198 protein-coding genes, 1 tRNA gene and 2 pseudogenes (1 of these 201 cut by a window edge) are annotated in these 230,686 nt (G+C 60.0%); 98 read left to right on the forward strand and 103 right to left on the reverse strand.

What is annotated here, in order from left to right:
* Positions 1-706 precede the first annotated feature (706 nt).
* On the forward strand, positions 707-5,713 hold the full coding sequence (locus tag DWU98_RS08585) for a glycosyltransferase family 92 protein (RefSeq protein WP_147293261.1): 5,007 nt from the start codon (positions 707-709) through the stop codon (positions 5,711-5,713).
* A gap of 827 nt (positions 5,714-6,540) precedes the next feature.
* On the opposite strand, the gene flgL is transcribed toward DWU98_RS08585, so the two are convergent.
* The 12 genes from flgL to DWU98_RS08645 all read right to left on the reverse strand — a co-directional run bounded on the left by flgL (position 6,541) and on the right by DWU98_RS08645 (position 18,380).
* Positions 6,541-7,785 carry a flagellar hook-associated protein FlgL gene (gene flgL, locus DWU98_RS08590; RefSeq protein WP_115495151.1) on the reverse strand — a complete coding sequence of 415 codons (1,245 nt, stop codon included), beginning with the start codon at positions 7,783-7,785 and terminating at the stop codon, positions 6,541-6,543.
* Positions 7,786-7,787: 2 nt separating this feature from the next.
* On the reverse strand, positions 7,788-9,674 hold the full coding sequence (gene flgK, locus DWU98_RS08595; protein WP_115495152.1) for a flagellar hook-associated protein FlgK: 1,887 nt from the start codon (positions 9,672-9,674) through the stop codon (positions 7,788-7,790).
* A 165-nt stretch (positions 9,675-9,839) separates the two neighbouring features.
* Positions 9,840-10,796 carry a flagellar assembly peptidoglycan hydrolase FlgJ gene (flgJ, locus tag DWU98_RS08600; protein ID WP_115495153.1) on the reverse strand — a complete coding sequence of 319 codons (957 nt, stop codon included), beginning with the start codon at positions 10,794-10,796 and terminating at the stop codon, positions 9,840-9,842.
* The gene (locus DWU98_RS08605; RefSeq protein WP_115495154.1) at positions 10,793-11,983 is read right to left on the reverse strand and encodes a flagellar basal body P-ring protein FlgI; all 1,191 of its coding nucleotides are present in this window, start codon (positions 11,981-11,983) and stop codon (positions 10,793-10,795) included. The genes flgJ and DWU98_RS08605 overlap by 4 nt, the downstream gene beginning before the upstream one ends.
* A 62-nt stretch (positions 11,984-12,045) precedes the next feature.
* On the reverse strand, positions 12,046-12,744 hold the full coding sequence (flgH, locus tag DWU98_RS08610) for a flagellar basal body L-ring protein FlgH (RefSeq protein WP_115495155.1): 699 nt from the start codon (positions 12,742-12,744) through the stop codon (positions 12,046-12,048).
* A gap of 11 nt (positions 12,745-12,755) precedes the next feature.
* Positions 12,756-13,541 (reverse strand): flagellar basal-body rod protein FlgG, encoded by a 786-nt coding sequence (flgG, locus tag DWU98_RS08615; protein WP_115495156.1) that lies wholly within the window; start codon positions 13,539-13,541, stop codon positions 12,756-12,758.
* A gap of 153 nt (positions 13,542-13,694) precedes the next feature.
* Complete coding sequence (gene flgF / locus DWU98_RS08620; protein ID WP_115495157.1) at positions 13,695-14,435, reverse strand: flagellar basal-body rod protein FlgF; 741 nt, start codon at positions 14,433-14,435, stop codon at positions 13,695-13,697.
* Positions 14,436-14,448: 13 nt separating this feature from the next.
* Entirely contained in the window at positions 14,449-15,675 is a 1,227-nt protein-coding gene (locus DWU98_RS08625; protein WP_115495158.1) for a flagellar hook protein FlgE, read from the reverse strand.
* Positions 15,676-15,718: 43 nt separating this feature from the next.
* The gene (locus tag DWU98_RS08630) at positions 15,719-16,405 is read right to left on the reverse strand and encodes a flagellar hook assembly protein FlgD (protein WP_115495159.1); all 687 of its coding nucleotides are present in this window, start codon (positions 16,403-16,405) and stop codon (positions 15,719-15,721) included.
* A gap of 19 nt (positions 16,406-16,424) precedes the next feature.
* Positions 16,425-16,853 carry a flagellar basal body rod protein FlgC gene (gene flgC / locus DWU98_RS08635; protein WP_115495160.1) on the reverse strand — a complete coding sequence of 143 codons (429 nt, stop codon included), beginning with the start codon at positions 16,851-16,853 and terminating at the stop codon, positions 16,425-16,427.
* Positions 16,853-17,260 carry a flagellar basal body rod protein FlgB gene (flgB, locus tag DWU98_RS08640; protein WP_115495161.1) on the reverse strand — a complete coding sequence of 136 codons (408 nt, stop codon included), beginning with the start codon at positions 17,258-17,260 and terminating at the stop codon, positions 16,853-16,855. Before flgB ends, flgC begins: the two co-directional genes overlap by 1 nt.
* A gap of 193 nt (positions 17,261-17,453) precedes the next feature.
* Entirely contained in the window at positions 17,454-18,380 is a 927-nt protein-coding gene (locus DWU98_RS08645; protein ID WP_115495162.1) for a chemotaxis protein, read from the reverse strand.
* 154 nt (positions 18,381-18,534) lie between these two features.
* On the opposite strand from DWU98_RS08645, the gene DWU98_RS08650 reads away from it, so the two are divergent.
* The 5 genes from DWU98_RS08650 to DWU98_RS08670 all read left to right on the forward strand — a co-directional run bounded on the left by DWU98_RS08650 (position 18,535) and on the right by DWU98_RS08670 (position 22,945).
* Positions 18,535-19,845: a methyl-accepting chemotaxis protein gene (locus DWU98_RS08650; RefSeq protein WP_115495163.1), complete on the forward strand. Its 1,311-nt coding sequence runs from the start codon at positions 18,535-18,537 to the stop codon at positions 19,843-19,845.
* 65 nt (positions 19,846-19,910) lie between these two features.
* Entirely contained in the window at positions 19,911-20,582 is a 672-nt protein-coding gene (gene flgA / locus DWU98_RS08655) for a flagellar basal body P-ring formation chaperone FlgA (protein ID WP_158545004.1), read from the forward strand.
* A gap of 110 nt (positions 20,583-20,692) precedes the next feature.
* Positions 20,693-21,004, forward strand: a complete 312-nt coding sequence (gene flgM, locus DWU98_RS08660) for a flagellar biosynthesis anti-sigma factor FlgM (protein WP_115495165.1) — start codon at positions 20,693-20,695, stop codon at positions 21,002-21,004.
* Positions 21,005-21,033: 29 nt separating this feature from the next.
* A complete protein-coding gene (locus DWU98_RS08665) occupies positions 21,034-21,480 on the forward strand; it encodes a flagella synthesis protein FlgN (RefSeq protein WP_115495166.1) in 447 nt (148 codons plus the stop codon).
* Positions 21,481-21,658: 178 nt separating this feature from the next.
* Positions 21,659-22,945, forward strand: coding sequence for an EAL and HDOD domain-containing protein (locus tag DWU98_RS08670; protein ID WP_230474761.1), 1,287 nt, complete (start codon positions 21,659-21,661; stop codon positions 22,943-22,945).
* Positions 22,946-23,137: 192 nt separating this feature from the next.
* Here the strand turns inward: DWU98_RS08670 and DWU98_RS08675 are convergent, their stop codons facing one another.
* Both DWU98_RS08675 and DWU98_RS08680 read right to left on the reverse strand, forming a co-directional pair.
* Complete coding sequence (locus tag DWU98_RS08675) at positions 23,138-23,656, reverse strand: energy transducer TonB family protein (protein ID WP_115495167.1); 519 nt, start codon at positions 23,654-23,656, stop codon at positions 23,138-23,140.
* The gene (locus DWU98_RS08680) at positions 23,656-24,942 is read right to left on the reverse strand and encodes an acetyl-CoA C-acetyltransferase (protein ID WP_115495168.1); all 1,287 of its coding nucleotides are present in this window, start codon (positions 24,940-24,942) and stop codon (positions 23,656-23,658) included. The genes DWU98_RS08675 and DWU98_RS08680 overlap by 1 nt, the downstream gene beginning before the upstream one ends.
* 126 nt (positions 24,943-25,068) lie before the next feature.
* Between DWU98_RS08680 and DWU98_RS08685 the strand changes: the two genes are divergently transcribed.
* Both DWU98_RS08685 and DWU98_RS08690 read left to right on the forward strand, forming a co-directional pair.
* Positions 25,069-26,214, forward strand: coding sequence for a hypothetical protein (locus DWU98_RS08685; protein ID WP_115495169.1), 1,146 nt, complete (start codon positions 25,069-25,071; stop codon positions 26,212-26,214).
* A gap of 120 nt (positions 26,215-26,334) precedes the next feature.
* Positions 26,335-28,827 carry a sensor domain-containing protein gene (locus tag DWU98_RS08690; protein WP_115495170.1) on the forward strand — a complete coding sequence of 831 codons (2,493 nt, stop codon included), beginning with the start codon at positions 26,335-26,337 and terminating at the stop codon, positions 28,825-28,827.
* 33 nt (positions 28,828-28,860) lie between these two features.
* Here the strand turns inward: DWU98_RS08690 and DWU98_RS08695 are convergent, their stop codons facing one another.
* The 9 genes from DWU98_RS08695 to glk form a co-directional block, all read right to left on the reverse strand.
* The gene (locus DWU98_RS08695; protein WP_230474762.1) at positions 28,861-29,889 is read right to left on the reverse strand and encodes an HDOD domain-containing protein; all 1,029 of its coding nucleotides are present in this window, start codon (positions 29,887-29,889) and stop codon (positions 28,861-28,863) included.
* Between the two features lie 527 nt (positions 29,890-30,416).
* Complete coding sequence (locus tag DWU98_RS08700) at positions 30,417-32,369, reverse strand: M61 family metallopeptidase (protein ID WP_230474763.1); 1,953 nt, start codon at positions 32,367-32,369, stop codon at positions 30,417-30,419.
* A gap of 194 nt (positions 32,370-32,563) precedes the next feature.
* The gene (locus tag DWU98_RS08705; RefSeq protein WP_115495171.1) at positions 32,564-34,105 is read right to left on the reverse strand and encodes an amino acid permease; all 1,542 of its coding nucleotides are present in this window, start codon (positions 34,103-34,105) and stop codon (positions 32,564-32,566) included.
* Positions 34,106-34,168: 63 nt separating this feature from the next.
* Positions 34,169-35,431, reverse strand: coding sequence for a sterol desaturase family protein (locus tag DWU98_RS08710; protein ID WP_115495172.1), 1,263 nt, complete (start codon positions 35,429-35,431; stop codon positions 34,169-34,171).
* Between the two features lie 85 nt (positions 35,432-35,516).
* The gene (locus DWU98_RS08715; protein ID WP_115495391.1) at positions 35,517-35,933 is read right to left on the reverse strand and encodes a DoxX family protein; all 417 of its coding nucleotides are present in this window, start codon (positions 35,931-35,933) and stop codon (positions 35,517-35,519) included.
* Positions 35,934-36,255: 322 nt separating this feature from the next.
* Positions 36,256-38,553 (reverse strand): beta-N-acetylhexosaminidase, encoded by a 2,298-nt coding sequence (locus DWU98_RS08720; protein WP_115495173.1) that lies wholly within the window; start codon positions 38,551-38,553, stop codon positions 36,256-36,258.
* A gap of 198 nt (positions 38,554-38,751) precedes the next feature.
* Positions 38,752-40,587, reverse strand: a complete 1,836-nt coding sequence (locus DWU98_RS08725) for a glycoside hydrolase family 9 protein (protein ID WP_115495174.1) — start codon at positions 40,585-40,587, stop codon at positions 38,752-38,754.
* A 142-nt stretch (positions 40,588-40,729) separates the two neighbouring features.
* Positions 40,730-43,576: a TonB-dependent receptor gene (locus DWU98_RS08730; protein ID WP_196239487.1), complete on the reverse strand. Its 2,847-nt coding sequence runs from the start codon at positions 43,574-43,576 to the stop codon at positions 40,730-40,732.
* Between the two features lie 124 nt (positions 43,577-43,700).
* On the reverse strand, positions 43,701-44,732 hold the full coding sequence (gene glk, locus DWU98_RS08735; RefSeq protein ID WP_115495176.1) for a glucokinase: 1,032 nt from the start codon (positions 44,730-44,732) through the stop codon (positions 43,701-43,703).
* Between the two features lie 415 nt (positions 44,733-45,147).
* Here glk and DWU98_RS08740 point away from each other — a divergent pair, with 415 nt between their 5' ends.
* The 4 genes from DWU98_RS08740 (at position 45,148) to nagA (ending at position 50,121) form a co-directional block, all read left to right on the forward strand.
* On the forward strand, positions 45,148-46,434 hold the full coding sequence (locus DWU98_RS08740; RefSeq protein WP_115495177.1) for a sugar MFS transporter: 1,287 nt from the start codon (positions 45,148-45,150) through the stop codon (positions 46,432-46,434).
* Positions 46,435-46,683: 249 nt separating this feature from the next.
* Positions 46,684-47,715, forward strand: a complete 1,032-nt coding sequence (locus tag DWU98_RS08745; RefSeq protein ID WP_115495178.1) for a LacI family DNA-binding transcriptional regulator — start codon at positions 46,684-46,686, stop codon at positions 47,713-47,715.
* A gap of 211 nt (positions 47,716-47,926) precedes the next feature.
* On the forward strand, positions 47,927-48,961 hold the full coding sequence (locus DWU98_RS08750; protein ID WP_115495179.1) for an SIS domain-containing protein: 1,035 nt from the start codon (positions 47,927-47,929) through the stop codon (positions 48,959-48,961).
* Positions 48,961-50,121: an N-acetylglucosamine-6-phosphate deacetylase gene (gene nagA, locus DWU98_RS08755; RefSeq protein ID WP_115495180.1), complete on the forward strand. Its 1,161-nt coding sequence runs from the start codon at positions 48,961-48,963 to the stop codon at positions 50,119-50,121. Before DWU98_RS08750 ends, nagA begins: the two co-directional genes overlap by 1 nt.
* Positions 50,122-50,210: 89 nt before the next feature.
* On the opposite strand, the gene DWU98_RS21660 is transcribed toward nagA, so the two are convergent.
* From DWU98_RS21660 to DWU98_RS08775, 3 genes are all read right to left on the reverse strand, one after another.
* Positions 50,211-51,371 (reverse strand): hypothetical protein, encoded by a 1,161-nt coding sequence (locus DWU98_RS21660; RefSeq protein WP_147293262.1) that lies wholly within the window; start codon positions 51,369-51,371, stop codon positions 50,211-50,213.
* Positions 51,372-51,840: 469 nt separating this feature from the next.
* Complete coding sequence (locus DWU98_RS21665; RefSeq protein WP_147293263.1) at positions 51,841-52,512, reverse strand: hypothetical protein; 672 nt, start codon at positions 52,510-52,512, stop codon at positions 51,841-51,843.
* Positions 52,513-52,629: 117 nt separating this feature from the next.
* The gene (locus tag DWU98_RS08775) at positions 52,630-54,342 is read right to left on the reverse strand and encodes an LTA synthase family protein (RefSeq protein ID WP_115495184.1); all 1,713 of its coding nucleotides are present in this window, start codon (positions 54,340-54,342) and stop codon (positions 52,630-52,632) included.
* A 160-nt stretch (positions 54,343-54,502) separates the two neighbouring features.
* Between DWU98_RS08775 and DWU98_RS08780 the strand changes: the two genes are divergently transcribed.
* The 4 genes from DWU98_RS08780 to thrC all read left to right on the forward strand — a co-directional run bounded on the left by DWU98_RS08780 (position 54,503) and on the right by thrC (position 60,368).
* The gene (locus DWU98_RS08780) at positions 54,503-56,536 is read left to right on the forward strand and encodes a bifunctional 2',3'-cyclic-nucleotide 2'-phosphodiesterase/3'-nucleotidase (protein ID WP_115495185.1); all 2,034 of its coding nucleotides are present in this window, start codon (positions 54,503-54,505) and stop codon (positions 56,534-56,536) included.
* A 369-nt stretch (positions 56,537-56,905) separates the two neighbouring features.
* Positions 56,906-58,048 carry a homoserine dehydrogenase family protein gene (locus tag DWU98_RS08785; protein WP_115495186.1) on the forward strand — a complete coding sequence of 381 codons (1,143 nt, stop codon included), beginning with the start codon at positions 56,906-56,908 and terminating at the stop codon, positions 58,046-58,048.
* Complete coding sequence (locus DWU98_RS08790; protein ID WP_115495187.1) at positions 58,045-59,034, forward strand: homoserine kinase; 990 nt, start codon at positions 58,045-58,047, stop codon at positions 59,032-59,034. Before DWU98_RS08785 ends, DWU98_RS08790 begins: the two co-directional genes overlap by 4 nt.
* Positions 59,031-60,368, forward strand: coding sequence for a threonine synthase (thrC, locus tag DWU98_RS08795; RefSeq protein WP_115495392.1), 1,338 nt, complete (start codon positions 59,031-59,033; stop codon positions 60,366-60,368). The genes DWU98_RS08790 and thrC overlap by 4 nt, the downstream gene beginning before the upstream one ends.
* Before the next feature lie 67 nt (positions 60,369-60,435).
* On the opposite strand, the gene DWU98_RS08800 is transcribed toward thrC, so the two are convergent.
* Positions 60,436-61,788, reverse strand: a complete 1,353-nt coding sequence (locus DWU98_RS08800; protein ID WP_115495188.1) for a GH1 family beta-glucosidase — start codon at positions 61,786-61,788, stop codon at positions 60,436-60,438.
* Between the two features lie 95 nt (positions 61,789-61,883).
* Here DWU98_RS08800 and DWU98_RS08805 point away from each other — a divergent pair, with 95 nt between their 5' ends.
* Complete coding sequence (locus DWU98_RS08805; protein WP_115495189.1) at positions 61,884-62,975, forward strand: ABC transporter ATP-binding protein; 1,092 nt, start codon at positions 61,884-61,886, stop codon at positions 62,973-62,975.
* Between the two features lie 63 nt (positions 62,976-63,038).
* Here the strand turns inward: DWU98_RS08805 and DWU98_RS08810 are convergent, their stop codons facing one another.
* From DWU98_RS08810 to DWU98_RS08840, 7 genes are all read right to left on the reverse strand, one after another.
* Positions 63,039-63,860, reverse strand: coding sequence for a carbohydrate ABC transporter permease (locus DWU98_RS08810; protein WP_115495190.1), 822 nt, complete (start codon positions 63,858-63,860; stop codon positions 63,039-63,041).
* The gene (locus tag DWU98_RS08815; RefSeq protein WP_115495191.1) at positions 63,857-64,732 is read right to left on the reverse strand and encodes a carbohydrate ABC transporter permease; all 876 of its coding nucleotides are present in this window, start codon (positions 64,730-64,732) and stop codon (positions 63,857-63,859) included. Before DWU98_RS08815 ends, DWU98_RS08810 begins: the two co-directional genes overlap by 4 nt.
* Positions 64,729-66,069, reverse strand: a complete 1,341-nt coding sequence (locus tag DWU98_RS08820) for a sugar ABC transporter substrate-binding protein (RefSeq protein WP_115495192.1) — start codon at positions 66,067-66,069, stop codon at positions 64,729-64,731. Before DWU98_RS08820 ends, DWU98_RS08815 begins: the two co-directional genes overlap by 4 nt.
* A gap of 117 nt (positions 66,070-66,186) precedes the next feature.
* A complete protein-coding gene (locus DWU98_RS08825) occupies positions 66,187-67,614 on the reverse strand; it encodes a glucoamylase family protein (protein ID WP_230474765.1) in 1,428 nt (475 codons plus the stop codon).
* 273 nt (positions 67,615-67,887) lie between these two features.
* Positions 67,888-70,899: a TonB-dependent receptor gene (locus DWU98_RS08830; protein ID WP_115495194.1), complete on the reverse strand. Its 3,012-nt coding sequence runs from the start codon at positions 70,897-70,899 to the stop codon at positions 67,888-67,890.
* 35 nt (positions 70,900-70,934) lie between these two features.
* Positions 70,935-71,990: a LacI family DNA-binding transcriptional regulator gene (locus tag DWU98_RS08835; RefSeq protein ID WP_115495195.1), complete on the reverse strand. Its 1,056-nt coding sequence runs from the start codon at positions 71,988-71,990 to the stop codon at positions 70,935-70,937.
* 407 nt (positions 71,991-72,397) lie between these two features.
* Positions 72,398-72,967, reverse strand: a complete 570-nt coding sequence (locus DWU98_RS08840) for a hydrolase (protein ID WP_115495196.1) — start codon at positions 72,965-72,967, stop codon at positions 72,398-72,400.
* Between the two features lie 55 nt (positions 72,968-73,022).
* Here DWU98_RS08840 and DWU98_RS08845 point away from each other — a divergent pair, with 55 nt between their 5' ends.
* Positions 73,023-73,637: a TetR/AcrR family transcriptional regulator gene (locus DWU98_RS08845; protein ID WP_230474766.1), complete on the forward strand. Its 615-nt coding sequence runs from the start codon at positions 73,023-73,025 to the stop codon at positions 73,635-73,637.
* A 6-nt stretch (positions 73,638-73,643) separates the two neighbouring features.
* Here the strand turns inward: DWU98_RS08845 and DWU98_RS08850 are convergent, their stop codons facing one another.
* Positions 73,644-74,075, reverse strand: coding sequence for a DUF4156 domain-containing protein (locus tag DWU98_RS08850; protein ID WP_196239488.1), 432 nt, complete (start codon positions 74,073-74,075; stop codon positions 73,644-73,646).
* 289 nt (positions 74,076-74,364) lie between these two features.
* On the opposite strand from DWU98_RS08850, the gene DWU98_RS08855 reads away from it, so the two are divergent.
* From DWU98_RS08855 to DWU98_RS08895, 9 genes are all read left to right on the forward strand, one after another.
* Positions 74,365-74,571 carry a hypothetical protein gene (locus DWU98_RS08855; protein WP_115495393.1) on the forward strand — a complete coding sequence of 69 codons (207 nt, stop codon included), beginning with the start codon at positions 74,365-74,367 and terminating at the stop codon, positions 74,569-74,571.
* A 36-nt stretch (positions 74,572-74,607) separates the two neighbouring features.
* Positions 74,608-74,784: a hypothetical protein gene (locus tag DWU98_RS21930; protein WP_158545005.1), complete on the forward strand. Its 177-nt coding sequence runs from the start codon at positions 74,608-74,610 to the stop codon at positions 74,782-74,784.
* A gap of 39 nt (positions 74,785-74,823) precedes the next feature.
* Entirely contained in the window at positions 74,824-75,294 is a 471-nt protein-coding gene (locus DWU98_RS08865; RefSeq protein ID WP_115495199.1) for a tRNA (cytidine(34)-2'-O)-methyltransferase, read from the forward strand.
* A gap of 49 nt (positions 75,295-75,343) precedes the next feature.
* Complete coding sequence (locus DWU98_RS08870) at positions 75,344-75,994, forward strand: ubiquinone biosynthesis accessory factor UbiJ (protein ID WP_115495200.1); 651 nt, start codon at positions 75,344-75,346, stop codon at positions 75,992-75,994.
* Positions 75,991-77,637, forward strand: a complete 1,647-nt coding sequence (gene ubiB / locus DWU98_RS08875) for a ubiquinone biosynthesis regulatory protein kinase UbiB (RefSeq protein WP_115495201.1) — start codon at positions 75,991-75,993, stop codon at positions 77,635-77,637. The genes DWU98_RS08870 and ubiB overlap by 4 nt, the downstream gene beginning before the upstream one ends.
* A 143-nt stretch (positions 77,638-77,780) precedes the next feature.
* Positions 77,781-78,509, forward strand: coding sequence for a pseudouridine synthase (locus DWU98_RS08880; RefSeq protein WP_115495394.1), 729 nt, complete (start codon positions 77,781-77,783; stop codon positions 78,507-78,509).
* Positions 78,510-78,518: 9 nt separating this feature from the next.
* On the forward strand, positions 78,519-78,941 hold the full coding sequence (gene arfB / locus DWU98_RS08885) for an alternative ribosome rescue aminoacyl-tRNA hydrolase ArfB (protein ID WP_115495202.1): 423 nt from the start codon (positions 78,519-78,521) through the stop codon (positions 78,939-78,941).
* On the forward strand, positions 78,938-79,537 hold the full coding sequence (locus DWU98_RS08890) for a 1-acyl-sn-glycerol-3-phosphate acyltransferase (protein WP_115495203.1): 600 nt from the start codon (positions 78,938-78,940) through the stop codon (positions 79,535-79,537). Before arfB ends, DWU98_RS08890 begins: the two co-directional genes overlap by 4 nt.
* Before the next feature lie 12 nt (positions 79,538-79,549).
* Positions 79,550-80,185, forward strand: coding sequence for a LysE family translocator (locus DWU98_RS08895; RefSeq protein ID WP_158545006.1), 636 nt, complete (start codon positions 79,550-79,552; stop codon positions 80,183-80,185).
* A gap of 7 nt (positions 80,186-80,192) precedes the next feature.
* Here the strand turns inward: DWU98_RS08895 and DWU98_RS08900 are convergent, their stop codons facing one another.
* Both DWU98_RS08900 and DWU98_RS08905 read right to left on the reverse strand, forming a co-directional pair.
* Complete coding sequence (locus tag DWU98_RS08900; RefSeq protein ID WP_115495205.1) at positions 80,193-80,639, reverse strand: nuclear transport factor 2 family protein; 447 nt, start codon at positions 80,637-80,639, stop codon at positions 80,193-80,195.
* A 55-nt stretch (positions 80,640-80,694) separates the two neighbouring features.
* Positions 80,695-81,603 carry a LysR family transcriptional regulator gene (locus DWU98_RS08905; RefSeq protein ID WP_115495206.1) on the reverse strand — a complete coding sequence of 303 codons (909 nt, stop codon included), beginning with the start codon at positions 81,601-81,603 and terminating at the stop codon, positions 80,695-80,697.
* Positions 81,604-81,868: 265 nt separating this feature from the next.
* Between DWU98_RS08905 and aceB the strand changes: the two genes are divergently transcribed.
* Positions 81,869-83,464 carry a malate synthase A gene (gene aceB / locus DWU98_RS08910; RefSeq protein ID WP_115495207.1) on the forward strand — a complete coding sequence of 532 codons (1,596 nt, stop codon included), beginning with the start codon at positions 81,869-81,871 and terminating at the stop codon, positions 83,462-83,464.
* A gap of 32 nt (positions 83,465-83,496) precedes the next feature.
* A complete protein-coding gene (gene aceA, locus DWU98_RS08915) occupies positions 83,497-84,792 on the forward strand; it encodes an isocitrate lyase (RefSeq protein ID WP_115495208.1) in 1,296 nt (431 codons plus the stop codon).
* Positions 84,793-84,836: 44 nt separating this feature from the next.
* On the opposite strand, the gene DWU98_RS08920 is transcribed toward aceA, so the two are convergent.
* Together DWU98_RS08920 and DWU98_RS08925 are read right to left on the reverse strand one after the other, a co-directional pair.
* A complete protein-coding gene (locus tag DWU98_RS08920) occupies positions 84,837-86,351 on the reverse strand; it encodes a YifB family Mg chelatase-like AAA ATPase (RefSeq protein WP_115495209.1) in 1,515 nt (504 codons plus the stop codon).
* A gap of 145 nt (positions 86,352-86,496) precedes the next feature.
* Positions 86,497-86,754, reverse strand: a complete 258-nt coding sequence (locus DWU98_RS08925; RefSeq protein WP_115495395.1) for an accessory factor UbiK family protein — start codon at positions 86,752-86,754, stop codon at positions 86,497-86,499.
* Between the two features lie 188 nt (positions 86,755-86,942).
* Here DWU98_RS08925 and glnK point away from each other — a divergent pair, with 188 nt between their 5' ends.
* Positions 86,943-87,281 carry a P-II family nitrogen regulator gene (gene glnK, locus DWU98_RS08930; protein ID WP_115495210.1) on the forward strand — a complete coding sequence of 113 codons (339 nt, stop codon included), beginning with the start codon at positions 86,943-86,945 and terminating at the stop codon, positions 87,279-87,281.
* On the opposite strand, the gene DWU98_RS08935 is transcribed toward glnK, so the two are convergent.
* A complete protein-coding gene (locus tag DWU98_RS08935; RefSeq protein ID WP_115495211.1) occupies positions 87,278-87,817 on the reverse strand; it encodes a CcdC protein domain-containing protein in 540 nt (179 codons plus the stop codon). The genes glnK and DWU98_RS08935 overlap by 4 nt on opposite strands.
* 93 nt (positions 87,818-87,910) lie before the next feature.
* Positions 87,911-88,654 carry a 2,3-diphosphoglycerate-dependent phosphoglycerate mutase gene (gpmA, locus tag DWU98_RS08940; protein WP_115495212.1) on the reverse strand — a complete coding sequence of 248 codons (744 nt, stop codon included), beginning with the start codon at positions 88,652-88,654 and terminating at the stop codon, positions 87,911-87,913.
* Between the two features lie 146 nt (positions 88,655-88,800).
* On the opposite strand from gpmA, the gene DWU98_RS08945 reads away from it, so the two are divergent.
* On the forward strand, positions 88,801-89,451 hold the full coding sequence (locus tag DWU98_RS08945; protein WP_115495213.1) for a DUF4097 family beta strand repeat-containing protein: 651 nt from the start codon (positions 88,801-88,803) through the stop codon (positions 89,449-89,451).
* 38 nt (positions 89,452-89,489) lie between these two features.
* On the opposite strand, the gene hemF is transcribed toward DWU98_RS08945, so the two are convergent.
* Positions 89,490-90,395, reverse strand: a complete 906-nt coding sequence (gene hemF, locus DWU98_RS08950; RefSeq protein WP_115495396.1) for an oxygen-dependent coproporphyrinogen oxidase — start codon at positions 90,393-90,395, stop codon at positions 89,490-89,492.
* A 157-nt stretch (positions 90,396-90,552) separates the two neighbouring features.
* Here hemF and DWU98_RS08955 point away from each other — a divergent pair, with 157 nt between their 5' ends.
* The 3 genes from DWU98_RS08955 to DWU98_RS08965 are packed head-to-tail and all read left to right on the forward strand — an operon-like array spanning position 90,553 to position 93,310.
* Complete coding sequence (locus DWU98_RS08955; RefSeq protein WP_115495214.1) at positions 90,553-91,764, forward strand: beta-ketoacyl-[acyl-carrier-protein] synthase family protein; 1,212 nt, start codon at positions 90,553-90,555, stop codon at positions 91,762-91,764.
* Positions 91,761-92,549 (forward strand): beta-ketoacyl synthase chain length factor, encoded by a 789-nt coding sequence (locus tag DWU98_RS08960; protein WP_115495215.1) that lies wholly within the window; start codon positions 91,761-91,763, stop codon positions 92,547-92,549. Before DWU98_RS08955 ends, DWU98_RS08960 begins: the two co-directional genes overlap by 4 nt.
* A complete protein-coding gene (locus DWU98_RS08965; RefSeq protein WP_230474767.1) occupies positions 92,546-93,310 on the forward strand; it encodes a glycosyltransferase family 2 protein in 765 nt (254 codons plus the stop codon). Before DWU98_RS08960 ends, DWU98_RS08965 begins: the two co-directional genes overlap by 4 nt.
* Positions 93,311-93,319: 9 nt before the next feature.
* Here DWU98_RS08965 and DWU98_RS08970 read toward each other — a convergent pair whose 3' ends face one another.
* The 4 genes from DWU98_RS08970 to DWU98_RS08985 form a co-directional block, all read right to left on the reverse strand.
* On the reverse strand, positions 93,320-93,754 hold the full coding sequence (locus DWU98_RS08970) for a hotdog family protein (protein WP_115495217.1): 435 nt from the start codon (positions 93,752-93,754) through the stop codon (positions 93,320-93,322).
* A gap of 2 nt (positions 93,755-93,756) precedes the next feature.
* Positions 93,757-94,704, reverse strand: coding sequence for a lysophospholipid acyltransferase family protein (locus DWU98_RS08975; RefSeq protein ID WP_115495218.1), 948 nt, complete (start codon positions 94,702-94,704; stop codon positions 93,757-93,759).
* Positions 94,701-95,012: an ApeI family dehydratase gene (locus DWU98_RS08980; protein WP_115495397.1), complete on the reverse strand. Its 312-nt coding sequence runs from the start codon at positions 95,010-95,012 to the stop codon at positions 94,701-94,703. The genes DWU98_RS08975 and DWU98_RS08980 overlap by 4 nt, the downstream gene beginning before the upstream one ends.
* 71 nt (positions 95,013-95,083) lie before the next feature.
* Entirely contained in the window at positions 95,084-95,353 is a 270-nt protein-coding gene (locus tag DWU98_RS08985; RefSeq protein WP_115495219.1) for a phosphopantetheine-binding protein, read from the reverse strand.
* Between the two features lie 92 nt (positions 95,354-95,445).
* Between DWU98_RS08985 and DWU98_RS08990 the strand changes: the two genes are divergently transcribed.
* The gene (locus DWU98_RS08990) at positions 95,446-96,438 is read left to right on the forward strand and encodes a chorismate transformation FkbO/Hyg5 family protein (protein ID WP_115495220.1); all 993 of its coding nucleotides are present in this window, start codon (positions 95,446-95,448) and stop codon (positions 96,436-96,438) included.
* A 23-nt stretch (positions 96,439-96,461) separates the two neighbouring features.
* Here DWU98_RS08990 and glmU read toward each other — a convergent pair whose 3' ends face one another.
* The 17 genes from glmU to DWU98_RS09075 all read right to left on the reverse strand — a co-directional run bounded on the left by glmU (position 96,462) and on the right by DWU98_RS09075 (position 113,225).
* A complete protein-coding gene (gene glmU / locus DWU98_RS08995; RefSeq protein ID WP_115495221.1) occupies positions 96,462-97,835 on the reverse strand; it encodes a bifunctional UDP-N-acetylglucosamine diphosphorylase/glucosamine-1-phosphate N-acetyltransferase GlmU in 1,374 nt (457 codons plus the stop codon).
* Between the two features lie 138 nt (positions 97,836-97,973).
* Positions 97,974-98,396 carry a F0F1 ATP synthase subunit epsilon gene (locus DWU98_RS09000; RefSeq protein WP_115495222.1) on the reverse strand — a complete coding sequence of 141 codons (423 nt, stop codon included), beginning with the start codon at positions 98,394-98,396 and terminating at the stop codon, positions 97,974-97,976.
* A 91-nt stretch (positions 98,397-98,487) separates the two neighbouring features.
* Positions 98,488-99,921: a F0F1 ATP synthase subunit beta gene (atpD, locus tag DWU98_RS09005; RefSeq protein ID WP_115495223.1), complete on the reverse strand. Its 1,434-nt coding sequence runs from the start codon at positions 99,919-99,921 to the stop codon at positions 98,488-98,490.
* 72 nt (positions 99,922-99,993) lie between these two features.
* Positions 99,994-100,893 carry a F0F1 ATP synthase subunit gamma gene (gene atpG / locus DWU98_RS09010; protein ID WP_115495224.1) on the reverse strand — a complete coding sequence of 300 codons (900 nt, stop codon included), beginning with the start codon at positions 100,891-100,893 and terminating at the stop codon, positions 99,994-99,996.
* A 90-nt stretch (positions 100,894-100,983) separates the two neighbouring features.
* Positions 100,984-102,534 (reverse strand): F0F1 ATP synthase subunit alpha, encoded by a 1,551-nt coding sequence (atpA, locus tag DWU98_RS09015; protein ID WP_115495225.1) that lies wholly within the window; start codon positions 102,532-102,534, stop codon positions 100,984-100,986.
* Between the two features lie 101 nt (positions 102,535-102,635).
* The gene (locus tag DWU98_RS09020; protein ID WP_115495226.1) at positions 102,636-103,172 is read right to left on the reverse strand and encodes a F0F1 ATP synthase subunit delta; all 537 of its coding nucleotides are present in this window, start codon (positions 103,170-103,172) and stop codon (positions 102,636-102,638) included.
* A 3-nt stretch (positions 103,173-103,175) separates the two neighbouring features.
* Positions 103,176-103,646 (reverse strand): F0F1 ATP synthase subunit B, encoded by a 471-nt coding sequence (locus DWU98_RS09025; protein WP_115495227.1) that lies wholly within the window; start codon positions 103,644-103,646, stop codon positions 103,176-103,178.
* 90 nt (positions 103,647-103,736) lie between these two features.
* Complete coding sequence (gene atpE, locus DWU98_RS09030) at positions 103,737-104,042, reverse strand: F0F1 ATP synthase subunit C (protein ID WP_230474787.1); 306 nt, start codon at positions 104,040-104,042, stop codon at positions 103,737-103,739.
* Positions 104,043-104,084: 42 nt separating this feature from the next.
* The gene (atpB, locus tag DWU98_RS09035) at positions 104,085-104,891 is read right to left on the reverse strand and encodes a F0F1 ATP synthase subunit A (RefSeq protein ID WP_115495229.1); all 807 of its coding nucleotides are present in this window, start codon (positions 104,889-104,891) and stop codon (positions 104,085-104,087) included.
* A gap of 3 nt (positions 104,892-104,894) precedes the next feature.
* A complete protein-coding gene (locus tag DWU98_RS22190) occupies positions 104,895-105,059 on the reverse strand; it encodes a hypothetical protein (protein ID WP_230474768.1) in 165 nt (54 codons plus the stop codon).
* Between the two features lie 426 nt (positions 105,060-105,485).
* Positions 105,486-105,878 (reverse strand): phasin family protein, encoded by a 393-nt coding sequence (locus tag DWU98_RS09045; protein ID WP_115495231.1) that lies wholly within the window; start codon positions 105,876-105,878, stop codon positions 105,486-105,488.
* 153 nt (positions 105,879-106,031) lie between these two features.
* Positions 106,032-106,394, reverse strand: a complete 363-nt coding sequence (gene queD, locus DWU98_RS09050; protein WP_115495232.1) for a 6-carboxytetrahydropterin synthase QueD — start codon at positions 106,392-106,394, stop codon at positions 106,032-106,034.
* Between the two features lie 57 nt (positions 106,395-106,451).
* Positions 106,452-107,891, reverse strand: a complete 1,440-nt coding sequence (zwf, locus tag DWU98_RS09055; protein WP_115495233.1) for a glucose-6-phosphate dehydrogenase — start codon at positions 107,889-107,891, stop codon at positions 106,452-106,454.
* 2 nt (positions 107,892-107,893) lie between these two features.
* Positions 107,894-108,937: a phosphogluconate dehydrogenase (NAD(+)-dependent, decarboxylating) gene (gene gnd / locus DWU98_RS09060; RefSeq protein WP_115495234.1), complete on the reverse strand. Its 1,044-nt coding sequence runs from the start codon at positions 108,935-108,937 to the stop codon at positions 107,894-107,896.
* Positions 108,934-111,246 carry a glucose-6-phosphate isomerase gene (gene pgi, locus DWU98_RS09065; protein WP_115495235.1) on the reverse strand — a complete coding sequence of 771 codons (2,313 nt, stop codon included), beginning with the start codon at positions 111,244-111,246 and terminating at the stop codon, positions 108,934-108,936. The genes gnd and pgi overlap by 4 nt, the downstream gene beginning before the upstream one ends.
* Positions 111,243-112,316 carry a transaldolase gene (gene tal / locus DWU98_RS09070; protein WP_115495236.1) on the reverse strand — a complete coding sequence of 358 codons (1,074 nt, stop codon included), beginning with the start codon at positions 112,314-112,316 and terminating at the stop codon, positions 111,243-111,245. The genes pgi and tal overlap by 4 nt, the downstream gene beginning before the upstream one ends.
* 315 nt (positions 112,317-112,631) lie before the next feature.
* Positions 112,632-113,225, reverse strand: coding sequence for an HAD family hydrolase (locus DWU98_RS09075; protein WP_115495237.1), 594 nt, complete (start codon positions 113,223-113,225; stop codon positions 112,632-112,634).
* Between the two features lie 209 nt (positions 113,226-113,434).
* Between DWU98_RS09075 and DWU98_RS09080 the strand changes: the two genes are divergently transcribed.
* On the forward strand, positions 113,435-114,316 hold the full coding sequence (locus DWU98_RS09080; protein WP_115495238.1) for an EamA family transporter: 882 nt from the start codon (positions 113,435-113,437) through the stop codon (positions 114,314-114,316).
* Between the two features lie 49 nt (positions 114,317-114,365).
* On the opposite strand, the gene DWU98_RS09085 is transcribed toward DWU98_RS09080, so the two are convergent.
* The gene (locus DWU98_RS09085; protein ID WP_115495239.1) at positions 114,366-121,553 is read right to left on the reverse strand and encodes an autotransporter-associated beta strand repeat-containing protein; all 7,188 of its coding nucleotides are present in this window, start codon (positions 121,551-121,553) and stop codon (positions 114,366-114,368) included.
* A gap of 521 nt (positions 121,554-122,074) precedes the next feature.
* Between DWU98_RS09085 and DWU98_RS09090 the strand changes: the two genes are divergently transcribed.
* Together DWU98_RS09090 and DWU98_RS09095 are read left to right on the forward strand one after the other, a co-directional pair.
* Positions 122,075-122,992: a helix-turn-helix domain-containing protein gene (locus tag DWU98_RS09090; protein WP_158545007.1), complete on the forward strand. Its 918-nt coding sequence runs from the start codon at positions 122,075-122,077 to the stop codon at positions 122,990-122,992.
* Between the two features lie 238 nt (positions 122,993-123,230).
* Complete coding sequence (locus tag DWU98_RS09095) at positions 123,231-127,175, forward strand: response regulator (RefSeq protein WP_115495241.1); 3,945 nt, start codon at positions 123,231-123,233, stop codon at positions 127,173-127,175.
* 302 nt (positions 127,176-127,477) lie between these two features.
* Here DWU98_RS09095 and DWU98_RS09100 read toward each other — a convergent pair.
* A tRNA-Met gene (locus tag DWU98_RS09100) sits at positions 127,478-127,554 on the reverse strand.
* A 179-nt stretch (positions 127,555-127,733) separates the two neighbouring features.
* Between DWU98_RS09100 and DWU98_RS09105 the strand changes: the two genes are divergently transcribed.
* The 8 genes from DWU98_RS09105 (at position 127,734) to ampE (ending at position 132,965) form a co-directional block, all read left to right on the forward strand.
* Complete coding sequence (locus tag DWU98_RS09105; RefSeq protein ID WP_115495242.1) at positions 127,734-128,279, forward strand: RNA pyrophosphohydrolase; 546 nt, start codon at positions 127,734-127,736, stop codon at positions 128,277-128,279.
* 56 nt (positions 128,280-128,335) lie between these two features.
* Positions 128,336-128,545 (forward strand): (2Fe-2S)-binding protein, encoded by a 210-nt coding sequence (locus tag DWU98_RS09110; RefSeq protein ID WP_115495398.1) that lies wholly within the window; start codon positions 128,336-128,338, stop codon positions 128,543-128,545.
* Between the two features lie 136 nt (positions 128,546-128,681).
* Positions 128,682-129,152 carry a bacterioferritin gene (gene bfr / locus DWU98_RS09115; protein WP_115495243.1) on the forward strand — a complete coding sequence of 157 codons (471 nt, stop codon included), beginning with the start codon at positions 128,682-128,684 and terminating at the stop codon, positions 129,150-129,152.
* 199 nt (positions 129,153-129,351) lie between these two features.
* Complete coding sequence (locus DWU98_RS09120) at positions 129,352-130,113, forward strand: DUF6776 family protein (protein ID WP_115495244.1); 762 nt, start codon at positions 129,352-129,354, stop codon at positions 130,111-130,113.
* The gene (locus DWU98_RS09125) at positions 130,100-130,522 is read left to right on the forward strand and encodes a bactofilin family protein (RefSeq protein ID WP_115495245.1); all 423 of its coding nucleotides are present in this window, start codon (positions 130,100-130,102) and stop codon (positions 130,520-130,522) included. Before DWU98_RS09120 ends, DWU98_RS09125 begins: the two co-directional genes overlap by 14 nt.
* 82 nt (positions 130,523-130,604) lie before the next feature.
* Positions 130,605-130,973: an iron-sulfur cluster insertion protein ErpA gene (gene erpA / locus DWU98_RS09130; protein WP_115495246.1), complete on the forward strand. Its 369-nt coding sequence runs from the start codon at positions 130,605-130,607 to the stop codon at positions 130,971-130,973.
* 117 nt (positions 130,974-131,090) lie between these two features.
* On the forward strand, positions 131,091-132,050 hold the full coding sequence (nudC, locus tag DWU98_RS09135; RefSeq protein ID WP_115495247.1) for an NAD(+) diphosphatase: 960 nt from the start codon (positions 131,091-131,093) through the stop codon (positions 132,048-132,050).
* 45 nt (positions 132,051-132,095) lie between these two features.
* Positions 132,096-132,965, forward strand: coding sequence for a regulatory signaling modulator protein AmpE (gene ampE, locus DWU98_RS09140; protein ID WP_115495399.1), 870 nt, complete (start codon positions 132,096-132,098; stop codon positions 132,963-132,965).
* Between the two features lie 153 nt (positions 132,966-133,118).
* Here the strand turns inward: ampE and DWU98_RS09145 are convergent, their stop codons facing one another.
* Positions 133,119-134,993 carry an MFS transporter gene (locus tag DWU98_RS09145; protein ID WP_115495248.1) on the reverse strand — a complete coding sequence of 625 codons (1,875 nt, stop codon included), beginning with the start codon at positions 134,991-134,993 and terminating at the stop codon, positions 133,119-133,121.
* A 73-nt stretch (positions 134,994-135,066) separates the two neighbouring features.
* Here DWU98_RS09145 and DWU98_RS09150 point away from each other — a divergent pair, with 73 nt between their 5' ends.
* Positions 135,067-135,426, forward strand: coding sequence for a DUF2784 domain-containing protein (locus DWU98_RS09150; RefSeq protein WP_115495249.1), 360 nt, complete (start codon positions 135,067-135,069; stop codon positions 135,424-135,426).
* A gap of 41 nt (positions 135,427-135,467) precedes the next feature.
* The gene (locus tag DWU98_RS09155; RefSeq protein WP_115495250.1) at positions 135,468-135,887 is read left to right on the forward strand and encodes a GFA family protein; all 420 of its coding nucleotides are present in this window, start codon (positions 135,468-135,470) and stop codon (positions 135,885-135,887) included.
* A 19-nt stretch (positions 135,888-135,906) separates the two neighbouring features.
* Here DWU98_RS09155 and purD read toward each other — a convergent pair whose 3' ends face one another.
* The 6 genes and pseudogenes from purD to DWU98_RS09185 all read right to left on the reverse strand — a co-directional run bounded on the left by purD (position 135,907) and on the right by DWU98_RS09185 (position 144,720).
* Positions 135,907-137,187, reverse strand: coding sequence for a phosphoribosylamine--glycine ligase (gene purD / locus DWU98_RS09160; RefSeq protein WP_115495251.1), 1,281 nt, complete (start codon positions 137,185-137,187; stop codon positions 135,907-135,909).
* 253 nt (positions 137,188-137,440) lie between these two features.
* Positions 137,441-138,811, reverse strand: coding sequence for an AMP-binding protein (locus DWU98_RS09165; RefSeq protein ID WP_115495400.1), 1,371 nt, complete (start codon positions 138,809-138,811; stop codon positions 137,441-137,443).
* Between the two features lie 157 nt (positions 138,812-138,968).
* Positions 138,969-139,541: an L-threonylcarbamoyladenylate synthase type 1 TsaC gene (gene tsaC, locus DWU98_RS09170; RefSeq protein ID WP_115495252.1), complete on the reverse strand. Its 573-nt coding sequence runs from the start codon at positions 139,539-139,541 to the stop codon at positions 138,969-138,971.
* A gap of 164 nt (positions 139,542-139,705) precedes the next feature.
* Positions 139,706-142,192: a DNA topoisomerase I gene (locus DWU98_RS09175; protein WP_115495253.1), complete on the reverse strand. Its 2,487-nt coding sequence runs from the start codon at positions 142,190-142,192 to the stop codon at positions 139,706-139,708.
* A gap of 151 nt (positions 142,193-142,343) precedes the next feature.
* Positions 142,344-143,488: pseudogene (gene dprA / locus DWU98_RS09180) on the reverse strand (DNA-processing protein DprA).
* 83 nt (positions 143,489-143,571) lie between these two features.
* Entirely contained in the window at positions 143,572-144,720 is a 1,149-nt protein-coding gene (locus DWU98_RS09185; protein ID WP_115495254.1) for a LysM peptidoglycan-binding domain-containing protein, read from the reverse strand.
* 189 nt (positions 144,721-144,909) lie between these two features.
* Between DWU98_RS09185 and def the strand changes: the two genes are divergently transcribed.
* From def to DWU98_RS09210, 5 genes are all read left to right on the forward strand, one after another.
* Complete coding sequence (gene def / locus DWU98_RS09190; RefSeq protein ID WP_115495255.1) at positions 144,910-145,419, forward strand: peptide deformylase; 510 nt, start codon at positions 144,910-144,912, stop codon at positions 145,417-145,419.
* Positions 145,416-146,348 (forward strand): methionyl-tRNA formyltransferase, encoded by a 933-nt coding sequence (gene fmt, locus DWU98_RS09195; RefSeq protein WP_115495256.1) that lies wholly within the window; start codon positions 145,416-145,418, stop codon positions 146,346-146,348. The genes def and fmt overlap by 4 nt, the downstream gene beginning before the upstream one ends.
* Positions 146,345-147,640, forward strand: a complete 1,296-nt coding sequence (gene rsmB / locus DWU98_RS09200) for a 16S rRNA (cytosine(967)-C(5))-methyltransferase RsmB (protein WP_115495257.1) — start codon at positions 146,345-146,347, stop codon at positions 147,638-147,640. The genes fmt and rsmB overlap by 4 nt, the downstream gene beginning before the upstream one ends.
* A gap of 150 nt (positions 147,641-147,790) precedes the next feature.
* Positions 147,791-149,515, forward strand: coding sequence for an ArnT family glycosyltransferase (locus tag DWU98_RS09205; protein ID WP_115495258.1), 1,725 nt, complete (start codon positions 147,791-147,793; stop codon positions 149,513-149,515).
* On the forward strand, positions 149,505-150,467 hold the full coding sequence (locus DWU98_RS09210; protein WP_115495259.1) for a glycosyltransferase: 963 nt from the start codon (positions 149,505-149,507) through the stop codon (positions 150,465-150,467). Before DWU98_RS09205 ends, DWU98_RS09210 begins: the two co-directional genes overlap by 11 nt.
* Before the next feature lie 89 nt (positions 150,468-150,556).
* On the opposite strand, the gene DWU98_RS09215 is transcribed toward DWU98_RS09210, so the two are convergent.
* Genes DWU98_RS09215 through DWU98_RS09225 form a run of 3 tightly spaced genes read right to left on the reverse strand, consistent with a single transcriptional unit; the run spans position 150,557 to position 153,485 of the window.
* Positions 150,557-151,387 carry a glycosyltransferase family 2 protein gene (locus DWU98_RS09215; RefSeq protein WP_115495260.1) on the reverse strand — a complete coding sequence of 277 codons (831 nt, stop codon included), beginning with the start codon at positions 151,385-151,387 and terminating at the stop codon, positions 150,557-150,559.
* Positions 151,384-152,592 carry an O-antigen ligase family protein gene (locus DWU98_RS09220; RefSeq protein ID WP_158545008.1) on the reverse strand — a complete coding sequence of 403 codons (1,209 nt, stop codon included), beginning with the start codon at positions 152,590-152,592 and terminating at the stop codon, positions 151,384-151,386. The genes DWU98_RS09215 and DWU98_RS09220 overlap by 4 nt, the downstream gene beginning before the upstream one ends.
* Positions 152,589-153,485, reverse strand: a complete 897-nt coding sequence (locus DWU98_RS09225; protein ID WP_115495262.1) for a glycosyltransferase family 2 protein — start codon at positions 153,483-153,485, stop codon at positions 152,589-152,591. Before DWU98_RS09225 ends, DWU98_RS09220 begins: the two co-directional genes overlap by 4 nt.
* Before the next feature lie 215 nt (positions 153,486-153,700).
* Between DWU98_RS09225 and DWU98_RS09230 the strand changes: the two genes are divergently transcribed.
* The 4 genes from DWU98_RS09230 to DWU98_RS09245 all read left to right on the forward strand — a co-directional run bounded on the left by DWU98_RS09230 (position 153,701) and on the right by DWU98_RS09245 (position 157,866).
* Positions 153,701-154,519, forward strand: coding sequence for a glycosyltransferase family 2 protein (locus DWU98_RS09230; protein ID WP_115495263.1), 819 nt, complete (start codon positions 153,701-153,703; stop codon positions 154,517-154,519).
* 1 nt (position 154,520) lies between these two features.
* Entirely contained in the window at positions 154,521-155,543 is a 1,023-nt protein-coding gene (locus DWU98_RS09235) for a CDP-glycerol glycerophosphotransferase family protein (protein ID WP_115495264.1), read from the forward strand.
* 272 nt (positions 155,544-155,815) lie between these two features.
* A complete protein-coding gene (locus tag DWU98_RS09240) occupies positions 155,816-157,546 on the forward strand; it encodes an ArnT family glycosyltransferase (protein WP_115495265.1) in 1,731 nt (576 codons plus the stop codon).
* Positions 157,543-157,866 carry a tetratricopeptide repeat protein gene (locus DWU98_RS09245; RefSeq protein ID WP_115495266.1) on the forward strand — a complete coding sequence of 108 codons (324 nt, stop codon included), beginning with the start codon at positions 157,543-157,545 and terminating at the stop codon, positions 157,864-157,866. The genes DWU98_RS09240 and DWU98_RS09245 overlap by 4 nt, the downstream gene beginning before the upstream one ends.
* Before the next feature lie 109 nt (positions 157,867-157,975).
* On the opposite strand, the gene DWU98_RS09250 is transcribed toward DWU98_RS09245, so the two are convergent.
* Entirely contained in the window at positions 157,976-158,854 is an 879-nt protein-coding gene (locus DWU98_RS09250; RefSeq protein ID WP_115495401.1) for an LpxL/LpxP family acyltransferase, read from the reverse strand.
* Positions 158,855-159,256: 402 nt separating this feature from the next.
* Between DWU98_RS09250 and dtd the strand changes: the two genes are divergently transcribed.
* Complete coding sequence (gene dtd, locus DWU98_RS09255; protein ID WP_115495267.1) at positions 159,257-159,697, forward strand: D-aminoacyl-tRNA deacylase; 441 nt, start codon at positions 159,257-159,259, stop codon at positions 159,695-159,697.
* Positions 159,698-159,860: 163 nt separating this feature from the next.
* Positions 159,861-161,720 carry an RNA polymerase sigma factor RpoD gene (gene rpoD / locus DWU98_RS09260; protein WP_115495402.1) on the forward strand — a complete coding sequence of 620 codons (1,860 nt, stop codon included), beginning with the start codon at positions 159,861-159,863 and terminating at the stop codon, positions 161,718-161,720.
* A 243-nt stretch (positions 161,721-161,963) separates the two neighbouring features.
* Here rpoD and DWU98_RS09265 read toward each other — a convergent pair whose 3' ends face one another.
* Positions 161,964-162,335 (reverse strand): SnoaL-like domain-containing protein, encoded by a 372-nt coding sequence (locus DWU98_RS09265; RefSeq protein ID WP_115495268.1) that lies wholly within the window; start codon positions 162,333-162,335, stop codon positions 161,964-161,966.
* 656 nt (positions 162,336-162,991) lie between these two features.
* Here DWU98_RS09265 and DWU98_RS09270 point away from each other — a divergent pair.
* The gene (locus DWU98_RS09270) at positions 162,992-164,209 is read left to right on the forward strand and encodes a tyrosine-type recombinase/integrase (RefSeq protein ID WP_115495269.1); all 1,218 of its coding nucleotides are present in this window, start codon (positions 162,992-162,994) and stop codon (positions 164,207-164,209) included.
* Between the two features lie 447 nt (positions 164,210-164,656).
* Here the strand turns inward: DWU98_RS09270 and DWU98_RS09275 are convergent, their stop codons facing one another.
* Entirely contained in the window at positions 164,657-165,079 is a 423-nt protein-coding gene (locus DWU98_RS09275; protein WP_115495270.1) for a hypothetical protein, read from the reverse strand.
* A gap of 358 nt (positions 165,080-165,437) precedes the next feature.
* Between DWU98_RS09275 and DWU98_RS21935 the strand changes: the two genes are divergently transcribed.
* The 3 genes from DWU98_RS21935 to DWU98_RS09285 all read left to right on the forward strand — a co-directional run bounded on the left by DWU98_RS21935 (position 165,438) and on the right by DWU98_RS09285 (position 167,021).
* Positions 165,438-165,587: a hypothetical protein gene (locus tag DWU98_RS21935; protein WP_158545009.1), complete on the forward strand. Its 150-nt coding sequence runs from the start codon at positions 165,438-165,440 to the stop codon at positions 165,585-165,587.
* Positions 165,580-165,948: a hypothetical protein gene (locus tag DWU98_RS09280; RefSeq protein WP_115495403.1), complete on the forward strand. Its 369-nt coding sequence runs from the start codon at positions 165,580-165,582 to the stop codon at positions 165,946-165,948. The genes DWU98_RS21935 and DWU98_RS09280 overlap by 8 nt, the downstream gene beginning before the upstream one ends.
* A gap of 110 nt (positions 165,949-166,058) precedes the next feature.
* On the forward strand, positions 166,059-167,021 hold the full coding sequence (locus DWU98_RS09285) for a DUF932 domain-containing protein (protein ID WP_115495271.1): 963 nt from the start codon (positions 166,059-166,061) through the stop codon (positions 167,019-167,021).
* A gap of 135 nt (positions 167,022-167,156) precedes the next feature.
* Here the strand turns inward: DWU98_RS09285 and DWU98_RS09290 are convergent, their stop codons facing one another.
* Positions 167,157-167,444: a helix-turn-helix domain-containing protein gene (locus tag DWU98_RS09290; RefSeq protein WP_115495272.1), complete on the reverse strand. Its 288-nt coding sequence runs from the start codon at positions 167,442-167,444 to the stop codon at positions 167,157-167,159.
* Positions 167,445-167,662: 218 nt separating this feature from the next.
* Here DWU98_RS09290 and DWU98_RS09295 point away from each other — a divergent pair, with 218 nt between their 5' ends.
* From DWU98_RS09295 to DWU98_RS09305, 3 genes are all read left to right on the forward strand, one after another.
* On the forward strand, positions 167,663-168,742 hold the full coding sequence (locus DWU98_RS09295; protein WP_115495273.1) for a hypothetical protein: 1,080 nt from the start codon (positions 167,663-167,665) through the stop codon (positions 168,740-168,742).
* A 102-nt stretch (positions 168,743-168,844) separates the two neighbouring features.
* Complete coding sequence (locus tag DWU98_RS09300; protein WP_147293264.1) at positions 168,845-170,068, forward strand: hypothetical protein; 1,224 nt, start codon at positions 168,845-168,847, stop codon at positions 170,066-170,068.
* Positions 170,069-170,506: 438 nt separating this feature from the next.
* Positions 170,507-172,021 carry an MASE1 domain-containing protein gene (locus tag DWU98_RS09305; RefSeq protein WP_158545010.1) on the forward strand — a complete coding sequence of 505 codons (1,515 nt, stop codon included), beginning with the start codon at positions 170,507-170,509 and terminating at the stop codon, positions 172,019-172,021.
* Between the two features lie 2 nt (positions 172,022-172,023).
* Here DWU98_RS09305 and DWU98_RS09310 read toward each other — a convergent pair whose 3' ends face one another.
* Positions 172,024-172,473: a hypothetical protein gene (locus tag DWU98_RS09310; RefSeq protein WP_196239490.1), complete on the reverse strand. Its 450-nt coding sequence runs from the start codon at positions 172,471-172,473 to the stop codon at positions 172,024-172,026.
* Between the two features lie 256 nt (positions 172,474-172,729).
* Between DWU98_RS09310 and DWU98_RS09315 the strand changes: the two genes are divergently transcribed.
* The 13 genes from DWU98_RS09315 to DWU98_RS09375 all read left to right on the forward strand — a co-directional run bounded on the left by DWU98_RS09315 (position 172,730) and on the right by DWU98_RS09375 (position 183,139).
* Entirely contained in the window at positions 172,730-174,820 is a 2,091-nt protein-coding gene (locus DWU98_RS09315; protein WP_158545011.1) for an RHS repeat-associated core domain-containing protein, read from the forward strand.
* A complete protein-coding gene (locus DWU98_RS09320; RefSeq protein ID WP_158545012.1) occupies positions 174,817-175,338 on the forward strand; it encodes a tetratricopeptide repeat protein in 522 nt (173 codons plus the stop codon). The genes DWU98_RS09315 and DWU98_RS09320 overlap by 4 nt, the downstream gene beginning before the upstream one ends.
* 5 nt (positions 175,339-175,343) lie before the next feature.
* Positions 175,344-175,652, forward strand: coding sequence for a DUF6968 family protein (locus tag DWU98_RS09325; RefSeq protein ID WP_115495278.1), 309 nt, complete (start codon positions 175,344-175,346; stop codon positions 175,650-175,652).
* Between the two features lie 40 nt (positions 175,653-175,692).
* Positions 175,693-176,157 carry an OmpA family protein gene (locus DWU98_RS09330; protein ID WP_158545013.1) on the forward strand — a complete coding sequence of 155 codons (465 nt, stop codon included), beginning with the start codon at positions 175,693-175,695 and terminating at the stop codon, positions 176,155-176,157.
* A 28-nt stretch (positions 176,158-176,185) separates the two neighbouring features.
* Positions 176,186-176,509 carry a hypothetical protein gene (locus DWU98_RS09335; protein WP_115495280.1) on the forward strand — a complete coding sequence of 108 codons (324 nt, stop codon included), beginning with the start codon at positions 176,186-176,188 and terminating at the stop codon, positions 176,507-176,509.
* Positions 176,499-176,873 (forward strand): hypothetical protein, encoded by a 375-nt coding sequence (locus DWU98_RS09340; RefSeq protein WP_115495281.1) that lies wholly within the window; start codon positions 176,499-176,501, stop codon positions 176,871-176,873. Before DWU98_RS09335 ends, DWU98_RS09340 begins: the two co-directional genes overlap by 11 nt.
* An 11-nt stretch (positions 176,874-176,884) precedes the next feature.
* Positions 176,885-177,748 (forward strand): hypothetical protein, encoded by an 864-nt coding sequence (locus tag DWU98_RS09345; RefSeq protein WP_115495282.1) that lies wholly within the window; start codon positions 176,885-176,887, stop codon positions 177,746-177,748.
* A 149-nt stretch (positions 177,749-177,897) separates the two neighbouring features.
* The gene (locus DWU98_RS09350) at positions 177,898-178,914 is read left to right on the forward strand and encodes a hypothetical protein (RefSeq protein ID WP_115495283.1); all 1,017 of its coding nucleotides are present in this window, start codon (positions 177,898-177,900) and stop codon (positions 178,912-178,914) included.
* Positions 178,915-178,949: 35 nt separating this feature from the next.
* Positions 178,950-179,993: a hypothetical protein gene (locus DWU98_RS09355; protein ID WP_147293265.1), complete on the forward strand. Its 1,044-nt coding sequence runs from the start codon at positions 178,950-178,952 to the stop codon at positions 179,991-179,993.
* Positions 179,994-180,053: 60 nt separating this feature from the next.
* Positions 180,054-180,389, forward strand: coding sequence for a hypothetical protein (locus tag DWU98_RS09360; protein WP_147293266.1), 336 nt, complete (start codon positions 180,054-180,056; stop codon positions 180,387-180,389).
* A gap of 32 nt (positions 180,390-180,421) precedes the next feature.
* Positions 180,422-181,441, forward strand: a complete 1,020-nt coding sequence (locus tag DWU98_RS09365; protein WP_115495286.1) for a hypothetical protein — start codon at positions 180,422-180,424, stop codon at positions 181,439-181,441.
* Positions 181,442-181,446: 5 nt separating this feature from the next.
* Entirely contained in the window at positions 181,447-182,028 is a 582-nt protein-coding gene (locus DWU98_RS09370) for a hypothetical protein (protein ID WP_115495287.1), read from the forward strand.
* Between the two features lie 190 nt (positions 182,029-182,218).
* Positions 182,219-183,139: a restriction endonuclease gene (locus DWU98_RS09375; protein WP_115495288.1), complete on the forward strand. Its 921-nt coding sequence runs from the start codon at positions 182,219-182,221 to the stop codon at positions 183,137-183,139.
* A gap of 165 nt (positions 183,140-183,304) precedes the next feature.
* On the opposite strand, the gene DWU98_RS21670 is transcribed toward DWU98_RS09375, so the two are convergent.
* The 6 genes from DWU98_RS21670 to DWU98_RS09405 all read right to left on the reverse strand — a co-directional run bounded on the left by DWU98_RS21670 (position 183,305) and on the right by DWU98_RS09405 (position 186,159).
* Complete coding sequence (locus DWU98_RS21670; RefSeq protein ID WP_147293267.1) at positions 183,305-183,625, reverse strand: hypothetical protein; 321 nt, start codon at positions 183,623-183,625, stop codon at positions 183,305-183,307.
* Between the two features lie 196 nt (positions 183,626-183,821).
* A complete protein-coding gene (locus DWU98_RS09385) occupies positions 183,822-184,163 on the reverse strand; it encodes a zinc ribbon domain-containing protein YjdM (RefSeq protein WP_115495404.1) in 342 nt (113 codons plus the stop codon).
* Positions 184,164-184,269: 106 nt separating this feature from the next.
* A complete protein-coding gene (locus DWU98_RS22200; RefSeq protein ID WP_115495290.1) occupies positions 184,270-184,725 on the reverse strand; it encodes a hypothetical protein in 456 nt (151 codons plus the stop codon).
* 7 nt (positions 184,726-184,732) lie between these two features.
* Positions 184,733-185,092 carry a response regulator gene (locus DWU98_RS09395; RefSeq protein WP_147293268.1) on the reverse strand — a complete coding sequence of 120 codons (360 nt, stop codon included), beginning with the start codon at positions 185,090-185,092 and terminating at the stop codon, positions 184,733-184,735.
* Between the two features lie 70 nt (positions 185,093-185,162).
* Entirely contained in the window at positions 185,163-185,837 is a 675-nt protein-coding gene (locus DWU98_RS09400; RefSeq protein ID WP_147293269.1) for a hypothetical protein, read from the reverse strand.
* Positions 185,838-185,943: 106 nt separating this feature from the next.
* Entirely contained in the window at positions 185,944-186,159 is a 216-nt protein-coding gene (locus DWU98_RS09405; protein WP_230474769.1) for a ribbon-helix-helix protein, CopG family, read from the reverse strand.
* 113 nt (positions 186,160-186,272) lie between these two features.
* Between DWU98_RS09405 and DWU98_RS09410 the strand changes: the two genes are divergently transcribed.
* From DWU98_RS09410 to DWU98_RS09475, 14 genes are all read left to right on the forward strand, one after another.
* Complete coding sequence (locus DWU98_RS09410) at positions 186,273-186,824, forward strand: hypothetical protein (RefSeq protein WP_230474770.1); 552 nt, start codon at positions 186,273-186,275, stop codon at positions 186,822-186,824.
* Between the two features lie 58 nt (positions 186,825-186,882).
* A complete protein-coding gene (locus DWU98_RS09415; RefSeq protein WP_115495293.1) occupies positions 186,883-187,065 on the forward strand; it encodes a hypothetical protein in 183 nt (60 codons plus the stop codon).
* A 666-nt stretch (positions 187,066-187,731) separates the two neighbouring features.
* The gene (locus DWU98_RS09420) at positions 187,732-188,637 is read left to right on the forward strand and encodes an MASE1 domain-containing protein (RefSeq protein ID WP_158545014.1); all 906 of its coding nucleotides are present in this window, start codon (positions 187,732-187,734) and stop codon (positions 188,635-188,637) included.
* A 332-nt stretch (positions 188,638-188,969) separates the two neighbouring features.
* Positions 188,970-189,173 carry a helix-turn-helix domain-containing protein gene (locus tag DWU98_RS09425; RefSeq protein WP_115495295.1) on the forward strand — a complete coding sequence of 68 codons (204 nt, stop codon included), beginning with the start codon at positions 188,970-188,972 and terminating at the stop codon, positions 189,171-189,173.
* Between the two features lie 52 nt (positions 189,174-189,225).
* Positions 189,226-190,275, forward strand: coding sequence for a DNA cytosine methyltransferase (locus tag DWU98_RS09430; RefSeq protein WP_115495296.1), 1,050 nt, complete (start codon positions 189,226-189,228; stop codon positions 190,273-190,275).
* Between the two features lie 62 nt (positions 190,276-190,337).
* Positions 190,338-190,733 (forward strand): very short patch repair endonuclease, encoded by a 396-nt coding sequence (locus DWU98_RS09435; protein ID WP_230474771.1) that lies wholly within the window; start codon positions 190,338-190,340, stop codon positions 190,731-190,733.
* A gap of 30 nt (positions 190,734-190,763) precedes the next feature.
* Positions 190,764-193,889, forward strand: coding sequence for a DISARM system SNF2-like helicase DrmD (gene drmD / locus DWU98_RS09440; RefSeq protein ID WP_115495297.1), 3,126 nt, complete (start codon positions 190,764-190,766; stop codon positions 193,887-193,889).
* 4 nt (positions 193,890-193,893) lie between these two features.
* A complete protein-coding gene (locus DWU98_RS09445; RefSeq protein WP_158545015.1) occupies positions 193,894-194,553 on the forward strand; it encodes a restriction endonuclease in 660 nt (219 codons plus the stop codon).
* Positions 194,550-198,896 (forward strand): Eco57I restriction-modification methylase domain-containing protein, encoded by a 4,347-nt coding sequence (locus DWU98_RS09450; RefSeq protein WP_115495299.1) that lies wholly within the window; start codon positions 194,550-194,552, stop codon positions 198,894-198,896. The genes DWU98_RS09445 and DWU98_RS09450 overlap by 4 nt, the downstream gene beginning before the upstream one ends.
* On the forward strand, positions 198,893-200,773 hold the full coding sequence (locus DWU98_RS09455) for an ATP-binding protein (protein ID WP_115495300.1): 1,881 nt from the start codon (positions 198,893-198,895) through the stop codon (positions 200,771-200,773). Before DWU98_RS09450 ends, DWU98_RS09455 begins: the two co-directional genes overlap by 4 nt.
* Before the next feature lie 8 nt (positions 200,774-200,781).
* A complete protein-coding gene (gene drmA / locus DWU98_RS09460) occupies positions 200,782-204,765 on the forward strand; it encodes a DISARM system helicase DrmA (RefSeq protein WP_115495301.1) in 3,984 nt (1,327 codons plus the stop codon).
* The gene (gene drmB / locus DWU98_RS09465) at positions 204,762-206,615 is read left to right on the forward strand and encodes a DUF1998 domain-containing protein (RefSeq protein WP_115495302.1); all 1,854 of its coding nucleotides are present in this window, start codon (positions 204,762-204,764) and stop codon (positions 206,613-206,615) included. Before drmA ends, drmB begins: the two co-directional genes overlap by 4 nt.
* Position 206,616: 1 nt before the next feature.
* Positions 206,617-207,378 (forward strand): DISARM system phospholipase D-like protein DrmC, encoded by a 762-nt coding sequence (drmC, locus tag DWU98_RS09470; protein ID WP_115495303.1) that lies wholly within the window; start codon positions 206,617-206,619, stop codon positions 207,376-207,378.
* 597 nt (positions 207,379-207,975) lie between these two features.
* Entirely contained in the window at positions 207,976-208,728 is a 753-nt protein-coding gene (locus DWU98_RS09475) for a MobA/MobL family protein (protein WP_158545016.1), read from the forward strand.
* Between the two features lie 65 nt (positions 208,729-208,793).
* Here the strand turns inward: DWU98_RS09475 and DWU98_RS09480 are convergent, their stop codons facing one another.
* Positions 208,794-209,198, reverse strand: coding sequence for a hypothetical protein (locus DWU98_RS09480; RefSeq protein ID WP_115495305.1), 405 nt, complete (start codon positions 209,196-209,198; stop codon positions 208,794-208,796).
* A 67-nt stretch (positions 209,199-209,265) separates the two neighbouring features.
* Between DWU98_RS09480 and DWU98_RS09485 the strand changes: the two genes are divergently transcribed.
* The gene (locus tag DWU98_RS09485) at positions 209,266-210,234 is read left to right on the forward strand and encodes a hypothetical protein (protein ID WP_115495306.1); all 969 of its coding nucleotides are present in this window, start codon (positions 209,266-209,268) and stop codon (positions 210,232-210,234) included.
* A 234-nt stretch (positions 210,235-210,468) separates the two neighbouring features.
* On the opposite strand, the gene DWU98_RS09490 is transcribed toward DWU98_RS09485, so the two are convergent.
* The 4 genes from DWU98_RS09490 to DWU98_RS09505 form a co-directional block, all read right to left on the reverse strand.
* Positions 210,469-211,941, reverse strand: coding sequence for a DUF3987 domain-containing protein (locus DWU98_RS09490; RefSeq protein ID WP_115495307.1), 1,473 nt, complete (start codon positions 211,939-211,941; stop codon positions 210,469-210,471).
* Between the two features lie 151 nt (positions 211,942-212,092).
* Positions 212,093-212,467: a hypothetical protein gene (locus DWU98_RS09495; protein WP_115495308.1), complete on the reverse strand. Its 375-nt coding sequence runs from the start codon at positions 212,465-212,467 to the stop codon at positions 212,093-212,095.
* Entirely contained in the window at positions 212,460-212,861 is a 402-nt protein-coding gene (locus tag DWU98_RS09500) for a hypothetical protein (RefSeq protein ID WP_147293271.1), read from the reverse strand. The genes DWU98_RS09495 and DWU98_RS09500 overlap by 8 nt, the downstream gene beginning before the upstream one ends.
* Positions 212,862-213,128: 267 nt before the next feature.
* A complete protein-coding gene (locus DWU98_RS09505) occupies positions 213,129-214,565 on the reverse strand; it encodes a hypothetical protein (protein WP_147293272.1) in 1,437 nt (478 codons plus the stop codon).
* Positions 214,566-215,608: 1,043 nt separating this feature from the next.
* On the opposite strand from DWU98_RS09505, the gene DWU98_RS09515 reads away from it, so the two are divergent.
* Positions 215,609-216,517 (forward strand): ImmA/IrrE family metallo-endopeptidase, encoded by a 909-nt coding sequence (locus tag DWU98_RS09515; RefSeq protein WP_158545017.1) that lies wholly within the window; start codon positions 215,609-215,611, stop codon positions 216,515-216,517.
* Between the two features lie 4 nt (positions 216,518-216,521).
* Here the strand turns inward: DWU98_RS09515 and DWU98_RS09520 are convergent, their stop codons facing one another.
* The 4 genes from DWU98_RS09520 to DWU98_RS22415 all read right to left on the reverse strand — a co-directional run bounded on the left by DWU98_RS09520 (position 216,522) and on the right by DWU98_RS22415 (position 220,338).
* Positions 216,522-217,451 (reverse strand): alpha-glutamyl/putrescinyl thymine pyrophosphorylase clade 3 protein, encoded by a 930-nt coding sequence (locus tag DWU98_RS09520; RefSeq protein WP_115495313.1) that lies wholly within the window; start codon positions 217,449-217,451, stop codon positions 216,522-216,524.
* Entirely contained in the window at positions 217,452-218,264 is an 813-nt protein-coding gene (locus DWU98_RS09525; protein ID WP_230474772.1) for a hypothetical protein, read from the reverse strand.
* Positions 218,261-219,268 carry a thymidylate synthase gene (locus DWU98_RS09530; RefSeq protein ID WP_115495314.1) on the reverse strand — a complete coding sequence of 336 codons (1,008 nt, stop codon included), beginning with the start codon at positions 219,266-219,268 and terminating at the stop codon, positions 218,261-218,263. Before DWU98_RS09530 ends, DWU98_RS09525 begins: the two co-directional genes overlap by 4 nt.
* A gap of 764 nt (positions 219,269-220,032) precedes the next feature.
* Positions 220,033-220,338, reverse strand: a complete 306-nt coding sequence (locus DWU98_RS22415; protein ID WP_268990239.1) for an integrase core domain-containing protein — start codon at positions 220,336-220,338, stop codon at positions 220,033-220,035.
* A 70-nt stretch (positions 220,339-220,408) separates the two neighbouring features.
* Between DWU98_RS22415 and DWU98_RS09545 the strand changes: the two are divergent.
* Positions 220,409-220,623 (forward strand): annotated as a pseudogene (locus DWU98_RS09545) (DDE-type integrase/transposase/recombinase); the annotation flags it as partial.
* A gap of 26 nt (positions 220,624-220,649) precedes the next feature.
* Here the strand turns inward: DWU98_RS09545 and DWU98_RS09550 are convergent.
* The 4 genes from DWU98_RS09550 to DWU98_RS09570 all read right to left on the reverse strand — a co-directional run bounded on the left by DWU98_RS09550 (position 220,650) and on the right by DWU98_RS09570 (position 225,389).
* Entirely contained in the window at positions 220,650-221,930 is a 1,281-nt protein-coding gene (locus DWU98_RS09550; protein WP_230474773.1) for an ABC transporter permease, read from the reverse strand.
* Entirely contained in the window at positions 221,885-223,195 is a 1,311-nt protein-coding gene (locus DWU98_RS09555) for an ABC transporter permease (RefSeq protein ID WP_115495316.1), read from the reverse strand. The genes DWU98_RS09550 and DWU98_RS09555 overlap by 46 nt, the downstream gene beginning before the upstream one ends.
* Positions 223,196-224,049: 854 nt before the next feature.
* Positions 224,050-224,406: a DUF1428 domain-containing protein gene (locus DWU98_RS09565; RefSeq protein ID WP_115495318.1), complete on the reverse strand. Its 357-nt coding sequence runs from the start codon at positions 224,404-224,406 to the stop codon at positions 224,050-224,052.
* Between the two features lie 209 nt (positions 224,407-224,615).
* On the reverse strand, positions 224,616-225,389 hold the full coding sequence (locus tag DWU98_RS09570) for a nuclear transport factor 2 family protein (protein WP_147293273.1): 774 nt from the start codon (positions 225,387-225,389) through the stop codon (positions 224,616-224,618).
* 296 nt (positions 225,390-225,685) lie between these two features.
* On the opposite strand from DWU98_RS09570, the gene DWU98_RS09575 reads away from it, so the two are divergent.
* Both DWU98_RS09575 and DWU98_RS09580 read left to right on the forward strand, forming a co-directional pair.
* Positions 225,686-226,798 (forward strand): NADH:flavin oxidoreductase, encoded by a 1,113-nt coding sequence (locus tag DWU98_RS09575; RefSeq protein ID WP_115495320.1) that lies wholly within the window; start codon positions 225,686-225,688, stop codon positions 226,796-226,798.
* A gap of 279 nt (positions 226,799-227,077) precedes the next feature.
* Complete coding sequence (locus tag DWU98_RS09580) at positions 227,078-227,614, forward strand: hypothetical protein (RefSeq protein WP_147293274.1); 537 nt, start codon at positions 227,078-227,080, stop codon at positions 227,612-227,614.
* Positions 227,615-227,717: 103 nt separating this feature from the next.
* Here the strand turns inward: DWU98_RS09580 and DWU98_RS09585 are convergent, their stop codons facing one another.
* The 4 genes from DWU98_RS09585 to DWU98_RS09600 all read right to left on the reverse strand — a co-directional run.
* Positions 227,718-228,371 carry a hypothetical protein gene (locus DWU98_RS09585; protein WP_147293275.1) on the reverse strand — a complete coding sequence of 218 codons (654 nt, stop codon included), beginning with the start codon at positions 228,369-228,371 and terminating at the stop codon, positions 227,718-227,720.
* Positions 228,368-228,994: a hypothetical protein gene (locus DWU98_RS09590; RefSeq protein ID WP_115495323.1), complete on the reverse strand. Its 627-nt coding sequence runs from the start codon at positions 228,992-228,994 to the stop codon at positions 228,368-228,370. Before DWU98_RS09590 ends, DWU98_RS09585 begins: the two co-directional genes overlap by 4 nt.
* A gap of 193 nt (positions 228,995-229,187) precedes the next feature.
* On the reverse strand, positions 229,188-230,162 hold the full coding sequence (locus DWU98_RS09595; RefSeq protein WP_147293276.1) for a hypothetical protein: 975 nt from the start codon (positions 230,160-230,162) through the stop codon (positions 229,188-229,190).
* Between the two features lie 446 nt (positions 230,163-230,608).
* Positions 230,609-230,686: the final stretch of an XAC0095 family protein gene (locus tag DWU98_RS09600; protein WP_115495325.1), read on the reverse strand. It continues 195 nt past the right edge of the window; only the last 78 of its 273 coding nucleotides appear in the window; its start codon lies beyond the right edge, outside the window — the gene reads right to left on this strand; its stop codon occupies positions 230,609-230,611.

The raw sequence follows: 230,686 nt of genomic DNA on the forward strand, positions 1-230,686 counted from the left end.
CCAGCATGGGTGAGGTAAAAGCCCTGACGTGTATGGCCAGTCGAGTGGGTTGCTCGCCTCGGGTTCTACGATCCCGCTATACCGCAACGCGGCCAGGCGCTGAGGCTTTCAAAGGCTCGCGGCATGAGTAAGGGAAAAGCCCGAACGTGTATGGCCAGTGGAGTGGGTTGCTCGCCTTAGGTTCTACGTCCTCGCCATACCGCGAGCGTCGAAACGCTGAGGGCTTAAAGCCCCGCTGGCCAAGGCTTTTTGCCGACGGCTGAGCTGTGCAAGGTTTGCTTTAAGCCCTCAGCGTTTCGCCGCTCGCGGTATAGCGGCGCCGCTTAAGCTGGGCCGGCCATCGATCAAACCAAGGCGACAAGCTCCCAGGCTTGTAACCTACATAACGCCAAGAGCTCGTCAGGCCATTTCTTTGGGTTACTTTTCTTTGGGCCAGCAAAGAAAAGGGACTCGGGCCCTTTAGGGTCCGAAAGCGCCGCAGGCAATCCACAACCACTCTTCGAATCAGCAAAAAAGCCCGGTCGCTCCGCGACCGAAAGCGCCACAGGCAATCCCCCAACAACACGACATCCAGGCAAAAACCAAACACCCCCCATTTGGCACCAAGCTTGCTCCCTACCTCCCGAAACCGGTGTTCGCACGCCCAAGCGTCGAAATTCTGACGCTCACCGTAAACACCAAACTTATAAAGGTGAGGAAAAACCACATGCGTTGTGTGCTTGCGATCTGCGCGATCTTCAAGGACGAAGCCGCATACCTGCGCGAATGGGTCGAGTTCCATCAACTGATGGGCGTAGAGCGCTTCTACCTCTACAACAACAACAGCTCGGACCGTTACCTCGACGCCCTGCAGATGCATATCGAGTCCGGCGCGGTGGTGTTGCATGAATGGCCGCAGCCCTACGCGCAATTGCAGGCCTATGACCATTGCCTGAAAACCCACGGCAGCGAAGCGGACTGGATTGCGTTTCTCGACGCTGACGAATTCCTTTTCTCGCCCAAGGCACGGCTGCTGCCGGATGTGCTGGCCGACTACGCCGATCATCCCGGCGTGGGTGTGAACTGGGTGATGTTCGGTTCGGGTGGGCACACGCACAAACCCAAAGGTGGCGTGCTGGAAAATTTCCTTCGCCGCGGCGAATTCGATGCCGGCGTGCAGTATGGCCATTTGCGGTTGCCGGATGGGAGCTACCGCTCGGAAAACTCGCACATCAAGAGCATCGTGCAGCCGTCCAAAGTGGCTCGCTGCACCAATCCGCACTACATGCTGTATGCGAACGACGCGCGCGCGGTCGATGAAAACGGCCATGCCCTCGAAGGACCCTTCACCGAAAAAGTGTCGGTGCAGCATCTGCGCATCAATCACTACTGGAGCAAATCGGAAGAGGAGTGCCGCTATAAATTCGCCAAAGGCATGGCCGACGGCAAAGGCACACGCGACTGGAACGAATTCCTGTTGCACGAAAAAATCCTCAACGACGTGCACGACGACACCGTGTTGCGGGTGGTGGCTCAGCTCGGCACGTTGCCACCGAAGTGGTCGCTGGAAACGTTTGTCCGCAATGACGAAGGCGTGTATCACTCGCCGCTACGCGACCGCCCCGCGCACAAAGGTATCCATAGCACGGCCACGCGCCTGTTCGATGTGATGCATCAGGCGCAGGACACCAGCTTGTACTCGCCCACGCTGGCCAAGGAAATCCATAGCCGGACCAGCGCCCTGCAGCTGTCGCCACGGCGTGCCAATCCTTTGCATGCGTTGGAGAGCCTTGCCGAAGGCAGCCGCGTGCTGGACATCGGCTGTGGCGGTGGCGTACTTGCGCAGGCGTGGATCGAGCGCGGCTGCAGCGTGGACGCCGTCGAATTTTCGCCCCACTGCGCGCGCGTTGCCGCGGCGCGCCTGCGCGACCATGCCAATGCGCGCGTCTTTCAAGCCAGCCTGCGCGAGCTGGAGCTGCATGCAGACTATGACGTGGTCGTGCTCGATTTCGGCAACGACTACACGGAAGCGTGGCCGCGCGGCGACGCGCTGCGCGAGGCCATCGCCATCGCAGCCAGCGCGCTGAAACCGGAAGGTATGCTGTTGCTGTCGACCGGCAACCGTCTGGCCGATCCGGAAAACAGTGCCTTGCTGACACGCAGTCAGCTCGAAACGGCGCTACGCGCAGCGGGCTTGACGCAGGTCGAAACACAGCTGGCATTTCCGAATGCACAGCTCCCCGAGTTGCTGGTGTTTGAACAGGCACTCGCCCCGGACTGCCCGTTGCGCGTGGACGAGCTCATCGCGCAGCGCCCACTGCTGCGCAACGCCGGTGGCGAAGCGGTGCAATGGGAAAGACATCGGGAAGCGGGCACGCTCGGTCAGTATGCACCGGGACTGTTGCTGGTGGCCCGTCGCGCAGGTGTGCCTTCCCCCCTGCGCAAGGATCTGCTTGCGCAGTGCTATGTCGACAACCGCGTGCCCGCACTCAACACCGTGACCGATTACGTGCGTGCCGACGATGGCATCCAGGTGGCGCCGCGTCCGTTATTGACCGATCAGCAACGCAACACCACGGGTTTCGAGCAAGCGCTTGAAGCGCAGCCCTACATCGAGGGCGAGCATTCGTTGCTGGTGGAAGTGCGCAAGGCCATCCACCTGCGGCGTACCGACCGCATGATTGCGCTGCTACGCAAATGGGGTGCACTCGTCTACGCACAAGCCGATGACGACGAAAAAATTCCCGCCGATTGGCTGGATGCGCTCCCCGCCCGTATCTATGTCGATGCCCATGGCGGATTGAGCTATCGCGGCGGCGAATGGCGCGCGCGCCAGCCGGTCGAAAAGCAGATTCCCATCTACGTCGGTCTGTGGCAGATCGCCTATGAAAGCGGGCTGGACACGCTGCTGGGTATCGCCTCGCCCGCCGAGCGCGTCATTTGGTTATGCAAGCGGCTGCTGATCGACGCCTCCGCCGAATGGATCGGCCACGGCCGCACCATCAACGCTTCGTTTGCGCGCGAGATTCACGAAGGCGACTGCTGGAATCGCACCGATCGTCATCAGAAGATCCTGCCCGAGTGGCTGGTGCCGCCTCCGCCGTCGGATCTCTACAAGCAGTGGCAGGCGCAGCAGCAATTGAGCGAAGTGGCGATTGCGCAGGCGTTGCAACGCATCGGACAACTAGGTACGCCGCCGCGCATCCGGGTGATGCTGATCGATCCGGCCAGCGACGCCGAGGCGGTGGCCTTGACCAAGGCCAGCGTGGACGCACAGCACTACCCGCATCATCAGCTCGCCGTCATTTCCGGCGATGAAAAGCTGATGCAGCGGTTGAACAGCGAGATCCGCGCAGGCCATGCCGATTGGATCCAGCTCATATATGCCGGCGACGCGCTGCATCCGGCCACCTTGCTGCTACTGGCCGAGCGCGTGGTCGCGCATCCGCATCTGCGTGCCGCCTATTACGACGAAGACACGCAAGCCAACGGCGTGTTCGAGCACCCGATCTTCAAGCCCGATTTCAACCTCGACATGCTGCGCAGCTATCCGTACGCGGGCCGCGCCTTGGCGTTCCAGCGCGAGCGCTGCGTGGCACTGGGCGGCTTGCAGAACGACTTTGGCGAGATGGCCGGCTACGACCTGTTGTTCCGACTGCTGGAGGCGGACGGCTTGCCGGCGGTCGGGCACATCGGCGAAGTCATGCACCGTGCCGCGCTGCCTTATGCGCACTGGCTCGCTTCCGATACGGTGAAAACCCACAGCGCCGCCATCGTCTCCAACCATCTCAAGCGCCTTGGCATAGCGCACACCATGGAACCGGGCGCGCTGCCCGGCTTCAATCGCGTGGTGTATGCACATAACCGGCAGCCGCCGGTATCCATCATCGTGCCGACGAAGGATCAGCTACCCATTCTCAACGGCCTGCTCGACAGCCTGCTATCGAAAACCACCTACACCAATTACGAGCTGCTGATCGTCGACAACAACACCGAGGAACCGGCCGCACGCGCTTATCTGGATGGCATCGAGCGTCTCAATAGCACGCAGTTGCGCGTGCTGCGTTATCCGCATCCGTTCAATTATTCGGCGATCAACAACTTTGCGGCGGCGCAGGCGCGTGGGGAATATCTGATCCTGCTCAACAACGACACCGCCGTGCTGCACGGTGACTGGATCGAAGCACTGCTCAATCATGCGCAACGCCCTGAAGTGGGCATTGTCGGCGCCAAGCTGCATTATCCGGACGGCCGCATCCAGCATGGCGGCGTGGTGCTGGGTTTGCGCGGGCCGGCCGATCATCCGTTCATCGGCCAGCCGATGGAGTCCGATGGCTACATGCATCGCCTGCGCGTTGATCAGAACTACACGGCCGTTACGGCGGCGTGCCTGATGATCCGCAAATCGGTCTACGACGAAGTGGGTGGACTCGACGAGCAGGATTTCAAAGTCTCCTACAACGATGTCGATCTTTGCCTGAAGGCAAACAAGGCCGGTTACCTCACGGTGTGGACGCCGTATGCGCGATTGATGCACGTGGGCAGCGTCAGCCAGACCAAGGTCGACAAGACCGCGCAGGAAGCCAAACAAAAACGCTTCCAGGGCGAACAGAGCGCGATGTACCGCAAGTGGCTGAGCGTGCTCGCGCGCGACCCCGCTTACAGCACCAACCTCAGCATCGACGGCATGGGTTTCGAGCTGGATCCACAACGCCCCAAAGGCTGGCAGCCGTTCAGCCAACCCTTGCTGCCGCGCCTGTTCTGCGTGGCGGCCGATGCACACGGTTGCGGCCACTACCGCATCATGCAGCCGTTCGCCTCCATGCAACGCAACGGATTGGCCGAAGGCGTGATCGCCGGCGTGCACTTGTCGCCGGTCGCGATGGAGCGCTTTCAACCGACCTCGCTGGTGCTGCAGCGTCAAGTCACCGACACGCAGATCAAATTGCTGGAAACCTATCGCGACTTCTCACGCGCCTTCAAAGTGTTCGAGCTGGATGACCTGATTCAACAGATCCCGATCAAGAGTCATTTCCATGGCCTGATGCCCAAGGACATCGTCAAATCGCTGCGCCGCTCGCTGGCCACGGTGGATCGCTTCGTCGTATCCACCGATGCATTGGCCGAGCAGTTCAAGGGCTTTCACTCCGACATCCGCGTGGTGCTCAATCGGCTGCCGATGGATTGGTGGGGCGACATGCCCAAAAGCCAGCGTCGTGCAGGGAGCAAACCACGCGTGGGTTGGGGCGGCGGGTCCAGCCATCGTGGCGATCTGGAACTGATTGCCGACGTGGTGCGTGACCTGGCCGATGAGGTGGAATGGGTGTTTTTCGGCATGTGCCCGGACAAGCTGCGCCCCTACATTCACGAGTTCCACGCGGGTGTGCCGATCGAGGAATATCCACGCAAACTTGCCTCGCTCAATCTTGATCTTGCGCTGGCGCCGCTGGAGAACAACGTATTCAACGAGTGCAAGAGCAATTTGCGTCTGCTCGAATATGGCGCGTGCGGCTTTCCGGTGGTATGCACCGATATCGTTTGTTACCAAAACGATTTGCCCGTGACGCGCGTAAAGAATCGCTACAAGGAGTGGATGGCTGCGATCCGCATGCATCTGGAGGATATGGATGCGACGGAAGCAATGGGCGATGTGTTGCGCGATGCCGTGCAGAGGGAGTGGATGTTGACGGAAGACAGGTTGGTGGAGTGGCGAGATGCGTGGTTGCCGAATTGAAGGATGCGTCATTTCGGCCACGCTTCCCCGCTAACTATGCTTCGTCGCCCCGGCGAACGCCGGGGCCTAGTGACTTTCAGCCGCTTCGGAATCACTTTTTTTATTTGGTTACGTATTTGCATTTCGTGTTGTTGTGGATTGCCTGCGGCGCTTTCCGTCGCGGAGCGACTGCGGTTTTTTGCTGGCCCAAAGAGTTGTTGTGCATTGCCTGCGGCGCTTTCGGTCCTGAAGGACCGAGTCCCTTTTCTTTGCTGGCCCAAAGAAAAGTAACCCAAAGAAATGGCCTCAAAGGCTCTCAGCATGGGTGAGGTAAAAGCCCTGACGTGTATGGCCAGTCGAGTGGGTTGCTCGCCTCGGGTTCTACGATCCCGCTATACCGCAACGCGGCCAGGCGCTGAGGCTTTCAAAGGCTCGCGGCATGGGTAAGGGAAAAGCCCGAACGTGTATGGCCTGTGGAGTGGGTTGCTCGCCTTAGGTTCTACGTCCTCGCCATACCGCGAGCGTCGAAGCGTTGAGGGCTTAAGCCGGCTTGCCAAGCTCTTGCCGATGGGTGAGCTGTGCGTGGTTTGCTTTAAGCCCTCAGCGCTTCGGCGCTCGCGGTATAGCGGCGCCGCCTAAGCTGGGCCCGCCATCGATCAAGGCAACGCGACAAACGCCCAGGCTTGTAACCCACCTAACGCCATGAGCTCGTCAGGCCATTTCTTTGGGTTACTTTTCTTTGGGCCAGCAAAGAAAAGGGACTCGGTCCTTCAGGACCGAAAGCGCCGCAGGCAATCCCCAACAACTCTTTGAGCCAGCAAAAAAACAACGCACACCCTCTAGCGCGATCAACCTTGCAGATAATCGAACAAGCTCGTCCCCTGCACCTTCGCAAACGCTTCCTGCGACGCCTGCAAAGCCGTCGATTGCAGCGAGAGATTGCTGATCGCTGAGGCCATGTTCACGCCTTGCACGTCGGTCAACGCGGTCTGGTAGGTCACACTGAGGTCGGAGTAATCGCTTTGCTGTTGTTGCACGGCATCGATGCGCGTGCCGACCGCCACCTGCGTGGTGGACACGCTGCCCATCGCCTGGCTGAGCGATTCGAGCTGGCGGTTCATGGTATTGCTGAGCTGCGCACTGCTGTCGCCGCTTTGCAGCGCGCTGATCATGTTGTTGATGGTGGTGAAGACGTCTTGCGTGTTGGAGGCGGTATCCGACTGGACATTCACCGTATCGCCCGCGGCCGGCGTGCCGCTCATGGTGATGGACATGCCGTCGAAGGTGATGGCACCACCATCGGTGTAGGTGCCGGTGATGGGATTGCCGCTGCTGTCGGTGACCGGATTGCCGGCGGCATCCGTCACGCTATAGGTGCCGTTGGCGCCGAAGGTAATCGTGTCATTCAACGGACCGGATGCCGTTGCGGCCTGATAGGCCGCGGTGTCCGTAACGCTGTTGGCGCCGACCACCAGCGTTCCCGTATTGCTTGCGCCGGCGCTCGCCACGAACGAGCCATTGCCGGCCGGCAGGTTCATGAAGAGCGAGCCACCCGCGTCGCCATTGGCCACTTGCAGGCCCGGCCCGATGGCCGTGAATGCCTGCTGGTCGTTGCCGGCGTAGGTCACGCTGCCGGTGCTGCTGTTCAACACGAACGGCGTGGTGGTGGTGCTGGTGCCGGCAAACAGCGCCTGGCCGTTCGCATCGGTGGTGTTGGCCAGTTGCACGAGCTGGTTGCGGTATTGCGTCAGCTCGGTCGCCATGTTGCTGAGGTCGCTGCTGGACAGCGTGCTGTTGATCGCGCCAAGTCCAACGTCGTTGATGCTGTTGAGCAGGTTGCTGACGCTGGTGAGCGTATTGCTTTCCGTCGACAGGCGCGTATTGGCGCTGGTGATATTGCTGGTGTATTGCGAGTTTTCCGCGAGGATATGGTTCAAGCTCACGATCTGCGCCGCGCCGGTCGGGTTGTCCGAGGGCACGTTGATGGCGTTGCCCGTGCTCACCTCGTTTTCCGTCGCCGACAGCGAGCTCTGCTGATCGAGCATGGTGTTGACCTGCTGCTGATACATCCAGCTGGTGGAAATGCGGATCATAATTAACCGTCCTCGATCGCGGTGATCAGGCTGGTGAATAACTGCTGCGCGGTGGAAATCACCTGCGCGGACGCCTGATAAGCCTGTTGGTATTGCACTAGGCTGGCGGCTTCCTGGTTGAGGTTCACGCCGGCAACGCTCTGCTGATTGCTTTCCGCTTCGCCGTATAAATTGGTTTGCGTGGTGAGCTCGTCACTGGCCTGGCTGCCGGCATCGCCGACCTGCGTGGTGAGATTGCCGTAGCTGTCCACCACCGATGTCTTGCCGCCATCGAGCACGCCGGTATCGGCCAGCGCAGCCAACGACAGCGCGTTGCTGTTGTCGTTGAGGCCATTGGTGTTGGCCGCCACGGCGAACGTATCGCCGCTGGCCGGCGTGCCACTCAGGCTCAGGCTCCAGCCATCGGCAGTGATCGGCTGGCCGGACGTGTAGGTGCCGGTGGTGGTGTTACCGGCGCCATCGGTAATCGTGTACGTATTGCCCGCACCGAAGGTGACGGTTGCACCGGAAAGCAGGTTGGCATTGCTTGAGTTGGTGACGCTGACCGAGCCCACCGTGCCGGTACCGGTATTGCTGCTGCCCGCCGTTGCAGTCAGTGCGGCCGCCGCCGCGATGCCGCTGGAATTGGTCATGCCGACCGACAGCGAACTGGCAGCGTTGCGCGTGGGTTCAATCTCGTAGCTGTCACCCGTCTGCGCCGTGCCCGACACGCTGAAAGTGAGTCCATCGGCGGAAAGCGTGCCATCGCTGTTGGCGGTAAGCGCCACGCTCTGTCCGGTGGTGGTGCTCAGGCTCCAGCCGTTGGTGCCGGTACCCGAACCGGTGTACTTGAGGATGTAATCGGAGCTGGTGAGCTGCGAGACATCACTGACCGTGGCGCTGACACCCGCGCTGCCGGCGTTTTTGCTCGACGCCAATACGGTCGGCGAGCCCACGCTGAAGATCGCCTGGCCCTGTTGTCCATTGAGATCCAGGCCATCGGCCTGTTGTGCGTTGACGCTGGACGCGAGCGCGATCGCCGATTGACCTAGCGCATTCTGCGCGGGCTCCAGCACCGTGTCGCGATAGTTGATCAGCGCACCGAGCGTGCCGCCGCTCAGGCTGGAGGTGACGTCGTTGCCGGCGCTGTCGAACACATCGGTGCTGCTCGGGTCGTATTGATTGGCGCCCGAGGACAACGCATAGGATTGCTCGCCACTGACCAGCGTGGCGCCCGAAGTGGTGTACACGCTGATCGAGCCGTCGCTATTGGTCGACGCCGAAATGCCGGTGAGCCCCGCCAGCTGCTGCACCAGTTGGTCGCGCTGATCGAGCAGGCTGTTCGGATTGGAGCCCGCCCCCATGATCTGCTGGTTGAGCTGCGCGATCTGCGAGGTAAGGCTGTTGATGCTGGTGACCGTATCGCCAATCTGCCCATTCACCTGGCTGGACTGCTGCGAGAGCTGCTGCCCGAGCGTGTTGTAGACGCTGGCGACCGAGGTGGCGTCGCCCAACGCCGCCTGCCGCACCGAGGACGAACTGGGCGAGTTGGCGACGCTGCTGAAGCCGCTGTACAGATTGTCCAGCGCAGTCTGCAGGTTGCCGCTGTCGCTGAACACGCTGTTGAGCGTACTGGTGAGGTTGCCCATGGTGGTGGCGTTCTGCAGGCTGCTGTTGCTGCTCCACAGCGCGCTGGTGAGGTACTGGCTGTAAGCGCGCTGCACCGACACCACGTCGACGCCACCGCCAAGGGTGTACTGGCTGTTGCTTTGCCCAAGCGTTTCGACCTGCTCGACACTTTCTTCGCTGTAGCCGCTGGTGCTCGCGTTGGCGATGTTGTTGCTGACCGTGCTCAGCGCAACCTGGGCTGCGTTGAGCCCGGAGATGGCGATGTTGAGCATGCTGGGCATGGAGAGCTTTCCTCAATCGGTGATATCACTCCTCCCCCTGCGTACAGGGGGAGGTTGGGAGGTGGTTGCACGCACTCGCGTCAAGGCAAGTTCGAACAACCCCACCCCGACCCTCCCCTGCAAGCAGAGGAGGGAGCAGGTATGTCGAGCTGCGGGCGTTCTCGTTCATAAATTCGGCACGCCGGCCGATTTCTTGAGCGCATCAAGTGCTTGCCGCATCACACTACTGTTGGCGATGGCCGCCACTTTGCCCGCGTATTCCGGGTCAGTGGCGTAGCCACCCTCGGTCAAGGCGCGGGCGTAACCGAACACGTCGTCGCCACGGCCGCGTGCCTGGGCGTAGCGCGGGTCCTTGCTGATCAGGTCGGCGTAGTCGGCCAGCGAATCGGCGGTGGAGCGGTACGAGCGAAATTGCGCCTGCTTGCGCACGGCGATGCCACCCTCGTATTCCACCGTGGGCACGTTCACGCGCGGGCCGTCCCAACTGTTGCCGGCCTTGATGCCGAACAGGTTGAAGCTGCTGCTGCCATCGGCATGCTGGGGCATGTGCTTGCCCCAGTTGGTTTCCAAGGCGGCCTGTGCCAGCACCGTGCGCAACGACAGGCCGAGTTCCTTCGCAACGATGCTGGCCTGCGGCGCCAGTTCGCGCACAAAGGTTTCCGCATCGGCGGGCAGCCACGCCATGGCGGCGCGGCCAGCCGAGCGCGTGGCGTCTTCGAGGTCGTAAAGGCGCTGCTTCCAGTGATCGACGAGTCCGGCCGAAGCGGGATCGACGGCGCCATTCGCATGCTGCCCCTGCTGCGCGTTTTCGTGGCCGCCCAGCTGGTGCACCAGCAATTGGGCGATACCCAGGCCTTTGCCATGCGACAGATTCAGCGCGAGCTGCTGGTCATACATGTCCTGCCATTCGTCGGTGGCCTGGCTTTCGAACAACGGATCGCCGAAGTTCGCCTCGCGCATCGACTTCAACAACATCTGCGTGAACATCGCCTCGAACTGCTTGGCCACCGCCGGCAGCGTGGCACTTTGATCGGTTTGCGCCTGCTCGCGCAGCGCGCTGAACCCGGACAGGTCGGTCCAGGTGCTCAGGCTTTGCGCAGCGGCGTTACCGATGTCGGTCATATCACCACCAAGTCCGCATGCAAGGCGCCGGCTTGCTTGAGCGCCTCGAGAATCGAGATCAGATCGGTCGGCGTGGCGCCCACCTGATTCACCGCGCGCACGATCGAATCCAGGCTCACGCCAGGACCGAACTTGAACATGTGCCCGCCTTGCTGATTGATGGATACGGCACTGTTGGGCACCACCGTGGTTTGTCCGCCCTGACTGAAAGGAGAAGGCTGGCTGACTTGCGGTTGTTCGGAAATAGTGACCTGGATCGAACCATGCGCGACGGCGGCGGCGCTTACGCGCACATCCGAACCGATCACCACCGTGCCGGTACGCGAATTGACGACCACGCGTGCAGGCGCATCGCCCGGATCGACATCCAGCGACTCGATCGCGCCCAGCCACGCCACTTTCTGGCTCGCATCCTGAGGCCCGCGCACCGCCACCGAACCGCCGTCCAGCGGTCGCGCCGTACCGGTGCCATACAGATGATTGATCGCATCGGCGATGCGTCCGGCGGTGGTGAAGTCGGCCGTGTTGAGATCGAGCACGATATCGCCGGGCCTGTCGAACGAGTTGGGCACGGTGCGCTCGACAGAGGCGCCGTTGGGAATGCGCCCGCTGGCGGAAATATTGATCTGCACGCTGGAACCGCTGCGGCCTTGCGCGCTGACGCCACCGACCACCACGCTGCCTTGCGCCACCGCATAGACGTTGCCATCCGCACCGCGCAAGGGCGACATCAGCAATTCACCGCCGCGCAAGCTTTTGGCGTTGCCGATCGAAGCGACGGTCACGTCGATGGCTTGGCCGGGTTTGGCGAACGGCGGCAATTGGGCGGTGATCGTCACCGCAGCCACATCTTTGAGCTGCGGCTGGATGCCGGTGTTGGGAATCGACACGCCGAATTCCTTCAGCATGTTTTCCAGGCTTTGCGTGGTGAAAGGCGCCTGCGTGGTCTGATCGCCCGTGCCATCCAGGCCCACGACAAGACCGTAGCCCACCAACTGGTTGCTGCGCACGCCGGCCACTTGCACCAAGTCACGGATTTTGTCGGCATGGGCAGTGGGCGTGAAACCCAGAAAAAACACGAGCAGCGCGAGGACGCCTATGACTCGCTCTCCCCTGCGAGGAGAGCGTCGGGATGAGGGGCCACTCTTGCCACCATGCCCATGTTTGTCGCGACTGAAGAATTTCATACGTTGTACTCGAATAACCGCGTCTTTCGCGAGGTTGCTCCCTCAGCCCAACAGCGAGGAACTCAGTAAGGCATCCACTTGGAATTGAAGAATCGCGCCAGCCAACCTTGCTGGTTGGCGCTGTTGAGCACGCCGCGGCCGGTGTAGGTGATGCGCGCATCGGCCACGCGGGTGGAATCGACGGAATTGTCCTGCGCGATGTCTTCAGGCCGCACGATGCCGGAAAGACGAATCAGCTCCTGACCTTGATTGATGGTCAGCCACTTCTCGCCGCGCACGATCAGGTTGCCGTTGGAAAGCCGCTGCGACACCGTCACCGTGAACTGGCCGGTCAGCTGATTGCTCTGCGTGCTGCTGCCCGAACCGTCGAAGCTGTTGGCCGAGTTGAGATTGGAGTCGGCTGTATTGCCGCCCTTCACGCTCAAGGTATGACCTAATAGTTCCGGCGCGCTGAGCGTGTTCTTGTCGGTCTTGGCGGTGGTGGTTTCCGAGGTCTTGCTTGCCTGCATCGCCTCGACCAGGTTGATGGTGAGAATGTCGCCCACGCGATGCGCGCGCGGGTCGTTGAACAACTCCATGTTCTGCATGTCGTGATAGATCGAGCCATCGGCCGCCGCTGGCGCAGGTTGTGTGACCGGCGCGGTGGCTGCCCATTCGGCGTCTTCCTTCTTTTGCCGCTCGCCCATGCCGGCACATCCGGCCAGCGCGGCGGTAAGCAGCGAAGCGATGGCAATACGTGCAAACACGGAGGGATACGGCATGACGACACGACTCAGGTATGTTGGATGACGAACGACAACATGTCGTCCACCGCGCTGATGGATTTGGAATTCATTTCGTAGGTGCGTTGCGCCTGGATCATGTTGACCATCTCCTCCACCACGTTGGTGTTGGACGATTCCAGCGAGCCCTGCGCAAGCGTGCCCATGCCGTTGACGCCGGGCTGACCGGTCTGCGCGGTGCCGCTGGATTCGGTTTCCAGATAAAGGTTCTGCCCCATCGACTCCAGGCCCGCGGGATTGACGAAATTGGCGAGCTGAACCACACCGATCTGCGTGGGCGTGGTGGAACCGTTGCTGGTCGCACTCACCGTGCCATCGGTGCCGATGGTGATGCTGTTGACGTTCGCCGGCAGCGTGATCGACGGCACCAGCGGATAACCGTCGGCGGTGACGACCTGGCCGGTGGAATCTTCATGCAGCGAACCGTCGCGCGTGTACGCCACCGTGCCATCCGGCAGGCTTACCTGCAGAAAGCCATTGCCTTGTATCGCGACGTCGAGCGAGTTGCCGGTCTGCGTGATGGCGCCCTGGGTGAACAACTTCTCGGTGCCGACCACTTTCACGCCGGTACCGAGCAACAAACCCGAAGGCGCTTCGGTCTGCTCGGTAGTCTGGCTGCCGGGCTGGCCTTCGTTCTGATACATCAGATCCTGGAACGATGCGCGCGATGTCTTGAAGCCGGTGGTGCTGGCGTTGGCAAGGTTGTTGGAGATGACATCCATCTCCGTTTGCTGCGCGTCCAGGCCGGTTTTGGCAATCCACAATGAGGAAAACATTGCTTGACTCCAGGTCGTTCGTTACCAGATGCCGTCATTCCCGCGAAGGCGGGAAACCACGTTGTTCTCGCGCAAAACGCGAAGATGGGTTCCCGCTTTCGCAGGAATGACGGCAATGAAGTGTGAGTAATTTTGCGGGATATTCATGATGAATTAGCTCGTCTGCAGCAGCTTGGTGCTTGCGTCCGAATCGTCCTCGGACGTCTTGATCGAGCGCACTTGCATTTCGTACTGCCGCGACAGCGAAATCATCTTCACCAGCTCCGACGATGGATTGACGTTGCTCGCTTCCAGCGCACCGGAGGTAAGCGTGACGGTATCGTCGGCATCGGCGGTGCTGCCGTCGTTCATATGCATCAGGCCATCGGATCCTTCGCTCATCTGCGTGGGATCGGGATTGACCAATTTGATTTGGCCGACCGCCGCGATCGTGTCGGGCCCCTGCCCCATCGGCACGGTGGAAATGGTGCCGTCCTTGCCGATGGTGATCTGCGAGCTTTGCGGAATGGTGATCGGACCACCCGTGCCCATCACCGGATCGCCGCGGCTGTCGGTGAGGTTGCCTTCGGCGTCCAGCTGCAGATTGCCGGCGCGCGTATACGCTTCGCTACCGTCCGCCGCCTGTACCGCAATCCAGCCGGGGCCGTTCACGGCAACATCGAGCGAACGGCCGGTGTCCTGCACGGAACCTTGTGTTTCGTCCTGACCGGTGCCTTCGGCCACGGCATTGATGCGCGTGTTGGCGCCAGGCCCAAGCACGGGCACGCTTTGAAACGCGCTCAGCTCGGCCTTGAAGCCCACCGTGGATGCGTTGGCCAGGTTGTGGCTCACGGCATCCTGCGCACGCATCGTCTGCGTGGCGCCGGTCATTGCAATGTAGACGGAACGATCCATGGGTTATCGTCGATCAGCTGCGATCAACCGCGGAGAACAGTGCCTGATCCAGCGAACTGACCGTGCCCAGCATCTGCGAATTGGCTTCGTAGTTCTGCTGCGCCTGGATCATGTTCACCAGCTGCGCGGTGGTGTCGGAGGTGTTGGAGGTTTCCAGCTGGCCTTGTTCGACGTCACCGAACTGACCCGTGCCGGCGGAGCCGAGGATCGCGATGCCGGATGACTGCGTCGCCACCCAGTTGTTGTTGTCGACCTGCTGCAAGCCCTGCTGATTGGTGAAGTTGGCGACCGCAATCTGCCCAAGCTGCACGGTCTGGTTGTTGGAGTAGATCGCGGTAACGACACCGGTCGTACCGATCTCCACGTTCTGCAAGGTGCCTGCCGCGAAACCGTTTTGATCGATCGTGCCGACCGAATACGCATTGCCGAATTGCGTCGTGTTGGCGAAGTTCATCGTCATGGTGGCCGGGAATGTGGCGCCGTTGGTCGGCTGTACCGGCGTGAAGCTGAGGTTGCCGTTGGCCGGCGTCTGCAGCGTGCCGTCACTATTGAAGGTCATGGTCTGGCTGCCTGCGCTTTGGCCGTCGATATACAGATTGGCCGTCCACGTATTGCTGCCGGTATTGACGTAGTAAATCGACGCCGTATGCGAGTTTCCCTGTGAGTCGTACACGTTGAAGCTCGACGACGCGTTGTAGCTCTGGTCGTCACTCGGGCTCAACGGTGCATCCGCAGGCGGGCTCGATCCAGCCGGCAGGTTCGAATCGACGGTAATCGTGCTGGTCGGCGTGGCTGCGCTCTGCGCGGTGTTGAGCTGCAGATCCGTCAACGTGCTGGTGTTGAAACCGCCATTGCCATTGGGCGGATACACCTGCAGATAGGAGCCACTCGCCGTGGTCACGTAACCTTGGGAGTTTTCCTCGAACGCGCCGTCGCGGGTGTACTGGTTGCCGCTGCCATTGTTGACGACGAAGAAACCGTTGCCGCTGATCGCAAGATCCAAGCTGCCGTTGGTGGTTTCCAGATCGCCTTGCGAGAACTGCTGTTCCACGCCTGTCATATCGGCACCGCTGCCCACCGCCACCGCGCTGAGGTTCAGACCAGTCTGCGCGTAAACCTGGGCAAACTGTGCGGTCGAGCCTTTGAAGCCCACGGTACCGGCGTTGGCGATATTGTTGGAAATGACGTTGAGTTGGTCCTCGGCTGCGTTGATGCCGCTTAGCGCTTGATTGAGAGCCATGTTTTATTCCTCAGAGATGCGATGTCGGGCGATGCCGCCGACGTCAGTTGATCTGTGCCACTTGGCTCAGCGGAACACCGCCGATGCCCGCCACTTGCAGATACGTACCCGTGGTGCTGCCGCCATAACCCACGCCCGTGACCGCACCGGAGACATACGTGGACAGCGCTGCCGTGCTGCCGCCGTTGTTGGCGGAAATGGTGTACGTGCCATTGGCGACCGCATTGCCGCTGCTGTCCGTGCCGTTCCAGCTGAATTGCGCCAGGCCCGCGGACTGGTCGCCCAGGTCGATGGTATTGACGGTGTTACCGTTGCTGTCCTGGATGGTGAGCACGACATCGCCCGGCGAGGTGACATTGACGCCGCCGCTTACCGCGCTGCCGCTGTAGTCGAGCGTGCTCGAGGGCACCAGCACCTGCTTGCCGACCAGGTTGGATGCGCCGAGCACCTGCGAGCTCTGCAAACCGCTGCTCATGTTGCTGTTCATCGTTTGCAGCGTGCTGTAGATGTTCTGATCGGTGGACAGCGTCGCAAATTGCGCGAGTTCCGCGGCCATTTGCGAATTGTCCATCGGCTGGGTCGGGTCCTGATCCTGCAACTGCGTGGTAAGCAGCTGCAGAAAATCCGATTGCGTCATGGTCGTACCGGTGGGCGCGGTGGTGACCGTGCTGCCGGTAAGGCTCAGGCCGGAGACCGAAGCGCTGTTGATGTTGCTGCTGACTGCTGACATGGATAAGGGTCCTTAAAGCTCAGCTGCCAAGATCGATGGTCTTGATCATCAGCTGCTTGGTCGTGTTCATGACTTCCACGTTGTTCTGATACGAACGCGACGCGGAAATCATGTTCACCAGTTCATCGATCGGATTGACGTTGCTGCCGTACACGTAGCCGTTCTGATCGGCCATGGGATTACCCGGCTCGTAGTGCGTTTCCACCGGCTGCTGGCTTTCGGAAACACCCACCATGCGCACGCCGTTGTTCACGCCATCGCTGTCCAGCGAGGCGATGCCGTCACTCTCCTGCGTGGGCGCAAACAAGAGTTCTTTCGCTTTGTAGGCCGAGTCGGCGCTGCTGCTGACGCTGTCGGCGTTGGCGAGATTGCTGGCCACGGTATTGAGCCGCAGCGACTCGGCGGCCATGCCAGAACCGGCGGTATCGAAGATCTTCATCAGGGACATTAGCTTTGCTCTCCCCCGTTGATGGCCAGGCGCAACGTTTGGATCGTGCTGTTGATGAAGCTGAGGCTGGCCTGGTAATGCACCATGTTGCTGGCGAATGCGGATTGCTCCACCTGTGTATCGACGGTGTTGCCGTCCATGCTCGGCTGCAGCGGCACGCGGTATTTCAAGGCGTCGGCCGATTGCGCGGTGGTGCTGACCTGGCCTTCCGAGGGCGCGCTCAACGCGAGCGTCTGCCCATCGCCGCCGCTGGCTTGCTGCAGTACTTGGCGGAAGTCGACATCGCGCGCCTGATAGTTGGGCGTGTCGGCATTGGCGATGTTGGAGGCAATCACTTCGGACCGGCGCTGCCAAACCTCCAACGCCTGGCTGTTCAATCCGAATACATTGTCGAGAGTGTTGCTCATGACTTGAGTCCTCGCAGCGATCGTTGCCTGCGAAGGGTCTCGAGCAAGTTGCATGCCACGGCTTGACAACGCCGTGCAAAGCGCATTGCACAGCCATTTCCGGCTGTGTGCGCCAATCGCGCCCGTAGCGTGGCGACGTTATACCGGCGCGTCGGGACGGATTCCCGACATCACCCTATTGCCGCGCCAGCCGTCAATTTGTTGACGGGTCCATCAATTCCAATACCGTTTTCGCCAATAAGTCAGGCTGAAACTTCGCGATAAAACGATCGGCGCCGACCTCGCGCACCAGCGCCTCATTAAAGATGCCGCTCAACGAACTGTGCAGCACCACCTTGAGCTGGCGCAGCGCAGGCGTTTCGCGAATCGCGCGCGTCAAGGCGTAGCCATCCAGGCGCGGCATTTCGATATCGGAGATCACCAGCGTGATGCGCTCGTCGGTGCCCTCGCTCATCGCGGTAAGCTGCTCCAGCGCTTCGCGCCCGTCCTGCGCGATCACGCAGTCGATGTTCATCTGCTTGAACAGGCCGACCAGGCGCTGGCGCGCGACGAACGAGTCGTCCACCACCATGATGCGGCGAGGCGAAAAATCACGATGCTCCGCTTCGTGCTGCAGTCGCGAGGAGACCTCCGCCGGCGCACCTTCGATGCTGGCCAGCACGTTCTCCACATCGACCACCGCCATCAATTGGCCATCGAAGCGGCTTACCGCATTGACGCGGCTGCCAAAACCGAGCGTAACCGGCGGCGCCTCCAGCGACTCGCCCGAGCAATGCACGATGCGTTGGAAATCCGCCACCAGAAAGCCCTGCATCGAACGACTGAACTCGGTCACCACCACGTGCGCCGTGTCCAGATCACGCAGCGCCGGATAACCCATTGCCTGCGCCAGGTCGATCACCGGAATGGTCTTGCCGCGATAGTCGAAGCTGCCCGCCAGCCATTCGTGCATGCCGGGCAGTTGCTCCATTGGCGGCTTGCGCAGCACTTCGCGCACCTTGAACACGTTGATGCCGAACAACTGCCTGTCGCCCAAGCGAAACAGCAGCATGGCCACGCGGTTATGGCCGGCCAGCCGGGTGTGACTCTCCACGCTGTCCAGCAGCGCCGTTGTGCTCATGGGGGTTTCTTGGCGTGTTTCGATAATCGGGTATCGGCGCATTCGCACGCCGCTTGAGTGCGCGGGGGAACAGACACGTGGCACATCACTTGCTTCCTCAACTTTCAGACGTTTCCGCCGATGTCTGGAAAACCAAAAACGGAACTGCGTAACCATGAGTCTGATTCGCAGCCAGCACCTGGCCGCCCTGATCCAAGCCGCGCTTGCCGGAAACACGTCCGAGCTGGCGCGGTTGCGCCGCAAGCACGCCAGCGCGGCCAAACTGCTCGAACCGGTGTTCGCGCGGCTGGCGCCGCGCGCGCCGGCGGCCGTGGCATTGCAATCGCTGGAACAGCAAAGCCTGGTGCTGACCCACGCGCAGAACCTGCATCGCGAACAATCCGCGCTGGAACAATCGATCGGCGAGAGCCGCGACAGCGTCGGACAGTTGACGGAGGGTAGCGCCGGCATGTCCGCGCTGCTGCAACAGGCGCAGGGTGGTGTCGACCAGGCCACCAAGGCCGGCGAGCACAGTTCGGCCAACGTCAGCGAACTCAACGGCCAGCTGCGCCTGCTGCGCAGCGCGCTGTCGGCGATGAACCAGAGCCAGAGCCTGCTGACCCAGCAAGTGGCGCAGATCCGCGCGCTCACCACCAACGTGCAGGACATCGCCCATCAAACCAACCTGGTTGCGTTGAACGCCGCGATCGAAGCGGCGCGCGCCGGCGATGCCGGCCGCGGCTTCGCCGTGGTGGCCGACGAAGTGAAGCAACTGGCGGAGAAAACCGCGCAGGCCACGGCGGAAATCGAAACCGTCACCAGCTCGATCGGTGAATTCTCCTTGCAGATGAACGGCAACGTACAGCAGAGCCTGCAGCGCCTGGAGCGCGCGCAGACCGGCGTGACCGAAACCGAACGCACCTTGCAGCAGGGCAGCGACAACCTGCACGGCATCGTTACGCGTCTGCGCTCGCTGCGCGAAGGTCAGGATGCCGTGCATGTGCGCGCCACGACCCTCAAAGCCACCCTGGGCGCCTTGCAACGCCGCGCGTACGACTCACGCCGCCATGGCGAAGCCCTCGGCCGCGCCGCGGCGCTGGCACACCGCCTGTGCCTGGGCTGGCTGGAGGGCGAAAGCGGCAACGACATCGCCAGCCTCAGCCTGACCGTGCGCGAATCGGTGACCGGCCTGCGCCAGAGCATGGAACTGGCATTGCAGGAACCCACGTCGCTCGACCGGCGCTGGTTCGATACCGACGTACTCAGGCGCAGCCTCGACCGGCTTACCGCGCGCCGTGGCGATCATCCTTCGAGCGCGAGCCTGCACGAATCGGCCACGCGCCTGCGCGAACAGGGAGAAGCGTTCCTCGAACTGCTCGCCAACGGCCAATTCGAACTGGCCGCGCAGATGTCCGACAAACTGGAAAGCGAGCGCGAAGCGATCAACAGCCAGTTGTCGATGATTCTGGCGGACGAGAGCGCATGAGTTTCTTCAGGCGCTTGACGTTCGCGCGCTCCGCTCTCTCTCCCCGAAGGAGAGAGAGCTACTGCGTGGCCGTATTGCTGCTCGCGCTCATCAACGCCGCCCACGCCGACACCACTCCCGCCGCCCTGCGCGCGGCCGCCGAACAAGCCGTACGCACGCAATACGGCACCGCCGGCAGCCGCGTGGTGATCGTGCCCACTCGGCTGAGTGCGCGCCTGCGTTTGGCATCCTGCCCCCATGCGTTGCAGGCCCGCGTGCCGATGCGTCAGGGCACGCCCTCGCGCGTGGCGGTGGCGGTGAGCTGCCCCGTCAATCCGGGCTGGACGATCCAGGTGCCGGTGCAGATGCAGGTATTCCGCAATGTGCTGGTCAGCAATCACCCCCTGGCGCGCGGCGACATCCTCGGCCCCGCCGACGTGCACAGCGAAGAACGCGACATTGCGCGGCTGGGCTATGGCTATATCGAAAGCCTCGATCAGATCCTGGGCCATTCGCTGGGCCGGCCGCTGATTGCCAGCGTGGTGCTGGAACCGGGCGACTTCAACGGACGCCAGACCGTGCATGCCGGCCAGGACGTGGAACTGGTGGCACAGGTGGATGGCATCGAAGTGCGCACCCGTGGCATGGCCTTGGACGGCGGGGACACCGGCGCCGACCTGCGGGTGCGCAACGACAACTCTGGCCGGATCATCCAGGGCGTGGTGATCGGGGCCGGCCAGGTCCAGGCGCTGCCGTGAACCTGAACCCCCGATCCACCTGACATACTGAGCTCATTCGGCAGATTCAAGTTTTCTTGGGGGACGCCGATACCCATCCCAGGGCATATCGAGAGAGAACGCCAAGCGCCATGAATACCACTATTTCTTCCAATGGCTTACCGCAACTTCCGCTTGCCACCGGCAACGCGGACAGCAGCGCCAGCCAGGCTTCGAACACCACCGCCACCGCCGGCACGTCGACGACGCAGGCGAACGACAGCGTGCAGCTCACCGATTCGGCCCGCGCCCTGCAGCAGGCCAGCGGCGCCGACGCACCGGTCGACACCGCGAAGGTGGAGCAGATCAAGCAATCGCTGGCGGCCGGCACCTACAAGGTCGACCCGCACGCCATTGCCAACAGCCTTGTGTCGATGGAAGGCCAGATCGGCGGCACCAAGTGATCAACGTCTGAAGTGAAGAAGTCCATGCCATGAGCCCGAATCTGCAGGCCGAACTCGGCGACGCGCTGCGCGCCGTCCTGGACGAGATGAGCGCGACCACCGCACAGCTCATCCACGTGCTGGACGAAGAACGCGAAGCGCTCACCGGCGCCGACGCCAAAGCGCTCAATCGCGCCGGCGAAGCCAAACAGATGCTGATGCGCAGGCTCGAGCAACTGGACGTGGAACGCCTGCACCTTTGCAGCACCAGTGCCGAAGCAGCGCAGCAGGTGGACGCGCAATGGCGCGAACTGCTGAAGTCGCTGACCGCGTGCCGCGATAAAAACCAGCGCAACGGCGCGCTGGTCGGCCAACGCCTGACGCAAGTGCGGCGGGCCCTGGCGGTGTTGACCGGCAACGAGGCGCAAACAGGCACCTACGGACAAAACGGCGCGCTCAAGGATACGCATCGCTCCGTGCAATTGGCGCAGGCCTGAGTGACCGAGGGCGACTGCGACACCACCGATCCAACCATTCGCAACACCGGGGGACACGCGGCGAGCAGCGAGGGGGGCAGCCCGCACATCACCGCAACCTTCGTGCTTGGCCTGAGCTACTCGCGATCAAACCGTTAGCGGTAGCACGTGCTCCACACTTGATGCGGTAATCCATACCATGACGACGAGTACAGTAGCTTCCTCGACGGCTCCTTCAAGTAAGGAACCCGTCTCGCTCACCGAAATGCTGTTGCCGGTGGTGCGAAGCCCGATGTTGGATCAAGAGGAAGAACTGTTCGCCTACGAGCTGGTGTTCTACCGACAAGGCGCAGGTTCCGACGCCGACACCACACTGGTAGGCAGTGTCCTTTCTGGCATCACCGATGGCGCAATCACCCGACTGGTGCGCGGCAACCGCGCGTTCATGCGCCTGCCGCGCATGCTGCTGCTGGAACAGACCGACATCTTCGCGCACACGCCGCGCCTGGGCTTGATCATCGATCCGATTCACGTACGCGATACGGCCGTACTGCAGCGCCTGCAACAACTGGCACTGCGCAATTGTCCACTGCTGCTGGATCTGGGCAGCACCGATCCTAACGCGAGCGAACCGCATGGTGCGCTGGAGCCGCTGCTGCGCCTCGCGCGCTATGTGCGCATCGACGCGAAGAAACTCAGCGCCGACGTGCTCGCTGAGCGCTGCAAGCAGCTATATGAGCGCGGCCTGGGCGTCATCGCCGGCAACGTCGATGATCACCTCACCTACGGACACTGCAAGAATCTTCCCTTCCAGGCAATCCAGGGCCGCTATCTGCTGGTGCCACAGCAGATCGAAGTGCCGGTGCTCACACCCAGTCGCCTGAGCCTGCTGCGCTTGATGAGCGCCTTGCAGGACGGCAATGCCGGCCCGGTGGAGCTGGGCGATATCATCCGCGACGATGCGGTGCTCAGCTACAAGCTGCTCGGTTGCGTCAATTCCGCTTACTTCGCGCTGCCGCGGCAATTGAAGTCGATACAACAAGCGGCGATCTTTTTCGGGGTCGCGCGCCTGCGCAACTGGATCTACACCATGGCACTGGCAAGCACGGACGACCGGCCGCCGGAATTGCTGCGCACCGCGCTGATACGCGCGCACATGTGTGAAAAACTGGCGCACGGCATGTCCGCCGGGCAACAGGAAATGGCGTTCATGGCCGGGCTGCTTTCCCTGCTCGACACACTGCTGTGCGCGCCGATGGAATTCGTGCTGAGCCACTTGCCGCTGGCACCGGAAATCCGCGAAGCGCTGGTGGAAGATCGCGGCCCGTTCGCGCCACTGCTGAGCCAGATCTACGCCTGGGAAGCCGGCAATCTGCAGACCATGCAGATGCAGCCGCAAAACATTCGCAAGATGGCCGGTGCGTATTACGAAGCGACGCAATGGGCCGATCAGGTTTTTTCGTTTGCGGAGCAGCGGGCGCATTAGTCGGTATAGCTGAGTAGCGCAATGCGTTGCTGCATGGGACAGTTTCCTCCCCTGCTTGCAGGGGAGGGTTAGGGTGGGGTAACGCGAGCGCTGCTCGCGTCGTGTCGATATCACCGCGAGGTTGCTTCACCCCACCCCAGCCCTCCCCTACTGCACGTAGGGGAGGGCACAACTACAAAGCATCGGTGCACCTCACCGCACCTGCGCCAACCGCGCAGACACCCCAGTAAAGCGCATCGGCAAATCCCCACTCATACCTTGCGGACGATCCGCCGACACGGCGAACCGCCAGCGCCTTGCCATCGCTATCGCATTCGCATCCAGCACCGCATCGCCGCTGCTTTGCGCGACGAACGCATCGATGACCTGCCCTTGCCCGTCAACGCGCAGATGCAGCACCAGCTCGCCCACCGCATGGCTTTCCATGCGCGCAACCGGCACCGACGTCACCGGCATCGATACCGGAATCAGCGCGTCGTTGGCAGCGGCCGTAGTAGCCGCGTGTGCTTGCATCGATGTGTACGGGTTGCGCGCCGTGACATGTCGTGTATGCGTGGCCCCCCGGTGCATCACGTGCGCTACCGACGCGCGATGCGGCGCAGCCTTCCACGCCACGTGCCGATAAGTTTGATCGCTGAGCCATGCAGTGCCTGCCACGCCGACGACCAACGCCAGCAAGCTCAAACCGGCCGTGGTGCGCAATCGCGGCATTACGGCCGTTCGAGAATCGCCGTCACGCCCATGCCGCCGGCGGTGCAGATGGAGATCAAGCCGCGGCCCGAACCTTTCTGTTCGAGCATCTTCGCCAACGTGGCGACGATGCGTGCACCGGTGGCCGCAAACGGATGACCCACCGCAAGGCTGGAACCGTGAATATTGAGCTTGTCCGGATCGATGCGTCCAAACGGCGTATCCAGGCCCAACCGATTTTTGCAGTAATCGGCTGACTCCCACGCGCGCAACGTGCACAGCACCTGCGCAGCGAAGGCTTCGTGGATTTCGAAGAAATCGAAATCCTGCAAGGTCAAACCGTTGCGCGCGAGCAGGCGTGGCACGGCGATGGTCGGCGCCATCAGCAAGCCCTCGCCATGCACGAAATCCACCGCAGCCACTTCGGCATCGCGCAGATACGCCTGAATGTTCAGGCCGCGCGCGGCCGCCCACGCGTCATTGGCGAGCAGCACGGTAGCAGCGCCATCGGAAAGACCGGTGGAATTGCCGGCGGTCAGCGTGCCCAAGCCCGAGCTCTTGTCGAACGCAGGCTTGAGTGAGGCGAGCTTTTCCATGGTGGAGTCCGCGCGCAAAAAACCATCGCGCTTCACGCCACGAAACGGCACCACCAGGTCGTCGAAGAAGCCCGCCTCGTAGGCGGCGGCGAGTTTGCGGTGGCTTTCCAGTGCGAGACGATCCTGATCTTCACGCCCGACGTGCCACTCGCGCGCCATCTTTTCGCAGTGCTCGCCCATCGACATGCCGGTCCGTGGCTCGGCCACGCCGGGAAACGCAGGTTTCAATTCGCTCAAAGAAAAACCGCGTACGGCGGTTTTCAGCTTATCCATCGGCGTTTTGGCGCGGTTGACGGCCAGCAGGCGCTTGCGCAGGCGCGTGCTGTACACGATCGGCACGTCGCTGGTGGTATCGGAGCCGCCGGCGATGCCGGCCTGGATCTGGCCGGCCGCGATCTTGTTGGCGATGAGGATGGCGTTATCCAGCGAGGTGCCGCAGGCACGGGCGGTGGTGATACCCGGCGTGGTCGGCGCCAGCCCGGAACTGAGCAGGGCTTCGCGCGCGAGATTCCATTCGGAGGGGTGCTTGATCACCGCGCCCATCGCCACTTCGCCCAGCTCCACCCCATGCAGCCCGAAACGCTCGACCAGCGCGCCCAGCACCTTCACCGACATGCCGAAGTTGCCGACGTCCGCATAGGCAGTGTTGTTGCGACAGAACGGGATACGTACACCACCGATGACGCCAACGCGCTGCTGCGTGTTCTCCATAGTCTCAAGTAATCCACCCTTGCACCGACCTGCAAGGCTAACCCGCTCGGCTGCCTGGCGAAAGCCCGCAGGGGCCGCCGATCAGCGAATGTTAGACTTACGGTCTTTTTTTGGTGGTGTGATCGCGTGGAATCCACAGGTGTGCTGCAAGCGTTGCCCGTCGTCCTGGCCCTGGAACTCGCCCCGGGCGAGCACCCGCAGCAGTTGACCCTGAGCCGCGACGGGGCCGCTGAGCTGGCCGCGCTGGTCGCCGACGACCTACATCGGCTGGTACCCGCCGTGGCCCAAGCCCGACTGACCTTGGGCGGGGCACTGTTCGATGCGGTCGAACTGCTGCGTCCAGGCTTCCCCGCGTGGGCGACGCTGGATGAGCTCGCGCGGCGAATTCCCCGCGGCCAGCTCGAAAACGTGGTGGCATTCGGCCATCACGGCGGCCATATGCCCGCCCTGCCGCTGGAGCCCGATCCGGCCTACGCGGACGGCCCCATGCGCTTTTTGCCCTTGAGCCTGCTGGCGCCGGAGGACCTGGCCGCGGCCCTGTCCGAGCAGTTGGAAGTGGAGCTGATCGGCCGCGGTGAGGCCGGTGCGCAAACCGCCGACTGGCTGATGCGCCACGTCGGCATCCGCCTGGAACATGCGCGCTACCTCAGCCGCAACGACCTGCTCGCGCTGACCTGCGTGCAATACGAGCACGTCAATCTGGCGCCGCTGTGGCAACTGCTGGAAGCGGCGATGCTCACACCTTACCGTGAAGAAAACGCACTCAGCGCGCGCGGTCTTGCGCTGCGCTACGCCGACGGCAAGGCTTGGATGCAATCGCCGGCGCAATGGCTGGCCGCGCACAACGGCGATGGCGCCGAGCGCAGCCACGCCTTCGCCGGCGCGGTGTTCGAGTTGCGTCAGTACGCAGCGCTGCTGGAGGCGCATAGCCTGCCGCTCTATCTGGATGGCGAATCGGCCGTCCAGATCGGACGGGAAGAAGGCTGGCTCGCGGAGATTCTGGCGCAGCCAGACCCGGCCTACGATCGGCCCGCTTTGTTTGCCCACGAAGCGGCCGGCCTGGGCGTGGTGGCGGTGACCGTGGCCCAGCGTGGGGCGGCGGGCCACGCTCACGTGCTGGCCCATGGGTATCCCCTGCGACCGGCGGCGCTCGGTTCATTGGTAACGGTGCTGGCCGACCGCTTCGACGCCCCCAGCGAGCTGCATGCGCTCGGCCGTATTCAGCTCGACGAAAGCGGGCGGCTGGGTGCCCCGGCCATCGCGCTGCATTGATGGCGAACACCTTAAGGATGAGGCCGCTTTCTCTTTTCTGAAAAACGCGTACTGTCGGCTCGTTCAAAGCCGACGCCAATCGGCGCATGATGTGTGAACACACGGTCAACCCGGAACCGCATGTCCAAACCGAGGCTCCCCGCCGAAGGCCATCCCGAGGACCCCTGGTCCGGGAACCCGCTGCTCGCGCATGTCGTGCAGAGCGTGCCCGCGCTCATTACCTATATCGACCCGCAGGAGCGCTTTGTCTTTGCCAATGAGGCGCATCGCCGCTGGTTCGAGATCGACCCGGGCGACATCATGGGCCGCGCGGTCGTCGAGGTGCTCGATCCGGAAAGCTACCTGCGCGTGCGCGCCGCGCTGCTGCAGGCACTGAGCGGCCACGATTCCAGCTACGAAGGGCAGCTTTTCAGTCGCCCGCAACAGCGCTACGTGCATGGCAGCTTCACGCCCGATCGCGACGAAACCGGCCGCCTGCGCGGCGTACTCACCGTATTCACCGACATCACCGAACGCCACGCATTGGAAGAACAATTGCGCGAAAGCGAGCAGCGCTTCTCGCAGGCCTTCCAACATGCTGCGATCGGCATGGCGATGACCCTTCCGGATGGACGCTATCAGCGCGTGAACGCCGCGTTGTGCGACATGTTGGGCTATACCGAAACGCAGCTGCGCACCATTACCTGGCGCGAGTTGACTCACCCGGACGACCTCCCGCTGAGCGAGGCGCTGTGCGCGCAGGTGATGAGCGGCAAGCGTGAAGCGTTCCAGACCGAGAAGCGCTACATCCACCGCGACGGCCACATCGTGCACGTACAGCTCAGCGTCTCGCAGGTACGCAGCGAAGCCGGGCAGCTCAACTACCTGGTGAGCCAGGTGCAGGACATCACCAAGCGCAAGCAATACGAAGAGGCGCTGTTTCGCGAACGCCAGCTCGCCGAAGTGACGTTGAATTCGATCGGTGATGCAGTGATTACCACCGATATCTCACTCCTCATCACCTCGCTCAACCCCATTGCCGAGGCGATGACCGGCTGGTCCAACGCCGAAGCCAAGGGTAGTTCGCTGGATGATGTGTTCCGCCTGCGCGACATCAACAATCGGCAACCGCTGGACAATCCGCTGCGCCAGGCGATGCGACGCAACACCCTGGTGGATTTCAGCGGGCGCGCGATTCTGCTTCACCGCAACGGTTTCGAAACCCCTATCGAAACCTCGACCGCGCTCATCCACGATCACACCGGCACCGTCACCGGCGGCGTACTCGTATGCCATGACATCAGTGAAAACCGCACGCTGGCGCTGAAGCTGATCCAGCTTGCGCAGCACGACTCGCTCACGGGACTACCCAATCGCAGCCTGCTGTATGCGCGCATCGAGCAGGCCATGGCGATGGCCATGCAACGTCACCGTCAGTGCGGCATCTTCTACATCGATCTGGACCACTTCCGCCGCATCAACGATACCTTCGGCCATGGCGTGGGCGACCAGGTGCTGCAGGCGGTCGCGCAGCAGATCCGCAGCACGTTGCGCGACAGCGAGGATATGGCGTTTCGCTACAACGGCGATGAGTTCGTGGTACTGCTCCCTCGTGTGGAGGATACGGATGAAGCGGCGGGCTTCGCCCAACGCTTGCTGGACGCCTGCATGCAGACGCAAGTTTCGCATCTGCCGCCGCTCGATATCCGCGCCAGCATCGGCATCAGCCTGTTTCCGCACGACGGTACCGAACCGGATGCGCTCGTGCGCAACGCCGATGCGGCGATGTATGAAGTAAAGACGCAGGGCCGTCACGGCTACCGCTTCTACGCACCGGAGATGAGCCAGCGCTCCGCTGCCAGCCAACGCATCGAAGACGTGCTGCGCCACGCCCTGGCACATGGGGAGCTTGCCTTGCGCTATCAACCGAAGGTGGATGCCCAGTACGGCCACATCGTCGGTGCCGAAGCGCTGCTTCGCCTGCATGTGAATGGTGTGGAAGCATTCACGCCGGATCAGTTCATTCCGGTGGCCGAAGACACCGGCCTGATCGTTTCCATCGGTACCTGGGCATTGCGCGAAGCGTGTTTGCAAGCACGCGCATGGCAGCGCGATGGTCGCCCGCTGCCGATCTCGGTCAACGTCTCACCACTGCAATTTCAGTACGCCGGTTTCTATGAGCGGATGGACGGCATCCTCAATGAAACCGGCCTGGACCCCAGCCTGCTGGAGTTGGAACTGACCGAGCGCACGATGATGACCGGCGGCGACGGCACCATCCGCCTGCTGCGTCGCATCCGCCAGCGCGGTGTGCGCTTGTCGCTCGACGATTTCGGCATGGGCTACAGCAGCCTCTCCTACCTCAAGCATTTCCCTGTCGATGCCCTGAAGATCGACCGTGCCTTCGTGCGCGACATCACGCAGGACGCGGAAACCGCTGCGATCACCAGCGCGATCATCGCGATGGCGCGCAGCCTCAACAAAGACGTGATCGCCGAAGGTGTGGAAACGGAACTGCAAAGCGCGTTTCTGCGCGAAGCCGGATGCTCGCAGATGCAGGGCTTCTTGTTCGGCGCGGCGATGACGCCCAAGGCCTTCGAGGAACGATTGACGGTGCCATCGCTGCTGCCGTAAGCGTTGTATTCCGTCGCCGGGACGACGGGATGCTCACTGTGGCCGAAATGCCCGCCGCAATTCCTGCTGCGCGCGCTCCACCAACACATCCGGCAAGCGATCCGCGCGCGATTGCGCCGGAGGCGTGGCGCGATCGATCACATGATTGTCGGCCAGCATCTGGATCATCGACAGATGATCGGCGGCGAGCAGCGCATTGCCCAGTTCGGTGACGGGTGCACGCGCGCGCACTTCAAGGCGCTCGCGCAAGGCTTCGATCACGTTCGGTGGCAATTCCCAATGTCTGGCGGCACGCAGCGACAAATGGTTGGCCAGATATACGTAATTGCTCAGGAAAGCGCGACTGAACACGCCCAGCGTCGGCGGGGCTTCTTGGTCGAGCACGCGAATCATTGCGCCGACACCGGCATTGCACACCACGCCGGCAAGATACGCTTCGAACGGATCGCCCTGCCCTTTGGCCAGGTACATGCAGGCGTGCGCACAACGCTCGGCGTGATCCCACAGACGCTGGCCCGCGGCGTGGCCGAGCATGCCGGCGCTGGCCTGGAGGATCGGCTTCATCACGTGCTGCGTGACCATCTGGCGCAGACCGTCATGGCCCAACAACACCACGGCGTGCTGCAGGCTGCTGATCGGGCGCGCGGTGCGGTAATGCGCACTACGGCTTACGCGCATCACTTCACCCACCAGCACCGGGTCGCGGCCGATCAACTTGGCAACCTTGGTGCCGTCGGAGTTTTCGCTCTTTAGCAGGCGCAGCAGCTGCGGCAGCACCTCCGGCAGGCGCGGCAGGGTGGAAATGTCGAAGCGATCGCCGCCGCACAGCTCGTCCAGGCGCCGCAGCATGACCTGCTCCTGCGGCCGCGAATCCACGACATCCGAACCGGGCATGCCGAGCACCAGGCGATAGAACCAGTCCTGCACATCGGCGCTGCTCAATGCAGGCGCCGGCGCCTCCGGTGGGGGCTGATCTTCGGGCCATGGCAGCACCACGCTGAAGCGCGGCCGCTCTTTGGCTGGCTCTTCATGCACAAACAATCGTTTCCAGAAACCGGTCATATACCGCCCAGGCTCGTCCCCTCGAAACAGATATCGGCAGGTATTTGCGGGGCTTGATGGCACCTTCGACTCGAAGCCCCTCCCTGCGGTTAGGGTGGGGAGGGGTGACGTGAGCGGAGCTCGCGTCGCGTCAGTATCACCGCAAGATGGCTTCACCCCGCCCCAACCCTCCCCTACTGCACACAAAAAAGGGAGCGCATGCACAGCATCGGCCCGACTCACGGCATCTGCGCCGCTCAGGTCTATTCACTACGAGAAACCGTTCCCCTGCTTGCAGAGGAGGGCTAGGGTGGGGTGACGCGAACGAAGCTCGCGTTGTATTGGTATCAGCGCAAGATGGCTTCACCCCAACCCTCCCCTACTACACGCACGGGAGGGAGCGCATGCATAGCACCGACCCGACTCACGGCAGCTGCTCCGCTCAGGTTTAGTCACTGCGAGAAACCATCCCCTCCCCTGCTTGCAGGGGAGGGTTAGGGTGGGGTGACGCGAGCGAAGCTCGCGTCTTCCATGTCCCAGCCGAGTAATTACTTGGTACGCGGCGTCACGATCGCCCCGATCAGATCCTTGCCTTCGGCACGCACCAGGTGCGGATAGCGCAGGCCTTCGTGGTAGTCGATCTTCACGGTGCTGTAGACATCCACGTTCTTCACCAGCAGCTCGATCGGCGCCGAGGAAGTCTTGGCGGCGGTGACCGCATCCTTGATGGCATCGGCGGAGAAATCGTGCCCGTTGACCGCGACGATGGTCATATCCGGCACCAGGCCTGCCTTGAACGCCGGCCCGTTCCACTGCACGTCGCCGATGCGGCCTTTGCCGTTGATGATCAAGCCGATTGAATAGGCCAGGTTGACACCACCGTGGCGCAGGCTCGCCATCGCCTTTTCCTCGCCGTTGGGCTTGTCGTCAAAGACCAGCTTCCAGCCGCCGCGTTCGATGCCATGCTCAGGCAGGTCACCGCCGGTGTAATCCAGACGATCGCGCAGGAACTTCGCCCAGTCGAACGGCTGCACCTGGTTGAGCGTCTTGACCACGTCATCGAACGTGTAGGTCTTGGTGACGTAGCTGCCGTTGTCCATGCCATAGAAGGCATGCGCGAAATCATCCAGCGAGTGCTTGCCGCCGCTGAGGTCGCGGATCTTGGTGTCGACGTCCAGCCACAGCAATTGGCCTTCCGGATAGAAATCCGTGTCGCGGATCCAGTTGATCCAGCTTTCCGACCCGTAGTACGTAAGCGGCGCGGCATCGGCGGTATCCTGCAGCGAACGCCACGCGCGGCCGGTGCGATAGGTCATCGAGGCGGCAATGTTGGCCATGGAGTCGCGATACTGGTCCGGCGTCCACAAGCCCGCACGCGCGGTGAGCACGCCGCACCAGTAATCGGTAAGCCCTTCGTACACCCACAGCAGATCATCCTGCATCGGCACGTTGAAGTTGGGCGTCCACAAATCGGCCGGGCGACGGAATTTGCCGTTCCACGAGTGCACGAATTCGTGCGGCATCAGGCTGGCGGCAACCAAATGCATGTCGTCGTCGGTGAAGAAATCTTCCGGCAGACGATCGTCGCTGGACTGATGGTGTTCCAGGCCGAAATGCCCGGTGTGATCGGACAGCGTGAGCAGGAAGTCGTAATGCGAATAGTGATGTGCGCCGAACAGGAAGTTGGTCTGGGCGACCACGTTGCGCTGCTGCTGGAGCTGCTTGTCGGTGAGCTTCACCGCCTTGGCCGAATCACCCACCACGTTCAAATGCACCGTTGTGCCGCCCTTGGGCGTGAGGTCGACGCGGTTGAAATAGGCACCGGCGATCATCGGTGAATCAACGAAATTGTTGAAGCTCAGCGGCTTGAAGTGGATGGTGTTACCCGACCGGCTATCCACCTCCAACGCAGAGCCGAACTGCCAGCCTTGCGGCAATTCCACGGTCGGTTGGATCTGGATCTGCCGCGTGTAGTAACCGGCGGGATAGAACGCCACCTGATTGAATTCCATATCGGCCAGATTCGGCGAGGTGGACACGCTCGCGCCAAAGTTGCTGCCCTCGCCTTCGCCGGGCGAGAGGAACTGGAATTGGAGATCGAGCTGGCTCACACCCTCCGGCACATCCACGTGAATGGCGTACATCTCGCGCAGATCGCGGCGCCACGGCAGCTGCTTGCCGTTGGCCGTGATGATCAGGCCGGCCACGTTCGACACCGGGCCCGACGGCGCATGTTCGCCGGGAATCCATTTCGGATAGAACAGCGTGAGCGGCCCGGACTTCACCGGAATGGTTTCGTGCGAACGGAAAATGCGCTTGGCCGCGTCGGTAAGATCCACATTCACCGTCAACATGCCCGCGTAGGGCTGATCGACGGGCGCCGGCACGTCACCGGAAAACGCCGCTTGCAAATCCGACTGTGCGGCAGCGGTGAACGACAAGGAACACGCCGCCACGACGGCGGCGGCAAGCAGGCTCAGACGCAAGGATGTGGGCTTCACGCAATGACTCCGGCAGGTGTCGTCCAGGCAGACACGCCTGCAGGGACGGCAGAATGATGACGACCGCTCATCGGGCGGTATGCCTGCGATGGTAGAGCCAAAACCCTGGGGCACTTCCCCTGCCAGAGGTCATGTTGCGCACTGCAAGGGTGATATTGACGGCACCCCTGCGGTGCCGCGGTGCATCAAATTGCCTATTCGTGTTCGAGCTTGCTGTGTCGCATCCCGTAACCGAAATAGATCAGGCAGCCCAGCACCATCCAGATGATGAAACGCTCGAAGGTAATCCACGGCAGGCCGCCAGTGCGGTGCCAGCCTTGTGCATCTGACCACGGTACGCCGAAGATCAGCAGCAGCGAAAACAACACGCCCAGCGGCGCGACCAGGGCCAGCGCAGGTGCGCGGAAACTGCGCGCAATGTGTGGCTTGCGCAGCCGCAACACCAACACGGCGGTGCAAATAATGATGAAGGCGCTGAGCGTGCCGATATTCACCAGTTCGGCCACCTCGCCAATCGGCAACAAACCCGCCACCAAGGCGGTAAACACGCCCAGGATCACCGTTGGCCGCGCCGGCGTGCCGAAGCGCGGATGGATGTGCGCAAACCACGCCGGCAACAAGCCGTCGCGAGCCAACGCGAACCAGATGCGTGCAGCGCCGAGCATGAAGGCGAACAGCACGCTCGTCACGCCGATGACTGCAGCGACCGCGATCGTCACGCTCACCCAATGCAATCCGATCGATTCAAATGCCTGCGACACCGACGCGTCACCGCCCAGATTGCTGTAGTGCGTGATACCGGTCAGCACCAGCGAGACAGCGATATACAGCACCATGGCCACCGCCAGCGAAAGCAATACCGCGCGCGGCAGATCGCGTTGCGGATGCTTAGCTTCCTCCGCCGCCGTGGTCAAGGTGTCGTAACCGAACACCGCAAAGAACACCACGCTCGCGCCCGTGAGTACACCCGCCCAGCCGAAATGCCCAACGCCTTGCGCATCGATCACGCGTGCCGGAATAAATGGCTGCCAGTTTGCCGCGCGAATATAAAAAACACCCACGCCGACCACCAGCAACACGCCCACCACCTTGATCGCTACCACCAGCGTATTGAAGCGCGCGCCCCACTCCGTTCGAATGGTCAATAATGCAGCCACCAGCAGCGAAATCGCCGCGGCAATCACGTTGAAACGATGCGCATCGCTGGGTCCCGCGATCGCTTGTCCGCCGTGCACACCAAAGAGCTGCTGCAGGTAATACTCCATCGTCTGCGCGCTCATGCTTTGCTGAGCCCATTCCGGCAGATGAACCCCCGCCGAACCCAGCAGCACCTGCACATAGCCGGACCAACCGATGGCGACCACCGCCACGACCAATGCGTATTCCAGCAGTAAGTCCCAACCGATCACCCACGCGACGAACTCCCCCAGCACCGCATAGCCATAGGTGTAGGCACTGCCGGTAACGGGAATGAGTCCAGCAAATTCCGCGTAGCACAACGCAGCGCATGCACTGCCAAAGCCCGCAATGATGAAACTGAGCGCGACGGCCGGCCCGGCGTTCATCGCGGCCTGCTGCCCCGCCAATACAAAAATGCCTACACCAATGATTCCGCCGATACCGATGGCAGTGAGCTGCCACAAGCCCAGGACACGACGAAAATCGCCGCGACGATCTACTTCCGTCTGCAATTGCTCGACAGATTTATGGCGCAGCATCCGGCTTAGAAAGCGCATCGCCTAGGACTCCCCGATCGCGAAAGAGCCCATCATAGCGAAAGCGTGGTGCCGGCAGCACTCTTATTGCAAAGGCTTTTGTGCGGTATGCCAACGCGGCGGGCGAGCTATGCACAGCACGATAATCGCGCTGGAACCGAATGCGATAACCGCCGATCCACACGCGATCGGATTAAGGTGCGCCATGGCGAACCACTGACCGGTAAGCTGCACCACGACGGCCGTTCCAACCGTGCGCATCAGCTCCAACCACAAACCGATGCGACGCCCTTCCATCAGGAATCCAAGCGTCAGCAGGCTATAGACCATATACATCGCGTACAAGGCGGCATGCGCAAGTTTCATGCTGGGCGCGGCATTTAAAAAATGCACGCCGATCATCAGCAACAACGCGAATTGCACGACGCAATAAATCGTCCACGCGAAAGACATCGGCGGCCCGTAATGCGCATGGGTAATGTCGAACGCTGTCTTTGGAAAACGCACAGCCACATCCGCAGGACGCCAGCCCGGCCGCTTGACCCACACGCGCAACTTGTCCGACCAACGACGCGCATGCCAACTGTCGTTGAGCATCGCTCTATACACCTCCACATTCGCCCACAGCGGATTCCAGCTCTGAAGGGGTGAACGCGTACCATAAATGGGCGGATCGTCGTCGTTCTCCTCCACGAAGGTGCCGAACAAGCGGTCCCACAGGATCAGGATACCACCGTAATTGCGGTCCAGATAACGATCATTGACTGCATGATGCGCGCGATGGTTGGAGGGTGAACAAAACACGCGATCGAACCATCCAAGCCGGTCGACCACTTCGGTATGCACCCAGAATTGATACAACAGATCGATCACCGCGATAACGGCAAATACGTCCGTGGGATAGCCGAGCAGGGCCATCGGCAAATAGACAACCCACCCCAATAAAAAACCGCTGCCGGTTTGGCGCAGGGCGGTGCTGAGGTTGTAACGCTCGCTCTGGTGATGCACCACATGCGCTGCCCAGAGCACGTTCACTTCGTGCCCCCATCGATGCAGCCAGTAATAAAGCAAGTCATAGAGCAGCAGACCGCTGATCCAGACCCATAGGCTGTTCGCCGGCAAGTTCCACAGCGCCCAATGCGCGGCGCACCAGGCATAGATGCCGATGGTAAACAACTTGGTGAAGACGCCGACGATCTGCGAGACGACACCGAGGCTCAAACTGTTGATCGCATCATTGATGGCATACACATCGCGACCACGCCACCTTGCGACCCACAACTCGATACCGATCAACACGAAGAAGCCCGGTATCGCCCATGCCATGATGCGTTCGGGTGTAATCATCTCGGTCCTGTTGAATGGTCACTGTGCCCCCACGCCGCGCAGAACGCCGCGATCACATCAGCGCCGAGCAAGCCGGCACGACTCACTACCGCCGATCGACAGAATACCTGCCTGGGCCCGTCGTACACAGCAGCAAAAGGCCACCGACAATGCTCATGTTCTTGTAGAAATGGATCATGGTGTCCAGACGCAATCCACCGGTCAGTGCCCAGTATCGATGGCCGATCAGGGCAGTGATCAAGGTGTACAAGGCCAAGGCAAGCGCGAGCGGCCGGGTGTAAAAGCCGATCAGGATGGCCAGGCCCACAAAGAACTCCATGACGAGCGCACTGAAGGCAGCCAACGTGGGTAACGGCAAGCCCACCGCAGCCATGTATTGGGCAGTACCCGAAAAATTGAGGAATTTGTCCAAGCCGAAGATGACGAACAAGGCCATCAGGAACACACGAGCGACCAGCAGCAATTCGTCTTTGCGACGTTCGAACAACAGTGTGTATCGCATGATCATTCTCCTCTACAGAGAACAGCGCAGCCGGGTGCAGATCCGCCGGCTTGTCGACGATGCGATATTCAGGCGGACCGCCCGGGAACCACTATGAAACAAATCGCTGTCCGTTCCAAGGGCAACGCGATCACACTTTAGGCCGCCCGTAAGGCGGGGTTTGAAATAAGCCCCACCTTGCCCTCAAATGTGAAAACGGCAGCGCTGCAGAACCGAGCGTTGATAGGGAAGAGAAATTGCCGCGGCGCACCAGCCTGCTAGGTCTGGTTATAGCCAGCCGGTCGAAGCGACATGGCCGTTAGTGCAGGCAGCGCGATGGGTGTTACGGCGTACCTTTGCTCATGTTGGCCGGAACCAGCGACACACGGCCGATGGCGTACAAAGGACCGTCAGTAGGCGCGGTGAACACCAGGCATAGCGTGTGTTCGCCTTGCGTTGGGTTGACCGATGCATTCAACGCAAAGCGCCTACCGCTATGTGCTGGATCGGGTAGCGGCAGCGTCGCCAACACGGCGCCATCGCAACGATCTTCATGCACCACAAGTTCACCATAGGGCGTGGTGTGGGGGCGTGACACGACCAACTTGATGTCGTGTGCGAGTGCGTAATTGCGCTCCAGGCGCACTGCATCCACATGAATGGCGCGAATGCCGCCCAGAGGTGCCCCCATGTACTGCTGACAGGTATCGAATACGTTCACTGCGTACACCGGCGCCATGCCGGTGGCATCTGGCATCGGCTGCACGCGCAGGCGGAAATCGCTGCCCGGGCAGTTCGGCAGTTCCACGCCGAGCCGACTCAGCAGATCGGCTCGGTCGAGCACGCGCGTGCGTGGTGCGGCGAGCATGCTGCCATCGCTTGCATAGGTGGCAGCTTTGATCGTGTCCGGCAATGTCACGGTAAACGGTTGGCTGTAGAGCGGCGAGTGGAGGCTAGGCGTACTGCCATCCGTGGTGTAGTGGATGGCCCCATAGTTCACCTGATCGACCAGCGTGACGCTCGCCTGTCCACGGCGCAACGCCGCGTTGGCATCGACCTCGATCTCAGCTTCGAACGCGCTATCGGCATAAGGGATCTTCTGCGCGGCGTAGCGCTCCAGTTGCGCCGGCAGGCGCGAAAGGAAATCGCTCCAATGACGCGACGCCGCGGGCGACCATGTCACCTCGCTCAAGGCATCCAGCCGCGGAAACACTGCATGCTCCACGTGTTGCATGGTCGGCATGTGCTCGGTCCAGGCATTCGCCTGTGCACCCAGCACATGCACGGCTTGGGCAGCGGAAAGTGCGGAAGGAATCGGGTTGAAGTCGTAGATGTTCTCAAGATCGCGTACAGGATTGCGACCGGCCGCCTCATCGGGAAGATCGCTTTGCACGCTATCCAGGTAGAGATCCGGCGACGGTGACATCACCACGTCGTGACCCAGCCTGGCCGCCTTGATGGCGCCGTCCGCGCCCCGCCATGACATCACCGTGGCATCGGCCGGCACGCCGCCATCGAGGATCTCATCCCAACCGATCAGCCTTCGCCCGTGGGCGCTGAGATAGTTGCCGATGCGGCCAATGAACCAGCCCTGCAACGCATCCTCGTCCTTCAAATGCAGCGCGCGGATCTTGGCCTGGATGGCTGGCGATGCCTTCCATTGATCCTTGATCGCTTCATCGCCACCTACATGGATGTAGTGCGACGGGAACAGCGCCATGACTTCATCGAGCACGTTGTCGATGAACTGGAACGTCGCATCATCGACGTTGTAAAGATAGGGATTCACGCCCCAGTCGACGGAAACCGGCGGGCGCTTGCCGGTGACGCCGATCTGCGGATACGCCGCAACGGCCGCCTGCGCGTGGCCAGGCATGTCGATCTCCGGCACGATGGTGATGTGACGGGCGGCGGCGTACGCCACCACGTCACGAATCTGCGCCTGCGTGTAGAAGCCGCCATAGCGCTGCGGCTCGCCATCGTGCCCCGCATCCGGCGGCGTGCGCCATGCGCCGATGCGCGTCAACTCGGGATAACGCTTGATCTCGATGCGCCAGCCTTGGTCGTCGGTAAGATGCCAATGCAGCACGTTGAGTTTGTGCTGGGCCATTTGGTCGAGTAGCGCTTTTACATCGTCGACGCTTTGGAAGTGACGCGCCGAATCGAGCATCAAGCCGCGCCACGCGAAGCGCGGCCAGTCAACGATGTGCAAGGCCGGTACCTGCACCGCGCCTTGTTCCGAATTGGGTGTAAGCAGTTGATACAGCGTGACCGCGCCATAGAACAGGCCAGCATCGTCACCTGCTTCAACGTGAATACTCTGCGGTGTCACCTCCAGCGTATAGCCTTCGACGTGTGCTCCGGCACCCGGTGCGCGCCGGAAAACGATCGCATGGGGCGCTGCGTTTCCTTCCTGGATCTGCAGATGCAGCCCGCGCGCGCGCGCGATCAAGTCCACCAGGTACTGCGCCGACCGGCGGGCCGCCGCATCGTGTGCAGGAACGACAATGGACATGCCATTGCCGACCTTGAAGGACCCTTGGGCCCGTTGCAGCTCAGCGGGAAGCGGAATCAACGAGACCGGGTTTGCCTGGGCGAGGCCGCACACGGCCATGCAGAACAGTAATACGGCCAATCGCATGCGTCGTCCTATCAGTAACCTGGGCAATAAACGTTGAGTCGTAAAACGTGGGGTAACAAACGTTAGGTAGCAAACGCGGGTTGCCACCCGCAACAACGCCCACCGTGTCCTGGATGTCATTCCCACCATTCACGAGAATGGCCTTCGTAGGACATGAGCATATCGGAGAACGTAGCGAAGCTCATGCGCAACGCACGCTCAATCGTGCGGCAGGCTTATGGCGTACAGGTACCAGGCATCGTGCGGCAGCCATTGCTCGGTCCAGCGCCAGTCGTCATCACGGCCAGTCTGGGCGTAGCCGAGATTGAAGGCGATGCCATCCTCGTCATCCAGCCCTGCCGTGATGCCATTGATGATCGCACCCGGTGCGCTGGTGTATTCGTAGGAGCGGAAGAACATGTATTGCGCATTGCGCTGACCACTGCCCATCAGCATGCTGGTGTCGTACGGATTGCGCCCGAGAATCCAGTGCAGTTGATGCCATGCATACGCTTCCAATTGCGCATGAAAGCTCGGGTCAGCCGCGAAAAGTGGCGCCGCCATACGTGCCGCGGCGGCCAATGAGCCCAAACGCGCGTTCTCACCTTGCCACCATGGTGCGGCCTCGGTGTCGTGCGGGAAGAAGAATGCCGTGCGCAACGTACCGTCGCCCATGCGTACGAATTGACGCGCATAGCCGAAGGGATTGTTCACCGCATCCGTAACCTTCAACTCATGGGCCAGCGAGCGCCGCACGGTGTCGCGCACGGCGTGCTGCTGGGCCGGCGTCGCAATCGCGTCGTATTCGAGTAACGCCACGACCGGCAAGCCTGCATCGGTGGGGTGGAAGAACGGTCGCGTGCCTGCATCGGCGCGCCAATAATCGGTTTGTCCGTCATACGTGGCCAGACGCGCCATGAGGCTTTGGGCGCGGCGGTCGGCAGCCTCGCGCCAGCTTTCGTCATGGGTTGCACGATAAAGCTCTGTGGCAGCCAGTAGCGCGCAATAGTCATCGACGATGTTTTCCACGCCGTCGTTGATCAATGCTTTGTTGTGCGCATCCAGGAAGCGATAAGCGTCTTCAGCAGTGCGCAGGTAATCCTGCCGAGTGAAATCGCCATCGGCGTTCATCGTGCTGGTGAGCGCGAGCGCGGCGATCGCCATACCGCCGCCCGCACGGAAACTCGCTTCGTAGGCGTGCGGCCCCCGCGCAGGCTGCTCGATGCGCTCGGTGGTGTCGCTAGCGCTGCGCTTGATCTGCGTGCGCCAATTGGGATCGCCAATGCGGCGATCTTGCGGCAGCTTGTCCTTGCCGGGCGCATCGATGGATTGATAGAACGAACCATCCGGACGCTTGTCGCGCACCAGGAAGTCGGCGCCAAACAAGCCCTCATCCAGCAAGCGGCGCAGGTACTGGCTGAAATCCGGGTCGTGGCGCGCATCCAATTGCTGATAGCTGCGCAGCAAACTCCACACGACCAGCGGCAATTGCTGGGTATTGAAATATGACGTGAGGTTCTGGTGCGACAGATGGATGCCGTAGTCGCCCGTCGCGTCGTACCAGCCTCCGTGAATGTCGAGCGTGCCCGGGCTGCCGTCCGGATGCGGCAGATGGCGATCGGCCTTGTCCATCAGGCCACTGGCGCGCTGGCCTTTGAAGTAATAGATGACGTTGGAGAGCGTGTTGCGCTCCAGCACGTTGTCCTGCACCAGGAACTCATCGGAACGTACGCAGTTGCCGTGATCCTTCAGTTCCAGGTAGTAACGCCCGGGCGTCTTCAACGCGGAAAAATCGGCGCGCCAGTAATGCTGGCCGCCCCACTTGGCCACCGGACCGGTATCGGTAAGCGTGCCGGAGAGCACCGGCTTGTCGGTGCTGGCATCGATCACGTCGAAGGCATGCAGCGATTGCCCCGCATCGGCTGAAATCACCGCCTGTTTGCTTGCCTGCAGTTCGTAGCCCACCTGGTCGACCAGCACTTTCGGTTCAGCCGCCCATCCTTGCGCGACATACCAACCCAGGCATACCAACATGCACTGCATTGCAAGCTTCATGCGACAACTCCCGCGAGCGACCGCGACAACGCCGATGGCTTCGGCGTTGCAGTCATCTGGCTTCGTCTTCCTCGCGCCTGGAAAAAGAGGACCTGGCAAGAGCGCCAGGTCCTTGGCGGGGAAGAAAAAGCGTTGTGTTACATCAGAACTTGAAGTGTGCTTCGAGCATGAACTCGCGACCGCTCACATACTCGTTCAGAAGCTCCGCATTGGTCGGGCCGTCATACTGCTTGTACACCGAGTTCAGCATATTCAGCATGTCAAACGACAGGGAGAAGTTCTTGCTGATCGCGTAGGCAACCGATGCATCGAGTTCTTTGTAGCTGCCGGTGTAGGCACTCGTCGCACCCGCTACGTAACCACCGGCAAGGTACTTGCTGCGATAGTTGTAGGAAATGCTCGCGCTATACGGGCCTTGCTCGAAGTAAGGAGCCAAGGTGTAGGAGTTCTTCGAGTTGTACGGCAGCCAGTCAGCGCCCTGGATCGTCTGGACGGTGCGCGAGTCGGAGTACGTGTAGTTGGCACGCAGACCGAAACCGCTGTCGCCGAACGCCTGCTGGTAGCTGATGGCAGCGCCCTTGACTTTGGCGCGACCGCCGTTGACGGGTGCGGTGACCTGGTACGTACACTGACCGGCGGTGTTACACATGCCGTTGGTGACAAGCTGCGTTCCGGTCGGGCCCGGATAGAGCGTGCCCCACGACCCGTTTTCATGCGTTTGCGGAGTCGTTTCCTGGGTGACGTAGTTCAAGACGTTCTTGTAGAAGCCGGACAGTGAAACCACCGACTGGTTATTGAAGTAATACTCAAGAGACGTGTCGAAATTGACCGAACGATACGGCTTGATGTTCGGGTTACCGGCCGTAGCGGTCAGCACCGTGTCGTTGGCTTCAAAGTACGGAGCCAGCTCGTTGTACGGCGCATAGGCGACCGTCTCCGATGCCGCACCACGCAAGATGAGATCCGGGGTCAGGTTATAAGCGATATTGAACGCCGGCAGGAAGTTGTAGTGCGTGGTCTGCACGCCGATGTAGCCGGTTCCAGCGGTGAAGTTGCAATTCCAGGGAACGATGCCGTCCGCACCGGCCACCTGGCAGCTGCTGGGAACGTAGTAGCCATACGAAGTGGTTTGCGTCTTGACCCAACGCACACCCAGGTTGCCATGCATGTTGTCGGTGCCGAAGTTGGCCTGTCCGTACACGGCCGTGTTCTGCTGCTGGACGTTGAAGGTGTTATCCCAGTAATCGACCGGGTCGTTCGCCGTCAGCGGACCGTTGTTCAACACCGCGTTGAAGATGCAGGTGTAGCCGCAGGTCTGCACGTGCGATATCGAGCTACCGCTGAGACCGATCGACGAGGCACCCTGCAGATTGCTCAGGCCACCGTAGCCGATCTGGTTGAGCGTCATGTTCGGCACGCCGCGATAGATCAACAGGCTCTGGCTTTCCCAATGCGACGCGTAGCGGGCACCCACCAGCAGTTCGTTGACGAAGCCGTCGAAATCCTTGCTGAAATCGACTTGCGCATAGGTGTCGCGCGCGTGATACGGCTTATAGCCAATGTTGCCGCCGAAATCATTGTCGGCCCAGTAGTTGGGATTGTTGGCGGTAGAGAGATTGCTGAAGTTGAAACCGTTCGGAATGCTCCAGGCGAAACCACCACCGTAGTAAATTTCCTTGAACGCCTGGCTGATCACGTTGTTGGACGTGCTTACGCCCACCTGGCCACCCAAGCGCCAGCCGTCACCGTAGTACGTGCCACGCCAGTCGATGCCCTTGGTGCGGATGTAGGACGCGCGTGCATCGTTATCTTCGTACGTGTCGGCCGTGCTCGTGCAGCTGGTGGCCTGCAAGCAAGGTGTACCGGACTGAATGCCGTTGCTGATGACGCCAGCAGCGTTGGGCGCACCGAGCGAGGTGATGCCGGCGTAGTTGAAGCCTGCAATCGGGTACAGCGAGGTGTTGATGTTGTCCAGGCTATCGGTCATGTACATCAAGCTGAGCGTGCTGTCGAAATGCTCGTTCGGCTTGTACTGCAGGTTGACGAAAATGCTGTTGCGCTTTTCGATCTGCTCGAAATTGGCAGAGTTGATTTCGGTCGGGAACACATCCGTCGGCTTCAGGACACCGCTTGTGACCAGGCCGCCGATGTATGGATTTACAAACGCGGGACTGCCGGGTATCCCAGCACTTGTCGCAGTCTTCGGCGCGCCGATCGCGGTGTAACCGAAGATTTCCTGGCCTTCACGCGAGGTGTCCTGCTCGTAGTGCTGCATGGAGACGTCGACGCCGAAGGTCTTCGAAGCGTTGTGCCAGCTGTAGAACACCGAACCGTTCGGACGGTTCTTGTCCGTCATGTCGTTGTAGTTCGTTCCAAACGAACCGCTCAGCGTGTTCGCAGCCACGTCCAACGGCTGCACCGTGTGCATGAAGACCGTACCGCCGAGGCTGCCTTCGGGCAGGCGCGCCTCAGGCGTCTTGTAGATTTCGAGCTGTCCCAGGATTTCCGCCGGCAGCAACGAATAGTTGAAGCCGCGGTTCGGGCTATCGCCGTACAACCAGAGCGCTTGCGCAACCGGGTGGCCGTCGAGGTACGAAAGGTTCAAGCTCGGGTCGATACCGTCGATGCTTACGCGCTGCGTGGCACCGAACAGGTGATCGAGCGTGACGCCAGGAACCTGTGCCAATGCTTCGGCGACGTTGGTGGCCGGGAACTTGCCGATATCGGTCGCCGTGATGGCATCGACGATCGCGTCGGCGTTGCGCTTGGTATCCATCGATTGTTGCAAGCTGGCGCGGATACCGACAACGGTCACCGTACCAAGCTGCTTGGCATTGGCTTTTTCGGCCTGCTGTTCGGTTTGCTGGTTGGCGGGTACTGCTGATGTGGGTGTGGATGTGGTTTGCGCGTTGTCCTGCGCATACAACGTACCGGCAAAACACAATCCGGTGACGATACTCGCGGCTAGTAGGGTCTTACGATGTGACATGGCTTCCTCCCCTCAGAGGCGTTTTTCAGCACGGAAACGTTCGCGGCATGTCCGTACTGTGTGGCGTATGGGCTTGCGCCCGGTTCGTTTTCCTAAAACCTCGTTCTTCACACTCGGCACGCCCTCAATGGGCGTACTGACCATCTAGATACAAGCCAGCGGCGCCAATGACGCCGAGCTGGCCGTGCTCCATCAGACGTACAGGAACCTGTTGCAAAAAAGGGCGCATTACACCCTTGTTGAAGTAGCGTTCTGCGAAGGTGCTCGACAGCAGAAGATCGCGGATTTGCGGCAGGATGCCGCCGGCCAGGTACACGCCACCGCGCGCCCCATACAGCAGCACCAGATCGCCGACAAAACTTCCGAGCAATCCGCAGAACACGTTCAACGCTTCGACCGCGGCGGCATCCGTGCGCTCCACTGCGCTGTGTGTGACTTCGGCCGGCGCACGCAAAGTCGGCGTCGCGCCACGCAGCGCGCAGATGGCGTTGTACAGGTTGATCAGCCCCGGCCCGGACAACGCGTGCTCGTACGACACATAGGAGCGATCGCGCGCCAGCCAGCGCAGGATTTCCATTTCCAGTTCATTGCCCGGTGCCAGCGAGACCTGGCCGGCTTCGGTTGCCAGCACGGTGGCGTGAGGTTTGGCTGGCAGCAGCACGGCCGAACCCAAGCCGGTACCCGGCCCCATCACCAGCACGGGACCCGCGACTTGCGGCGCGCTGGTTTCGATCACCGGCACGGTGTCTGCCTGGGTCATGAATTGGGTGGCGTAGGCCACCGCTTCGAAATCGTTGATCACCGCCAGGCTGGCGATGCCGAGGGTTTCGCGGATATCGCGGATGGAGACGGGCCACGGCAGGTTGTCGTTGACGATGGCATCGCCCAGCACGTAGCCGGCGCTCGCCACCGCACATTGCTCCACCCGCACGCCGGCGGAGAGCTGGGCGACGAAATCCTTCAATACCGCGGTGAGGCTGGGCCATTCGGCGCAGGCATAGCGGCGATATTCGAGCACCGTCACCGGGCGGTGCCCATCCGGGCGCGGACTGACCAGTCCGATACGCGCATGCGTACCGCCGACGTCGGCGGCCAGAAATGCCAGCTCCGGCGATGGTGCCGATTGCGCCTTGCCATGTACGACAGCCTGAGCCACGCCCCCTCCCTCACATTTTTTGTCGTGCGAGCCCTTCGTATTGGCAGGGCTTGCCCTCTTGCACGACTTTCGGTGACGGAGTCTGGTCAGGAATGACAACGCTGTCAACAGGTGGTAAAGATTGCCTTCAAGAGATGTTTGCGGCGTTGCGAAACCCCACGCCGCATGGTTACAGAGGTAATTATTTAAGTGATTGAATTTGTCTATATAAATATCAGTGGAGCTAGGCCGAATGGCCTATATCGAAAGGTGTTGCAACGCATCACATTCGACGGACAAATGAGGCGCAATGACGCACGTTGTCGGCGCGGTCTCGTAGCCGTCGATTGACAACGTTGTGCCTTGAGGACAATAAAGGTCAGTGCATGATGTCGTACGGTATTCGTTGACATCGGGTCTTTCACGGGGAGTGTTCATGTCGTCCACCACGTACACCGCCGACGCGCAACGCACGTCGACTTTGCTGCCGATGATGATCATCGGCGTACTGTTCTTCATCATGGGATTTTTCACGTGGCTCAACGGGCCGCTGATTTCGTTCGTCAAGGTGGCTTTTACGCTGGATGACATCAACGCTTTCCTGGTGCCGTTCGCGTTTTATGTTTCCTACTTCGTACTGGCGTTGCCGGCCGGTGCGGTGCTCAAGCGTACTGGCATGAAAAAAGGCATGGTTTTAGGCCTTTTCATCATGGCGTTGGGCGCGGCGGTGTTCGGTGAATTCGTGCGGATTCGCGTTTATTCCGGCGCACTGACGGGCCTGTTTGTCATCGGTGCGGGGTTGTCGTTGCTGCAAACGGCATCCAATCCGTACATCAGCATTCTGGGGCCGATTGAAAGTGCCGCCCAGCGCATTGCCTTGATGGGTATCTGCAACAAGGTGGCCGGTGCGCTGGCACCGCTCGCCTTCGGCGCGCTGGTGATGACGGGCATCGATGCGTTCCTGGGCCAGATGAGTGCGATGGCGCAAGGCCCCGCGCGCGAGGCCCTGCTCAATCAATTCGCGGCGCGTGTTTTCTGGCCTTATATGGTGTTAGCGGGTTTGCTGGTGGTGCTGGCCATCTGGATCGTGTTTTCCTCGCTGCCGGAAATCAAGCCGTCCGGCGCCAACAGCGAGCGTTCGATCGGTCACGGCAAGGGCGGCATTTTCAGCTTTCCGCATTTGTGGCTGGGCGTTTTGTGCCTGTTCCTGTACGTGGGCGTGGAAGTGATGGCGGGCGATGCCATCAACACGTATGGGCAAGGCTTCGGTCTGCCGCTGACGATGACCTCGCACTTCACCACCTACACCATGTTTTCGATGCTGGTGGGTTATCTGGTCGGCTCGGCGCTGATTCCCCGCTTCATCTCCCAGCAACGCTATCTCGCCGTCTCGGCAGTGCTCGGCGTGCTGTTCGCAATCGGCGCCTTGGTAACGCATAGCTACACATCGGTCGCCTTCGTGGCGGCGCTGGGTTTTGCCAACGCCATGATGTGGCCGGCCATTTTTCCGCTCGCGATCAAAGGCCTGGGCAGCCATACCGAGCTCGGCTCGGCGCTGCTGATCATGGGCATCGTAGGGGGCGCGCTGCTGCCGCAGGTGTTCGTGCATCTGAAGCAGTACATCGATTTCCAGCTCGCGTTCGTGATTGTCATCGTGCCGTGCTATCTCTACATCCTGTACTACGGGTTACGCGGCCATAACGTGGGCAGCCACGCCGGCTAAGAGTCTGTTCAATGCCTCAGCGTAGTTCGCATACCCTCTGCGTCGTCGCCAGGTGGTCGCGCATCGCGCGGCGCCCGACGAGTTCTCTGGTCGCCCCATGGCGGCCAGACGCGGGCTATGCGAGCCACGTGAAGGCCTTGAACGGGCTGTTCGGCATCCTTGGGGCGTCGGGCGTCATCCCCTCCTTTGTCACCACTACACCCGGTCTGTGGGCTACGATGCCCACCCGACACCGGGGAGGATTTTGCGTTGCACAGCCCTACCATCAAGGATGTCGCCAAACACGCCGGCGTTTCGTTGAAGACGGTCTCCCGCGTCATCAATCACGAGGCGGCCGTGCGGCCCGAGACCCGCGAGAAGGTGGAACGGGCGATCGAGCAGCTGGGCTATCGCCCGGACCCGTCCGCGCGCAGCCTGCGCAGCAGCTCCCACGCGTACGCGATCGGCCTGGTCTACGACAATCCGAACGCCCATTACGTGATCGACATGCAGAACGGCGTGCTGTCGGCCTGCCGCGAACGGGGGTTTGGCCTGCAGATCTATCCGTGCGATTCCACCGCGCCGGGGCTGGCCGAAGAGCTGGTCTCGCTGGTGCAACGTGCGCGTCTGGCGGGGCTGATCCTGGCGCCGCCGATGTCCGAGCAATCGGCGTTGCTGGCGACATTGAAAGCGCACGATGTGGATTTCGTGCGCATCATCGCGTCGCGCGAAGATCCGCGCGACGGCATGCCGTGCGTGTATGTGGACGATCACGACGCCGCGTATGCGATTACCGAGCATTTGATCCAGCTCGGCCATACGCGCATCGGCTTCCTGTGGGGCGAGCCGCATCACCGGTCCAGCCCGGAGCGCTATCAGGGGTACGCGGATGCGTTGAAGGATTACGGCATCGCGCTCAATCGCAAAATGATTCTTCCCGGCCGCTACGCCTTCGACGATGGGTTTCGCGGCGCGCGCAAACTGCTTGCGCTGAAGGAGCCGCCCACTGCCATCTTCGGTTGCAACGACGAAATCGCAGCCGGCGTGCTGGCCGCAGCGCGTTCGGCCGGGCTGGATGTGCCTTGGGATCTTTCCATCGCCGGCTTCGAGGACAGCCCGTTCTCCAAACAGGCGTGGCCTGCGTTGACCACTGCGCGGCAGTCGACCAGCGAGATCGGTCGGCATGCGGCGTTGCGTCTGATCGGTGGCTTGCAGCACGAAAACAGCAACGAGCTGGCCAACGAAGGCTTCATGCCCGAACTGGTGGTGCGCGGGTCGACCGCGCCGCCGCGGCAGACCTGATCCCAGGTTGTTCCTCGATCGCTGAAAGAACCTCCAGCCCGTCGCCCCGGCGAACGCCGGGGCCTAGTGTCTTGAGGCCGACAAAAGTCGCCGGGGTGACGGGCGTACTACACGTCTGCGCATCCGCCGCCATGCATTCCGTTACCTCATCCAGCGCCTTCCCCGGAAGGGAAAGCGCAGAAATTGCCATGCCTCATCCCCCGGAGCTTCCATGAAATCCGCTCGTGACACCCTGATGTACAACGAGGCGCAGGAAAGCGCCGCCACCGTCGAACGACAGCTTGCCCAGAACGCATCGATCCTCAAGGCACTCGGCGAGCGGCTGCGCGCACATCCGCCGCGCTTCATTGTGACCTGCGCACGCGGCAGCTCCGATCACGCCGCCGCGTATGCCAAATATGTATTCGAGACGCGCTTAGGCTTAGTCACGGCATCCGCCTCGCCGTCGATCTCCTCCATCTACGATGCGAACCTGAAACTCGACGGCGCGTTGTTCGTGGCGATCTCGCAATCGGGCAAAAGCCCTGATCTGCTGCGCAGTGCGGAAGCCGCGAAACAAGCTGGTGCTTATGTGCTTGCACTCGTGAACGTGGAAGATTCGCCGCTGGCAGCGCTAGCCGATACGGTGATCCCGCTGCGCGCCGGTCCCGAGCGCAGTGTGGCGGCCACGAAGAGTTACCTGGCCACGCTTGCCGCGGTGCTGCAGTTGACGGCGCATTGGTCCAACGATGCCAAGCTGCATGCAACGGTGACGCGCCTGCCTGACGATCTGCGTCGCGGCTGGGACGGCGACTGGAGTGCGCTTGAGCAAGGCCTCATCGACGTGCACAACCTGTTCGTGGTCGGCCGCGGCTATGGCTTCGGCGCTGCGTTGGAAGCGGCGCTCAAGCTCAAGGAAACCTGCGGCCTGCACGCCGAAGCGTTCAGTGCCGCCGAAGTAAAGCATGGCCCCATGGCCTTGATTGGCCAAGGATTCCCCGTGCTGTTCTTCGCACAGGACGACGGTACGCTGGAAAACACCCTTGCCGTCGCCGAGGAATTCCGTTCGCGCGGTGCGCGCGTTTGGGTGGCCGCACCCGATGCGCAAGGCGCCGATGCATTGCCGCTGCCCGGCGGTATCGATCCGATCGTGACACCGCTGCTCGCCGTGCAGAGCTTTTATCGTGCCGCCAGCGCGCTTTCGCTTGCACGCGGCTACGATCCCGATGTACCGCCGCATCTGCGCAAAGTCACGGAGACAGTGTAATGCCGGTCAATCCGCTGCTTGCTCTGGTCAATGGCCGCGTGCTGGGCGATCACGGTCCACGCGAAGGCTTGGCTGTCTTGGTGCGCGGCAAGCGGATCGTCGCCATCGTCGCGCATGACGATGCGCGCATCGCCGAGGCGCAAAAACACGATCTGCGCGGAAATCTGCTGCTGCCAGGCTTTATCGACGTGCAGGTGAACGGCGGCGGTGGCTTATTGTTCAACGATGCACCCACGGTAGACACACTGCGCGGCATTGCCGCTGCGCATCGTCAATTCGGAACCACCGGCATGCTGCCTACCTTCATCACCGACACGGCGGAAAAAATGCACGCCGCCCTGCAAGCGGTGGACGATGCGATCGAGCAGCGCGTTCCCGGCATTCTTGGCATCCATGTGGAAGGCCCGTTCCTGGCCAATGCCCGCAAGGGTATTCATAACGCCGATCTGTTCCGTCTGCCTGATGACAGCGATGTGGAAGCGCTGATTGCCCCGCATAAAGGTCCGGTCATGCTCACGCTTGCACCGGATCAGGTACCGCTGCCGGTCATCGCGCGATTGACCAGCGCCGGCGTGATCGTCGTCGCCGGCCACACTGCCGCCGACTACACCGCCACACGCGCCGCGCTCGATGCGGGCGTGTGCGGCTTCACCCATCTGTACAACGCGATGACACCCCTCACCGGCCGTGATCCCGGTGTGGTGGGCGCTGCGCTGGACGATCCGCATAGCTGGTGTGGCTTGATCGTGGACGGCCATCACGTGCATCCGGCAACGCTGCGTGTCGCGATTGCGGCGAAAGCGCGCGGCAAGTGCGTACTGGTCACCGACGCGATGCCCCCGGTCGGCAGCGACCGGCCCGATTACGTACTGAATGGTCAAACCATCATCATGCGCGACGGGATCTGCCAGAACGAAGCAGGCGTGCTGGCGGGCTCCGGCCTTGATATGGCAGGCGCAGTGCGCAATGCCGTGCAGATGCTCGGCCTGCCACTGGCCGAAGCGTCCCGGATGGCGAGCAGCTATCCAGCGGCGTGGATCGGCTTGCAGCATACGCACGGGCGAATCGCTGCCGGATACCAGGCGGACTTCGCGATCATGGACGACACGCTCACCGTGCAGGAAACCTGGCTGGCTGGCGTGCCTTATTCCATGGTCTGAAGGCCGCCTGGAACTCACAGGGCGCGTTCCTCGGCTCATCCAAGATAGCCCATGCGGAGGCTATGCCGATCAACGCGAAGGTGCGAGGTTTACACGTTGCTCTCAAGCACACTGGAGCTTCGCGCCAGCGTATCGGCATTATTCACCGCATTTTGGAACGTAAATGGACTTAGATTGCCGCCCCAGTTCGGAAACCTGTCGTGATTTCGAGTGAGATACCAATGATCCGCCGTGCCGGCGCCCGTATGCGTATGCTCATGCACCGTCAACTCACGAAGATCAGCGGGCCGCATCGTATTTACGGCATACCTCGAAAAAGAGATGGTTCCATCGTTGAACGCAACCGCCGAGGGACTATTGGGGCCACCTTCGTAGCCTATGATCAATCGACGCGCACCCTCACGTTTATTTTGTTCAAGGTCTCGCAATGTGCCATCAAAACCGCGTTTGATGGCCGCCTTGTCGCCATCGGAAAAATTACTCCGGTTGAAAAGTTTATCCATGGCCCATTTTGTCGAGCGCGACCATGCATTATTTAACTGCGTACGCGCTTGCCGAACGCCATTGATACTATCGTCCAAGGCGCGTAACACGCGTCCACGCGGTGTAGATGGGTATGTTACGGGCGATGGCGCGACATCTTTGGGCGTCCATGTACCATTTCTTCGCTCCAAGGTCGCAACCCCCTTCCCCGATCGAGGGTCCAATACGTTCCAGGTGGTATTTTTGTTGTCGAACTCGCCAATTTGATAAACGCTCTTGTCCACCGTAGTGAAATACGTCCTGCTTTGATTGGGATTTATGCGGGTATAAATACCATTGCGATCCGCCTGCAATCCACGCAAGTTGGCTGGGGACACTCGGTACGCGGAAATATCCTGGGGAGCGCGCAGCGTAGCAAGCTGTGATGTATCCGGCGCACCATTGAAGAAGCGTGGCGGCGGCTCAACGTGCGTAACTTCCAATGCCGGCGAGCGGAGCAATGACGAGCCAGGCGGAAGATAATTTCGCGGATCAAATAAGCCATTCCGAGCATCTTGAGTCGATCGAGACCCCGGCCGGTTCGATGGAGCTACCTGGCGCGATGAAGTGGGTGGCAGGCTTGGTGCGCCACGCCAGGAAGTCGATGATGATCCAACAGGCGAGACGTGAGGCTGTGTCGCGCGCGAGCGCTGCACAACGGGCAGCGGAGAATTGTCGCCCATATTTGGTGCGTTGTAGGAATACGATGAAATATTACCCGATTGCATGATTCTTCTCCTTCAAGACCAGATCACATACATTCCCTAATCACATTGGCAATTTGCGACTGGAAAGGCAGCGCTGAAAGCTATAGTTCCCTTCCCATTCGTGCGGAGAAGCCTAAATAGCAGGCCTATAATGGTTATCAATATCCATGCTCATAATCAGCTCCGCTACCGGGATGACCCGGCGGGATCAACCCTAGCGCCTACCCGGGCGCAGTGAGCGGTAGATAGTTATTCGCAATGCGATCGGTAACGATTGGCTTCAGTTACGATCCGGCGCACCGATCATCGTGATACATGCAACTGATCGGAGATCCACCCGCAGTACGCCAAGCGCACTTCGCAGTGTCGAACGACACGCTCACCGCTCCGGAAACCTGGTTAGGCGGCGTGCCGTATTCCGTTATTAAGGGCTGGTAGAAATTGGCCAGAACTCATCAAACCAAAGAACGGCCAATCTGCCCAATATCGTTCATGAACAAAGGCTGCTTACAAGCATGCCGCTTCGCAACTTATCGCCAATGTTGTGTGCTGCGTCCCGAGACAAAATATGCTTGTAATAGTTTTGAAAAGTTCCGTGATACAACCATTTAGAGTCATCGCCACCCGGCTTCACGCCGTGATGGGAGCCACCCTGATTCGGCGCTTCGTAGATGTTTCCGTTGTAAACCACTTGGTCACCAGGCTCGTACGTTTTGTCCGGGTCCCAATATTGGGGAAGGGTTTGCATTGGAGCATTGGGCCGGAAGGCTTGCGCGGAAATAGCTTGCGTAGCCGACTGTAGGGCATCCCCAATCGCCTTTGTGGCAGGCGGCGCGCTTAGCGAAGAAGACGCACGATCCCAAACCGCATCTGTGCGAGAAGCTAGCACCTTCGCGGCAGACGGTGCACTTAGCAAAGAATTTGCACCATCCAAAACCGGACCTGCGCCGGAAGCTGCCGCCTTCGCAAAAAACGAGCCACCCAGCAAAGAAGTCGCACTCCGCCCAAAGGCATTCGCATCAAACTGGGCTGCAATCCCATCACCAAGCGTACTTTGTGAATAGGGAATCACTTGCGGAGTACGAGCACCTCTGTCGGGCCGAGAACCCTCCGACGGAGGATTGCTGACGATATAAACATTTCCATAATTATAGATGTTCAAAATAATCTCCTTAGGCCGGAAACAGGCAGCCGGAGAAAACCATAACGTACGGCCGAGCGACACCAGCCTTAAATAGTTATATTCATCGCTTGCTCTGATTGCTATCCAGCGCACCGGTCACTGATACACATGCAGCCGATTGAAGATCCAGCCGTAATACGACTTCACCAGCGCCTTGTCCGCGCAATCGGCATACAGACCGTTGCAGCGTTCACGCAGCGACGTCAACGCCGAAAAGTAGTCATCCATCGGCAAGTCGGCCGCCTTCAGCACCATGCCCGGCAAATGCGCAATATCCAGCATGGGGTACGTGGGTAACGCGGCGCCGGATACGTTGCTCTTGATCATGTAATAGGTGAGATAGTCCCGATACGGCACCAGGGCTGGCGGCAATGTACGCTGTAGTGTGCGCATCTGGTCGTCGAAGGACGGCTGGTGATCGCCGAAGTGCACGAGCACCGTGGGTTGCTCGCGATCGAGAAAGTCGTGTTCGAGACCCTTCATCGCGACATCCGAATCGTGCAGGCGCTGCAGATAGGTGTCGAAGTTCAGCGCAGCAAGCGGCGGCAAACCTCGCAGCAGGTTCTGGAACGGCTTGGGCAAGGTCGACATCGGATCGTCGTGCGGGCCATGCTGGTTGATGGTGAGGATCATCATGAAGATCGGCTGGCCAGGTCGCTTCAATTTATCGTAGACGCGCTTGGCGGCATCGAACATTTGCTTGTCCGTTTCGTCCCAGTCGTCCAGGCCAAGCTCGCCCGCGCCGTAGAAATGATCGACGCCGTAACCTTTGTAGGCATCGCGGCCATTGAGGAATTCACCGTGCGTCGGATAGATCGCCACCGTGATATAGCCGAGCTTTTTCAGCAGCCGTGGCAGTGAATCCTGCACGCGTGGTGCAAGCACATACGGTGCGTACATGCCGCCCGGGCCGAAGATGTCCTGCGGCATACCCGTCAGTGCAGCGAATTCGCTCACCCAGGTGCCGCCACCGAAGGTATGCACGCGCAGCATGCCGGTGCCGCGCGTGCGCGCATCAGGCTGGAACATGGCGAGCTTGCATTCGGGCACGATGCAATGCGCGTACGGTGCCGGATCGAAGGTGCTTTCCTCCAACACCTGCACGATGTCCGGGTAATGGCTCGGATCGATGGTCGATGGCACATTCGTAGCGGTCGCTTGCCAGTCATGCGCGGCCGCCGCCTGATCAGAGGTCGCCGGCACGTGCACGCTGGAGTCGCGCAGGTTCACGAAGAAATTGGTGAGGTCCGCATCGTCGGACATCTTTTCCCATGCGCCACGCGCATGCACCTTTTCGAACGGTCCGGCGGGAAGCAGGCAAATCCAAAACACCAGCGCGCTGAGCACCATTCCACCCACACGCAGCGACGCACGCGGCGCTGTGCGCAGATGGCGGAACAACTGCCGGTCGCCATACCACGCCAGCCACAGCACGATAGGTACGGCAATGATCACGCAGATGCCGACACTGTAGATATTTGGATAGCGCCGCAGCGTTTCGAACAGGCTGGAACGTACGTAGTAGACGAAATCCGCCGGCATCAGCGGCGATTCCAGATACTCCTCTTTGAGCACCGTGATGGCACGCAACAGCAGGAACAGGCCGCCGCTGAAAACCAGCGCGAAGGCCATGCGCGCGAACACGAACAGTGAGGCGCCGAACACGCACAGCATCAGCGTCAGCACGAACAGCCGCTGTTCGAGCAGCGGTTCCTGCCAGGCGGTAAACCACACGCAAATGGCAAAGAATGCCCATCCGCAGACAGCAGTCACGCGGCTTCGCGAGGCGCGAAACGGAATCAACGGCATGGGTGTTCCCCTTGTGCTGGCGCCGGTGGGACGGCGCTATTCTGATTGTGAAAACCGCGTCATTTTAATGCTTTTGGCAGCCCGCAGGCGCACTGCCAGGCGCGAACTGTCACCCATATCTGCTAGGTTCATGCACTGATCGTCCGCTGCCCCTGGCCCCATGTTCCGACATCCCCGTCTCAGCACCCTGCTCGCTGGTCTCCTGCTTGCCGGATGCACCGCCCAGATACATCAACTACCCCAGGCCGCGAAGCAGCAGCCCTTGCCAGACGGCCTGCGTGCCGACGTCGCCGTGCTGGAAACCACCGACCTGCACTCCAACGTCCTCAGTTACGACTACTACAAGCAGAAGGCCGACCCCACGCTGGGCTTCGAGCGCACGGTGACGCTGATACGCAAGGCGCGCGATCAGTTCACCAACAGCCTGCTGTTCGACGCCGGCGACACCATCCAAGGCAGCGTGCTGGCCGATTACCAGGCCCAGGTGAACCGGGTGGAGTGCGGTCAAGAACTTGCGATCTACAAAGCCATGGACGCGATCGGCTACGACGGCGGCACCATCGGCAACCATGAATTCAACTATGGCCTGACCTTCCTTTCGCAGGTCACCGGCACGCCGATGAACGTGGAAGACGGCACCACCCAGCACTGTGCCGGCCCCCATTACCCGCTGGTGCTGGCGAACGTGTACAGCACCCGCGACGACCAACCGATCTTCAAGCCGTGGACCATCGTCAACCGCAACATCGCCGCGTTCACGCCCGACGGCAGCAAAGTCAGCGTGCCGCTGAAAATCGCCATCATCGGCTTCACCCCTCCACCGATCATGCAATGGGATAAGCAGAATCTGGAAGGCAAGGTGAAAGTCACCGGTGTGGTGGAAGCCGCGCAAAAGTACATGCCTGACATCCGGGCACAGCATCCGGACCTGGTGATCGCGATTCTGCATGGCGGCCTGAACACCGCGCCTTACACCCCGGATATGGAAAACGGCGGCTGGTATCTCGCCGGTGTGCCGGGTATCGACGTGCTGCTGCTCGGCCACGAGCACACGGAGTTCCCTGGTCCGCGTTTCGCGCATATGCAGCAGGTGGACGACACGCGCGGTTTCGTGCGCGGCGTGCCTGCCGTGATGGGCGGTTTCTTCGGCAAGGATCTGGGCGTGATCCGCTTGGCGCTAGTGCGCGAGCAGGGCCGCTGGACGATCGATAAAAGCAAAACCTTCAGCCAAGTGCAGCCGATCTGTCCGCCCATGCTGGTGGGCGGCAAACCCACGGTGTCACCGTCCAATTGCGTGCTGCCCGATCCGCAGATCCCACTGGTGGTTGGCAACGTGCAACAAGCCGCCGTGGATTACGTGAACACACCCATCGGACAAAGCACGGTGCGCATGAGCACGTACTTTGCCGACGAAGGCGACATGAGCGCACTCGCACCCGTGAATGCCGCAGAGATCGATTACGTGCGCGATGCATTGAACACCGCGCATCCTGATCTCGCAAACGCACCGGTACTCGCTGCCGCCGCTGCATTCCGCAACGGCTTCGGCGGACCCGACGATTACACCGACGTGCTACCTGGCGCGCTCACGTTGCGCAGTGCGGCGGACCTGTACTTTTATCCCAATACGCTGTCCGCGGTGAAAGTGGATGGTGCCGAGCTCAAGGCGTGGCTGGAAAAATCCGCCGAACGCTTCAACCGCATCGATCCGCACGCAACGGGCGAGCAGCCGCTGATCAACGAAAAATTTCCCGGTTTCAATTTTGATCAGATTCAAGGCGGTGTCAGCTACGTCATCGATGTTTCCAAACCCGCCGGTCTGCGCATCGAGCAGTTGCGCTATCACGATAAGCCAATAACGCCATCACAAATCTTCGTGGTAGTGACCAACAACTACCGCGCGAGTGGTGGTGGCCGCTTCCCCGGTTTGGACGGCCATAACATCGTGCTCGCCGCGCCCGATGGCACACGGGAAATACTGGCGGAATGGCTGAAATCGCATCCCACGCTGAGTGCTGACGATCTACCGCGCGCCTCATGGCATTTCGCACGATTGAAAACGCGCGGCACGGTGGTATTTACCTCCGCCAGCGACAAACAGCCCGTGGCCGAAGCAGATGATTTGCACACCATTCGGCAGCTTCGCGACAATGGTGATGGCACGGCGGTGTATGCGATCGATCTCGCGCATTGATAAGCATGAGGCGACAGCGCAGCGCGATACAACCAAGGTTTCCCCTGAAACTATTAGTACTTGACCTCATGCGATAGTTTCATTACGCAACTGTTGACAGCCGTTGCACTGCACAACTATTGTCGAGCCCATGTCATCCGCATCCGCGCCAGCACGCATCGTTTTTGCATCGGTCAACACCGGTGATGCACGCGTTGCAATGACGCATAACGCCACGATTATTACCACCACTACCGGAACCGGGACGACCGGGTCTGGGGTGGTGTCTGTGCGCGAATAGTCTTCATACGCAAACGGTCCCGCCCTCGATGAGGCGGGCCGGCACACCACCGAACCGCCAGCGAGACGGGGCCTCAACCGGAGGCCACCATGGAAAGCTGTGCATCACTCATTGCCGAACAACCGCATCGCCTGCCACCGTTGCAGGCAGCGACGTCGCGTCGGCGAACGTTGGCCGTCGGACTGATCGGCCCCGGACGCGTAGGCAGCGTGCTGCTGGCGCAATTGCGCGCCGCGCAGGAGCGCCTGCTGCGTGACGCAGGATTGGAGCTGAAACTGTGCGGCGTGGCCGCAAGCCGCCGCATGTGGCTCGATTGCGACGACCCCGAACTCAACGCACAGCACGATGCGCAAACCTGGCGGCCGACAGATCTGGAGCAATTCGCCGCCTACGTTCGCGGCGACGGTCAGCGCCACGCCATGCTGATTGATTGCAGCGCCAATGACGCCGTCGCTTCGAACTATCCGTATTGGCTCGCCGCGGGTGTGCATGTGGTGACGCCGAACAAGCTTGCCAACAGCGGCCCGCTGTCGCGCTGGCAAGCGATTCTCGCGGCCAGCCAGCACGGCGCGCGCTTCCGTTACGAAGCCACGGTATGCGCCGGCCTGCCCGTGGTGCAGACGCTACGCGACCTGCTCGATACCGGCGATCAACTGCTATCCGTCGAAGGCATGTTCTCCGGCACGCTGGCCTGGCTGTGTTGCCACTACGACGGCAAACGCCCCTTTTCCGCCCTGGTACGCGAGGCGCACGCGCTGGGCTACACCGAACCCGATCCGCGCGAGGATCTCTCCGGCATCGACGTGGCGCGCAAACTGGTGATTCTCGCGCGCGAAGCGGGTTGGCCGATGTCGCTGCACGACGTGGCCGTGGAAAGCCTGGTCCCACCCACCCTCGTGCACGTACCGCTGGACGAATTCATGGCACGGCTGGACGAACTGGATGCGCCGATGGCCGCGCGCCTGGCCGAAGCGCAGGCCGAACGGGGCGTGCTGCGGCATGTGGCCAGTCTGGATCACAATGGCCGCGCGCAGGTGCGCCTGCAGGTGCTGCAGGCTTCGCACCCATTCGCTCACACGCGGCTAACGGATAACATCGTGCAATTCCGCACGCAGCGTTACCGTGATAATCCGCTGCTGGTGCAAGGTCCTGGTGCCGGTCCGGAAGTGACCGCCGCCGGGGTGTTCGCCGACCTGCTGCGCATCGCCGAATCCCTGGAGGCGCGCGCATGAACGCTCCGTTTGCTGTGAAGCCATCCATGACCGCGCAACGCCTGCAAGCCGCTTCTGCCATTGCCTCTGCCAGCGTCGGCAACGTCGGCGTGGGCTTCGACATTCTCGGCCACTGCATCGCCGGCGCTTCCGATCGCGCGGATGTGCGGCGCATCGATACACCGATCGTGCGCATCGCAAGCATCCAAGGCTGTGTCGACGTGCTCCCTACCGATGCGGCGCAAAACACTGCTGGTGCCGCGCTCATGGCTCTACGCAAAGCGCTGGGCTTACAACACGGTTTCGAACTCACGCTGCACAAAGGTATTGCGCTGGGCTCGGGCATGGGCGGATCGGCCGCTTCATGTGTGGCGGCGCTGGTGGCTGCCAATGCTTTACTGGAGCGGCCGTTGCCGCGTGAATCGCTGTACGGCTTTGCGCTGGAAGGCGAAGCGGTTGCCAGCGGCGGACGTCACGGTGACAACGTTGGGCCGATGTTGATGGGCGGCCTGGTACTGGCCACGCGCGATCGCCTGGTGCGCCTGCCGGTGCCGGCGAGCTGGCATTGTGCGCTGGTGCATCCACACGTCGTGCTGGAAACGCGCAAGGCCCGCGCGGCGCTCGCGGGCGATTACGCACTGGGCGAATTCGTGGCGCAATCGGCCAACCTCGCCTTGGTTCTGGCCGGCTGCTGGCGCGGCGATGCCGAGCTGGTACGCGAAGGCCTCAAGGATGTATTGGTCGAACCGCGCCGCGCACCGCTGGTACCGAACTTCGCGCGCGTCAAGCAGGCCGCACTGGACCACAAGGCGCTCGGCGCGAGTATCTCCGGCGGCGGTCCGAGCGTGTTCGGCTGGTTCGAACATCGCGCCGAAGCGGAGGCCGCGGCTGACGCCATGCGCGGAGCCTTTGCAGAAGCAGGACTGGATAGCGATACGTTCGTTTCGCCAGTGGATGGGCCGGCCGCCTCGCTCGTTCCGACCGCGGATGCGGGTGAATGCGCATGAGTGCACCCTTGCATTACGTCAGCACGCGTGGCGCCAGTCCCGCCGCCTCACTGAGCGAAGCCATTGCCGCCGGCCTTGCTCCGGATGGTGGCTTGTACGTGCCCGAACGCCTGCCCTCGCTGCGCGTGGACGCTTTCCGGTCCGACGGTACGCTCGCCGACACGGCCGCCACTTTGCTGGCGCCGTTTTTCGAGCATGATGCACTCTTCGGCGAGCTTGCTTCCATCTGCGCTGAAGCGCTCACGTTTCCGACACCGCTGCGATCGCTGCCACGGCATCCGAAGACCTTTGTGCTTGAGCTGTTCCATGGGCCCACCGCTGCGTTCAAGGATGTGGGTGCACGGTTTCTCGCTGCGTGTTTGCGTCGATTGCGCGGCCATAGCACAACACCACTGACGATTTTGGTAGCGACCTCAGGCGATACCGGTGCAGCGGTGGGAGCGGCGTTTCACCATCAGCCGGGTATCAAGGTCGTGATCCTTTACCCGGACGGCCGCGTCTCACCGCGCCAGGCCCACCAGCTCGGCTGCTTTGGCGACAACGTGCAGGCGTTGCGTGTGCAAGGAAGTTTCGATGACTGCCAGCGCATGGTCAAAGCCGCGTTGAACGACGCCGCGCTGCAAGCGCAGTCGCCGCTATCCTCTGCCAACAGCATCAGCCTGGGCCGTCTGCTGCCGCAGATGAGCTATTACGCGCATGCCGCGCTCATCCATTGGCATGCGCACGGCTCGCCACTTAATGTGGTGGTGCCTACCGGGAATCTGGGTAACGCGCTGGCTGCAATGTGGGTGCGCGCGATGGGTTTGCCGATCGGGCAGATCAAATTGGCGTGCAATGCCAACACCACCTTGCCGGATTTTTTCACCGGTCACGACTACGCGCCGCGCCAGGCTGTGGCGACACTCGCCAATGCGATGGATGTGGGCGCACCCAGCAACTTCGAGCGCCTGCGTTGGACCTTTCCAGATGCAGCGCGTTTGCGCACGCAATTACAAGCGCAAAGCGTAGACGACCACACGATCGCTGCGACCATCGCCATGCACGCGCGCGAACATGGTGAGGTGTTCTGTCCACACACCGCCACGGCCATGCATGGGTTGGATCAGCTTCGCGCCACCGGCGATAGCGCATCGTGGGCCGTGGTGGCAACGGCGCATCCGGCGAAGTTTGAGAGCGTGGTCGAGCCCTTGATTGGAAAGCCCGTCGATGTGCCGCCTGCACTCTCTGCTATGTTGCAGCGTTCTGCGTCTGCTGAGCCGATGGTGGCGGAAGAGGGTGCATTACGAACGTGGTTGCTGGACCAGGCGACACCAGGTATTGCAGCGGTTCTTTAAAGCATGCGAGATGCCAGTCCCCTCCCCTGCAAGCAGGGAAGGGAGTGCAATCTCGACGCGCGGGAGATCAACCCCCAAGCCCCTCACCATTCGTCTCGATCACCTTCGCATAAAACTTCGCCGATGCCTTCGGCGTGCGCTTCTGCGTCGCGTAATCCACGTGATACAAACCAAAACGCTTAGCGAAGCCCAGCGACCACTCCAGATTGTCGAGCAGCGACCACGCGTAGTAGCCCTTCACGTTCACCCCTGCTTCGATGCTCTGATGAAGCACGCGCAGATGCTTGCGCAGATACGTGATGCGCAATGGATCATCCACAACATCGCCCTCGGCAACCGGCGGATCGTAAAAAGCCGCACCATTCTCGGTGATGTAAAGCGGCAAATCGCCATAGCGCTGCTTGAACCACATCAGGGTATCGGCGAGGCCTTGCTCATAGACCTCCCAATCCGTTTCCGTGTGCGTGACATTGGCTTGACGCACGCGTGATGCCCTGCACGGATATCCCTCGTCATCGTGTTTCACGACCGAGCGGGTGTAATAGTTGATGCCCACGAAATCGACCGCCTGATTGGTGAGCCGGAAATCGTCCGCGGGAAAATCAGGCCACGCCTCGCCGAATATTTCCTTCAGTTCCGGCGGATAGGAACCCAGCAAGGCCGGATCGGCAAATTGTTCGTTCATGTAGGCATGCGCGCGCTGGGTTGCGGCGATGTCCTCCGGTTTTTTCGACGCCGGATACTTGGGTTCGATGTTGAACACCACGCCGATTTCATGCCGACCCGTGGCGCGATACGCTTCAATCGCCGCACCGCTGGCACGCATCAGGTTGTGCGCGGCGATCGGCGCTTCGTATTTGCTGCGGTGTCCCGGCGCGAGCTTGCCTAACAGGTAGCCGCCGTCGGTGACGACCCACGGTTCATTGATGGTGGACCAGCGTCGCACCCGATCGTCCAGCGCCTTGAACATCACGCTCGCGTATTCGGCAAACCAGTGGGCGCTGTCGCGATTGAGCCAACCGCCGCGATCATCGAGTGCAGCCGGCAGATCCCAGTGGAACAGGGTCGCATTGGGTTCGATGCCGTTTTCCAGCAAGGCATCGACTAGCCGCGAATAAAAATCCACGCCTTTCTGATTGATGCGGCCGGTGCCTTCCGGCAACACGCGCGCCCACGCCACGCTGAAGCGGTAGCTTTGCAGACCCAGCGCGCGCATCAGCTGCACATCATCCTGGTAGCGGCGATAGTGATCGCAAGCGATATCGCCATGATCGTCATTGGCCATCATGCCGGGCGTATGCGCGAAGCGCTGCCAGATGCTCGGCCCCGCGCCATCGGCCAGGGGCGAGCCTTCGATCTGATAGGCCGAGGTGGCGGCGCCCCAAATGAAGTCGTCCGGGAAGCGGTAGCTACGGGTCATGACGCTAGACTCTCCATGCCGCACTGCGGCTTGATGTAACCGATTACGCGGCGAGAATAGCCGATCGCGGCAAGTAAACGGGATAACGCATTTCGATGGCGACGGTCAGTCTTGAGCAGGTGCGCAAGGTCTATCCCAACGGCCACGTCGGTGTGGACGATGCCAGCTTCACGATCGCCGATGGTGAACTGCTGGTGCTGGTCGGTCCTTCCGGCTGCGGCAAGACCACCTTGCTGCGCATGATCGCGGGGCTCGAATCGATGTCCTCGGGCACCTTGCGCATCGACGGGCGCGTGGTCAACGACGTGGCGCCCAAGGATCGCGACATCGCGATGGTGTTCCAGAACTACGCGCTCTATCCGCACATGACCGTCGCGCAGAACCTTGGCTTCGGCCTGCATTTGCGCGGCAAGCCCAAGGAGGAGATCGAGCGCCGCGTACGCGATGCCGCGCGCCTGCTGGAGCTGGAACATCGCCTGGATGCGCGGCCGGCCGCGCTGTCCGGCGGCCAACGCCAACGAGTGGCCTTGGGCCGCGCGCTGGTACGCGAGCCGAAGGTTTTCCTGCTCGATGAACCCCTGTCCAACCTCGATGCCCGGCTGCGCTTGTCGATGCGCGTGGAAATTGCGCGACTGCATCGCCGACTCAACACCACCACCCTCTACGTCACGCACGACCAGGTGGAAGCCATGACGCTGGGCGAGCGCATCGTTGTGATCGACGGCGGCACCATCCAGCAGATCGACACGCCGATGAATCTTTATGACAAGCCAGCCAATCTGTTCGTGGCGGGTTTTCTTGGTTCGCCGGCGATGAATTTGTTGCGTGGACGGCTGCTTCGGGAAAACGGCTGGCAGCTGATATTGCCGGATGCGGCACTGCGCATCCATCCGTCGTCCGCGCAAGCCGCGGCGTTGGAGGCGTGGAACGGTCGCGATGTGGCACTGGGTATCCGCCCGGAAGATGTGCAGGTGGTTGCACCCACTGACGCAGTGCTGGAAGCGAAAGTGGAAGTGATCGAACCGGTCGGCAATGAGGCGTTTCTTAACCTGCGCTTCGCCGATCAAGCGATTGTTTCGCGTGTGTCGCCCCAGCATATGCCAGCGCCATGCACGACCTTGCCTCTGGCCTTCGCACACGGGCGACTGCATTTCTTCGATGCTGAGAGCGGCAAGCGGATCGCTTAGGCCCATCGTCCCGGCGAACACCGGGGTGACCAGGTAATGAACGTCCGGGCGCATAGCAACCATCTAGCCTTTCACGCTGCCCAACAGCAGCCCCTCCAGGTAATACCTCTGCAAGGCCAGAAACAGCACCAGCACCGGCACCACGGTAACGACCGAGCCGGCCATCATCAGCTCCGTATCCGTCGAGTGCTCGCGCGCCAGTGAAGCAAGCCCCAATGGCAGCGTGTAATGCTCCTGCCCGGTCAGCACGATCAGCGGCCACATGAAATCGTTCCATGCGGTGAGAAACGTGTAGATCGCCAATGTCACCATGATCGGCTTGAGCAGCGGCACCACGATGTGCAGGAAGATCCGCAGCTCGCCCGCGCCATCGATGCGCGCCGCTTCCAATAATTCGCTGGGGATACCGCGCGCATACTGACGCACGAGAAAAATACCGAAGGCGCTGGCCATCGCCGGAACGATCACGCCACCGTAGTTATTCACCAGACCCATCGGCTTGAGCATCAAGAATAATGGCAGCATCGCCACCTGCGCCGGAATCGCCAGCGTGCCGACCAGCGCCTTGAACAGCGTCTCGCGCCCCGCAAAGCGTAATTTCGCAAAGGCGTAGCCAGCCATCAGGTTCAATGCCAGCGATGAAAGCGTGATGGCACCCGATACCAGCAAGCTATTGAGCAGGTAGCGCCGCATTCCCGCATGCACAAACAACGCGTGATAGTTGTACAGCGTCGCATGTGCGGGCAGCAGCGGCGGTGGCAAGGCATTGGCCTGACCGGGCTGCATCAGCGAGGCGGACAGCATCCACAGCATGGGAAACAACGCGACCAACGTACCGCCGATCAGCAGGCCATTGATCAACGCCTTGGCCATGCGCGGCGTCATGCGTCGGTCTCGCGCGTTATGCGCAGCATGCAGGTAGTGACAATAAACATGATCACGAACAATAGAAACGCGATGGCCGAAGCCGAACCGATGTTCCACCACTTGAAGCCTTCGTCGTACATCAGGTACAGCACGCTCACCGTGCTTTCCAATGGACCACCCTCGGTGATGACATAAGGCTCGGCAAAGAGCTGAAAATAACCCGAAACGGTGAGGATGCCGACCATCAACAACGTGGGTGTCAGCATCGGCAACGTGACATGCTGGAACTGCCGCCATGCGGATGCCCCGTCGATGCGCGCGGCCTCGTACAGTTCAGCCGGAATGGCTTGCAGACCGGCCAGCAGAATGACCATGTTGTAACCGAAGTTTTTCCACACCGCGAACAGGATGATGGTGGGCATCGCCCAGTGCGGGTCGCCCAGCCAGTCGATGGGGTGTATGCCCAACACGCCGAGCGCATCGTTCACCAGGCCATATTTGGTGTTGAACAGGTAACGCCACACCACCGCCATCGCGACCACCGTGGTGACCACCGGCGCGAACAGCGCCGTGCGGAAGAATGGCTTGCAGCGTACGAGGGGAGAGTGCAAGAGCAACGCCGCGCACAGCGATACGGCCATCGATAAGGGAACACCCGCCGCGACGAAATATACGGTATGCCACAGTGCCGCCCAGAACAGCGGGCGGTGCAGCAGCGCCCAGTAATTGTCGAACGCAACGAAGCGCAGATTGTGGATGTCCGCCAGCGCATAAAGATCCAAATCGGTAAGGCTAAGTCCACACGCAGCGATCACGGGCACGAGGAAAAACACGCACAGCACGATGACGGCCGGTGCTAAAAACCACCATGCTGCACGTTGGCTGTTCATAAAGCCGCGCTCGGTGAATGCGTGTGATCGAGCATCCACCGCCGCTTCTCCAGAATGCGATCGGCGCGATGGTCGATCTCTGCGGCCGCCTGATCGATGGTGAGATGACCGGCTACCGCTTGCGCGGCGACGAGCTGCATTTCGTTGACGATCTGCTCCCACTCCGGCACCGATGGCGTGGGCTTCAAGCGTTCCAGTTGCTCGCGAAATGCCTGTGCTTTCGGATCGCTGCGCAGCTTGCCCAGGTTCCAGGCACTGCGGCGCGGTGGCATGTCGCCCAACAGATCGTAGAAGCGCTGCTGCACGGCCGGCCGCGAAAGATATTCAATCAACATCCACGACGCATCCTTCTGCGTGGATGTACGGAAGATCACCAAGCTGGAGCCACCTGCCTCCGATGCACCGGGGCCGTCCGGCCCCGGCAGCGGTGCCGTGTTCCAGTCGGCCTCTTCTGAAGGGGGCAGGCGCTTGCGGAATTCGCCGATGTTCCAGGGACCTGAAAAGTAAAAGGCGTAAGTGCCGCGGCCGAATTCCTCCCACGGATTGCCGGCTTCGATATTGGTGATGGGTGGCGCTTCATGCAATTGAAACGTATCGACATAGAAGCTAAGCGCGCGTTTGAAGCCAGCACTTTCGAAATTGCCGTAACGACCACCGTCACGCAGTAATGGATCGGGTTCCTCCAGCGCCAGCGAGGTAAGCTGGTCATATTCGTTGGTGGGCAACAGGATGCCGTACACACCACGCTCAGGATGACTAAGCGCGGCAAGCATGCGCCGCCATTGCGCCCAGTCGCGTGGGGGCGCGTTGAAGCCTGCAGCCTTGAGCAGATCGCTGCGATAAAACAGCAGGCGCGTATCGACATACCACGGCACGCCGTAGAGCTTGCCGTCGAACACGTTGACCGACCAGATCGTGGCGAAGTAATCGCCCGGTTGAATCACCGGCGAATGGGCCACTCGCGCTTGCAATGGCGCCAACGCGTCGAGCGCGACGAACTCGGGCAGCCAGGTGTTGGGGAGCTGCGTCATATCCGGCAGGGAATCGCCGGCAAAAGCAGTGAGCAGTTTTTGATGAGCGGCCGACAGGGGCAGTTGTTGCAGCACCACGTGGATGCCGGGGTGTTCGCGCTCGAATTGAGGCATGAGTTGCGTGATGGCTTCGCCTTCGCGGCCGAAAGTCCAGAACGTCAGCGTATGAGAATCGGTGCGTTGCGCACATGCTGTAAGGCACGTGCAGAGCAATACCGCAACAATAAATACGCATGCGGTCCAATACCCCTTCTCCCCTCCGGGGAGAGGGTCGGGGTGAGGGGCCGGGCTTGCCACGATAATCATAGGTTACGCGATGTATTACTCGGATGTTTTGTCCGGCAAAAATGCAGCCTTTTGCAAGCGTTACCCCTCACCCCAGCCCGCTTCCCTCAGGGGGAGGGCGTCAAGCAGCGCGAAGTGCTATGGCACAGCCTGCTCTAGCCATCCTCCCGTAAATCCCGCACGCTGTAACCCTTTGCGTATATACGGGTTGCTTCGCATCACCTTCCACACAAAGCCGCTGCGCCAGTTTTCGATCATCAGCACGATGGGTCCTTGGTCGATACCGATCTGCAGGGTGTCGAACCAGCCTTTGCCAGGCACGATACGCCCCTCCTCCACATGTGTGGACACATCCACGCTGGGGTTGAACGCGTCGACAAACCCATAGCGATCATACACATCGCTGCCATAGCGCTGTTTCATTGCCTCCAGCGCGGGCACGACGAGTTCTGGCGCGAACGCGATCGAGCCACCCGCGGCGGTGGGTGCGATGGTGCCGTCGTCGGAAATGTAGTCCAGCCCGGCACCACGCGCGGTGTAACCATCGAAGTGACGTTCGCCGAGGCCAGGCAGGTTTACGGTGATATCGCCCGGACCGTTGCAGGCCGTCAGGCCCCACACGGTTTGGCCGTAACCCTTCCAATGCGACGGATTGGCGATCGCATAGGCGCGCTGCGCGTAGACGGCGCGGCGGCCGTTCTCGACGTAGTCGAGGTCGTGTGCGCGGCTCCATGCGTCGCGAATGCCACGAAAATCCACCCACGCTTCGCTGTACTGGTGGCCGAACAATGGCGCGAAATTCAGAAAGGTTTGTCCGTAGAACGTGCCCCATTGGCGTGGATAGGTGCGCGTCCATGCCGACCATGCATTATCCGTAATGGCATGCGTGGGCGAACCGAGCGCGAGGATATAGACCAGCATGCCCTCGTCATAACCTTTCCAATCCGCATCGATGAACTTGCCCCCCGGTGTCCAGCCCATGCTGATCAGCGGCGCGCGCGGCTGCATCCAGGTCCAGTCCACGCGCCGATAGATGGTGTCGGCGAGCTTGCGGATGGCTTTTTCCTTGGGTGTATCGCGATCGTAATAGCTCTCGGCAAACAGCACGCCGCCAAGCAGCAGCGTGGTATCCACGCTCGACAGCTCGATGTTCCGGTCGAAGCGCTTGCCCGTGTGCATGTCGAGGAAGTGATAGAAAAAGCCCTGGTAGCCGGCAGCGTCGTCTTCGCTATCGTTTTCCGGCGCACTGGCAAAGAAGCGCAGCGTGGCCAGCGTGCGATCGACCGCTTGCGCGCGCGTGATGTAACCGCGCTCCACACCGATGCCATAAGCGGTCAAACCAAAACCCACCGAGGCGATGCTGGAAAACGATGGCCCTGGATAATGATCGGGAATCAAGCCATTGGTGGGATTGGCGCTGTCCCAGAACCACTGAAATGTTCGCTTCTCCAGCTCCGCGACCATCGCCTGCTGGTTGGCTGGCAGCGAATCGAAGCGTTCGGTTGGGTAGCGTGCCAGTACCGGCGGCGACCAGCTGCTTGCGATCACCAGCGTGGCAATCAGCATGCTTGTTAACGCGTGTCGAAAAACGGTGACCATCGTGGGGACGAGTTCAATGGGAAAGGAGGTGGCAGTTCGGATCGATGGTTCAACGTCTACGCCGGAGCACGCTGCGGTCCGCGAAACACGCAGCGCGCCCTGGTCCGAGGCAGCGCAGCATCCGTGCAGCCTTGCTCCTTCTCCGCTCCGGTCGTGAAGTAACCGGCGAGGGGATGAAACGCATTCTGACGTCTCAGACGACAAAGCTCGCGCACGGCGAGCCTTGTTCGTTTTCGCGCATCAGAACTTGATACCCAGCGTCAACTTCACTTCACACGGCGTACCCAGAATATTGCCTGTCGGGTCGTACAGTGCCGGGGTTCGGTTGAGTACGCCGTTGGAACCATAGTTGGTGATGTAATCGCTGTAGTTGTTCCAATTGAATGCATTCAACAAGTCCAGGCGCACATAACCATTGAAGCTGCTATAGATCTTGAAGTTCTTGGTGACCTGGAAATCGAGCGAGCGATAGCCAAAGATCGGACCGCCAAACAGAAAGTGCGAACCTGGCGGCGTCGAACTGTACGGCACGCATCCACTGGGTGTGGTGGTGTCGTTGAAGCACGCGAGGCTAAGCGCCGGAATGGGCGTGGCGAGCGTCAGCTTCGCGCCGAACAGCAACCCCCATGGACCATCGAGCGATGCCGTGGCCACCAGGCGATGGCGTGCCACTGCCGAACCAATGAACGGATACTGGCCAATAGTCTCTTCGTCGAACGCGTATTGATCGGTTACGTCCTGACTATCGTTGTTCTGCAACGCATGCGAGTAGGTGTACGCAATCGTCACACCCCAGTGCGATTCGGGCGTATAGGGCTTCTCCGCGGAGATAAGCAACTGGGTCGTCTTGGTCTCCAGTCCGTTGTTGGCGATGATCAGGTTGCCCCAGCCCGGAATGCCATCATTCCATGGCTGACTGCCGTTCTCCCAGAACGAACCATTGGGATAGCGATTGCCGAGCTGGTAGACCAAGCCGTCGAAGCTGTTGACGCGCGCGACGGTAACGTCCGTATTCCACTCGCCGATTTGATTGCGCATACCAAGGCTGACCTGGTCTGAATACGGCGTCTTCAGATTGTTGGTCACCATGTCGACTTCGCGACCCGCGGTGGTTGCGGTAAGCAAGCTCTGCAAAACACCTAGACCACCGTAGTACGCAGGATTCCAAGGGATGCAACTGGCGCTCGGTGTACACGGCAGGTACGCGTTCTGGAACGTGATGGTTGGCTGCGCGAGTGCGAGCTTGGTCTGTTCAAGCTGCAGTAGCTCATAAAGATTGCGATCGTACGAACGTCCCGCGCCACCATGGATGACGTGCGCCTGGTCGCCGTTGATGTCGTAGGAGAAGCCAAAGCGCGGCATGAACTCGTTGTCTTGCGCATTGCGATTGTGGCCATTGCTGATGTAGTTGCCGACGTCGATGCCACCCAGGGCGAGTGACTGCGCATAGGTTTGTCCCGGCGTAGCACCCGGATAGGGATTGGGCGAATAGAGCGCGTTGATCACCGACTGGGGCGTCACCCAGTTGAGATAGGAAGGTGTCTGCTCGTAGTCCCACCGTAGACCCAGGTTCAAGGTCAAGTGGTCGTCCACCGTCCAGTCGTCCTGGATGTACGTACCCAGCTGCCGGTCGGACGTACGCACGACCGGACTGGTGCCAGGCAGCGCGATCGGAAATTGCACCTGATATGGATCGGGGTCTGTGCCCGTCGGCGTCACGTAGTAGGAAAATTGCGGGTTGTAGTTGAAGGCATCCTGCGCGGTCAGCGTCACCAGCTTGTAGCTGACACCCATCTTGATGACGTGGTCGCCATGCCACTCGAAATCGTTGAAGGTGAGGTCGTCGGAGATCGACGGGCCTTTCTGGCCCTTGTCTTGCCCTGACAGTGGTGAAGCGGCACCGACGTCGAGAATCTCTTGCGTACCCGCGGAGGGGAGCGTGGTGTAGACCGATCCATTACCGAATTCGACAGGTGTTGGCTTGTAGAACGCATTCTCGTAAGTGAACTGCAAGCGGTTGAACCAGCTGTCGGCGCTGTGATCCCAACGAATGTCGAAGCGACGGTCGTAGTTGATCAGATTCACCGCGGTCGAGGCAGCCTCACCGGTTCCAGGACCACTGATCGCCGTTTCAGAGCGATATTTTCCGCTCAGTTCAAAGCGATCCCGGTCGGTGGGTTCCCAGTCGAATTTCACGAAGTAGAGATCTTCCTTGAACGGCAAACTGCTGGGTCCAAGTTGCGCCTGTGCGGCGGCAGGTAATTGAGGAACGAGGTCTGCCGCATTGCCCGGCGAAATGGCGATCGGCGTGTCGTATTCCTTACCTTCATAGGCCATGAAGAAATGCGCCTTGTCCTGGATGATCGGGCCGCCGAAGGAGAAACCGTATTCCTTGTCGTGTGAGGGCTGTTTCTTGCCGTCCGCCGCTTCGGAGGGTGTCTCCGCGCGCATCCAGGTGTCGGTCCAGTCGCCGAACAATTCGCCATGGAATTGGTTGGTGCCGGACTTGGTTTCCGCCGTCACCGCTGCGCTGGAAATCTGATCGTATTCGGCCTTGTAGTTGGACGTGATGACTTTGTATTCACCGATCGCCAACTGCGGGAACGGATTACCTTGGCTGGATGTCTGGCCGGTAATCCCACCAGGCAACACGTAGTTTTTTTGCCCGACGCCGTCGATGTACACGTTGATCGCCGACGGTGCCTGACCGCCCGACTGCAGGCTGGTGTTGCCGTTCTGCTGAACCGTAAACACCATGCCCGGCACAGTGTCGGCAAATTCGAGGAAGTTGCGTGTGATCTGCGGAACCGTCGAGATCTCGCGTTGCGATACGGTGGTGCCGACTTCGGACGTCGTCACCTCCTGCAACGTGCTGGCATTGACGGTAATGGCACCGAGGTTTTTCGCATTGGCCGCGTTCCCCGCCGTTGCCGCAGCCACGTTGAAATTGAGCGTCCCGGTCGAAGCCACCGTCAGCGTCACCACCCGCTGTGTGGCCGGACCCGCATCCACCTTGTAGGTGCCTGGCGGCAGGCTGACCAAGGCGTAGGTGCCATCTGCACCCACTTTAGTGACGCGCGTATACCCGGTTGCAACGTTGGTCGCGGTGATCGTGGCATTGGGCGTTGCCGATCCGCGCAGGTTGGCATCGGCGCTTTGTGCGTAAGACGCCATCGGCAATGCAGCGGCCGTTACGGCGGCTGCGATCAATCGCGCTAACAGCAGTCTCTTGTAATTGCATACAGCGTTCATGCTCTCCCCTCCCAGACAGTTCACTGTGGATGTCGTTATGTGTTCGGTGGTTTTTTCCGCTTGCGCGGCGAAGGGACCGCGCCGAGGTTTGCGCCGCAGGTTTCACGTACGACGATGTCGCATCCCAGCGTCTGCATCGATACCGACGTCGTGTCGGTCGGGTCCAGCAAGGCGGCAAGGCGCTCCAGCGCGATGCGACCTAAATCCGCGATACGCACCTGCACCGTGCTGAGCGGCGGCGTGACATATCGCGCTATCAGAATGTCGTCAAAGCCCGCCAATGCGATATCGCCCGGCACATCGATGCCGGCTTCCTTGAATGCGTAGAGGCAGCCCACGGCCATCATGTCGTTGGCGGCGAAGACCGCATCCGGACGTTTCTTCTGGGCGATCAATTCGCGTCCCGCGCGATAGCCCGATTCCTCGGTGAAATCGCCGGCCACAATGTTGAGCGGTGCATCAGGTGCATGTTTGGCCATTGCAGCGCGGTAGCCCTTGTCGCGTTGCTGCGCATCGAAGTTACTCTTCGGGCCGGCAATGAAGGCGACGTGCTGCCGTCCGTGCTCGATCAGGTGCCGCACCATCGCGAGGGCGCCGGCGCGGCTGTCGATGTTGAGCACGGGAAAGCGCGTGCTTTTGACCGGACTTTCCAGCAATACCGCGGGCAAATTGGCGGGCAGATTTTCGCCGAGGAATGACGCATCGACGAATTCAGAAAGAATCAGCATGCCGTCCACGCGACCGCGCATGGCGCGCACGGCGGCCGCCGCCGCTTCCACGCCGTCGTGCGAACTGGACACCAGCAGATGCAGCCCGCGCGCACGCGCCGCCAGATCGATGCCGCGAATGAGTTCGGAGAAGAATTCACCGTAGAGGTCCGGGAGCACGGCGCCGACGGTGTGCGTGCGTCCTGTGATCAGACTGCGCGCGGCGTTGTCGGGTACGTACTGCAGGCGTGCGGCCACCTCTCGCACGATTTTTTGCGTTTCAGGAGTCACGCCGCCCATACCGTTGAGCACGCGCGATACCGAGGCAACCGAGACCTTAGCCTCGCGCGCCACATCCTTGATGGTTGCGTTTTTGGTCGTCATCGAAAGCGTCCCCGCGGCAAAGTGATGACTGGCGGAATCCCAGCAGCGGCGCAAACGTAAACGTTTTCATGGCGGGTTGTAAAGGCATAGTTGGAAGCGCTTGCGCTGCACTGCAAAAATCAGCAACGCCGCTCAGAGGGGGCAACTATCAGCGCGTGGCGTGGCGGTGGCGCTCCCGGCTCGGAGCGCATAGACGCGGCGACGCAACATCGAGCCCTGCGTGCACGCACATCCGACGTTAAAGCGGCCGTGAAGAGCCTGTCGCGTGGGCGTGATGAGAGGGAGGACGCGCGTAAAGAGGGAAGCGTCGGTGCATTGTGTGTCGCCCGTTTGGCGATACACAACGCGCGCGCGAATCACCCGACGCGCCGTCGATGCGCGCGCCGGGTGATGGATATCGCGTGCTGTCAGCTCAACATATCGAGCACTTGCGCGGTACCGCGCACGCGCCCCAAGCGCGGAAAAATATTCTTGATGGCGAAGTCGTGGTGCTCGGCGCTGATGGCGCTCATGGCGTCTTCGGCGAAGACGATGCCGAAGCCCAGCTCCCATGCATTGCGTGCGGTCGATTCCACGCCAATGTTGGTGGCGATGCCGCCGAGCACGATGTGCTCGATGCCGCGGCGACGCAACTGCAGTTCCAGGTCAGTGCCGTAGAACGCACCCCACTGCCGCTTGAGCACGCGGATGTCACTGTCGATGACGCCCAGCTCTTCGGGGAATTCCAGCCAGTCGGCGGGAAGGCTCCTGGCCGGTGGCGTCTGGTCGACGAGCTGGCGCAAGGCGTCGCCGCCATCGGCGGACCAACCCACACGCACCATCACCACGGGCGAGCCCAGTTCGTGGAAGCGCCGGATCAGCCCGCCGGCTTTTTCCATGACCTGTGCCGCTGTGTGGGGGCCGCCCGCGAACGATACGATACCCTTCTGCAGGTCAATAAGAACAAGCGCCGTGCGGCGCGGATCGAGCTTTTCCACAACATTCTCTCCGATCGCGTAAAGTGAGGATATCCTCACCTTGGAGTTTATGAGGATGCCCTCACAAAAATCAACGGACGTCCGGCGCAAGCCGCAACGCCAACGTGGTCATGAACGCGTCGCCGCGCTGCTGGACGCCGCCGGCGCGTGCTTTGTCGAAAAAGGCTACGAAGGCACGACGATGACCGAGGTTGCCGCACGTGCGGGCGCGGCGATCGGTTCGCTGTATCAGTTCTTCCCCACCAAGGAGGCGCTGGCGCGCGCGCTGCTGGAGGAATACGCGCAAGCCGCGTACGAAGCGCTTGGCAAATTCGCGGACAAGGCGGCCGATTGGAGCACCGAGGAATGGGCTGAGCAGCTATGCGCATTCCTGATCACGATCCGCAAGCGCTATCCCGCTTTCGTACCGCTGGTGGAATCGGTACCCAAGCCTGCCGCCGACGGACTCAACATTCGTCGTCGCCTGCGCGCGCAATTGCAGAGCGTGCTCGCGCGCCGCGCACCGCATCGCTCCGATGAAGAAACCTACGCGGCCGCGGTGGTCGTGCAGCAGATGATGAAAGGCGCGGCGGCGATCCAGGCCGAGCCCGGCATGCCGGGTCGTCAAGCGGCGCTCGCGCAAATGCAACACGCCATGCAGCGCTATCTGCATGGCGTGTTCGCAGCGTAGGCCAGATCAGCCGCCCTTGGAGGGATAGGTCTGAAAACCGCCGCCCTGTTGGGGTGGTGGCGGCGGCTGCGTACCCGGGTTCTGCGGCGGCGGCGGTGGCGGTGCGTAGGGGTTCATCTGATGCGGGCCGCACGCATAGGCTTCCCATGGTTGGGAACCGTCCACCGGATCGCCCAGTGGCTTGATGGTGTCCGCATGCATGCTCACGGCACTGTTGCGCGCCTGCACTTGCAGCTCATCGCGTACCTTGATGTCGTTGCGGTCGACCGGGCCCACGCGGCTCATCACCGAGACCGTGATCTTGCCCAAGTCGCGACAGCCAGTCACATCTCCGCTCCACACCGTGCGGATGTCGTTCGATCCGGGAACCGGATCGATCCCCCAGGTACAACCGCCGAGCAGCACCAAGGGTGCGAGCAGCAGCAGAGTCTTGCGCATAGGTAGCTCCATGACAGCACGAAAGAAAGGCGTTGCATCGACAACGGATCGTAACCCGTCAGCGTGTGCGATCGCCGAACGCCGGCTTAGCGCACGTGTGTCCATCGCTTGTGCGGACACTGTCCGATCCAGGGTGTCCGGTGTCCGCGGACAACGCTTTGTCGCCGATACTTTAACAAAAATCTTCTATCTATCAGTTACTTGCGAGCGATGACGAGGCTGGCACGGGGATTGCTGAGTAAAGCGCGAGGACATTCGGTCCCGTTCCTACTGAATCGGAGATATGGACATGAAATTCGAAGCACTGATCCTGCGTGGCCTGTTCGTGGCGTGCATAGCGGTCTGCGGCCTGATCCTGGCGGCCATGCTCGACGTCAGGCCCTCATCGGTCAACGTCGCGCCCGGCACATCGATTGCCACCTTGCTGATCTCGGCGCCCTCCACCTGCATGTTGCCCCTCGTCGACGACATGATCTGCGTACGCGCAGCGGGTTGAGCACAGTATTCGCTCAAGACTTACGGAGATACGATCATGAAATTCGAAAACCTCTTCCTGCGCGGTTTGTTTGGTGCCTGCGTGCTGATTTGCGGCTGGACGTTGGCCGCGATGGTAACGGCCAGCCCGGCTTCGTCGGCCACGGTGACGGCGAGCCACACCATCGCCGCCACCGCGAACGGCGCCCCGGCCCATGCGCGGATGGTTGGCTGATCGCAGCACAAAACGGCCGCGCCATCCGATAATGGAGGCATGCTGCATGTCATTCTCTTCCGCCCCGAAATACCGCCGAACACCGGCAACGTCATCCGGCTATGCGCCAATACAGGCGCTGCGCTGCATCTGATCCGCCCATTGGGCTTCGAACTGGACGACACGCGGCTCAAGCGCGCCGGCCTCGATTACCACGAATACGCGCGCGTCACGGTGCACGACGATCTCCAGGCGTGCCTGGCCGCTATCGGCCACCCGCGTGTCTTCGCATTCTCTACACGTGGCCGAACCTGGCATGTCGATGCGCGCTTCAGCGAAGGCGATGCGTTGCTGTTCGGCTGCGAAACCGCCGGACTGCCGGATGCGGTGCTGTCCGCGCTGCCACCCGAGCAGCGCTTGCGTCTGCCGATGCGGGCCGACAGCCGCAGCCTCAATCTCTCCAATAGCGTGGCCGTGGCGGTGTACGAAGCGTGGCGGCAGCTCGGTTTTCCCGGCGCGGTTGATCCGTGACGGCGCTAATTGAGGCCAGGGCCGGCGTGCAGCCGGCTACAATCGCAGCATGACTGCCGCCGCCACCCCCAACCTGCTTCCCCAACCGCTGCGCAAAGTAGCCGGCCGCGCGCTGGAGACAGCGCTCAACCATGTGCTTGCGCTCGACCCGGAAAGCCGGTCCAAGCTTTCCGCTCTGCAAGGACGCAGCGTTCAACTGCAGTTGCAGGGGGTAGGCGTGGCGCTGGCCATCACGGTCGATGAGGGACGCTTGAACGTCGGGCCGGCTCCCGAAACCAGCGACCTGCGCGTAGCGGCGACGCCCGGGAGCCTGCTCTCGATGCTGTTTCGCCGACATAGCGAAAGCCTGCCGCCGGGCAAAGTGGACATCGCCGGCGACGCCGAACTGGCACGTCGCCTGGAAAAGTTGGCTAGCGGGTTTGCGCCGGATTTCGAGGAAGCCTTCGCCCGGGCTTTCGGTGATGTGCTCGGCGTGCCTTTGGCCAGGGCCGTGCGCAGCGCGTTGGTACACGCACGCGAGAGCGCAGCGCACCTCACCCAGGATGGCGCAGCGTGGTTGCGCGATGAAACGCGCCTCGCCGTAGCACCGGGTGAGATGGAAAGCTTTCTCGATGATGTGGACGCGTTGCGCGAACGCGCCGAACGCCTGGAAGCACGCCTGGCTCGCATCGAACGCACACAGCGGGGGTCACGCCCGTGACGCCGTTAAAGGTCGTACCCGGGCTGCTGCGTGTTGCGGTGGTACTGCTGCGCTATCGGCTCGACGAACTGGTCGATGCCACGCACCTGTTTCGACCACTGAAGTTCGTGCGCCCGTTTTTGGGACGCCCGGTGGTGGATGTGCGCCCCCTTTCGCGCGGTGCGCGCATCCGCCTGGCGCTCAATGAATTGGGCCCGATCTTCGTAAAGGCCGGCCAGATACTCTCGACGCGACGCGATCTGGTGCCCGGTGACATCGCCGACGAACTATCGCTGCTGCAAGATCAAGTACCGCCTTTTCCCGGCGAAGAGGCGCGCGCCACGATCGAGCGTGAGCTGAAGCGGCCGATCAACGCGCTCTATGCCAGCTTCGATCCGGTGCCGCTGGCTTCGGCGTCCATCTCGCAAGTGCATGCCGCAACACTGGAAGACGGTCGCTCAGTGGTCGTGAAGGTGCTGCGTCCGAAGATCAACGAACGCATCGCGCGCGACGTCAGCCTGCTGCATTCGCTGGGTCAACTGGCACAGCGCTGGCATCCCAACGCCGACAAGATCCGTCCGCTCGACGTGGTGAATGAAGTCGAGAAAATGCTCGAAAACGAGCTGGATCTGCAGCGCGAAGGCGCGAACGCCAGCTTGCTGCGTCGCAATTTCATCGGCGGCGTGGATCTGTACGTGCCGGAGGTGCATTGGGAACTCACCACCGCCAGCGTGCTGACGCTTGAGCGTGTATCGGGCATCTCCAGTGACGACATTGCTGCGATCGACGCGGCCGGCATCGATCGCAAGCGCCTTGCCGCCAAAGGTGTTCGCCTGTTCTACGAACAGGTATTTCGCGACAATTTTTTTCATGCGGACGCACATCCCGGAAACATCTGGGTGGACCCGTCCCGGGTGGAGGAGCCGCGTTTTATCGCGCTTGATTTCGGCATCATGGGTTCGCTGCCGGAGGCCGATCAATACTGGTTGGCGCAAAACTTCATCGCCTTGTTCGAGCGCGATTACGCGCGCATCGCCAAACTGCACGTGGATGCGGGATGGATGCCGGCGAACGTGCGCCTGGACGAACTGGAAGCGGCGGTGCGCACGGTGTGCGAGCCTTATTTCACACGCCCGCTTTCACAGATTTCGCTTGCCGAGCTGGTGGTGAAGCTGTTCCAGACCGCACGCCGGTTCGAGCTTACGCTGCAGCCGCAATTGATCTTGCTGCAGAAAACCCTGCTCAACATCGAAGGCGTGGGCCGGCTGCTCGATCCGGATATCGATATCTGGGCGGTGGCGCATCCCGTGCTCAAGCGCATCCTGCAGGAACGCTACAGCTTGCGGCGCACGCTGCGCGAAATTCGCAAGCGCATTCCCGAATGGTTCCACAACGCACCGCAATGGCCCGATCTGGCGCGCGACGCGATGCGCCAGATCGCCGCTGGCGAGCAGAAGCTGATGCATGATGCCAACCATCTTATGCATCAGCGTCGTCTCGTGCGGCGCATGCTGGAGGTGATAGGCAGCGCCATGCTGGGTACCTCCTTGTTGGTGTGCGCCACCGTGATGTGGACGTTCGGCCAACCGCATACACCCGTGCTGCCATTGGCGATGGGAGTCGTGGGGGTGCTCTCGTTCGTGTTTGGCTGGATGCGGCGGTAGTACGCGAGTCGGCGGCGAAGTGCCAACGCTGCACGTGGATTCAAAAATCTGCCTCACGACAATGTCTTGCGAACATGGATCGTGAAATGTGTCTTCCCCGGCTAGCAATGGGCGAAGGCCGCAATGACGAGCAAGGCCCTCCCATGCTTGAAATCCTCTACCAGGACGACGCGCTGCTCGCGGTCAACAAACCCGCCGGTCTGGCCGTGCATCGCTCGAAAATGGTCGCGAACGCCGACACGTTCCTGATCGACGTACTGCGCGAACAAGTCGGCGGCACGCTTTATCTGGCGCATCGTCTGGACCGCGCCACCAGTGGCGTGCTGCTGATCGCCCGCTCGAGCGAGATGGCCGCTTCACTCGGCGAGCAATTCATGAGTCGCGACGTCCACAAGCAATACCTCACGGTGGTACGCGGATGGCCGGAACCTGCCGAGGGCGTGGTCGATTACGCGCTGCCCGGGTCGCGCGAAACCGGCCCACGACGCGACGCGCGCACCGCCTATCGCCGGCTGTCCACGGTGGAAGTTTCCATCGCGCTGGGGCGCTATCCGCAGCAGCGGTACGCATGGGTCCTGGCGGAGCCGCAGACCGGCCGTTTCCGCCAGATCCGCAAGCATATGGCGCACATCCATCACCCGGTGATCGGCGATTGCCAGCATGGGCGCAGCGATCACAACCGCCTGTACAAGCAGCATTTCGGTTGCTATCGCATGCTCTTGCATGCCTGGCGGCTCAGTTTCCGGCACCCGGTCGACGGTAGACCGATACTGCTTCAAGCACCGCTGGATAGCGCTTTCCAGGCGCTGATGCAACGCTTCGGCTGGTCGTTGCCAGCCGATGAAACGATAGGCGTCATGCCGACCAGCTAAACTTGGGGCATGTTGCCCGTAAGCCGATCCATCAACCTGCCGGAATCGGAGCTGGTCGTGCGCTTTCTGCGCGCGGACGGCCCCGGTGGCCAGCACGTCAATCGCACGGAGAGCGCGGTGGAGCTGCGTTTCGACGTCATGCATTCGCCCTCTCTGCCGGAGGACGTGCGCTCGCGCGTGCTTGCGCGCAGCGACCGGCGCATGACTGATGAAGGCGTGCTGGTGATCCAGGCGCGACGCTTCCGCGATCAGGGCCGCAACCGCGAAGATGCGCGTGAGCGATTGGTGGATATCCTGCGTAGCGCGCTGGTGGCGCCCAAGAAGCGCATCGCTACCAAACCCACCCGCGCTTCGCAGAAGCGCCGTCTGGAAGGCAAGCAGCAGCGAGCGAAAATCAAGCAAGGGCGATCGCGTTCGTGGAGCCAGGAGTGAGCGACCCGATTCTGCCGGTCGTTCCACCGCAAGCACCTCGGCTCGATAGCCGCTTCTGGCCATGGCTGGCGCGCGGTCTGCTGCGCCTTTCCGGGTGGCAGCTGCTCGGCACACTGCCGGACGTGCCGAAGGTGATCATCATCGGCGCGCCCCATTCGTCCTACTGGGACGGCGTGTGGGGCCTGATGATGAAGGTCGCGCTGGGCGTCAACATCAACATCATGATCAAGCGTGAAGTGCTGGAGGGGCCATTGGGCGTGATCTTGCGCCCGATCGGCATGATTCCGATCAATCGCACGGCCGCGTTGAATGTGGTTGGCCAGATGGCGCAGCGTTTCAACCAGCAGGAAAGGATGTGGCTTGGCATTACGCCCGAGGGCACGCGCAAGCGCGTAACGCACTGGAAATCAGGCTTTCTGCGCATTGCGCACGAAGCGAACGTGCCGATCCAGACCCTTTTCATCGATTATCCGAGCAAGAGTTTCACGCTCGGTCCGCTGATTCATGCCAGTGACGATGCCGAGGCCGATATGGCTACGATCCGCGCGCTGTTTCGGCCCTATCGCGGCAAGCACCGCAATACCGAAGCGACGTAACTGCGAACACGCGTGGCTACATTCGGCATCCAGCATTACGACGCTTTCCTGATCGCCAGCATCGCGCTCAATCTCACGCCGGGACTGGATACGTTCTACATCCTCACACGTAGCGGACGCGAGGGACATGCGGCGGGCATGGCGGCTGCCCTGGGCATCAATGCCGGCTGCATCGTGCACACGCTGGCAGCGGTGCTGGGTATCTCCGCCATTTTGACGACCTCGGCGTTCGCCTTCAGTGTGCTGAAATACCTTGGCGCCGCGTATCTGATGTGGATCGGCGCGCGCATGGTGTTCTCGCGCAGCACTACGCGTCAGCCGACGGAAACCAAAGGGAAAGGCCTCGCCGCTGCATTTCGGCAAGGTATGCTGACCAATGTGCTCAATCCCAAGGTCGCGCTGTTCTTTCTCGCCTTTCTTCCGCAATTCGTATCCATGCATGCGATGCATCCGCAGCTCGGACTGGTGCTGCTGGGATTAAGTTTTATCGGCACCGGCCTGGCATGGTCGAGCGTGCTTGCGTTGATGGGCGGGCGTATCCATCGATTGCTGCTCGCCCGCCCGCAACTTGGTCGGTGGATGGATCGTCTTTGCGGCACCATTTTGCTCGCGTTTGGCGTGAAGCTGGCATTGCAGCAGCGCAGCTGACCCATCCTCACTGGCAAGGTTCTTTTCTTTCGTTGTCGGAAATGCCGATGATGAGCCAGCGCCCTTTGATCTTGCCGAGTGTAAGGACATCGGTACCACAATGATCCACGCGGCCGTCGATCGTGAACTTGTAAGGCGCCCATACGACGGCGAGGTCATGGTCCACGTGCACAACCGGATCATCAATGTGCTCGGCGATGGCACCGCCGCGATGCGCGGCAATGGCATCCGCCAGCTTCTCGATACTTAGCCGATGCAACGCGTTTTTCTGCACACTGGTGATGTCGATAGCCGGTGCCACCACGGCGAGCATGTCGTTCCTGTCCTGTCGGCCGAGCGCATCAAAAAAGCGATGGACAGGCTCCATCACGTGAGCATCTTGTTCGGCGGCGTAGCAGGCGTTTGCCAAACAACCCATCAATGCCGTAGCAAGAACCAAGGTGCGGAGTTTCATGCGGGAATCCTTTTGTTAGTCATGCAATGGGGTACCAACCACGCCTTATAACGCGTCAACGCTCGGAGTGGCCTGATTCGTCGTAATCGCGATGCGTCAAAAGGCCCGGCCGGATCAGATCGACGAATGCGCGTGCTTCCTTGCTGAGGAACTTGCCCTTGCGCATCACCACGCCATAACTGCGCTGCGGGAAATACGATCGCATATTGCGCACCGCCAGCCGCTGGCGATCGGCATCGGTGATGCAGATACCGGTGACGATGGAGATGCCCAGACCCATCGCCACGTATTCCTTGATTACATCCCAACCGCCGACTTCGATCGCCACGTGATAGGGCACCTGCCGCTGCTGGAACACGAGATCCACCATGCGATAGGTGGAAAGGCGCTGTGGCGGAAGGATCAGCCCGTAAGGCGAGAGATCGTCCAGCAGCACGCTTTCCTTGCTCGCCAGCGGATGATCAAGCGGCGTGATCAGCATGGGGTCGTAGTGATAAACCGGCGCCCAGGCGATGTCGTTGGGTACATCGAGCATGGAGCCGACGGCGAAATCAGCTTCGTCCGCGCGTAGCAGCGCCAAGCCATCTTTGCCGGTGACGTTGGCCAGTTGGAGTTGCACCTCGGGGAATTGCTGGCGGTATTGCCGCACGAGGTCAGGCAGCAGGTACTGGATGGTGGAGGTGCCCGCCGCCACGGTGAGCTTGCCCGATGGCAGGCCCTTCACCTTGGCCTGGAATGCGCTGTCCAGGCTCTCCCAACCTTCCACCAAGGGGCGAGCCAATTCGTAGAGCACTTCGCCCGCATCGGTGAGGTTGATACGCCGGCGACTGCGGTGCAGCAGCGCCACCCCCAGCTCCCGCTCGAGCGCTTGCAACTGGAGGCTGATGGAGGGCTGCGACAGGAACAGCGCCTCGGCCGCCCGGCTGAGCGTGCCCAGTTTCACCGTGGCTACGAAGGCGCGCATTTGTTTGAGACGGTTGCCTTTGTAGTAATACCGGCCGCTCTCAGCGGGCCCAGGCTGGCGCCTTGGCGCGCGCTTCACGCTACTGGCGGCTCGCTTTTTTGTCACATTTGGCGTCCAGCAAGATTCCTAGAGGTCTACTGATCAATAGCTTAGATGATCTATTAATTTTATGAATATGACAAATTGAAACATTTGCTTTGTCAAATCTATGGTTACTGACCTAGCTTTCCATCGCATCCCTAAACCGACGGTGGAGAAGCAGCCCATGGCAGTACCCAGCGAAAAACTCGTCAGCCGACCCGTTGAGCTTCTGGCGGATACCCGTGGCTACGAAGACATCCTTACCCCCGAGGCCCTGGCCTTTCTGGTGCGCCTGCACCGTTTCGCCGAACCGCGTCGCCGCCAGCTGCTGGAAGCCCGGCTTGAGCGTCAGGCGCGTTACGACGCCGGCGTCCTGCCTGATTTCCGGGCCGATACTAAGGCGATTCGCGAATCGGACTGGACCGTGGCGGCCATCCCCCGTGCCCTGCAGGACCGCCGCGTGGAGATCACCGGCCCGGTCGAGCGCAAGATGATCATCAACGCGCTGAACTCCGGCGCAAAGGTGTTCATGGCCGACTTCGAGGATTCGTCCGCACCCCGCTTCGCCAACCAGCTCGACGGCCAGATGAACCTGTACGACGCGGTCCGCGACCGGCTGGAATACCGCTCGCCCGAGGGCAAGCACTACCGCGTCGGTCCGAATCCGGCCGTGCTGGTGATACGCCCACGCGGCTGGCACCTGCCGGAACGCCACATCACCATCTACGGCGAACCGATGGCCGGCGCACTGGTCGACTTCGGACTGTTCGCGTTCCACAACGCCCGCCTGCTGCATGCGCACGATCGCGGCCCGTATTTCTACCTGCCCAAGCTCGAGGCGATGGAAGAAGCCGCGCTGTGGAACGAGGTGATGGCCTTGGCCGAAGAAGAATTGGATCTGCCCTACGGCAGCATGAAAGCCACCGTGCTGATCGAGACGCTACCGGCGGTGTTCCAGATGCACGAAATCCTGCACGCACTGCGCGACCGTGCCGTCGGCCTCAATTGCGGCCGCTGGGATTACATCTTTTCCTATCTGAAAACCTTCCGTCGCCATCGCGATCGCCTGTTGCCGGATCGTGGTCAGGTGGCAATGACGGTGCCATTCCTCAAGGCGTATTCGGAGCTGCTGATCCAGACCTGCCATCGTCGCGGCGCCTTCGCGATGGGCGGCATGGCCGCGCAGATTCCGATCAAGGACGACCATGAGGCCAACGACCAGGCGATGGCGAAAGTACACGCCGACAAGCTGCGCGAAGTGCAAGCCGGCCATGACGGCACATGGGTGGCGCATCCGGCGCTGGTGCCCGTGGCGATGGCGATTTTCGATCGCCATATGCCCACGCCGAACCAGCTTCACATCAAACGCGAGGATGTGCAGGCCGAACGCGACACGCTGATCGCGCCATGCGGCGGCACCATCACCCGCGCCGGCTTCGACAACAACGTGGACGTTGCGTTGCGCTACACCGCCGCGTGGCTCGACGGCCTGGGCTGCGTACCCATCCACAACTTGATGGAAGACGCGGCCACCGCGGAAATCGCCCGCTCGCAACTATGGCAATGGCTACAGCATGGCGGGCTGACGTTCCCCGATCACGCGCCGATTAATTTTGCGCTCTTCGATCAAGCACTAGCGGCGCACACGCATCGCCTGCAAGTGAGCACGCTGCCCGGTGCGCGACGCGCCGCCGATGCCGCGCGACTGCTTTCCGAGCTGACGTATGCCGATGAACTCGGCAGCTTCCTCACCCTTCCCGCTTACGAACAGCTCGCCTGACCGCGCGCGATTCACACTTACGGAGCAGTGACATGAAAACGCTTCTGCCAACCGCCGAACAGATCACGCTGGACTGGACGAACAACCCGCGTTGGGCCGGTATCCAGCGCAGTTACGCCGCTGAAGATGTCGTGCGTCTGCGCGGCACCGTAGCGATCGAACATTCGCTTGCGCGCCGCGGCGCCGAACGCTTGTGGAAAGCGCTGCATAAAGAGCCGTTCGTCAACGCGCTGGGCGCGCTCACGGGTAACCAGGCGATGCAGCAAGTGAAAGCCGGGCTGCAAGCTATTTACCTCAGCGGATGGCAAGTGGCTGCCGATGCCAATATCGCTGGCGAGATGTATCCGGATCAGTCGTTGTATCCGGCCAATTCCGTGCCCATGGTGGTCAAGCGCATCAACAACACGCTGCTTCGCGCTGATCAACTGCATCATGCCGAAGGTGCCGATGACATCGATTGGATGGTGCCGATCGTTGCCGATGCCGAAGCCGGTTTTGGTGGCGTGCTCAACGCCTTCGAACTGATGAAGGCGATGATCGAAGCCGGCGCTGCGGGCGTGCATTTCGAAGATCAACTCGCCTCGGTGAAAAAGTGTGGCCACATGGGCGGCAAGGTGCTGGTGCCGACGCGCGAAGCGGTCGAGAAATTGAATGCCGCGCGCCTGGCATCGGATGTACTAGGCGTGTCCACCTTAGTGGTTGCACGCACCGATGCGGATGCGGCGGACCTGCTGACCTCCGATATCGATGAAAACGATAAGCCGTTCACCACCGGCGAGCGCACCGTGGAAGGCTTTTTCCGCGTGCGGCCCGGCATCGAACAAGCCATCAGCCGCGGCCTGGCCTATGCGCCCTATGCGGATCTGGTGTGGTGCGAAACCAGTAAGCCAAACCTGGAGCAAGCGCGCCAGTTCGCCGAAGCGATTCACGCAAAATATCCCGGCAAATGGCTGGCCTACAACTGCTCCCCGAGCTTCAACTGGAAGCGCAACCTGGACGACGCGACGATTGCGCGGTTCCAGCGCGAACTTGGCGCGATGGGCTACAAATTCCAGTTCATCACCCTCGCCGGCTTCCATAGTTTGAACTACAGCATGTTCGAACTTGCCCACGGTTACGCACGCCGACAGATGAGTGCATTCGTGGATTTGCAGGAAAAGGAATTCGCCGCGGCAGAGCAGGGCTTTACCGCCGTGAAGCATCAGCGTGAAGTGGGCACCGGCTATTTCGATGCGGTGACGCAGGCGATTCAGCAGGGCAAGTCGTCAACGGTGGCGTTGAAGGGATCGACCGAAGAAGCGCAATTTCATCGTGCATCGGCGGCGTGAGCGCTTGTCATGGTGCCCCGGTACATTACCGGGGCAGCGGGTTTCTAATCCGAGACGAGCGATAGCCGGCGATATTGCAAGGCCTCGGCCAAATGCTGCCGATCCAGTGCAGCCGCACCGTTGTCCAGATCGGCAATGGTGCGTGCCACACGCAGCGTACGATGGTAGGCACGTGCGGAAAGCCCAAGCCGCTCCAGCGCCATGTCGAACCATTTGCGCTCCGCCGAACCCAGCGCGCAATCGCGTTCGAGTTCACGGGTGCTGATTTCGGAGTTGGGCCGGCCCGCGCGCGCCAAGGCATGCTGGCGCGCACGGATCACGCGCTTGCGTACGGTGGCGGAATCTTCATCGTGCACGCTACGTGGCGTGCCCAGCTCGGACAATGGCACGGAAGGTACTTCCACACACATGTCGATGCGGTCCAGCAGCGGGCCGGAAATGCGCGAGCGATAGCGCTGCACCTGGTCAGGCGTGCAACGGCAGCGTTGGCGCGTATCGCCCGCGTAGCCGCATGGGCATGGGTTCATGGCGGCAACCAGTTGGAATTGCGCGGGGAACCTGAGCTGCCGTGCCGCGCGCGAAATCAGGATATGCCCTGACTCAAGCGGTTCGCGCAGCACTTCCAGCACATGGCGGCTGAACTCGGGAAGCTCGTCGAGAAACAGCACGCCGTTGTGCGCCAGCGAAATCTCTCCCGGCCGCGGCTGCGAACCGCCACCCACCAGGGCAACGGCGGACGCCGTGTGATGCGGCGCCCGGAAGGGGCGGCGACGCCAGTGCGCCGGATCGACCGTTTGCCCGGCGACCGAGAGCACGGCACAGGTTTCCAGCGCCTCAGATTCGCTCATCGGCGGCATGATGCCCGACAGGCGCTCGGCCAACATCGTCTTGCCGGTGCCGGGTGGTCCCATCAGCAGCAGGTGATGGCCGCCGACCGCTGCGATTTCCAGGGCGCGGCGCGCTTGCAGCTGCCCACGCACGTCGATGAGGTCAGGGCCGTCATCGTCGTTGCTAAGAACCAGGGTCGACGTGGGCTGCGTGAGTTCGTGCGAGCCGTGCAGCCAGCCGCACACGTCGGCCAACGTATCGGCGATGCGAACATCCACCTCAGGAATGAGCGCAGCCTCCTCGGCGTTTGCCCTGGGTACGACTACCTTGCGGCCGCGCGCGCGCGCGCGCAGCAAGGCAGGCAGCACGCCGGACACGGGGCGCAATTGCCCTGACAGCGCCAGTTCGCCGAGGAATTCGCAGTCATCGAGCTTTTCGCGCGGCACCTGGTTGCCGGCTGCCAGGATGCCCAGTGCGATGGCCAGGTCGAAACGGCCGCCGTCCTTGGGCAGCTCGGCCGGCGCCAGATTGACCGTCACCTTGCGATTGGGATATTCGAACGCGGCGCTCTGAATGGCCACGCGGACGCGGTCGCGCGCCTCGCGCACGGCCGCTTCGGGCAGGCCGACGATATGTGTGCTGGGCAGGCCGCCGGAAAGATGCACCTCCACCATGACCTGGGGTGCGGCGACCCCATCCTGGGCGCGGCTTAGCGTGACGGCCAGGCTCATGGGCGACGTGGACTGTCCACGCGCGTGGAGTCGCTGATTGATCGGTCCATCGAGCGACTCCCCTGCATTTCAGCGTAAGAAAAGAGCCGCCCCCCGATCCTTGGGGTGATGGTGACTAATCGGGAGGACGGCTACCGGAACTGGTTTATGGACCGGGAGGCGACACCGTGGCTTCCAACTCCGCCACGCGTCTTTCGAGTTCTTCGACCCTGGCGCGCGTGCGCGCCAACACTTGAGCCTGAACGTCGAATTCCTCCCGGGTAACCAGCTCGAGATGGCGCAGTCCCTGCGCCAGGATATCGCGAAAATTGGCGCGCAGATCCTTGTGCGCGTCTACCATCCCTGGCGGTACCAACGAGACAAGTCGTAGGGCAATCTGATCGATATCCTGCCTCCCCATCATGGTAGGCACCTCGAACTCGTCGACTGACAGTCTATGAAGAAGTGAAAAAGCGGCGCCATCAGCAAGCTCCAACAAGATTTGTAGGGATTTTCCTACACGACAGGACAGGCTGCCTTCAGACAGGCAGAATAGTTATGCTGCGCACCCGCGTGTGACCGGGCTATCTCCGCGCCCGATAAGGATATTTCATGAAATTGGTTGTGGCTGTCATCAAACCCTTCAAGTTGGACGACGTTCGCGAGGCGCTGGCCGAGGTCGGGGTGCAGGGCATCACGGTCACCGAGGTGAAGGGGTTCGGCCGTCAGAAAGGCCATACCGAACTCTACCGTGGCGCCGAGTATGTGGTCGATTTCCTGCCCAAGATCAAGGTGGAAGTGGCGGTCGACGACGCTCAGCTCGAGCGGGTGGTGGAGGCCATTACCCAATCGGCGCGAACCGGCAAGATCGGTGACGGCAAGATTTTCGTCAGCAACCTGGAACAGGTGATCCGCATCCGCACCGGCGAGCTCGATCACGACGCCCTTTAGCTCTCCAGCCCCGGGCGGCTGCGCACGATGCGTTGATGATGGATGAGCAGCCCCGCGAAGTAGCAGATGTAATACCCCACGAACAGGCCGAACATCGCCAAAGTCAGCGGACTTTGCCCGATGGCCGGCCCATGGATGGGCGGCGTGGCGCCGGTGGGATCCTGCATCTGCGGTGCGACCATCGCAAAACGCCATAGCAAGCGCCCCACGAACAGCAAGGTCACCAGCGCGCCAACGTAGGGGTTGGGGACGTAACAGTCGCCCTTCACCGGGTCCAGTACAAAGCGGCTCAGATGAAGCCCGAGCAGGCCCAACGCCGCGCCCAGCACCATGCCGCCGACGAGCCCGCCCAGCAATTGCGTATTGCGCATGACAGGCGCCGCAATCAACACCGCCAGCAGCGCGAAGATGACGATGCGTGCCACCATCTTCTTGCGACGTATCGGTTGCAGCCCGAACTGCGTACGTACGCGTCGCCACAGCAGGAGCGCGACGATCGGTATGAGAATCAGCGGCATCGTGAAATGGGGCGCCATGAGATCTATCCGAATCAGGTAGACCGGCGCAGATTAACAGCGAGCTCCATGCCAGGCGACTGACGCCTGTCATGGATTTACTGCGGATGATGCTTACTTGGCCTTGCCCTGGTTGGCCACGGCAGCCAGCTTCGCCGCAATGGCGTCGGCATCACCGAGATAGTAGTGGCGCAGCGGCTTGAGCTGTGCGTCGAATTCATACACCAGCGGCACGCCGTTGGGGATGTTCAATTCGACGATGGCCTCGTCAGAGATATTGTCCAGGTACTTCACCAGCGCGCGGATCGAATTGCCGTGCGCCACCAGCAGCACGCGCTGGCCGCTGCGGATGGCCGGCGCCAGCACTTCATCCCAATAGGGCAGCACGCGGGCGACGGTGTCTTTCAGGCATTCGGTGTCAGGAATCTGGCTGGGATCGAGGTCGGCATAGCGTGGGTCGGATAGCGACGGATTCTCCGCGCGCGGCAGCGGTGGCGGCGGAATGTCATAGCTGCGGCGCCAGATCTTCACCTGGTCCTCGCCGTACTTGGCCGCCGTTTCGGCCTTGTTGAGGCCGGTGAGGCCGCCGTAGTGACGCTCGTTGAGACGCCAGTCGGTGAGCACCGGAATCCACATCAGGTCCATGGTGTCCTGCACATGCCACAGCGTGCGCACCGCGCGCTTGAGTACCGAGGTGTGCGCCACGTCGAAGTGGTAGCCGGCCTGTGCCAGCAACTCGCCCGACTCGCGCGCTTCGGCGGCGCCTTGCTCGGTGATATCCACGTCGGCCCAGCCGCTGAAACGGTTTTCGAGGTTCCACTGGGATTGGCCGTGACGGATCAGTACGAGCTTGTGCATGGGATTCAATTCAAACGAAGCAGGGCAAGTAGGGAATGGTGCAGGCGCAGCGTAATGGCGTCAATTGCCGGCTGTGCAGGAAGTCACGCTAAACCTTGAGGCAATGAGGCGCATCCTACGTGGGTCCCACCTTGAGGAGTTCCGTTATGCGTTTGGCTACTATCGCTTTGGCGACGACCTTGCTGCTTCCCTTGACCGTTTGCGCCCAGGACATCAGCAAGATTAATGGCTCGGTGTCCGTCGATGCCGGGCAACACGCCGGAGACGTGCATAGCGTCAATGGCTCGGTGAATATCGGCGACGGCGCCGTCGTGCAGGAAGCAAACACCGTCAATGGCTCGGTGCGCCTGGGCGCCAGGGCGCAGGCCAACAGCACGCATACCGTCAACGGCGCGCAAACGCTTGAGCAAGGCGCCCAGGTGCACGGCGATGTAAGCAGCACCAACGGCAGCATCGCGCTGGAGGAAGGTGCCGATGTGATGGGCAATGTATCCAACGTCAACGGCGCCATCCGCCTCGATCACTCACACGTCGGCGGCGGCATCCAAACCACTGACGGCGACATCACCATCGGCGAGGGTTCGCGTGTCGATGGCGGCATCCTGGTCAAGGAACAGCATGGCTGGGGTAACTCGTTCAATCGGCCGCCACGCGTGGTGATCGGCCCACACGCCATTGTTCGCGGCGCATTGGAGTTCCACCGCGAAGTGGAGCTTTACGTCAGCGACAGCGCGCAGATCGGTTCAGTGCAAGGCGCCACGGCAAAGCGGTTCAGCGGTACTCAACCCACGGAGTAACCGCTGAAGCGCACGCCTTTTCCGCCTCGCGGAAATCGCTACAGCCAATCGCGCGGCTTGAGGTACTCGGCAAGCCGCGCTTCGGCCGAAGCGTGCTCTGGCTGATAGGCATATTCGAATCGCACGCGCGGCGGCAGGCTCATCAAGATCGATTCGGTGCGGCCTCCCGACTGCAAACCGAACAAAGTGCCTCGATCGTAGACGAGGTTGAATTCCACATAGCGGCCGCGCCGATAGAGTTGGAATTCACGCTCGCGTTCGCCGTAAGGCATATCTTTGCGGCGTTCTGCGATCGGCAGGTACGCATCCAGAAAACCCTGCCCCACCGCTTGCGTGAAGGCAAAGCAACGATCGAAGCCACCTTCGTTGAGATCGTCGTAAAACAAGCCGCCGACACCGCGCGTTTCACCGCGGTGCTTCAAATAGAAATAGTCATCGCACCATTTCTTGTAGCGCGGATACATGTCTTGGCCGAACGGCGCGCACACATCGCGCGCAACCGTGTGCCAATGCCGCACGTCTTCATCGAACGGGTAAAACGGCGTGAGATCGAAACCGCCGCCGAACCACCACACCGGCTCCACCCCCTCCTTGCGCGCCTCGAAATAGCGCACATTGGCGTGCGTGGTGGGCACGTAGGGATTGCGCGGATGCAAGACCAGCGACACGCCGGTTGCGATGAACCTGCCTCCGGTCAATTCCGGCCGATGCGCCGTGGCGCTCGGCGGCAAGGTGTCGCCGTGCACCAGCGAAAAATTCACGCCGGCTTGCTCGAATAAGGCACCCTCCCGCAACACCCGCGTGTGACCACCGCCGCCGGCGGGGCGAGTCCATGCATCGTCAACGAAGCGCGCGGTGCCGTCGATCCGCTCCACCGCCGAGCAGATCCGGTCCTGCAATGCACGCAGAAACTGTTCCGCCCTTTCGACTTGCTCGCTCTTCATCAATGCATCCGGCATGGGGGTCAGGCGCACAAGCTTAGCAAGGCTGCCCCATGGAAGATGCGGCGCCTGGTGCACTGTGTGAACACAGCCACAGCGGCGAGGGCACCGTAGGGAATGCCATCTAGGCAAGCCCAGGCCCGCTCGCTAGGCTCATGCGATGCGCGCGACAACCCTCCCGCTAGCGGTGACCGCCTACACCGTCACCTCCGCGCTTGGCCTCGGCCAAGAGGCGCATCTCGACGCACTTGCCCAGCAACGCAGCGGCCTGCGTCCGAATGACTTCAGCAGCGCGCCGTTGGCGTGCTGGATCGGCCGCGTCGATGGTGTGGAAGCCATCGCCCTGCCGGCGCCTTTTGCACAATGGGATTGCCGTAACAACCGGCTCGCGTGGCTGGGTTTGAACCAGGACCAATTTCTGCACGACGTTCGCACGGCTCGGGAGCGCTACGGCGCGCATCGCGTCGCCCTGTTGCTGGGTACCTCGACCGCCAGCATCGCCGCCACCGAAGAAGGCTACCGGCGCCTGGATGGTGGGCGCTTTCCGCACGATTTGCATCGCACCGCCATCCACACGCCCCATTCACTCACCGCCTTCGTCGCTGCCGCGCTGGATATCGGCGGCCCCTGCTTGACGATTTCCACGGCATGCTCCTCCAGCGCAAAAGTATTCGCCAGCGCGGAACGGCTCATCCGCATGGACGTGGTCGACGCCGCCATCGTCGGTGGCGTCGATTCGCTGTGCGAGAGCACGCTCTTCGGCTTCAACGCGTTGGAACTGGTATCGGGTGAACCATGTCGTCCTTTCGATGCGCAGCGACGCGGCATTTCGATCGGCGAGGCAGCGGGCTTTGCACTGCTGGAACGAACCGATGCCTGCCCGGATGCCCCGTTACGATTGCTCGGCTGCGGCGAGTCGAGCGACGCCCACCATATGTCTACGCCCGATCCGCAAGGCGTCGGCGCAGAAATCGCCTTGCGTGATGCACTCGACCGCGCCGGCCTCAATGTGTCGCAGGTGGATTACATCAATCTGCACGGAACGGCGAGTCAGAAAAACGATGCGATGGAAGCGGCGTTGGTAGCGCGCCTGTTTCCAGCGCGCACGCGGGTCAGTTCCACCAAGGGCCTCACCGGACATACCTTGGGCGCGGCCGGGATTGTCGAAGCCGTCATCACCTTGCTTGCCCTGCGTGAAGGGTTTGTGCCGGGAAACGCCGGCGTTCTCCACGCCGATCCGGCATGCTCGGCGCATTTTGCATGGCACAACGAACCACGCCCGTTGAAGGTGGCATCAAGTCATTCGTTTGGTTTTGGCGGCAACAATGCATGCCTGGTTTTTGCCCATGCCGATGCGAGTGCTCATCCATGAATGCGCTGCACGTTCGCGTTGAAGGTATCGGCTTGTGGTCGCCGCAGCTTGCGAACTTCGATGCACTGCGTCAGCTGCTTGGCGGTGAAAAAACCGAAGCGCCCGACCCGCGCCCGCATGCTGGCGCGTTGTCACCGAACGAACGCCGCCGCGCACCGCAGAGTGTTTTGGTCGCCATCGAAGCGGCGTCGCAGGCCATGACCATGAGCGGTCGCGCCGCCGACAGTGTGGCGTGCGTCTTTGCTTCCGGGTACGGCGATCAGGTCACCACTGATTACATGTGCCAAGTACTCGCCCGCGCGCCTACCGAGCTTTCACCCACGCGCTTTCACAATTCCGTCCACAATGCATCAGCCGGTTATTGGACGATCGCCACCGCATGTCGGGCGCCATCCAGCGCGACATGCGGCGGGAACGCAAGTTTCGGTGCAAGCCTGCTGGAGGCGGCCGCGCTCGCCTGCGCGGACCATCGCGCGGTCATGCTGGTCTGCAGCGATACGGCAGGTGTCGGTCCGCTGGGTGAGTTGATCGGGTGCACGCGCGCATTGGGTTGTGCGTTGGTATTGGCACCGGGTACAAGCAAAGGCATGCCGTTACGTCTTTGCACAACGACATCGCCGCCCAGGCACGCATCATTGCCGTCCGATTGCATGACATGGATGGGCGACAACCCTTCCGCAGCATGTCTGCCGTTGCTGGCCATGCTGGCGCGTGGCGAAGGCGAATGCGTGCTGGCAGTATCCGAGCGGCTTGCGCTGCACGTGCAAATGGAGATGATGACGTGAACGAAGCGTTGCGTTGGTGTGTACTGATTCCTTGTCTGAATGAGGAAAAGGCCATCGGCTCGGTCGTGCGGTCCGCTCTGCAGCTGGGTGTCTCGGTGATCGTTATCGACGATGGCTCCGATGACCGCACGCCAGATATCGTCAACGCCCTGCCCGTTATGCTGCTGCGCCACGGTGTTCGAAAAGGCAAGGGCGAGGCCTTGCGCACGGGTTTTCGCGAAGCGCTGCGCCAGGGCTTTGACGCCGTGGTCACCATGGATGGCGACGGTCAGCATCTGGCCGAAGACATTCCGCGCCTGGTAGATGTGGGCAAGCGTTTTCCCGACCACATCGTCATCGGTGCGCGCCTGTTGCATCGGGAACAGCAACCCAAGGGGCGACGGCGCGCCAATGCGTTGGCCGACTGGGCCATTTCATGGGCATGCGGGCAACCGGTGGCCGATACGCAAAGCGGTCAGCGTTGGTATCCGCGCAGCGCGCTGGACCTGGTGGAGCTGGATGCGCAGAACTTCGTTTTTGAAGCGGCGATGCTAATTGTGGCGTCACGCGAAAAAGGCCTCGGCATCGTTTCAGTACCGATTGCTTCGCGTTATGAAGGGTCGTTTCGTCTCAGCCACTTCAGCCCGGTGCGTGATGTCATGCGCATCGCTTTGTATACGGCAAGGCAGGTGTTTGGCCGCGGGCAACTCTGGGCAAGCTATACGCGCTCACGGGCTGCGCCGTTGATCGTAGACGATACCTATTCGCAGCGCGCGGCGTAGAACCGCGCATCAGGCGTTGACGTACATCACCGTGACGCGCCCTGATACCAGCAACTGCCCACCCTGCTTTACGTTGAACGCGTACTGCGCACCCCGCTCGTCGGCGAGCAACTGTTCTGCATGGATGTCCAAATGCCCGTTAGATAGCTGGACGTATTCCACTATCAATCGCATGTCGCGCACGCTTACCAGCCTCCCTTCGCGCTTGGCCGTCTCGCCATTCGCGCCTGCAGACAGCACCGCATGAACGGCGCTTGCCTGTGCGGCATATTCGGCCAAGTGCACCGCATGCAGGCCTTGCGTGGCGCGCAAGGGATGATCGGCAAGCCTGTGCCGCTCGCCGATAGCATGGATCGTCGCGGCATCCCAGCTCGCTACCGCATCGATCAAGGCCATCGCGCCAGCATGCGGAACACATGCCGCCCAGGCCTCTGGCGTGAGCATGTTCATGCTTCGCGCATAGTGTGCGTATCGGATACCGCGCGCGGCTGCGCGATGTCCTGCTGCCAGAAGTCGTAGAAGTTGAACCAATTGTAAGGATCGAGCTTGGCGTAATGCTCAAGTCGCTGCGCGTAGCGGTGCAGAATGTCGTCGAGTGCCTGAGGACGCGCTTCACGTGGAATATCCACGCGATCCATGAAGGGTTCGAAACGCAGCGCGTAACGACGACCGCCGCGATAGAGCCCAAAACACAGCATCACCGGCACTTGCAGTGTGCTTGCCAGCAGCCACGGCCCGACCGGAAAGGGCGCAGGTTCGCCGAGAAAATCCACGCGACGCAGCGTTTCATGCGCGCGGCCGCGATCCGCCAGCAGAGCAACCATGCCACCGGTGCGACAGGCTTCGGCAACCGCGAGCGTGATGGCCGCGCCGCCCTGTGAAACATCGATCACCGCCTCGCCCACTTCAGGCGCCAAAGCTTCGAGCAAATCGGTGATGGAAGGCGTTTTCTGCTTGTCCAACAGCACCCGCAAAGGCACGTGCGGACAGCGGGCAGCAAGCGCACGCAGCACTTCGAAGCTGCCCTGATGGGATCCCACCAACAGCACGCCTCGTCCTTGCGCAACATGGTGTTCCAGGTCATCGAGCCCACTCACTTCGATGTCGTAATCGCGCTCGCCATGCGCCAGCAGGTAGATGCGATCGAGCATGGTCACTGCGAAGCAATGGAGATGCTTGAATGCCTCCCCCAGCGTAGCCGGACGACCAAACACGCGCGTCAGATAATCGCGCGAAGCACGCCGCTCGACACGACGCCGCATGAGGTAATACAGCGTGATGGGGTAAAGGCATAGCAGCATGAACCCGCGACCCAGGCGCAATGCTACGGTAATCAGCACATTGACCCAGAATCGATTGCCGCCTTCGGGCTGGTCCTGCCAGTGTTCGCTCACGGTGCGCCCTCGATCACGCCGCGCGCCAGGATGTTTCCTTCACGGCGCAGCTCGAAGCGTATCAAGTCGGATGCATCCATAAGTTCAAGGTCAGCCGATTCGCCCGGATGCAACGACGCCAGGAATTTCACTTCGCGCACACGTGCAAGACGTTGATTACGCCAGTCACGCAACGCCTGCGCAACGTACTCGAGCAGGACGACGCCCGGCACGAGCGGATGCCCCGGAAAGTGGCCGGGCAGGCAGGGGTGTTCCGGCGCTATGCATAGCGCGCGTTGATAGCGGTCGTTCGCGTTGCACCGATCCATGGGTGTTTCGCTGGCCAAGGGATACAGCACCGATGATGCGGGTCTGACCTGTCAGCGCGCTTAACGCGAATTCAGGCTGTACGCTCTCGTTCAATATGTTCGGACAACGCGTGCAGGCTACCGAAGATGCGCTGGTTGTCCGGATGGTCCGAGCGCAACTGCATGCCGTAGCGTTTGGAAACGGCCAGGGCGATTTCCAGGGCATCGATTGAATCCAGGCCGAGGTCGCTGCCGAAGAGCGGCGCTTGCGGATCGATGTGCGCGGGGTCGACCGCTTCCAGATTGAGCGCGTCCACGATGAGGATGGCCAGTTCGTGTTCGGCGGCGGTCTGCGTGGACATGCTTGGTTTCGCTGCTCCGGATGCACGGCCAGCCCAGGGCCGGGGTGGCCGGCCAGTGTAACATAGGGGTTCTGTCGTTCTCGGCTGCAAGCATGGTTCAGGCAAAGCAAAACCTTGAGGCCCAACCCGACCTGCCGCGCACTCCCCGCGTCACCTATCGTGCGGCATCTCCGGCGGCAGTCCTGGCCGAGGACGGCATCCTGGCTGTGTTCGGCTTTGGCGCCGGTGCGCCCGATGACGACGATCCGCGCTATCTGCCGGTTCCACTGGAAAGCTTTGACGCGCCCGCTCCGCTGGAGGCATGGCATGTGGAGGCCGAGGTGGAACGGGGGCGCCAGGACGCTGTGCACTGGTCGGCCGGCGGCAGTTGGTTGTTCGCGTCGGTGACGCTGGACGAGCGCCAGACCGGCGGCATCGAAGGCGCTGCGTACCAAGCGTATGCGCAGTTGCAGCGGTTCATGCGCGCGCGAACCGGGCATCGCGTGCTGCGCATGTGGAATTACCTGGCCGACATCAATCGGGGCGAAGAGGATGCCGAACGCTACAAGCAGTTTTGCGATGGACGTTCGTCCGGGTTGGGCGATTTCTTTGCGCGAGGCTTCCCGGCCGCTACCGCGATCGGCCACCACCTGCGCGAACCGCTGCTGCAGGTGTATCTGCTCGCCTGCACGGATGAAGGCATGGCCGTGGAGAACCCGCGACAGGTCAGCGCCTGGCAATACCCTCGCCAATACGGTCGCACCTCACCCGGTTTTGCTCGCGGCATGCTGATGCCGATGCGGGATGCGCTGGCGATTTCCGGTACCGCCGCGGTGGTGGGTCATGCATCGACGCATGCGCACGACCTGGATGCGCAGCTCGACGAAACGCTGCTTAACCTGGAATCCTTGCTTGCCACAGCAGACATGCCGGCTGGCTTTGACACCCATTCACCGCTGAAGGCTTACGTGCGCCATCCCACCGACGCCGCGCGCGTGCGCGAGACGTTGCAACAACGCCTGCCAGGGGTGCCGGTACTGCTGATGCATGGCGACATTTGCCGCCGTGAACTGCTGGTGGAAATCGACGGTTGGCGTTACCGGTAATCGAACGTCTTCGTTAGAGCGTATCAGGGCTTTTGCTTTTCCGGTCGCTTCCATCCAGGCAAGGTGGCCTGCCGGCCGCGTGCCACGGTGAGTTCACCGGCTGGAGCATCCTTGGTGATGACCGAGCCGGCGCCGATCGTGGCGCGCGCACCCACGGTCACCGGTGCGACCAGCGCACTGTTGGAACCGATGAAGGCGTCGTCTTCGATGCGGGTGACAAATTTGTTCACGCCATCGTAGTTGCAGGTAATCGTGCCAGCGCCGACGTTGACATGGCGCCCGACGATCGTGTCGCCCAGATAAGAAAGGTGATTAGCCTTGCTGCCTTCACCGACGCGCGTCTTCTTGGTCTCCACGAAATTACCGATATGCGCGCCGCTGTCCAACTCCGTACCCGGACGCAGCCGCGCGAACGGGCCGATAATGCACGGCCCATGTGTAACGACGCCTTCCAGGTCGCAGTGCGCATGCACGATCGTGCCCGCGGCAAGCTGCACATCTTTCAGTCGTGAATACGGACCGACGTGCACGTCTTCGCCAAGCTGCACATCGCCTTCCAGGATCACGTCGATATCCAGCTCGACATCGCGCGCCGCTTTCACGCTGCCGCGCACGTCGACGCGCCGTGGATCGACAATGCGAACGCCTTCGGACATCAACGCACGCGCATTGCGCTCGCGATAGGCATCTTCGAGTTCCGTAAGCTGCCAAGGCGTGTTTGCACCGGCGGCTTCCATCGCGTCTTCGCATTCCACGCACAATGCTGCGCGGCTTTCGGAAGCGGCCATTTGGAAAATATCCGTGAGGTAGTACTCGCCTTGTGCGTTGTTGCGATCAAGTCCGGCGATCCACCGTTTGAGCGAAGCGGCCTCGGCGGACAGGATGCCGGTGTTGATCAGGTTGATCGCACGCTGGGTATCGTCGGCATCCTTTTCCTCGATGACGGCGCGCACGCAGCCGTTGCCATCGCGCAGCACGCGACCATAGCCATGCGGATTGGCGACGCGTGTGGCAAGCATCGATAACGTGCTTTCGGTCTCGACCAGGCGCTGCAGTGTTTCGGTGCGCGTAAGGGGCACGTCGCCATACAGCACTAGTACCCGCACGTGGTCGGGCACGTTACGCAGCGCCTGCCCCACGGCGTGACCGGTGCCCAGTTGCTCGGCTTGCAAGGTCCAGCGCAGATCCGTTTGGCCGTCGAACGCGGCAAGCACCTGCTCGCCGTTGAAGCCATAGACGAGGTGGATGGCCTCAGGCTCCAGGCTGCGCGCAGTGCCCAGCACGTGCGCCAACAGCGGTCGGCTCGCCAAGGGCATCAGCACCTTGGCCTTCTTCGATTTCATGCGCTTGCCTTCGCCGGCGGCGAGGACGATGACGTGCAGGGCTGGATGGGTCATAGGAATCGAAGGTGGATGACGGTTTGGCATTAAGCATACCTGCTCAATCCGGCCCACTTTGGGGTGTGCAGGCGTCAAAGCGATGTGCAAAACAAAAACGCCGACACGAGGCCGGCGTTTTTGAAGTCTTCAACAGGCTCAGTGCTTGAGGTTCTTGCGCATGCGCTCCAGCGCCTGGAGCTGCGCCAACGCCTGCGCAAGCTTGGCCTGCGCCTCGACCACGTCGACGGTGCCGGAGCGGTTGGCAAGTGCCTCTTCGGCCTCCTGCTTGGCGCGCTTGGCGGCGGCTTCGTCCAGATCGGCGGCGCGCGCGGCGGTGTCGGCCAGCACGGTAACCGCCTGCGGCTGCACTTCCAGAATGCCGCCGGAAACATAGAACTGCTGCCGCTCGCCGCCTTCCAGTACCACGTCGATGTGGCCGGGCTTGAGGCGAGTGATCAGCGGGGCGTGGCGGGGCGTGATACCCAGTTCGCCCAGCTCGCCGGTGGCGACGACCATCACCGCATCACCGTGAAAGATCTCGGCTTCGGCACTGACGATGTCGCAACGAATGGTGCTCATAGTTTTCTCGCTTCGCCCGATGGACCGGACAGAAAGGATTTATCGGCTTCCCGGCCCCCTGCGGATGCAAGGGTTCCGGCAGATGCCTGGATCAGGCGGCCTTCTTGGCGCCCATTTCCTCGGCCTTCTTGATGGCCTCGTCGATGGTGCCGACCATGTAGAACGCCTGCTCGGGAACGTGGTCCACTTCACCTTCCACGATCATCTTGAAACCGCGGATGGTTTCCTTCAGCGGCACGTACTTGCCGGGCGCGCCGGTGAACACCTCGGCCACGTGGAACGGCTGCGAGAAGAAGCGCTCGCACTTACGTGCGCGGTACACCACCTGCTTGTCTTCTTCGGACAACTCGTCCATGCCGAGAATGGCGATGATGTCCTTCAGCTCCTTGTAGCGCTGCAGGGTGCCCTGCACCTTGCGAGCCACGTCGTAGTGTTCGGCGCCGACCACGTTCGGGTCGAGCTGGCGGCTGGTGGAATCGAGCGGGTCCACGGCCGGGTAGATACCCAGCGCAGCGATGTTACGGGAGAGCACCACGGTCGCATCCAAATGGGCGAAGGTGGTGGCCGGAGACGGGTCGGTCAGGTCGTCCGCGGGCACGTACACGGCCTGGATCGAGGTGATCGAACCGGTCTTGGTAGAGGTGATGCGCTCCTGCAACACGCCCATTTCATCGGCCAGTGTCGGCTGGTAACCCACGGCGGACGGCATACGCCCAAGCAGCGCGGATACTTCGGTACCGGCCAGCGTGTAGCGGTAGATGTTGTCCACGAAGAACAGCACGTCGCGGCCCTTGCCGTGTTCGTCCTTCTGGTCGCGGAAGTATTCGGCCATGGTCAGGCCGGTCAGCGCCACGCGCAGACGGTTGCCCGGCGGCTCGTTCATCTGGCCGTACACCATCGCCACTTTCGATTCCGGCAGGTTGTCCAGCTTCACGACGCCTGCATCCTGCATCTCGTGGTAGAAGTCGTTACCTTCGCGGGTGCGCTCGCCCACGCCGGCGAACACCGACAGACCCGAGTGCTGGGTGGCGATGTTGTTGATCAGTTCGAGCATGTTCACCGTCTTGCCCACGCCGGCGCCGCCGAACAGGCCGACCTTGCCGCCCTTGGCGAACGGGCACACCAGGTCGATCACCTTGATGCCGGTTTCCAGCAGTTCGTTGGCAAGCGCCTGGTCGTCATAGGACGGCGCTTCGCGGTGGATCACCCAATGATCCTCGGCCTGGATCGGGCCGACTTCGTCGATCGGGTTGCCGAGCACGTCCATGATGCGACCGAGCGTGGCCTTGCCGACCGGCACCTTGATGCCTTCGCCGGTGTTGCGCGCCACGAGGCCGCGCTTGAGGCCGTCGGTGGAGCCCAGAGCGATCGTACGCACCACGCCGTCGCCGAGCACCTGCTGGACTTCCAGCGTGATCTCGGTGCCGTCGATCTTCAGTGCGTCATATACCTGCGGCACTTGATCGCGCGCGAACTCGACGTCGATAACCGCGCCGATGATCTGTACAACTTTGCCCTGGCTCATTGAATATGCTCCGGATGGATCTTTAAGGTTCTGTCTCGGCGCCGCTTGCGCGTCGCCATGAATGGGTTGGGATTAGACCGCCGCCGCGCCGCCGACGATTTCGGAAATTTCCTGCGTGATCGCAGCCTGACGCGCCTTGTTGTAGCTGAGCGTCAATTCGGCGATCACCTTGCTGGCATTATCGGAAGCCGACTTCATCGCCACCATGCGCGCGGCGTGTTCGCTGGCGAGGTTTTCCAGCACGGCCTGGTACACCACCGATTCGATGTAGCGGCTAAGCACGTGCTCGAGCACGGTGGCTGCATCGGGTTCGTAGATGTAATCCCAATCGTGGGACTGTTCCAGCGCAACGCCGGCAACGTGCTGTGCTTCAAGTTCGGCGGCGACGGACGGCAACGGCAGCAGCGCATCGACCGACGGTTTCTGCGTCATGGTGTTGACGAAGTCGTTGTAGGCAAGGAACACGCGATCGAACTTGCCTTCGGTGTACGCATCCAGCACGACTTTGATCACGCCGATGAGCTGCTCCACCTTCGGGCGCTCGCCCAGATGCGTGGTGCTGCCGATCAGGTTCACGCCATTGAGCCGGCGGAAGAACTGCACCGCCTTCTGGCCGATGGCCACCACATCGATCTGCACGCCCTGCTGCTGATACTCGCGAATCGCGGGCAACAGGCGGCGGAACAGGTTCGAGTTGAGGCCGCCGCAAAGACCGCGATCGGTCGTAACGACCACATAGCACACACGCGACACGTTCTCGCGCTCGACCAGGAACGGATGGGTGAACTCCGTGCTCGCCTGCGCGACGTGCGCGATCACCTTGCGCATGGAGCGCGCATAGGGACGCGAGGCCTTCATCAGGTCCTGCGCTTTGCGAATCTTGGAGGCCGAGACCATTTCGAGCGCGCGCGTCACCTTGCGCATGTTCTGCGTGCTCTTGATCTTGGTTTTAATTTCGCGTCCGCTTGCCACGTTTGCCTCAACCTGTTGGGTACGATTCGGTCGGCTGACCGACGTGCGGTGCGATCATCCGTCGTGGACGACCGCACACCCTTGTAATGCTTACCAGCTGCCCGTCTTCTTGAACTCGTCCAGGCCAGCCTTGAACGTCGCTTCGATGTCGTTGTTCCAGTCACCGGTGGCGACGATCCTCTTCATCAGCTCTTCGTTGTTCTGGTGGAAGAAGCTGTGCAGGCCCTTCTCGAACGCCAGCACCTTGTTCACCGGCAGATCGTCCAGATAGCCCTTTTCAGCGGCGTACACGGACAGCGCCAGTTCGGCGATGGAAAGCGGTGCGTACTGCTTCTGCTTCATCAGCTCGGTGACGCGCTGACCGCGGTCGAGCTGCGCGCGCGTGGCCGGATCGAGGTCCGAGGCGAACTGCGCGAACGCAGCAAGTTCGCGGTACTGCGCCAGTGCGAGCTTCACGCCGCCGGAGAGCTTCTTCACGATCTTGGTCTGTGCCGCGCCACCTACGCGCGACACCGAGATACCGGCGTTCACGGCAGGACGGATACCCGCGTTGAACAAGTCGGTTTCAAGGAAGATCTGGCCATCGGTGATCGAGATCACGTTGGTGGGCACGAATGCGGACACGTCGCCGGCCTGCGTTTCGATGATCGGCAGCGCGGTGAGCGAACCGGTCTTGCCTTTCACTTCGCCCTTGGTGAACTTCTCGACGTATTCCTCGGACACGCGCGCGGCGCGCTCAAGCAGACGCGAGTGCAGGTAGAACACGTCACCCGGATACGCTTCGCGGCCCGGCGGGCGCTTGAGCAGCAGCGAGATCTGGCGATACGCCACGGCCTGCTTGGACAAGTCGTCATAAATGATCAGCGCGTCCTGGCCGCGATCGCGGAAGTACTCGCCCATCGCGCAACCGGCGTACGGCGCGATGTACTGCAGCGCGGCCGATTCGGATGCCGAGGCAACGACGACGATGGTATTGGCCAGCGCGCCGTTCTCTTCGAGCTTGCGCACCACGTTGGCGATCGACGAACGCTTCTGGCCGATCGCCACGTAGACGCACTTAATACCGGAATCTTTCTGGTTGATGATCGCGTCGATGGCCAGCGCGGTCTTGCCGGTCTGGCGATCGCCGATGATCAGCTCGCGCTGGCCGCGGCCGATCGGAATCATCGAGTCGACGGACTTGTAGCCGGTCTGCACCGGCTGGTCGACCGACTTACGCCACACCACGCCCGGCGCGACCTTTTCGATCGGCGACGTGAGCTTGGTGGGGATGGGGCCTTTGCCGTCGATCGGGTTACCCAGCGCATCGACCACGCGGCCGAGCATTTCCGGGCCAACCGGCACTTCGAGAATGCGGCCGGTGGTCTTGGCGACATCGCCCTCGCGCAGGTGCTGGTATTCGCCCAGCACCACGGCGCCGACGGAGTCGCGCTCGAGGTTCAGCGCCAGCGCAAACGCGTTGCCCGGCAGTTCGATCATTTCGCCCTGCATCACATCGGCCAGGCCGTGGATGCGCACGATACCGTCAGACACGCTGATGATCGTGCCCTCATTGCGGGCTTCCGCACCGAGCTTGAACTGCTCGATGCGGTTCTTGATCAGTTCGCTGATCTCTGACGGATTGAGAGTGGTGCTGGACATGGTCGGATCCTAAATGTGTATAACGAGACGCTTTTCTTAAGAGTCCGCCATGGATGGCGGGTTTTGCTCTTCGCGAAAAGGACTTCGCGTAAAACCAATTCTTACTGCGTAAGTGCCGATGCCAGGCGCTGCAGGCGACCGCGGGCGGAGCCGTCGATCACTTCGCTGCCGGTATCGATCACGACACCGCCCAGCAGCGAGGGATCGACCTGGGTTTCCAGTTCGATCTCGCGCTTGAAGCGGCGCTTGAGCGATGCCTTCAGCTGCTCGGCCTGCGCAACGTCCAGAGCCATCGCGCTGGTAACTTTCACCAGCAACTGCGACTCGGACTCACGCTTGTAGGTTTCGTACAGCGCGCCCACGTCCGGCAGCAGCGACATGCGATGCTGTTCGGCCAACGCGGCCAGGAAATGGCCGAATACGCTGTCCGCCTGCATGCCCTCAGGCAGATGCAAGGCGACGAGCTGCTCCGGCAGCACGCGCGGATCGTTGCTGAGTGCAGCCACGCGCGCATCCCTGGCCACTTCGGCAGCGAAGGCCAACGCGTGTGACCAGTTGGCCAGCGCACCTTCAGCCTGCGCCAGCTCGAAAGCGGCGCGGGCGTAAGGACGAGCAAGAGTGATCGACTGGGCGGCCATCGATCAGATCTCGGTGGCAAGCTGGTCAAGCAACGCCTTGTGCGCTGCCGGGTCGATTTCGCGCTGCACGATCTTGGAGGCACCCTGCACCGCCAATGCGCCAACGCGTTCGCGCAACTCTTCGCGCGCGCGCTGCGCCATGGAGGCGATCTCGTCCTGCGCGGCGGCCTTCTGGCGGTTGATTTCCGCCACGGCGTCGGCGCGGGCCTTGTCGAGGATCTGATTGGCCTGCTGCTGCGCGCGGTCGATGATCTCAGCCGCCTGTTGACGCGCCTGCTTGACCTCGGCGGCGGCTTTATTGTCGGCCGCCTTCAATTCCGCGTGCGCACGCTCGGCGGCATTTAGACCTTCGGCGATTTTTAGCTGGCGCTCTTCGATGGCCTTGTTGATGTGTGGCCAAATGAACTGGACGCAGATCCAGATCAAGATCGCGAACGAAATCATTTCGCCAATCAGGGTCGCGTTGAATTCCATCGCTGCATTACCTGTGCATGCGGATTAAACAAGGTGCGGACGCCCTACGGCGCCCGCACCGGATTGAATCGAACCGATACCGGCGCGGGCTTAGTGACCGGCAGCCGCCACGGCGGCCTTCTGGACAACTGTGAGCAGCGGATTGCCGACGGCGAAGTACATCGCCAGCGCCACGCCGATCAGGAACGCCGCGTCGATCAGGCCAGCCAGCAGGAACATGCGACCCTGCAGCAGCGGTACCAGTTCCGGCTGGCGAGCAGCGGCTTCGAGGAACTTCGAACCCATGATGCCGATGCCGATACAGGCACCCAGCGCACCCAGACCGATGATCAGGCCGATAGCGATGGCGGTGAGGCTCTGGACTTGAGCAAGATGAGCAATGACTTCCACGTTAATCTCCTAAAGAATTGAAAAGCGCTACGTACAGTTAGGGGTAAATCAGTGGTGATCGTGTGCCATTGAGATGTACACGACGGTCAACACCATAAAGATGAAGGCCTGGATCGAGATGATCAGGATATGGAAGATGCCCCACACGGTGTAACCGATCAGGCCCAATCCATAAAGTGCCCAGCCACCGGCGCTGAACAGGCCCGCGATCAGAATGAATACGAGCTCGCCGGCATACATGTTGCCGAACAGTCGCATCGCCAGGCTCACCGGCTTGGACAGCATCTCCACCAGGTTCAGCACGAAGTTGGGGATCCACAGCAGCGGATGCTTGCCGAACGGCGCGGTGAACAGCTCATGCATGAACCCGCCGGCACCTTTTGCCTTGAAGCTGTAGAAGATCGTCAGCAGGAACACGGTGGTGGACATCGCGAAGGTCATGTTCAGATCCGCCGTCGGCACGGCGCGGAAATGCCCCAGGCCCAGCTTGGCGGTGATGACCGGCAGCAGATCCACCGGCAGCAGGTCCATGGCGTTCATCAGGAACACCCAGACGAACACGGTCAGCGCCAGCGGCCCCAGGACGCGGCGGTCGCCATGGAACACGTCCTTGACCTGGCCATCGACGAATTCCAGCACCAGCTCGACGAAGGCCTGCCCCTTGCCCGGAACGCCCGAGGTGGCTTTGCGCGCCTTCAGCCAGAACCAGAAGCAGAACAGGATGCCAAGCACCAACGATACGGCGATGGAATCGATGTGCACCGCCCAGAACCCGTCCGGACTGATGCTCGGCGGCTTCAAGAATGTCAGGTGGTGCTGGATGTACTCGGTAAAACCGCCCGGCTCGCTTGCCATCGTTCAACCTTTGAATCTGAATGCCAGAAGATTAACCGCATAGGCCGTCACCAGCCCCGTGATGGCGGCCAGCGGCGGCAACTTGTATTGGAACATGATGATGATCAGCCCCCCGACGATCACCATCCACTTCAGGAGCATGCCCGTCATCAGGCGAACCAGCGCCATACCGGCGCCATTCACCTGACTAAACAACCTCGTCGATAGCAGCGCAGTACCTATCGCCACAATCCCGGCCCCAGCCACTGCCGCTATCGCCCATCGGAGCCCACGCACCGAAAAAGCGAGGCCCACGACCATGGCCGCGACTAGCTGCCATAGCAACAGTCGCAGAGCGAGACGCCGACCCGAAGTTAAGCTGTTGAGCACGTGAGGTTCCCGCGGTTTTCGCACCAGGCATTCAACACGCCACGGGTCACGATCCAATCCGTAAAAGTATATCAGCGTGACTTTTGGCCCAGCAAGCCGAACGCTATGCGGCACCCAGTCCCGGGGGGATTTTCGGACACGCCCACGCGGACAAGAAAAAGGCCGGGCGCGAACGCCCGGCCTAAGTGCACATCGCAAGGGGAGTCACGACATGCGAGAGGGTAATTACTTGGCGGCAGCGGCCTTCTTGATGGCGGCAACCGGAGCGGCGACGGCCTCGTTGGCGGCCTTCTGCTGTTCCTGGACGAGCGCATTGAGGGACTCGGCAGTCTTCTGCGCCACGGCGATCACGTCCTTGCTTACGCTGACAGCGCTCTCAGCCTGCTCACGGGTGAGCGAAGCACCCTTTTCCCACAAGCCGCGCAGGGCGTCGACATCACGCACTTCGACCGCCTGGGCGACGAAGTCGGCGGTGGCCTGGGCCTGCTTTTCCAGCGCAGCGAGCTGCAGTTCGGCAACCTGCTCGAAGCCCTTGATGGCCAGCGCATGTGCCTTGAACGCGTTCTCGGAAAGCTGCTTGGCGTAAGCAAAGATCTGGGAGTTCAGCTGCTGAGTCATGACGTGTCCCTCTCGGGGAGAATTTAGGAGTGAGACGAATCTTAGCAAGGGTTTTTGTGCGGTGCAATATGTTTTTTGTTAAATGCTCCTGATGTCACAAAAAATTCAACTCATTCATGGAGTTGATGACGGAATCGTGAATTTTGCGACGCGTCAAAAGCTCTCGCGCGTGCAGCTTGCCCCCGAGGTACAGGTCTCATGCACCACAACTTTGTCCAGCCCAGGCAGGGCCAGCTCCAGGCGCTTCCAGATCCACCGCGCCAGCATCTCGCTGGTGGGGTTCTCCAATCCTTCGATGTCGTTGAGATAACGGTGATCGAGTTGATCGTAGATGGGCGCGAATGCGGCTTTTACGTCGGCGAAATCCATCACCCAGCCGAGCGTGGGATCAGGTTCGCCGCGCAGATGAATCTCGATGCGGAAGGAATGGCCATGCAGGCGCGCACATTTGTGCCCTTCCGGCACATGGGGAAGGCGATGCGCAGCCTCGATCTGGAAGACTTTGAAGATATGCATCGCCCTATTCTACCCGCGCCGCGGGATGGGCTCTGTTCCGGCGCCCGCAGGTGATGCCTAAACATCACCGTTACGCGCAATCGATCGCCACGCATGCCCCGGGTCGAGCAGGCGCTTCTGCGTAGACGGTCCATCGGAACCGGCGGCGTAGAAATCCGGCGCACCGCTTTGCCATGCCTCCAGCACAGGCGTGAGCAGCTTCCACGCCCACTCCACTTCGTCGAAGCGCAGGAAGTGCGTACGGTCGCCTTCGATGGCATCCATCAGCAACTGCTCATACGCAGAAAACTCGCGATCTTCCGGGCTCGCATACGGCGCCGTGAGCACCACCGGCCGCCCGGCCAATTCCAGGCCAGGACGCTTGGCGGTCACGAGCAGGTCCATCTGCTCGGTTGGACGAATGCGGAAGATCATCCAGTTGTTGCCCGCCTGCACGGCTTTGGGCAGCGCACCGGGCACTTCGCGAAACTGCACGGCGATTTCCGAATAATTGGTGGCCAATCGTTTGCCGCTACGCAAGTAGAACGGCACGCCACGCCAGCGCCAATTGTCGATCTCCAGGCGCAACGCGGCGAACGTTTCGGTGCACGAACTGCGCGCGATGCCCGGTTCATTGCGATAACCGGGCACTTTCTTCCGACCGATCTGCCCGGCGCGATACTGCCCCCGCACTGCATGTGCGTTCACGTTGGCCGTCGTGATCGGCACGGTTGAGCGCAACACTTCCACCTTGTGGTTGCGCAACACTTCCGGATCCCATTCGGCCAGCGGCGCCATCGCAGTAAGACTGAAAAGCTGCATCAGATGGTTCTGCAGCATGTCGCGCAACGCGCCTGCCTTGTCGTAATACGCCGCACGCTTTTCCACGCCCAGGGTTTCGGCGTAAGTGATTTGCACTTGTGCGATGTGCTGTGCGTTCCAGATTGGCTCGATAAAACGATTGGCGAAACGAAACACCATCAGGTTCTGCGTGGTTTCCTTGCCAAGGAAGTGATCGATGCGCAGGATCTGCTGTTCATCCCAATGTGTATGCATCGTCTGACGCAAGGCCTGCGCGGAAGCCAGATCGGTACCGAACGGCTTTTCCACCACCAAGCGACGCCAGCCGTTGCGTGGACTTTTCGCAAACCCCGCCTCACCCAACGCGCGTGCCGCGACGCCGAACAGCGGCGGCGGCAACGCAAGGTAGAACAGCGCCGTGGGATCGAGCTTGTCCTTGAGCGCGAGCAGCTGATCGGCCTGCAATTGGCCGCCCACGTAATCGAGCTGGCGTCGAAAGCGGTTCCACTGCGCCGGTGTGTAGTCCGGCGAAAACGCCTGCAGCGCTTTGTGGATGTGCTGCTCGAACCGCTCGCGACTCCACGGCTCCATCGCATAACCGATAATGCGCAGGTCGCGTGTCAAACCCAGCGCGTGCAGACGATACAGCGCAGGCATCAGCAGGCGCTTGGTAAGGTCACCGCTTGCGCCGAGAATCACCAGCGTAGTGGCCGCCATGGCTAACCCTTACCCTCAGTTTTCTCTTGATGGCCGCCGAAGGCATGACGCATGGCGGACATCACCTGGTTGGCGTACAGATCGTTGCCCTGCGACGTGAAGCGGCCGAACAGTGCCGCGGTAAGCACCGGCACCGGCACGCCTTCATCGATCGCCGCCTGCGCGGTCCAGCGGCCTTCGCCCGAATCGGATACGCGGCCGGTGTAGCCTTTCAGACTTGCATCGCGCGCCATTTCGACCGCCGTCAGATCCAGTAGCCACGACCCGATCACGCTGCCGCGTCGCCACAGTTCCACGACATCGCCAATGGGGAAGTCGTACTGATAAAGCTCGGGACGTTCCAGCGGCGCGGTTTCCGCATCGGCCGTGCGCGTTTGCTTGCCGGCATTGGCGTTCTTGAGCACGTTGAGGCCTTCGGCATACGCGGCCATCAGCCCGTATTCGATACCGTTGTGCACCATCTTCACGAAGTGCCCGGCGCCATTCAAGCCGCAGTACAGATAGCCCTTCTCCGCCGGCGACGGTTCGCCACTGCGGCTTTCACTGCGCGGTGCGGCATCCACGCCGGGGGCCAGTGCGGCGAAGGCGGGTTCCAGCCGTTTGTAGGCTAGTTCAGGGCCGCCGATCATCTGGCAATAACCGCGTTCGCGTCCCCACACGCCACCGCTCACGCCGACATCCACATACATCACCTGATGGCGGTTCAGCGCTTCGGCGCGACGCAGGTCTTCCACGTAGTGCGAATTGCCGCCGTCGATCACCGTGTCGCCTGCATGAAGCAGCGGCACCAATTGATCGAGCACTACATCCACCACCGCCGTGGGCAGCATCAGCCACACATTGCGCGGCGCGTCGAGCTTGGCGACCAGATCCTGGATGGATTCGGCCGCCGTTGCGCCATGGCTGGTCGCTTCGCGACGCGCTTCCACGTGCGTGTCGAACACCACGCAATCGATGCCCGCTTCCTGCATGCGGCGAACCATGTTCAAACCCATGCGGCCCAGTCCGATGAAGCCGAGCTGCAAGCGTGCCTTGTCCGCACTCATGTCAACTTCTCCCACAGCCGGAATCCACCGGTGAATGCATTGTGATTGTCGCCACGCCGCGCACCGGTCGGCAGCTCGGTAAGGTGGCGCACGTTGCCGCCGCCAAGCACGACGTAATCAGGCTCGAGGGCGGCCTGAAGCTGTGCAACCACGTCAAAGACGTGCGCCTGCCATTTCTTCTTGCCATGTGCCTTCATGCCGCGCGTGCCGACATAGTCTTCAAACGTGCCTTTCTTGTACGGAAGATGCGCCAACTCCATCGGCTCGACGGTACCATCGACGATGAAGGCCGAACCAAGCCCCGTACCCAGCCCAAGGAACAACATGCGCCCACCCTCATAGCTGCCGAGTGCCTGCATCGCTGCATCATTGATGATTTTCACCGGGCAACCGAAAGCCTGAGTGAAATTGAAACCCACCCATCCTTTGCCGAGGTTGTACGGTTCACGTGCGATGCGCTCGTGGATGACCGGGCCGGGATAGCCCACTGCAACGGCATCGTATTTCCAGCCGCGTATTGCCGCGCGCAATTGCTTGACCATTTCCGGCGGTGTCAGCTTGCGATTGGACTTGATCTCCACCTCGCGCTTGTTGCCGGTCAGCATTGCCTTGACGTGGCTACCGCCGATGTCGATCACCAACACCTTGCGCTGATGCGAAGGCGTGACACCGGCACCTTCTTCTGCCTTGCGACGCGCCTTGCGATACCAAGTGATTGCCGCATTGGTGGCACTGTCGTGATGGAGCGCCTTGCGCGGCGATTCGATTTCGTCCACCACCCGCAACGCCAACTGCTTGCCCAGTTCCACGCCCCATTGATCAAAGGGATTGATGTCCCAGATCGCCGCCTGCGTGAACACGATGTGTTCGTACAGCGCGATGAGCGCACCCAGCGTGTGCGGGGTAAGACGCTCGGCCAGCAGCAGACTGGATGGACGATTGCCTTCGAACACACGATGCGGCGCAAGCGCTTCATCGATGCCTTCGGCCAGCACCTGCTCCAACGTCTTGCCCATTGCCAGCGCTTCGGCCTGGGCGATCACGTTCGCCAACAGCAGATCGTGATGACGTCCGTACGGATTGAGCGATTGCCCGAAGCCGACGAAATCGCACGGAATCAGCCGTGTCCCCTGGTGAATGAGCTGATAGAACGAATGCTGCCCATTGGTGCCCGGCTCGCCCCAGTACACCGGCCCCGTGGCGTAGTCGACCTGCGCACCGCCAAGGGTGACGTGCTTGCCGTTCGATTCCATCGTGAGCTGCTGCAGATACGCCGGAAAGCGTTTGAGATACTGCTCGTACGGCAATACCGCCTGCGTTTCGGCGCCGAAGAAATCGGTGTACCACACGCCGAGCAAGCCCATGATCACCGGCAGATTGCGTTCCAGCGGGGTGGTGCGGAAGTGCTCGTCCATCGCGTGAAAGCCGGCCAGCATCTCGGCAAACGCATCTGGCCCCACCGCGATCATGGTGGAAAGGCCGATCGCTGAGTCCATCGAATAGCGGCCGCCGACCCAATCCCAGAAACCGTACATCTGCCCGGTGGAAATGCCGAATTCTTCCACTGCTTTCGCATTGGTGGAAAGCGCGACGAAGTGCTTGGCCACCGCGCCTTTGTCGCCGCCGGCCGCTTTCATCAACCAATCGCGCGCGCTGTGCGCGTTGGTCATGGTTTCCAGCGTGGTAAAGGTCTTGGAGGCGACGATAAAAAGTGTTTCATCCGGGCGCAGATCGTGCACTGCTTCGGCAAAGTCGGTGTAATCGACGTTGGACACGAAACGCACGGTCAGCTTGCGGTCGCTGTAATGGCGCAAGGCTTCGTACGCCATCACCGGACCCAGATCCGAACCACCGATGCCCACGTTGACGATGTTGCGAATCGGCCGACCAGTAAAGCCAAGCCAGCGTCCTTCGCGAATGGCGTGGGCAAACGTACCCATGCGCTTGAGCACCTCGTGTACCTGGGGCACGACGTTCTCGCCATCGACCTTGATCGTCTTGCGGGCCGGCGCACGCAGGGCAACGTGCAAGGCGGCGCGCTGTTCGGTGGTGTTGACCTTTTCGCCCGCGAACATGGCATCGCGCCGCGCTTCCAGGCCGCATTCGCGCGCCAGCGCAAACAGCTGTTCCAGCGCCTGATCATCGATGCGGTGCCTGGCGTAGTCCAGGCGCCAGCCGGCGGCTTCGGCGCGATAACGCTCGGCGCGGCCAGGGTCGGCCGCGAACATGTCGCGAAGGTGTCGCGTTGCCAATTCTTTTTGATGCGCGGTCAGGGCGCGCCATGCCGGTTTCTCGCGCAAAGCGCTCATGCAGCGGCTCCCATGCGTTCGCTGACGGTATCCACCAGTTCACGCCAGGATTTGACGAACGAATCGGCGCCTTCTTTCTGCAGCACTTTCGCCAGCTCTTCCATGGTGATGCCGTGCGCTTGGAACTGCGCCAGCGTGCCGGCGGCGCTGGGATCATCCAGCGGCATCAGGCGTTCGGGCTTACCGTGGTCGGCGAAGGCGAGCAGCGTTTTTTCCGGCATCGTGTTGACGGTCAGCGGCGCGATCAGGTTCTCGATGTAGAGCACGTCGCTGGCGCTCGTATCCTTGGTGCCGGTGCTTGCCCACAACAAGCGCTGCACGTGCGCGCCAGCGTTTTGCAGACGCTGCACGCGCGGCGAATCGAGCAGCGCGCGGTACCTGGCGTAGATCTGCGCGCACACCGCGAAGCCGAGCTTGTTGTGCAGTTCCGTGGGTACTTTGTCCGCCACTTTCACGTCCCAGCGGCTGATGAATACCGATGCGACCGAGGCGATGTCCAGATCGAGCCCCGCCGCATGGCGACGTTCCAGACCACGCAGCCACGCTTCGGCCGCCGCCTGGTACTGGTCCGGCGAGAACAGCAGCGTGACGTTGATGGGAATGCCACGGAAGATCAGCTCTTCGATGGCCGGCACACCCGCCGGCGTCCCAGGCACCTTGATGAAGAGGTTGTGCACGGCCGCTTGCTTATGCAGCGCCACGGCCTGCTCGATCGTGCGCTGCGTGTCATCGGCCAGGAGCGGCGACACTTCCAGCGACACCCAGCCGTCCACGCCATGCGTGTGCTGGTAGACAGGTTCGAAGATGGCGGCCGCGCGACGCAGATCGTCGATGGCCAGGCCGAAGAACACCGTTTCCGGATCGGCATGTCCGGCCGCGCGGATGGACGCATCGTAATCTTTGCCGGACTTGATGGCCTGGGCGAAGATCGTGGGGTTGGAGGTCAGGCCGGTCACCGCTTTGTGATCGCGATAGCCAAGCAGGGTGCCGTCACCCAACATGCCGCGGGTGATGTTGTCCAGCCAAAGACTCTGTCCGAGCCCATTGAGCGTGCGGGTGGGGTTCTCCATTGCGTTACTCCTGATGAAATGATGCCAATTGTTCAATCGGGCCACAGCCCGCGATGCTGCGGGATGCGAAAGCTGACGGGCCCATCCATGTGCATCCATGCGCAGGACCATGTCTACGCCAGTGCCGCAACGCATTCGCTCGGTCTTCCCGCGCGGGGTGCGGAGTCTGGCGGCAGGTCAACGAGCATAATCCTTTTGATGTAGGGCGCCACCCATCAGGTTATCAAGCCCCACATCGCCGCCTGATGACAGTTGGGACTATGCGGGCAGATGACCGCGGCATTCGGAAACCTTGACGTCGCATCAACGGCATCGTTACGCCAATGCTTGCCAGCGGTAATATTTGTGGTGCGCCATGCTCAGCATGTCGAGGTCTTCCGGGGTATCGCCGTAGGCATACACCAGCGGGAAACGTTCCAGCTCGCAAGTCTCGCGCACGCGCCTGGATTTCTCCGTACCGACACATTGCAGCCCGCGATAGCGACCCGTGAGGCGTCCGTCGACGATTTCAAGGCGTGAGCAGATCACATCGAGCCCGTGCTGGCTGCACCAATGTTCGAGATACACATCCAGTGCACCGGACACCACCACGATCTTGTCGCCTTGATCCCGGTGCCATTGGATGCGCTTCAACGCCTGCGGTCGCAGCGCGGCTGGCAGCATTTCTTCGGCGAAGCGCTGCCCCATCATCCGCACATGCGTGGCCGGGACGCCGCGAAAGCCGAATCGGATCGATTGCGCGCGAATCGTGCTTCCCGACACCATGCCGAGCTTGTAGCCGGCCACCAGCGGCGCAAACAGAGGCATGCCGAGCATCAGCCTGCGCCGCGGGGCGGCAAACTGCATGAAAGCTGCAAACATTTCCCGCTGCGTGATCGTTCCATCGAAATCAAAAAGCGCCAGATTCATGCGTTGATGCGTGCCTCATTGCCAAATCGCCCAGCAAGCGGTTGAGAAACCGTTATCCGCTCGCGCTCAACTCCGCAGTAGAAGAAAATCGCTGCGATTCTGATCACTGTTGCCGCCCGCTGTCAGCAGCTTCCCGAAGAACAGCAGCTTTTCCCACGGCGCATGGGCATTATGGGATCACTCCCTGTCCCTTACGTTGCCGCTGCCAGATGTCTCAACGCTCCTCCTTCGGCCCTCTGCTGCTGGCGATATGCGCGCTGCTGGTAAGCATGACGTCGTATCAATGCGGCGCGGCCATTGCCAAACAGCTTTTCCCGATGGTGGGTGCGCAAGGGGCGACCGCGTTCCGGCTTGGGCTTGGCGCGATCATGATGCTGGCGGTGCGGCGCCCCTGGCGCACCCTGCGAAAAGGTGTCGGTTCGCGCGCGTTGTGGGGTTATGGGTTGTCGATCGGCGCGATGAACCTGGTGTACTACATGGCCTTGCGCACGATCCCATTGGGCATTGCCGTGGCGCTGGAATTCACCGGCCCGTTGGCGATTGCGCTGTTCGCTTCGCGCCATCGGTGGGATATCGGCTGGATCGCGCTGGCGGTGATCGGCTTGCTGTTGTTGTTGCCGCTGCATGGACAAACGCATGCGCTCGATCCGAAGGGCGTGCTGTATGCGCTGGCCGCCGGCGTGGGTTGGGCGCTGTACATCCTGTTCGGACAGAAGGCCGGCGCAGAGTTTGGCTCGGACGCGGTGACGCTCGGCATTGCGATCGGCGCATTGCTGACCGTACCCGTAGGCATCGCGCATGCCGGCACCGCGCTGCTGTCGCCCGCACTGCTGCCGCTGGGCCTGGGCGTGGCGTTGTTGAGTTCGGTGCTGCCGTATTCGCTGGAAATGATGGCGCTGACGCGTCTTCCAGCACGCACGTTCAGTGTATTGGTGAGCCTGGAACCGGCCATCGCTGCCCTGGCCGGCGCAGCCTTTTTGAGTGAACGACTGGACGCACTGCAATGGCTGGCCATCGCGGCCATCATCGTGGCGTCGGCCGGCGCCACCTGGGGTGCGCGCCGGCCAGTGGCTGAGCCATTGCCGGGTTGAGTCTTGCGCGAAAGGGATAGCGCCACGAAGGACGCCATCCCCGCCATCATCAGAACGAAACGCGCACGCCGGCGGTGACACCGTAGGAGCCGCGTCGCGCACCCACTTCGTCGGTCAGGCCACCGTACAGATACGTAGCATGGCTCAGACGCAGCGTGCCGTTGGCCTGGAACTGCGCGAAGCCACGGCCGATCTGCGGCGCCTTGGTCATGAACGACTCGTCTTCGATGGTCGCCTGCACGGCTGGCGACAGCAGTCCGCGACTGTCTTCGCCCACCGCAGCACCAAAACGATAGGTGACCTCGCTCAACAGCGGATCCTGCTGCATGGAGCCCAGGTTGACGCCCACCAGCGCGCGCGTACCGGCGGCCGACAAGCGCGCCACTTGCAGTGCGGCGGGCGAATCAGTGCCTTCACTCATGCCGCCGCGATCGAACTGCTGCCAAGTTAGGCTGGCATACGGTTCGACGTGCATGCTGCCCACGCTCATCGGCATGCGTGCCGTGACGTCCGCCATGGTGTTGCTGCCACCGCTGCGAGCGTAGAGATTGCCGCTCACGCCGGTGGGATCGGGACGACGCGTAATCCACGTATCGTGACCGCTCGCGACCATGCCATCGACCAGCACCGAGGCGATGGCCTGCTGGCCGTAGACGATGCCATCGTTGCCGCGGATGGTGCCTTGTTGGCTATCGGCATTCACATCGGTGTCGTGATTGGATGCCGCAACACCCAGCACGGTGCCATTTTGCGCAAAGATATCCACGCCCGCGGTGGTCTGGTTGGTGCCCGTCTGGAAGCCCGAGCCCTGCGCATCGGCGCTCCAGCGGTTGCCGTCATGGGTGACATTCGCCCACGCCTGATGTGCGCTCTGTTGACCGGTGACGTCGCTGTCGTCCGTGGTCAGATGACCGAGCGTATCGCTCTGCATCGCCAGACCCGTGGCGCGCGCGGCGGCGGCCTCATCGGCATAGATTTCGCCGGACAGATTGGTCATCACGCCACCGAGCTGCGTGGCCTTGGCGTCGGCCAGGGCGAACAGCAACTGGCTTTGGCCGCTGCTGGCCGTGCCGGCCGCTTGCAGGTTGAGCGCGGCATCCAGCGCACCGGCCAGGTTCAACGCATTGCGATTCGCATTCGAACCGGCGATCAGGCTCGCGTACGAATCGGGCACGACACCCAGTTCGATGCTGTGGTTGTTGTCGACGTTATAGAACGCAACCATGCGCGTATCCGGCGCGAGACCGGTCGGCTGAGTCAGCGCGCTGAACTGGCCGACGATGCCGCCCTGCGCCAGCACGAACTGATACACATCACCGATCTGTGGCGTGTAGGTGTTGGATGCATTGCCGGTGATTCCGCGCAGCAGTGGCATGAGCGTGCCATTGGCGATGAATTGGCTATTCGCACCGGTGATGATCAGGCGCGAGTAGTTGCCTTTGCCCGTGCCGGTGCCCAGTCCGTCGATGTCTTCTTCGTACGTGCTGCCTGCATTCATCGTCACGCTGCCGGTCACCGTCAGCGTGCCGGGCGAATTGCCCGGTGCCAGGCGGCCATCCACTTGGATCGGCCCCGTGATCACGCCCACACCACGCAGTTCACCCTGCGTGTAGACCGAAACATTGCTGACCAGACTGCCATTCGCGCGCAGCATGCCTTCCTGCACGCAGGTGCCCCCGGAGAGCACTTCATTACCGGTGAAATCCAACGTGCCCGAGCCGCTCTTGACGAAGCAGCCGCTACCGCTGGTCTGCTGGATGTTGCCAGCCATCAGGGTGCTGGTGCCGGCATTGACGTTGACGCCGACGTTGCCGCTTGCCACCACGTTCTGGTTGTTGTTCAAGCTGGCCGTTGTCTGCAGCGTGCCGCCGCTCAACAAAATGGTACCGGTACCGAGCGAAGAGCCGTTATCGATCTGCACCACACCGCCATCGATCAGCGTGCCGCCACTGAACGTATTGGAACCGCTGACGATGAGCGTGCCGTTACCTGTCTTCACCAGACCGCCGGTACCGCTGATGTCACCACTGTCCTGCACGGTCACGCCGGTGAGCGTGTTGAAGTCTGCACCACCGCTTTGAATGACCAGGTTGCGCGAGGTATTCATCGACTGCGTCACGGTCAAGCTGCCGCCGTTGAACGTCACCGGTGTGCCCGCCGCGCCGAGGTTGGCATCGCTGCTCACGACCAGGTTACCGCCATCGAGCGTGGTCCCGCCGGTATAGGTGTTGGCGCCGCTTAGCACTTCCGTGCCGCCGCTCATGCTGACACCGCCATGGCCGCCGATCGTGCCGCTGAAATTGCCGTTGGCGTTCGTCAGCGTCAGGCCATTGTTGCCCAGCGCGACCGTGCCGTTGCCGGCGAGCGAGCCGACCGACTGCGAACCATTGGCGCCACTGATATCGAGCGTACCGCTGTTGTTGATGCTCGATGCGTTGGCATCCGAACCGTTGCCGGTGATCGCCAGCGTCGCATCGGAGGCGACGTTGGTCGCGCCGCTATCCGTGCTGGCGCCGGTCAGTTGCAGCGTGCCCGCGCCGACGTTCAAGCCGCCGGTCGAATCGTCCGCACCCAACACCAGCGTACCGGTGCCGCCCTTGGTGATCGGACCGCTGCCGGTAATCGCGCCGGCAGTGTCGGTCAGGGTCGTACCGGCATCGGTATCGATGTTCACCGCGCCGGTGGCATTGATGTTGCGCGTGGTGGTGAAGCTGGCTGTGTTTTCCAGCGTACCGCCGTTGAAGTTCAACGCACCCGACGCATCGCCGAGGTTGGCATCGCTGCTCACCGCCAAGGTGCCCCCGTTGAGCGTGGTGCCGCCGGTATAGGTGTTGGTGCCTGACAACTCTTCCGCGCCGCCGTTGAGCGAGACGCCACCGTTGCCGCCAATGGCGCCGCTGTAGATGCCGCTGGCATTGGTCAACGCCAGCCCATTGTTGCCCAGCGCGACGGTGCCGTTGCCGGCCAGCGAGGTGATCGACTGCGAGGTATTCGCGCCGCTGATATCGAACGTGCCGCTGTTGTTGATGCTCGACGCACTGGCGTCCGAACCGTTGCCGGTGATCGCTACCGTCGCGCCAGTATTGATGTTGGTAGCGCCGGTATCGGTGCTGACGCCGGTGAGCTGCAAGGTGCCCGCGCCGACGTTCACGCCACCGGTGGAGTTATCGGCGCCCAGCACCAGCGTGCCGGTGCCTCCCTTGTTGATCGGGCCGGTGCCGGTGACCGCGCCGGCGGTGTCGGTCAACGTGGTGCCTGCATCGGTGTCGATGTTGATGCCGGTGGCCGCGTTGATGTTGCGCGTACTGGTGAACGAGGCCGTGCTTTCCAGCGCACCGCCGTTGAAGTTCAGCGCGCCGGACGCATCGCCGAGGTTCGCATCACTGCTCACCATCAGGTTGCCGCCATTGAGCGTCGTGCCGCCGGTGTACGTGTTGGTGCCGGACAGTTCTTCCACGCCGTTGTTGAGCGTGACGCCGCCGTTGCCGGTGATCGCACCGCTATAGATATCGTTGGCGTTGGTCAGCGTGAGGCCGTTGTTGCCCAGGTTGACCGTACCGCTACCGGCAAGGCCGGTGATCGATTGCGAATCATTGGCGCCGCTGATATCGAAGGTGCCGACGTTTTGGACGTCCGACGCATTCGCGATCGAACCGTTGCCGGTCAGCGCCAGCGTGGCCCCGTTCATGACACCCACCGTGCCGGTGTCCGTGCTTGCGCCGGTCAACTGCAGCGTGCCTCCGCCGACGATCACGCCGCCGCTCGAGTTATCCGTGCCCAGCACCAACGTACCCAGGCCGGTCTTGGTAATCGGACCGTTGCCGGTGATCGAACCGGCTGTGTCGGTGAGCGTGGTGCCGCCGTCGACATCGAAGTTGGCCGCGCCGGTCATGGCGATGTTGCGCGTGGTGGTGAACGTGGCCGTGGTTTCCAGCGTGCCGCCGTTGAAGTTCAGCGCGCCGCTGGCGTCACCCAGATTGGCATCGCTGCTCACCTGCAAGGCGCCACCGTTGAGCGTGGTGCCGCCGGTGTAGGTGTTGGCACCCGACAGCGCTTCCACGCCACCGCTCATCGTCACGCCGCCGTTGCCGGTGATCCTGCCGCTGTAGATATCGTCGGCGTTGGTGAGCGTCAGGCCATTGTTGCCGAGAGTGGCCGTGCCGCTGCCCTGCAGGCCGGTGATCGACTGCGAACCATTCGCGCCGCTGATATCGAACGTGCCGTTGTTCTGAACGTCAGACGCGTTCGCGATCGAACCGTTACCGGTCAACGCCAGTGTCGCGCCGTTCTGGATACCCACGATGCCCGTGTCGGTGCTTGCGCCGGTCAGCTGCAGCGTGCCCGTGCCAACGTTCACACCACCGCTGCCGTTGTCGGTACCCAGGATCAGCGTACCGGCACCCGCCTTGTAGATCGGGCCGGTGCCGGTGATGGTGCCGGCCGTATCGGTGAGCGTGGTGCCGTCATCGACATCAAAATCAGCGCCGACGCCGTTCGTTGTGATAGTGCGTGTACTGGTAAACGTTGCCGTGGTTTCCAGCGCGCCACCGTTGAAGTTCAGTGCGCCGGATGCATTGCCCAGGTTGGCATCACTGCTGACCTGCAGCAAACCGCCATTGAGCGTGGTACCACCGGTGTAGGTGTTGGTGCCGGTGAGCGCTTCCACGCCACCGTTCATGGCAACGCCGCCGTTGCCGGTGATCGTGCCGGTGTAGATATCGTTGGCGTTGGTGAGCGCCAGGCCATTGTTGCCAAGATTGACCGTGCCGCCGCCTTGCAGGCCAGTGATCGATGCCGCACCGTTCGCGCCGCTGATGTCGAACGTGCCATTGTCGATCACATCTGACGCGCTCGCGATCGAACCGTTGCCTGTCAATGCCAACGTCGTACCACCGGTGATGTTCATCACGCCGGTATCGGTGCTGACACCCGTCAGTTGCAGCGCGCCCGCGCCGACGTTCACACCACCAGTGGAATTGTCGGCCCCAAGCACCAGCGTGCCCGCACCCTCTTTGTTGATCGGGCCGTTGCCGGTGATCGAACCGGCCGTGTCGGTGAGTGTGGTGCCGCCGTCGACATCGAAGTTCGCCGCGCCGGTCATGGCAATGTTGCGTGCGCTGGTGAACGAGGCCGTGCTTTCCAGCGTGCCGCCGTTGAAGTTCAGCGCGCCGCTGGCATCGCCCAGATTTGCATCGCTGCCCACCTGCAAGGCGCCACCGTTGAGCGTGGTGCCGCCCGTATAGGTATTGGTGCCGGTCAACGCTTGCACGCCACCGTTCATGATCACACCGCCGACGCCGTTGATCGTGCCGCCGTAGCTGTCGTCGGCGTTCGAGAACGTAAGACTGTTGCCGCCCAGGTTGACCGTACCGTTGCCGGCAAGACCCGTGATCGACTGACTGTTGTTGGCACCGGAGATATCGAGCGTACCGTCGATGATGACGTTGGAGGCATGGCTGATCGAACCATTACCCACCAATGTCAGCGACGCGCCACTGTCGACGCTCACGTCGCCCGTGGCCGCGCTGGCACCGGTCAATTCCAACAGACCGGCACCAACGAGGATGCCGCCTGTCGCATTGTCGGCGCCCAGGATCAGCGCACCTGCACCTTCCTTTTCGATCGAGCCCGTGCCCGTAATGGTGCCGGTCGTATCGGTAAGGGTAGTGCCCGCGTCGGTGTTGAAGACCGCGTTACCCGCCACGTTGATGTTGCGGGAGGTGGTAAAGCTGGCGGTGTTTTCCAGCGCGCCGCCGTTGAAGTTCAGCGCGCCGGAGGCATTGCCCAGGTTGGCGTCGCCGCTGACTTGCAACGTACCGCCATCGAGATAGGTGCCGCCGGTGTAGGTGTTGGTGCCGCTCAGCGCCTGCGCGCCGCCGGCCATGGTCACGCTACCGGAACCATTGATGGAGCCCGCGAAGGTGCTGCCGTTGCCGTTGGTAATGGTCAGCCCATTGCCGCCGAGAGTGACGGTGCCGTTACCGGCCAGGTTGGCGATGGATTCGTTGCCATTGGCGTTACTGATATCGAACGTGCCGTTGTCGGTGAGGCCCGACGACGACGCAATCGAACCGGCGCCGGAAAGATCGAGCTCCGCGCCCGCATTGATCGTGGTGCTGCCGGTATAGGTGTTGACGCCGGTAAGCGTCAGCGCGCCGCCTGAACCACTGTTGGCGATGGTCAGGCTGCCCGGCGTGCCCGCCGTGTTGTCGCTGATCGGGTTGGAAATGGTGGCACTCTGCCCGGCCAGATCCACCGTGCCGTTGTTGCCGGTGATGCTGAAGGTATAGGGCGTCAGATCCGTGCCATCGAGCACCAGGGTGCCGCCGTCCAACACCGGCAACAGCGTGGCCGGGCTGGAAGCAAGACCCGAAGCGTTGTCGGTCGAGGTGATATTGGTGGCCGTCGATCCCGCATTGACGGTCTGCGCCGGCGTGGCCGATGCGGTAAAGCCCGAAGTGCTTTGCGGCGTGCAGTTGGCAGCCGGGCCGGTGAGCGTTGCGCAGGGGCCGACGAATACGCCCAGTTCCACGCCATTGCTGGTGCTGGCCGGATCCGTGGACAAAGCCGTGAAGGTCACCGTGTACTGATCGCCAGCGGTGAGGTCGATACCCTGATAAATGCCGTCGAAGCTGCCCACCGCGCCGTCGTACCAGGAACCGGCGGTGCCCTCACCGACATTGGTGGTGCTCGCGCCGCCGGAATTGGGTGCCTCCCAGTACCCGGCGTAGCTCGGCGTTACACCCGTCTGGTAGACGATGCCCCAGTCCGCCGGTGCTTGCAGGCCGCTTTGCCCACTGACCGTGCCACCTTGCGTCAAGGTCGGATCGGTAAGCAGATTGGTGCTGGTTCCGTCGAGCTCCAGACTGATGTTGCCGAACGTCCAGAAACCCGGATCCTGGCGGAATGCGAACAGAAGGTAATCGTCGCCGGTGCTCCCCGCGGTGAACGTCACCGAATAGTTCTGCCACGAATTGGCAGTCGCGTAGGACGTCTCGCCCGTGCCGCTGTTGTTGATGTCCAGGATGGACCCTGCAGGCAGCGTCTGGGCGTGGCCAACGCTGGTCATACAGGCGAACGCACCTGCCGCGAATACGAACTGCAGCACCAGCGCCGGGCGACTCGTAGCGGGCTTCTTGCGCCGCGAAGACTTATGCGCGCCCTTGGCGATTTCCGGCGCGACGACCAACATGTTGCGCGCCTTGTTGAAAACAAGGCTGAAGATATTCCGATTCATACGTCCCCTAAGACTTCCGTTGCTGTTCGCGCACTAGCGCGATGCGCGCTCATGCATGCCTGTCAGTGCGATGGATGCATGCGCACCTTCCAGGCAACGTGTGCAACGGGTATGCCAGCGCAAAGCAGCTGTGGGCGTGCGCGAAATAACGTCACCTGTTGTCGAAGCCAGTCAGCTTGCGGGCGGTGCAAGCGACATTTCGTCTCCGCGTGAACGCAACGGTGTGAAAATGCGTTTCAGCAGCCATTCCAGAAATGGCCCTGCGTTTCACGTGCGCGCGACGTTTTGTCTCCTTCAATACGACGATTCGTCTCAGGGGCGTCAAGAACGCGCCCAGTGTTACACCAGGCATCTACACCGCGATACCGATACTTGTTGCGTGGCATGACGCAATGGCAATCACCTTGGACTGGCATGCTTTGTGCCACGCCCCGAGGCTGCGAAGTAGAGAGGCGCGAATGCACGAAGCCAGGCAACGATTCCCGGATGCAGTGTTTGCGACGTCCCTGGTCGAACCTGGGATGAGGGCTACCGCTTACCGCCGTTGGCTGCGTCCCATCGCCATGGTGGAGGCGTGCAACGATGCGCCGGTCAGCGCGTCGATCATTACCTATCGACTGGGACAGATCACGCTGGCGCAATCAACGTCGAGCCCGGTCCATTATCTTCGCGACGAAGACACCATCGAAAAAGGTCGCTTCGGCGAGTGCCTGCTTCTGCGCCTGCTGATAAAGGGAAGCGTGCACGGTTGGTTCGGCGATGCCAAGGTGGATATCAAGGAAGGCGACATCTACCTCAGCGACCTCGCCCAAACGTCCGAGGTGTGGCTAGAAGGCGATTGCGCACACATCAACGTCATGATGCGCCGCGCCGACCTGGGCGACATTACGGTGCATGGGCGTGTTCTGCATGGTGAGTGGTTGCCATGCCGCATGCTTCGCGAGCATCTGCTCAACTTCATCGACATCCTGCGGCATTGCGACGCCGACAACGTCAAGGAAATGACCAAGGCAACGATGGAACTGCTGCGCTTCTGCCTGCGCACGGATGACGTAAATAACAAAGATACGGGTTACTTCCTGGATGAAGCGAGGGAACGCATCGTCACCTACATCGACGAACATCTGAGCGAAAGCGACCTCGGCGCCCTGCGCCTGCAACGCGAGTTCGCTGTGTCGCGCTCGCAACTGTACCGGCACTTCGCCGAACTGGGCGGCGTGCAGCACTACATCCGCAACAAGCGCCTGCAAGCCGTGCTGCGCGACCTGTGCAACGAGCCGCATCGAAGCATCACGGACATCATCGAGCGCTACGGCTTCACCACCGAGCGCCAATTCCAGCGCGCCTTCCGCGCCCGCTTCGGCATGACCGCCAGCCAGGTGCGCGCCGATTGGAAATCCAAAGCCATGAGCGACATCTGCGAAGTGATCGAGAACTGATCTCTCGCGGCGCGCGCCGGCCAAAACGATGGGTACGATGCTGAGGGTGCAGGGTCATCCCGCTCGTGTGTCGCTGCCGCACTAATCCCATCTTCACATTCGAGCAACGCCTGCGTTGCGACGCTTTCACATCCAGGCGGCCCGGAGGGGGTGGCCTCCCCCCCTAAACGCTGGGCGCTTCCCGGATAAGGGATTTATCCGGCTGAAAAGGAAGTGCCAGCCTCTGCGGAAAATTCGCATGTCGACCATTCTGGCCAACCAGAGAGAACCTGACTTCCCTCCCGGCGGCGGAGAGATGGGGGCGCTCATGCGTGCGAAGGATTGGTCGGCCACCCCGCTTGGCCCGGTCGAAACATGGTCGCCCGCCCTGCGCATGATGACCAGCTTCTTGCTGGCCAATCGCTTTCCCTTGCTACTTTGGTGGGGGCCGCAGTACTTGTCGTTGTACAACGACGCCTATCGGCCGATCCTCGGCAACAAACATCCCAAGTATTTGGGCCGCCCCGTGGCCGAATGCTGGTCGGAGATTTGGCACATCCTCAAGCCGCTGATCGATCAGCCGTTCAACGGTGGTCCGGCGACCTGGATGGATGATATTTCGCTGGAGATCAACCGCTACGGCTTCATCGAAGAGACGCACTTTACCGTCGCCTATAGCCCGGTCCCCGATGAAACTGCGCCGCACGGCATTGGCGGTGTGCTGGCGACCGTGCACGAGATCACCGAGAAGGTGATCGGTGAGCGTCGATTGCAGGCATTACGCGATCTCGGCCTGCGGGTCACCGAGGGCAGAACCGCCGAAACGGCCTGCGCCATCGCCGCCCAGACACTGGCCGAACACGCCAAGGACATCCCGTTCGCACTCATCTATTTGTTGGATGAGGAGGGCAAACACGCCCGGCTTGCGGGCGCTGCCGGTCTTGGCATGGATGAGCCGGCCAGCCCTCGTGTCATCGATCTGGGCGACCCGACGCATGGCGATGCGCTATGGCCGCTTGGCGAGGCCGCGCGCACCAAGACGATGATCACAGTGGAGAATGTGCACAAGCGTTTCGGAACGGTGGCTACTGGCCTCCGGTCCGCCGCGCCACAGTCCGCCGTCGTTGTACCCATTCGCTCCAACAAGGCTCACCAGCTCGCCGGCTTGCTGGTTATGGGCGTCAGCCGAGTGCTGCAACTCAACGAGTTGTACATCAGCTTTTTCGAATTGGTGGCAGCGCAAGTCGCCACCGCCATTGCGAACGCGCGTGCCTATGAAGAGGAACGCAAACGAGCCCAGGCGCTGGCGGATATCGATCGCGCCAAAACCGCTTTTTTCTCCAATGTCAGCCACGAATTCCGTACACCGTTGACGTTGCTGCTGGGGCCGCTGGAGGAGATTTTGAACGCTCCGACGCCAGGTGCCCCGCCAGCGGCTCAGCGTAACCAACTCCAAGTCGCACACCGCAACGGCCTTCGCCTGCTGCGCCTGGTGAATGCGTTGCTTGATTTTTCGCGGATCGAAGCCGGGCGTGCGCAGGCGAGCTATCAACTCACCGACTTGGCCGCGTTGACGACGGATCTTGCCCGCGGCTTTCGTGCTGCCGTGGAACGAGCCGGGCTGCTGCTTACGATCGATTGTCAGCCGCTGCCAGGCCCGGTCATGGTGGACCGCGACATGTGGGAGACGGTGGTGCTCAACCTGCTCTCGAATGCTTTCAAGTTCTGCTTTGAAGGCAGCATCGAAGTGACGTTGCGACCATCGGAAGACCACGCGGTATTGCGCGTCAAGGACACCGGCGTAGGCATTCCAGCTGATGAGCTGCCGCGTCTGTTCGAGCGCTTCCACCGTATCGAGGGTCAACGTAGCCGCAGTTTCGAAGGAAGCGGCATTGGCCTTGCACTAGTGCACGAAGTGCTGCGGCTGCACAACGGCACCATTAGCGTTCAAAGCGACGTCGGCCACGGCGCCGAATTCATTGTTTCGCTTCCCTTTGGAACGGCGCACCTCGCCGATGGCGCTCCCGCCGCAGCGAACCCTAGTATGAAGGCCATGCGCATTGACGCCTTTGTCCAAGAGGCACTGCGCTGGCTACCTGATGATGATGCACCTGGCGGTGATCAAGCCCCTTCGAGGGAAGGCGAGATACCGCGTCCGGTTGTGCTCATCGCCGACGACAACGCGGACATGCGCGGTTACGCGAGCCGGCTTCTGGCTGACCGCTATGAGGTTGAAACGACACCCGACGGTCAAGCGGCGCTGGAAGCCATTCGCAGGCGCCGCCCTGACCTCGTACTGACCGACATCATGATGCCTCGGCTTGATGGCTTTGGATTGCTGCGCGCCATCCGCACGGATGCATCCTTGTGCGATGTACCTGTGATCATGCTGTCGGCACGCGCCGGCGAGGAAGCGTGCGCCGATGGCCTCGATGCCGGCGCGGATGACTATCTGACCAAACCGTTCTCCGCGCGTGATCTGCTGGCGCGCGTGGGCGCCAATCTCGATCTGGTACGGATGCGGCGCACTGCGACGGAGGCCTTACGCACGCGCACGTCTGAGTTGGAGACCATGCTTGAGACGGTGCCTGTGCCGGTGTGGTTTACCTATCAATCGGATGGTCGCCAGGTCTTTGGTAATCATGCCGCCGCCCGATTGCTGCACATGGACGCCATCGAAAAGGCTTCTCTCCCAGCTGTGCAGCTGGAAGGTCCCACACCTTTTCGCGTATTCCGCAGCGGAGTGGAAGTTTCTCTACAGGAGCTTCCTTTGCTGCGCGCGACGCACGGCGAAGTCGTGCGCGAGGAAGAGGTGGAACTGCGCTTCGAAGACGGCTCGTCGGTGATTCTTCTACTGAATGCGTTGCCAATCCGCGACAGTGAAGGCGGCCAGGTGGGAGCGGTCTGCGCGGCCACAGACATCACGGAGCGAAAGCACACCGAAGCGGCGATGCAGGAATGGAACAAGCATCTTGAAGCACGCGTGGCCGAAGAAGTGGCTGCGCGCGAAAAAGCGCAGGCAGGCCTGGCCCAGGCGCAACGCATGGACGCGCTGGGCCAGCTTGCGGGCGGCATCGCGCACGACTTCAACAATGTCATCCAAGCCGTGCAAGGTGCCGCCGGCCTTATCGAATTGCGCCCCGGCGATACCGAGCGCGCCCTCCGGCTTGCGCGCCGAATTATCGAAGCGTCAGAACGGGGCGCCGCCATCACGCGACGCCTGCTTGCCTTCTCCAGGCGAAGCGATCTGCGGGCCGTGCCGGTGGATGTCGTTGCCTTGCTCGCGGGGATCCAGGAGATCCTCAGCCACACCTTGGGTGCAGGGGTTTCGGTGCACGTAAAAACCGAGCGCGATCTGCCCCTGCTGCTCGCGGACAAGGGACAGTTGGAAACGGTGCTGGTCAACCTCGCCACAAACGCGCGCGATGCCATGCAAGGCATGGGCACGCTGACCTTTGGCGCCGCCACCGACATCATTCGGGACGACACGCCGGCCATGACGCCCCTCGTTCTGAAAACAGGTCCCTACGTGTGTCTGTCCGTCACCGATACAGGCCCAGGCATGACGCCAGAAGTGCTGTCACGCGCCTCCGAACCGTTCTTCACGACCAAGGCCCCCGGCAAGGGAACCGGACTGGGTCTGGCCATGGCGCGCGGCTTCGCCGAGCAAAGCGGCGGCGGCATGTTCATCGAAAGTGCGCTTGGGCACGGAACGGTGGTCAAGCTCTGGCTTCCCGTTGCAAAAGGCGATGAGCCGACCATCGCCGATGACGATGACCATGCCACCGATGCTGCGTTGGCGACGACGCGTGCCCGGATATTGCTGGTCGACGACGATCAGCTCGTGCGCGAGACGCTCACGCAAGAACTGGAAGGCCACGGTTACGTGGTTGTAGCTGCCGCGTGCGGCGCCGAAGCCCTTGCGCTGCTCGATGCAGGCGAGACCATCGCCATGCTCATCTCCGATTTGTCGATGCCGAACATGGACGGCGTAAGCGTTATTCGCCAGGCGCAACAGCGACAACCGCACCTGCCCGCCATCCTGCTCACCGGCTTTGCGACGAGCACCGCAGGCATCGAATTGGATGAGTTTGGAAGCGGCGGCATTACCGTGCTACGCAAACCCATACGCGGCAGGAAGCTCGCCGAGCGCGTGGCGATGCTGCTGCAGGGCATGGCGGCCGCGGAGCGGGGAAAGAAATAGGCTGACGTTGCGCACCTTGTGTGCGCTTCATTGACGTCTTTAATTACGCCAACTCCGCCAATTTCGGCTCCAATACCGGTACGCATCCACGGGCATCGAACATCTGACGCACAGCAGCCTTCCAGGCGTTACGGCTGGCGTTGGCGTTGCTGCTTTCGGTGCACGGGCTCACGGGGCGCCGAGGATGTCCACGGTTACCCAGATTCAATGGATGACGCCGGACAGCGCTGCACCATAAAAACGCCCAAACCCTTTAGCAACATCGGGTTTGCCGGACTTTGACGGAAGGTTCGGAGAGTGTGTGGTGGCTATGGGTGGACTCGAACCACCGACCCCAGCATTATGAGTGCTGTGCTCTAACCGGCTGAGCTACATAGCCAAGGGATGCCGTCCGGGTGCCGGATCGGGTTCTATTCAGGCGGGGCGCGGAAGTTTAATCGGGCTGCCCTCGCGGTTCAAGTAGTCTGCTTGCTCCAGCTTCGTAGGCTGTGGTTGAATCGATCCAGGGTCGTGCAGGGCTTGGTTCTGGCAGGTTGCCGCCCGGCCCGAGGAGACTGGATGATTGACGCAGATGGCTACCGTCCGAATGTTGGCATCGTGCTGCTGAATGCAGACGGCCGGCTGTTCTGGGCGCGCCGCGTCCATCGCGACGGCTGGCAGTTTCCCCAGGGCGGCATGCGCAGCGACGAAACCCCGTTGGAAGCCATGTACCGTGAGCTGCAGGAGGAAACCGGCCTGTTGCCCGACCACGTGCAGGTCCTCGCCAGCACCCGCGGCTGGCTGCGTTATAAGCTGCCCACCCGCTATATCCGCCATCACCAGCATCCGACCTGCATCGGCCAGAAGCAGGTGTGGTTCCTGTTGAAGCTGGTCGGTGGCGAAGAGGCCTTGTGCCTGGACGCGTGCGAAAAGCCGGAGTTCGATCTCTGGCGCTGGGTGGATTTCTGGTACCCGGCGGGGCATGTGGTGAACTTCAAGCGTGACGTCTACCACCGCGCGCTGCGCCATTTCGCACCGCTGGTGGAGACCACCCTGTGCATCGAGCTCGGCCCCCAGCCCCACTCGCAGGGTCGGCCGGGGCGCGGTCGGCGCGCGGCCGCCTGAATTTTTCGCAGCGGCCAATCGAAGGCTAGTTGACAATCATTCGCATTCGCGTTGAAATACGTGCCATGTACATCTGTCTGTGCAATGCCGTTACCGACCACGATATCCGCCGCGCCGCCGTCGACGGTGTGCGGAGTTTTGCCGAATTGCAGACCCGCACCGGCTGCTCGGATTGCTGTGGTTGCTGCGAATCCGACGCTCGCGCGACACTGGATAAGGCAATTGCGCAAGTCACCCTGGACCTGCCCATTCTGGTCGCGGCCTAAGGGTCGCCCCGGGTTACCGCCCTGTTCGAACGCCATCACCTGCGGTGATGGCGTTTTCGTATGGGCAAATCATTCCCATTGCACCAACCCGCCGCACTGAGCACGTATAGTTCGGCATCATCCCCGGAGAACAGCCATGAAAGGCGACGCCAAGGTCATCGAGTTCCTCAACAAGGTTCTGTACAACGAGTTGACGGCGATCAATCAGTATTTCCTGCATTACCGCATGTACAAGAACTGGGGCTATAGCGAACTGGCCGAGCATGAGTACCGCGAATCGATCGACGAGATGAAGCACGCCGATCGCCTGATCGAACGCATCCTGTTCCTGGAAGGTCTGCCCAACCTGCAGCATCTGGGCAAGCTGCGCATTGGCGAGAATGCGCTCGAATGCATTCAATGCGATCTCGATCTCGAGCTTGCGGCCGTGCAGGATCTGCGCAATGCCATCGCGCACAGCGAAGGTGTCGCCGATTACGTGAGCCGCGATCTGTTCAGATTTATTCTCAGTGCCGAAGAAGAGCACATCGACTGGCTGGAAACGCAGCTGAGCCTGGTCAAGGACATTGGCGCGGAGCGTTATCTGCAATCGAAGATGGATAGTTGAGCAACGTGTTCAGCAACGAGTCGCTCGCAGGTTTTTGATGCACACCACGCATGCCTTCACCTTCGTGTGAAGGCCATACGTTAAGAGAATGTACGTCATCGCACGCGTCAGAGCGATGTGCGGCACAAACCACGGGCGTATTCCTTGACGATTTCCTCACGGACGGGCTATACCCTTCGTTTTCCGCGAAGGGTTCCGCATGGCGTCCCGCCCACCGCCACGCTATGTCGTACGTCCGCACGACGCTGCCAGCCAGCGTCGGCGGATGCTATGGCTTGGCCTCGCATGGCTGGGCAGCGTGGTGCTGGTCGCCATCGTCGCCGCGCTTGCTGCGGGCGCGTGGAAGCAGGTTGCGCCGCGTCTGTCGGATCACCGCGCGCTGCGCGCGGCGGCAGCGGAGAACGAGCAGCTCAAGCAGCAGGTCGCCAATCTGCAGCGCTCGCAACAAGTCAACGATGTCGCCACCCAGGCATTGCGGCAAACCCTTTCGCAACGCGACGAAGAAATCAGCGGCTTGCGCGCCGACCTGGGCTTCTACTCTCGCCTGGTTGGCGGCGATGCGCAGCGCGAAGGCATGAAGGTGCAGGAAGTTTCGCTGCAGCCCGTGCCGCACTCGCCAGCGTGGAACCTCACCATCAGCCTCACCCAGAACGTGAAGCGCGATGACGACACCAGCGGCACCACCACCGTGAGCGTGGAAGGTTTGCGCAACAACAAAGTGGTGCAACTGGATTGGTCCACCCTGGGTGATGCGTCTGAAAAAAGCGGCATTCCTTTTCGCTTCCGCTATTTCCAACAGTTGCACACCACGATCGCGCTGCCGCCGGATTTCCGACCGACGCGACTGCACGTCACCGTTCAGCCGGAAAATGGCGAATCCCTTACGCGCGCCGTTGCATGGAACGACGCCCTTGCCACTCCCGTTACGATCTCACAAGGAGAATCCGATGCTCAGCCGTAAACGCCAAGAGCCGACCAGCCGTCACGCCGACACCAGCCTGATCGCACAAGGCACGATCATCCGTGGCGATGTGCGCTTCACCGGCACCCTGCACCTGGATGGCCGTATTGAAGGCACGGTGCTGGGCGAGGGTTCCAACGCCGTGTTCACCCTCAGCGAGCAGGGCCAGGTGCAAGGCGAGGTGCGCGTGCCGCACGCCATGATCAACGGGCAGGTGAACGGCGACATTTACGCCAGCGAGCGACTGGAGCTGGCGGCGCAGGCGCGGGTGATCGGCGATGTCCGCTACAACTCCCTGGAAATGGCCGCCGGCGCGCAGGTGAACGGGCGCATGGCGCACCAGGGCGAGGACCACGTCCAGCGCGAACTGCCCGCCCCGGAGGTTCGCAGCGAACCGGCAACCGTCTGAACCGGCAGCGCCCGCCGTCCGCGGGGCCCGGGCTCAAGCTGATATGCTTGAGTCTGAAGTACTAGAGCCCAATATCCGCGCTATGGAAACCATCGTAGCCATCCCCGACTATCGCCAGGCCGGCGCCCCCCTCGTGTTCACCGAGGCCGCCGCGCGCAAAGTGCACGAACTGATCCAGGAAGAAGGCAACCCGGAGCTCAAGCTGCGCGTGTACATCACCGGCGGCGGCTGCTCGGGCTTCCAGTACGGTTTCACCTTCGATGACACGCGCGCGGAAGACGATTTCGCGCTGGACCGTGAAGGCGTCACCCTCTTGGTCGATCCGCTTTCGCTGCAATACCTGACCGGCGCCGAGATCGATTACACCGAGAGCCTCAGCGGTTCGCAGTTCGTCATCCGCAACCCGAACGCCAAGACCACGTGCGGCTGCGGCTCCTCGTTCTCCACGTAACGACGCGTTGACTCTTTTGCGCGGGCGGCATGATGGTTTGCATGCATGCGCCCTGGCGCCGCCAGACGGCGTCCACGTCCTATCCATCGAAACGTCTTCACACCCTGGCCAGTCCGGATGACAGCGACGAAACTCAACCTGTTCGCCGGACTCAGCCTGATCCTCGACCGCGTTTCGGAGCAGCGGGACGCTACCGATTGGGTGGCCGCCAAAGCCGCCGAGTCCGATGCACGCTACCTGTTGCTGGATGCTGCCGGCGACGCATTTCTCCACCCGCACGACGACGCACTGCGCTGGCTCCACGCCAGCGAGCGCGAGCGCCTGCTTCCGCATGCATCCTGGAGCTTGCTCGGCCTCATCGATGGGCAGCCCTATTTCATGTTGCTGCTGGATGAAAGCGACGACGCAGCCGCGCTGGAATCGGTTCTCCATGCACGGCGTGCCGGTTTGCGCGAGGCGGGTGTCAACCTTGCCGCCGACGAAGCAGGCTTGTTCGCCTATGCCAAGGGTCTGGCGCATTGGCAGCGCGAAACACGTTTCTGCGCGCGCTGCGGCACACCGCTGCAACGGGTTTCCTCCGGCCATCGCGCGCAATGCACTAACCCTTCGTGCGGGCGTCTGCATTTTCCGCGCACCGATGCCGCGATCATCGTCATCGTGGCATACCAGGGTGCCTGCCTGCTCGGTCGTCAGCCTGGCTGGCCGCCGGGTCGCTACTCCACGCTCGCCGGTTTTGTGGAACCGGGCGAAGCGCTGGAAGATGCCGTGCGGCGCGAAGTTGCCGAAGAGTCGGGCGTGATCGTCGGCGACGTGCATTACCACTCTTCGCAGCCATGGCCGATGCCGGCCTCGCTGATGGTCGGGTTCACTGCCACCGCGCTGTCCCCCACGATCCGCCTGCGCGACGGCGAACTGGAGGATGCGCGCTGGTTTACGCCGCAGCAGATCGTCGACAGTCTCGCCGACGGCAGCCTGCGTACACCCACGCGACTTTCCGTGTCCTATCAATTGCTCTCGCATTGGCTGCGCGAATGCGCGGGGCTGGACCTGGATGCATTGGAGCGGGCGGCCCCGTGACTGGGTTCTCACCTACAATGCGGTGATCAAAGGGAGTTCATGTTCATGGCCATTCGCCTGCTCGCCGCGCTCATTGCCCTGGGACTGTTGCACCTGCAACCGCAGCTTGCGCATTGGCGTGGCGACGGCGGCTTCCGTCGCTGGGTGCAGCAACTGGCCGACACCAGCGGCGTTGGGCGCATCGTGCTCGCGATCGCGGTGCCGGTGGTGCTGTGCGCGCTGGTGATCTGGTTGCTGCACATGCTGCCGCTGGGGGATTTGCTCTTGCTGGTGTTCGCGCTGGCCGTACTGTTGTTTTCGTTTGGTCCGCATGTGTTCGAGGCGGACGTCGAAGCCATCCTCAGTGCGCCGGATCAAAGCAGCCGCGAAGCCGCCGCGCAAGCACTGTCGGACGACGGTGAAACGGTGGCATGGACGACCGCCGATCTGGGCGAAGCCACCGCGTACGCGGCGCTGCGCCGTCGCTTCGGCGTATTGTTCTGGTTCTTCCTGCTCGGCCCGATCGGCGCCCTGCTCTATCGTCTGGCGCGGCAGTTAGGTCACGACACGTCACTGGCGCTGGATGCCGATGCACGCACCTACGCACGCTACCTCGCCAATGCACTCGATTGGCTGCCGGCGCAGTTGATGGTGTTCACCCTTGCGCTGGTAGGTCACTGGGACGCGGTGATCGGCGCATGGCGCCGCTGGCATCAGCAGGCCGCGCCCAACAGCTGGTATCTCACCAGCCCGGACTTTCTCGGCGCCGCCGCGCGCGCGGACGTGCTCACCGACATCGAGGGCGGCGACGGCTACGTCGAAGAGCGCACCGATGCGTTGCACGAATTACGACGCCTGCGTGATGCGCTGCTACGCGCGTTGCTGGCATGGTTGAGCGTGGTGGCACTGATCGTGCTGGGTAGTTGGTTGCACTGAGCATTCGCATGTTTGCGTCGGCTTAGCGCATGCGAAGAAGAGCCTTCATGGACCTGTTTTGAGAAGCGGGGAGAACACGGGCCCCGCGTCTTCAAGCATGCGTTGTCACAGTCCCTAGGCCCCGGCTTGCACCGGGGCGACGCAAGGCGTCCATCACGCCAGATCGCCGCGCAACGCCTGCACGCGTGCCTCCAAACTCGCCGCATTGACCTGCTCTGCAGCACGGGGCTCATCCACCACCAGCTCCACCCGCGCCCGAAAACGACGCGGCAGGCGCGCACGCCTCAGCATGGAATCGCGCCGGCTCCACACGCTACCCCATAACCCGCGCAGTGCCATCGGTACCACCGGCACGGGACGCCTGGCGAGAATTTTTTCCACGCCTGGCCGAAACGGTGCCATGTCGCCGTCTTTGGTCAAGCCGCCTTCGGGGAAGATGCATACCAGTTCGCCGCGCGCGAGTGCGGCATCCACTTCTTCGAATGCCTGCTGCAAGATCGCCGGATCTTCCTTCTGTCCGGCAATCGGGATCGCCTTCGCCGTCTTGAACACGAAATGCAGCAGCGGCACGTTGAAGATCTTGTAATACATCACAAAGCGCGCCGGGCGGCGCAGACTCGCCATCAGAATCAGCGGATCCATGAAGCTCACATGATTGCAGACCAAGAGTGCCGGCCCTTCCTCCGGCACATGGCGCATGCCATCCACGCGAATGCGATAGAGCACGTTCACCAGCACCCAGGTGATGAAGCGCATCAGGAATTCAGGCACCAGCGTGAAAATGTACGCTGCGACGAGCACATTGAGCACTGCCGCCGAGAGAAAGATATGCGCAGCACTCCATCCCAGCCTTTCGAGCACGAGACCGAAGCAGGAGCCCGCCACGATGAACAGCGCGTTGAGAATGTTGTTGCCGGCAATCACGCGTGACAGACGATCTTTGGGTGTACGCGACTGCACAAAGGCAAATAGCGGTACCACATAGAAACCTGCAAATACGCCGATCAGCGTGAGATCGAACACAATGCGCCAGCTTCCCGCCGCATGCAGAAAAGCCAGCCAATCCATGCCTCGCACCATCGCCACGCCAGGACGGGCCAGGAACAGATCGATGCCGAACGCCGTGAGCCCGAACGCACCCAACGGCACCAGCCCGATTTCGACACGCTTGCCCGACAATTTTTCACACATCAGCGAACCGACGCCGGTGCCAATGGAGAACAACGTGAGCACCAGCGTATTGACCGTGCCGTCACCGCCCAAATTGATGCGCGTGTAGAGCGGCAATTGCGCCGTCAGCACCACGCCGAAAAACCAGAACCATGAAATGCCCAATACGGCGTTGAATACGGCACGATCGTCACGCGTGATGCGCAGCACCCGCATCGTTTCGGTGAACGGGTTCCAGTTGAAGGCAAGATCGGGCGCGGTCGCCGGTGCGGTCGGAATGGCACGGCTGATGAGGTAGCCGATGATCGCCACACCAATCGTCAAGACAGCAGAAAAATGCGAGCCCCATCCGGCGACCAACATCAAGGTACTGCCCGCGATCATGCCGAGCAGGATCGCAATCTGCGTACCCATTTCCACCAGGCCATTGCCGCCCACCAGTTCGGCGGGTTTCAGCGCTTGCGGAAGAATGGCGTATTTGATCGGGCCAAAGACCGTGGAATGCAGGCCCATCATCAGCAGCACGATCAACAGCAGCGACAGGTGATGACTGATGAAGCCATAGGCGGCAAGCGCCATCGCGGCGATTTCAAACAGCTTCACGTAACGGATGATGCGCGTCTTTTCCAGCTTCTCCGCAAGCTGACCGGCCGATGCCGAAAACAGGAAGAACGGCAGGATAAACAACGCCGGCGCCAGGTTGGTGTACAGGGCCGCCTGCTGGTCCGACAAACCCATCTTGAATACCGCCAGCGTGACCAAGGCATAGCGGAACGCGTTGTCGTTGAACGCGGCCAGTGCCTGGGTCCAGAAAAACGGCGCGAAGCGTCGACTGCCTAGCAGGGCGAACTGACTCATGCGAATCCTTGGCAAACGGGTCGCCCTTAGCGTAACGTGAAAAGCGCCTCCACGAGCGATGGCACATGCTTCCATGTTTCTGTTTCTAGCCGATGCTGTGTTGGCCTTCCATCTGGCTTTTATCTTGTTCGTATGTCTGGGCGCGCTGCTCGCGCTGAAGTGGCGTTGGGTTCCATGGTTGCAGCTGCCTGCGGCGGCATGGGGCGTTTTTGTGGAAGGCAGCGGCACGATATGTCCGCTTACCGGCATCGAAAATTATTTCCGTGTCCGCGCCGGCGAAGCCGCCTACGAAGGTGATTGCATCGGGCATTATCTTGTCGCAACGATTTACCCTGATGGCCTTACGCGGCATATCCAGCTCGCATTGGGTGCGATCGTCGTAATCGTGAACCTTTCCGTCTACATCTGGCTTGTGCGCAAGCGCCGCGCATAAGCATCGCGTATGCTTGCGCGGAAAAACCAGCGAGCACACCCATGTTGATTGCCGGTAGCTGCCACTGTGGAAATATCCGTTTCGTGCTCGAGTGGACGCCCGATCCGGTCGAAATTCCCGCGCGTGCTTGTACGTGCACGTTCTGCAGCAAACATGGTGGCGTTTGGACATCCCATCCTGCCGGATCATTGAAGGTCACGATTCGGGATCCGGCGCACGCGTCACGCTATGCGTTCGGCACCGAGACGGCCGATTTCCATGTCTGCGCCATGTGCGGCGTCGTGCCATTGGCCACCTGCGCCATGGAAGGCAGCACGTACGCCGTGGTCAACGTAAACAGCTTTGAGAACGTGCCGCCGTCACTGTTGCAACGATCCTCTTCGACGGTCGACGGCGAAAGCATGCACGATCGCCTCGCGCGCCGAAAGCGCAACTGGATCGCCAACGTCCAGTTCGTTTAATCGTTTGTCTGGAAGCCGATTAACGGCGCAGCGCACGATGGGCAATATCCTTGCGACAGAACGCACCGTCGAAGTGAATATGCTTGATGCCGTCGTAGGCGTGCTCGCGTGCCGCGGCAATGTCCTTGCCCAGCGCACACACCGTCAACACGCGCCCGCCCGCAGTGATCGTGCGCCCTTGCGCATCGAGCTGGGTGCCTGCGTGAAAGACCTTCACGTCCGCGCCGAAGGTTGAATCCAAGCCCTCGATCACGTCACCGCTCCTCACCTTCGCCGGATAACCGCTCGCCGCCATCACCACGCCGATGGACGGGCGCATATCCCACTGCGCGTGCGTGCGATGCAGCTCGCCATCCAACGCCGCTTCGATCAGATCGACCAAATCGGATTTCAGTCGCAACATGATCGGTTGCGTTTCAGGATCACCGAAGCGCACGTTGAATTCGATCACCTTGGGTGCACCGTGCTTGTCGATCATCAGGCCCGCATAGAGAAACCCGATGAAGGGGGCGCCCTCTTGAGCCATGCCGTGCAGGGTCGGTTCAATGACTTCTTTGAGGATGCGTTTTTCGACCTCGGGCGTCACCACAGGTGCGGGCGAATACGCACCCATGCCGCCGGTGTTGGGACCAAGGTCGTTGTCATCGCGACGTTTGTGATCCTGGCTGCTGGCCATCGGCAAGGCGTGCGAGCCGTCGCTCATGACGATGTAGCTGGCTTCTTCACCGTCGAGGAATTCCTCGATCACCACGCGCGCGGAGGCATCGCCGAAGGCGTGCGCGCCGAGCATGTCGTGCAGCGCAAGTTCCGCATCGCCCAAGGTCAGCGCAACCACCACACCTTTGCCGGCGGCAAGGCCATCGGCTTTGATGACGATGGGCGCGCCGTGCTCGCGTACATAGGCCAATGCTTTATTGAGATCGGTGAACACGGCATAGCGCGCGGTCGGGATGTTGTGACGAAGCAGGAAATCCTTGGCGAACGCTTTGGAACCTTCCAACTGGGCCGCGATGGCGCGTGGCCCGAAGATGCGCAAACCGGCCGCGCGGAATTTATCGACCACGCCGGCCACCAGCGGTACTTCCGGACCGACCACGGTCAGTTCCACTTTCTCGGCTTTGGCAAGCTTGAGCAGGCCGTCGATGTCGGTCACCGCCACGTCGGCATTGCGCACGCCATGCTCGCGCGCTGTGCCAGCGTTGCCGGGCGCCACGATCACCTCGCCGACGCGCCGCGATTGCTTGAGTTTCCACGCCAGCGCGTGCTCGCGGCCGCCGTTACCGATAACCAGAACTTTCATTCCTGCTCCGAGGATTCAAAAAGGGCTGCCGCAGTGCGGCGCAATGCGCATTGTAGTGGGTATTGGGGTGTGGCTTCGGGCATGGCGCAGAACTTCGGCCGCCGGAAAAGCAGGCCTTGGCATTCTCGTTACCGATTCGCCCCCCTAGGTAAACGCCAGGGCTGGTGTCTTGCGTGCGCGCTGGACTCCGGCGTTCGCCGGGCGACGAGTCATCGCGCCTGGCCTTCGGCGGAATGACGACGCGCCTGATGGGTTAAACGTGCAGCAGACCCAGCAACGCCGCACGCGGCAACTTGCCGGTCTCATTGCGCGGCAGGCTTTCGACCAACCGCAACGGACGTGGCAGGAACACCGGGTCGATCGAGGCGCGCAAGCTGTCCAGAATGGCGTGCTCATTTAGCGTGGGCGCCACCGCCAGCGCTGCAATGCGTCGTACGCCAATGGCATCGGCTTCATCGAGCTGGAACACCACACCGTCTTGCACGCCGGGGATGCTCAGCAGCCGGCGGGTGAGGTCGCCGAGCGAGGCGCGTTTGCCGGCGATTTCCAGCAGGTCCGCGTGACGCCCGCACAATTCGAAGCGGCGCCCTTCGTCGTGCAAGCTCACGATGTCGGCCAGCACGGCGGGCGTATCCAGTTGCGGCGCTTCGATCTGCGTACCGTCAGGCTGCGGATGCAAATGCACTCCGTGGTACAGCGACCAGTGGCTGTCGAGCGTGACACGCCGTGACGCGAAGGCGCAGGTTTCGGTGGAACCGAATACCTCCAGCAGCGGTGCGCCGAAACGCTCCTCCGCCTGGGCCGCGAGTGACGGCGGCAACGGCGCGGTAGCCGAAAGCATCGCGGCCAACGGCGGTAGCGTCACATTCGATTCGACCAACGCGCGCAGATGCACCGGTGTGGTCACCAGCACGCGCGGCGCGGGCATGGATTCCAGCGCGGTGGCGATGTCGGCCGGGAAGAAGGGACGCCCGGAATGCACCTGCACGTCCCCCAGCAGCGGCAGCAGAATCGACATTTCCACGCCGTAGATATGCTGTGGCGGAACGGTGGCCACCACCGAGAAGGACTCGCCAACGACCGCCTGCAGCATGCGCAAATTACCGGCCGTACTTGCATGCAGGCTGCGCCAGGTTTTTTCGTTCGGGCGCGGCGTGCCGGTGGAACCGGAGGTGTAGCCAACCGCCGCGATTTGCGCGGCGGAAATAGCCGGCCATGCCAGCGCATCCGGTGCGGGCTCATCCACCGGCAAAGGCGGCAGCACATGGAAGCGCAGCGGCGCCGGATGCAAGGGGCGATCGCCCACGACGTGGCAGCCTGGATGCGCCGCCATCACCTCTTCCACCGCCTGCGGCGCGCGCGAGGGTGGCAACACGTTGGCCTGGCCGCGCAACGCGATGGCGCAAAACGCAACCAGGAAGGCATAGCGGTCTTCGCACAGATTCACCGCGGCGGATGCTTCGGGAAGTTGCGCGGCAACGCGTTCCACATGCGCGATGAATTGGGCGGCCGTGATGGTTTGGCCATCGTGCATGGCCACCACGCGCCGCGGGTCGTCGACCTTCAACAACGGCAGCAGTCGCTCCGCTTCATCGCGTTGATAAGTGTCGTAGACGATCGCCACGCCGCGCACTCCTGGTTGCTCTGCCGATGCAATAAATCCCAGCCCGGCCAGGTCGGTCGGTGTCTGCCGGTGCACGGGATTGTGTCCTGCTACCCCCTATCCTCATGGTCGCCGCTGAATCGGCACCTACCGTCGCGACGACCGTATACCGCAGGATTCAGGTTCGAATGATAGCGCCTGTCAATGCATCCCGGATGGTGGTCGGCGATGCCGCGCCACCCAGGGGTGCATCCACGATGCCGTCTATAGCATCACCAAAATAGGTGATGACGGTGGCAAGGTCGCGGGCCGGTGGCTGGCCATGCGGATTGGCGCTGGTGGAAACCAGGGCGCCGCCGAACGCGCGGCACAAGTCGGCGGCAGGGCGATGTGCGGTGACCCGCAAAGCGATGCCGTCGTGCGCGCCGGCCACCCAGTCGGGTACATGAGCGCTGCGTGGGAAAACCCAGGTGAAAGGTCCCGGCCAGCTTGCCTGGACCTGAGCGAACACATTCGCTGGCACTTTGGTCATGTCGACGTAGTGTGTGATCTGCGCGAAATCGGCGGCAATCAGCAACACGCCCTGCGTGGCCGGTCGCTGCTTGAGCGCGAAGATGCGTTCGAAGGCAACGCGGTCATGCGGGTCGCAGCCGAGGCCGAACACCGCTTCGGTGGGATAGGCGATGATGCCGCCTTCGCGTAGTGCGTTGGCGGCGGCTTGGAGTTGGTCGAGCGTGTAGTGCTTGGGCATACGCTGATCTTCTTCCTCTCCCCTCCGGGAGAGGACCGAGGTGAGGGGCCAGGGCTTGCCTCACGCTTCAATGTGGACGATGGCTTGATCAAACCCTGAGGCGAGGTTGACTCTTCGCCCCAAACCTCTCCCCCGACAGCGACAGGAAGCACATCGGTCGAGGTTTAGGCGCCCGCCTTCTTTGTTGCAGCTTTCTTGGCTGACGCTTTCTTTGCTGCCGTCTTCTTCGCGGGCGCTTTCTTCGCAGCGGTTTTCTTGGTGGCTGCTTTCTTGGTCACCGTCTTTTTCGCAGCGGCTTTCTTCGCCGCCGGCGCCGCTTTCCCGCCAGCCGTCTTCTTGCCGAAGCGCCCCTTCTTTACCGGCGCGGCCGCGAGCAATTCCAGGCACTGGGTTTCGGTCAGTTCCTTCGGTTCCTGATCTTTGGGAATGCGCGCATTCTTCTCGCCATCGGTGATGTACGGACCAAAGCGGCCGTTGAGCACCTGCACGCCATTGCCGAAATCCTGAATGATGCGGTTGGCGATCAGCTCCAGTTTTTCCTGCACGATCTGCAGCGCGCGCGGCAGCTCGATGGTGTAGGGATCGTCTTCGGCCTTGAGCGAGGCATACGTGCTGCCCTGCTTCACGAATGGCCCGAAGCGGCCGATGCCCACGCTGACTTCGTCGCCGGTTTCCGTTTGCCCCAGCTTGCGTGGCAGTTTGAACAGCTCCAGCGATTCGTCCAGCGTGATGGTGTGCATGCTCTGGCCGGGACGCAGGCTTGCGAACTGCAGTTTTTCGTCCGTGTCCTTGTCGCCGATCTGCGCATACGGCCCGTAGCGACCCAGACGCACGGAAACCGGTTTGCCGCTCTTGGGATCGGTACCGAGTTCACGCGCGCCGGTGGCTTCGCTGCGATCGACCGATTCGGTTTTTTCTTCCACCTGTTGCTTGAACGGCTCCCAGAAGCGACGCATCAGCGGCACCCACGCCTCTTCGCCGCGGCTGACGGCGTCAAGCTCGTCTTCGAGGCGGGCGGTGAAGTCGTAATCGACGTACTGCGTGAAGTGCTGGGTGAGGAACTTGCTTACCGCGCGACCGACGTCGGTGGGGCGGAAACGGCGGTTGTCCAGCAGCACGTATTCGCGGTTCTGCAACACCTGGATGATGCTGGCATAGGTGGACGGACGGCCGATGCCGTATTCCTCCAGCGCCTTTACCAGGCTGGCTTCGGAATAGCGCGGCGGCGGTTCGGTGAAATGCTGTTCGGCAAGGATGTCCTGGAGCGGTATCTGCTCGCCTTTTTGCAGCTTCGGCAGGCGCCGGCCTTCGTCGTCATCCTCGGCGGATTTCTGATCGCGGCCTTCTTCATAGACGGCGAGGAAGCCCGGATCGATCACGGTGGTACCGGTGGCGCGGAACGCCGCGTCACCGCCCTTGACATGCTTGACGTCGAAGTCGGCCGACACCGTGTTCATGGTGGCGTGGATCATCTGGCAGGCCACGGTGCGCTTCCAGATCAGCTCGTACAGCTTGCGCTGATCGTCGGTGAGAAACGCCGCCACCTCGCGCGGCGTGCGCATGGCGGACGTCGGGCGAATCGCTTCGTGCGCTTCCTGCGCGTTTTTTGATTTGGTGCGATACACCTGCGGCTGATCGGGCAATGCCTTGTTGCCGTAATCGCGTGTGATGAGCTGGCGCAGTTCGCCCACGGCCTCTTCCGACAACGCGGTGGAGTCGGTACGCATGTAGGTGATCAGGCCCACGTTACCTTCGCTGCCCAGGCCGACACCTTCGTACAGGCCCTGCGCGATCTTCATCGTGCGGGTGGTGCCAAAACCGAGCTTGCGCGCAGCTTCCTGCTGCAGCGTGGAGGTAGTGAACGGCGGCGCGGGCCGACGCTTGCGCTCCTTGCTGCCCACTTCGCTGACGGTGAGATGGCCGCGCGCGGCTTCTTTCAGCGCGGCGCGGGCCGCCATGGCATCGACCTCGTTGGTGAGGTCGAACTGCTCGAACTTCTTGCCGTTGAGCTTGGTAAGGCGCGCACCGAAGTCGCCGTCGGCATGCTTGAGCTGCGCTTCCACCGTCCAGTATTCGCGTGCCACGAAGGCTTCGATTTCTTCCTCGCGCTCCACGATCATGCGCAGCGCGGGGCTTTGCACGCGGCCGGCGGAAAGGCCGCGCTGCACTTTGCGCCACAGCACCGGCGAAAGGTTGAAGCCGACCAGGTAGTCCAGCGCACGGCGCGCCTGCTGCGCATCGACCAGGTCGTGCGAAAGCTTGCGCGGCGTGGCCACGGCGGCCTTGATCGCGCGCGGCGTGATTTCGGAGAACACCACCCGGTGCAGGTTCTTGCCCTCGGCAAGGCCACGCTCCTTGAGGATCTCGCTGATGTGCCAGCTGATCGCCTCGCCTTCGCGATCCAAGTCGGTCGCCAGGTAGATGTCGTCGGCGACTTTGGCGGCCTTGGCGATGGCGTCAACGTGCTTTTCGTTGCGCTCGATCACCTCGTACTTCATGGCGAAGTTGTGCTCGGTATCGACCGCGCCCTCCTTGGGTTTCAAATCGCGCACGTGGCCGTAGGAGGCCAGGACCTGGAAGTCCTTGCCGAGGTATTTGTTGATCGTCTTGGCCTTGGCCGGCGATTCGACGATGAGCAGGTTCTTTGCCATGGGGCCTTGAGATTCCAAAAGTCCATCTGCGGCTGTTCATGAACAGCCGCTCTATTAATAGTTGGAAGCACGCCAGCTTGAGGGCTGTCAAGCGTGCGCACGTGAAAGCGAGGTCCAGCGCGCTTTTCCGAGGCCGGGGCCGGGGTTGGCGTCAGCCAGCCGCAAGGCGCTGATAGCGGCCGCCCGGCAAGCCTTCGACACAACCTTCCAACTCCAGCATGAGCAACATGGACGACAGAACGGCAGCACTTTGCCCGGTGCGCGCGGCCAGGTCATCCACCGCCATGGGATCGTGCCCGAGCACGTCCAGCAGCCGTTGGTATTCCGGGTCGTCGCGCCAGCTGCCAGCCGCCGATCGGGCGCTTCCTGCCCTTGCCACCGGTACCCGTTCCAGGCGCTGGGCCAGTTCGGCACCAAGCGCCCGCGCGGCGGGAACCAGGGTTTCGGCTACTTCAGAGGCGCTTTCGACCAGCCGCGCACCCTCCCTGATGAGGCGGTGACAGCCGCGAGCGAGCGGATTATGGATGGAACCGGGCACGGCGAACACCTCCCGTCCTTGTTCGCCAGCCAGCCGGGCGGTGATCAATGACCCCGATTGCAGTCCCGCCTCGATCACCAACGTGCCCAGCGACAACCCAGCAATCAGGCGATTGCGGCGCGGGAATGGTCGGCACGCGCCGCCGTCCCGGGAGGAAATTCGCTGACCAGTGCCCCCTGCGCCGCGATACGCGCGGACAGCTCCCGATGCTTGCGCGGGTAGACCAGGTCCGGCCCGGTGCCGATCACCGCGACGGTGGGCTGGCCGGCTTCCAGCGCCGCCTCGTGAGCCGCGCCGTCGATGCCATCGGCCAGGCCGCTGGTGATCACGAACCCAGCTAGCGCAAGGTGGCGGGCGAACGCGCTCGCGTTGGTCCTGCCGGCCACGCTGGCGCTGCGCGCGCCGACAATGGCCGCCTGGGCACGCAGCAACAGGCTGGCATCCCCGGCCACGAACAGGGCCACCGGTGGCTGCGGGATGGTTTCGAGCTGGGGTGGAAAATCCTCCTCCGTACAGCGCAGCAACCGATGACCCGGCTCGCGCAGCCAGGCGATGTCGGCACCGATGCGCGCCTGGTCGGGTTGTTGCAGCCACGCTTGTGCGCGCGGATCCAGCGTCTGCGCCTCGCGCCGAAGTTGCGCTACGACTTCGCCCATCCGTCCGCCTGCCGCAGTCAGGCGTTCGCGCAAACCACCCGGCCCCATGCCAGGCGTGCGCAGGGCGATCATCCAATCGTGCAGTTCCGCGTGTTCGTTCATGCGACGAGTCTACGCGAGCGCGAAAACGAGAACGGCGCGGGTTTACCGCGCCGTTTCGTGAGTTTTATCAGCGGATGCCGCGCTTACTCGGGCATCTTCACCCGCGCGCCGATCTGCACCGGCTTGAGCCCATCCATCACCACGCCGTAGCTCACGCGATCGAAGGTGCGGAAGATCATCACGTGGCCGATGTATTCGTCCGGCAAGGTCACGAACTTGTGGTCGTAGCGCGTCCAGCTGTTGTGCGCCACGTCGTCGGGCACCTGCTCGCCGGGCTGCCACAGCGAGAAGGTCGTGCCGTTGTCGACACCATCCTTCGAGCCGATCGACAGCACCACTACGTCGTTGGGACCGACCTGGGTGAGGCGTTCCTGCGCGAAGGCGATCACGCGGCCGTTCTGCGGCATGCTCTTGGGCGGATGCGGGTAGTAGTAGGGGTCGTAAGGGTTGTCATCGATCGGCATCAGCCGATCGCCGGCACGGATTTCCATTTTCGAGTTCAGCAGTAGCAGCGTGGCTGGATCGCCACCGCGCAGCACTTCGGCCTCGCCGATCACGGTGACTTCCATCGCGAGCGTCTTGCCGCGGAAGGCATGGTTCGGCGTGGAACGGCCAATGTCGGTGGCCCATTCCTCTTGCCACGGCGAGTTCGTGGTGGCGACATCGCTATCGACCAGGTTGGCCGCCATCTCGTCGCTCTCTTGCGCTTCATCGCCGCCGTAGGTGCGGAACACGTGCGTGGGACGCACGATCGCCCAGCGCTGGCCCGGCTGTGCATCGATGTGGCGCACGTAAAGGTTGCGGCCGGCCGTGCCGGTGAGGTCGCCTTCTTCGAAGCCCATCACGTACGGGGCATTCTTGACCTCGTCCGGATCGACCACGCGCGAGTCTTTCAGGAACGGCTTGAGCTGATCGACCGGGATGGCGGGGATCGCTTCGCCTTCGCGATGGATCGACGGTTCCAGCTTCAGCGCCGGACCGCCATTGACGAAGGACAGGTCAAGCACGTCGCCCGGATAGATGAGGTGCGGGTTATGCACCTGCGGGTTGGCCTGCCAGATTTCCGGCCATAGCCAGGGCTTGGACAAGAAGCGCGCGGAGATGCTCCAGAGGGTATCGCCACGACGCACGGTGTAGCTGTCGGGGTGATCGGCACGAAGCTGTGCGCCGGCCGCATAAACGGCCACGGTGACCAGCATGCCGGCCAGCAGCCCGATGGACTTTCTGATCATAACCGGGAATCCCCCTCCCCCTACGCTCGGGCGAGTGTAACCGAAGCATTAACCCAAGCAACACGTGCCAGTTGGCAAATTCGCGCGCCGGCAACCACTTGGAGCGCGTACAATATCTATATTCTAGACCGCAGCCGGGCTGGCTTTTTACCAATTCGCCCGCATTTCCGGCGTCCGAGGTAGCTATTCATGTCCGTCCTGACCATTCTTGAATTCCCCGACCCTCGACTGCGCACGAAGGCCGCGCCGGTCACGGTGTTCGATGCATCATTGAAGCAGTTCATCGATGACATGTTCGAGACGATGTACGCCGCCAATGGCGTGGGCCTGGCCGCCACCCAGGTGAACGTGCACAAGCGCGTGCTGGTGGCCGACATGAGCGAGGAGCGCCACCAGCCTCTGGCGCTGATCAACCCGGAGATACTGGAAAAGGATGGCACGCAGGTGTACCAGGAAGGCTGCCTTTCCTTCCCCGGTATCTTCGCCGATGTCACGCGCGCGCTGAAGGTGAAGGTGCGCGCGCAGGATGTCCAGGGCAACAGCTTCGAGCTGGAGCTGGAAGGGCCGCTGGCGGTATGCATCCAGCATGAAATGGATCACCTGGCCGGCAAGGTTTTCGTCGATTACCTGTCGCCGCTGAAGCGCTCGATCTTGCTCAAGCGCCTGGAAAAACAACGCAAGCAGGCTGCTAGCGCGTGAGTTTGCGCGTTGTCTTCGCCGGTACGCCGGAATTCTCCATCCCTTGCCTTGAAGCATGTCGCGCCAGTGGCGCGGACCTCGTCGCCGTCTATACGCAGCCCGATCGCCCGGCAGGACGCGGACGCAAACTCACGCCCAGCCCAGTGAAACAGGCCGCGCTGGACGCCAACATTGCCGTTGAACAACCTGAAACGCTCAAAATCGCCCAGGCACGCGCAAGGCTCGAAGCGTACCGGCCCGACCTGATGATCGTAGTCGCCTACGGCTTGATTCTGTCGCGCAAAGTGCTGGCGATTCCGCGTCTGGGCTGCTGGAACGTGCACGCGAGCCTGTTGCCGCGCTGGCGTGGCGCGGCGCCGATTCAGCGCGCGATTCTTGCCGGCGATACGGAATCGGGCGTCAATCTGATGCAGATGGAGGCCGGCCTGGACACGGGCCCCGTGTTGCTCGAACGACGCACACCGATCACCCGCGACGATACCGGCGGCCTATTGCATGACCGCCTTTCTGCATTGGGCGCCGACGTGCTCGCCGAAGGCCTGCGCCGCACGCTCGCCGGCGAAACACTGTACGCCGTACCGCAATCGCCCGAAGGCGTGATGTACGCGCACAAGCTGGAAAAGGCCGAAGCGCGACTGGATTTCGCGCGCCCGGCCTTGGCGCTCGAACGGCAGGTGCGCGCGTTCGATCCCTGGCCGGTGGCCGAAGGCGAGATCGCCGGCGAGAACGTGCGGATCTGGTCGGCACACGCGATCGAACAATCGCATGCCGGTGCGCCCGGCAGCGTAATCGCTGCGCAACGCGGCGGCATCGATATCGCCTGCGGCGAAGACATGCTGCGCGTGACCTCCCTGCAGCGCGCCGGCGGCAAACGCATCGCCGCCGCCGACTATCTCAACGCACGCCCCGAACTGCGCAGCACACGATGAACGACACACGCGCCCTCGCCGCGCAGGCCCTGGCCGATATCGCGCTGCGCGGCGCATCCTTGCGCGATGCGATGGAACGCCGCGCACCGCAACTGCACGATCCGCGCGATCGCGCGTTGTTGACTGCATTACTGAGCGATGGCGCGCGCTGGTGGCTGCGCTTCGACGCCGTGCTCGATCGCCTGCTCGACAAACCGTTGCGGCGCAAGGAACCGGAAGTTCATGCGTTGCTGGTGCTTGGCCTGGTGCAACTGGAAATCCTCCAACTGCAGGATTACGCGGCCGTCGCCGCCAGCGTGGAAGCGGCACGCGCCTTGAATCGCCCGCGCCTGGCCGGCCTGGTCAACGCCGTGCTGCGCCGCTGGCAACGCGAGCGGACGACGCTGCTGGCCGAACTGAATGCAGCGCCCCAGACGCGCTATGCAATGCCCAACTGGCTGGTCGAATCCATGACCGCCGATTGGCCCGCGCAGGCCGACGCCGTGCTCGCCGACAGCGATCGGGAACCGCCCTTGATGCTGCGCGCGAACCGACGCCGCGTCGAGCGCGCCGCGCTGGTGGAGCAATTGCGTGCGCGCGGCTACACCGCCGATCCCCACCCGTGGCTCGCCGACGGCATCGTGCTGCCGCACAGCAGCGACGTCACCCGCATGCCCGGCTTCGCGCAAGGCTTGTTCGCCGTGCAGGACGGCGCGGCGCAAGTGGGCGCCGATGCGCTGGACGTGCATGACGGCCAGCGCGTGCTGGACGCATGCGCCGCGCCGGGCGGCAAAGCCTGCCATCTGTTGGAGCGCGCCGATATCGCGCTGACGGCGTTGGAATTCGACGCGGCGCGCACTGTACGGATTCGTCAGAATCTCGAACGGCTCGGCCTGCAGGCCGACGTGCGCATCGGCGACGCCGCCGACCCATCCACATGGTGGGATGGCAAGCCCTTCGATCGCATCCTGATCGACGCCCCCTGCTCCGCCACCGGTGTACTGCGCCGTCGCCCGGATGTACGCCTGCATCGGCGTCCCAGCGATATCGATGCACTGGTCGATCAACAGCGACGCATCCTTGCGGCGCTGTGGCCCCTGCTCGCACCGGGCGGCCGGCTGGTTTATGTCACCTGCTCGTTGCTGCGCGCCGAGAACGAGGCCGTCATCGCGCCCTTTCTCGCCAGCCGTGATGATGCCTGCGCGGTATCCATGGCATGGCCGGTGGGGCAGGCAGCCGCGGTCGGCTGGCAGATACTTCCCGGCGATGGCGATCTCGACGGCATGTACTATGCCGTGCTTGAACGCCGGTGACGCTGACGCGCACCGCAAGCCACGCCCTCCCCTGCGCTCCGTAGGAGTGGGTTGAAGCGGGGTGAAGTCCCGCAGCTTGCGGCACGCTCGGACAACCTTCTCCCAACCTCCCCGGCAAGCAAGGGGAGGGGTACGTATTCGGACGCTTGCATGTCGACCTTCGCTGCCACCGCTCAGGAACGCCGCCAATTCTGGCTCCTCGTCTTCTTCGCCATCCTGATCCTCGGCATCGGCATTGGCCTGCGCGATCCCTGGCCCTCCGACGAACCGCGCTTCACGCTCGCCGCCAAGCAGATGGTGGAAAGCGGCGACTGGCTGTTCCCGCATCGCGGCGTGGAGCTTTACGCAGACAAACCGCCGATGCTGTTCTGGCTGGAAGCGGCAAGTTTCGAAGTCGTGCGCAACTGGCGCGTCGCCTTCATGCTGCCCTCGTTTCTTGGCGCGCTGGGCACGCTGTGGTTGATCTACGACCTCGGGCGACGGTTATGGAACCGCAAGATCGGCATGTACGCGGCGATGGGTGCGCTGATGTGCATCCAGTTTGTATTCCAGGCCAAACGCGCGCAGATCGACCCGCTGGTGGTGTTTTTCATCACTGCGGCCAATTGGGGATTGCTGCGTCATCTCTTATGCGGACCGGATTGGCGATTGTTCTGGTTCGGTTGTTTTTGCGCGGGACTGGGCGTCATTACCAAGGGCGTGGGGTTTCTCGCGCTGCTGATGCTGTTGCCGTATGCATGGGCCACCGCGCGCAACTGGCATGGCATTGCACCGATCGACAACCGTACGTGGTGGCGCTGGCTGCTCGGGCTGGTGGCCACGCTGGTGGCGATCGATCTGTGGCTGATCCCGATGCTGCTCGCAGCGCGCGCTCACGTCGGCGACCCTGCGTATGCAGCGTATGTCCACAACATCCTGTTCAAGCAGACGGCGCATCGCTATGCCGATGCCTGGCATCACATCCACGGGCCGTTGTTCTATTTGCCGCTGATGGTCTACAACTGGTTGCCGCTCTCGCTCACCTATCCGGGCACGTTCGTGCGCTGGTGGCAGGCGTTGAAAACCAAGGATGCGCGCATCCTGTTGCCGCTTGGCTGGGTGGTGCTGGTGCTGCTGTTTTTCAGCGCTTCGGCCGGCAAGCGCGATGTCTATGTGCTGCCGATCGTGCCGATGCTCGCATTGATCACCGCGCCGTATGTCGATGACATGCTGGCCAAGCGCTGGCTGCGAGTGCTCGGCGCGATCTTCCTGTTGCTCATCGGCGGCTGCATGCTGGGCTTGGGGGTCTATGCGTTGAGCGCGCATCCCGCCTTTGCCACCCGGCTCGCCTACGATCGCGGTTTCGACGGTCCCGCGAACAGCCTGTGGTGGATGTGCATCGTGATCGGCGCCGCGCAATGGCTGGCGTTGGCGATCTTCCGCATGCGTCGCGTGCACTATGCCGTTGCCGGCGGCATGTTCGCCTTGTGGATGGTGTGGGGCGTGTGGGGTTATGCGCTGCTCAACGACAGCAGCTCTTCGGCAGGCCTGATGCAGCGGGTGAGCGAACATCTTGGCCCGCATGATGAAATCGGCCTGGTCGACTGGAAAGAACAGAACATGCTGATGCTCGATCGGCATGCGCTGGACTTTGGATTCAGCGCGCCGACCTCGCAGCAATTCGTGCAAGGCGTACTGTGGCAGGCGGCAGCGCCAGCCACGCGCTGGCTATTCGTACAGGAGCCAGCGATGGGGCACTGCGTGGATCGCAGCAAGGCCATCAATGTGGGCCATGCGAACCGGCGCGATTGGTGGTTGTTCAAAGCGAACGCCGTGATCCCCGGCTGCGTGCCCACGAGTGCGGATGAAATGCCGGAGGCGGACGATGCCCAATGATCGCTGCCAGTTGATCGCGCGCGACAACGGCGCCGGACTGAGCCGCGATCTACCGCTGCTGGCGCAGGCCTTGCAACACGCCGGCTGCATCACGCACACCACCGGTCTGGCGCATCGCGGGCGCGTTGCCGAATGGTTAACACGCTGGCAGCTCGCGCGCAGGTCACCCGCATTCGACGTGAACGTAATGCTGGAACGCATACGCCCCGAGTTCGCACGCGCCGCGCGACGCAACGTGCTGATACCGAATCCGGAATATTTCCGGCCGCAAGACAAGGCCGCGCTTTCGACGATGGATGCCGTATGGGTGAAGACGCAGCACGCACAGCGTCTGTTTCAAACCCTCGGTGCCAACACGCGCTATATCGGCTTCACCAGCACCGACCGGCTCGATCCGAGCGTACCGCGCCAGCGTGCGTTCTTTCACGGCCCCGGACGCAGCGGTAACAAAGGCACCCAGGCGTTGCTCGCGCTATGGCGCAAACATCCGCAGTGGCCCACGCTCACCGTGGCATGGCGGCGCAAGCGCGTGGAGATCGACACGCTTCCGGCAAACGTCACGCTGATCCGCGAACACGTGAGCGATGCCGACTACCGCCGCCTGCAGAATGCCCATCAGTTCCATCTTTGCCCGTCGCAAACCGAAGGTTTTGGCCACTACCTGGTAGAAGCGATGAGCTGTCGCGCCGTAGTAGTGACGCTCGATGCCGAACCGATGAACGAGCTGGTCGCGGCTGAACGTGGTGTGCTGGTGCCTGCGCAGGCGATCGGGGTGCAGGATTTGTCGACGTGTTATGGATTTGACGAGGCGGCGATGGAAGCGGCGATTGAACGTTGCATCAGCATGGATGATGCGGCCGTCGAACGCATGGGTGAAGCTGCGCGTGCTTGGTATGAACGCAACCATGCGAATTTTCCGCAGCGCTTACTCGATGCGTTGCATTCCGCGTAAAGCCCCCCGAGATTTCCTCTCCGTCATCCCGGCGAAGGCTGGAATGACGACAAGGGGGACGGAGGTATCTCAACAGGAACGAAACATCTTTAGCGCTCGCCAAACTCCGCCAAATGCCGATCGACACCCATCTCACAACGCACCCGATGCTGCTCGATGCTCTCTTGCAGCAACTGATTGTTGGGTAGGCTCGGATCGTTGACATCGCCTTGCCCGCGCGTCCTGTGTTCCAGATGCATCGCCAACGCGCACCACTTCAACGCACGTCGCCGCAAGCCCGCATTTTCCAGCCTCACGACCAGCTCGCGATCTTCCGCGCCATACCCTTCCATGCGCTCATCGAAGCCGTTGACGCGCAACAGGTCCTCGCGCCAGAAGCTCATGTTGCAGCTCATCACGCGTCCGCCGCTGCGGGAACGTGCCTTCCAGCGCGCCAGCCGCGGCGAGCGGAATGCGTACAACCGCTTGGTGCCATCGAACTCATGGAAATTGGCGTTCACCCACGGCGCATACACCGGCTTGCCGCCCGCGAGCACGCGTTGGCTTTCCGTGTAACTAGCCTTGAGGCGGCCGCCCTGCAGAAAGAAGCCCTGCTCGGCCAACATCATGTGATCGGCGATGAACTGCGGATGCACCAGCATGTCGCCGTCGAGCAGCACGATGTAATCACCCTTGCTCGCCGCAATGCCGCGGTTGCGGGCGCGTGCGGCGCGAAAGCCCTTGTCTTCGTGCCAGATGTGCTTCAGCGGCACAGGAAACCGTTCGCGTGCACGCGCGATTACCGCGGCCGTTTCAGCGCCGGAACCGTCATCGGCAATCAACACCTCATCGGGCAGACGCGTTTGCGCGGCGATGCTTTCCAGCACGCGCTCCAACGCCGTGGGCCAGTTGTACGTGATGACGATGAGCGAAACGTTCATACGTTGCGCGCGATGCTCCGCTGGAAAGTCATGCTCAATGCCAGTGGTAGCCAGGTGATCAGCCAGCCCGGACGCGGGCTGTCGAGCAGATGGGGCAGATCGAATTGCACCGCAATGGAACCAAACACCCACAGCCCCAATACGAGCAAGCCCAGCCCGTCATGGCGATGCCGCCACGCGCGCCAGCCCAGCGCCAACCAGATGCCCGCCCACAGCAGCAGCGCAGGCAAACCCAGTTCGATGGCAAGCTGCGCGAACATGTTGTGCGCGTGATCGAGCACTTCGTTGCCGGCCGCGATGGTGAACGACGTACCCTGGCCGAGACCGCGCAAGGGGTGTTGCAGGAACAGATGCAGCGCGCCGGCAAAGATCTGCGGCCGCAGCGAAAGGCCGCGCTCCATCAGCACATTGAAGCCCAACGCCACGCCAAGCAGCCCCATCAGGCAGATCATTCCGGCATAGATCCATGCACGCCGGCCACCGTCGCAGAGCGCCATCACCACCAACGCCACGAACAGTGCCGCCCAGGCGCTGCGCGTGAAGGTGAGCAGCACGAACAAGGCCAGTATCGCCACCGCCATCCAGCGCGCAATGTTCCAGCCCCAGCGATCGAAACGCCACGGCCATAGCCAGATCAGCGCCGCGCCCATGCCGGCGGCGGCGAGGTTGGCATTGGCCATCACACCGATGCCGATCAGGCGCCCATCGGTAGGCGGATGCGAGGCGAAGTTCAGCATGTCCAGGATGGCCACCGCCGCCAGCACGAAGCTGCAACCGATCAGCAGCCATTGCGTGCGCCGCCCATTGCCGCCAAACACCCACTGGCTCGCGACCAAAAACAGCAGCACACTCAGGTTGCGCGTCGCCTCGTCACCGCGGTGCGGCGCGTGACTCCACGCCAGCGATAGCCAACCCCACGCCAGCAACACCATCACCCACGGCATCGGCGATTGCTTGAGCAGCTGGATAAACCGGTGCGGACGCATGGCGATCAGCACGATCGTCGGCAGCCACAAGGTGAGCGCCAGCACGGCCTGATACGCCTTGCTGGGATTGTAGGAAACGCCCGCCGGCATCACCGCCATGCCGATGATCAGCCAGGCCATGCCCACGGTTAGCACGCGGCGGAGCCAGCCGGTGGCGGCGGTGTCCTCGTGCTCGGTCCACACCTGCGACCACGGCGTGTTGCGCGCAAGCACCGTCATGCGTTCTGGCTCCCACGCGTACGGAGATCGTCCGCCGGCGATTGCGCGAAATCCGCCAGATGAGCATCCAAACCACATTCACTGCGCACGAGATGCCGTTCCTTGCTGGCGAACAGAAGCTTGTTGTTGGGCAGTTCCGGATCGGCCGGATCCTGCGATGACACGGATTTGTGCTCAAGGTGCAAAGCCAGCGCCGCGAACTTGATCTGCGCGCGGCGCAGCCCCGCGTTCTGTAGCCGGATATCGATTTCCAGATCCTCGCTGCCGTAGCCGTGCATGCGCTCGTCGTAACCATTGACGCGCAGCAGATCCTCGCGCCAGAAACTCACGTTGCAGCCCATCGGATGGCCGGTAGAACGCGACTTGATCTTCGCCAGCCATGGCAGCCGCAAGGTGTGGTGACGGCGCCCGAAGTGCCAGGTGCCGCGATCGTCCTCATCGCGGAAATAGGCATCCACGAACCAACCGAACTGCGGCTTGCCGCCGGCGAGCAACCGGGCGGTTTCCGCCACGGTGGTGCGGATACGCGTGCCCTGCAGGAAGCGGCCGGGCCGGGCCAGGCTCAGGTGATCGGCGACGAAACGCGGATGCGCCAGCATGTCGCCATCGAACTGGATGATGTAATCGCCGCGCGCAGCGGCAATGGCGCGATTGAGGATGCGCGCCTTGCGAAAACCTTCGTCCGGCTGCCAGACATGGCGCAGCGGCACGGGAAAGCTGCGGGCGATGTCGCGCAAGAGCGTGGCGGTGTCCTCGCGCGAGCCGTCGTCGGCCACGATCACTTCGTCCGGCAAAACACGCTGCGCAGCCAGACTGCGGAGCGAAAGGGCCAGCGCCTCCTTCCAGTTATAGGTGGAGACCATGACGGTAACGCTGGCCACGGATTTGGGCATGACGGTCTTAACGCTTCCTTGGGAACGATCACGAACGCCGATGCATTATTTCGCCATGCGGTCCGGCAACTTTCGAGTACGCGAGAGGCCAACTTCGATGCACCATTCGCGTACCGCACATCTTAACGTACCCCGGCACAGCGGAATGCGCCGGGAACCACGCGATACCCTTCTTAACTCGCCAGAACCGGGCCGATGCCCGCTAGAATGCGGGCATGGCGCCTCTCCTTCCTCTCACGCTCGTTGTGATCACCCGCAACGAGGCGCAAAAAATCGCGCGCTGCCTGGACAGCGTGCCGTTTGCCGCCGAAAAACTAGTGATCGACAGTGGCAGCACCGACGACACGGTGGCCATTGCCCGCGCCCACGGCGCCCGCGTGGTGCATCAGGATTGGCTCGGCTTCGGCCCGCAACGCAACGTCGCGGCCACGCACTGCAGCCATCCATGGATACTTGCGCTGGACGCCGATGAATACCTCACGCCGGAACTCGCCGGGGAATTGCAGCGGCGCCTCCCGGCCCTGATGGAAAGCGACACCGCCGCGGTGATACTGCGCCGCCATCTCATCTACATGGGCAAGCCGATGCGCTGGTACCGCCCCGCCGTGGGCGAGAAGCTGGCGCGGCTCTATCACCGCGATCGCGCGCGCTGGAGCGACGTGCGCGTGCACGAATCGCTTACCTTCAACGGCCGCTCGCTGACCTTGCAGGCGCCGTTCCTGCACGACAACAACCCCAGCCTGGTGGAAAAGCAGCTCAAGGTGCTGCTGTATTCCGAACTGAAATGCCGCGACTGGTCGGATAAGAACAAATCCACCCGCATGTGGCAGACGCCGTTCGTGTATGCGTTCGCGTTCGTCAAAGATTACGTGCTGCGCCTGGGTTTGCTGGACGGCTGGCGCGGTTACGTGATCGCGCATACGGCCGCCAGCTATGCCATCTACAAGCGCATGCGCTATTACGAGATGCGCCTGAACCCTGCCTCGCGCGACACCGCCGCCGCTGCGCTGACGCGCGCCGGATTGGATCACTGACATGCCCAAGCATTACTTGCTCTACGGATCGGAACGCTACGCGCTGGCCATCCTGCGTCCGATCCAGGATGCGATCCGCGCGCGTGGCGATGAAACGGCGTGGTTCTTCGATGGCCCGGGCGCAAGCGATCTGATCGAAGGCGAGCGCCTGCTCACCGTGCAGCAAGTACGCGCGTGGAAGCCGATCGCGGTACTCACGCCCGGCAATCATCTGCCGCATTTCTTTCCCGGCGTGAAGGTGGAAGTGTTTCACGGCTTCAATGCCGGCAAGCCGAGGCACATCTATATTCGCGGCTTTTTTGATCTTTACTGCACAACGGGCCCGCGCGACACCGCGCAGTTCGGCGCGCTGGCGCAAAAGCTCGGGCACTTTTCCGTGATGGAAACCGGCTGGCCCAAGCTCGATCCGTTCATGAAAGCGATCGCCGGCTCCCTGCCGCCCGTGCGCACGCCGCCGGTGATTCTCTATCACTCCACCTTCTCGCCTTCCTGGAGCGCGGCCGAAACGCTGTATGAAGAAGTGAAGCGCCTTTCACGCGATGGACGCTGGCGCTGGATCGTTTCCTTCCATCCGAAGATGGCGCCGGAGACGGTGGCAAAGTACAAGGCGCTGCAGAACGAGTACCTCACCTTCGCCGAGAACGACAACATCCTCGAACTGTTCCCGCAGGTCGACATGATGTGTTCGGATACCTCCTCCGCGCTCAGCGAATTCCTGCTTACCGGCAAGCCGGTGGTGACGTATGACAACCGCGCGCCAGGTCCGCAATTGATCGATATCCACGACCCTTCCGAGTTCGAGCCAGCCATCGCGTGCGCGCTGGCGCGGCCACCGGAATTGATGCGGGCGATCAAGGATTTCGGCGAAGCCATTCATCCGTACCACGATGGCCGCTCCAGCGAACGCGTGCTGGACGCCATCGACGCGTTCATCGCCAAGGGTGGCAACCGCAAGCGCAAACCGCGCAATTGGTGGCGCAAGTTGAAGTTGCGCAAGCGCATTGGGTACTGGGGGCCGGCATGACGGCAGATCGCCAGCGCCCTGCGTAGAAGCGCAGCAGTGTGTGTTCTCGCCCCACGCCTCCCTCTTGCATAGACGTCATTCCGGCCTTCGCTGGAATGATGACGGGGCACGATGAACGGCTCCGGGAGCGTCTAAGCGGCGCTCACGCTACGGCGAACTTCCTCGAGTGGCAGCGTAGGCATGCGCCGAAATATCGAACCAGGCCGCCCCATCGCAGATAGCCCTTCCCGATCCGGCTAGAATCCGCCCATCTCCAAGCCAAGCCGACCCACGTGCCGACTCCCAGCTATCGCCGCTCCGAAGTGCTACGCAGCCTCTGGCCCTGGCTTCCGCTCTGGAGCGTGGCGGCCCTGGTGGCGATTTTTTCCCACGGCCCGATGCCGCTGTATTCCACCCGCACGCTCGCGGTGGCGTGGGAGATGTGGCGCGATCACAGCTGGCTGGTGCCGCATATCAATGGCGAGCCTTATAGCGAAAAAGTACCGCTGCTGTTCTGGCTGATTCACGCCGGCTGGTTCGTGTTTGGCGTCAACGACATCTGGCCGCGTGTGCTGGAGGTGATCTTCGGCGGCGTGCAGCTGGTGCAGGTGTCGATTCTCGCGCGCCGGTTGTTTCCCGAGCGTCCGTGGGTCGCCAAAGCCGCGCCGTGGATGCTGCTGGCGTTGTCGTACGCCTTCCTGTTCGGCCTGCAGGTGATGTACGAAGTGCTGCTGGCCGATTGCGTGCTGGGCGCATTGTTGTGTCTCACCCCCTCGCTGCAGCGCGCCGAACCGCGCTGGTGGCTGTTTGGGGTGCTGGTCGGCGCGGGTCTGCTCACCAAGGGCCCGGTGATGCTCTTGCATATCGCCTTCCCGTGGTTGCTCGGCCCGTTGTGGAATGACTGGGCGCGCGAGCATCGCGCGCGCTGGTATGGGCGCGGTGTATTGGCGTTGCTGCTGGGCCTTGCGCTGCTGGTCGCGTGGGCCATTCCGGCTGGCTTTGCCGGCGGCGATGCGTATCGGCATCGCCTGTTCTTCACGCAAACCGCGGCGCGTGTGATGAACAACGCGCAGCAGGCGCAGGTGGTGCAGAGTCATCCGCGCTGGATCGGTTGGTATCTGATATCGCTGCCCTTGCTGCTGTTTCCGTTCAGCGCATGGCCGCGCGCATGGGTGGCACTGGGCACGCTGCGCGGGCCGCTCGCCCATGGCGTGCGCTTTGCGTTGTGCTGGTTGGTGCCCACATTCGTGCTGTTCTCATTGATCAGCGGCAAGCAGTGGTATTACCTGCTGCCCGAATTCGGCGGCTGGACGCTCGTGCTGGCCGGCGCCATCGCCGTACTGCGCGAAGAACGCACCACGCTGGCGGAAAATTACTGGCTGGGCAGTTGGCCGCTGGGTCTGGGCAGCATCCTGTTCGCCGGTGCGCTGTTCGCATTGCCGTATGTGACGCCGACGCATGCGTTCCACAACGAATGGGTGGAAGGCGCTGCACCGTACAGCCGCACGTTCAGCGTAGTGTTTCTGCTGCTCGGCTGCCTGCTGCTGGTGCGCGGACGCGGCGAGATGCGTCGGGTGGCGGTGGCCGGATTGCTCGGCGCGCTCGCGCTCAACACCTTGTTCACCCTGACACTGTGGCACAAGTACGATTTGAACCCGACCACGTCGTTGATCGCCGCCACGCAGGCCGATCATCATCCCGTCGCGTTCGAAGGCAACTACGAAGGGCAATTCCATTTTGCTGGGCGACTGACGCAGCCGATTACCGAACTGCACACCGGCCAGGCCCTGCAAGCCTTCGCGAAAGAGCACCCTGACGGCCTGATCGTGACGCATCCCAACGAACTGGACGCCTCGGCGTTGCGCTACGCCTTGCTGGCGCAACCGTTCCGGTCCGAGTGGCTGGTCGTCTGGGCAGCGCCGACGCTAGCAGCCCTGCGCGGCGGCCGTACACCGGCAGAGCCTTCGCAAGCGCCGCGCGTCTACCCTGCACCCACCACGCTGCAGGCCGTGCCGCAGTCGTGAGCGCGTTGATCGACACCCTGCGCGCGCAATGCGGGGGCCCTCGCGATGGGGCGTTGTTGCGGTTTTCGCTGGGGAATGCGTTGCTGAGTGAAGGCGATAACGCCGGCGCCGTTGAAGAACTTCGACGTGCGGTGGCGTTTGATCCCAACTATTCCGCTGCGTGGAAGTTGCTGGGTAAAGCGTGCTTGGCGATGCGGGATGAAGCCGGCGCGGTTGAGGCATGGCGACAAGGCATCGCCGTGGCGCAGCAACGTGGCGACAAGCAGGCGGAAAAAGAAATGACGGTGTTCCTGCGTCGCATCGAGCAGGAAAAGTCGTAGTGCCCAAGAGCTAGCTTTCGCCTTACCGTCATTCCGGCGAAGGCCGGAATGACGGTGGGGTTATAGCAAGGCTTCTCTAGAAACCCGCCATCTTCAAAGCATCAACCCTTCAATACGGGCTGGGCCGGTTATCCGCCGAATACCGCTTGTAATGCCACTGATACTGGGCAAACGCGAGCTCCACGCAGTTTTCCACCCCGCGATTGAGCGCCGCGCACGCGCGCGGCAAGTCCGCGTCGTCCAACCCATCCGGCGCCGGTAGAAAATGGATGCGATAGCCCTTCCCACGCGGCAAACGCTCGGCGAACGCAAACAGCACCGTCGCACCCGTGCGCGCGGCCAGGCGTGGCAGCAGCACCATCGTCATCGCCTCGCGCCCGAAGAACGGCGCAAATTCACCCTCACCCGCACGCGGTTTTTGATCCGGCAAAATGCCCACCGTGCCTCCCGATGCAAGCCGCTTGTACAACGTACGCACACCGGCACCTTCCGCCCGCACCTGCTCCGGCGCCAAGGCGCCGCGCACCTTGCGCAGTAGCGCCTCCACCGCGGCGATGCGCGGTGGCCGATACAGAATCGCCATCGGCGTCTTGCGGCACAGCCAGTAATTGAGCAGCTCCCAGCAGCCCAGATGCGGCGCGGCGATGATCACGCCCTTGCCGGCTGCCAGCGCTGCATCGAACAACGCCTCGCCGCGTACCTCACGCACCAGGTCGAGCGCGCGTTCCGCACCTGCGCCCCAGATCTTCACGATCTCGGTGATCGACTTGCCGCCCTCGATCATCGCCTCGCGCACCAGCGCCGCCCGCACGGCGTCATTCAATGCCGGCCGCGCGATCGCCATGTTCACGGCCGTGTAGCGCGCCATCCTGCCGCCGCGCCGCAACGTCAGCCTGCCCAGGCCCGCGCCGATCGCCTGCAGCCAGCGCAACGGCAGCAGACCGAACAGGCGCAGCAGCAAGTAAACGAGGTAGATGTCCAGACGCATGAGGATGATGTGTGTGGCGGGTGAGCGCGTAAGGGTAAAGGGCGGGAGACGATTGAGCGAATGCTTCATGCCCGCGCGATGTGTCCCCTGCCCTGCTTGCAGGGGAGGGCTCGGGTGGGGTTACGCACACTCGCAATGCACTTGCCCCAAGCTCACCCCCCAACCCTCCCCTACTGTCGCAGGGGAGGGAGCCTGCAAGCACGTTGTTCAACGAAATGCTTCATGGTTGTGCGTCGCCGAACAGAAACCCTCAAGCATCCCCTCTGCCTGCCGTTGACCCTCCAACGGCAACCACCTTCCGCGCGCATCGGAACTCACCTCCCGCCCACCCTCGACGCCCCTCTTTACCCGGCATCCATCGCCTTGCAGAGTTACGCATCCTTCCTTGTGCTGCTTTTATCCATGATCGCCCTTATCCAGCGCGTACTCAGCGCGCGCGTCGATGTCGACAACGAAACCGTGGGCGCCATCGGCCCGGGCCTTTTGGCGCTGGTGGCCGTGCAACCCGACGACGGCGAGGCACAGGCCAGGCGGATGGTGGAACGGCTGCTGGGCTATCGCGTGTTCGCCGACGTTGCCGGCAAGATGAACCGCTCCCTCACCGATACCGGTGGCGGCCTGCTGCTGGTGAGCCAGTTCACCCTCGCCGCCGACACCCGCTCGGGCATGCGCCCGAGCTTCACCAGCGCCGCCTCGCCCGAACAGGGCCGCATCTGGTTCGAGCGCCTGGTGGAACTGGCTCGCGGCGCGCATCCAAGGGTGGAAATCGGACGCTTCGGCGCCCATATGCAGGTACATCTGGTCAACGATGGCCCTGTCACCTTTTGGCTCGAGGTGCGTTAGGTGCCGGGTGAACCCTTAACTCGTACGAACGCTTCCATTTCCGCTGAAAACCGCGTTTTGGCGCGATTTTTGCGTGCAGATGGCAGCGAATTTTTCACTTGAAAACTGGTCAAAAAAGCATCACATCGCTATACTGATTGGTTCCTATCCCGCGGCGGTTGGTATGAATAACAAAGCCCACGAGCAACAGTCGGAAATCAAAGCACTCATCTCCAAAGGTTTGGAGCAGGGCTATCTGACTTACGCCGAAATCAACGATCACCTCCCCGACGACATCGTCGATCCGGAGCAGATCGAAGACATCATGGCGGTGCTCAAGGGCGTAGGCATCGATGTGCACGATGCCGCCCCCGATGCCGACCCGCTTGCCGACAATGCCCCCGGTGCCGCCACCGACGACGAAACCGCCGCCGAAGAAGCAGTGGCCTTGCTCTCGGCCGTCGACTCCGAAGTGGGCCGCACCACCGACCCCGTGCGCATGTACATGCGCGAGATGGGCACGGTGGAACTGCTCACCCGCGAAGGCGAAATCGCCATCGCCAAGCGCATCGAAGAAGGCCTCACCCAGGTGCAGACCGCGCTGGCCAGCTTCCCGCTGACCATCGAGATGCTGCTGGAGGAATACGACCAGCACCTGGACGGCAAGCGCCGCCTGAGTGAAATCCTGGCCGGCTTCGCCGACCTGGAGCAGGCCGCCGACGCCGCGCTCGCCGAAGCTGAACTGGCCGACGCCGATGCCGACGGCGAGCTGGACGAAGACGAAGAAGAAGCCGCCGACGGTGAAGACGAAGAGGCCGGCCCCAGCGGCCCGGATCCGGAAGAAGTAAAGCGCCGCATGGAACTCCTGCGCGACTACTACGGCAAGTTCCAGAAAGCCGCCCCCAAGGCCGCCGACATCTCCGACAAGAAGGTCACCAAGCTGCGCGAGCAGATGGCCGAGGAGTTCCTGAAGCTCAAGCTTCCCTCCGCCCTGATCGACAGCTTCGTGCGCCGCCTGCGCGAAGTGGTGGGCAACATCCGCCATCACGAACGCGTGCTGATGGACGTCTTCGTCAAGCACGTGAAAATGCCCAAGGCCGAATTCCTCAAAGCCTTCCCCAGCAACGAGGGCAACCTCGGCTGGGCCGAAGAACTGGGCCGCAAGCGCCAGAAGTGGTCGCCCAACATCAAGCACTTCCGCGAGCAGATCGACGCCGAGCAGCAGAAGCTGCAGGACATCGAGAAGAAACTGTTCCTGCCGCTGACCGACATCAAGGAAATCAACCGCAGCATGTCGGTGGGCGAGGCCAAGGCACGCCGCGCCAAGAAAGAAATGGTGGAGGCCAACTTGCGCCTGGTGATCTCCATCGCCAAGAAGTACACCAATCGCGGACTGCAATTCCTCGACCTCATCCAGGAAGGCAACATCGGCCTGATGAAGGCGGTGGATAAATTCGAATACCGCCGCGGCTACAAGTTCTCCACGTATGCCACGTGGTGGATTCGCCAGGCCATCACCCGCTCCATCGCCGACCAGGCGCGCACCATTCGTATTCCGGTGCACATGATCGAAACGATCAACAAGCTCAACCGCATCTCCCGCCAGATGCTGCAGCAGTTCGGCCGCGAACCCACGCCGGAAGAACTGTCCAAAGAAATGGAAATGCCGGAAGACAAGATCCGCAAGGTGCTGAAGATCGCCAAAGAACCGATCTCGATGGAAACCCCCATCGGCGACGACGAAGATTCGCATCTGGGCGATTTCATCGAAGACACCAACGCCAGCTCACCGATCGACTCGGCCACCGAAACCGGCCTCGTCGAAACCGTGCGCGACGTACTCGCCGGCCTGACCCCGCGCGAAGCGAAAGTGCTGCGCATGCGCTTCGGCATCGACATGAACACCGACCACACCCTGGAAGAAGTCGGCAAGCAGTTCGACGTCACACGCGAGCGCATCCGCCAGATCGAGGCCAAGGCACTGCGCAAGCTGCGTCATCCCAGCCGCAGCGAACAACTGCGCAGCTTCCTCGATATCGACTGAGCAGCGACGCGATCATCGTTAAAGCAAAAGCCCCGCAAACGCGGGGCTTTTCTTTTGCGCATCATCAAGAAAATAAATGAGCAGCAAGCGCAAGAAACCACACACTCGCACACACAACTCCACCAAACCTCACGTCACCCCGACGAAGGCCGGGGCCCAGTACACATACGCTGTGCGAAGCACTCAACATAAAAAATGCCGCGCCCTTCGCACAACCCCTTTCAACTAGCCCGCGGCAAAACCTCAATGCACGTCATAAAAAAACTGCTCCTGCACAATCTTGTCGTTGTGCACGTGGTACACACAAATCTCGTGCATATCCGTGCGCCCACGTCCCTTCATCGTGGCATCCAGATGCATCGCCACACTGAACCAGCCATTCGCCACCACCGGCTCGCTCACCTCACTCATGTGCACCTGCTCCACCGCCTCCTGAAAGTGATGCCCCTTCTCCAGGATCGCCTTCAGGCCCTTTGCGTTACCCATCGGGCCACTTGCCATCTCCTGCGGCTCGATGCTGATCGCATCCTTGGCATAAAGCTCGTGCTGCGCCTCTTCAAACTTACCTTCGCGACACAACGCCACCAACCGCTTGGCCACCGTTTCAGTGCTCATGGCTCCGCCTCCACAAAAAAAGGGGTACCCAATGTAGGCCCCCCAGCGTTAAAAGAACCGAAGCAACACCGGGCATTTCCCGTTTTTTTGCCCCGCGCAGCAACACCGCTTGCGCCGCCCTGCTGGTATCATGCCCGGCGAGATAGGGCCTATAGCTCAACGGTTAGAGCAGGGGACTCATCGAAAGGTGCCGTCGCGCAGTAATGCGCGAACGGGAACGGGATGAATTCAGGGAAACCTTAGCGACGCGCACGCGCGGATCGATGGCAACCCTGAGCCAAGCCGGCGGTACACCGCCGGACGGTGCAGAGACTACCTGAGGGCTTCAGCGCCCTTCATAACAGGCTCGAGCGTCCCGCACCCCACCCGCACGCAACACGCGGAGGGTGAAGAGATAGTCCGCGCCGAAAGGAAACTTTCGGAACACGCGAATCCCTTGGTTCCAGGTTCGAATCCTGGTGGGCCCACCATACAGACATCCAAGATCATCCAATCAAATCCACTAGATCTAAAAAAACCCCGCTAAATGCGGGTTTTTTTGTACCCATATGTCCATGCGCCTCCAAAGAGGCCCACTTGAATCCAGGAAAAAAGTGAGTAACTTAGTGAGTAAGCCGATCACATCGAGCCGCCCTTACTCACACCTCGTTACTCACATGCTTACAGACACTAAACTGCGCGGACTTAAACCTCGCGACAAGGTGTATCGCGTTGCCGATACCAATGGACTGTGCATCGAAGTGCGTCCATCTGGTACGAAGCTGTGGCGCTATCGGTATCGACATGCAGGCAAACCGAGCATGGCTGCATTGGGCGAGTACCCAACGATGTCGCTGTCTGAGGCACGCACCGAACGTGACAAGGCACGAGCCCTAGTGAAGAGCGGAGCGAGCCCAGCTCAAGTTGCCAAAGCAGAGCGAGCCACTCGGCTGGAGAAGGTCGGCAATACCTTTGCCTCTGTCGCTTTGGAATTTCTAGCTAAGCGTGAAAAAGAAGGCATGGGAGCGAACAGCGTGGAGCGAGGTCGTCGCCTGATAGAAAAGGATCTATCGAGCATCAGTGGCCTTCCTATAGCAGATATCTCCGCACCAGTATTGCTGGCGGCGCTGCGCAAGATGGAACAGCGCGGCATTGTTGAGTCGGCTCATCGCGCGCGCGGATTGGCCGGCCAGGTATTTCGCTATGCCATCGTCACCGGTCGCGCCGAACGCAACCCTGCCTCCGACTTGATCGGTGCATTGGAGCGTCCGCAGACCAAGCATTTCGCCAGCATCATTCTTCCATCAAAAATTGGAGAACTGCTTCGCACCATCCACAACTACCAAGGCTCGCCCGTAACGATAGCGGCGCTCAAGCTTGCGCCTATGGTCTTCGTGCGGCCTGGTGAACTGCAGCATGCCGAATGGCTCGAATTTGACTTAGACAAGGCTATATGGGACATCCCTGCTGAGAAGATGAAAATGAAGCAGCCACATCTCGTCCCCCTATCCCATCAAGCGATAGCTATCCTACGCGAGCTGCACCAGCTAACAGGGAGCGGGAAATACGTGTTCCCTGGCATGCGTAGCGTGCGCCGCCCCATCAGCGAAAACACGGTAAATGCAGCTCTACGCTATATGGGATACGACGGCGACACGATGACCGGTCACGGCTTCCGGGCTATGGCTCGAACAGTACTAGACGAGGAACTCGGCTTCCCGGTGGATCATATCGAGCACCAACTGGCTCATGCCGTCAAAGACGCTAATGGCCGGGCCTACAATCGCACCACTCACTTGCCTGCTCGCCGGAAGATGATGCAAGCCTGGGCGGACTATTTGGATGACCTGCGAGTTGGCGCCAAGATCATCCCTTATGCACGACAATCGCCCTAATCGTTGCCGCTCACAACAGAGTGCCAAGGAAAGCCAGACAGTCGTTCACTCGCATATATAACCGGATGCTTATCTCACTGGGACGGAAGGCTCATTTTTCATGTCTCCCATGAGGACTGGCGTTACAGGAGCCAGTAGATGGAGATCCGCAATACACACATTTGTTCGCGCCACTGCCGTGCTTGTGCTTCTTAAAGGGGCTGTTATTGCAACTTCCATAGGACGATGACCCACAGAAGACGCAGTGCTTTTCGTCATCAAAATGTTCGTGCTTCTTGTGCGGACTATTGTTACAAGATCCATATGAGGTGGAGCCGCAAAACTTGCATTTGGTTGACATGACTACTCCGGTGCAATTTAAGCAAAAATGGCTCTCGGACTCATTCTGCGGCATCAATTCACCGCACTCCGCATCGCCGTCTTTTACCGCGTCACGAGAGCTCACCCTCACGCATTGTTGGGCGCCCCCTTGACGTCAAGCTTCTTTAGACAGCCCTTTGGGCCAAAAAACATATTTGCATTAGGCAGCGGCGGATGAATTTTGTATTCCAACCCTTCCGCATCGAGCTTCCATTCGCGCCGATCAATGTAACGCATCGTTTCTGCCTTGCTAAAAACCCAACCTTGAGTCACCGACGTCAGGAGAATCAGGTTGTAGGAGAAATGCTTGTTTAGCAAATCTATGATTCCTTCAGTTAAGCCCCAAAAGGGCTTCTTACTCCGGCTTATTTTTACCACTAATAATCCACTGGCATGTCTGAAGTAGTTTCGCTCACGAAATAGTGACCGATATAAACGATAGACATCATCGTTCTGATCAGGCTCGCTTGCACCGATTGAATTTGCAAACTCAATGATTTCGGATTGCATAGGAAGGCCTAACTACTTAGTAGACGAATACTCATACTCGCCATACGTCTTTCCCGCCTTGGGGGAATACGCGCAGCAACCTAACAAGTTCGCGCAACCTTACTGAACCAACGCTCTGCTAAAAACATACAGCAAAGTCAAGCCTCAATCCTGCGACCCAAGGCTACTGACTCAATACTTCCGCCATTGATCCGAAGATTATGGACCACTGGCATCCAATTTACTTCATCAGCTCCCCTTGATTCGTGGGATTTTAAATCAAACGGCTTTCAAATCCATATCACCTTGTTGAGCAGAGCGCTCTCTGCTTCCTCCGCATGTCAATCATGCGGAAGTTTTCTTCAAAGGAGTGCTGGTGATGTTTGATAGATCGTGGATCGGTTATCCCTGTCCCTCGCTGGTCGAATGCCTGATCGTATTCGCCATTCTGTTCGTTGCAGGAAGTCTTTGGGCATCGTGCATCCGGTGCTATGTCGAATATCGCATGGAGGAAGCTGTCCATGCATGATCTTACGCTGGAACATGAGTGGAACGAAGACATCGCGGATATCACGCCACGTTGTCCGAAGTGCCAGTCACCAGAGATCGAGGCACGAAATATTGCAAGGCGGTTGGGCGGCGCCATCGGGGCCATCGCGGGTACCACCAGTGGCATCGCCTTGGCATTGACCGGTGCAGAGATGGGGCTTTTTGCTGGTCCGGTTGGTGTGGTGCTGGGTGGCGTTGCCGGCGTAGTTATCGACGGCATTGTCGGTGGTGCGACGGGTTGTGCGGCAGGCTCAAAGCTTGGCGCTGCCATTGACCGGAACATCCTGCACAACCAGCACTGTCGCAACTGTGGTCACGCCTTCACCGACAAGTCTTCGTAGCTCCTCGCTGTTTCAACGACCTTCGTTTTCGTTCTCGCGCGCAGGCGCATAGAGCCCGGCTTCGCCGGGCTCTATGCGTTTTATGCATCTATATAATTAAGGAGTTTGTCATGCATCTAGTTCAATCGATGGCCTACGTCGGGGAAATGCCCTGGCATGGTCTGGGGACGCAGCTTGTTCCTGATCAGTCGCTGGAAGTTTGGGCTCAGCAAGCCGGCATGAACTGGCGAATCGAAACCGCTGACGTCCATTACATTGCCGGCCACCCTTTCCCAGGTTCCCTGCAGAAATACCCGGACCAGAAGGTGCTTTATCGATCGGATACCAAAGCGCCACTGTCCGTGGTGTCCAAGCGTTTTAAGGTCGTCCAGCCAGCAGAAATTCTTGAGTTCTACCGCGACCTGACCGAGATCGGTGGCTATCAGATGGAGACCGCGGGTGTCCTCAAGGAAGGTCGAAAGCTTTGGGCACTGGCCCGAACCGGTCAAAGTGTCACCTTGAAAGGACGTGACACCGTCAAAGGCTACCTGCTGCTGGCCACGGCGTGCGATGGAACATTAGCCACCACAGCCCAGTTCACGTCGGTTCGGGTGGTTTGCAACAACACCCTGGCTATTGCATTGGGCGAGGGTGCGGAGGCTATCAAGGTTCCGCACCGTAGTGCGTTCGATGCTCAAGCCGTCAAACGGCAACTGGGTATTGCCATCACCCCATGGTCATCGTTTTCGGATTACATCAAGGAGCTGGCTAGCTGCCGCGTTGCGGATAAGACAGTCGAGGACTTTCTGGCCAAGGTGTTTGCCTACGGCCATGCTAAGGCGGAACGGCATGGCCCCGCATTCAATGAGCATGCGGCTCAGAAGGTGCTTGCTCTTTATACCGGCGAGGGTAAAGGGGCAGGCATGTCATCGGCCAAAGGGACGGCGTGGGGCCTGCTGAATAGCGTCACGGAATATGTGGATCATCATCGCCGTTCCCGTAGCCATGATCATCGCCGCGATGCAGCGTGGTTTGGGCAAGGGCTGCTGCTAAAGCAAAAAGCATGGGAGCATGCCGTGGAGATGGTTGGCTAACCATCTCTGCCCGTGTCTTCCGGTATCTCCTTGCGCGATAGCTGAGATGTCGGAAAGTCCTTGGTGTCGTCAGGAGCCACCTGCAGCAAGGAGACGACGCCCGACCGTGCCGCCCCGAAGGCGGCACGGCCCTATCTATCGCCTTTTACGGTTTCCGGTATGGCTGCTCAGGGCATCTTCGATCTGCTGCGCAAAAGTAACGAGGTCGGTCTTGCACGCAAGGCACCAGTCTCGCAGCTGCAAGGCGTCCAAGCGGACTGCGCCACGCTCGGCCTGGCTAACGTAGGCCTGGGACCGGCCTAATTTGGTAGCAAAGGCCGTCTGGTTCAGGCCGGTGGCCTCCCGCATGCCTCTTAGCAGGCCAACGACGACCAGTATTTCTGGTCGGTAAATTGATTTGGGCGTTTTCTTGGGTACTGGCATGGCCCGCTCCGCGGATCGTGGACGGGCCATAAAGCTATATGCAACAAGCTGTTATAATGATATTCGATATCATTTTAATAGATGTTCTATTATTTATTGAGCGCCATCGACGGCTCCCGCAATGGGGAAGCGATGGCCCACCTCGTCAGCCTCGGCGCCCTCATGAGCTCTTGTTCGCGTAGGGCATACGACACCTTCCAACTAACAGGGGTACATCGATGGAGTACGTGACCAGAAAGCATGGTGTGACATCGGCCATGGTGGCTAAAGCATTCGTGGTGGCATGCGTGATCAACCTCGCCGGATGCACAGACAGCGATATCTCGAAAGTCAAAGGGATGAAATTCGAGCCCGATCCGTCCTACACGGTAGGGCAAGCCTTCGATCACCGGAGTGTTTGCGACGCCGTCACATGGGACACGATAAAGGACGACCGCGGTCGCAAAATTGTCGAATACCGTTGCAGCTTCAAGGGCGTCAAAGACTACATTCAAAGCACTGAAGAAGCCCATTTGAAGGAGATGAACAGCAATGCGCAGGTGCTGAAGAACGCTTACTTGGCCAACATCAAGACCTTGCAGGACAACCTTGCGCAGCGGCAGAAGACGCTCGCTGATGACCAGGCACGACTCGTGCAGACCGATACAGGGGCGTCCAATCAGCAAGATCAAGAAGTTCAAAAATTGAACGATCAAATAGCCATTTTGCAATCCGGCGACATAGACAAAATTGCAACTACCCCCCTTGACCCGTCAGCGTCGCTGGGCATTGCTGCTTCCTGTTATACGGACCCGCAGCAAAATCCCGCCGTGAAGAAGCACTGCGAGGACGTCCTGAGGCAAGAAATTCCGCGAGCCATCGGTGCCTTGAAGCAGCAGCTCAACTACGACACGGCCACAGGCCAAAGAAATCAGGCCGATCTTCAGGCGGGACTGAAGATCAGCATGAATGCGGAGAATCAGCAAATCTCGGATTATCAGCAGAAGCTAGGCAAGATGACCTCGGGAAAGGATGCCTTTTTCGCTTCGATCGATAACGAGCTGAAGCAACAATCCACTCATCCCAACCCCATTGTCGAGGTTGACGAGGTCTTCCAGTGGAGTGTGGGGGACAGTGGTGATCCCGTGCTGGTTTACGCCGGTACCGAGGCGAAGCACCAGGATGGCACCGCGAAAGATCAGGCCTACGGTGATGCTGAGGCGGCCTTGGTGCTGATTGCGAAAAACAATGCCACCACGTTTGTTCAATATCTCCAGCAATTCTCTGCGCAATCCGTGATGGATTTTGTCCGGAACTAGATTCCGTTTCGCCCCATAACACGTCTTCATCAGGCCAGGCAGCTGCCTGGCCTGATGGGAGTGTTTGTCACCTTACTTTGGAAGTGCTGCAAGGAGGATGTCATGAACCCCATCAGCGATGGTCTTACCGTTTTTACTAAGCTTCAAACAGCGCAGAAATTTGTACTGCTACGCATTTTTGTGGTCATCAACATTGCCGCCTATTTCCTGGCGACCGGCGGCTACTTTGACAATGATTGGGCCAATACCGCTACGGTACTCCTGGTCTATGCCCTAGAAAGCGGCTTCATGCTCTGGTTGGGCTTCAAGCGGGGCATCGGCTTTCATCGGGCCGGGCTACACCCTACCGGGGCATCTGTTCCTGTCGTGCGAAAGAGCGGCGGCATGGCATGGTACGTGGGAGTGGTGGTTATCTCCCTGCTGATCTCGGCCATCGTGATCGTCGTTGTCACCAACATGAGTGACGATGGAGATCTGGCAGTATTTCGCGCGGCGATTTTCCTCATTGTGGAAGCGATCGTCATGGGCTTTGCACTCTTGCAAGGTCTTCGCATGGGGTGGAACGCGGTAGCTGTATCGGATACGGCAAGTTCTCCATCATTGACCGGGAGTGATGCTGGAACCGCAGCAACGGCAGGGAGTGTCTCTTTTCCAACAGCGAGCGTGTCTTTGCCTGCTGAGGACGAGGCGAAAGCCCAACGGCGAGCCAAGAACATTCGACGAGGCCAGATCGTGCTGGGCTGCATCTCAGTCATCTGCGCCGGTCTCGCCGTGTATTTCCACATCGTTGCCCACGAGATGGCTAAGCCTGACCCGGATAGTGACGCGGCGGCTAAGGCCGTCATGCAGACGTTGGGAGACGGAACGGCCCCTTCCGCATCAACGCAAGCCGCGTCAACCGCGTTGTCCGTGGGGCCGGCAAGTGGATCTGAACCCGGTTCGGTCACGGCGGGAGCCACGACGTCAACGGAGCTGCCACCCGATGATCCCAAGGCACTCTGGGCGCTTCAGAATGCAGGCGCGGCCGATCCCAATGGTGGTGCGATCGACGGCAGCACCTTTCCCTTTGCCACGAGCTCCGGGATGAAATCCAAGGATGGTTATCCGATCTATCTGATCGAATGCAATGTCGGTTCTCACCAGTGTGTCGGTGAAACCGGTCAGCCGATTGGTAACGCTACGCAAGTCGCCGATATGATGACCCCGGTACGCAACGCGGATGCCCTGCGTTATCACTGTCCCGATTGGATCTGTACCGACCCCCAGGGCAACGTTGTCGGCTCGGTGGCTCCACCTATGCGTGCATACCTTACTCAAGCGCATTAGTCAGCTGTAAACAGCTTACGTATGGCCGCGTTTGCCCAAGTCGGACACCAAAAGAAAACGGGCCGCCTAAAGGCGGCCCGGTCGGGCGTCGGCTTCCATGCTGGTAGGGGCCCCTACCGGACGCCAAGGACATCCCGGCAGCTCTGTTATCGCATAGCTTGGCCATCACTGCACCTTCACCATGTACCTCACAAACCGGTTGACCGGGATAGATCACTTGAGGGGTGTGCAGTAACCGCCAGTATGCGCGACGTTCACAGCGGAGCTCACACCTGGCATGGATCGCGCCGATGGCTCACGCCGGTTTCACAAGCGGAATGGTTCCATCATCCGCTAGTTTTGGGGAACGTATAGGTTGAGGGTCAGCAGTCGCCGAACAACCGGGGGGAGGGGATGGACAAAGGACCAGGGCGCAACACACTTCGGGCGCATCAAGCAGTGCGACAGCTTGTCGTGATGTTGGGCTTCGCAGGCGTCTACTTTGCGCTGCGGGCTGTATCGTTTTCCCACTGGGACTTGGTGGCCGGTTTGGAATTGGCTGCTCTCATCTTGCTCCCTTACCGTTACTGGGCGGCGCTGGCGGTCGGCGAATTCATTCCCCTTGCCACCGTGGCTATCACCTGCGTAAGTTCCTTCGGCGTGGCCTGGGCCAGCTTCAAGGCCGTCCCGTCTATCTGCCTGGTCATGCCAATCGTGTATGTGTGCCGTGAACGCCTGGGCTTGATCCGGCGCCGCGGTGATGGCGTCAGCATGCCAGCGCTGGTGCTGTGCACCGCCGCGGCCGCTCTTGCAGTAGCCGCCTACAACATACTGCTCCTTTGGTTGGCCCCACGCCCGCCGGGCTATCCGCCACTGCACCAATGGATGCTGCGCTACGTCCTCGGTCATTCGCTCGGCATCCTGACCATCGCACCGTTGGCCATAGCGGTGTGGGTCGCCGTGCGCGGCAAAACCTTCAAAACCCTGGCCTCGGAACTTCGTGACAACCGGATGCTGGTGGACAGCATCGGCGTGCTTATCCCCGTCTTGGGGTTGCTGCTTTGGATTGGCTCACGCGCCAAGCTGGGATCGGACGTGCGCTACATGGCCCAGGTCGCCATGTTCCTGCCGCTGGTGATGTTGGCGCTTAAAAACGGTTGGCAAGGCGCGGCGGTAGGGAGTACAGCGGCCAGTATCGCCATCGTGATGCTGATGCCCGCGAAATACGATCACGCTACGTTGCACGCTCAGGTCCTCTTGCTCTTTGTGACCTCCACTATGCTGATCATCGGCTCGAAGATCACGGCATGGCATCGCCAAGATCAGCAAGAAAAGCAGGACATGCGCAACGCGTTGGCGTTGGCGCAGCGGAACTATCATGAAGGCGAACGTCAGTTGCGGCGCGCTGCTTACATGCTCCGCGAAATGCAAACGCTCGGTTCGTCCTGGCTCCGCTTCCCCACCCAGATGAGCGACTACCAGCGGGCGCAACCCGTGGTCGATGCCGCCAACCGCTTCATCGAATACTGCGATCCGCTGGAAGGCCAAGGCCGAAGCCTGCCCAAGGCGCTGGAAAAGGGCAGCCTGGCGCAAGTTTTGTCCCAGCACCAGGTCCCGTTCCGCACGAATTTCCACGGGGGCGTGAGCGCGCTACCGAATGCCATGCATCTGGCGATCTATCGGATGATTTGCGGTGGCGTCACGCACCTGGCCGCGCAAGATCACGTGGGCCGGGTCTTGATCAACGTTCGGTGCGTGCATTACCGCGATCAGCGTTGGGTCATTCTGCGCATGACGGGCACGGAAGATCACGATCCTTTCCCGCTGTCCGAATCGCGCTTGATGGCTTTGCAACAGTTATCTCGCCACACGAATTTCCAGGCCATCAATGACGACGCGGCGACCTTTGGGGGCGCCGCGCGTCAACGTGCCAGTGAGCGAGGTCTGCATCTCACCGTGGTGATGTCCGCCTGACGTCACTGGACCTGTTTCACCACATCGCCGCACTCACCCGGATCTGAACAGGTGTCCAGCAAGGGTGAGGCGGTGACATTCAGCGCGCCGTTGCTGGCGGGCGTGGTCGTCACCGTCACGGCTTGGTCTTGATACACGGTTTCTGTGCTGGCACTCGTGGCCGTCTTGGCCTTGGTGGTGTTCACGTGCGCCGCATCCGTCCCGATTGGTAGCACCAGCACCGTGCCATTCGCCGCGGCAACCGCGCTGCGCACCGTGCCATTTAGGTCATTGACCTGCACATACTCAATGCCATCTTTTGCGAAGACGTACACGTGGTAATGCGGGCTCAAACTGACATCCGTGGCATTGGGCCACGCTTGCCCCAGGCCTGTGGACGGCGCGCCTGCCCAAGCAGCGCCAGAAAGACCGAGAGCCAGACCAATGGCGAGCACTGCACGCTTACTCTTCATAGAAAAATCCCCTTTGCTTATGTGGTGGATGCCCGTTCCGTGGAAAGGGCAATCTAACATCGCAGCTTGACCGACATTCGGTGGGTGCGATGTCAACGTTCAGCACGGCAGGGGGTGCGTGATGGAAATGTGAAGATGGCATGCGACGAAAAATCATGCACGGGTGACCGTCAAAATCGCACGTGGCTTCGGTAATATCGGAACGACCAATACCACTCATGGACAGCGGCCAGGCAGGGCCGACAGGGGGATGGAGATGTGGAGCGTCAGGAAGTGGGCGCAGGGGATTTTCGTTGTTGCGCCATTCGTTTTCGGGTCGCCGCTCTTCGCCCAAACGGCGAACACGACGACGACTTATCAATACGATGCGTTGAACCGCATGACGCAGGTCACGGACCCGAGCGGGTTCAACACCACGTATCAATACGATGGCCTTTCCGATCCGACGAGCACCACCAGCCCGGACTCGGGAACCAAAGCGCAAACTTTCGATGCCGCCGGCAATGTGTTGACGGCGACCGATGCCAAGGGCAACACCGTCAGCTACACCTACGATGCCGACAATCGGCGGCTCACGGCAACGTATGCCGACAGCACTCTCAACGTGACCTACGCTTACGATCAATCGAACGCCGTCACCGGTTGTTCCGTGTCGTATCCAATCGGCCGTTTGACACAGGTCGTTGAGAATTCGGTGACCACGACCCTCTGTTACAACGGACAGGGTTTTGTGATCCAAAAGATGCAGGCGCTGAACGGACAAACCCAAGTCACGAACTACACACGTAGCGCAGCGGGTCGTTTGCTGGCGATCACACATCCCAGCGGCAACCAGATCAACTACTCCCGCGATGGGAATGGCAACATCAGCGGAGTGTCTGTCACAACCGGCAGTGGCACGACCACGCTGGTGAGCAACGTGACGTATGCGCCCTTTGGCCCGGTGACGAGCTACACCCTGGGCAACGGCCAGACCGTCACTCGCACTTACGACGCCAACTATCGACTGACGGATTTGACCAGCCCGGGTTTTGCGCTGCATCTGGCGCGTGATGCGATGGGCAACATCACGGCGATCGGCAACGCACCCGGCGCCAATCCTGCGACGGAAAGTTACGCCTACGATTCGCTGTATCGCTTGAACACCGTGACCGAAGCCAATGGCTCGATTTTCGAAAGCGCGACGTATAACCAGGCGGGCGATCGATTGACGAAGACGGGCAGTGGGCTTGCGACGGGAATCTACGCCTACAACACGGGCACCCACCAACTGATCGCCACCGGCAATGCGGCGCGCACGGTGGATGCCAATGGCAACACCACCGCGATTTCCAACGCCGGCACGACCTACGGCTTTGGTTTCAACGATCGCAACCGCATGTCCGTGGTGCAGGTCAATCAATCCACGGTGGCCACCTACCTCTACAACGCCGATGGGTTGCGCGTCGCCAAGACGACAGGCGGGGCGACGGAGACCTACAACTACGACCTCGACCATCACTTGCTCGGCGAATACGGCGCGACGAACCGGGAATACGTCTATATGGACGACATCCCCGTGGCCAACCTCGACATGCAGGGCACGACGACGGTGGCCTACGTCACCGCGGATCAGACCGGCACACCGCGCGCGGTGGAGGACGGCAGTGGCAATGTCCTTTGGGCGTGGCCGTATGAAGGCAACGCGTGGGGGGAACTCGCACCGGTCACGAATGGCTACACCTATAATCTCCGCGCCCCTGGCCAGTATTACGACGCCGAAAGTGGGTTAAACAGCAACATCAATCGCGACTACGACAGCGGCACCGGGCGCTACACCGAAGTTGATCCCTTGGGCCAGGCCGGCGGACTCCCGCTGTATGTCTACGCCCAAAACGACCCTCTGGCCTACATAGACCCGCTGGGCCTGTTCCCCTTCGGCACGCCCGCACCGGCCGGCGGACCCACCAGCCCGGCGGGACCGGGCGTGTTGCCCGCGGATCCCTTGGCGCCGCCTCGGTCCATTCCCAGTCCGGGTTCGGCCTTACGCGGGCTCGCCGCTCTGTGTGCTGCGCAGCCCGAGCTGTGTGTAGCGGCAGGCATTGTCGGTGGGTGCCTTTACCCGAACTCCACCGCCGACTCGTGTGCGGACGAACCCCATCCCCCCGCTGGGCAGTGCCACAAGAACAACGACGACTGCGAGAAGGAGTGGGAAGACGCCTTCCGCATGTGTGAGAACTACAACTCCCAGCCCAACCCGCCGCGTGGCATCACGGGTGGCTACACTAACCTCTATCAATGTGCCAAAGGCCTGGTCAGCCAGCGTTGCGGTGGCAACCGCGTCACCGTGGACGGACAAGATCAATGACGGACAACTTGGAAAAACTGATTGCTTCAATTGAAACGCGCGTGCGTGCGGATGATCCCCAGGCGCTGACCGAGGCCAACGACCTGGTTGAGCGGTTCCCTGACGAAGCCCGCGTGTGGTCGCTGCGCTCTTACATCCTTTCGCGATCCCATGACTTTGAAGGCGCGATCCACGACATGACGCAAGCGATCGAGTTGGCACCCACCGAACCGGTCTTCTTCTTCAATCGTGGCCGGTTCCACCTGCGACTGGGGCGACCGAAGGAAGCGATCGAAGATTTCACGCGCGGGCTTGAACAGTGTGCGCATCACCAGAACAACTATTACCGCGACTCGCTTCTCTTTTTCCGCGCCGCGGCGCACGTGCGGCTCCGCGATGGCACAGCCGCGGCGGCCGACCTCTCTGAGATTGAAGACGACGAATTTTCCCTCTGGATCGAGGGACTGGTGTCCAAGAAGCAATTGATGGCCGAGGCGGAAAAATTCGGTCCACGGCGGTCACCTCGTCCCCGTCCGTGATCCCCATGAACCCCGACCAGATTGACGTCGTCATTGCCCGGCGCACGTTTCAAGTGAAGGGTGGGCGAGAAGCGGAACTCATCATCGGCGCCCCGCAGCCGTTCACGGACGGCGACTACTTCCGTCCGTTCCAAGTCACGGGGCTGGGGGATGCCCGGGTCTATTACGCCGGGGGTGTGGACGCCTACCAGGCCCTAATCCTGGCTTTGAAGAAAATCACCATCCACCTGCTGACCCTTCCCGAAGTGGTGAACGGCGAGGTGCAGTGGTTGGACGGTAGTGAACCCAACCTTGGGTTGTTGGCGTCGCCGTGAGCACGGGAGCATGCCGCGCTCATCATGGACAGGAAACCCTATGTTGAAGATTAAAGGAAGCGCCGTTTTTCTCTTGCTCGCCGTACTCGTAGGCGAACGTGCGTTCGCCACTGATCTAGATTTTAAGGGCATCTTTTTCAAAGAAGGCCTGCCAAGTGTTGGTGGAGACCTGGCGGGTTCAACGGTGATGTTCGATGACTATGCCGTCCCCGTCTTGAAAGACGACTCCGCAGCCTTCTTAAATCTGAAATCGAATGCAAAGGTCAAGATTGTGGGATTTACCGACAATCAGGAGTGCCAGCGTGACATATGCAAGGCCCTTTCATTGCGCCGCGCGCAGCTCGTCAATGCCTGGTTGCTCGCGCACGACTTCCCTGCTGACCGGCTACTAGCGCCTGAGGGGCACGGCAGCAGTGATCCGATAGATACCAATGCCACAGCGGACGGTCGACAGCGAAATAGACGCGCCGAATTTCAAATCATTGCGCCCCCTGGGCAACCTTGATGCAGCTCATTGAGAAGATGCCGACGCCATGACATCGACGCCTCGCACGATCGCCGCGCGGCATTTGACCTATGCCCGCAAGGGCGAGTCGGAAAAAACGCCTTTTAGCGTGTGCATTAGTGAGCCGTTCCTGCTAACCAACGAAAACTGTGACATCGCGTTTGGGGAGGGGGCCGCGGGGTGCGTGGTCAGCTTCGATGGTCTCTCAGAAAAGTCGAGGACCATCTACGGTGGCGATACCGTCCAGGCTTTGGAGCTCGCGATCAAGTCGATGGAGACTTTTTTGAAATGGTTGAGTAAGAAGTATGACTTCTACTTCCCGGATGGTGAGGAGCCTTATTTTGAAGATTAGGCCAAGATGGTTCCTCCTTGCATGGATACTTGCCACGCATGCCGTTGACGCGCATGCGCAGACGCAACAGCAACCAAAAATTCCCAGATGTACGGCGGCACAGATCATCGTGACCGGTGCATACCGCAGTGCCCAGTTCAAACAGCAGGGGCAGTCTTACGACCAGCAGGCCATGAACGTGCAGAGTATGGCGGCAAGGTTGGCGGTGAGGTTCGGCGACAACATGGGTCAGACGTATGCCGAGGTCGAGGCCAAGTTGCTACAAAACCTCTACACGAACCCGGCCTACACGCAAATGACGCCGGAGCAGTTCAGGGACGCCATGAGCGCATCGTTTGCGGCGGATTGTTCGCAGGCCACTTAGGTAGGCGTTGCATGGTCAAGCATGTCGAAGCGGTTTATTACGAAGATGGAGTGCGTCATCCGATCCTGGCAAAGGATCTCATCAAGGATGAAGTGCTCGCCCTGGCTCGAACGAAAGCCCTGGTCGATTCAGGGGACGAATTTGCCTTGTTCGTCCGAGGTGGAAAAACGCCCCACTTCTATGCGACGTCCAAGGGACGTCAACTAACCGAAAAGCCTGAGTCCAGTGAGGAGCACAACAGACGGATCGAGAGCCTATTGATGGAATTGGACGCTCTCACCAAGTCAGGTGTGGCAGTTGAGGTTGGGACCACTGTCATCAGGTCAGACGTTTGGCAAGCAACACAGCGTGTTGAGCACGATTGGCAAACCATCGGTGAACTTCGAGGCTATACCTGGGCCGGTGAGGTCACGCGTGCATTGTCCGATGGACAAAAGTGTCGCCACGATCTGTTTGGTGCGAATCAAGCGCTTTTGAATTTAACGGATCGAAACCCTTGGGTAGCCATCGAAGTGATTCACACCCACTATCCATCGGAAGCGTCGTTCAAGGGCTTCCTGGACATCAGCAGTCGGCTTCCGTTGATTGTGTTGTTCGACGCCGTTGAGGCCGAGGATTACCTGCTCAGAATTGGCGACGTCCAAGTCCTTGACGATCCCCCTTCCGACTTCAAACCCAGCAATGTGCTCTGGACCGTGAAAGGTATTCGAAGCATCGTGTATATCCATCAAGGCCAAGTGCGGATGAATGGCAGGGTGGCGCGAGTCAAAGTAAAAAAGGACAACAAGGATATTTGGAAGGATGTTGAAACCAGCAACGAGCTGAAACAGGTGATCAAAGAGGTTTTGGCCAAACGGAAAAAGAAGAGCAGGTAGCCGTTTACCAGTGGTTGGTGTGTGATGGATCCGTGAAGAACCATCCTTCGATCGTTCCAAATCACGCGAACACGCCGCGGCCGCTGGGCTAGGCAGGAAATCTCCGGTAGATTTGGCGCACGCGCATAAGTCTCGGGGGGAGGCTTGCCATGATGGTCGTGATGCGTTTCGCTGCCACAACGGTGGGGTTTTTAAAGGTCGGTCAGGGATTGGGTTTTCGTCAGCGTTGGGGTGTTCTGCTTCTGGCAGGCGTGCTCGCAGGGTGCGCCAATACGCCGTGGCCTCGTGCACCTGACCTTGATCAATCAACGCTAGTGGCTAATGCCAAAAGCGTGGGTCAGACGCCGAGCAAATCCATCCAAACCGTTGATGACGCAAAGTTGCTAATTGACGCGCTGGATCGGCAGCTGCAACACGAGACCGATACACGTCGAGAAACGGAATTAGCGTTCGACGATGCAAGCTTTTTCGGCGCCTTGGCGGCAGTGGGTGGTATTGCCGGGAAAAGTATTGCTGCACGAAACATTGGGGGAGGAATTGCCGGCTTGTCTGCGGCCATCAGTGGTCATTACAACCCCAAGGCCCAACGTATCGCGTTCACGCAAGCATGGGCTCAAACGCGCTGCCTGAAATCAGCGCTCAACGGCATCGATACCGATACTTACAACACATTTCAAAAGCCGCTCGGCTCGGTCGGTGATACGACAACGGGTGCAAAGGCCGTTAGCGCGGACCAGGCTTACAGCAACATTCCGCAAATCACTTATGACCGTGTCGGAGACATTGTTTTTCAACTTATCAATGGTCTGGACAACATCGAGACTTCGACTCCGAGCCTATCCGATATCCGATCAGTTGCGATGCAGGTGAGTGATGCGGCGAAGTCTGCCAACGGCGCGCCCGCCGCCGTGGAACAAAAATACCAAGAGCAGATCGTTACTGCGCAAGCAAATGTTCAGGCGGCCCAAGATGCAGTCAATAAGGCAAAGCAAGGCGGCAAGGAAACGGCTTTGCTGGACTCTAGCTTGCAGATTGCACGAAATGATTTAAGCCAGCTTCAAAAAGCTGCCAACCAGAACACTCCAGCGCAAACGGCATTTCTGAGTGCGGTAGTGCAATATGAGGCTTCCGCACAAGCGTGCGTAAAGCTGACTTCCACGCAATAGTTCAACGGGATCAGGCTAGGGCAAGGGACGCGGGAATGAATAAGGCAGTCATGTGGATTCTGGTTGCGGGCGTGGCCGGCTGCTCTCAGCAAGCCCAGCAAGTCGCCGGCGGGACCTCGTCTCCTCCATCCGCCACCCCAGCGGCCCCGCCATCTGACTCGACCAGCCTTTCTGGGACGTATGTGTCCGTCGGCCACGACACCTCGACTGACCAGGTCTTCATCGAAGCTCTCCGGATCACACAGTCCGGGCCCAATCAGTTCACCGGCACCCTGGAAAGCACCGAGGTGAACAAGGCCGGTAAGACCACGAACAACACGCAAAGTGTCACGGGCAACTTCGATGGTTCCCATGCCACCATCGCGCTCGACCAGGTCATTGGCCATGTCAACCGCGAGGCGACGATTGTCTCCGATTCGATCACGATGACGTGGATGCAAAACGGCCAGCTCGTCACGGAGCAGTTTGCACGCAAGTCGGACGAGCAATACGCCTCCATGCTGCAAACGCTGGGGCATGCGGCGCAAAACTTGGCGGCGACCGATGCGGCTGTGGCCAAGGCGCAAGAGGCCAATAAGGAAACAGCCGAATTGGTGGATCGGTTGCAGCACTTCCTGGACAAGGAAGAGACCTGGACCCTCGCGCCGGCAGAAACCCGGCACAAGAAAGCGGTGGGTTATGGCGATGCTGGCTTAGCCAAGGTCAAGCAATTGCTGGCCCTGCATCAGTTCCAAGCCAATGTCAGCGCCAACACACTGGCCGTTCAAATGAACACCGCCGGCATCCAGTTGGGCCTGGCACTCGACAACGACACCAGCGCGATCAGCACTGCCCAACAAAAGATGGCGAGCTTGGACAATGCCATCGCCGTCTCTCCCTGCCTGGCGCCCGATGGTTCGCTGGTGCCCAATCCCTTGCCGGCATGTGCGCTAATACCTGACATGGTGTCGCGCTATCGAGCGGTCCACGGCTCCGCCGAGTTGATGTTGGCGCAGCTCAACAGCATCAATCAGCAAACCCGCTCCGAATACGACGAGCGGTTGAAGCAGGCACAGGATTTAGTCAGTGCAGCGCATTAGTGCGGAAAGCGATTCTACCCAAGGGCTGCAGCAACGCGGAAAAATAGGAATAAAGGACTGATGACTACCCAAACACCACCGTTCCCGTTGTTCAATTTGGATGATCTAAAAGAAGCCAAGCGAACAGGCACCCCTTACACTTTTCGATTCAACACCAATGACCACGAGGCGCTTGGTCTCTTGCAGTGGCAGGTGAATAACGGGTGGGATCAACTATTGGAGTCATATGTGGCGGGGCGGAGCTATGCAACGCGGTTGCAGCTCGACCATCCGTTTTACGAAGCAAGCACTGTCGTGGATTACATTCACGTGTATCGGGAGCACGGTTTCGGGTGTATCACTGGAACGTGGTTTGGTAATCAGCGAGACAACACGACACCTACGGAAACTGAGTGAGGCAGAGCGCCTATTAAAGGAACAGGGAGCCCATGATCGCGAACGCGACTCAACAGCAGGCCGGGCAGGCACCGCCTGTGCAAGCTGCCGTCAAACCATCCGTAAGCGTCCCGCCTGCCAGCGCGTCCCCACCAACACCAAGCGTCGTCTCGCATGCGTCGCAGGGGCCGCTGCCGATCGAAATCACAAAGTCGCCGACGGACTACACTGGCATCGCAATCAGTATTGGTGCGTCGATGCTTGTGGCAGTGGTGACGTCATATATAGGGTTTCGAATCGCCAAGCTGCAGCTTGAACGGCAACGGAAAGACGCCCAGGAGCAACAAAGGGCGAACACCAAGGCGCAACTTCGCCTGGACGCTTACAAAGACATCCAGTCCGCCCTCGCCAAATATGCGGCCATCAAATCGCCAGCCGCAAAGCTGGCGACCATCCGCGCCGACCTCAATCGAGTGGTTGTTGCCACGAGAGACGGCAAGCAACCCACTTTGCGATCCCGAGCCGCGCAGTTCACCGACAACCTCGATGCATTCCAAAACGCGCTGCGTGAATTGAAACTGTGTATCGAGCGCTACGAAGCAATTCTGCCGGGCTTCGACATCTTCAAGAAGGCACTGGCCTGCGGGTTGCACGAACTATTGCGGCTTCGCGGTGCGGTTGAACAGGTGTTGGCGGACTGGCTGCCCGTGGATAGTAGATACCAAGGTGTGACGACTCCCGCTAATGTGAAGCTAGTGACAGCCGACGCGCAAACGGCCTTTGACAGGGCAGCGTGGCCACTCGAAACTGCGATTCAGCAGGTCGAAGGCTGGGTATTTGATCTTGGGGTAGAAGCACAAAACTTCACGCTGAAGGACTATGCCGACCAGCCGGTTCCACGTAGGAAACCCGATGAGCCGTTCTTTACGGTGACCGTTGACCTCGAAGATCGGGAGTCGCTTCAAAAGAAGTTTGCTGAGACCGAATACGGGAAAGCGGTGACTGCATCGCTGATAATTCAACTTCGCAAGCGCATGTCAAAGAAAGAATCATCGAAGTCGGACGCGGTGTAAGCGTGATGAATAACCAGGAAGTGATCGCCATCTGGATTCCTTATCGCCTGCAGGCGATAAGCACGATGTGGTGGGCCTACAACCAACTGCAAGATCTCCCGCAGCCGCGAGAACTACAAGTGTTTGTCGATGGCAAACAACTCCTCCAAGGCAACGCAAGCGCGGTGCTCAACCCTATGGTTGAGGCAGGGTTTATTCATGCGCGTTGCCTCCTGGAATTCTTAGGGCTTGGCGTGAGGGCGGGGAAGCTGGTCACGGTCGGCAATCGGAGGGTGGACGACATCGCTATCGAGCACTTTACGGCGAATGGCGTCGCGTTGGAGAAGGTCACGCCAGATGCCGCATTGAGTGCCTACACGGGTCCGAAGGATCGGGGCGAACGTGCGCTAGTAGCGATTTTGGAGCTGACTAATAAGGGTTTGGCTCACTTCACGAACACATTTCAAGATGGCTACAACAGCCTTGACCTTGAAATCGCCTGCAAGGGAATACCCGTGCTCGTGCAGAACCACCTTTACATGAAATTGAACATGCCCGTGCCAGTGGCTCCCAAGCCGAGCGCAGGAGATTTGACGTCGAATAATTGATATCAAGAGACAGCGCCATGACCCTCGCCTTCGAGCCCACACGCTCTTACGTCTACAACGCCTCACGCTACGCACTGTTGTCTATGTTAATCCGAACGTTGGACTTTCGATCGAACACCTGGAAGGTGAGCTGCGCAACTTTGCCAGGCTCACAAGTGATCAATTGGGATTGTTCTAAGGAAAAGCATGCATGGATAAATTACCTTCTACGACGAAGGCCTACTTCATCAAGTTGGGTGAGGGCGGCGCCTGGGAAGACGCTTGCCTGGCCAATGGCACCATCCGGTTCGGCTACCACGACACACCGCAGGAGCTGTGTTTGACCGGACAATGGGACAAGGTTCATGAGTTTTGGACCGCAGAGCGTGGCAATTCCGGCACGGCCAGCAACGACGTCCGGCAAATCCAAACCTTTTTCGAGGCCGACGAAAGCAGCATCTTCATCACTTTTTCCAAAAACTACCTTTGGTGGTGCCGCCCCACAGGCGTACCTTGGGTTGTTCCCGAAGAGGGCAACGCGCGCCTGCGAAACACGGTGGATGGTTGGAAAAAGACTAGCTTGGGAGGGGAGCCACTTTCGGTTAGTCGGCTTTCGGGCAAGTTGACGAAAACACAGATGTATCAGGGCACCATCTGCGAGGTGGGCGAAACGGCTTATCTGTTGAGACGAATCAACGATGAGAAAACCCCCGAGCTTGCTGCGGCCGAAGAAACCGAAAAGGTGTTGCTGGGTCAAATCCTGGCAATGGTGAGGTTGCTCACGCCCGAGGACTTTGAGCTGATGGTGGAGCTGATCTTTTCGCAAAGTGGGTGGCGTCGGCAAACGCGAACCGGCGGCAATCAAAAGACGATGGATTTAGACCTGCTGTTGCCGACGACGAACGAGCGCGCCTTTGTCCAGGTGAAGTCCAAGACGAAGCGCAAGCAGTTTGATGAGTATGCCGAGGCCTTCGCTGGAACCGACGCGCACACGCGGATGTTCTACGTTTGGCACACCGGCACGGTGGACCGGGATCCCCCGCCGAACATCACGCTTTGGGGACCAGACCTCATAGCCAGCAAAGTGTTGGAAGCGGGCCTGTTGGCGTTGCTAAAAGATCGCATTTCCTAAGGAGCTTACGATCATGATGAAAGGTGGATTGAACTGGGCAAACGACCATCTCGATCACCAAACCCCTCCATGCGCGCCGAATTGCTTGGACTGCGCTTGGGCCAAACGCGTGAAGGAAGAAGAGAGGCGGGCGCGTGACAGGTTTGATGAACAGCTTCACCGACTTCACGAGAAAGAGAGGGAAGAACTGATCAATTCGCTGCCTCTCGCGTCGAGGCAGGTGGTGATGGAAAAGTTACGCCCGCGGCGTATATAAGGTGGCATTCCGAACGTGAGGAGCTGAGACGAGATCTCAGCTCCGGCTCCGCGAATGCCCCCGGTCCACAGATGACGTGGGCAACTTGGCGTCGATTTGCCGGGCGCGATCTTCGGCGTCCAGTTTTTCACGGCGTGAAACACGTCGGTCCAGAAAGTGTCGTTGCGTTCCCGCTGCGTTTCATAGCGAATCCGGGCGAGGTCAGACACGAAGTCGATGCGGGTGGGCACGACGGAAACCTTGGCGGGTGGAAGCCAGGGCCAGGAGGATGGGTCCACGGGTTCGCGCGCAAACTGGTTCGACTGGCCGAGACAAAAAGGGAACACGCCTATCAGGTGTGTTCCCTTTCTTTATGCCGCAAAACGAAGTAATAGGAAAAAGTCTGCTCAACGAAACCCGACGAGATGCCAAGCGGTGCTTTTCAAGTCAGGCTTTCTTGAGAAAGCAAACCTTAAGCACCAGACCTTTGATCTTATCGGAGTTGCCTTCGATGTGTTCCGAGTCGCCGTCGACGAGTCGAATGTTGCGAATGACGGTTCCCTGCTTAAGAGGAATGGAGGAGCCCTTGACCTTCAGGTCCTTGATGACGACAACCGAATCGCCACCATGGAGCACGTTGCCATGGACATCGCGCACGACTGTGGTGACCTCTTCGATTTTTGCCACTACCTTCGGCCATTCGTACCCGCAATCTGGACAGATGTAGACCATCCCATCCGGGTACGTGTTTTCCATGCCGCAACGTAGACAGGCTGGGATCTCGGATATTTCCATCAAAAAGCCTCTTTCTAGGTAAATGAATACAACGGTTTCGTACCATCGTTGCTAGCGTGGATGGATATCGCGGGCCACGATCAGCTTCTCTTACAGAGCGCTACATCCATTCGTAGGATGCGGCTCGCACGAAGTGTTCACGAGCAGTAGAGCTAAGCCACGGAAAGGCGCGGCCAATGGCTTGATCGGCTGATTTGCACCCGACTTGTAAGTCGTGATTTTGCCAATGCGTCGCGCTGCAAGCATGAGTCCAGATATTCCGAGCCATGATCCGATCTGTCCCGGACAAGCCTTCGTGGGTCAACACGGCTTCCAAGAAGCGCCAAGGCGCTGACCAGTCGGTAAAGCTTTCCACAATGCTGACAATGTTTGATTGGGACATCGAATGGAACCTGTTGATCTCCTCGGTAAGAGGAGGCTCGTGGTGCGACGATGGGCACAGCCAGCGCATACGGTGAGTATCAATGTATCCGTTGCCGTCGCGTGCGGCCAGGGTGCTCTTTGCTTCTTTTCTTACGTAGATGATGAAGGTTTCAATCGGTGGAAGGCAGCACATGCCGGCCCTAAGCCTGTGGCTGTCCGATGACACATGCCAGGCAATGACGCAATTCGACCACGCCCACTGGCTTAATCAAGGTGATGTCACCCCGGAACGCGATAGGCTTGGCCGAGCCCGTCGCGGCGTCTTGCTCCAGTAGCAGCACGATTGGGATGGCACAGCGACGAAATAGGCTTATCAGAGCCTTTACTTCGCGATAGGGAAGATGCGCATCAACAATCGCCACGCGATGATCGGCCAGCAGCATCGCGTTCAGTGCCGAATCCAGCCCGCTCGCCGCGCAGACGGCATAACCGCTCCGCTGTAGGTCCTGTTCCAGCGCTTGGCGAAAAACCGCATCGTCATCCACGATCAAGACAGACATCGTGTCAGCCTTCGAACGCTGCAGACGACGCAACGACCTCACGCATAGCGGGATGCATAACAGCGTGTCGTCACTTGCGGCGTTTTTGCCGGCTCAGCGCATGAAAGCGCGAGGGTGGCGATAGATGCGCGCGCACGGTTTCAAAAAGCGGGCTGGCTTCCGACGGACGTTCCAGGTGACGTCCCACGGACGCGGCAGCTAATTGAGCGACTTCCATCGGAAGGGGTACAGTGGTCTCGGGCCAGAATCCCAACTCCAGAGCGCCCAGTCGTGCCGCACTATCCAGATGCGGCAACACCTCGCCATAGGTGGCGCGGCGTAGTTCGTTGTCCGTGGTGTTGCCAGGCGCTGCGATGATGATGCGGCACGCCGTCTGGTTGGTGCTTTTCAAATAGGTGCCGTACGCCGTCAAGCAACCGGAAAACAGGGAGCGATAGCGCAACGTGTCCGACCCTGCGCTTTGTCCGACCTGATGCTCGACGACTGCCACCGCGAAGCGCAGCGGCAATCGGCGAATGAGTGTGGCCAAGGTGGTTTCAGCCGCATTCGGTTCCCGGACAGGAAGACATAACTGGGGCGCCACGTCGTGGAGCCAGGACGCGATCGGCGCGCGGATGGACGCGGGGCTGTCATCGCGACGCAGCGACTGCAACCCGGTCAGCGATTGCGTAAGCATGGACCAGGCGGCCGATATGGTCGGCCAGCAGAGAATCTGCACGTCGATGCGCTTGTCCTGGGTACTCACGCTGTACTCGCCAAGAAACGCCACGTGTTCAGGCCGTAAACCGGCCATCGTCTGTAAAACACTGGGGGCACTTTTCGCCGCCGAGGACGGCGGTCGGCGGATGGGTTTATCCGTTACTGGCACGGTCATTGGGTTCTTCCGGCAGCGCCTCGTCTTCGGCATGCCAAGGGCGGCCGGAGGTGCGTTCGATGTATTCGCGGATCAATCGGCGGACGACCTGGGACGGTGTCGCGTCCTCAGCCGCACATAAGCGCTCGAAGACCGCCTTCTTGCGTGGGTCGATCAGGATCGTGAGACGGGCGGTACGATTTTCGATGGCCATAGGAGTATTCTCCAACTTACACACGAATCAATCTACATGATAATCAAATTATCATACAACGCACATGGTGCGTTTTCATGATGTTTGCGACGCCATGACGGGGGATCGAATACGTGAATGAGCTGGCCGCCGCATCACCGATGGTGACCGCCGTACTCGGTCTGGTCACGACCTGGCTGCTCGTCGGCGGACTAGGTTTGGTGCGCCCGAACCAGATCGGCTGGATCGCCCACGTCTTGTTTCCCTTGGGTGCTTTGGTCGCACTGGGCGTTGCCGTCGTCGGCGCCACGACGTGGCTGCCTACGTTTGTGACGCAGCAGGCGGTGTTCCCGCTCGGACTGCCGGACTTGCCGTTTCATGTGCGGCTGGATGCGCTGTCGGGATTTTTCCTGGTACTGCTGGGCAGTGCCGGCACCGGCATTTCGATCTTCTCGGCGGGCTATTTCCGTGCGGGCGAAGGCACGGCGCCTGGCCTCTTGTGCCTGCAATACCACGTGTTTCTCGCCAGTATGGCGATGGTCATGCTGGCGGACGATGCGTATCTGTTCATGGTGGCTTGGGAACCAGCAATGCCGCCACTGCGGTCATACCTTCAGCGATGGATCTTCATAGATCCTCGCTGCTTCAACGACCTTCGTTTCTCGTCCTCGCGCGCAGGCGCATAGAGCCCGGCTCCACCGGGCTCTATGCGTTTTATGCATCTATATAATTAAGGAGTCCATCATGCATCTGGTTCAATCCATGGCCTACGTCGGGGAGCAACCCTGGCATGGCCTCGGGACACAGCTTGTCCCCGATCAGTCCCTGGACATCTGGGCCCAGCAAGCGGGCATGAACTGGCGGATCGAGACCGCCGACGTCCATTTCGTCGCTGGTCATCCCTTCCCAGGTTCTCTGCACACCTAACGGGATAACCGACGCCACGATTGATCTCATACAACAGCTAAGGGTGGCCAGGACCATTCCAGGTGGTCCTCCGGCTTACGTCATCGAAACACTGGATAATGGAAGTCCAAATGGCCCAGTCCAGATATTCGATGGGAATGGGAATGCCGTGCTGGAGGGAGTGGCTAAAAACGGAAAGCTTGATGGCCAAGTTCGCTATACGGATGAGAAAGGCCAAGCGGAAGTGGCTTCTTTCGACAGTGGGCGTTTAACAGGCGCATCCGCTACCTCAGGGAATTAAAAGGAGATATGCCCCTTTTGTCGTAAGCATGGTGCCAACAGAAAAACGGGCCGCCCAAAGGCGGCCCGGTCGGGCGTCGGCTTCCATGCTGGTAGGGGTCCCTACCGGACGCCAAGGACATCCCGGCAGCTCTTTTATCGCATAGCCTGACCGTCACTGCACCTTCACGATGCACCTCACAGACCAGCTGACCCAGACAGACCACATGAAGGGCGTGCGGCAACATCTTGCAGGGGTTCATGGGCCTGCGCGCTTCACCAGAACTTCACGGCAAAGGCCTAAGCATGACGCCATTTACGCCCGGGGGTTGGGCGGCAAGGGACTTGATAAGGGGTCAAGTGATGGGGAAAGGAACACGCGGGAGCACGTTTGGGCGTTATGCCATCGTGGCTATCGTCTACGGGATAAGCGTCTCGCTTTTTCGGCAGATTTCGATCTCGCACTGGCTCGTCATGTGCGGCTTCGACTTGACCGTGTTGCTCCTGACGCCCTATCGCTATTGGCCCGCGCTTTTCGTAGGCGAGTTCTTTCAACTACTCGTCAAGAGTATTCAGTGTTTCGATCAATTCGGGTGGCTCTGGTCAGTCCAGAACCTCCTGCCCACGCTGCTCGTCATGGCACCGCTGGTTTGGGTGGCGCGAGAACGTTGGCACGTGCTCCATCGCGGCTACCTCAATATCCCAGCGCTGCTGGCGTGCTCGCTCTTAGTTGCCGCTGCGATGACGCTGGACAGCCTGGTCTCCTTATCCGTTACGCCCCTGCCGCCCGGGTATGTGTTGCCGGGTGGATGGGGTGGTGTCGCGGGCCGTTGGTTACTTGGAAACTTCATCGGGATACTGACGATCACGCCGACCGTACTCGCGTTCCGCAAAATGATGACCCAGTATCCGTGGCGGCAATGGGCTAGTCGGGTGTTCGACAGCAAATTGCTCTTGGAATCCATTGGCCTGGTGCTTCCCGTTCTGGCGATGCTGGTGTGGGTAGGATTGGAAGCGACCCCGCACACAGCGACCCGGCAAATCGCGCAAATCGCCATGTTTTTGCCCGTCGTTTGGTTGGCGCTTCGCCATGGATGGCAAGGTGCCGCCATGGGGGGAACTGCGGCAAGCCTTGCCATCATGCTGTTGATGCCAGAGCGTTACGATCAGAGCACATTGCAGGCCGAGTGCCTCGTCTCCTTCGTCATCAGCAGCATGTTGTTGCTGGGCGGTCGCATCACCGCGATGGACCGCCAAGCAGAACAAGAGCGGATCGATGTGCGCATGGACGCTATGCATTGGCAGCACAGATAAAGCGGTGTACTCACAAATCAACGGGTTTGTGGACACGCTGTATCAGGCCATGCCTAACCTGGACCGACAACAACGGCTACCCGGCAACAGCACCAGTTGGACTCTCCTTGAGGAAAACCGAGACATATGCACAGGGCAAGGCGCATAGCGCCTTGCCCTGTGTCACGCGTCCCCACTTTTGTTTTTGTGCTCGGCCTGACGGTATGACTCTATCCGTGTAAATACGTCTAAACCTTACCAAATAAGCCTAAATCCGATGTTCAAAGCGCCTATTTCATGCCATTATCTGGCAGAAGGCAAAAGGGGGCATTCCGTTACAGGGTTTCCACGTTATGGCGAATCGTTGGCTATCGGTCGAAGACATTGCCGAGTACCTCGGCGTGAGCAAGGACACCATCTACGCGTGGATCTCTAGGCGAGGAATGCCCGCTCATCGAATCGGACGGCTCTGGAAATTCAAAACCGACGAAATCGACATTTGGGTGAGATCTGGCGGTGCGGCGGATTCGAGTTCTAGCGCGCAAGAACCAGGATAAGGCGGCTGCATCGCGGTTGATTGGGGCGCCATGTGACTGAGACGAAAGAGGTATGGACGTGACGAAGATTGCATGTGTCGATTTATTCTGCGGTGCTGGCGGACTGACGCATGGCTTCATTTTGGAAGGACTTCCCGTCGTCGCAGGTATTGACCTTGATCCTGCATGCCGCTTCCCTTATGAAGCGAATAACGGTTCGGCCCGGTTCGTTGAGCGAGACATCAGCAAAGTTACCGCCGATGAGATCAAGGGGTTATTTGGCAAAGCCAAAATGACAATTTTGGCAGGCTGCGCACCTTGCCAGCCTTTTTCGACCTACGCCCAACGTTACGAAGTTGACGGCAAGGATGGTAAATGGGGCCTGCTGTATCAGTTTGCACGCCTTGCTAAAGGCTCCATGCCAGATGTCATAACGATGGAGAACGTTCCTACTGTCGCCCAACACGAGGTGTTCCACGATTTCGTGGGCAAGTTGAAACGACTCGGCTACAACGTCTGGTTTGATGTCGTAGATAGCTCTCTATACGGCGTCCCTCAGACACGACGCCGAATGGTGCTTCTTGCCTCTAGGCATGGCGACATCAAGTTGATCGCCCCTACTCATGAGAAGCCCAAAACCGTAAGGCAGGCCATTGGGCGCCTAAGAGCTCTCGGCGCTGGGGAGTCCGCTCCCAGAGACAGACTGCACGTCGCTTCCACGCTGTCCAAAGTGAATCTCAGACGAATCAGGGCGTCCAAAGCCGGTGGCACGTGGCGGGACTGGCCGAAGGATTTAGTTGCAGATTGCCATCGTGTCGAAAGCGGTCGCACCTATCCGGGCGTATACGGACGCATGGAATGGAACAAACCCGCACCTACAATGACAACTCAGTGCTACGGATTTGGTAACGGCCGCTTTGGTCATCCCGAGCAAGATCGAGCTATTTCATTGAGAGAAGCGGCGATCTTGCAGAGCTTCCCGCGAGATTATGCTTTCGTGCCGAAGAACGGTGACATCTACTTCAAAATTCTCGGCCGTCTCATCGGCAATGCGGTTCCGGTGGATCTGGGGCGTGCCATCGCGCGTAGCATCAAACAGCATCTCGCGTCCGTCACGGATTGATGAAGGCGGCCGAGGCTCTTATGCCGCAAGTCCTTTGCCCTTCACCTAAAGCAAGCCGGCGCATGGCGAAGATTCGCCAGAAAGGGACTGACGCTGAAATCGCTTTGCGCCGCGAGATACGCAAAATGGGATTGCGCTATCGAGTTGATTACGAAGTTCTAAAAAAGCCGCGCCGAGTCGCGGACATTGCATTTCCGCGACGAAAGATTGCGATTTTTGTCGATGGCTGTTTTTGGCATGGATGCCCCGCACATGCCACTTGGCCCAAACAGAATGCCGAGTTTTGGCGACAGAAGATCGAAGCGAACCGTCAACGAGATAACGATACGAACGATCGGCTTCAGGATCTCGGCTGGACAGTGCTCCGATTTTGGTCGCACGAGTCGCCCTCCGAAGCGGCGAAGACCATTGCACGAGTGGTTGCCACGGCTGATCGAAACGACACTCCTAACAGGTAGGTTTGTATAAAAGGGTTTAAGGGAAAGGGCATGGATGTATCAACCAACGAGCAGAATAACGCTTATCGGGCTATACCTGAGCCGGGACGGTTGGTCGAGGTGCGCCGTCGTCAGTGGGTAGTCGCGGATATCAATGCTGCTCGGCTGGATGCAGGTACCCTCCAACATTGCGTGACGTTGTCGTCGATCGACGAAGACGGCCTCGGCGAAGAATTGGAAGTCATCTGGGAAATCGAGCCGGGCGCCCAAGTCATTGAGCGTGCAGGCCTGCCCTCGATAACAGGGCAGGATGACTCCAACATGCTAGATGCCTTCCTTGATGCAGTACGGTGGGGTGCTGCAACCAATGCCGATCAAGGGTTTCTCCAAGCCCCTTTCCGAAGCGGCGTCAGCATCGAGGACTTTCAGCTCGATCCACTAGTACGAGCCATCGACATGGCTCGCGTCAATCTACTTATCGCTGATGACGTCGGTCTTGGCAAGACCATTGAAGCTGGCCTGGTCATCCAAGAACTACTTTTGCGGCACCGTGCCCGTACGATACTGATCGTCTGTCCCGCGTCACTTCAGGAGAAGTGGCGCATTGAGATGCTGGAGAAGTTCGGTCTTGATTTCCGCGTAGTCGATACTGACTACGTCAAGCAGTTGCGACGCGAGCGTGGCATCCATGCCAATCCTTGGACTTCGCATCCGCGACTCATCACGTCGATGGATTGGGCAAAGAGTGGAGAAGGTCTGCGCGCAATGCGTGACGTGCTTCCCTTTCATGTCGGCTATCCAAGAAAGTTTGATCTTCTAGTCGTGGACGAAGCGCATAACGTCGCGCCCGCCGCAGGCAACCATTACGCACTGGAAAGTCAGCGCACACGCTTCATCCGTGCCATTAGTCCCCACTTTCAGCATCGCCTATTCCTGACTGCCACGCCTCATAACGGCTATACCGAATCGTTCACATCTCTTCTAGAACTGCTCGATGACCAACGTTTCGCCCGCAACATCCTCCCAGACGAGAAACGTCTGAGCCAGGTAATGATCCGCCGGTTGAAAAGCGACCTGATCGATGCGGACGGCAATCCCTTATATGCTCGCCGCACGCTAGATGCCCTCGCGGTTCCATACTCGACTAAAGAACGCGAAATACATCGTAAATTGGACGAATACTGCGCTAGTCGCGAAAAGGATGCTGCGCAGGCCGGCAGCGGCTTCGCCACTGCCTTCGTCAATCGCCTCCTTAAGAAGCGCCTACTCTCGTCCCCAGCAGCATTCGCATCCACGCTTGAAAAGCATGTCGCTTCGCTAGCGGAAGCCCGGCACGCGAAGCAAGACACCATGTCCGAGCGCATCCTGCGCAAAGCCATCTCGAAAGTTGACGAGGACTATGCCAACGATCGAGAGGCAGAGAACGCACAAGCTGAAGCCATTGAGGAAGCAACGCGCCGCTCTCCGCCGCTGACGCAGGAGCAACGGGCGATACTAGACGAATTAAGGGAGTGGGCGCAGCAAGCCAAGAATCAAGCCGACTCCAAAGCCAAGGCCATCCTCGACTGGCTCACAGCAAACCTCAAGCAGGATGGTCACTGGAACGATCGCCGGGTAATCCTGTTCACCGAGTACCGCACGACGCATCAGTGGATACATCAAATTCTGGCCAGCCATGACTTTGGCGGTGAACGTCTTGCCCTACTACACGGAGGCCTCTCCCAAGAGGAGAGAGAGCCGATCAAAGCGTCATTCCAGGCTTCGCCGCAGGATTCGCCCGTCCGCATTCTTCTCGCCACTGACGCGGCATCCGAAGGTATTGACTTGCAGAACCACTGCAATCGACTCATTCACTTGGAGATTCCCTATAACCCCAATGTGATGGAGCAGCGCAACGGGCGCATCGACCGCCACGGGCAACGCGAAAAGGAAGTGTTGATATGGCACCCGGTCGATGGCGGCGATAGGAGCGGTGTACCAGTCGGTGGCCACGGCGAGGACATCCTGCGCGCCTTGCGAAAACTGGACTTGATGCGCGCCGACATGGGCAGTGTCAATCCGATCATTGCGCCACAGATGTCCGGCCTCATCGAAGGTTCCCTGAAGGATCTGGATACTCGTCTTGCCGAGGCGCGGATCAATCGCGCCAAGAACTTCGTTCGCGCCGAACGCGAATTGAAGCAGCGCATCGCCAAGCTGCACGAACGTCTTCTCGCCACCAAGCATGATTTCCATCTCACGCCCGACCACGTCCTGATGGCCGTGACAACTGGTCTCGCGCTGGCGGGCCGTCCGCCATTGGAACTCGTCGAATTGGCGGGCACGCCCTCGGGCAGCGTCTTCCGTATGCCGCCGCTATCCGGCTCCTGGGCACGTTGCCTGGAGGGACTGCGCCACCCACATACTCAGCGAATTCGTCCCATCACCTTCGACCATGCCGTCGCCAATGGCCGAGACGACGTCGTGCTCGTCCACCTTAATCATCGCTTGGTACAGATGTGTCTGCGTTTGCTACGCGCAGAAATTTGGGCCCAAGACGACGTAAAGAAGCTAAACCGCGTCACCGTCCGTACCGTGCCTGACGCGCATATTGATGGCCCAGCCGTTGTCGTCGTTTCACGACTGGTCGTCACGGGTGGCACCCACCATCGACTGCACGAGGAACTAACGGTATCGGGCGGTTATTTGCGCGACCAATCCTTCCGACGTGAAGAGAGTGTCACCCTCATCCAGCAGTGGCTTGATGAGGCAAAACCTATCACTGCGAATGCATCCCTATTCGACGTGCTTCGCGTTCGCTTCGACCGTCAGCGAGAGGCCATACTCAAATCGGTCGATGCCCGTTCCAAGGAACGTCTTCGATTCCTGACCAACACACTTGAGACCCGCAAGCAGCAGGAAATCAAAGACATCGGCACCGTGCTCGATGAGCTCGAGAAGGCGATCCAGTTCGAGTTGAAGAAAGAGCAGCAGCCAGAACAGTACACGCTCTTCACCGAGGACGAGCGCATACAACTCCAGCGTGACGTCTCCGCGCTGGAGGCCCGCCTTGCGCGCATTCCCGACGAGCGCCGGATGGAAACTCTTGTCATCGAATCCCGCTACGCCAAACTTAATGACCGCACCTTCCCAGTCGCTGTGATTTTCATCGTTCCTTCATCACTATCTCGGGGATGAAATGATGAAGTGGCAAGAATATCAAGAAGCCGTTGCGGTGCTGTATGAACAAGCTGATGGATTCGGCAACGTCAAACGGAATGTCATGGTGCCAGACAAAATTACTGGTCAGCCACGGCAGATCGACGTACTCATCGAAATCGAAGCCAAGGGTCACTCTCTCAAGCTACTCGTCGACGCAAAATTCCATGCCGATCCCATAGATGTGAAGCAGATCGAGTCCGTTCTCGCACTGGCTGACGCAGTCGGCGCTAACAAGGCCATTATCGTGGCAGCGAACGGTTGGACGGAGCCTGCCGAGAAGAAAGCCGATCATACTGGATGTGATCTTCGTCTTCTTTCTCTAGAGGAAGCCATCGACATTCTCATTCCAGACAAATGGGAAATGTGTCCAAGCTGTCTGCATGATTGCATCGTGCTGGATGACGACGGAGCGTTGATAACGGCGGATGGATTGCTCTTTTGGTGGCTTGCTGGACAGTGCCGCGAATGTAAGTACGCGTTTGCATGGTGCCAAGAATGTGGAATCTATACGGACATCCCGTTTGGAGACAGTGCCACATGTACTTGCGGACATCTCTGGGAAAACAAAAGCGATGGAGTAAATCTGACATTGGCTGAAGAACGGATGGATGGCGAGCCGAATCCTGGAGAGCAAGAGTGACGACCCAGCATCACGAATGGCTCTCGCTCGTCGAGATTTCGGGCCCGTTCCTCGCCATCCCCGTTCTGAAGGAAGCATTCCCGCAAGGTTTAGAAGAGCTCAGCAGCAGTAAGCGCAAGCGACTGCGCCAAGCCTACGATGAGTGGCGTGAGGCGCTGGAAACCGATGATCCGACAGTCACTGATCTTCACGCGGCGTGGATCGACGAAGTCCTATCGCGCGGACTGGAACTGGACGAGGATGGTCGCGGCGATGTGCTCAAACGCAGGGATTGGTGCATTTCGCGTCTGAATGTCGAACTACCTGAGCACGCCATAATGCTCTCGCCAGATTTCGCCATCGTTGGTAACGGCGACAAGCCGCTGATGCTCGTCCACGCTTACGTGCAGAATGCCGATCTTGATACGACCCACAAGCTGGATGGCTGGACCACGACACCTGCAGAACGCATGGTAAGGCTCTGCCGCGCCACGGGCTGCCGTCTCGGACTAGTGACCAACGGCGAACGCTGGATGCTGGTTGATGCGCCCGTGGGCGTGGTCACCACATTCGCCAGCTGGTATGCGCGTATTTGGGCTCAGGAACCCATCACCATCCAATCCTTCGTCCACCTCTTGGGCATCCGGCGCTTCTTCGTAGATGAGTCTGAGCAACTGCCCGCGCTCTTTGATCGCTCGCTCAAATTTCAAGATGAAGTAACCGACGCCTTGGGTGAACAGGTCCGACGTGCGGTCGAAGTGCTCATCCAGTCGCTCGATAAGGCCGATCAAGACCGTGACCGCGAGTTGCTGCGCGGCGTGAAGGAAGCTGAACTCTACGAAGCCGCACTGACGGTGATGATGCGGCTGGTCTTCCTGCTCTCCGCAGAAGAGCGCGGACTGCTGCTTTTAGGCGACGAGCGCTACGAAACCAACTACGCAATCTCGACTCTGCGCATGCAGTTGCGCACGGAATCGGATGAGATTCTGGAACGCCGCTGGGACGCATGGTCGCGTCTGCTGGCCGTCTTCCGCGCAGTGTACGGTGGTATTGAGCACGAAAACTTGCGTCTGCCCGCTCTGGGCGGCTCCCTGTTCGATCCGGATCGTTTCCCTTTCCTCGAAGGCCGCTCCCAAGACTCTGACTGGCGCACCGACGTCGCCAAGCCGCTACCAATCGACAACCGCACCGTCCTACTGCTGCTTGAAGCCATCCAACAATTCCAAGGACGCACGTTGTCCTATCGGGCGCTAGACGTCGAGCAGATCGGCTACGTCTACGAAGGTCTGCTAGAACGCACCGTCAAACGCACCACTGAAGTCACACTGGAGCTCAATGCCACCAAGAGTGCCGAGTCGCCCTGGGTCACGTTAGCCGAACTCGAATCTGCGTGGCTGGATGGTGACGAACACCTGGTCGACCTGCTCCAACAGCGCTCTGGCGGTTCCGCCAGTCGCGTGCGCAATGACCTGAGCAGGTCCGCGGACGATGCGCTCGCCGATCGCCTGCTAACCATCTGCCACGGCGATACGGCACTGCGTGACCGGATCAAACCGTTCGGTCATTTGATACGCACCGATCTATGGGGTTATCCGCTGGTTTACCCCACCGACGCCTTCATCGTCACTACCGGCTCTGACCGGCGCGAGACGGGTGCCCATTACACGCCGAAATCGCTCACCGAGGCCATCGTCGCCGAGACACTCACGCCGATCGTTTACGTCGGCCCAGCAGAAGGTGTGCCGCGCGCGAACTGGTCGCTCAAGTCGCCAGCAGAGCTGCTTAACTTGAAGGTATGCGATCCAGCCATGGGGTCGGGTGCCTTCCTCGTGCAAGTCTGCCGATGGTTGGCCGATCGGCTCGTGGAGGCATGGGTACAGGCAGAGGCGCAGAGTAAGTTGGTAAGCACCGATGGCTTGGTGTTGGATGTCGACGCCAACGAAGAACTGCTGCCACGCGACACCGAGACGCGCACCATCGCTGCCCGCCGCCTTATCGCCGAACGCTGTATCTACGGTGTCGACCTGAATCCGTTGGCAGTCGAACTTGCCAAGCTCTCGATCTGGCTAGTGACCTTGGCCAAGGGGCGCCCCTTCGGCTTTCTTGACCACAACCTACGCTGCGGCGATAGCCTGCTCGGCATCCATCAACTGGAGCAACTGACCCAACTTTCGATGAATCCCACGGGCCGAGGCCAGCTACGCCTCTTTGGCCAGAACATCGAGCAGGCCGTGCGCGATGCCATGGAACTACGCTCGCTCCTCCGCGAGATGCCCATCCGCGACATCCGCGATGTCGAAGCCATGGCGCATCTGGACGTCGATGCGCGTCGTAGACTCGAAGTACCGGAATGCATCGCTGATGCGCTCGTTGGGGAAGCATTCGCATCGAGCGGTAATCTAACAGCATTGGCGAAAACTCTGGCATCGCTGACCATTCAAGCTAGCCAGGTCGTCGACGGTGACAAAAAGGCGCTCGCCTTGATGCGCCGGAGATCGATCGCTGCGCTCTCGACCGATTTGCCCGCCGACAAACCCGCGCGTCGGCCTTTCCATTGGCCACTGGAGTTTCCGGAGGTGTTCGCGCAACAGCGTGATGGCTTCGACGGCATCGTCGGCAATCCACCCTTTCTGGGCGGCCAACGAATCACCGGAGTCGCAGGCACTGCTTTCCGTGATTGGTTGGTCGCGCACATCGCCGAAGGGCGCCGCGGCTCGGCAGACCTAGTCGCTTATTTCTTTCTGCGTACATGGCGCCTGTTGCGCGAAGGCGGCGGTTTTGGGCTGCTCGCGGTCAACACCATCGCCGAAGGCGACACACGACAGGTCGGGCTGGAGGCCATGGTCAGCGCAGGTGCCATTATCCATGCAGCCTACCCGAACGAACCCTGGCCCGGAAAGGCAGCTGTCATCACTAGCCGCGTGCATATCCACAAGGGCGAGTGGCGGGGCGAACGCTCGCTGCTTGGGCGACCGACGCCCTTCATATCGGCATTCCTCTCCGACCGCGAGGAATGGAGTCCGAAGCGCCTGAAAGCCAACGAAGGCATTGCGTATCAAGGTTCCATCGTACTCGGCAAGGGTTTTGTACTCTCCCCTGATGAGGCGGATGGAATGCTGGCCGCTGACACGAAGAATGCCGAGGTGATCCTTCCCTATATCAATGGCGATGACCTCAATTCGGACCCCGAACAGCGGCCGAGCCGTTGGGTGATCAGTTTCTGGGACTGGCCGGAGGAGCGCGCACGCGAATATGAGTTGCCGTGGAAATGGATTGAACATCGGGTCAAGCCTGAACGACAGCGCCGCAACGAGCGTGGCGAATTAGTTCTTCGGAAACCACTGCCTGAGCGTTGGTGGCAGTTTGGTGAGAAGCGACCCGGCCTCTATCACACTGTCGGTCGCGGTCATCGTTTCATGCAGCATCCTGAAGATTGGTCTTCCGATGAGCATGCTCCGGAAAGAGTTTTCTGTCTCTCGCGCCACACGAAATACGTAGCGCCCGTAGTCACACCACCAGACTATGTTTGGTCAGATGCCACGATCGTCTTTTGTTCCGATTCTTTAGCATTTCTAGGAGTTTTGTTTAGCCAAATCCATGAGGCGTGGGTGCGAAAGAATGCATCGCGTCTTGAGAGTCGACTGAGGTACACACCGAGCGATGTACTTGAGACGCTGCCTCTCTGCGCCCTCAACAATCAGCACCTTGCAGATATAGCTTCTCGCTACCAGAGTCATCGGCAAAGCCTTTGTGCAGACTTTGCGCTGGGAATGACCGACATCTACAACCGCTTCCATGCCAACACCGAGCACGATCCTCGCATTGAGAGGCTGCGTGCTGTGCAGCGCGAAATGGACGACGCCGTCGCACGGGCTTATGGCTGGGGCGATATAGATCTCGGTCACGGCTTCCATGAAGTGCCGTATCTACCGGAGAACGACCGCATCCGCTTCACGATATCAGAGACCGCTCGTGTTGAAGTGCTGCGGCGATTGTCTGAATTGAACCGTCAGCGTTACGAGGAAGAAGTCGCCCAAGGCTTGCATGCTAAAAATACTACTCGAATCACATCCAGTGCCCCACGTACCGACCGCGTCGCGAGCTCCGCTCCGAAGCAGCAAGGGATCGACTTCAAAACAGGAACGGTTGCTGCCATAAATGGCATGCCTCAGGCCACGATGATTCTCGGTTTCTTGAGCGCACACGAAGGCTGGCACGCTAAAGTCGACATCCTCGCCGCGACCGGTATCACCGACAGGCAATGGAACACCGTTATCGCCGACCTGATCGCACAGGGCATGATCGGGCGCCAAGGTGAGAAGAGCGGTGCGCGCTATCGTTTCAATGCAGGGGGAGAAAAATGAAAGAGTATCGGCTAAATGTAGACCCACGCATCCTGGAACTGCTCGGACCAAATCTCTACACCAACATCTATTACGTATTGGCAGAGCTGATCTCCAATGCGTATGACGCCGATGCGAAGAACGTTTACATCATCTCCAATAAGGATGACATCCGCGTCGAAGACGACGGGCATGGCATGTCTTACGAAGCCGGTGATATCGCCAGGTACTTGAACGTCGCGGGCGTATCAAGAACCACGGAAGAAGAATCGCATACCAAATCCGGAACGCGCCGCAAGATGGGCCGCAAAGGCGTGGGGAAACTGGCCGCACTCTCAGTCTCGGAAAACGTCGATGTCCTGACAGTCGCCAACGGAGAAAAATCGGGCTTCGTGCTGTCCCGACATCCTGAAAACGGCAATGAATTAAAGGCCATCCCGGACGAAAGCATTGTTTTCGAACGCGTAGAAGACCATGGCTCTGCCATCATCATGCGCCATCCTCAATACCGGCTCCATAAAACGTTAGACGCCGTCAAGCGTAATCTTCTCAAGATATTTCCGTTGGTCGACGCGAATTTTCGGATACACGTCATTCGTGGAACCGAAACAGTAACGATCGACGATTTCGATCGAAGCGTCATGGGCGAGCTAAGCACGCTGATCACACTCGGTGCCAAATTCGCTCCACTGTGTGATCTCGTTCCAGACAGCTATCCCGACAAAAGATCCGAATTAGTTGTGTCACAGGAAGTGAAGACCATGCCGGTCACAATGAAGACCAGCGACGGGAAAGAACACGAATATCCATTGGAAGTTCTTGGCTGGATTGGTACTTACAAAACCACTCGTGGACGAAAGGCGGAAATGACCGACTTTCCAGACAACTTTATTTCTCTGTTCGCCAACGAAAAGATGGGCGAGTTCAACATTCTCCCTATTGTCGGACAGAACAAGCTCAATGAAGTCTATGTCGTCGGACAATTGCATGTCGACCTGTTCGAACTTACAGATCTACCTGATATGGCATTGAGCAATAGGCAAGGATACAAATCTGATGATCCGCGCTATGAGGCCGTACGCGAATACGTGAGAAATGAGCTGCTTGCTGAAATTCTTAAGAAGCGTGAAGCGTTCACCGATATCGTCAATGCCGGCAAAAAGCTCCAAAAGGAAGAGGCTCAAAGGAATGACGAGGCAAAGCTAAGGTTGTCCGTAGATGCCTTTCGCAAAAAGGCCAGCGAAGAAGCGGCCAAGGCGTTAAAAGAACTTGGTGTGAATGTTTCCCGTGAGGCAATGGAGGAGGCGATTTCCAAATCCATCAGTGCCAATAGTCCCGATCTTGGGCTGAAGGCAGCAGTCGATGCCCAGAAGAAGAAAATCCTCATCAGCCAAACTTATCCGGACAAGCCCTTCGCCGACATCATCTACCAGATGCTGGTGTACAACAATGTACCGACCGACGACATCCTGTACACCAACTGCGACGACGAGGCATGTCGTGTGCCGGAGGGCCGTGCCGTCTATGACTATCTCCGAGAGTTTTTCGTTGAAAGCTATTCAACCCAGAAAATCTTCGTGCTCTTTGTGACCAGCGAAAACACGAAAGTCTCTTGGGGTGCTATCACGGAAGTCGGTGCTTCTTGGATCACTCAGATCGATCACAAGATTTTCAACATCCACCCTTTCCGACCAGAACATCCTCTCAACGATGAGGTGCAGTGGCAGAGCACCAACCGAGAGGAACCCACGAGAGGAGACCTGTGGATGATCCGGCTGAACGCGGACGTTTTCTGCCAGAAGGTGGAAGCGATCTGTGATGCGCTGGATTACGGCAAAAAGACGCGTGCACAAAACATGGCCCATTTGGGGACGCTTGTCTCTATCAGGAATGCGTGAGGTTCCATATGTCGGTGAACTTGAACGTTAATGCATGGATTGCCATTGATCGGGGCCTCTGCACCAATTACAGGCTGGCGCCTTACATCCTGCCCATGAAGGGTGACCGCTCTCTGTATCAAGCGATCGCCGAGAACGATTGGGTTCTCGTCCTGAACCCTACCGGAGAAATCGTCCGAGCCGGGCGTGTGTTGCGGATTCGCTCCGATCTCGAAACCACCACGCTCTTCTTCGATCGGCTTGTCTCCGCTGATACCCCTGTTCCAGTCGCCGCCGTCTCGCTTGCTCCACCATCTTCGGGAGACGTCAATCGCCTCCAGTGGGATGAGTTTGGTGCGGCCTTAGTCACGGCACTACACCAGACCATCGGCGGCGCATCGGCGATCGATGATCGCGTATACATTCGTGAACTCTTGCAACTGGCCGTGGTGGATGATTTGCTCGGTCCGGCAGGTGGCCCTCGCGAGCGCATCGTGGACATGAGCGTGCGCGACCGCTACCTGGTCGGCAAGCTGGCGCCACGCGACGCAGCTCAAGGTGGAATCGAAGGGCTGGAAGGCCCCCTGGCCGGGGAAGAGACAGAAGAACCCAGTGATCCGAAGGCACCTGGTCAGCACGAGCCCGGCGCCGAATTCGGAACGGCCACTGGGCGAGTAGAGCCTGAATCGGATGCCGCGGACGAAATCGACGCCGCCAGTAATCAATCGCTCGTGCCGAGCAGCTTTGGCTTCACCTTCTGTGTCGACGGCAACACCGAGCGTATTGAAGTCGAGGCACGTTGGGGTTGCTACGAGCGCGTTCCCAATAAGGAACACGACCTAACCAAACCCAATGGACAGAAGGTCAAGGTGTGGCAGCGCGTACCCTGTGGCGGGAAATTGGTGCTACCTCTCAGCGAAGGTGTGATCACTCACCAGGCACCGGACGAGAATCGTCCGGCAATCCGGATACAAGGCTCCGTCCGTGCCAAGAACTCCAATGGAGACCGCCTGGTAACGCTGTTCCTAATCAATGCACAAGAGGAGCCCGCCACCAATCGCGACAGTGCCTGGGTATTTCAGCCAGAGTTGATCGTTCGTGCGGAGGCAAGTGCATCTGAAAACGCTATCTTTCGCCGCCGTCCTGTACTGGATGTTGATGGCATGGATCCCGAACGTGAATCGCTGGAAATGATCTATCGGAATCGCGTGGAATTCGCAGTCGGGCATGGTGTCGCCGTCCACGCCATGACGGCTGACGACGTGACGCTGGCGACCGAAGTGCGTACCACCGTCCTTCCGCAGTACGAAGTGCAGGTCACGGAAACGCCAGGCCTTGATCCCGCAGACCGCCCAGAAATGAAGGTGATGGTGGAAAGTGGCTTGCTCGATATGCAGCGTCTCGCCACGCTGGATGTTGCCCAGTTGGTCGACGCTCTAAACGTGCTGACCAAGGACTATGCTGCGTGGATCACCGAACAGCGTAACCGGGTCGGCAAGGACGTCAGCGGATATGACGCTCCCGCACGACAGGCCATGGATCGATGCCAGGAAATCCAGGCACGTTTACAGCAGGGCATCGATACGCTGAAGAACGACGAAAAAGCCCTCGCAGCTTTCCGTTTTTCCAATCGGGCAATGGCAGTCCAACGTGTGCGCAGCCAGTACGCGTTGGAAGTCCGTCGAGGCCAGGGTGTTAGCGTCGATCAGTTCGATTTTCCGAAAAACCGTAGCTGGCGTCCATTCCAGTTGGCGTTCTTGCTGCTGTCGATCCCATCCCTCGCCGACCCTATGCATCCGGACCGCGTGCTTCCTATGGAAGCCCATGCCGACCTTTTGTGGTTCCCCACTGGTGGCGGCAAGACCGAAGCCTATTTAGGTGTGGCGGCGTTCACCATGGCGATCCGACGCCTGCAAGGCAAGCTTGGCGGGTACGATGGTTCTCGTGGGCTAGCAGTGATCATGCGCTACACCCTGCGCTTGTTGACCTTGCAGCAATTTCAGCGCGCGACCGCACTTATCTGCGCAATGGAGGTGTTGCGGCGCGAGGCACTGGCTGGTGGCGACTCGTCACTGGGTATCCAACCTTTCACCATCGGCCTTTGGGTCGGCAACAAGGTGACGCCAGGCACGACCGAAGACAGTCATCGGGCCATTGAGGACATCCGCAATCCTGATAAGCACCATGCGGGAGCAGCATCTCCTGCGCAATTGACCAGTTGCCCTTGGTGCGGTTCTGACATAGCGCCGGGACGGGACGTGGAAGTCGACAAAAGTCACGGACGCACCTTTGTCTATTGCGGCGACAAGAAGGGGCGCTGCGATTTCTCACGTGGTAAGTCGGGCAAGTTGCCGCATCCAGGCATCCCAGTACTCGTGGTGGATGAAGAGATCTACCACCGCCCACCGACGATGATGATTGCCACCGTCGACAAGTTCGCCATGATGGCGTGGCGTGGCCAGGTGCGCACGCTGTTCGGTCGAGTGAGCCAAGAGTGCGAGCGACACGGTCTGCTCTGGCATGGGGCTGACTGCTGTACCGGCAATCATCAGGCCAGGAAAGGCCTGTCCGCAGTCAAGGTTAAGAAAGTAGCGCCGATCCGGCCACCCGATCTAATCATCCAGGACGAGTTCCATCTCATCAGTGGCCCGCTTGGCACGATGGTCGGCTTGTATGAGTCCGCCGTTGATGAACTATGTGGATGGCCTCTTGAGGGCAAGGTAGTCAAGCCAAAGATCGTCGCATCCACGGCGACGGTGCGCAAAGCCAAAGAGCAGGTAAACAACGTTTTCATGCGACGCGTGTCGGTGTTCCCGCCACACGGGTTGGACGTGGAAGACAATTATTTTTCGGTTCAACGCCCGATCGAAGAAAGGGCTGGACGCCGCTATCTTGGCGTCTGCTCCCCCGGCAGTTCGCGACCTGCGATGCTGATCCGCGTCTACACCGCCTTCCTCACCGCGGCGCAGTCCTTGTTTGATCACTTCGGCGATCCCGCCGATCCGTACATGACGATGGTCGGTTATTTCAATTCCTTGCGTGAGTTGGGTGGTATGCGGCGTTTAGCCGAAGACGATGTACAAACGCGTTCTTACCGCGTACAGATGAGCATGGTTGAGCGGCCCGCGCTCGCCCAGCGTAGTGTCAACATTGTCCGAGAACTGACTTCCCGCGTTTCGAGTCAGGATATTCCGAAGTACCTCGATGATCTGGAGGTGAAGTTCAGGGCCGAACTTGATACGGAAAAAGGGAAGTACGTGACGAAGTGGCATGAAGGTGACACGCACTCAATTGATGTTGTGCTTGCAACGAACATGCTATCGGTCGGAGTGGACGTGAATCGACTCGGCCTGATGGCGGTGAATGGTCAGCCAAAAGGGACGGCGGAATATATCCAAGCCACCAGTCGTGTGGGTCGATCCTTCCCCGGCTTGGTTTGCACGGTGCTCACATGGGCACGACCACGTGACCTCTCTCACTACGAAACGTTCGAGCACTACCACGCAACTTTCTACAAGCATGTGGAAGCTCAGTCGGTGACACCTTTCTCACCGCGCGCAATGGATCGCGGCCTGACCGGTGCACTCTTGAGTCTGATGCGACTGGAAAACGATGCCTTCAGTCCGAACGAAGGTGCTGGCAAGTTGGACAAGTCCAATCAAACCGAGATCACCGATGCAATCGACGTGCTGGTGCAGCGGGCTTGGAATGTCAGCGAAACGTCCAGCATCAAGAATCTTTCCGAGCGTGAACTGAAAGAGCGTGCGGATGAGTGGGCGAAGGAGGCTGGCCGAGGCGGCCGCATCCTCGGCTACGAGAAACGTGGAAACGAAAAGGACAAGATGGTCGCCCTGATCAAGTCACCGGGCATCCAGGCTTGGGATAACTGGACCGTTCCGATGTCGATGCGCGAAGTGGAGCCAGGTGTCCGCCTCATCATGAATACGGGTCATATCTCGGATGATCATGGTTGGAAGCCTCGTCCATTGCCACAGGATGAGGATCAAGCATGAGCAACCAGACACCCGTCGGAGAAGTGCGCCCGAGCCAACTCCTCTGGACATACGGGCCAGGCGCACTGATTGATCTGCCCAACCTTTCAGTGGTGACACTAGGCATTGATCAATGGGAGAAAGACAGATGTCAGCCCATTCAAGAGCCGCGCTTACTAGCCGCAGTAAGAAAGGTTCTCGGACCGCAAGTGGATAGCTTGCGGATGCCACCGTTTCAGAAGAGTGAACTCGTCGATCCGTGGTCGGCGGAAGCGAACATCGGTGTCCCCGTTCGCCCATTCCCGCGCTGGATGCGCTGTGTGAAATGCGGTCTATTATCACCCTTCGACGCGAGGCTATTCGAGATCAAGGAAAGCCGCTTTCGTCCCGAGCGAACGCGGTTTGTCCATAAAGGGTGCCGTGGTTCAAAAGGAGACCAGCCCGCGAGAGATGCCGATGCGGTTCCGGCACGTTTCCTTTTGGCGTGCCGCAACGGCCACCTCGATGACTTCCCCTGGCACTACTTCGTTCATAGGGGTAACAGTTCGTGCAAAGGAACACTGCGCTTTTTCGAGAGCGGAGCTTCATTGCAGACTGAGAACCTGTGGGTGAAATGTGATACCTGCGGCGCATCGCGCAGCATGGCGCATGCCTTCGGCAAGGTAGGGATAGAAAACTTGCCGAGTTGCAGAGGTCGACATCCCCATCTAGATCACTTTGATGAAGAGTGTGACGCGGAGGCCCGTGCAGTTCTGCTCGGCGCTACGAATAGCTGGTTCCCGATCACACTGTCGGCGCTCGCCATTCCACGGGCGAAAGATCCGCTCGGTCAACTGATTCAGGACGGTTGGGAGTTTTTTGGAGATCTAGATTCCGAAGCCGCGGTCTCCGTGGTAGTGAAAACCTTGCAGAAAATTGGAGCCTTGCCGGGCATAGATAAGTATCCAGCGTCCGTTATATGGTCGGCCATCGAAACCAATCGCCGCACCGTTGGACAGGAAATTGTCGGGGAGGCCGACATCAAGGGGCCAGAGTGGGAAGTGCTGACGGCAGCCAACCCGCCTGTGGACTATCCGAACTTCATGAGTAAGAAGGTCGCCATACCCGCGGGCTTTGAGAAGCACATCGGCAGGGTGCTACTTCTTGAGAGACTTCGCGAGGTCAATGCCTTGCTGGGTTTCACACGCGTGGAGGCTCCCGAAGAAGCGAGCGACCCGAACGAGCGGCCTCAGATGGCCAGCCTTGCTCGTCGCAAGTTGAATTGGGTTCCCGCAAATCAGGTACATGGCGAGGGCATCTTCATCCAGTTTGAAGAAGAAGCGCTTCGGACATGGGAAGCGCTTCGGGGTGTCAGGCATGTCGATAAGATGCTCCATAGCGGACACAGTGGATGGCGCAACTCCCGCCACCTTGATCCAAACGAAGGCTACCCGGGTGTCCGATATGCCATGCTCCATACGCTCTCACATTTGTTGATTCGGGAGCTGGCGCTTGAATGCGGATATAACGCGGCGAGTATCCGCGAACGGATTTACGCTGATACTTCGGGCGTGAATCCCCAAGCAGGCATCCTCATATACACGGCGGCAGCCGATTCCGACGGAACGCTGGGCGGCCTCGTCGACCTAGGCAAGCCGGAAAACCTCGGTCGACTGCTTCTGCAGGCGCTGAATAGATCTAAGATTTGCTCGTCAGATCCGCTCTGCTCCGAGCACGATCCAGGAAAAGACCGCTCGCTCCACGCCGCAGCTTGCCATGCATGCAGTCTGGTTGCGGAGACTTCTTGTGAGCGGGGTAACCGCTATCTGGACCGCTCACTATTGGTGCCGACCCTTGAGCGAGGAGACGCGGCATTTTTTGCGGCGCTGTGACATGAGAGATTTGCTGGATGCCATCACAAACCTGGTCAGCCTCATTTCGCCAGACAAAGCTCAAGCGCTAGCGATCAGAATTCGTAAGATCAAGGAAGGGACGTCGAAGACTTCGTTATCGGATGCCGTGGGCACACCGATGGCCAAGGCTGTCCTTGATCAGCTTATTAATACATGGCAGGCCACGTCTATCAGCTCCGATGAGTTGGCATCAATGCTACTTGCAGCCAGCCATACATTTGAAAGCGTAACGAGGCATCAGTCCATCGAACTTGTTTGGACGGGCCCGACGACACCATTCGTTTCCGCCCGCCGAACGGAACAGGCCTTGCTACAAGTTATCAACGTTGCCAAGGAAACATTGTTTATAACCAGCTTCGTTGCACACGATGTCATGACAATTGTGGATGGCTTAAATGAAGCAAGTAATCGTGGAGTGGAAATCTCCATGCTTCTTGAATCGTCACAAGACCATGGCGGAAGTATTTCCTTTGATGCCATTGCAAAGATGCGAACACTGGTTCCCTCTGCAAAACTCTACGCATGGATGAAAAAAGACCCGCCGTTCGCGAATGGCCGCGTTCATGCCAAGGTTGCGGTTGCCGACGGTGATGCCTGCTTCATCACGAGCGCAAATCTGACTGGCCATGCAATGGAGCAAAACATGGAAGCAGGCGTGCTTATTTCACATGGTTTTGTACCAGAGGTGCTTCGTGATCACCTGCAATCACTAGTTGATATGACCATAGTAGTTAAAGTTTAGGCTCTCGCTTTTATGCGCCTATAAATGACTGAATGCCATGATTAAGCGAGCGGACGTGGTGATGAAGCTTTCCGGAGACATTTAAAAGCTCCATGGTTCGGAGCATTTGTAGCTCCCCAATTCGTTAAATCTGCATGTTTGTTCACGTGCATCACATCCCTTACGGCATTTCGATGCTCTCATGTAGCAATTGATTAATCTCTTTCAGACTTTGCGGCGAAAGATCTCCATGGCTATCCTGCGATGATGGACTTCGCATCTTTACCAATCACTGCATGCTCTTGCGTATGACTTTTTAGACGGCCTTCATGATGACGTCTCCTTGTGACTCACACCATCCTCGACCGATGCTATGACTACGTGATATCAGTAATTTCTTACTGGCGAAGGCATAACTATATGGTCAAGGCTTAGTTACTCAATGGAAAGATAGTCGTAGATAACTGGCGTCTGAAAGCTGGACTTGCTTACTGGCCTAAAGGCATCCGTCAACTATACGTTTCTTATCCAAAGCATCGAAGTCAGCACAGTTTGGCCATCTTGGCAGCCAGCAAGGAGCAATCCTTGCTGGCTTTTTTACCATTAAGGATGCTAACCATGGATCAGATGCACTTTGGCATTTCATCATTGAAGCGTGGCACGATGTCCCACCACATTCGATACATCATGCGCAGTGGCACATTTTCTGAGCGCGATGATTTTGTAGGCTGGGGCTACGACAACCTCCCAAGATGGGCTCGACATGAGCCCGAGGCGTTCTTCCTTGCATCGGATAAGCACGAGCGTGCAAACAGTCCAGCATGCATCTCGGTAGTCATTGGCCTGCCAAATTGCTTGAATCGGGAACAGAACATGCAGTTGGCGTCGACTGTCATGGACTCCATCGCGACTGGCCGGCCTTACCTCTTTGCTTTCCATGAAAACATCTCATCGGTCTCAGGTGTTCCATACCCTCATATCCACGGGATGCTATCAGGGCGCGTCGATGACGGTATCGAACGTTCGCCGGAACAAACCTTTCGCCGGTTCAATGCTGCCCATCCCGAGTTAGGTGGTAACAGGAAGATTGGCTCTGGGCTGAAGCCATCTGAGATCAAGAATTCGACTATCGAAATGCGTCGCATCATTGCCGAAACGATCAACAACGCGCTTCGGTATCACGGATTCCATGATCGCCTGATTGACCATCGTACGCTGCGCGAGCAGGGGATCTACCGTGAGCCAGCTCCTTACTTGGGACCAGGTCAGCTCCGGAAACTGAGACGGCAAGGGAATAACCATTACCGCGGTAGGCGTATTCAGCCGGATGACAACGTGTCGCTAGAATCGTCAGGTCAATGGCGGGTGTAACGCCCTCCTACGTGCATTCAGCAATATGTTGATCTGATCCACCATGAGAGCGCGTCAAGATCGGGCTAAAGAGTCCAGCCTTGCTGTAGCTGTTGACGCACGATCCGAACACGGTGATCAATGCCACTGTCCGGATTCCTCTGCTCACCAATATAGATGTAGGAGTGCATGTCATTGGGTTGCCATTGCTTCTGGTCCGCGAATTCGGCACCAAGCCCGCGGATGCCCTGCCAGGTGGTGTCCTGCCATGTGCCGATGCCTACATGGGTCGCCCGGAGCGGGTGGCCCTTACCCCAAACATGCACCTGAGGGCCACCATGCATATATAAGGTGATTAACGCCTCTACGGCCGGCCGATGAGCCCACCCCTCACGCAGGTGCCCATCCAGCAGGAGGGGATCGAGGATGTCGACCAACAGATCCCGAAACCGCCGGGCGCGGGCTTTATCTTCTTCAATGAGGGCTGTCATGAGGGGCCGTCGGCTTCGTCCTGTTAGCGTAAGATAAGGTCAGACAGGGAGGGAATACAGGGGCTTTATGCTGATCCGTGGAAGAGAGCCGTCAAGCTGCTTTGGGCTGGCCGGCACGGACGAGAATGCCGGGACCGCCGCCGTTGCATGGTGCATTGAACATGTGTTGCCGTTCCGCAAGCAGGTGCTGGCGCTGATGGGGTGTGACCCGGAACCGGATCTGTCCGTCGCAAGCCAAGTCTTCGGGACAGATAAAGGGTTTACCGACATCGAGCTGGTCGGTAAGGCCTGCCACGTGATCATTGAAGCAAAGTTGGGTTGGCAAGTGCCTGGACTCCAGCAGCTCAAACGGTATGCACCCCGGCTTCGCTCTTCTGGCGCCCGACGTCAGCTCCTAGTTTCACTCAGCGCCGCCGATTCGTCTTGGGCGATCAGGCAACTGCCCGGGAACGTCACCGGGATACCGGTCACGCATCTGTCCTGGAACGCGCTATCGGATGCCGCGAGGCGTGCACATTCCAGCACCCGAAGCCCCACCGATCGGGCATGGCTCGAACAACTTCTGCATCACCTTCAGGGATACGGCATGACCTCAAACATTTTCGACGCCCGCGCCTATGTGGTGTCCCTGACGCGCGATCGCATCCGCCCTACGCATCCCTACACATGGACCGACGTCGTCGAAAAGGACAGTACGTATTTTCATCCGGTTGGCGTGCGGGGGTGGCCTGTGATTCCGCCCCGATATGTCGGCTTCCGCTACCGCGCCGAGTTTCAAAGCGTGCATTTCGTGACCGGGGTGAAGACTGTCGACCGGCTGCAGGATCTCAATCCGTTGTGGCCGGACACGGATTCGCCGCAATTTGTTTATACGCTTGGCCCACCCATGGTGCCTCGCGCCCGCATGCCGCTGGGGAAAATTTACAACAACAGCCGGCACACCATCGCGCTTGATATCTTGCTTTCCGGAAGTGCCGACACATTTGAGGAAGCGATCGTGCAAATGCGCGAGCGTGTAGCCGCGGCTGGCGAATAGGCCTGCATCGCCCCGCCCGCTCCTGAGTGTTGAAGGCGCGCGTCCGTGTGAGGATCCTGATGCCCCCCCAAGAATCCATGCGACGATGCGACAATCGCATATGTCGCACGATTGGAGGGGGTGACAATTTGGAATTGCCGATGCTCAATATAAAAAGCGCACTTCCGAAGTGGGCGGGCTAAATCCCGCGAGCAGACCTGGCCACCCCGAAAGGGTGGCCAGGTCCGTTGGGCTCTACGCGTTGGGAAAGCTGATGAGATTCCTGAAGTTGATGTGTACCGCGTTGCCGCGGCGATGCAATTGGACTTTGCCTTGTTGCTCCAGATAGATCAGAGCGGGTAAGAGGTTGGCGTCTACCTTCAGCTCATCGGATGTATTGGAGTGGTGGAGGTGATCCAACTCCACCGACGTCCAGTTCTTCTTCACGTACTTCCGGAGGAAATGCGTCTCCATTTGCTCCGCGTGACGTGGAACCTTAGGCACCGCCCTGACTAGAGAGAACTGATTGCAGTATTCCTCAAGGTGATAACGGATAATGTTGATGGCGTTCTCCATCGTTTCTGCCGTGATCTTGGTCTCCTTGGCCATATAGGCATAATTGGCCGCTAGACGAGCCGCATGTTCAGCCGCTTTGGATGCGAAATCCTTCACATCATCCAGGTTATTGCCGGCCTTCATGCGCTCGTTCATTTCATTGGCAAAGGTGGTGTATCGTGCGCTTGCGCCGGAGTCCATCTCGACGATCACAGGCTCCGTAATGCCATCCGCCATGCGTTTCATGAACTCGTCGATCAGATCTGCGATCATCGCGTTGAACTTGTCAAGGCCGTCCATTGAAATCGAGTCCGGATCGTTCGGATAGACCTTGTCTTGCACAACGGGCGGGAAGGCGATGAGATAGCGCGCCCAAGCGCCTACAGATCCAGCAACATCGCCATGAAGACCACAGAAGTCATTGAAAATTGTGGGCTGTGACATGAGCAATACGCCAGCACGTGGATTGACAGCATTGATACGCCCAGAACCCTTGCGGGTGACCGGGATCGTACTGCCGTCCCATGCCAAGTTGAGGTAACCAAAGTACTGGTAGAGGTAGTTGAAAGTGATGATTGCCTCATCTGTCGTGACTGCAACGGATTGGCGGTCCCCATCGAGGCGTTCGATAAAAGCCGCCCCAGTCGTGTCCGCGATGAGCATGCTCATGCTGCGAGGCACTATGGGCTCGCTTTGCACAAGCTTATTCAATTCGTCGCGGAGGTGACCGTAGTACTCGCCTTTCAGTTGAAGCTCATGAATCGAGTTGATGAGCTTGGTTTGCTGCTTAGTCCAGATACGATGCAGGCTTTTGAATTCCATTTCTGCCTTTGCATCCAAGGCTACAAAGGTCGCCTCTCGCTCCAACAATGACGGCGTAAATGCACCATAGCCCGTGCTCTTTCCTGTGCCAGAATCGCCAAGAATCAAGAAGAACAGGCAAGTGGGTCGCAAACGACCGCCGGGAAGCTTAACCATCAGAAATCGCTGCAAGGCAATCGACAGCACTGCATTCGCCACAGAAGCGCACATGGCAGGTTGAATTTGATGACGCTCTGATACGCACTGGACCGCCTTGTGTATGCAATCCGGGAGGCTGGCTACCGGATAAGAGATGACCGCGGGGGTACGGTCAGCTTCCTTGAGGTAGCGGCGAGCATTGAAACCGCTCATGGTGCCATCTCCGCATGCGAATGGAGGTCGTCCATGCCGGCAATGACCATTGCATTGCCCAAGTCACTCGCCGGCATGCTTATTGCGCATGCCGGCGAGTCGATTGAGACGTATGCATAAGAGGCCATCAGAGAAGCCCTGCTGAAGATCGTCATGCTTCCAACTCCTCTGCGGTATCGATGACATCGGACGGCTGACCTCGTTTATCGGAGCGGTCTTGCTCTTTGTGTTTCAGCGGCTGTCCACACGTTACGCAACAAATGCGCTCCCCATGCTCATCACGCACGGCCTGTTCAGCCTTGAAAAGCTTCGTAAACGTTGCATGGTGGAGTTCAAGGCCACTCTGCTTGAGAAGTTCGAGAATCTGGCGAGGGGTATTGCCACGCGCAATTGCAGTAGCAACGTGCACATGAACACGTGAGTACTTGTCGCGCAGCAGCGTATCTTCGTCCGGCTCAAGCCCCTGGAGCTTGAGGATAAGATCCCCAAGAGTGCGATCGGATGCATTTGCAAAGGAGTCAGACATTGCGGTGCTCCTTGTTGGGCAGGCTGTTGGTCCCTGCGTTGCCGATACCGTTAGCGCGCGCTGTCATACGGGCGAGCCAATGATCGATATCGCTCGTAAGCCATGCCTTCTTACCGGCCTTGATGATCGGATCCGGCAAGATTTTCCACGGCCACGGGGGAGACTTGGCGTTCTCGATCTTCAAGCCATGCACGTCGAACATTGGAACGAGACCCTTTTCATAGGCCCAAGAGTTTGAGCGATTGATGCGCTTGAGGATGTCGTCAAGCGAGCTGAGATGGGACGGGAAGCTCGGTGCGTGGATGCCGAGATGGTCAGCAATAGCCATACGAGGTGTTGGCGTGTGGCCGAACATAACAGGAGCTGCGGATGTCGTTGAGGGATTCATCATCATTCGAAGCCCCCCACGGTACGAAGCCGCGCCGAGATGTTGCTGATGGGCAGGTTAGCCATCAGCTTTTGACGATGGACACGATGCGTTCCGAGGTACGGCAACGCAACATTGGGGAGATCACTAGGGGTCATGCTTGGCCTTCTGAGGTGTCACTGCGGGTGGTGCAGCGACGTCAAATTGAAGGAAAGCCAAGAATGCGTGTAGGAATACAGTTGTAAGGCTTGACAATGCCCTGCTTTGCTGATCTATGGATCAGCCGGATTGGATCTAATTATCACTAGGCGGCTCATACGGGAAGATAGGTTCTATTAGCAGGGGATTGTGCTTGTCCCAAAGGCTAATTGAGGGCTTGGGGGCACCGTATGCGGCATTCTCGGGGCGAATCAGCGTCATGGCGGCATCAGCGTCATTACCCCTGATGCCTCGAATACGAAGGTAAGCCTCAATATCCGCGTTCTTAGGATAAGTGGAGGTATCTTTTAGGCTAACGTGCGGAGGGGACCAAAACAGCTTGGCTGCAGCAAGAAGAATAAGAAGCTCTGGTGCAAGGTATTCATGCCCGGATAGTTTGCCTTCACCGCTCATCTGTTCGCGCGCATACAGCGGTTCAATAAATCGGTATGCAGCGTCAAGCTGATCCTTCGTAACACCTCTCTTCTTTTTTCTGCTCTTGAAGAGTTTGCGAAATTCAGCATTCTTAAGAGCCTCGCGCACCTTGCTTTGCTTCGCTGAGTGATCATGCGGATTATCGAGCGGCCTTTTTTGCCAGAAGCGCTCGCTGGTCTCTATCAGATGAATGAGCTTGGCTGAAATGTAAGGTGGTTTTTCGACGACAAGGTGATCTTTCCAGATCTCACTGTCCGCATAGTCGGCTTCTTCGTCCGGACTGGTAAAGAGGTCATGTAAAAAATTGTCAGAATCGATAATGCCAAGGAAATCCTCAACGTCTTCCCGGCAAACGCAAAGGGACGAGAGCGTTATGTTTAACTCGATAGGTTGTGGGTATCCTTTTTCCGCATCCAGAAAAAAGTTCGTTTCCGCCGGGTAGCAGGCCACCCGCCAGTCTTCAGGGTTGTCTATACCAGGATAGTGATTCTCGGGGCCGTGCCTTGGATCTGGATACTCCATTTCATAGCGGTCAAAACGCCTTCTAAGCACTGCCGGAAAAAGGCTCTGTCTTACTTTTCCATCCCGCCTGATTGCTTCGCAATCCTCCGGATTGAGAAAGAAGCCAATAATACCCTTATCAAATAAAACTGAGGCGCCGACCTCCGAACGATTTGGAAGTGACATCACTGAATCAGGTAGATTCAAATGAGATGGCGCAATGAAGCCCTTATGTACGGAAACAGTTATGGTGTTGCGCTGAGGTGCGGGGATATGTATCGAGAACTGCCGTATCGGATTAGGTTTATGGGTTATTGTGAATATCCGGAGATAGCGTTGAGCAGCAAAATAGAGAATTGACTCAACGGGCAGGTTCAGTGCATCTTCAAAGCGGCCAATCGAAATGTAAGCTTCCGAAAAGGCGGGATGTGGCGGGCGCTTTGCTTCAGCAAATTTGTTCCCGTACTCTTGCCGCCACCTATTGAAGTCTTCCTCATCGAAGCCGTACTCGGCTTCAAGTTTTTCGATGGTCTTCTTGCCTGCCGCCACCAGATTGAGTGCAATGTGCTCATCTTTGGTGAATTTTCGCTTTGGCACGTTCGTCCTTTAGTTAACAGACTTCACTAGTCTTTCTTCGGAATCGCCCAGGTGTCGGCGCTCGATGTCATCTAGTATAAATTCTCGTCCCCAAGCGCATTCCTGGATGCTCAGTGGTTCGCCTGCATGAACGTTTCCGAAAACGGAACACGCAGCAGGGCGCGCAATCGGCCTTAGTCGGAAAGGAGCGCCTGCGAAAAGTGAGTAAGATTGCGAGTAACACTCGCACATTTACAATTAAAAATATAATTAATTCAATCTGTTAGACTAACTATTCGAATGATGGTGGGCCACCACTTAAGCATCCAGCGACGTCCATTGTTGGTGATGCCAGCAATAACTGTCAGTTTTGACACTTTCTACTGGTAAATGCACTGACAGTTTCTAGTAGTAGCCCGGGGCGAGGGATCGCTCACCCAACCAAAGCTCAGCCTACAGGGATCGGGCGCGGAACAAAGAGCAAAATGCCTGTATCAGAGAATTGGACGCCACCGGTCCGTTTGATAGCATGACTCTGTGCAAGCCACCTTCAAATCTTAGCCCTTTACGGCCGCCAAATTTCAAAGTGTTGTTATCATTCGAGACACAAAGGATTAGGTCTCTATGCGAAAGCGGAAGCGCCGCAACCAAAGCCTTTGGTGCCGAATCGGCACTGGCTCTTCGTAATCGATTGGCGGATCTTAGAGCAGCGGAATCGCTGGAAGAGCTTGTCGCCTGCGACCTAAAGGCCAGCTCTGATTATCCTGATCACTTAGAGATCAACACTGGAAGCGGCTTAAGGCTCATCTTCAAGGCTCTTTCAGATGAACTTCAGGACGTTACGCTCGATGAATCTCGGCAGGCGGTTCGAATCAGGTTAGTGGCGATTGCAGGAGATCGAAATGTCTAATGCCTCATTCGCACCTCGGTGGGTATCGTCACCCGGTAACACCATTACTGAAGCCTTAGAGCGGAAGGGCGTTTCAGTTCGCGAGTTCGCCAGGGACTTGGGTACTTCAGAGAAAGATGCTCGGAGCCTCCTTAATGGCGTATTGACCATTAACATGGATCTGGCACAGAACTTGGCGAGGGTAATTGGATCGACGCCAGCGTTCTGGATTCGGCGCGAACATCTTTATCGGCAGGAAGTGGAGCGGCTGATCGAACCAGGCCAGAGATGGCTCGACGATCTTCCACTCAGTGACATGATGAGGCTTGGCTGGATTCCTCGGGTGACTTCTGCTGCTGACCGCGTGAGCGCTTGCCTAGATTTTTTTGATGTTTCAGATGTAGCGAACTGGCACAAGAAGTACAACAACACTCTTAACAGAATCGCATTCAAAACGTCTAACTCGTTCGATTCCAATCCTGGTGCTGTAACTGCCTGGATCAGACGCGCAGAGATCTTAGCTGAGGACCTAGAGTGCTCTGAATGGAACGAGGCAAAATTCTTGGAAACCCTCCAAGAAATTCGCGAACTCACTCGATTGAAGAGTCCTTCGGACTTTATTCCTGAACTCCAAAGGCGCTGCGCGGCTGCAGGCGTTGCTGTTGTCGTGACCCGCGCACCGACAGGCTGTCGCGCCAGTGGCGCAACAAAATTTCTCGGAAGCGGAAATCCGTTAATCTTACTAAGCTTCCGCCATCTATCAGAAGATCACTTTTGGTTCGCCTTTTTCCATGAGGCTGGTCATGTCGTGCTTCATGGAAAAAACGGGTTATTTGTAGAGGGTGCCGGCACCGTAAGTACACCCAACGAAAGCGAAGCAAATGCTTTTGCCGAAAAAACCTTGATCCCAGATAAGTATCAGTCTGAGCTTGTCAGTCTTACGCTCAACAAATTAGCGATTGCGCGATTTGCACGTAAGGTGGGTGTATCTGCTGGCGTAGTAGTGGGACAACTGCAACACCGTGGCATTATTGCTCACAGTCGTCTGAACTTTTTGAAGCGCCGCTTTCGGTGGACAATCTGAGCAATCAGCCCCGAAAGGGAACAAAGTTACTGGGATTCTTCTGCCAATTGCATACTGCGTCTTCCAGGACGTCCATGCGTACTTGGATAGCATTTCCAAGTTCAACGAGCTTTCTGTCTAGGACGGTAGCTGAAGTTCTGCTCTTTTTGTCGCCATCGAATAGCAAATGAGCTCCTGCAAGGGGGCCGGTAGCCCCAATGAGGTGAGGAGAATCTGGAATTAGTGAAGCCAGGCCGACTTTACCAATCATTGTTAGATAATCGAATCGCCCAGTTCGACCAAACGTGTCTACGGCGGTCATGGATTCAAATAAAATTTCAAAGGCAGCCATAGGATTTTGATTTGCTTGTTGCAAAGCATGATCAAATAGGTCTTTGTGGGTTCCTCTTTCATTTACCCAGGTCACATAAGTCTCAACCGCTGAACCTGCAGCGTGGGGCTTGGTGCCTGACAAAGAAAGATACTTTCGATGATTACCGACCTTTCTTTGAATCCCCGCTTGGTGAGCTTCTAGCCATTGCCGGAAAAGCATTGGGTCGTTCTGCACACGCTGAAAGCTCCAGATGTTCCTGTCACCAAGCGCTCCATAGATCTGGGCAGTTGTGACCCATCCGGCATGTAGATGTTTACCAATTAACGTACTCAAGAAGACTAACCAACATGCTTCGTCGTGATCACGTCCTTCCTTGACATACATGATGGCCGCTCGAATGGGATCAAATAGATCGCTGTGGGGATTCGCCCGGAGTGACGAAATGCCTCTTAATCTGACTGACTCTACGAATTTCACCCGGCGCAAACTTTCGACGATCTGCTCGAGGAATGCATCCTCGTGCGCCCCTTGAACTAAGCCTCGTAAAGGTCCATGGTCGACGATGTAATGGCGGAGAAGTGGCCGAATCTGATTAATTAGCGCAATATCTCCGCGACGCATTCAATGCACTCCTGATTTTTTGGCAATCCAGCTACTAATCTCGGCCCTGACCATCCTAGTCACACCGAAACTACTTTGAATGTTGTGATTAAATCCAAGGATGAGAAGCTCAATGGGTAACTTCGTATTGCCGATTGTTTTAACTCGACCTTCATACGAAAAACCTCGTACGTTTTGCGACGCAATACGCCGCAGATCCCAGCTCGGTTGATAAATCTCCTTCAGCTTAACGCCACTAAGCTGCTCGAAACCTCGAACCACAGAAGTTCCGTTCAAAACTAGTACTCGAACCTTCGAGCCTCTGAGGAGATTGCCTAAGCTATTACCCGCCAACTCGAGAAGAATGGATCTTTGTGCAAGGGAAAGAGCCATCCATTTTTCACCCGTTGCAAACGGAATTAGATCCAAATGGCAGGCTCTTGTACGCGATTTGCTGTAGTACGAAGGACCAGATTTTGCAACGATCTCGTCTAGCCGTTTGAACCACGTGTCGTATGGGTTGTTTTCGAAGTAGTTTCGACATGATTCGGCAATCATGTCTATGTGATTGTCTCGAACCTTCGACCAACACCTAAGCCCCAACGAGTCCAACGTATGAAAACGCCTGTGTTTCCCAGTGAGTTCGTTGCCATGAGCATCAACAAATTCTCGGTTGCTAGGATTTAGTCCAAGGGTAGCGAGAGCTGATCTTTGAATATCGCCAAAGGATGGTACGGGGCTACTCCACGGAATGATTCCCGCCGACTTAGCACCATCTGTCCGGAGCGCGCGGATAAGGTCGCAGATATGACTTTCCACTGTAGCCTGCTTCATCCGTTTTCGTTCGTTGTTACAAATAGCGGTGTTTGAATAGGGCGATCTTGTAGTTTGCGATCCACTTTTTGTGTCCTAGCATCAATGTAAACGTTGTATACGCTACTAGACATGGCTCGCTTAAGAGATGTGACTCTTCTCATATCCTCGCGATTCTTAAAGATTCGGAAAATTTGAAGGAGTCGCACAAGGTCCTGCCAGTACCGATCCAAGCCAGTCTTGGAGAGGTCAATTGTTCCACCCTCCCTAACTTTGCCTTCCATTTGGACTAAAGTCCGAATGGAATCCCAAGGATCCCCAGGTGGCATGGGAGGCATGGAGATTCTTTCCTGAAAAGCCTCTTTCAGGTATGTCACCGCGTCAGAAACATTCTCCTCATAGAGATGAAGGCTTCCGACCATATGCTTGTAGTGCCCGAGCTCCACTCCAACACTACGTGCTACAAGCTCTTGAAGCATTGTAAAAGCAAAGACGTCATGTGGAAGACCCATATATGCATCGTTAGATCGCATATATACGAACATGTGCAAACGATTTGATCGAATAAGAAATTGAAGGACACAAGTGCAAGGAACCTGCTCGTGGTCAAGATCTCGACCTTCGAATAGCTGTATTACGGCACGCCGTGACGTCTGCTTACGCTTCAATAAATCGATTACCTTGCTTACTTGACCGGCTTCACTTTGAAACAGACGGGGCCCATAAGCTCCATATACGGTAAGGTTGTCCTCGGACTCTTTTTTGTAGCGCGATACGTAGTACTCGATTTGATCGAGCCGATCGCTACCTGACAGATACCAGATCAGTTCACCTAATGGGCTAAACACTAAGCCGCGTTTTGCGGTTCTACTTAGTCGAGCGCGGGGATCGGTGATTTTAAATACGATGCCGGTGATTTCATTTGAAGCCCCACGAGTAGCCCTCACCGCACTCGCATCGTTGGATGTGAGCTTCTTGAGAACTCGATAAAGGGCATCGTCCAAAGTACGCGCGGTGATGTACATCGTTGTCTCCAACGTCCCTGAGTGGCACAGAGTGCAACGCTAGGGACTGGAGAAGCAGCCGCAAATGTCAGCCTACGCGAAGTTGCGCGCAACACGCGCCCCATAACAGACGCGTAACCGCAGGCCTTATATACGAACATCCTAACCCGCCCCTGTTTCTAAGAAAGTAATCGAACCCGTTCTGAGGTTTGTTTCCTAGTCCCCAGGATTCTTTTATTGCTAACGGCAATTCGTCAAGAACAGTCGCCGAAAAAGGTCGTTTCCATTGATCTGGCCTAACGATCTGGATACCCCCGATAACCGCTGCGCGGCCGCAGATCCGCCTTAACTGTGGACTATAGTCCATACATAATTCACTTGATAATCAATATCTTGCATATTGATAACAGATTCCCCCAGGAGTAAGGTCAGCCCAACGGTTTATGCCGGTCTAGGGCGGAGTCTCCGTGTCTGCAGGCAACCAGCACAGCATTAGTCGTGAGCTCGCCATAGAGCACGGCCCCCTTCTGGACGCAGCCGCTACTGCCAAGGCCCTCGGCTTTAAGTCTCAAGATGCGTTGAGACAAGCACGCCGTGATGGGAGACTTCCAATTTCAATGTTTCGGCTTCCCGGCCGCCGTGGATGGTTCGCATCAACGCAGGCCGTCATCGAGTGGATCGATGCCCAAATCGAGCTTCACCTAACCAATAACTCGATAAAGGAGGCCGGCAATGAGCGGATAGCAACGCGCTGAGCTGTAATGACCCAGCGGTTTCTGCACAGGTCACGCCGCTAAAGCATAGGCTTGAGCGGGCGTCTTCATACCGAGCGCCTGATGGGGGCGCCGGTGGTTGTAGAACTGGATCCAGTCACCGATCACGCGGACAGCGTGTTGCTGACTCTCGAAGCGGTGGCGGTGCGCGCATTGCTCCTTGAGCGTGCGAATGACGCGCTCGACCATCCCGTTTTGTTGAGGGCAATGCGGCGTGATGAATTCCTGCCTCAACCCATAACTGCGTACCAGGCGTGTGTAGTTTCGACTGGTGAACACCAAACCGTTGTCCGAGCGAAGCAGAAAGGGTTCGCGCACACAGCCCAACGTGCCGTAACGCGTGATCAAGGCTTGCTCAAGCGCCGCCGAGGCCGTACTGGCCTTGCCAGTGCCGGTGGGCGAGCGACAACCGCTGTTGCGCCCAACGGCGCCTAACGAGGTCTGGTCGATGGACTTCGTGTTCGCACGGCTGATGGGCGCGTCATCAAGTGTCTGACGGTCGTCGATGACGCCACTCACGAGGCGGTGGTCATTGAGGTCGAGCGTGCGATCTCCGGCATCGGCGTGACGCGCGTGATGGATCGCCTTGCACTCACGCGTGGCTTTGATTTGCGAAGCGCTCGCGCTCATCAAGCACTTGTGATTCGAATGGCTTCTATCGGTGGTACACGCGATGCCCGCAAGGCCGGCATCAGCACGGCGCCTTGACCCAGCAGTATCAATGTGATCGCGCTAACGATGACATACTTCAACGACAACATCGTCATCTCATATTGGATGATCATCCATATGTTCAGGCTTATTGCCAGCGCAATGCCCAGGCTGATGCCGCCCAAAACGATCAAGAGATTTTCAGTAAGAAAGTAATAGAGGATGTCACCTTGCGTCGCACCCAGCGCTCGGCGTATACCAATTTGTCTGCGTCGTTGGGCAACCCAGAAACTGGTGAGGCCAACAATACCGGCCGCGGTGGTGATCAACAGGATTGCGCAGATTGCGGTCATCAATATGGCCATGCCACGGTCACTCTTGTAAGCCTGCTCGCGCACCACACTGAAGGTACGGACCCCTCCATCTTGAGAAAAGACGCGCATGCGGTCGAGCTTGATCAGGACGGCAGGCGCATCCTTGGTGATCGCGGAGAGTTGGCCAGGCCTGCTGCGGATCAGGTAGTTGCCGTCTTTGCCCGAAAGCAGCGCGGGCAGCAACACGGCGTACTCGGTGAAACTGGCGGAGGGCGATGGCGCCTGCAGCCGCTCGATGATGCCGATAACGGTGCTCGGTGAAGGGCTGTTGTTGCCGATATAGATCGGTTTACCCAGCGCGGAACCATCCGGGTATACCTTGTCGGCCAGGGCCTTGGTGATGATCACTTGAGGAAGCGGCGCGTTTTCAGACGGGTCGAGAAAACGTATCTCGTCGTCGCGAAAGTTGCGCCCTGCGATCAGTCGGGCGCCCATGGTGGCGATGGCGTGGTCGTCAGTGAAATACTCCTGCGCCAGGGAGATCCGCTGCCTTGTGTTCGGATTGAGGCGTATGCCTTCTGTCGTGCTATAGCCAGACAGTGGATACGCCTGCATCAGCGTTGCATCCTCCACGCCTGGCAATTGTCGCAGTGCCAGCAGATCTGACTTGGTCAGTGACGGAATATCCTTGGTGTCCGCACCGGCCCAGTAGTTTTGGATGGTCAGCAGATTGCTTTCGACCATGCCGGTCGGTTGCGACATCCGCTCGATACGCTTCTCGATGATGAATAGCGCATTGCAGATGATGGCGAGGGTCAGGGCCACCTGCAGCACGATCAGAATCGTGCCTGCTTTGTGCCGCTTGAGGGCACTGAGGACGGGTTTGATCTGTAGCATGCTCATGACTTCAATTGCCAGGCGGGTTGCACCATGGCGGCGCGCCAAGCGGGATAGAGCGCTGCCATCACGGTGGCCAGCACAGCGACACAGAGTGTCAGTGCCACCAGCGATGCATCAAGCGTGGCAAGCCGGGCGATTTGCGGCTCGAATATCAGCCCCAACTCGAACATCCCAGCGCCGGTCATCAGCAGTCCCAACATACCTCCGGCCAATCCCACTGCGCCTGCCTCGATCAGAAATTGCTCGTAGATGGCATTGCGTGGTGCACCCAGCGCACGACGCACACCTATCTCCGGCGCGCGCCGCAAGAACTTGGCCAGCAACAGCCCCACCGTATTGACTAGGCAAATCAACAGGAACCCCACGGAAACCAACAAGGAAATCTTCGACTCTGCCGGTACCACATGCTTATAGTCGAGCCACTGCATCACGTTGCGCAGGCGTATATTCGGAGGCCAGCGAAAACGCCCCGCGCGCTGCTGCTCGGCCGCATAGGCGTGCAGGTAATCGCGATATGCGGTTGCGCTGGTCTCGTCCGGCAATTCGACCCAATAGGCGATCCAGGTGCAATCGGAGTGGAGCCACGCGTCCCAACCGCTGCCGGGTGTTGTATTGCAAAGATTGGCGCCACTGGTCGGGATATGAAGGTCGACGGCGCGTGTAAATGGAATAAAAATCTGGGCCGCGCTGCCAAAAGCACCCACATTCTTCACGTCGTAAAATAAAGGCTGAGGGTTCCAGCCATCCATGACGCCAACGATGCGATAGGTGCGATTATCCAGCACGATATCGCGGCCGACGCTATTGGCGCCGCCGAATAGCCTGTCATTGAGCGCACGGTTGATGACAACCACCGCCGCGCGTGCTTCGTCATCTGCCGTGGACCAACCGCTGCCGTAAAGAAACGGTATGTCGAACATCGGGAAAGTATTGGCATACGTTGCATAGCTGATCTCCCGCAGCGGCAGGCCCGACGTATTGCTTGGCGCGACAGATATGTCGATGGGATACAGCGCCGTCTGAAGTTTTGCCCGACGTGCCTGCATCAATGCCATGGCGTCGGTGTAACTCATCATATCCGGCGGCTCTCCATCATTCTCTGCCGTCGCCGTTTCGTCCACGTTGTCGATCTGCGGCACAAACAGCTGCGACGATTTATGTGGAATGGGATTGTGTGAGGTGGCGCGAAACACCGCGTAAGTCGTCATGGACGACGCCACACCAACGCTGATGGTCAAAACCATCAACATGGTAAGCACCGGATTGCGTCGAAGACTGCGAAGCCCCAGTCTGAGATGATAGGTAAACATGAGAGTTCCAGGGCTACGCTTCGGTTTTTTGATTTTCGGCAAGCTTGGCCTGGAGATCCATTGTGCCGGCCCACGTCGCCGTGTATAGCAACGTCAGGATGGGCATGCACGCATCGGTGCAAAACTCAACGGCGAGCGTCGCAAAAAGTTTCGGCGGCCTGCGCCGCGCTGGCCCGTGCCATGCAAGTTCAAAAGCATGCATTCCCAGATTCTCCCTTCAGGGGAATTGACCGCATCAGTGATCGCTGCCGCGCTTTCGTGACAGGCGATCGCCACTCCCGACCGTTGGTAGCAAGGAGCAGACCAAGCTCGATATTGCGCGAAATCCACACCCCTACAAATACTTAAGGTTAATGGGGTTCGGCGTGGGCTGTGTCCGCGGACAGTTCGTGCGGACAGGCGGACAGATATCTGGCCAGGTGAGCCTGAGTGAGGAATTCGTCCTTGCCTAATCGACGGCCATGTGTCGATCTGCTGACGATGCAGTTGCTGGAGTGCGCGCGCTCCAGCAACAGAGCTAGTCTGTCGCTACCTTCCAAGCACTAGACCTCAGTTCAAGAAAGCCGATTTCGACCTCCAGGAATTTCTCGATGAGTGATGCATTGGTATCGATGCACGTTAAGCCGCCAGTCAAACCAAGGCAGCCTGTAACCCGGAAGCGATATAGAGCTCTAAAGATCAGCCATATTAGTTAGTTAGGCCTCTCGGCCAATTATGCTTTACGGTCGCGGCCAATTTATGGTTTCCGCTACACATGCTGAACCATCGTTTGGCCAGTACGGCCAAACGATGCGATTCCGGAAGCAACGTTTGGCCAGCGGACGTTTTGCCTCGACGGGTAAATCCACGCTTCCCTAGTCCGGCAGGCTGACCACCGGTGCGAAGCCGCCGAAGATCATGCGCTTGCCATCGAAGGGCAAGTCGCCGGCGGCGTTCATGCGCGGATCTTTCATGACTTTATCCATGCCAGCATCGCGGGTGGCCTTGTCGGGCCATTCCACCCAGGAGAACACCACGGATTCGTTCTCCTTCGCCTGCACGGCGCGGCGGAAATCGGTGAGCTTGCCATCGGGCACGTTGTCACCCCAGCACTCCACCACTCGGATGGCGCCAAACTCCACGAAAATGGGGTCGAACGTACGTGCGTGCCGGATAAATTGCTCGCGGTTGGCATTGGGTACGGCGATCACAAAACCATCGATGTAGGACATGGCAGTTTCCTTGGCGTGAAGTGGCGGCCGACATGGTCGCCTTCATGCATGCGTCGAACGAGCGTGCGCAGGATCGACACAGGACCACTCTTCGACCAGTCGCCGCATGAAAAAGACCAGCGGATTCTTCTTTGACGTGAAGGCACGCTTCACAGCGAAGCGTGCCTTATCCATGGATGAAACGACCTCGTCAGCAACACAGATACGCGCTAACCGGAGCTCACACGCGCCCAGGAGCGGCCATCCGTTTCGCGTCTATCGATGAAGCCCGTGACGTGGCCCTTCGCGTCGCGCTGAAAGACACGACGTAGATACACGTTATCCGGTTGAAAAAGCACATCGCGCGTTTCAGCCATCAGTTCGGTAAGAGGCTCTCCCGCTCTCCCTCCGAGAATACGATGGCCATCGCGTTTAATAATGTAAGTGACATTGGCGCTGCGGTAGGTGCCAACAAGCTCATCGATTTGCTGAGATGTCAGCAGGATGGGAGGAGGGTTAATCCTGATGCGATCGGTATGCACCAATCGCAGTCGCCATTGACCGTGAATGCGCTGCCAGGTCTCAGTCATAAGAAGATGGGAATGTCTTTCGTCTACGCGACCAGGTCTCTGCGGAACATCGTCTTGATGAAAAACCTGTGCCGTGTCGCCAATGACTTTCACTTCGTAGTTTCGAATGATGAGTGGCATTAAGCCGTCATCTTCGAGCTCCTTCAAAAACTGATCGCGACGGGAGACTTCGCCTTCCTCGACGTACATGAAATCAGAGGTGGTAAGTCGAGCCCACGTATTTCGATCGCCGCGGTGAATTGCGGTAAGCAGCAACTCATCGTTGGCATAAAGCACCTTTCTTACATCGGCGGGCGCATCAACAGCTTGAGCGGACGCTGTTTTAATCTGCGCCGTGCAAATCAGGCAAACGATGGCCATAACGCAGCGCTGCCCGATCGCGGCGTTGGATTTTTTCATTGATGAATCGGTCATCTTCACTCTCTCAGATAGTACGACTTTCGTTATGCCGATCGTCGGCTTTGGGTTGCGATTTCAACCGGTTAACGCAACACATCGCTGGAATCGTTCGGCGGATGTTTCGACGTTCAATGTTTGCCGTGGCCGCTCATTCAACCGCCGAGCCACGACGTCGAGTTTAGCCTCCCTAAACCACGCTTCATCAACGCGACGCCATCACTTACCAAAAGGTAGGTATTGGTGTTTTGGTTTTTGAAGCCTACGATGCGGCCCTACTGAGGCCCGAGGGTCTCACCGGATGGTGGAAAGGTATGTCCAATCTCAACGCTCTGTTCAAACCCTACCGACTGAACGCGCTCAACCTACCGAACCGCGTCGTGATGGCGCCGATGACGCGCTCCATGTCTCCAGGCGGCGTGCCGACCACCGAGGTCGCCAGCTACTACCGTCGCCGCGCGGAACATGGCGTCGGCCTCATCATCACGGAGGGAACCGGGGTCGGCCGCGCGGCCTCGCTCAACGAACCTGACATGCCGCACTTCCATGGCGAGGCGGCGCTTGCTGGCTGGAAGAACGTGGTTGACGAGGTTCATGCAGTAGGTGGACGCATCGTGCCGCAGCTGGTGCATGTGGGGCACAAGCGGTCGGCCTCACTGCCAAACTGGACACCACCGGCGCCCTATGAAAGTCCCTCGGGGCTCTCCGTGACAGGCGAGCCTGTGGGGCGATCCATGAGCGAAGCGGATGTGGCCGACACCATCGATGCGTTCGCGCGTGCAGCGCTGGATGCCGAGCGGCTTGGGTTCGACGGCATCGAGCTGATGGGTGCGCACGGCTATCTCCTCAATCAGTTCTTCTATGACCATCTCAACGTGCGCAATGACCGCTACGGCGGCGCGACGCTGGTGGAGCGCTCACGTTTCGTTGTCGAGATTCTGAAGGCCGTGCGGTCGGTGGTGAGTGCCGGCTTCCCGGTGATTCTCCGCCTGTCGCAATGGAAACCCAAAGACTTCAGTGCACGGCTCGCAGAGACGCCCAACGTGCTGGAAAAGTGGCTTGGCCTGCTCGTCGAAGCGGGTGTGGACGCCTTCCACCTCTCGCAGCAAAAATTCTGGCTGCCTGCCTTCCCTGAGATCGATGGGGAGCTGAACTTTGCCGGTTGGGCGAAGAAGCTCACCGGCGTGACCGCGATAACCGTCGGCGCCGTTGGTCTATCCGGCGACGTCTACGAATCCCTCGGCGGCAAGAGCGCCCAATCCCAGCCGCTGGATGGACTGCTCGCGCGGCTGGAGCGCGACGAGTTCGACCTGGTAGCGGTCGGACGCGCATTGCTCCAGGACCCTGCGTGGCTTGAGAAGGTGCGCAAAGGTCGTGTCGAAGAGATTGCCGACTTCACGCCGGCGGCTTTTGCCACGCTGAGCTAATCGCGGTGGGCGCGTCTTACACGCGCAGTTTCCGAGCAAAGCTTGGAACGGTGACTACTCAGATAGCAGCGCGCTGCCAATCAGACGCTCCAGCCATGAGTGTGAAAATTCTCGCAGCCTCGCTGACACAGAGTGCATATTGATCGATATCAATGGGTCGTGTTTCGTTGACGCAGTTGCCAAGGCTATCTAGCATGCGAGGTAGCGTGGGAATACTGACCGCCAAATTGAGGTCAGAAGCCCACTTGTGGTAAGCCCACTATTTAGGAACGAACTACGGTGAGTAGTTTTATAGCCGCATTCTTTCCGAGCTTCCTGGCAACGGTGTTTGGTATTGCGCTAGGAATCCCGGCGGCCTTCTATGTGAACCGGCGGATGCTCAATGCCCAAATTGACGCGTCGACTGCAATGCTGACGGCACGACGCAAAGTGGCTGCGAAGGTTCTCATCCAGTCCTGTCTATACAACATCAAAGTACTGGAAAGTGTCGCCGAGTTTGCCATGCAGGGAAAAGTGATGCGGAAGCTGGACCTCCAGCTCACGACTTGGGACGCTGTTGGGCCTGTTCTCACGCCCGACTTTCCCGACCCGATGCTACTTCAACAACTGGCGCATCACTGGGTGCGGTTGCGACATCTGGAGCTCTTAAATGACGATATGTTTCGTCGTGAAGTAGGCATGCTACCCGCATTCAAGGATGACGATATGATGCTTGGCATGTGGGGAGAGCTGTATGAGCTATCCACCTCCCTGTCCAGGCATGCATCGCAAACAGCTGAGGCGCTTAAGCCTTACTCTGCAAGTGTCGAGGAGTGATATATCCGGGATTAAGCCAACTCAACCTCCACGTCAGAACTAGTAAAGGATGCAATCAACCAGAGAATCGCCACCTGCCTCAATTCCCGCACAGTCAAAGTTTTTAATTTCTGTCATTCGCCCATTTTTCAACGTGAGACTCGATCAGCTCTCTCAAGGGATGAATAAGACCGGCATCCAGATTATTTGAATTTAGCGATAGCAATGGAACAAATAGTCCGACACCAATATTTTCCCTGTCTTCAAAATATTCATAGACCCTAGCGTTATATAAGTCCTTGAACAAATTGCGATCATCTACCAACTGCGATTCACCATCCACTATTTGCTTGCGATGATAATCGTCATCGGGTGAATCATAAAAATCTGACAGACCTAACTCACAATCGCTGCGTTCAAGATAGATGATGAGAAATGGATCGAAGCCCTTCTTTTTAGCATCCTCGTTCATCGGATATATCCTCGAAACAGCGTAAAGAAACGCTTTTTTCTTTCGCCCTTTTTGCTTTGGAGTTGAGTAACTGACCTTGTAGCGCCAAAGCCATGCAGTAGAAACGTCATCGGTGGCTGTCGAATCAGTAGCCTCGTGCTCCTTATCCAGCTCAATGCGAGATACGAAATCACCCGATAAATTTGGAAGCTCGATGTCTAACTTGTTCTTCAAGGCATTAATTTGCTTCCACACATGACTAATTAAATCAATTGAAGCGATAATTGACGACGTAAAGTCCGCATGAGTACGAGTTGCTTCTGTCATTTTTTGATCTCCCAACTCGTTACGTATCCTGCCATTCGCTCGGTGAGCGGCAGCATTGATTCAGCCAGAAAGCTCCAATGATCCACATGCCACGCCCCAGTGAAATGGTGTGCCTTTGCTTTCAGCGTACCGATTTCCGTCTGGAATGAATCAAACGGAACTATGCCCATTTCCGACAAAAAGAGCCCAATGCGGTCTCTCCAGATTGATGTTGCTGGCGAATCGCCCCAGGCACTCTTCAAACTCAAACGGTTGACAAGCTGATGCCATGTGACGGCCTTGCATCCCGAGAACACAAGCTGTTCCCGCATATCCGCGTCGCCTACGTTTTTTGACAACAGCACGTGATAGGAATGTTCCTCGTAACTGCCTCGGCAGAAGGATTCACGCTGCTTTATTAGCTGACCTGAGCCGCTCATCCTCGCGTCCCATTTGACTTCCACAACGAGTCGTTGCATCTGGCATTCGGTGGCATCAAAGAAATCCACGACCAGGTCGGGTTCGGATCCTTCAATTCGTGGCCAGAATTGCACGGTGTGCGTTTTAGGGCTTATGGACTTAACTTTATGACCAGCCAGACTAGCAATCTCGTAGACAATGGCATAGGCCGATTCGGCATTCATGTACTGAAGTGGGCCAAATACATTCGACGTAATCACGTCCTCGCTGAGAACGGCTCGCCCCTTCCTCGACTGGTCATGAGTATTTCGGAAATTGCCTAACGGTTTATGTCTGACGATAGCATCTAGCACTCGACATACCTTTTTGAAATCTTGCGCTCAGTCCAGCAACCCCACCCTCTTTGACGTGCCTGCTTCATCTCGATCGATCAATGATCCAATCAGAAATCCCGCTTTCAAGCGCCATGCGCGCGACCTCTTCGGCTCCAACAAGAACCACTCCCGAGTCCTCCCAGTCGTTTTTTAGCTCGTCGGACGACGTGTGGTAAACAAAGAAGAGACGTGTGTAATGCTCGCGCGCCTGATACTCCTTCACCACAGACTTGAGCACGCCTTGGCTTGTCGCACTTTTAATTTGCACGTACGCCCGCTCGCGTGTAAGGGGCATCTCCAGATCGAGATCCTTGACCGGCTCGTTACCACCCACGCGACCCAAGCGTCGCCAACCGGCATTGACAAAAGCCATGTCAACTAACACCTCAAAGTCCCGTTCATGCAACCGACGGATTAAGACGACCAAGGCTTCGAGCAATTCTGTTCGGGCCTGATCTGCCCTCTTTACTTCTTGCGAACGCAGCCCGTTAATGCGGTTGACCAAGTATTCATGGTCAGCCACATTGCACGTAGTGCTACGGAACATCGACAGCTTTGTGACCGTTCCAGGCAGGCTAGTGCGCGTGAGTGAATTGCCCTGTGCGTCGGCCGACCGCCAGCCTTCACGGACGCGACGAAAGCTGCTCCAGTCCTTGTCATCGCCTGGATTAGCCCGCTCCGGCTCGCCGGACTCAAGGAAGCCGTAGTGTAATTTGTCGTCAATAAACGTCACCCACAGGGTGTCGCCTTTATCCTCGAAAAAAGCTTTCATTTGATTAGCAAAGCTTGAGGCGATGCGGGCCGAGCAGCCGCTGTCTTCTAGCCAGCCCTGGCGGATCTCACCCCACTTACCTTCGCGGCACAGTTGGAGAGCTTCCGGGTCTGCGGACTCGAATCCAAAACGAAGTATGCTTTTCTCCAAACTCTCCTGCTCCCACCTGCCGCCCGCGCCGAGCTTCACGTAGCGGACGTGTTTAGGTGCAATAGGAAAAGCAATCGGCTTGCTCTTGGCGTCCATAACAGTCCCCTTGTTGATGGTGTCCCAGAGAATCTTACCATGCTCGTGGCCCCCAGCTTCGTGGGGTATAAGGCCACGCTGGCCTGTCATCGTCACCAGAAAACAGTTTGCCGGTTAACATAGGAGCCGCAGCTGGCCGCGATACCAGGCTAAGAGTTAACCATCAAAGCTTAGAAGCTTCTTTGACGATCCCGATGACTGCCAAACGTCTGTTATAGCCCACGGGGTGGTGCTGGTAACCCGTTTTGATACTCCGTCGACGCGCTGTCTACTTCGGGCGCACCGCTGTAACGCCTGTCGAGCTATTCCCCAGCCGACTCATAGTTCACTGCTCATCGTTACGAAATGCGATGCATATTGGCGCCATCACGCTTTCGAAGGGGTGAACACGCTTCTGTCTGCGGTGGAGCCGACGTCGAACCTTATGCTGAGAAGCCCCTCCCCCATCACTGCCACATCCAGCCCTGCTTACCCATCACATTCTCCTTACCCACTCGATCCAGCGCCTCACCAATCTGCACGCT

The sequence above is a fragment of the Dyella monticola genome (assembly GCF_003363155.1).
Taxonomy (GTDB): domain Bacteria; phylum Pseudomonadota; class Gammaproteobacteria; order Xanthomonadales; family Rhodanobacteraceae; genus Dyella_B; species Dyella_B monticola.

What these genes read in the sequence shown, in the direction of transcription:
- DWU98_RS08585 (WP_147293261.1), top strand. Translation starts at nt 707, where the DNA reads ATGCGTTGTGTGCTTGCGATCTGCGCGATCTTCAAGGACGAAGCCGCA.
- flgL (WP_115495151.1), bottom strand. Translation starts at nt 7,785, where the DNA reads ATGATCCGCATTTCCACCAGCTGGATGTATCAGCAGCAGGTCAACACC.
- flgK (WP_115495152.1), bottom strand. Translation starts at nt 9,674, where the DNA reads ATGCCCAGCATGCTCAACATCGCCATCTCCGGGCTCAACGCAGCCCAG.
- flgJ (WP_115495153.1), bottom strand. Translation starts at nt 10,796, where the DNA reads ATGACCGACATCGGTAACGCCGCTGCGCAAAGCCTGAGCACCTGGACC.
- DWU98_RS08605 (WP_115495154.1), bottom strand. Translation starts at nt 11,983, where the DNA reads ATGAAATTCTTCAGTCGCGACAAACATGGGCATGGTGGCAAGAGTGGC.
- flgH (WP_115495155.1), bottom strand. Translation starts at nt 12,744, where the DNA reads ATGCCGTATCCCTCCGTGTTTGCACGTATTGCCATCGCTTCGCTGCTT.
- flgG (WP_115495156.1), bottom strand. Translation starts at nt 13,541, where the DNA reads ATGTTTTCCTCATTGTGGATTGCCAAAACCGGCCTGGACGCGCAGCAA.
- flgF (WP_115495157.1), bottom strand. Translation starts at nt 14,435, where the DNA reads ATGGATCGTTCCGTCTACATTGCAATGACCGGCGCCACGCAGACGATG.
- DWU98_RS08625 (WP_115495158.1), bottom strand. Translation starts at nt 15,675, where the DNA reads ATGGCTCTCAATCAAGCGCTAAGCGGCATCAACGCAGCCGAGGACCAA.
- DWU98_RS08630 (WP_115495159.1), bottom strand. Translation starts at nt 16,405, where the DNA reads ATGTCAGCAGTCAGCAGCAACATCAACAGCGCTTCGGTCTCCGGCCTG.
- flgC (WP_115495160.1), bottom strand. Translation starts at nt 16,853, where the DNA reads ATGTCCCTGATGAAGATCTTCGATACCGCCGGTTCTGGCATGGCCGCC.
- flgB (WP_115495161.1), bottom strand. Translation starts at nt 17,260, where the DNA reads ATGAGCAACACTCTCGACAATGTATTCGGATTGAACAGCCAGGCGTTG.
- DWU98_RS08645 (WP_115495162.1), bottom strand. Translation starts at nt 18,380, where the DNA reads ATGAGCACAACGGCGCTGCTGGACAGCGTGGAGAGTCACACCCGGCTG.
- DWU98_RS08650 (WP_115495163.1), top strand. Translation starts at nt 18,535, where the DNA reads ATGAGTCTGATTCGCAGCCAGCACCTGGCCGCCCTGATCCAAGCCGCG.
- flgM (WP_115495165.1), top strand. Translation starts at nt 20,693, where the DNA reads ATGAATACCACTATTTCTTCCAATGGCTTACCGCAACTTCCGCTTGCC.
- DWU98_RS08665 (WP_115495166.1), top strand. Translation starts at nt 21,034, where the DNA reads ATGAGCCCGAATCTGCAGGCCGAACTCGGCGACGCGCTGCGCGCCGTC.
- DWU98_RS08670 (WP_230474761.1), top strand. Translation starts at nt 21,659, where the DNA reads ATGACGACGAGTACAGTAGCTTCCTCGACGGCTCCTTCAAGTAAGGAA.
- DWU98_RS08675 (WP_115495167.1), bottom strand. Translation starts at nt 23,656, where the DNA reads ATGCCGCGATTGCGCACCACGGCCGGTTTGAGCTTGCTGGCGTTGGTC.
- DWU98_RS08680 (WP_115495168.1), bottom strand. Translation starts at nt 24,942, where the DNA reads ATGGAGAACACGCAGCAGCGCGTTGGCGTCATCGGTGGTGTACGTATC.
- DWU98_RS08690 (WP_115495170.1), top strand. Translation starts at nt 26,335, where the DNA reads ATGTCCAAACCGAGGCTCCCCGCCGAAGGCCATCCCGAGGACCCCTGG.
- DWU98_RS08695 (WP_230474762.1), bottom strand. Translation starts at nt 29,889, where the DNA reads ATGACCGGTTTCTGGAAACGATTGTTTGTGCATGAAGAGCCAGCCAAA.
- DWU98_RS08705 (WP_115495171.1), bottom strand. Translation starts at nt 34,105, where the DNA reads ATGCGCTTTCTAAGCCGGATGCTGCGCCATAAATCTGTCGAGCAATTG.
- DWU98_RS08710 (WP_115495172.1), bottom strand. Translation starts at nt 35,431, where the DNA reads ATGATTACACCCGAACGCATCATGGCATGGGCGATACCGGGCTTCTTC.
- DWU98_RS08715 (WP_115495391.1), bottom strand. Translation starts at nt 35,933, where the DNA reads ATGCGATACACACTGTTGTTCGAACGTCGCAAAGACGAATTGCTGCTG.
- DWU98_RS08720 (WP_115495173.1), bottom strand. Translation starts at nt 38,553, where the DNA reads ATGCGATTGGCCGTATTACTGTTCTGCATGGCCGTGTGCGGCCTCGCC.
- DWU98_RS08725 (WP_115495174.1), bottom strand. Translation starts at nt 40,587, where the DNA reads ATGAAGCTTGCAATGCAGTGCATGTTGGTATGCCTGGGTTGGTATGTC.
- DWU98_RS08730 (WP_196239487.1), bottom strand. Translation starts at nt 43,576, where the DNA reads ATGTCACATCGTAAGACCCTACTAGCCGCGAGTATCGTCACCGGATTG.
- DWU98_RS08740 (WP_115495177.1), top strand. Translation starts at nt 45,148, where the DNA reads ATGTCGTCCACCACGTACACCGCCGACGCGCAACGCACGTCGACTTTG.
- DWU98_RS08750 (WP_115495179.1), top strand. Translation starts at nt 47,927, where the DNA reads ATGAAATCCGCTCGTGACACCCTGATGTACAACGAGGCGCAGGAAAGC.
- nagA (WP_115495180.1), top strand. Translation starts at nt 48,961, where the DNA reads ATGCCGGTCAATCCGCTGCTTGCTCTGGTCAATGGCCGCGTGCTGGGC.
- DWU98_RS21660 (WP_147293262.1), bottom strand. Translation starts at nt 51,371, where the DNA reads ATGCAATCGGGTAATATTTCATCGTATTCCTACAACGCACCAAATATG.
- DWU98_RS08775 (WP_115495184.1), bottom strand. Translation starts at nt 54,342, where the DNA reads ATGCCGTTGATTCCGTTTCGCGCCTCGCGAAGCCGCGTGACTGCTGTC.
- DWU98_RS08780 (WP_115495185.1), top strand. Translation starts at nt 54,503, where the DNA reads ATGTTCCGACATCCCCGTCTCAGCACCCTGCTCGCTGGTCTCCTGCTT.
- DWU98_RS08785 (WP_115495186.1), top strand. Translation starts at nt 56,906, where the DNA reads ATGGAAAGCTGTGCATCACTCATTGCCGAACAACCGCATCGCCTGCCA.
- DWU98_RS08790 (WP_115495187.1), top strand. Translation starts at nt 58,045, where the DNA reads ATGAACGCTCCGTTTGCTGTGAAGCCATCCATGACCGCGCAACGCCTG.
- thrC (WP_115495392.1), top strand. Translation starts at nt 59,031, where the DNA reads ATGAGTGCACCCTTGCATTACGTCAGCACGCGTGGCGCCAGTCCCGCC.
- DWU98_RS08800 (WP_115495188.1), bottom strand. Translation starts at nt 61,788, where the DNA reads ATGACCCGTAGCTACCGCTTCCCGGACGACTTCATTTGGGGCGCCGCC.
- DWU98_RS08805 (WP_115495189.1), top strand. Translation starts at nt 61,884, where the DNA reads ATGGCGACGGTCAGTCTTGAGCAGGTGCGCAAGGTCTATCCCAACGGC.
- DWU98_RS08810 (WP_115495190.1), bottom strand. Translation starts at nt 63,860, where the DNA reads ATGACGCCGCGCATGGCCAAGGCGTTGATCAATGGCCTGCTGATCGGC.
- DWU98_RS08815 (WP_115495191.1), bottom strand. Translation starts at nt 64,732, where the DNA reads ATGAACAGCCAACGTGCAGCATGGTGGTTTTTAGCACCGGCCGTCATC.
- DWU98_RS08820 (WP_115495192.1), bottom strand. Translation starts at nt 66,069, where the DNA reads ATGATTATCGTGGCAAGCCCGGCCCCTCACCCCGACCCTCTCCCCGGA.
- DWU98_RS08825 (WP_230474765.1), bottom strand. Translation starts at nt 67,614, where the DNA reads ATGCTGATTGCCACGCTGGTGATCGCAAGCAGCTGGTCGCCGCCGGTA.
- DWU98_RS08830 (WP_115495194.1), bottom strand. Translation starts at nt 70,899, where the DNA reads ATGAACGCTGTATGCAATTACAAGAGACTGCTGTTAGCGCGATTGATC.
- DWU98_RS08835 (WP_115495195.1), bottom strand. Translation starts at nt 71,990, where the DNA reads ATGACGACCAAAAACGCAACCATCAAGGATGTGGCGCGCGAGGCTAAG.
- DWU98_RS08845 (WP_230474766.1), top strand. Translation starts at nt 73,023, where the DNA reads ATGCCCTCACAAAAATCAACGGACGTCCGGCGCAAGCCGCAACGCCAA.
- DWU98_RS08850 (WP_196239488.1), bottom strand. Translation starts at nt 74,075, where the DNA reads ATGCGCAAGACTCTGCTGCTGCTCGCACCCTTGGTGCTGCTCGGCGGT.
- DWU98_RS08855 (WP_115495393.1), top strand. Translation starts at nt 74,365, where the DNA reads ATGAAATTCGAAGCACTGATCCTGCGTGGCCTGTTCGTGGCGTGCATA.
- DWU98_RS21930 (WP_158545005.1), top strand. Translation starts at nt 74,608, where the DNA reads ATGAAATTCGAAAACCTCTTCCTGCGCGGTTTGTTTGGTGCCTGCGTG.
- DWU98_RS08865 (WP_115495199.1), top strand. Translation starts at nt 74,824, where the DNA reads ATGCTGCATGTCATTCTCTTCCGCCCCGAAATACCGCCGAACACCGGC.
- DWU98_RS08870 (WP_115495200.1), top strand. Translation starts at nt 75,344, where the DNA reads ATGACTGCCGCCGCCACCCCCAACCTGCTTCCCCAACCGCTGCGCAAA.
- DWU98_RS08880 (WP_115495394.1), top strand. Translation starts at nt 77,781, where the DNA reads ATGCTTGAAATCCTCTACCAGGACGACGCGCTGCTCGCGGTCAACAAA.
- arfB (WP_115495202.1), top strand. Translation starts at nt 78,519, where the DNA reads ATGTTGCCCGTAAGCCGATCCATCAACCTGCCGGAATCGGAGCTGGTC.
- DWU98_RS08900 (WP_115495205.1), bottom strand. Translation starts at nt 80,639, where the DNA reads ATGAAACTCCGCACCTTGGTTCTTGCTACGGCATTGATGGGTTGTTTG.
- DWU98_RS08905 (WP_115495206.1), bottom strand. Translation starts at nt 81,603, where the DNA reads ATGCGCGCCTTCGTAGCCACGGTGAAACTGGGCACGCTCAGCCGGGCG.
- aceB (WP_115495207.1), top strand. Translation starts at nt 81,869, where the DNA reads ATGGCAGTACCCAGCGAAAAACTCGTCAGCCGACCCGTTGAGCTTCTG.
- aceA (WP_115495208.1), top strand. Translation starts at nt 83,497, where the DNA reads ATGAAAACGCTTCTGCCAACCGCCGAACAGATCACGCTGGACTGGACG.
- DWU98_RS08920 (WP_115495209.1), bottom strand. Translation starts at nt 86,351, where the DNA reads ATGAGCCTGGCCGTCACGCTAAGCCGCGCCCAGGATGGGGTCGCCGCA.
- DWU98_RS08925 (WP_115495395.1), bottom strand. Translation starts at nt 86,754, where the DNA reads ATGATGGGGAGGCAGGATATCGATCAGATTGCCCTACGACTTGTCTCG.
- glnK (WP_115495210.1), top strand. Translation starts at nt 86,943, where the DNA reads ATGAAATTGGTTGTGGCTGTCATCAAACCCTTCAAGTTGGACGACGTT.
- DWU98_RS08935 (WP_115495211.1), bottom strand. Translation starts at nt 87,817, where the DNA reads ATGGCGCCCCATTTCACGATGCCGCTGATTCTCATACCGATCGTCGCG.
- gpmA (WP_115495212.1), bottom strand. Translation starts at nt 88,654, where the DNA reads ATGCACAAGCTCGTACTGATCCGTCACGGCCAATCCCAGTGGAACCTC.
- DWU98_RS08945 (WP_115495213.1), top strand. Translation starts at nt 88,801, where the DNA reads ATGCGTTTGGCTACTATCGCTTTGGCGACGACCTTGCTGCTTCCCTTG.
- hemF (WP_115495396.1), bottom strand. Translation starts at nt 90,395, where the DNA reads ATGAAGAGCGAGCAAGTCGAAAGGGCGGAACAGTTTCTGCGTGCATTG.
- DWU98_RS08955 (WP_115495214.1), top strand. Translation starts at nt 90,553, where the DNA reads ATGCGCGCGACAACCCTCCCGCTAGCGGTGACCGCCTACACCGTCACC.
- DWU98_RS08960 (WP_115495215.1), top strand. Translation starts at nt 91,761, where the DNA reads ATGAATGCGCTGCACGTTCGCGTTGAAGGTATCGGCTTGTGGTCGCCG.
- DWU98_RS08970 (WP_115495217.1), bottom strand. Translation starts at nt 93,754, where the DNA reads ATGCTCACGCCAGAGGCCTGGGCGGCATGTGTTCCGCATGCTGGCGCG.
- DWU98_RS08980 (WP_115495397.1), bottom strand. Translation starts at nt 95,012, where the DNA reads ATGGATCGGTGCAACGCGAACGACCGCTATCAACGCGCGCTATGCATA.
- DWU98_RS08985 (WP_115495219.1), bottom strand. Translation starts at nt 95,353, where the DNA reads ATGTCCACGCAGACCGCCGCCGAACACGAACTGGCCATCCTCATCGTG.
- DWU98_RS08990 (WP_115495220.1), top strand. Translation starts at nt 95,446, where the DNA reads ATGGTTCAGGCAAAGCAAAACCTTGAGGCCCAACCCGACCTGCCGCGC.
- glmU (WP_115495221.1), bottom strand. Translation starts at nt 97,835, where the DNA reads ATGACCCATCCAGCCCTGCACGTCATCGTCCTCGCCGCCGGCGAAGGC.
- DWU98_RS09000 (WP_115495222.1), bottom strand. Translation starts at nt 98,396, where the DNA reads ATGAGCACCATTCGTTGCGACATCGTCAGTGCCGAAGCCGAGATCTTT.
- atpD (WP_115495223.1), bottom strand. Translation starts at nt 99,921, where the DNA reads ATGAGCCAGGGCAAAGTTGTACAGATCATCGGCGCGGTTATCGACGTC.
- atpA (WP_115495225.1), bottom strand. Translation starts at nt 102,534, where the DNA reads ATGTCCAGCACCACTCTCAATCCGTCAGAGATCAGCGAACTGATCAAG.
- DWU98_RS09020 (WP_115495226.1), bottom strand. Translation starts at nt 103,172, where the DNA reads ATGGCCGCCCAGTCGATCACTCTTGCTCGTCCTTACGCCCGCGCCGCT.
- DWU98_RS09025 (WP_115495227.1), bottom strand. Translation starts at nt 103,646, where the DNA reads ATGGAATTCAACGCGACCCTGATTGGCGAAATGATTTCGTTCGCGATC.
- atpB (WP_115495229.1), bottom strand. Translation starts at nt 104,891, where the DNA reads ATGGCAAGCGAGCCGGGCGGTTTTACCGAGTACATCCAGCACCACCTG.
- DWU98_RS22190 (WP_230474768.1), bottom strand. Translation starts at nt 105,059, where the DNA reads ATGGCGCTGGTTCGCCTGATGACGGGCATGCTCCTGAAGTGGATGGTG.
- DWU98_RS09045 (WP_115495231.1), bottom strand. Translation starts at nt 105,878, where the DNA reads ATGACTCAGCAGCTGAACTCCCAGATCTTTGCTTACGCCAAGCAGCTT.
- queD (WP_115495232.1), bottom strand. Translation starts at nt 106,394, where the DNA reads ATGCATATCTTCAAAGTCTTCCAGATCGAGGCTGCGCATCGCCTTCCC.
- zwf (WP_115495233.1), bottom strand. Translation starts at nt 107,891, where the DNA reads ATGGCGGCCACTACGCTGGTGATTCTCGGCGCAAGCGGTGACCTTACC.
- gnd (WP_115495234.1), bottom strand. Translation starts at nt 108,937, where the DNA reads ATGAGTGCGGACAAGGCACGCTTGCAGCTCGGCTTCATCGGACTGGGC.
- pgi (WP_115495235.1), bottom strand. Translation starts at nt 111,246, where the DNA reads ATGAGCGCTTTGCGCGAGAAACCGGCATGGCGCGCCCTGACCGCGCAT.
- tal (WP_115495236.1), bottom strand. Translation starts at nt 112,316, where the DNA reads ATGGAGAACCCCACCCGCACGCTCAATGGGCTCGGACAGAGTCTTTGG.
- DWU98_RS09075 (WP_115495237.1), bottom strand. Translation starts at nt 113,225, where the DNA reads ATGAATCTGGCGCTTTTTGATTTCGATGGAACGATCACGCAGCGGGAA.
- DWU98_RS09080 (WP_115495238.1), top strand. Translation starts at nt 113,435, where the DNA reads ATGTCTCAACGCTCCTCCTTCGGCCCTCTGCTGCTGGCGATATGCGCG.
- DWU98_RS09085 (WP_115495239.1), bottom strand. Translation starts at nt 121,553, where the DNA reads ATGAATCGGAATATCTTCAGCCTTGTTTTCAACAAGGCGCGCAACATG.
- DWU98_RS09090 (WP_158545007.1), top strand. Translation starts at nt 122,075, where the DNA reads ATGAGGGCTACCGCTTACCGCCGTTGGCTGCGTCCCATCGCCATGGTG.
- DWU98_RS09095 (WP_115495241.1), top strand. Translation starts at nt 123,231, where the DNA reads ATGTCGACCATTCTGGCCAACCAGAGAGAACCTGACTTCCCTCCCGGC.
- DWU98_RS09105 (WP_115495242.1), top strand. Translation starts at nt 127,734, where the DNA reads ATGATTGACGCAGATGGCTACCGTCCGAATGTTGGCATCGTGCTGCTG.
- bfr (WP_115495243.1), top strand. Translation starts at nt 128,682, where the DNA reads ATGAAAGGCGACGCCAAGGTCATCGAGTTCCTCAACAAGGTTCTGTAC.
- DWU98_RS09120 (WP_115495244.1), top strand. Translation starts at nt 129,352, where the DNA reads ATGGCGTCCCGCCCACCGCCACGCTATGTCGTACGTCCGCACGACGCT.
- DWU98_RS09125 (WP_115495245.1), top strand. Translation starts at nt 130,100, where the DNA reads ATGCTCAGCCGTAAACGCCAAGAGCCGACCAGCCGTCACGCCGACACC.
- erpA (WP_115495246.1), top strand. Translation starts at nt 130,605, where the DNA reads ATGGAAACCATCGTAGCCATCCCCGACTATCGCCAGGCCGGCGCCCCC.
- nudC (WP_115495247.1), top strand. Translation starts at nt 131,091, where the DNA reads ATGACAGCGACGAAACTCAACCTGTTCGCCGGACTCAGCCTGATCCTC.
- ampE (WP_115495399.1), top strand. Translation starts at nt 132,096, where the DNA reads ATGGCCATTCGCCTGCTCGCCGCGCTCATTGCCCTGGGACTGTTGCAC.
- DWU98_RS09145 (WP_115495248.1), bottom strand. Translation starts at nt 134,993, where the DNA reads ATGAGTCAGTTCGCCCTGCTAGGCAGTCGACGCTTCGCGCCGTTTTTC.
- DWU98_RS09150 (WP_115495249.1), top strand. Translation starts at nt 135,067, where the DNA reads ATGTTTCTGTTTCTAGCCGATGCTGTGTTGGCCTTCCATCTGGCTTTT.
- DWU98_RS09155 (WP_115495250.1), top strand. Translation starts at nt 135,468, where the DNA reads ATGTTGATTGCCGGTAGCTGCCACTGTGGAAATATCCGTTTCGTGCTC.
- purD (WP_115495251.1), bottom strand. Translation starts at nt 137,187, where the DNA reads ATGAAAGTTCTGGTTATCGGTAACGGCGGCCGCGAGCACGCGCTGGCG.
- tsaC (WP_115495252.1), bottom strand. Translation starts at nt 139,541, where the DNA reads ATGCCCAAGCACTACACGCTCGACCAACTCCAAGCCGCCGCCAACGCA.
- DWU98_RS09175 (WP_115495253.1), bottom strand. Translation starts at nt 142,192, where the DNA reads ATGGCAAAGAACCTGCTCATCGTCGAATCGCCGGCCAAGGCCAAGACG.
- DWU98_RS09185 (WP_115495254.1), bottom strand. Translation starts at nt 144,720, where the DNA reads ATGATCAGAAAGTCCATCGGGCTGCTGGCCGGCATGCTGGTCACCGTG.
- def (WP_115495255.1), top strand. Translation starts at nt 144,910, where the DNA reads ATGTCCGTCCTGACCATTCTTGAATTCCCCGACCCTCGACTGCGCACG.
- rsmB (WP_115495257.1), top strand. Translation starts at nt 146,345, where the DNA reads ATGAACGACACACGCGCCCTCGCCGCGCAGGCCCTGGCCGATATCGCG.
- DWU98_RS09205 (WP_115495258.1), top strand. Translation starts at nt 147,791, where the DNA reads ATGTCGACCTTCGCTGCCACCGCTCAGGAACGCCGCCAATTCTGGCTC.
- DWU98_RS09210 (WP_115495259.1), top strand. Translation starts at nt 149,505, where the DNA reads ATGCCCAATGATCGCTGCCAGTTGATCGCGCGCGACAACGGCGCCGGA.
- DWU98_RS09215 (WP_115495260.1), bottom strand. Translation starts at nt 151,387, where the DNA reads ATGAACGTTTCGCTCATCGTCATCACGTACAACTGGCCCACGGCGTTG.
- DWU98_RS09220 (WP_158545008.1), bottom strand. Translation starts at nt 152,592, where the DNA reads ATGACGGTGCTTGCGCGCAACACGCCGTGGTCGCAGGTGTGGACCGAG.
- DWU98_RS09225 (WP_115495262.1), bottom strand. Translation starts at nt 153,485, where the DNA reads ATGCCCAAATCCGTGGCCAGCGTTACCGTCATGGTCTCCACCTATAAC.
- DWU98_RS09230 (WP_115495263.1), top strand. Translation starts at nt 153,701, where the DNA reads ATGGCGCCTCTCCTTCCTCTCACGCTCGTTGTGATCACCCGCAACGAG.
- DWU98_RS09235 (WP_115495264.1), top strand. Translation starts at nt 154,521, where the DNA reads ATGCCCAAGCATTACTTGCTCTACGGATCGGAACGCTACGCGCTGGCC.
- DWU98_RS09250 (WP_115495401.1), bottom strand. Translation starts at nt 158,854, where the DNA reads ATGCGTCTGGACATCTACCTCGTTTACTTGCTGCTGCGCCTGTTCGGT.
- dtd (WP_115495267.1), top strand. Translation starts at nt 159,257, where the DNA reads ATGATCGCCCTTATCCAGCGCGTACTCAGCGCGCGCGTCGATGTCGAC.
- rpoD (WP_115495402.1), top strand. Translation starts at nt 159,861, where the DNA reads ATGAATAACAAAGCCCACGAGCAACAGTCGGAAATCAAAGCACTCATC.
- DWU98_RS09265 (WP_115495268.1), bottom strand. Translation starts at nt 162,335, where the DNA reads ATGAGCACTGAAACGGTGGCCAAGCGGTTGGTGGCGTTGTGTCGCGAA.
- DWU98_RS09270 (WP_115495269.1), top strand. Translation starts at nt 162,992, where the DNA reads ATGCTTACAGACACTAAACTGCGCGGACTTAAACCTCGCGACAAGGTG.
- DWU98_RS09275 (WP_115495270.1), bottom strand. Translation starts at nt 165,079, where the DNA reads ATGCAATCCGAAATCATTGAGTTTGCAAATTCAATCGGTGCAAGCGAG.
- DWU98_RS21935 (WP_158545009.1), top strand. Translation starts at nt 165,438, where the DNA reads ATGTTTGATAGATCGTGGATCGGTTATCCCTGTCCCTCGCTGGTCGAA.
- DWU98_RS09280 (WP_115495403.1), top strand. Translation starts at nt 165,580, where the DNA reads ATGCATGATCTTACGCTGGAACATGAGTGGAACGAAGACATCGCGGAT.
- DWU98_RS09285 (WP_115495271.1), top strand. Translation starts at nt 166,059, where the DNA reads ATGCATCTAGTTCAATCGATGGCCTACGTCGGGGAAATGCCCTGGCAT.
- DWU98_RS09290 (WP_115495272.1), bottom strand. Translation starts at nt 167,444, where the DNA reads ATGCCAGTACCCAAGAAAACGCCCAAATCAATTTACCGACCAGAAATA.
- DWU98_RS09295 (WP_115495273.1), top strand. Translation starts at nt 167,663, where the DNA reads ATGGAGTACGTGACCAGAAAGCATGGTGTGACATCGGCCATGGTGGCT.
- DWU98_RS09300 (WP_147293264.1), top strand. Translation starts at nt 168,845, where the DNA reads ATGAACCCCATCAGCGATGGTCTTACCGTTTTTACTAAGCTTCAAACA.
- DWU98_RS09310 (WP_196239490.1), bottom strand. Translation starts at nt 172,473, where the DNA reads ATGAAGAGTAAGCGTGCAGTGCTCGCCATTGGTCTGGCTCTCGGTCTT.
- DWU98_RS09315 (WP_158545011.1), top strand. Translation starts at nt 172,730, where the DNA reads ATGTGGAGCGTCAGGAAGTGGGCGCAGGGGATTTTCGTTGTTGCGCCA.
- DWU98_RS09320 (WP_158545012.1), top strand. Translation starts at nt 174,817, where the DNA reads ATGACGGACAACTTGGAAAAACTGATTGCTTCAATTGAAACGCGCGTG.
- DWU98_RS09325 (WP_115495278.1), top strand. Translation starts at nt 175,344, where the DNA reads ATGAACCCCGACCAGATTGACGTCGTCATTGCCCGGCGCACGTTTCAA.
- DWU98_RS09330 (WP_158545013.1), top strand. Translation starts at nt 175,693, where the DNA reads ATGTTGAAGATTAAAGGAAGCGCCGTTTTTCTCTTGCTCGCCGTACTC.
- DWU98_RS09335 (WP_115495280.1), top strand. Translation starts at nt 176,186, where the DNA reads ATGACATCGACGCCTCGCACGATCGCCGCGCGGCATTTGACCTATGCC.
- DWU98_RS09345 (WP_115495282.1), top strand. Translation starts at nt 176,885, where the DNA reads ATGGTCAAGCATGTCGAAGCGGTTTATTACGAAGATGGAGTGCGTCAT.
- DWU98_RS09350 (WP_115495283.1), top strand. Translation starts at nt 177,898, where the DNA reads ATGATGGTCGTGATGCGTTTCGCTGCCACAACGGTGGGGTTTTTAAAG.
- DWU98_RS09355 (WP_147293265.1), top strand. Translation starts at nt 178,950, where the DNA reads ATGAATAAGGCAGTCATGTGGATTCTGGTTGCGGGCGTGGCCGGCTGC.
- DWU98_RS09360 (WP_147293266.1), top strand. Translation starts at nt 180,054, where the DNA reads ATGACTACCCAAACACCACCGTTCCCGTTGTTCAATTTGGATGATCTA.
- DWU98_RS09365 (WP_115495286.1), top strand. Translation starts at nt 180,422, where the DNA reads ATGATCGCGAACGCGACTCAACAGCAGGCCGGGCAGGCACCGCCTGTG.
- DWU98_RS09370 (WP_115495287.1), top strand. Translation starts at nt 181,447, where the DNA reads ATGAATAACCAGGAAGTGATCGCCATCTGGATTCCTTATCGCCTGCAG.
- DWU98_RS09375 (WP_115495288.1), top strand. Translation starts at nt 182,219, where the DNA reads ATGGATAAATTACCTTCTACGACGAAGGCCTACTTCATCAAGTTGGGT.
- DWU98_RS22200 (WP_115495290.1), bottom strand. Translation starts at nt 184,725, where the DNA reads ATGTGCTGCCTTCCACCGATTGAAACCTTCATCATCTACGTAAGAAAA.
- DWU98_RS09395 (WP_147293268.1), bottom strand. Translation starts at nt 185,092, where the DNA reads ATGTCTGTCTTGATCGTGGATGACGATGCGGTTTTTCGCCAAGCGCTG.
- DWU98_RS09405 (WP_230474769.1), bottom strand. Translation starts at nt 186,159, where the DNA reads ATGGCCATCGAAAATCGTACCGCCCGTCTCACGATCCTGATCGACCCA.
- DWU98_RS09415 (WP_115495293.1), top strand. Translation starts at nt 186,883, where the DNA reads ATGCATCTGGTTCAATCCATGGCCTACGTCGGGGAGCAACCCTGGCAT.
- DWU98_RS09425 (WP_115495295.1), top strand. Translation starts at nt 188,970, where the DNA reads ATGGCGAATCGTTGGCTATCGGTCGAAGACATTGCCGAGTACCTCGGC.
- DWU98_RS09430 (WP_115495296.1), top strand. Translation starts at nt 189,226, where the DNA reads ATGGACGTGACGAAGATTGCATGTGTCGATTTATTCTGCGGTGCTGGC.
- DWU98_RS09435 (WP_230474771.1), top strand. Translation starts at nt 190,338, where the DNA reads ATGGCGAAGATTCGCCAGAAAGGGACTGACGCTGAAATCGCTTTGCGC.
- drmD (WP_115495297.1), top strand. Translation starts at nt 190,764, where the DNA reads ATGGATGTATCAACCAACGAGCAGAATAACGCTTATCGGGCTATACCT.
- DWU98_RS09445 (WP_158545015.1), top strand. Translation starts at nt 193,894, where the DNA reads ATGAAGTGGCAAGAATATCAAGAAGCCGTTGCGGTGCTGTATGAACAA.
- DWU98_RS09455 (WP_115495300.1), top strand. Translation starts at nt 198,893, where the DNA reads ATGAAAGAGTATCGGCTAAATGTAGACCCACGCATCCTGGAACTGCTC.
- drmA (WP_115495301.1), top strand. Translation starts at nt 200,782, where the DNA reads ATGTCGGTGAACTTGAACGTTAATGCATGGATTGCCATTGATCGGGGC.
- drmB (WP_115495302.1), top strand. Translation starts at nt 204,762, where the DNA reads ATGAGCAACCAGACACCCGTCGGAGAAGTGCGCCCGAGCCAACTCCTC.
- drmC (WP_115495303.1), top strand. Translation starts at nt 206,617, where the DNA reads ATGAGAGATTTGCTGGATGCCATCACAAACCTGGTCAGCCTCATTTCG.
- DWU98_RS09475 (WP_158545016.1), top strand. Translation starts at nt 207,976, where the DNA reads ATGGATCAGATGCACTTTGGCATTTCATCATTGAAGCGTGGCACGATG.
- DWU98_RS09480 (WP_115495305.1), bottom strand. Translation starts at nt 209,198, where the DNA reads ATGACAGCCCTCATTGAAGAAGATAAAGCCCGCGCCCGGCGGTTTCGG.
- DWU98_RS09485 (WP_115495306.1), top strand. Translation starts at nt 209,266, where the DNA reads ATGCTGATCCGTGGAAGAGAGCCGTCAAGCTGCTTTGGGCTGGCCGGC.
- DWU98_RS09490 (WP_115495307.1), bottom strand. Translation starts at nt 211,941, where the DNA reads ATGAGCGGTTTCAATGCTCGCCGCTACCTCAAGGAAGCTGACCGTACC.
- DWU98_RS09495 (WP_115495308.1), bottom strand. Translation starts at nt 212,467, where the DNA reads ATGTCTGACTCCTTTGCAAATGCATCCGATCGCACTCTTGGGGATCTT.
- DWU98_RS09500 (WP_147293271.1), bottom strand. Translation starts at nt 212,861, where the DNA reads ATGATGATGAATCCCTCAACGACATCCGCAGCTCCTGTTATGTTCGGC.
- DWU98_RS09515 (WP_158545017.1), top strand. Translation starts at nt 215,609, where the DNA reads ATGGATCTGGCACAGAACTTGGCGAGGGTAATTGGATCGACGCCAGCG.
- DWU98_RS09520 (WP_115495313.1), bottom strand. Translation starts at nt 217,451, where the DNA reads ATGCGTCGCGGAGATATTGCGCTAATTAATCAGATTCGGCCACTTCTC.
- DWU98_RS09525 (WP_230474772.1), bottom strand. Translation starts at nt 218,264, where the DNA reads ATGAAGCAGGCTACAGTGGAAAGTCATATCTGCGACCTTATCCGCGCG.
- DWU98_RS09530 (WP_115495314.1), bottom strand. Translation starts at nt 219,268, where the DNA reads ATGTACATCACCGCGCGTACTTTGGACGATGCCCTTTATCGAGTTCTC.
- DWU98_RS09555 (WP_115495316.1), bottom strand. Translation starts at nt 223,195, where the DNA reads ATGTTTACCTATCATCTCAGACTGGGGCTTCGCAGTCTTCGACGCAAT.
- DWU98_RS09565 (WP_115495318.1), bottom strand. Translation starts at nt 224,406, where the DNA reads ATGTCCTACATCGATGGTTTTGTGATCGCCGTACCCAATGCCAACCGC.
- DWU98_RS09570 (WP_147293273.1), bottom strand. Translation starts at nt 225,389, where the DNA reads ATGACCGATTCATCAATGAAAAAATCCAACGCCGCGATCGGGCAGCGC.
- DWU98_RS09575 (WP_115495320.1), top strand. Translation starts at nt 225,686, where the DNA reads ATGTCCAATCTCAACGCTCTGTTCAAACCCTACCGACTGAACGCGCTC.
- DWU98_RS09585 (WP_147293275.1), bottom strand. Translation starts at nt 228,371, where the DNA reads ATGACAGAAGCAACTCGTACTCATGCGGACTTTACGTCGTCAATTATC.
- DWU98_RS09590 (WP_115495323.1), bottom strand. Translation starts at nt 228,994, where the DNA reads ATGAATGCCGAATCGGCCTATGCCATTGTCTACGAGATTGCTAGTCTG.
- DWU98_RS09595 (WP_147293276.1), bottom strand. Translation starts at nt 230,162, where the DNA reads ATGGACGCCAAGAGCAAGCCGATTGCTTTTCCTATTGCACCTAAACAC.